The 230686-nt window shown below is 48.1% G+C and carries 231 protein-coding genes, 1 rRNA gene, 1 pseudogene and 2 riboswitches; of the genes and pseudogenes, 154 read left to right on the top strand and 79 right to left on the bottom strand.

Translation table 11 applies throughout. The features are described from left to right. Positions 1–36: 36 nt before the first annotated feature. Entirely contained in the window at positions 37–951 is a 915-nt protein-coding gene (locus AC58UX_RS24845) for a peptidyl-prolyl cis-trans isomerase (RefSeq protein WP_497257713.1), read from the bottom strand. A gap of 256 nt (positions 952–1207) precedes the next feature. Between AC58UX_RS24845 and trxB the strand changes: the two genes are divergently transcribed. From trxB to tpx, 3 genes are all read left to right on the top strand, one after another. Then, positions 1208–2194, top strand: coding sequence for a thioredoxin-disulfide reductase (gene trxB / locus AC58UX_RS24840; protein WP_497257711.1), 987 nt, complete (start codon positions 1208–1210; stop codon positions 2192–2194). Continuing rightward, the gene (trxA, locus tag AC58UX_RS24835; RefSeq protein ID WP_497257709.1) at positions 2184–2495 is read left to right on the top strand and encodes a thioredoxin; all 312 of its coding nucleotides are present in this window, start codon (positions 2184–2186) and stop codon (positions 2493–2495) included. Before trxB ends, trxA begins: the two co-directional genes overlap by 11 nt. 90 nt (positions 2496–2585) lie before the next feature. Beyond that, a complete protein-coding gene (tpx, locus tag AC58UX_RS24830; RefSeq protein WP_497257707.1) occupies positions 2586–3116 on the top strand; it encodes a thiol peroxidase in 531 nt (176 codons plus the stop codon). A 175-nt stretch (positions 3117–3291) separates the two neighbouring features. Here tpx and AC58UX_RS24825 read toward each other — a convergent pair whose 3' ends face one another. Further along, a complete protein-coding gene (locus tag AC58UX_RS24825; protein ID WP_497257705.1) occupies positions 3292–5640 on the bottom strand; it encodes a UvrD-helicase domain-containing protein in 2349 nt (782 codons plus the stop codon). A gap of 101 nt (positions 5641–5741) precedes the next feature. On the opposite strand from AC58UX_RS24825, the gene AC58UX_RS24820 reads away from it, so the two are divergent. Next, positions 5742–6572 carry a YihY/virulence factor BrkB family protein gene (locus AC58UX_RS24820; RefSeq protein ID WP_497257703.1) on the top strand — a complete coding sequence of 277 codons (831 nt, stop codon included), beginning with the start codon at positions 5742–5744 and terminating at the stop codon, positions 6570–6572. Between the two features lie 72 nt (positions 6573–6644). Here the strand turns inward: AC58UX_RS24820 and AC58UX_RS24815 are convergent, their stop codons facing one another. The 3 genes from AC58UX_RS24815 to pyk form a co-directional block, all read right to left on the bottom strand. Beyond that, positions 6645–7331, bottom strand: coding sequence for an MIP/aquaporin family protein (locus AC58UX_RS24815; RefSeq protein WP_497257701.1), 687 nt, complete (start codon positions 7329–7331; stop codon positions 6645–6647). A gap of 76 nt (positions 7332–7407) precedes the next feature. Continuing rightward, positions 7408–8355 carry a UV DNA damage repair endonuclease UvsE gene (gene uvsE, locus AC58UX_RS24810; RefSeq protein WP_497257699.1) on the bottom strand — a complete coding sequence of 316 codons (948 nt, stop codon included), beginning with the start codon at positions 8353–8355 and terminating at the stop codon, positions 7408–7410. Between the two features lie 345 nt (positions 8356–8700). Beyond that, the gene (gene pyk, locus AC58UX_RS24805) at positions 8701–10113 is read right to left on the bottom strand and encodes a pyruvate kinase (RefSeq protein WP_497257697.1); all 1413 of its coding nucleotides are present in this window, start codon (positions 10111–10113) and stop codon (positions 8701–8703) included. A 126-nt stretch (positions 10114–10239) separates the two neighbouring features. Between pyk and AC58UX_RS24800 the strand changes: the two genes are divergently transcribed. Next, a complete protein-coding gene (locus AC58UX_RS24800) occupies positions 10240–11022 on the top strand; it encodes a helix-turn-helix transcriptional regulator (RefSeq protein ID WP_497257695.1) in 783 nt (260 codons plus the stop codon). Here the strand turns inward: AC58UX_RS24800 and AC58UX_RS24795 are convergent, their stop codons facing one another. Further along, positions 11023–11718 carry a DUF3105 domain-containing protein gene (locus AC58UX_RS24795; protein ID WP_497257693.1) on the bottom strand — a complete coding sequence of 232 codons (696 nt, stop codon included), beginning with the start codon at positions 11716–11718 and terminating at the stop codon, positions 11023–11025. It abuts the gene before it with no gap. Positions 11719–11909: 191 nt separating this feature from the next. On the opposite strand from AC58UX_RS24795, the gene AC58UX_RS24790 reads away from it, so the two are divergent. From AC58UX_RS24790 to AC58UX_RS24775, 4 genes are all read left to right on the top strand, one after another. Beyond that, complete coding sequence (locus AC58UX_RS24790; protein ID WP_497257691.1) at positions 11910–13355, top strand: methyl-accepting chemotaxis protein; 1446 nt, start codon at positions 11910–11912, stop codon at positions 13353–13355. 71 nt (positions 13356–13426) lie between these two features. Further along, positions 13427–13537, top strand: a riboswitch (TPP riboswitch). Between the two features lie 139 nt (positions 13538–13676). Then, complete coding sequence (locus tag AC58UX_RS24785) at positions 13677–14273, top strand: ECF transporter S component (RefSeq protein ID WP_497257689.1); 597 nt, start codon at positions 13677–13679, stop codon at positions 14271–14273. A gap of 4 nt (positions 14274–14277) precedes the next feature. After that, a complete protein-coding gene (locus AC58UX_RS24780; protein ID WP_497257687.1) occupies positions 14278–15744 on the top strand; it encodes an ABC transporter ATP-binding protein in 1467 nt (488 codons plus the stop codon). Continuing rightward, positions 15735–16532 (top strand): energy-coupling factor transporter transmembrane component T family protein, encoded by a 798-nt coding sequence (locus AC58UX_RS24775; protein ID WP_497257685.1) that lies wholly within the window; start codon positions 15735–15737, stop codon positions 16530–16532. Before AC58UX_RS24780 ends, AC58UX_RS24775 begins: the two co-directional genes overlap by 10 nt. A gap of 54 nt (positions 16533–16586) precedes the next feature. On the opposite strand, the gene AC58UX_RS24770 is transcribed toward AC58UX_RS24775, so the two are convergent. Then, positions 16587–16982, bottom strand: a complete 396-nt coding sequence (locus AC58UX_RS24770) for a YuzC family spore coat inner layer protein (protein WP_497257683.1) — start codon at positions 16980–16982, stop codon at positions 16587–16589. 101 nt (positions 16983–17083) lie between these two features. Beyond that, positions 17084–18466 (bottom strand): S-layer homology domain-containing protein, encoded by a 1383-nt coding sequence (locus AC58UX_RS24765; RefSeq protein ID WP_497257681.1) that lies wholly within the window; start codon positions 18464–18466, stop codon positions 17084–17086. Between the two features lie 746 nt (positions 18467–19212). Here AC58UX_RS24765 and AC58UX_RS24760 point away from each other — a divergent pair. From AC58UX_RS24760 to AC58UX_RS24735, 6 genes are all read left to right on the top strand, one after another. Then, positions 19213–19800, top strand: a complete 588-nt coding sequence (locus AC58UX_RS24760; protein ID WP_497257679.1) for a nitroreductase family protein — start codon at positions 19213–19215, stop codon at positions 19798–19800. Between the two features lie 267 nt (positions 19801–20067). Continuing rightward, positions 20068–21102 (top strand): LacI family DNA-binding transcriptional regulator, encoded by a 1035-nt coding sequence (locus AC58UX_RS24755; RefSeq protein ID WP_497257677.1) that lies wholly within the window; start codon positions 20068–20070, stop codon positions 21100–21102. Between the two features lie 28 nt (positions 21103–21130). Then, positions 21131–22549 carry an extracellular solute-binding protein gene (locus tag AC58UX_RS24750; protein WP_497257675.1) on the top strand — a complete coding sequence of 473 codons (1419 nt, stop codon included), beginning with the start codon at positions 21131–21133 and terminating at the stop codon, positions 22547–22549. Positions 22550–22621: 72 nt separating this feature from the next. Then, complete coding sequence (locus tag AC58UX_RS24745; protein WP_497257673.1) at positions 22622–23497, top strand: ABC transporter permease subunit; 876 nt, start codon at positions 22622–22624, stop codon at positions 23495–23497. A gap of 6 nt (positions 23498–23503) precedes the next feature. Then, the gene (locus tag AC58UX_RS24740) at positions 23504–24367 is read left to right on the top strand and encodes a carbohydrate ABC transporter permease (RefSeq protein ID WP_497257671.1); all 864 of its coding nucleotides are present in this window, start codon (positions 23504–23506) and stop codon (positions 24365–24367) included. Between the two features lie 13 nt (positions 24368–24380). Next, a complete protein-coding gene (locus AC58UX_RS24735; RefSeq protein ID WP_497257904.1) occupies positions 24381–25637 on the top strand; it encodes a CehA/McbA family metallohydrolase in 1257 nt (418 codons plus the stop codon). Between the two features lie 233 nt (positions 25638–25870). Here AC58UX_RS24735 and AC58UX_RS24730 read toward each other — a convergent pair whose 3' ends face one another. From AC58UX_RS24730 to AC58UX_RS24705, 6 genes are all read right to left on the bottom strand, one after another. Then, positions 25871–26017 carry a hypothetical protein gene (locus tag AC58UX_RS24730; protein ID WP_497257669.1) on the bottom strand — a complete coding sequence of 49 codons (147 nt, stop codon included), beginning with the start codon at positions 26015–26017 and terminating at the stop codon, positions 25871–25873. Positions 26018–26076: 59 nt separating this feature from the next. Then, entirely contained in the window at positions 26077–26991 is a 915-nt protein-coding gene (locus tag AC58UX_RS24725; protein WP_497257667.1) for a pseudouridine-5'-phosphate glycosidase, read from the bottom strand. A gap of 4 nt (positions 26992–26995) precedes the next feature. Further along, positions 26996–28126 carry a carbohydrate kinase gene (locus AC58UX_RS24720; RefSeq protein WP_497257665.1) on the bottom strand — a complete coding sequence of 377 codons (1131 nt, stop codon included), beginning with the start codon at positions 28124–28126 and terminating at the stop codon, positions 26996–26998. 140 nt (positions 28127–28266) lie between these two features. Beyond that, the gene (locus AC58UX_RS24715) at positions 28267–28671 is read right to left on the bottom strand and encodes a hypothetical protein (protein WP_497257663.1); all 405 of its coding nucleotides are present in this window, start codon (positions 28669–28671) and stop codon (positions 28267–28269) included. 179 nt (positions 28672–28850) lie between these two features. After that, a complete protein-coding gene (locus AC58UX_RS24710) occupies positions 28851–31445 on the bottom strand; it encodes an Ig-like domain-containing protein (protein ID WP_497257661.1) in 2595 nt (864 codons plus the stop codon). A 186-nt stretch (positions 31446–31631) separates the two neighbouring features. Further along, positions 31632–32921, bottom strand: coding sequence for a glycosyl hydrolase family 18 protein (locus AC58UX_RS24705; RefSeq protein ID WP_497257659.1), 1290 nt, complete (start codon positions 32919–32921; stop codon positions 31632–31634). A gap of 554 nt (positions 32922–33475) precedes the next feature. Here AC58UX_RS24705 and AC58UX_RS24700 point away from each other — a divergent pair. From AC58UX_RS24700 to AC58UX_RS24685, 4 genes and pseudogenes are all read left to right on the top strand, one after another. Further along, a pseudogene (locus tag AC58UX_RS24700) lies at positions 33476–33655 on the top strand (YiaA/YiaB family inner membrane protein); the annotation flags it as partial. Next, on the top strand, positions 33632–33952 hold the full coding sequence (locus AC58UX_RS24695; protein WP_497257902.1) for a YiaA/YiaB family inner membrane protein: 321 nt from the start codon (positions 33632–33634) through the stop codon (positions 33950–33952). The pseudogene AC58UX_RS24700 and the gene AC58UX_RS24695, both read left to right, overlap by 24 nt. Before the next feature lie 69 nt (positions 33953–34021). Further along, positions 34022–34669, top strand: a complete 648-nt coding sequence (locus AC58UX_RS24690; protein WP_497257657.1) for a hypothetical protein — start codon at positions 34022–34024, stop codon at positions 34667–34669. Between the two features lie 26 nt (positions 34670–34695). Continuing rightward, entirely contained in the window at positions 34696–35388 is a 693-nt protein-coding gene (locus AC58UX_RS24685) for an S-layer homology domain-containing protein (protein WP_497257655.1), read from the top strand. Positions 35389–35460: 72 nt separating this feature from the next. On the opposite strand, the gene xylA is transcribed toward AC58UX_RS24685, so the two are convergent. Beyond that, complete coding sequence (gene xylA, locus AC58UX_RS24680; RefSeq protein WP_497257653.1) at positions 35461–36780, bottom strand: xylose isomerase; 1320 nt, start codon at positions 36778–36780, stop codon at positions 35461–35463. Positions 36781–36953: 173 nt separating this feature from the next. Here xylA and AC58UX_RS24675 point away from each other — a divergent pair, with 173 nt between their 5' ends. From AC58UX_RS24675 to AC58UX_RS24665, 3 genes are all read left to right on the top strand, one after another. Next, on the top strand, positions 36954–38129 hold the full coding sequence (locus AC58UX_RS24675) for an ROK family protein (protein WP_497257651.1): 1176 nt from the start codon (positions 36954–36956) through the stop codon (positions 38127–38129). Positions 38130–38274: 145 nt separating this feature from the next. Next, complete coding sequence (locus AC58UX_RS24670; protein WP_497257649.1) at positions 38275–38781, top strand: hypothetical protein; 507 nt, start codon at positions 38275–38277, stop codon at positions 38779–38781. Positions 38782–38850: 69 nt separating this feature from the next. Next, complete coding sequence (locus AC58UX_RS24665; RefSeq protein ID WP_497257647.1) at positions 38851–39366, top strand: Crp/Fnr family transcriptional regulator; 516 nt, start codon at positions 38851–38853, stop codon at positions 39364–39366. Positions 39367–39387: 21 nt separating this feature from the next. Here the strand turns inward: AC58UX_RS24665 and hmpA are convergent, their stop codons facing one another. Beyond that, complete coding sequence (gene hmpA / locus AC58UX_RS24660; RefSeq protein WP_497257645.1) at positions 39388–40605, bottom strand: NO-inducible flavohemoprotein; 1218 nt, start codon at positions 40603–40605, stop codon at positions 39388–39390. A 169-nt stretch (positions 40606–40774) separates the two neighbouring features. Here hmpA and AC58UX_RS24655 point away from each other — a divergent pair, with 169 nt between their 5' ends. Further along, complete coding sequence (locus tag AC58UX_RS24655) at positions 40775–42739, top strand: dihydroorotate dehydrogenase (protein WP_497257643.1); 1965 nt, start codon at positions 40775–40777, stop codon at positions 42737–42739. 270 nt (positions 42740–43009) lie between these two features. Here AC58UX_RS24655 and AC58UX_RS24650 read toward each other — a convergent pair whose 3' ends face one another. Then, positions 43010–43645 carry an FMN-dependent NADH-azoreductase gene (locus AC58UX_RS24650; protein ID WP_497257642.1) on the bottom strand — a complete coding sequence of 212 codons (636 nt, stop codon included), beginning with the start codon at positions 43643–43645 and terminating at the stop codon, positions 43010–43012. 248 nt (positions 43646–43893) lie between these two features. Between AC58UX_RS24650 and AC58UX_RS24645 the strand changes: the two genes are divergently transcribed. The 7 genes from AC58UX_RS24645 to AC58UX_RS24615 all read left to right on the top strand — a co-directional run bounded on the left by AC58UX_RS24645 (position 43894) and on the right by AC58UX_RS24615 (position 51013). Then, positions 43894–44931 (top strand): agmatine deiminase family protein, encoded by a 1038-nt coding sequence (locus AC58UX_RS24645; protein WP_497257640.1) that lies wholly within the window; start codon positions 43894–43896, stop codon positions 44929–44931. Between the two features lie 5 nt (positions 44932–44936). Then, positions 44937–45812 carry an N-carbamoylputrescine amidase gene (gene aguB / locus AC58UX_RS24640; protein ID WP_497257900.1) on the top strand — a complete coding sequence of 292 codons (876 nt, stop codon included), beginning with the start codon at positions 44937–44939 and terminating at the stop codon, positions 45810–45812. 3 nt (positions 45813–45815) lie between these two features. Further along, the gene (locus AC58UX_RS24635; RefSeq protein WP_497257638.1) at positions 45816–46442 is read left to right on the top strand and encodes a LysE family translocator; all 627 of its coding nucleotides are present in this window, start codon (positions 45816–45818) and stop codon (positions 46440–46442) included. 109 nt (positions 46443–46551) lie between these two features. Then, positions 46552–48261 carry a methyl-accepting chemotaxis protein gene (locus tag AC58UX_RS24630; protein ID WP_497257636.1) on the top strand — a complete coding sequence of 570 codons (1710 nt, stop codon included), beginning with the start codon at positions 46552–46554 and terminating at the stop codon, positions 48259–48261. 67 nt (positions 48262–48328) lie between these two features. After that, positions 48329–49189, top strand: coding sequence for an aminoglycoside 6-adenylyltransferase (locus AC58UX_RS24625; RefSeq protein ID WP_497257634.1), 861 nt, complete (start codon positions 48329–48331; stop codon positions 49187–49189). Between the two features lie 110 nt (positions 49190–49299). Beyond that, entirely contained in the window at positions 49300–50346 is a 1047-nt protein-coding gene (locus AC58UX_RS24620) for an ATP synthase beta subunit C-terminal domain-containing protein (RefSeq protein ID WP_497257632.1), read from the top strand. Between the two features lie 160 nt (positions 50347–50506). Beyond that, positions 50507–51013, top strand: coding sequence for an ankyrin repeat domain-containing protein (locus AC58UX_RS24615; RefSeq protein WP_497257630.1), 507 nt, complete (start codon positions 50507–50509; stop codon positions 51011–51013). A 59-nt stretch (positions 51014–51072) separates the two neighbouring features. Here the strand turns inward: AC58UX_RS24615 and AC58UX_RS24610 are convergent, their stop codons facing one another. Beyond that, the gene (locus tag AC58UX_RS24610; RefSeq protein ID WP_497257628.1) at positions 51073–51591 is read right to left on the bottom strand and encodes a DUF2812 domain-containing protein; all 519 of its coding nucleotides are present in this window, start codon (positions 51589–51591) and stop codon (positions 51073–51075) included. Beyond that, entirely contained in the window at positions 51584–51916 is a 333-nt protein-coding gene (locus tag AC58UX_RS24605) for a PadR family transcriptional regulator (protein ID WP_497257626.1), read from the bottom strand. The genes AC58UX_RS24610 and AC58UX_RS24605 overlap by 8 nt, the downstream gene beginning before the upstream one ends. A gap of 192 nt (positions 51917–52108) precedes the next feature. Between AC58UX_RS24605 and AC58UX_RS24600 the strand changes: the two genes are divergently transcribed. Further along, positions 52109–52654: a dihydrofolate reductase family protein gene (locus tag AC58UX_RS24600; RefSeq protein ID WP_497257624.1), complete on the top strand. Its 546-nt coding sequence runs from the start codon at positions 52109–52111 to the stop codon at positions 52652–52654. A gap of 22 nt (positions 52655–52676) precedes the next feature. On the opposite strand, the gene AC58UX_RS24595 is transcribed toward AC58UX_RS24600, so the two are convergent. After that, positions 52677–53894, bottom strand: coding sequence for an MFS transporter (locus AC58UX_RS24595; protein WP_497257622.1), 1218 nt, complete (start codon positions 53892–53894; stop codon positions 52677–52679). A gap of 197 nt (positions 53895–54091) precedes the next feature. Then, a complete protein-coding gene (locus tag AC58UX_RS24590; protein ID WP_497257898.1) occupies positions 54092–54292 on the bottom strand; it encodes a CDGSH iron-sulfur domain-containing protein in 201 nt (66 codons plus the stop codon). Between the two features lie 204 nt (positions 54293–54496). Here AC58UX_RS24590 and AC58UX_RS24585 point away from each other — a divergent pair, with 204 nt between their 5' ends. Then, positions 54497–54919, top strand: coding sequence for a YkvA family protein (locus AC58UX_RS24585; RefSeq protein ID WP_497257620.1), 423 nt, complete (start codon positions 54497–54499; stop codon positions 54917–54919). Between the two features lie 56 nt (positions 54920–54975). Here the strand turns inward: AC58UX_RS24585 and AC58UX_RS24580 are convergent, their stop codons facing one another. Beyond that, on the bottom strand, positions 54976–56046 hold the full coding sequence (locus tag AC58UX_RS24580; protein ID WP_497257618.1) for a branched-chain amino acid aminotransferase: 1071 nt from the start codon (positions 56044–56046) through the stop codon (positions 54976–54978). Between the two features lie 131 nt (positions 56047–56177). On the opposite strand from AC58UX_RS24580, the gene AC58UX_RS24575 reads away from it, so the two are divergent. Then, a complete protein-coding gene (locus AC58UX_RS24575) occupies positions 56178–57068 on the top strand; it encodes a LysR family transcriptional regulator (protein WP_497257616.1) in 891 nt (296 codons plus the stop codon). A gap of 59 nt (positions 57069–57127) precedes the next feature. Then, positions 57128–58090: a TRM11 family SAM-dependent methyltransferase gene (locus AC58UX_RS24570; RefSeq protein WP_497257614.1), complete on the top strand. Its 963-nt coding sequence runs from the start codon at positions 57128–57130 to the stop codon at positions 58088–58090. Positions 58091–58096: 6 nt separating this feature from the next. Here AC58UX_RS24570 and AC58UX_RS24565 read toward each other — a convergent pair whose 3' ends face one another. Next, positions 58097–58720 (bottom strand): DUF3298 and DUF4163 domain-containing protein, encoded by a 624-nt coding sequence (locus AC58UX_RS24565; RefSeq protein WP_497257612.1) that lies wholly within the window; start codon positions 58718–58720, stop codon positions 58097–58099. Between the two features lie 158 nt (positions 58721–58878). Further along, positions 58879–59043, bottom strand: coding sequence for a hypothetical protein (locus AC58UX_RS24560; protein ID WP_497257610.1), 165 nt, complete (start codon positions 59041–59043; stop codon positions 58879–58881). Positions 59044–59234: 191 nt separating this feature from the next. Between AC58UX_RS24560 and AC58UX_RS24555 the strand changes: the two genes are divergently transcribed. The 6 genes from AC58UX_RS24555 to AC58UX_RS24530 all read left to right on the top strand — a co-directional run bounded on the left by AC58UX_RS24555 (position 59235) and on the right by AC58UX_RS24530 (position 64760). Continuing rightward, a complete protein-coding gene (locus AC58UX_RS24555; protein WP_497257608.1) occupies positions 59235–59804 on the top strand; it encodes a pyridoxamine 5'-phosphate oxidase family protein in 570 nt (189 codons plus the stop codon). 93 nt (positions 59805–59897) lie between these two features. Beyond that, complete coding sequence (locus AC58UX_RS24550) at positions 59898–61292, top strand: spore germination protein (protein WP_497257606.1); 1395 nt, start codon at positions 59898–59900, stop codon at positions 61290–61292. 25 nt (positions 61293–61317) lie between these two features. Continuing rightward, positions 61318–62484, top strand: coding sequence for a Ger(x)C family spore germination protein (locus AC58UX_RS24545; protein WP_497257604.1), 1167 nt, complete (start codon positions 61318–61320; stop codon positions 62482–62484). Between the two features lie 22 nt (positions 62485–62506). Beyond that, positions 62507–62728 (top strand): hypothetical protein, encoded by a 222-nt coding sequence (locus AC58UX_RS24540; RefSeq protein ID WP_497257602.1) that lies wholly within the window; start codon positions 62507–62509, stop codon positions 62726–62728. A gap of 20 nt (positions 62729–62748) precedes the next feature. Beyond that, a complete protein-coding gene (locus AC58UX_RS24535; RefSeq protein WP_497257600.1) occupies positions 62749–63861 on the top strand; it encodes a GerAB/ArcD/ProY family transporter in 1113 nt (370 codons plus the stop codon). A 71-nt stretch (positions 63862–63932) separates the two neighbouring features. Further along, on the top strand, positions 63933–64760 hold the full coding sequence (locus AC58UX_RS24530) for a DUF2935 domain-containing protein (protein ID WP_497257598.1): 828 nt from the start codon (positions 63933–63935) through the stop codon (positions 64758–64760). 3 nt (positions 64761–64763) lie between these two features. Here AC58UX_RS24530 and AC58UX_RS24525 read toward each other — a convergent pair whose 3' ends face one another. Then, positions 64764–65156 carry an acyl-CoA thioesterase gene (locus AC58UX_RS24525; RefSeq protein ID WP_497257596.1) on the bottom strand — a complete coding sequence of 131 codons (393 nt, stop codon included), beginning with the start codon at positions 65154–65156 and terminating at the stop codon, positions 64764–64766. Positions 65157–65368: 212 nt separating this feature from the next. Between AC58UX_RS24525 and fumC the strand changes: the two genes are divergently transcribed. After that, positions 65369–66757 (top strand): class II fumarate hydratase, encoded by a 1389-nt coding sequence (fumC, locus tag AC58UX_RS24520; protein ID WP_497257594.1) that lies wholly within the window; start codon positions 65369–65371, stop codon positions 66755–66757. Between the two features lie 75 nt (positions 66758–66832). Here fumC and AC58UX_RS24515 read toward each other — a convergent pair whose 3' ends face one another. Together AC58UX_RS24515 and AC58UX_RS24510 are read right to left on the bottom strand one after the other, a co-directional pair. Then, positions 66833–67246 (bottom strand): hypothetical protein, encoded by a 414-nt coding sequence (locus AC58UX_RS24515; protein ID WP_497257592.1) that lies wholly within the window; start codon positions 67244–67246, stop codon positions 66833–66835. Between the two features lie 28 nt (positions 67247–67274). Further along, positions 67275–67616, bottom strand: coding sequence for a YtxH domain-containing protein (locus AC58UX_RS24510; RefSeq protein WP_497257590.1), 342 nt, complete (start codon positions 67614–67616; stop codon positions 67275–67277). A gap of 213 nt (positions 67617–67829) precedes the next feature. On the opposite strand from AC58UX_RS24510, the gene AC58UX_RS24505 reads away from it, so the two are divergent. The 5 genes from AC58UX_RS24505 to rsbW (AC58UX_RS24485) all read left to right on the top strand — a co-directional run bounded on the left by AC58UX_RS24505 (position 67830) and on the right by rsbW (AC58UX_RS24485) (position 72305). Next, positions 67830–68966, top strand: a complete 1137-nt coding sequence (locus AC58UX_RS24505; protein ID WP_497257588.1) for a PP2C family protein-serine/threonine phosphatase — start codon at positions 67830–67832, stop codon at positions 68964–68966. Positions 68967–69080: 114 nt separating this feature from the next. Beyond that, positions 69081–70271, top strand: a complete 1191-nt coding sequence (locus AC58UX_RS24500) for a glucose-1-phosphate adenylyltransferase (protein WP_497257586.1) — start codon at positions 69081–69083, stop codon at positions 70269–70271. Positions 70272–70324: 53 nt separating this feature from the next. Then, positions 70325–71449, top strand: coding sequence for a glucose-1-phosphate adenylyltransferase subunit GlgD (glgD, locus tag AC58UX_RS24495; protein WP_497257584.1), 1125 nt, complete (start codon positions 70325–70327; stop codon positions 71447–71449). A 92-nt stretch (positions 71450–71541) separates the two neighbouring features. Beyond that, positions 71542–71874 (top strand): STAS domain-containing protein, encoded by a 333-nt coding sequence (locus AC58UX_RS24490; RefSeq protein WP_497257582.1) that lies wholly within the window; start codon positions 71542–71544, stop codon positions 71872–71874. Continuing rightward, on the top strand, positions 71871–72305 hold the full coding sequence (gene rsbW / locus AC58UX_RS24485; protein ID WP_497257580.1) for an anti-sigma B factor RsbW: 435 nt from the start codon (positions 71871–71873) through the stop codon (positions 72303–72305). The genes AC58UX_RS24490 and rsbW (AC58UX_RS24485) overlap by 4 nt, the downstream gene beginning before the upstream one ends. 36 nt (positions 72306–72341) lie before the next feature. Here rsbW (AC58UX_RS24485) and AC58UX_RS24480 read toward each other — a convergent pair whose 3' ends face one another. Continuing rightward, positions 72342–72800 (bottom strand): Dps family protein, encoded by a 459-nt coding sequence (locus AC58UX_RS24480; RefSeq protein ID WP_497257578.1) that lies wholly within the window; start codon positions 72798–72800, stop codon positions 72342–72344. Positions 72801–72971: 171 nt separating this feature from the next. On the opposite strand from AC58UX_RS24480, the gene AC58UX_RS24475 reads away from it, so the two are divergent. The 9 genes from AC58UX_RS24475 to AC58UX_RS24435 all read left to right on the top strand — a co-directional run bounded on the left by AC58UX_RS24475 (position 72972) and on the right by AC58UX_RS24435 (position 80189). Further along, entirely contained in the window at positions 72972–73430 is a 459-nt protein-coding gene (locus tag AC58UX_RS24475; protein WP_497257576.1) for a DUF948 domain-containing protein, read from the top strand. Continuing rightward, a complete protein-coding gene (locus tag AC58UX_RS24470) occupies positions 73376–73816 on the top strand; it encodes an STAS domain-containing protein (RefSeq protein ID WP_497257574.1) in 441 nt (146 codons plus the stop codon). The genes AC58UX_RS24475 and AC58UX_RS24470 overlap by 55 nt, the downstream gene beginning before the upstream one ends. Then, positions 73813–74271: an anti-sigma B factor RsbW gene (gene rsbW, locus AC58UX_RS24465; RefSeq protein ID WP_497257572.1), complete on the top strand. Its 459-nt coding sequence runs from the start codon at positions 73813–73815 to the stop codon at positions 74269–74271. Before AC58UX_RS24470 ends, rsbW (AC58UX_RS24465) begins: the two co-directional genes overlap by 4 nt. Beyond that, positions 74268–75032, top strand: coding sequence for a sigma-70 family RNA polymerase sigma factor (locus AC58UX_RS24460; protein ID WP_497257570.1), 765 nt, complete (start codon positions 74268–74270; stop codon positions 75030–75032). Before rsbW (AC58UX_RS24465) ends, AC58UX_RS24460 begins: the two co-directional genes overlap by 4 nt. Before the next feature lie 158 nt (positions 75033–75190). Then, positions 75191–77980: a CHASE3 domain-containing protein gene (locus AC58UX_RS24455; protein ID WP_497257568.1), complete on the top strand. Its 2790-nt coding sequence runs from the start codon at positions 75191–75193 to the stop codon at positions 77978–77980. Then, entirely contained in the window at positions 77950–78846 is an 897-nt protein-coding gene (locus AC58UX_RS24450) for a CheR family methyltransferase (protein ID WP_497257566.1), read from the top strand. Before AC58UX_RS24455 ends, AC58UX_RS24450 begins: the two co-directional genes overlap by 31 nt. 112 nt (positions 78847–78958) lie before the next feature. Then, positions 78959–79498 carry a DUF1003 domain-containing protein gene (locus AC58UX_RS24445; protein ID WP_497257564.1) on the top strand — a complete coding sequence of 180 codons (540 nt, stop codon included), beginning with the start codon at positions 78959–78961 and terminating at the stop codon, positions 79496–79498. A gap of 65 nt (positions 79499–79563) precedes the next feature. Further along, a complete protein-coding gene (locus tag AC58UX_RS24440) occupies positions 79564–79728 on the top strand; it encodes a DUF1328 domain-containing protein (protein WP_497257896.1) in 165 nt (54 codons plus the stop codon). 68 nt (positions 79729–79796) lie between these two features. Further along, complete coding sequence (locus AC58UX_RS24435; protein ID WP_497257562.1) at positions 79797–80189, top strand: YflT domain-containing protein; 393 nt, start codon at positions 79797–79799, stop codon at positions 80187–80189. An 80-nt stretch (positions 80190–80269) separates the two neighbouring features. On the opposite strand, the gene AC58UX_RS24430 is transcribed toward AC58UX_RS24435, so the two are convergent. From AC58UX_RS24430 to AC58UX_RS24415, 4 genes are all read right to left on the bottom strand, one after another. Further along, the gene (locus tag AC58UX_RS24430; RefSeq protein ID WP_497257560.1) at positions 80270–80470 is read right to left on the bottom strand and encodes a cold-shock protein; all 201 of its coding nucleotides are present in this window, start codon (positions 80468–80470) and stop codon (positions 80270–80272) included. A 65-nt stretch (positions 80471–80535) separates the two neighbouring features. Continuing rightward, positions 80536–80736 carry a cold-shock protein gene (locus AC58UX_RS24425; protein ID WP_314801160.1) on the bottom strand — a complete coding sequence of 67 codons (201 nt, stop codon included), beginning with the start codon at positions 80734–80736 and terminating at the stop codon, positions 80536–80538. 230 nt (positions 80737–80966) lie between these two features. Then, positions 80967–81323, bottom strand: a complete 357-nt coding sequence (locus AC58UX_RS24420) for a hypothetical protein (RefSeq protein ID WP_497257558.1) — start codon at positions 81321–81323, stop codon at positions 80967–80969. 116 nt (positions 81324–81439) lie between these two features. Next, a complete protein-coding gene (locus AC58UX_RS24415) occupies positions 81440–82954 on the bottom strand; it encodes a copper amine oxidase N-terminal domain-containing protein (protein ID WP_497257556.1) in 1515 nt (504 codons plus the stop codon). Between the two features lie 153 nt (positions 82955–83107). On the opposite strand from AC58UX_RS24415, the gene AC58UX_RS24410 reads away from it, so the two are divergent. The 3 genes from AC58UX_RS24410 to AC58UX_RS24400 all read left to right on the top strand — a co-directional run bounded on the left by AC58UX_RS24410 (position 83108) and on the right by AC58UX_RS24400 (position 86764). Beyond that, positions 83108–83653 carry an NfeD family membrane protein gene (locus tag AC58UX_RS24410; RefSeq protein ID WP_497257554.1) on the top strand — a complete coding sequence of 182 codons (546 nt, stop codon included), beginning with the start codon at positions 83108–83110 and terminating at the stop codon, positions 83651–83653. Between the two features lie 18 nt (positions 83654–83671). Beyond that, a complete protein-coding gene (locus AC58UX_RS24405; protein ID WP_497257552.1) occupies positions 83672–85117 on the top strand; it encodes a flotillin family protein in 1446 nt (481 codons plus the stop codon). Positions 85118–85273: 156 nt separating this feature from the next. Then, positions 85274–86764, top strand: coding sequence for an HD domain-containing phosphohydrolase (locus tag AC58UX_RS24400; RefSeq protein WP_497257549.1), 1491 nt, complete (start codon positions 85274–85276; stop codon positions 86762–86764). A gap of 69 nt (positions 86765–86833) precedes the next feature. On the opposite strand, the gene AC58UX_RS24395 is transcribed toward AC58UX_RS24400, so the two are convergent. Both AC58UX_RS24395 and AC58UX_RS24390 read right to left on the bottom strand, forming a co-directional pair. Next, positions 86834–88117: a hypothetical protein gene (locus AC58UX_RS24395; protein WP_497257547.1), complete on the bottom strand. Its 1284-nt coding sequence runs from the start codon at positions 88115–88117 to the stop codon at positions 86834–86836. Next, on the bottom strand, positions 88104–88670 hold the full coding sequence (locus AC58UX_RS24390; protein WP_497257545.1) for an RNA polymerase sigma factor: 567 nt from the start codon (positions 88668–88670) through the stop codon (positions 88104–88106). Before AC58UX_RS24390 ends, AC58UX_RS24395 begins: the two co-directional genes overlap by 14 nt. 302 nt (positions 88671–88972) lie before the next feature. Between AC58UX_RS24390 and AC58UX_RS24385 the strand changes: the two genes are divergently transcribed. The 4 genes from AC58UX_RS24385 (at position 88973) to AC58UX_RS24370 (ending at position 92553) form a co-directional block, all read left to right on the top strand. Beyond that, positions 88973–89422 (top strand): hypothetical protein, encoded by a 450-nt coding sequence (locus AC58UX_RS24385; protein ID WP_497257543.1) that lies wholly within the window; start codon positions 88973–88975, stop codon positions 89420–89422. 174 nt (positions 89423–89596) lie between these two features. Continuing rightward, a complete protein-coding gene (locus tag AC58UX_RS24380) occupies positions 89597–90862 on the top strand; it encodes an S-layer homology domain-containing protein (protein ID WP_497257541.1) in 1266 nt (421 codons plus the stop codon). A gap of 132 nt (positions 90863–90994) precedes the next feature. Next, the gene (araD, locus tag AC58UX_RS24375; protein ID WP_497257539.1) at positions 90995–91684 is read left to right on the top strand and encodes an L-ribulose-5-phosphate 4-epimerase; all 690 of its coding nucleotides are present in this window, start codon (positions 90995–90997) and stop codon (positions 91682–91684) included. A 377-nt stretch (positions 91685–92061) separates the two neighbouring features. Further along, positions 92062–92553 (top strand): GAF domain-containing protein, encoded by a 492-nt coding sequence (locus AC58UX_RS24370; protein WP_497257537.1) that lies wholly within the window; start codon positions 92062–92064, stop codon positions 92551–92553. A 179-nt stretch (positions 92554–92732) separates the two neighbouring features. On the opposite strand, the gene AC58UX_RS24365 is transcribed toward AC58UX_RS24370, so the two are convergent. The 3 genes from AC58UX_RS24365 to AC58UX_RS24355 form a co-directional block, all read right to left on the bottom strand. Further along, the gene (locus tag AC58UX_RS24365) at positions 92733–93017 is read right to left on the bottom strand and encodes a helix-turn-helix domain-containing protein (RefSeq protein WP_497257535.1); all 285 of its coding nucleotides are present in this window, start codon (positions 93015–93017) and stop codon (positions 92733–92735) included. 199 nt (positions 93018–93216) lie between these two features. Beyond that, a complete protein-coding gene (locus AC58UX_RS24360) occupies positions 93217–93852 on the bottom strand; it encodes a thiamine diphosphokinase (protein WP_497257533.1) in 636 nt (211 codons plus the stop codon). A gap of 177 nt (positions 93853–94029) precedes the next feature. Then, on the bottom strand, positions 94030–94263 hold the full coding sequence (locus tag AC58UX_RS24355) for a hypothetical protein (protein ID WP_497257531.1): 234 nt from the start codon (positions 94261–94263) through the stop codon (positions 94030–94032). A 120-nt stretch (positions 94264–94383) separates the two neighbouring features. Between AC58UX_RS24355 and AC58UX_RS24350 the strand changes: the two genes are divergently transcribed. Next, the gene (locus AC58UX_RS24350) at positions 94384–95124 is read left to right on the top strand and encodes a DUF554 domain-containing protein (protein ID WP_497257529.1); all 741 of its coding nucleotides are present in this window, start codon (positions 94384–94386) and stop codon (positions 95122–95124) included. A 1-nt stretch (position 95125) separates the two neighbouring features. Here AC58UX_RS24350 and AC58UX_RS24345 read toward each other — a convergent pair whose 3' ends face one another. Continuing rightward, positions 95126–95827 carry a response regulator gene (locus AC58UX_RS24345; RefSeq protein WP_497257527.1) on the bottom strand — a complete coding sequence of 234 codons (702 nt, stop codon included), beginning with the start codon at positions 95825–95827 and terminating at the stop codon, positions 95126–95128. Between the two features lie 341 nt (positions 95828–96168). Between AC58UX_RS24345 and AC58UX_RS24340 the strand changes: the two genes are divergently transcribed. Continuing rightward, entirely contained in the window at positions 96169–97110 is a 942-nt protein-coding gene (locus AC58UX_RS24340; protein ID WP_497257525.1) for a diguanylate cyclase domain-containing protein, read from the top strand. A 151-nt stretch (positions 97111–97261) separates the two neighbouring features. Continuing rightward, positions 97262–98887 carry an S-layer homology domain-containing protein gene (locus AC58UX_RS24335; RefSeq protein WP_497257523.1) on the top strand — a complete coding sequence of 542 codons (1626 nt, stop codon included), beginning with the start codon at positions 97262–97264 and terminating at the stop codon, positions 98885–98887. A 42-nt stretch (positions 98888–98929) separates the two neighbouring features. Here AC58UX_RS24335 and AC58UX_RS24330 read toward each other — a convergent pair whose 3' ends face one another. From AC58UX_RS24330 to AC58UX_RS24310, 5 genes are all read right to left on the bottom strand, one after another. After that, complete coding sequence (locus AC58UX_RS24330; RefSeq protein WP_497257521.1) at positions 98930–99454, bottom strand: spore germination protein GerPE; 525 nt, start codon at positions 99452–99454, stop codon at positions 98930–98932. 3 nt (positions 99455–99457) lie between these two features. After that, complete coding sequence (locus tag AC58UX_RS24325) at positions 99458–99640, bottom strand: spore germination protein GerPD (protein ID WP_497257519.1); 183 nt, start codon at positions 99638–99640, stop codon at positions 99458–99460. A 20-nt stretch (positions 99641–99660) separates the two neighbouring features. Continuing rightward, positions 99661–100371, bottom strand: coding sequence for a spore germination protein GerPC (gene gerPC, locus AC58UX_RS24320; protein WP_497257518.1), 711 nt, complete (start codon positions 100369–100371; stop codon positions 99661–99663). A 76-nt stretch (positions 100372–100447) separates the two neighbouring features. Continuing rightward, positions 100448–100657: a spore germination protein GerPB gene (locus tag AC58UX_RS24315; protein ID WP_310501772.1), complete on the bottom strand. Its 210-nt coding sequence runs from the start codon at positions 100655–100657 to the stop codon at positions 100448–100450. Positions 100658–100692: 35 nt separating this feature from the next. Continuing rightward, a complete protein-coding gene (locus AC58UX_RS24310; protein ID WP_056610720.1) occupies positions 100693–100917 on the bottom strand; it encodes a spore germination protein in 225 nt (74 codons plus the stop codon). Between the two features lie 129 nt (positions 100918–101046). Between AC58UX_RS24310 and AC58UX_RS24305 the strand changes: the two genes are divergently transcribed. Beyond that, positions 101047–101505: a hypothetical protein gene (locus tag AC58UX_RS24305; RefSeq protein ID WP_497257516.1), complete on the top strand. Its 459-nt coding sequence runs from the start codon at positions 101047–101049 to the stop codon at positions 101503–101505. Between the two features lie 482 nt (positions 101506–101987). On the opposite strand, the gene AC58UX_RS24300 is transcribed toward AC58UX_RS24305, so the two are convergent. The 8 genes from AC58UX_RS24300 to AC58UX_RS24265 form a co-directional block, all read right to left on the bottom strand. Then, complete coding sequence (locus tag AC58UX_RS24300) at positions 101988–102530, bottom strand: C40 family peptidase (RefSeq protein WP_497257514.1); 543 nt, start codon at positions 102528–102530, stop codon at positions 101988–101990. A 204-nt stretch (positions 102531–102734) separates the two neighbouring features. Then, the gene (locus AC58UX_RS24295) at positions 102735–104096 is read right to left on the bottom strand and encodes a sensor histidine kinase (protein ID WP_497257512.1); all 1362 of its coding nucleotides are present in this window, start codon (positions 104094–104096) and stop codon (positions 102735–102737) included. Then, positions 104093–104827: a response regulator transcription factor gene (locus AC58UX_RS24290; protein ID WP_497257510.1), complete on the bottom strand. Its 735-nt coding sequence runs from the start codon at positions 104825–104827 to the stop codon at positions 104093–104095. Before AC58UX_RS24290 ends, AC58UX_RS24295 begins: the two co-directional genes overlap by 4 nt. A 28-nt stretch (positions 104828–104855) precedes the next feature. After that, on the bottom strand, positions 104856–105707 hold the full coding sequence (locus tag AC58UX_RS24285) for a PIG-L deacetylase family protein (RefSeq protein WP_497257508.1): 852 nt from the start codon (positions 105705–105707) through the stop codon (positions 104856–104858). Positions 105708–105788: 81 nt separating this feature from the next. After that, complete coding sequence (locus tag AC58UX_RS24280) at positions 105789–105992, bottom strand: hypothetical protein (RefSeq protein ID WP_497257506.1); 204 nt, start codon at positions 105990–105992, stop codon at positions 105789–105791. Further along, positions 105992–107155 (bottom strand): Ger(x)C family spore germination protein, encoded by a 1164-nt coding sequence (locus AC58UX_RS24275; RefSeq protein WP_497257504.1) that lies wholly within the window; start codon positions 107153–107155, stop codon positions 105992–105994. The genes AC58UX_RS24280 and AC58UX_RS24275 overlap by 1 nt, the downstream gene beginning before the upstream one ends. Further along, positions 107155–108591 (bottom strand): spore germination protein, encoded by a 1437-nt coding sequence (locus AC58UX_RS24270; RefSeq protein WP_497257502.1) that lies wholly within the window; start codon positions 108589–108591, stop codon positions 107155–107157. The genes AC58UX_RS24275 and AC58UX_RS24270 overlap by 1 nt, the downstream gene beginning before the upstream one ends. 13 nt (positions 108592–108604) lie before the next feature. After that, positions 108605–109699 (bottom strand): GerAB/ArcD/ProY family transporter, encoded by a 1095-nt coding sequence (locus tag AC58UX_RS24265; RefSeq protein ID WP_497257500.1) that lies wholly within the window; start codon positions 109697–109699, stop codon positions 108605–108607. Between the two features lie 185 nt (positions 109700–109884). On the opposite strand from AC58UX_RS24265, the gene AC58UX_RS24260 reads away from it, so the two are divergent. Beyond that, entirely contained in the window at positions 109885–110208 is a 324-nt protein-coding gene (locus AC58UX_RS24260; protein WP_497257498.1) for a hypothetical protein, read from the top strand. A 96-nt stretch (positions 110209–110304) separates the two neighbouring features. On the opposite strand, the gene AC58UX_RS24255 is transcribed toward AC58UX_RS24260, so the two are convergent. Further along, complete coding sequence (locus AC58UX_RS24255; RefSeq protein ID WP_497257496.1) at positions 110305–111270, bottom strand: aldolase catalytic domain-containing protein; 966 nt, start codon at positions 111268–111270, stop codon at positions 110305–110307. Positions 111271–111439: 169 nt separating this feature from the next. Between AC58UX_RS24255 and AC58UX_RS24250 the strand changes: the two genes are divergently transcribed. From AC58UX_RS24250 to AC58UX_RS24235, 4 genes are all read left to right on the top strand, one after another. Then, positions 111440–112282: an inositol monophosphatase family protein gene (locus AC58UX_RS24250; protein ID WP_497257494.1), complete on the top strand. Its 843-nt coding sequence runs from the start codon at positions 111440–111442 to the stop codon at positions 112280–112282. 83 nt (positions 112283–112365) lie between these two features. Beyond that, complete coding sequence (locus AC58UX_RS24245) at positions 112366–112782, top strand: hypothetical protein (RefSeq protein ID WP_497257492.1); 417 nt, start codon at positions 112366–112368, stop codon at positions 112780–112782. Positions 112783–113206: 424 nt separating this feature from the next. Then, the gene (locus AC58UX_RS24240; RefSeq protein WP_497257490.1) at positions 113207–114031 is read left to right on the top strand and encodes a hypothetical protein; all 825 of its coding nucleotides are present in this window, start codon (positions 113207–113209) and stop codon (positions 114029–114031) included. A gap of 178 nt (positions 114032–114209) precedes the next feature. Next, on the top strand, positions 114210–115565 hold the full coding sequence (locus AC58UX_RS24235; protein WP_497257488.1) for a dicarboxylate/amino acid:cation symporter: 1356 nt from the start codon (positions 114210–114212) through the stop codon (positions 115563–115565). Between the two features lie 63 nt (positions 115566–115628). On the opposite strand, the gene AC58UX_RS24230 is transcribed toward AC58UX_RS24235, so the two are convergent. The 3 genes from AC58UX_RS24230 to AC58UX_RS24220 form a co-directional block, all read right to left on the bottom strand. Further along, positions 115629–115787 carry a hypothetical protein gene (locus tag AC58UX_RS24230; RefSeq protein ID WP_497257486.1) on the bottom strand — a complete coding sequence of 53 codons (159 nt, stop codon included), beginning with the start codon at positions 115785–115787 and terminating at the stop codon, positions 115629–115631. Positions 115788–115986: 199 nt separating this feature from the next. Continuing rightward, a complete protein-coding gene (locus tag AC58UX_RS24225; RefSeq protein ID WP_497257484.1) occupies positions 115987–117246 on the bottom strand; it encodes a BaiN/RdsA family NAD(P)/FAD-dependent oxidoreductase in 1260 nt (419 codons plus the stop codon). Between the two features lie 211 nt (positions 117247–117457). Continuing rightward, a complete protein-coding gene (locus AC58UX_RS24220; RefSeq protein ID WP_497257482.1) occupies positions 117458–118384 on the bottom strand; it encodes an FAD:protein FMN transferase in 927 nt (308 codons plus the stop codon). A gap of 209 nt (positions 118385–118593) precedes the next feature. Between AC58UX_RS24220 and AC58UX_RS24215 the strand changes: the two genes are divergently transcribed. The 3 genes from AC58UX_RS24215 to AC58UX_RS24205 are packed head-to-tail and all read left to right on the top strand — an operon-like array spanning position 118594 to position 120897. Further along, positions 118594–119277: a response regulator transcription factor gene (locus AC58UX_RS24215; protein WP_497257480.1), complete on the top strand. Its 684-nt coding sequence runs from the start codon at positions 118594–118596 to the stop codon at positions 119275–119277. After that, positions 119274–120788 (top strand): sensor histidine kinase, encoded by a 1515-nt coding sequence (locus tag AC58UX_RS24210; RefSeq protein ID WP_497257478.1) that lies wholly within the window; start codon positions 119274–119276, stop codon positions 120786–120788. The genes AC58UX_RS24215 and AC58UX_RS24210 overlap by 4 nt, the downstream gene beginning before the upstream one ends. Further along, positions 120751–120897: a hypothetical protein gene (locus AC58UX_RS24205; protein WP_497257476.1), complete on the top strand. Its 147-nt coding sequence runs from the start codon at positions 120751–120753 to the stop codon at positions 120895–120897. The genes AC58UX_RS24210 and AC58UX_RS24205 overlap by 38 nt, the downstream gene beginning before the upstream one ends. Positions 120898–121232: 335 nt before the next feature. Here the strand turns inward: AC58UX_RS24205 and AC58UX_RS24200 are convergent, their stop codons facing one another. Beyond that, positions 121233–121619, bottom strand: coding sequence for a DoxX family protein (locus tag AC58UX_RS24200; RefSeq protein WP_497257474.1), 387 nt, complete (start codon positions 121617–121619; stop codon positions 121233–121235). Positions 121620–121866: 247 nt separating this feature from the next. Here AC58UX_RS24200 and AC58UX_RS24195 point away from each other — a divergent pair, with 247 nt between their 5' ends. From AC58UX_RS24195 to AC58UX_RS24175, 5 genes are all read left to right on the top strand, one after another. Continuing rightward, positions 121867–122715, top strand: a complete 849-nt coding sequence (locus tag AC58UX_RS24195; protein ID WP_497257472.1) for a hypothetical protein — start codon at positions 121867–121869, stop codon at positions 122713–122715. 261 nt (positions 122716–122976) lie between these two features. Then, positions 122977–124671: a permuted SH3 domain-containing protein gene (locus tag AC58UX_RS24190; RefSeq protein ID WP_497257470.1), complete on the top strand. Its 1695-nt coding sequence runs from the start codon at positions 122977–122979 to the stop codon at positions 124669–124671. 33 nt (positions 124672–124704) lie between these two features. Then, positions 124705–125430, top strand: a complete 726-nt coding sequence (locus AC58UX_RS24185; RefSeq protein WP_497257468.1) for an ABC transporter ATP-binding protein — start codon at positions 124705–124707, stop codon at positions 125428–125430. Beyond that, complete coding sequence (locus AC58UX_RS24180) at positions 125427–126602, top strand: ABC transporter permease (protein WP_497257466.1); 1176 nt, start codon at positions 125427–125429, stop codon at positions 126600–126602. Before AC58UX_RS24185 ends, AC58UX_RS24180 begins: the two co-directional genes overlap by 4 nt. 19 nt (positions 126603–126621) lie before the next feature. Then, positions 126622–128793 carry a hypothetical protein gene (locus AC58UX_RS24175; RefSeq protein ID WP_497257464.1) on the top strand — a complete coding sequence of 724 codons (2172 nt, stop codon included), beginning with the start codon at positions 126622–126624 and terminating at the stop codon, positions 128791–128793. A 583-nt stretch (positions 128794–129376) separates the two neighbouring features. Here AC58UX_RS24175 and AC58UX_RS24170 read toward each other — a convergent pair. Both AC58UX_RS24170 and AC58UX_RS24165 read right to left on the bottom strand, forming a co-directional pair. Then, the gene (locus tag AC58UX_RS24170) at positions 129377–129739 is read right to left on the bottom strand and encodes a hypothetical protein (protein ID WP_497257462.1); all 363 of its coding nucleotides are present in this window, start codon (positions 129737–129739) and stop codon (positions 129377–129379) included. A 408-nt stretch (positions 129740–130147) separates the two neighbouring features. Beyond that, a complete protein-coding gene (locus tag AC58UX_RS24165) occupies positions 130148–131170 on the bottom strand; it encodes a metallophosphoesterase family protein (RefSeq protein WP_497257460.1) in 1023 nt (340 codons plus the stop codon). 458 nt (positions 131171–131628) lie between these two features. Here AC58UX_RS24165 and AC58UX_RS24160 point away from each other — a divergent pair, with 458 nt between their 5' ends. Genes AC58UX_RS24160 through AC58UX_RS24150 form a run of 3 tightly spaced genes read left to right on the top strand, consistent with a single transcriptional unit; the run spans position 131629 to position 133564 of the window. After that, positions 131629–131988 (top strand): GntR family transcriptional regulator, encoded by a 360-nt coding sequence (locus tag AC58UX_RS24160; protein ID WP_497257458.1) that lies wholly within the window; start codon positions 131629–131631, stop codon positions 131986–131988. Beyond that, positions 131988–132878, top strand: coding sequence for an ABC transporter ATP-binding protein (locus AC58UX_RS24155; protein ID WP_497257457.1), 891 nt, complete (start codon positions 131988–131990; stop codon positions 132876–132878). Before AC58UX_RS24160 ends, AC58UX_RS24155 begins: the two co-directional genes overlap by 1 nt. A gap of 11 nt (positions 132879–132889) precedes the next feature. After that, the gene (locus AC58UX_RS24150) at positions 132890–133564 is read left to right on the top strand and encodes a hypothetical protein (RefSeq protein ID WP_497257455.1); all 675 of its coding nucleotides are present in this window, start codon (positions 132890–132892) and stop codon (positions 133562–133564) included. 50 nt (positions 133565–133614) lie between these two features. Here AC58UX_RS24150 and AC58UX_RS24145 read toward each other — a convergent pair whose 3' ends face one another. Both AC58UX_RS24145 and AC58UX_RS24140 read right to left on the bottom strand, forming a co-directional pair. Further along, entirely contained in the window at positions 133615–134148 is a 534-nt protein-coding gene (locus AC58UX_RS24145) for an SRPBCC family protein (RefSeq protein WP_497257454.1), read from the bottom strand. A gap of 42 nt (positions 134149–134190) precedes the next feature. Continuing rightward, positions 134191–134523, bottom strand: coding sequence for an ArsR/SmtB family transcription factor (locus AC58UX_RS24140; protein ID WP_497257453.1), 333 nt, complete (start codon positions 134521–134523; stop codon positions 134191–134193). A 174-nt stretch (positions 134524–134697) separates the two neighbouring features. Here AC58UX_RS24140 and AC58UX_RS24135 point away from each other — a divergent pair, with 174 nt between their 5' ends. Continuing rightward, on the top strand, positions 134698–135405 hold the full coding sequence (locus AC58UX_RS24135; RefSeq protein WP_497257452.1) for a 3D domain-containing protein: 708 nt from the start codon (positions 134698–134700) through the stop codon (positions 135403–135405). 49 nt (positions 135406–135454) lie between these two features. Here AC58UX_RS24135 and AC58UX_RS24130 read toward each other — a convergent pair whose 3' ends face one another. Continuing rightward, a complete protein-coding gene (locus AC58UX_RS24130) occupies positions 135455–136315 on the bottom strand; it encodes an alpha/beta hydrolase (RefSeq protein WP_497257451.1) in 861 nt (286 codons plus the stop codon). 254 nt (positions 136316–136569) lie between these two features. Here AC58UX_RS24130 and AC58UX_RS24125 point away from each other — a divergent pair, with 254 nt between their 5' ends. The 16 genes from AC58UX_RS24125 to AC58UX_RS24050 all read left to right on the top strand — a co-directional run bounded on the left by AC58UX_RS24125 (position 136570) and on the right by AC58UX_RS24050 (position 150585). After that, on the top strand, positions 136570–136866 hold the full coding sequence (locus tag AC58UX_RS24125; RefSeq protein WP_497257450.1) for a LiaF transmembrane domain-containing protein: 297 nt from the start codon (positions 136570–136572) through the stop codon (positions 136864–136866). Positions 136867–136912: 46 nt separating this feature from the next. Beyond that, on the top strand, positions 136913–137608 hold the full coding sequence (locus tag AC58UX_RS24120) for a PspA/IM30 family protein (protein WP_497257449.1): 696 nt from the start codon (positions 136913–136915) through the stop codon (positions 137606–137608). Further along, positions 137577–138059, top strand: a complete 483-nt coding sequence (locus tag AC58UX_RS24115) for a PspC domain-containing protein (RefSeq protein WP_497257447.1) — start codon at positions 137577–137579, stop codon at positions 138057–138059. Before AC58UX_RS24120 ends, AC58UX_RS24115 begins: the two co-directional genes overlap by 32 nt. A gap of 3 nt (positions 138060–138062) precedes the next feature. After that, positions 138063–138749 carry a PspA/IM30 family protein gene (locus AC58UX_RS24110; RefSeq protein WP_497257445.1) on the top strand — a complete coding sequence of 229 codons (687 nt, stop codon included), beginning with the start codon at positions 138063–138065 and terminating at the stop codon, positions 138747–138749. 245 nt (positions 138750–138994) lie between these two features. After that, a complete protein-coding gene (locus AC58UX_RS24105) occupies positions 138995–140149 on the top strand; it encodes a DUF7305 domain-containing protein (protein WP_497257443.1) in 1155 nt (384 codons plus the stop codon). A 14-nt stretch (positions 140150–140163) separates the two neighbouring features. Next, a complete protein-coding gene (locus tag AC58UX_RS24100) occupies positions 140164–140538 on the top strand; it encodes a type IV pilus modification PilV family protein (protein ID WP_497257441.1) in 375 nt (124 codons plus the stop codon). A 30-nt stretch (positions 140539–140568) separates the two neighbouring features. Continuing rightward, positions 140569–141804, top strand: a complete 1236-nt coding sequence (locus AC58UX_RS24095) for a PulJ/GspJ family protein (protein WP_497257439.1) — start codon at positions 140569–140571, stop codon at positions 141802–141804. A gap of 19 nt (positions 141805–141823) precedes the next feature. Beyond that, entirely contained in the window at positions 141824–142765 is a 942-nt protein-coding gene (locus tag AC58UX_RS24090; protein ID WP_497257437.1) for a VanW family protein, read from the top strand. Between the two features lie 27 nt (positions 142766–142792). Continuing rightward, a complete protein-coding gene (locus tag AC58UX_RS24085; protein WP_497257435.1) occupies positions 142793–144451 on the top strand; it encodes a GspE/PulE family protein in 1659 nt (552 codons plus the stop codon). A 14-nt stretch (positions 144452–144465) separates the two neighbouring features. After that, positions 144466–145506: a type IV pilus twitching motility protein PilT gene (locus tag AC58UX_RS24080; protein WP_497257433.1), complete on the top strand. Its 1041-nt coding sequence runs from the start codon at positions 144466–144468 to the stop codon at positions 145504–145506. A 1-nt stretch (position 145507) separates the two neighbouring features. After that, complete coding sequence (locus tag AC58UX_RS24075; protein WP_497257431.1) at positions 145508–146722, top strand: type II secretion system F family protein; 1215 nt, start codon at positions 145508–145510, stop codon at positions 146720–146722. Positions 146723–146766: 44 nt separating this feature from the next. Further along, a complete protein-coding gene (locus tag AC58UX_RS24070) occupies positions 146767–147297 on the top strand; it encodes a type II secretion system protein (protein ID WP_497257430.1) in 531 nt (176 codons plus the stop codon). A 96-nt stretch (positions 147298–147393) separates the two neighbouring features. After that, positions 147394–148158 carry a prepilin peptidase gene (locus AC58UX_RS24065; RefSeq protein WP_497257429.1) on the top strand — a complete coding sequence of 255 codons (765 nt, stop codon included), beginning with the start codon at positions 147394–147396 and terminating at the stop codon, positions 148156–148158. Positions 148159–148178: 20 nt separating this feature from the next. Then, positions 148179–149171: a type IV pilus biogenesis protein PilM gene (gene pilM / locus AC58UX_RS24060; RefSeq protein WP_497257427.1), complete on the top strand. Its 993-nt coding sequence runs from the start codon at positions 148179–148181 to the stop codon at positions 149169–149171. Continuing rightward, on the top strand, positions 149168–149791 hold the full coding sequence (locus AC58UX_RS24055; protein WP_497257425.1) for a hypothetical protein: 624 nt from the start codon (positions 149168–149170) through the stop codon (positions 149789–149791). Before pilM ends, AC58UX_RS24055 begins: the two co-directional genes overlap by 4 nt. After that, complete coding sequence (locus AC58UX_RS24050; RefSeq protein ID WP_497257422.1) at positions 149791–150585, top strand: hypothetical protein; 795 nt, start codon at positions 149791–149793, stop codon at positions 150583–150585. The genes AC58UX_RS24055 and AC58UX_RS24050 overlap by 1 nt, the downstream gene beginning before the upstream one ends. 1 nt (position 150586) lies before the next feature. Here the strand turns inward: AC58UX_RS24050 and AC58UX_RS24045 are convergent, their stop codons facing one another. Continuing rightward, on the bottom strand, positions 150587–150886 hold the full coding sequence (locus tag AC58UX_RS24045) for a DUF5658 family protein (protein WP_497257421.1): 300 nt from the start codon (positions 150884–150886) through the stop codon (positions 150587–150589). Positions 150887–151312: 426 nt separating this feature from the next. Between AC58UX_RS24045 and AC58UX_RS24040 the strand changes: the two genes are divergently transcribed. The 12 genes from AC58UX_RS24040 (at position 151313) to AC58UX_RS23985 (ending at position 164225) form a co-directional block, all read left to right on the top strand. After that, complete coding sequence (locus AC58UX_RS24040) at positions 151313–152815, top strand: sugar ABC transporter ATP-binding protein (RefSeq protein WP_497257419.1); 1503 nt, start codon at positions 151313–151315, stop codon at positions 152813–152815. Positions 152816–152825: 10 nt separating this feature from the next. After that, the gene (locus AC58UX_RS24035) at positions 152826–153815 is read left to right on the top strand and encodes an ABC transporter permease (RefSeq protein WP_497257418.1); all 990 of its coding nucleotides are present in this window, start codon (positions 152826–152828) and stop codon (positions 153813–153815) included. 63 nt (positions 153816–153878) lie between these two features. Then, positions 153879–154886 carry an ABC transporter substrate-binding protein gene (locus AC58UX_RS24030; protein ID WP_497257416.1) on the top strand — a complete coding sequence of 336 codons (1008 nt, stop codon included), beginning with the start codon at positions 153879–153881 and terminating at the stop codon, positions 154884–154886. Positions 154887–155006: 120 nt separating this feature from the next. Beyond that, the gene (locus AC58UX_RS24025; RefSeq protein WP_497257414.1) at positions 155007–156623 is read left to right on the top strand and encodes a response regulator; all 1617 of its coding nucleotides are present in this window, start codon (positions 155007–155009) and stop codon (positions 156621–156623) included. Then, positions 156620–158416 (top strand): cache domain-containing sensor histidine kinase, encoded by a 1797-nt coding sequence (locus AC58UX_RS24020; protein ID WP_497257412.1) that lies wholly within the window; start codon positions 156620–156622, stop codon positions 158414–158416. The genes AC58UX_RS24025 and AC58UX_RS24020 overlap by 4 nt, the downstream gene beginning before the upstream one ends. A 15-nt stretch (positions 158417–158431) precedes the next feature. Next, positions 158432–159409 carry a substrate-binding domain-containing protein gene (locus AC58UX_RS24015; protein ID WP_497257410.1) on the top strand — a complete coding sequence of 326 codons (978 nt, stop codon included), beginning with the start codon at positions 158432–158434 and terminating at the stop codon, positions 159407–159409. A gap of 150 nt (positions 159410–159559) precedes the next feature. Beyond that, positions 159560–160417, top strand: a complete 858-nt coding sequence (locus AC58UX_RS24010; RefSeq protein WP_497257408.1) for a hypothetical protein — start codon at positions 159560–159562, stop codon at positions 160415–160417. Then, the gene (locus tag AC58UX_RS24005) at positions 160414–160803 is read left to right on the top strand and encodes a DUF3905 domain-containing protein (RefSeq protein ID WP_497257406.1); all 390 of its coding nucleotides are present in this window, start codon (positions 160414–160416) and stop codon (positions 160801–160803) included. Before AC58UX_RS24010 ends, AC58UX_RS24005 begins: the two co-directional genes overlap by 4 nt. 130 nt (positions 160804–160933) lie before the next feature. Next, on the top strand, positions 160934–161371 hold the full coding sequence (locus tag AC58UX_RS24000) for a BrxA/BrxB family bacilliredoxin (RefSeq protein WP_068665909.1): 438 nt from the start codon (positions 160934–160936) through the stop codon (positions 161369–161371). Positions 161372–161514: 143 nt separating this feature from the next. Beyond that, positions 161515–162324, top strand: a complete 810-nt coding sequence (gene nadE / locus AC58UX_RS23995) for an NAD(+) synthase (protein ID WP_497257403.1) — start codon at positions 161515–161517, stop codon at positions 162322–162324. A gap of 183 nt (positions 162325–162507) precedes the next feature. Further along, complete coding sequence (locus AC58UX_RS23990; RefSeq protein WP_497257894.1) at positions 162508–162840, top strand: BlaI/MecI/CopY family transcriptional regulator; 333 nt, start codon at positions 162508–162510, stop codon at positions 162838–162840. Then, on the top strand, positions 162837–164225 hold the full coding sequence (locus tag AC58UX_RS23985; protein WP_497257401.1) for a M56 family metallopeptidase: 1389 nt from the start codon (positions 162837–162839) through the stop codon (positions 164223–164225). Before AC58UX_RS23990 ends, AC58UX_RS23985 begins: the two co-directional genes overlap by 4 nt. Positions 164226–164338: 113 nt before the next feature. On the opposite strand, the gene AC58UX_RS23980 is transcribed toward AC58UX_RS23985, so the two are convergent. Next, a complete protein-coding gene (locus tag AC58UX_RS23980; protein ID WP_497257399.1) occupies positions 164339–165316 on the bottom strand; it encodes an aldo/keto reductase in 978 nt (325 codons plus the stop codon). A gap of 199 nt (positions 165317–165515) precedes the next feature. Here AC58UX_RS23980 and acpS point away from each other — a divergent pair, with 199 nt between their 5' ends. Next, the gene (gene acpS, locus AC58UX_RS23975; RefSeq protein ID WP_497257892.1) at positions 165516–165902 is read left to right on the top strand and encodes a holo-ACP synthase; all 387 of its coding nucleotides are present in this window, start codon (positions 165516–165518) and stop codon (positions 165900–165902) included. Positions 165903–166168: 266 nt separating this feature from the next. On the opposite strand, the gene AC58UX_RS23970 is transcribed toward acpS, so the two are convergent. After that, entirely contained in the window at positions 166169–166753 is a 585-nt protein-coding gene (locus AC58UX_RS23970) for a hypothetical protein (RefSeq protein WP_497257397.1), read from the bottom strand. A 103-nt stretch (positions 166754–166856) separates the two neighbouring features. Here AC58UX_RS23970 and mutY point away from each other — a divergent pair, with 103 nt between their 5' ends. Both mutY and AC58UX_RS23960 read left to right on the top strand, forming a co-directional pair. After that, positions 166857–167978: an A/G-specific adenine glycosylase gene (gene mutY / locus AC58UX_RS23965; protein WP_497257395.1), complete on the top strand. Its 1122-nt coding sequence runs from the start codon at positions 166857–166859 to the stop codon at positions 167976–167978. 211 nt (positions 167979–168189) lie between these two features. Next, a complete protein-coding gene (locus AC58UX_RS23960) occupies positions 168190–168537 on the top strand; it encodes a DUF805 domain-containing protein (protein ID WP_497257393.1) in 348 nt (115 codons plus the stop codon). 28 nt (positions 168538–168565) lie between these two features. Here the strand turns inward: AC58UX_RS23960 and AC58UX_RS23955 are convergent, their stop codons facing one another. Further along, positions 168566–169246: a Crp/Fnr family transcriptional regulator gene (locus tag AC58UX_RS23955; protein WP_497257391.1), complete on the bottom strand. Its 681-nt coding sequence runs from the start codon at positions 169244–169246 to the stop codon at positions 168566–168568. A gap of 252 nt (positions 169247–169498) precedes the next feature. Between AC58UX_RS23955 and AC58UX_RS23950 the strand changes: the two genes are divergently transcribed. Then, on the top strand, positions 169499–169852 hold the full coding sequence (locus AC58UX_RS23950) for a DUF805 domain-containing protein (protein WP_497257389.1): 354 nt from the start codon (positions 169499–169501) through the stop codon (positions 169850–169852). A 260-nt stretch (positions 169853–170112) separates the two neighbouring features. Beyond that, positions 170113–171159 carry a hypothetical protein gene (locus tag AC58UX_RS23945; RefSeq protein WP_497257387.1) on the top strand — a complete coding sequence of 349 codons (1047 nt, stop codon included), beginning with the start codon at positions 170113–170115 and terminating at the stop codon, positions 171157–171159. A 52-nt stretch (positions 171160–171211) separates the two neighbouring features. Here the strand turns inward: AC58UX_RS23945 and AC58UX_RS23940 are convergent, their stop codons facing one another. The 5 genes from AC58UX_RS23940 to AC58UX_RS23920 form a co-directional block, all read right to left on the bottom strand. Then, entirely contained in the window at positions 171212–171823 is a 612-nt protein-coding gene (locus AC58UX_RS23940; protein WP_236288187.1) for a superoxide dismutase, read from the bottom strand. Positions 171824–171919: 96 nt separating this feature from the next. Continuing rightward, the gene (gene yfhS, locus AC58UX_RS23935) at positions 171920–172138 is read right to left on the bottom strand and encodes a mother cell protein YfhS (RefSeq protein WP_497257385.1); all 219 of its coding nucleotides are present in this window, start codon (positions 172136–172138) and stop codon (positions 171920–171922) included. A gap of 70 nt (positions 172139–172208) precedes the next feature. After that, positions 172209–173336 (bottom strand): Ger(x)C family spore germination protein, encoded by a 1128-nt coding sequence (locus tag AC58UX_RS23930; protein WP_497257383.1) that lies wholly within the window; start codon positions 173334–173336, stop codon positions 172209–172211. Next, on the bottom strand, positions 173333–174433 hold the full coding sequence (locus AC58UX_RS23925; protein WP_497257381.1) for a GerAB/ArcD/ProY family transporter: 1101 nt from the start codon (positions 174431–174433) through the stop codon (positions 173333–173335). Before AC58UX_RS23925 ends, AC58UX_RS23930 begins: the two co-directional genes overlap by 4 nt. After that, positions 174430–175986, bottom strand: a complete 1557-nt coding sequence (locus AC58UX_RS23920) for a spore germination protein (RefSeq protein WP_497257379.1) — start codon at positions 175984–175986, stop codon at positions 174430–174432. Before AC58UX_RS23920 ends, AC58UX_RS23925 begins: the two co-directional genes overlap by 4 nt. 308 nt (positions 175987–176294) lie before the next feature. On the opposite strand from AC58UX_RS23920, the gene AC58UX_RS23915 reads away from it, so the two are divergent. The 9 genes from AC58UX_RS23915 (at position 176295) to AC58UX_RS23875 (ending at position 183497) form a co-directional block, all read left to right on the top strand. Further along, on the top strand, positions 176295–176726 hold the full coding sequence (locus tag AC58UX_RS23915; protein WP_497257377.1) for a GNAT family N-acetyltransferase: 432 nt from the start codon (positions 176295–176297) through the stop codon (positions 176724–176726). Positions 176727–176896: 170 nt separating this feature from the next. Further along, entirely contained in the window at positions 176897–177451 is a 555-nt protein-coding gene (locus AC58UX_RS23910; protein WP_497257375.1) for a DUF402 domain-containing protein, read from the top strand. Beyond that, positions 177452–178051: a signal peptidase I gene (gene lepB, locus AC58UX_RS23905; protein WP_497257373.1), complete on the top strand. Its 600-nt coding sequence runs from the start codon at positions 177452–177454 to the stop codon at positions 178049–178051. It begins immediately after the preceding gene. 21 nt (positions 178052–178072) lie between these two features. Beyond that, positions 178073–179254: a tRNA epoxyqueuosine(34) reductase QueG gene (queG, locus tag AC58UX_RS23900; RefSeq protein ID WP_497257371.1), complete on the top strand. Its 1182-nt coding sequence runs from the start codon at positions 178073–178075 to the stop codon at positions 179252–179254. Between the two features lies 1 nt (position 179255). Then, complete coding sequence (locus AC58UX_RS23895; RefSeq protein WP_497257369.1) at positions 179256–179801, top strand: methylated-DNA--[protein]-cysteine S-methyltransferase; 546 nt, start codon at positions 179256–179258, stop codon at positions 179799–179801. A 33-nt stretch (positions 179802–179834) separates the two neighbouring features. Further along, complete coding sequence (locus AC58UX_RS23890) at positions 179835–180866, top strand: HD-GYP domain-containing protein (RefSeq protein WP_497257367.1); 1032 nt, start codon at positions 179835–179837, stop codon at positions 180864–180866. Positions 180867–180942: 76 nt separating this feature from the next. Next, complete coding sequence (locus AC58UX_RS23885) at positions 180943–181179, top strand: YneF family protein (protein ID WP_497257365.1); 237 nt, start codon at positions 180943–180945, stop codon at positions 181177–181179. Between the two features lie 25 nt (positions 181180–181204). After that, entirely contained in the window at positions 181205–181792 is a 588-nt protein-coding gene (gene folE / locus AC58UX_RS23880; protein WP_497257363.1) for a GTP cyclohydrolase I FolE, read from the top strand. 379 nt (positions 181793–182171) lie between these two features. Next, positions 182172–183497: a deoxyguanosinetriphosphate triphosphohydrolase family protein gene (locus AC58UX_RS23875; protein WP_497257361.1), complete on the top strand. Its 1326-nt coding sequence runs from the start codon at positions 182172–182174 to the stop codon at positions 183495–183497. A gap of 13 nt (positions 183498–183510) precedes the next feature. On the opposite strand, the gene AC58UX_RS23870 is transcribed toward AC58UX_RS23875, so the two are convergent. Next, the gene (locus tag AC58UX_RS23870; protein WP_497257359.1) at positions 183511–183642 is read right to left on the bottom strand and encodes a hypothetical protein; all 132 of its coding nucleotides are present in this window, start codon (positions 183640–183642) and stop codon (positions 183511–183513) included. Positions 183643–183998: 356 nt separating this feature from the next. Next, a complete protein-coding gene (locus tag AC58UX_RS23865; RefSeq protein WP_497257357.1) occupies positions 183999–185024 on the bottom strand; it encodes an alpha/beta hydrolase in 1026 nt (341 codons plus the stop codon). A 295-nt stretch (positions 185025–185319) separates the two neighbouring features. On the opposite strand from AC58UX_RS23865, the gene AC58UX_RS23860 reads away from it, so the two are divergent. Both AC58UX_RS23860 and AC58UX_RS23855 read left to right on the top strand, forming a co-directional pair. Next, positions 185320–186063, top strand: a complete 744-nt coding sequence (locus AC58UX_RS23860) for an IclR family transcriptional regulator (protein WP_497257355.1) — start codon at positions 185320–185322, stop codon at positions 186061–186063. Between the two features lie 189 nt (positions 186064–186252). Further along, entirely contained in the window at positions 186253–187149 is an 897-nt protein-coding gene (locus AC58UX_RS23855) for a cation diffusion facilitator family transporter (protein WP_497257353.1), read from the top strand. A 56-nt stretch (positions 187150–187205) separates the two neighbouring features. Here AC58UX_RS23855 and sleB read toward each other — a convergent pair whose 3' ends face one another. Both sleB and acnA read right to left on the bottom strand, forming a co-directional pair. Next, positions 187206–187868, bottom strand: coding sequence for a spore cortex-lytic enzyme (sleB, locus tag AC58UX_RS23850; protein WP_497257351.1), 663 nt, complete (start codon positions 187866–187868; stop codon positions 187206–187208). 231 nt (positions 187869–188099) lie between these two features. Beyond that, the gene (gene acnA / locus AC58UX_RS23845; protein ID WP_497257349.1) at positions 188100–190817 is read right to left on the bottom strand and encodes an aconitate hydratase AcnA; all 2718 of its coding nucleotides are present in this window, start codon (positions 190815–190817) and stop codon (positions 188100–188102) included. Positions 190818–191045: 228 nt separating this feature from the next. Here acnA and AC58UX_RS23840 point away from each other — a divergent pair, with 228 nt between their 5' ends. The 10 genes from AC58UX_RS23840 to AC58UX_RS23795 all read left to right on the top strand — a co-directional run bounded on the left by AC58UX_RS23840 (position 191046) and on the right by AC58UX_RS23795 (position 200246). Next, positions 191046–192068, top strand: coding sequence for an amidase domain-containing protein (locus AC58UX_RS23840; protein WP_497257347.1), 1023 nt, complete (start codon positions 191046–191048; stop codon positions 192066–192068). A gap of 40 nt (positions 192069–192108) precedes the next feature. Beyond that, entirely contained in the window at positions 192109–193251 is a 1143-nt protein-coding gene (locus tag AC58UX_RS23835) for a D-alanine--D-alanine ligase (RefSeq protein ID WP_497257345.1), read from the top strand. 7 nt (positions 193252–193258) lie between these two features. Further along, positions 193259–193576, top strand: a complete 318-nt coding sequence (locus AC58UX_RS23830; protein ID WP_497257343.1) for a hypothetical protein — start codon at positions 193259–193261, stop codon at positions 193574–193576. Positions 193577–193945: 369 nt separating this feature from the next. Beyond that, positions 193946–194392: a hypothetical protein gene (locus tag AC58UX_RS23825; RefSeq protein ID WP_497257341.1), complete on the top strand. Its 447-nt coding sequence runs from the start codon at positions 193946–193948 to the stop codon at positions 194390–194392. A gap of 132 nt (positions 194393–194524) precedes the next feature. After that, positions 194525–195514, top strand: coding sequence for a UV DNA damage repair endonuclease UvsE (gene uvsE / locus AC58UX_RS23820; RefSeq protein WP_497257339.1), 990 nt, complete (start codon positions 194525–194527; stop codon positions 195512–195514). A 96-nt stretch (positions 195515–195610) separates the two neighbouring features. Next, the gene (gene fabI, locus AC58UX_RS23815) at positions 195611–196381 is read left to right on the top strand and encodes an enoyl-ACP reductase FabI (RefSeq protein ID WP_497257337.1); all 771 of its coding nucleotides are present in this window, start codon (positions 195611–195613) and stop codon (positions 196379–196381) included. Between the two features lie 173 nt (positions 196382–196554). Then, a complete protein-coding gene (locus AC58UX_RS23810; RefSeq protein ID WP_497257335.1) occupies positions 196555–197421 on the top strand; it encodes an inositol monophosphatase family protein in 867 nt (288 codons plus the stop codon). Positions 197422–197618: 197 nt separating this feature from the next. Next, positions 197619–198584 (top strand): sugar kinase, encoded by a 966-nt coding sequence (locus AC58UX_RS23805; protein WP_497257333.1) that lies wholly within the window; start codon positions 197619–197621, stop codon positions 198582–198584. Between the two features lie 64 nt (positions 198585–198648). Next, positions 198649–199311 (top strand): bifunctional 2-keto-4-hydroxyglutarate aldolase/2-keto-3-deoxy-6-phosphogluconate aldolase, encoded by a 663-nt coding sequence (locus AC58UX_RS23800; protein ID WP_497257331.1) that lies wholly within the window; start codon positions 198649–198651, stop codon positions 199309–199311. A gap of 68 nt (positions 199312–199379) precedes the next feature. After that, positions 199380–200246 (top strand): DinB family protein, encoded by an 867-nt coding sequence (locus tag AC58UX_RS23795; protein ID WP_497257330.1) that lies wholly within the window; start codon positions 199380–199382, stop codon positions 200244–200246. A 218-nt stretch (positions 200247–200464) separates the two neighbouring features. Here AC58UX_RS23795 and AC58UX_RS23790 read toward each other — a convergent pair whose 3' ends face one another. From AC58UX_RS23790 to AC58UX_RS23775, 4 genes are all read right to left on the bottom strand, one after another. Beyond that, positions 200465–200590 (bottom strand): DUF6254 family protein, encoded by a 126-nt coding sequence (locus AC58UX_RS23790; RefSeq protein ID WP_497257329.1) that lies wholly within the window; start codon positions 200588–200590, stop codon positions 200465–200467. 139 nt (positions 200591–200729) lie between these two features. Then, positions 200730–205280 (bottom strand): glutamate synthase-related protein, encoded by a 4551-nt coding sequence (locus AC58UX_RS23785; protein ID WP_497257327.1) that lies wholly within the window; start codon positions 205278–205280, stop codon positions 200730–200732. 521 nt (positions 205281–205801) lie between these two features. After that, entirely contained in the window at positions 205802–207148 is a 1347-nt protein-coding gene (locus AC58UX_RS23780) for a glutamate-1-semialdehyde 2,1-aminomutase (RefSeq protein ID WP_497257326.1), read from the bottom strand. 949 nt (positions 207149–208097) lie between these two features. Further along, positions 208098–209147: an LCP family protein gene (locus AC58UX_RS23775; protein WP_497257324.1), complete on the bottom strand. Its 1050-nt coding sequence runs from the start codon at positions 209145–209147 to the stop codon at positions 208098–208100. A gap of 200 nt (positions 209148–209347) precedes the next feature. On the opposite strand from AC58UX_RS23775, the gene AC58UX_RS23770 reads away from it, so the two are divergent. The 3 genes from AC58UX_RS23770 to AC58UX_RS23760 are packed head-to-tail and all read left to right on the top strand — an operon-like array spanning position 209348 to position 211976. Continuing rightward, entirely contained in the window at positions 209348–210400 is a 1053-nt protein-coding gene (locus tag AC58UX_RS23770) for an ABC transporter ATP-binding protein (protein ID WP_497257322.1), read from the top strand. After that, a complete protein-coding gene (locus AC58UX_RS23765) occupies positions 210393–211187 on the top strand; it encodes an ABC transporter permease (RefSeq protein ID WP_497257320.1) in 795 nt (264 codons plus the stop codon). Before AC58UX_RS23770 ends, AC58UX_RS23765 begins: the two co-directional genes overlap by 8 nt. Positions 211188–211190: 3 nt before the next feature. Next, positions 211191–211976 (top strand): ABC transporter permease, encoded by a 786-nt coding sequence (locus AC58UX_RS23760; RefSeq protein WP_497257318.1) that lies wholly within the window; start codon positions 211191–211193, stop codon positions 211974–211976. A gap of 51 nt (positions 211977–212027) precedes the next feature. Here the strand turns inward: AC58UX_RS23760 and AC58UX_RS23755 are convergent, their stop codons facing one another. Then, a complete protein-coding gene (locus AC58UX_RS23755; protein WP_497257316.1) occupies positions 212028–212915 on the bottom strand; it encodes a YheC/YheD family protein in 888 nt (295 codons plus the stop codon). Positions 212916–213111: 196 nt separating this feature from the next. Between AC58UX_RS23755 and AC58UX_RS23750 the strand changes: the two genes are divergently transcribed. The 14 genes from AC58UX_RS23750 to AC58UX_RS23685 all read left to right on the top strand — a co-directional run. Next, positions 213112–214302 (top strand): phenylacetate--CoA ligase family protein, encoded by a 1191-nt coding sequence (locus AC58UX_RS23750; protein WP_497257314.1) that lies wholly within the window; start codon positions 213112–213114, stop codon positions 214300–214302. A 14-nt stretch (positions 214303–214316) separates the two neighbouring features. After that, positions 214317–215282: a 2,3-diaminopropionate biosynthesis protein SbnA gene (sbnA, locus tag AC58UX_RS23745; RefSeq protein WP_497257312.1), complete on the top strand. Its 966-nt coding sequence runs from the start codon at positions 214317–214319 to the stop codon at positions 215280–215282. A gap of 64 nt (positions 215283–215346) precedes the next feature. Then, positions 215347–216327, top strand: a complete 981-nt coding sequence (locus AC58UX_RS23740; RefSeq protein WP_497257310.1) for a 2,3-diaminopropionate biosynthesis protein SbnB — start codon at positions 215347–215349, stop codon at positions 216325–216327. Positions 216328–216607: 280 nt separating this feature from the next. After that, the gene (locus AC58UX_RS23735) at positions 216608–217885 is read left to right on the top strand and encodes a phytoene desaturase family protein (protein ID WP_497257308.1); all 1278 of its coding nucleotides are present in this window, start codon (positions 216608–216610) and stop codon (positions 217883–217885) included. Positions 217886–217930: 45 nt separating this feature from the next. Next, positions 217931–218836, top strand: a complete 906-nt coding sequence (locus tag AC58UX_RS23730; protein ID WP_497257890.1) for an RNA polymerase sigma-70 factor — start codon at positions 217931–217933, stop codon at positions 218834–218836. Between the two features lie 131 nt (positions 218837–218967). Next, positions 218968–219450, top strand: coding sequence for a thioredoxin-dependent thiol peroxidase (gene bcp / locus AC58UX_RS23725; protein WP_497257306.1), 483 nt, complete (start codon positions 218968–218970; stop codon positions 219448–219450). Positions 219451–219486: 36 nt separating this feature from the next. Next, on the top strand, positions 219487–220728 hold the full coding sequence (locus AC58UX_RS23720) for an MFS transporter (RefSeq protein WP_497257304.1): 1242 nt from the start codon (positions 219487–219489) through the stop codon (positions 220726–220728). Between the two features lie 135 nt (positions 220729–220863). Beyond that, entirely contained in the window at positions 220864–222330 is a 1467-nt protein-coding gene (locus AC58UX_RS23715; RefSeq protein ID WP_497257302.1) for a polysaccharide deacetylase family protein, read from the top strand. A gap of 64 nt (positions 222331–222394) precedes the next feature. Next, on the top strand, positions 222395–223372 hold the full coding sequence (locus tag AC58UX_RS23710) for an AAA family ATPase (RefSeq protein ID WP_497257300.1): 978 nt from the start codon (positions 222395–222397) through the stop codon (positions 223370–223372). An 11-nt stretch (positions 223373–223383) separates the two neighbouring features. Continuing rightward, a complete protein-coding gene (locus AC58UX_RS23705; RefSeq protein WP_497257298.1) occupies positions 223384–224595 on the top strand; it encodes a DUF58 domain-containing protein in 1212 nt (403 codons plus the stop codon). Next, complete coding sequence (locus tag AC58UX_RS23700) at positions 224582–226888, top strand: DUF4129 domain-containing transglutaminase family protein (protein ID WP_497257296.1); 2307 nt, start codon at positions 224582–224584, stop codon at positions 226886–226888. The genes AC58UX_RS23705 and AC58UX_RS23700 overlap by 14 nt, the downstream gene beginning before the upstream one ends. Positions 226889–226999: 111 nt before the next feature. Then, positions 227000–228538: a glutamine-hydrolyzing GMP synthase gene (gene guaA / locus AC58UX_RS23695; protein ID WP_497257294.1), complete on the top strand. Its 1539-nt coding sequence runs from the start codon at positions 227000–227002 to the stop codon at positions 228536–228538. A gap of 97 nt (positions 228539–228635) precedes the next feature. Beyond that, positions 228636–228736, top strand: a riboswitch (purine riboswitch). 138 nt (positions 228737–228874) lie between these two features. After that, positions 228875–230278, top strand: a complete 1404-nt coding sequence (locus AC58UX_RS23690; protein ID WP_497257888.1) for an NCS2 family permease — start codon at positions 228875–228877, stop codon at positions 230276–230278. A 335-nt stretch (positions 230279–230613) separates the two neighbouring features. Next, positions 230614–230686, top strand: a 16S ribosomal RNA gene (locus AC58UX_RS23685); the annotation flags it as partial.

The raw sequence follows: 230686 nt of genomic DNA, 5'->3' as shown, positions 1-230686 counted from the left end.
TGAACAACCAAGGGGGTTTTGTGTTAGATGTATGGCTTAGGTTGTTTTGGCAAAGTCAGCAAGATTATTTTCGATCTTGGCTTCTGTTTTTTTCGTTTCCAACCAAGTTTGGGAAAGCGTTGAAATCTTTTGATCAACTAAGGTTTGTTTAATAGACGCGGTTTTGTCCGCTAGTGTTGGTGTTGAAGCGGCTTTACGATCCGTTACTTTAATGACATCGTAACCTGTTGATGTTTGTACAGCCGAACTTAAGCCGCCTGTCTCCAAAGCGAATGCCGCGGCTTCCATAGCTGGATCTGCTTGTCCTGCTGAGATGTAGCCCATATCTCCGCCTTTGTCTTTCGTCGCTGTATCTGTGGAGCTTTCCTTGGCAAGAGCTGCAAAATCTCCACCGCTTTTCAGCTTTTCAAGAATAGCCTTAGCTTCAGCTTCCGTAGCTACTGAAATATGAGAAGCTTTCACCTGTGCAGGTACTTTCAACGATTCTAAATTCTCATCATAATACTTCTTGATTTCATCATCAGTGACTGTGACTTGCGGCTCTAAAATCTTTTTCAGCGTCACTTGAGGCTGCATGTTTTTCTTCAAATCATCCAGCGTCATACCATAGCTGCTAAGCGCTTGGTTAAACTCATCCTCGGAGCCATAAGTAGCTTTGATAGTTTCAATTTCAGTAGTAATATCGGCTTCTGTTACTTGGATGCCGGCTTTTTTACCTTCTTGGCTAATAAGCTCTTCGGTGATCATGGAGTCTAGTGTTTGCGCGCCGCCGCTAGCGACTAAAGCGTCATAAAGCTTGGCCGAGCTTATTTCAACTCCGTTGACTTTGGCAACGGCTTTGGCAGTAGTCTCACTTTTAGAAACGGGTGGAAATACGGATACATAAGCGATTAAGCTTACTAATAGAATGGATGATGTCCATACCCACGTGCGATTATTTTTTGAATTCATGTATATACTTCCTCTCGTGATGTGGCTGTTTGTGTCTGTCGTGCTCTATACCCCATTATGCCTGTTCAAGCTGAAAGTAGTATGAGCGTAAGCTGAAGATGAGCTTAAGACGAGTTAGTACGGCTAATTAAATTGTGCGCAATTTAATTGTTGACAATATTGAATGCACTTGGTATGATTCATCCATAAGATTTGTTGCAAATTAAATTGTGTAAAATTAAATGTGAATACATGCACGGAAAAAGGAGGCATTCCTATGCATCATAAAGCCATTATTATCGGTACAGGACCTGCGGGTCTGACGGCGGCGATCTACTTAGCTAGAGCGAACATGTCGCCGCTTGTTATTGAAGGGATACAGCCAGGCGGTCAGCTGACCACAACGACAGAAGTTGATAACTTTCCAGGTTTTCCGGATGGAATCACGGGACCTGAGTTAATGGACAATATGCGGAAACAAGCGCTGCGCTTCGGAGCTGAGATTCAGTCAGGACGCGTAACGGAGGTGGACTTCTCCAAACGTCCATTTACTTTATCTCTCGAGGATGGCGGACAATTGACCGCGGACTCGCTAATTATTTCTACGGGTGCAACCGCTAAGAAACTAGGGATTCCTGGTGAAGCTGACAATTTCGGCAAAGGCGTTAGTACCTGTGCAACTTGCGACGGATTCTTCTTCCGCAACAAAAAGATCATCGTTATCGGCGGGGGCGACACCGCTATGGAAGAGGCGCAATTTTTGACGCGATTTGCGTCAAAGGTGCGAGTGGTCCATCGCAGAGACGATCTTAAAGCTTCGAAAATCATGCAGGATCACGCTCGCGGCAACAGCAAAGTAGCCTGGAGCTTGAACCGCACACCCCTTGAAGTGGTGGCCGGACCGTTGGGCGTGACAGGACTAAAAGTCCACAACAACGCAACAGGAGAAGAAGAGCTGCTGGAGGCGGATGGGATTTTCCTTGCGATCGGGCATACCCCGAATACAGGCTTCTTAGGCGGTCAGCTGCCAACCGATGAGCTCGGTTATTTGCAAGTGATCCCGGGCACGACACAAACGACGATACCAGGCGTATTCGCTTGCGGCGATGTGCAGGATCGCATCTACCGCCAAGCGATTACTTCAGCGGGCAGTGGTTGTATGGCGGCGCTGGATGCTGAACGATTTATTTCGGAGCATGTTTCACACGAGCAAGACCAAGACCAAGAGCAAGTACTTCAAGGAGGAATGAACTATGTCCGTTAATCACATTTCCGATGCTACATTTCAAAATGAAACAGGGACTGGTACCGTGCTCGTTGATTTCTGGGCGCCATGGTGTGGCCCTTGTAAAATGATCGCTCCGATCCTAGATGAACTCTCTGCTGAAGTCGGTGATATCGCCAAAATTGTTAAAATCAATGTCGACGATAACCCAGAGTCCGCTGCGAAGTACAACGTGATGAGTATTCCGACTTTACTTGTTTTCAAAGATGGGCAAGTGGTGGATCAGCTGGTTGGGTTGCAGAGTAAAGAGAGATTGAAAGCTGTTATTTCAGGGGTTTAAGAGCGGGTTTAAGAGCTGAAAGATAAGTTTAGAAATAAAGGTTAAGAGCTGAAAGATAAACCATTTAATATATCCAAGGAGGATTTTGATATGACACAAACACACACACAGGAACGCGCAGGCGTAGCTACACTTGGAGGACACCCAATCACCTTGCTTGGACCGGAGATCAAAGTAGGGGATCAAGCACCTGATTTTAGAGTAAATAAGGATCTGATGACCGAAGTAAGCTTGGCGGACTATGCAGGCAAAATCAAGCTGATCTCCGTTGTACCCTCCGTTGATACAGGAACTTGTGACGCTCAGACACGCCGCTTCAATGTAGAGGCAGACAAACTTGGAGATGACGTCGTTATCTTGACGATCTCCGTGGATTTACCGTTTGCACAAAGCCGTTTCTGCGGCGCTGCGGGTATTGATAAAGTGGTCACCCTGTCTGACTACAAGAATCGTTCCTTCGGGCAAGCATATGGCGTATTGATTAAAGAGATCCAGCTGGATCAGCGGGCGATTTTCATCGTGGACACGAATGACACCGTTCGATATGTGGAGTATTTGACGGAGATGAAGGATCATCCGGATTATGAGGCGGCGTTGCAGGCGTTGAGGGAGTTAGTGTAAGAGGCGAAAAACAGCTTGGAGTGAACGAAAAGGGAAAAGGGAACGTAGAGGCGCTATTTCAGTGAAAATCGCTGAATATAGCAAGAAGAGGAACGTGGATACGCTATTAACTGTTTTTAGCCGAAAAATGGCTAAAAACGAACAAATAGCGTGCTCACGTTCCTCTTGCTTGATCTTACCGCCGTGCCAGCGCGATCTCGCGGCTGCCTTTGACCATGCCCGCGCCGCAGAGCGGGCACGCCTTCGCCGCGAGTCGTGCCTCCTGCGGCGAAGAGATCCGCGACCAGGCTTTACAGCCGGTCGCGCTGCACAACCACGCCGCGACCCGCTCGGTCGCGGCTCTTGCCCCGCCAGCCACGGCTCCGCCGGTGGCTGACCGCCCTGCGGCCGCTGCTGCGCCAGCGGCCGCACCGCCGCCAGCCGGCTTGCTGCGGCTGGTCACAACGGCTGTGTCCGCGCCAGGGAACGCGGACAACAGGAAGCGGGAAGGCTCCGCCTTCTTCCCGCGGTAAAACGCCGGCGAGCTGATGAGCAGCTCGCCTTTTGCCCGTGTCACGGCGACATAAGCCAGTCGCCGTTCCTCTTCCAGCGCGGCACCTGATTTATCCCGCGCCTCAACGCCCGCCATTTTAACATCGTCCAAATGGCTTGCATCCAGTGCCGAGCTATGCGGCATATTGCCCTCAATCGCGCAGAGCAGGTATACGATCGGGAACTCTAGCCCCTTCGATTTATGAATCGTCATAAGCGAAATTTTATCCGCAAAACGCTCTTTGCTCTGCCTGCTCATTTCCGTGCGTTTTTCCGCCACTTCATGGATAAAATAAAGAAATTGCTCCACCGTATCAAATCGCTTGGCAGAGGACTCCAGCTCGTCCAGCGTTTCTTTCAGCATCTCGCGATGCTGCGTGAGCTTGCTGCGTTTGTTCGTCTCAAGGAACGAATCATAAAAATCCTTGCGAATCGCCTGAATCGCCGCTAATGGCGTCATGTCTACGAGTGATTTTATAAGACGAATGCGTGCTTTTAGCTTGTCTTTCTGAAAATCCTTCAACTGCGGAAGCCCAAGAAGATGGATTAGTGGCCACTTTTTAGCCTGAATCGCTTCCTGATCTTGAATAATACGCATGCCTTGGTCTCGTCCAATATATAATGAGGGGAGGACACCTTCAATCGCTTCAAAATTCCGCCGCTCATGCGCAATCCGCAAATGATCAATAATCGGCTTCACCATCCACTGCTCGTAGAAGGAATCATTCGTGCCATAATCCACAAAAGGGAGGTTATGCAGGATGAGCTGCTCAATAATGGCCCGACTGTTGCTCGCCGTCCGATACAAAATTGCAAAATCCCCATATTGGCTGCCGCCCTCAGCAACTTTGAGGCGAATGTCGCTGATCAGCCAATCGGCCTCGTCGTCGCTGTTGGCAGGTTTCACATAATGCGGTGTTTGGGTACTTTCTTTTGTGGCGAGAAGAGTTTTGGATTTACGCTGCACATTATGCTTAATAATCGCATTCCCCAGACCTACAATACTCGACGTTGAGCGATAGTTGATATCCAGCGTAACGGTAGTTGCGGTAGGGTACTGTTCATGAAATTGCAAAATAAATTCATTTCTCGCCCCGTTGAACGAATAAATCGTCTGGTCATCATCGCCGACAACCATTAAATTTTGGTGGGCTGCCGCAATCATTTTAATAATTTCATACTGCACCGTATTCGTATCCTGGAACTCATCGACACTGATGTACGTAAATTTCCGCTGCATGGAGCGCAAAACATCGGGATTGTGCAGCAGTAGCTGGTACGCTTTGATCAAAATATCATCAAAATCGATCTTCATCTGCTCCATTTTCCACTGTTCATACTGCATGAAAATCTTTTTTACTTCCTGCTGCTCTTCCGTACCCTCGGGCAGATCTTCTACTTCAATGAGCTGCATGCGATAGGAGGAAAGCAAGGAAATGAGCACTTCAGGCTGATATGTATCCTGTAAGCCCATACTAAGCATAATTCGTTTAAAAACGATTTGCTGAAAGCGCCCATCGCTCAGAATCTCTTGCTGAAGCCCGTTCATGCGTAATAAACGCAGGCAAAATGCATGAAACGTCCGCACCTGCATCACGTTCGCCATACTCGCATGAAGACCTGGCATCGTCGTGAGACGTTCGCGCATTTCTTCAGCGGCTTTTTTGGAAAATGTAATAAGAAGCAGATTCGCAGGCTGTACCTGATGAACACGAAGCAAGTAAGCGACGCGGCACACAAGCACTGTCGTTTTCCCTGAACCTGCACCTGCAAGTGTAAGCAATGGACCTTTGTAATGGCGAACAGCCTTAATTTGAGCCCCATTCAGCAGGATGCCGTGCTGTTCCAAATCGCGGAAAAAATAAGCGTCCGCATCCGTATCGGGTACGAGCCCTGTGCTGTTCGTAAGCAGTGCCATTTTCGCATGAGGGATAGGGCGTTCTATAGTTGGTTTAAAGCCTGACGGCGTTGTATACATAGGCATGGGATTCATGTGTCGACCACCTGTTCATAACAATGATGCTTACATACTTTTGAATGACTGAACCATCGATTATACCACAAATATGGCCTTGTGAAAGGGAACATAGACGTATGGTTAAATCTTACGCAAAATTGCTGTGGAAACAGTTTAACGAACATGATGCGACGGGACTTGCTGCCGAGTGCGCGTACTACTTCCTGCTCTCGATATTCCCGCTGCTTCTGTTTGTGATGAGCTTACTTGGCTACTTGCCGTTTTCCTCCGACGATGTCATTGGATTAATCCGTGAGTATATTCCGGGTGCCGTAGCGGGCTGGCTTGAGGAAACGCTTAGTAATCTGCTCAATGTCAAAAGAGGCGGAACGCTCTCCTTCGGATTAATCTTGGCCTTAGTCAGTGCTAGCGCAGCGATGAATGCGATCGTGCGGTCCGTGAATAAAGCATACGGGCTGCCAGCCCGTAATAGCTTCATCCATTCTCGCTTTCTGGCCATTTTGCTTACATTAGGCATGCTTGTGGTGATCGTATCTGCGCTGCTGCTCAGCGTTTTTGGCCATTGGATCGGGGATTGGACAGCGGAGCATGTTCAGGTAGCCACGGCACACATCGAGCTATGGAACCACTTGCGGTGGATTATTAACTTTGTCATTATTTTCGCCGTGTTCATCGGCATCTACTACATCGCGCCCAACACCTGCTTAACGTGCAAAAGTGTGCTGCCCGGCGCCCTGTTCGCGGCCATCGGCTGGCAAGGCACGTCGCTTGCCTTCTCCTTTTACGTGAACAGCTTCACGAACTATAGCGCCACGTACGGCAGCATCGGCGGGATCATCGTGCTGATGACCTGGTTCTACATTTCCGCGCTCATTATCATCATCGGCGGTGAGATTAATGCCTTGCGGCATGTAAAACAAGTAAACGACTCACATTTGACCAAGTAGCACCGTTGCATTAAAAAGGAGCCTGCCGCCTAAGTGGCGGAGCTCCTTTTCGTTATGTAGGTCTTAATAAGACTATCTTTCTGCTTTCGCATTCAATCCAGCATACATCCATGCAGCTAAAGCAGCTCCAATAAAAGGGGCGATAATGAATACCCAGACTTGAGAAAGCGCCGTACCGCCAAGCCAAATCGCCGGCCCAATACTTCTTGCTGGATTTACGGATGTGCCTGTTAGACCAATGCCCAAAATATGTACGAAGGCCAGCGTTAAGCCAATGACAAGGCCAGCTACAGCGCTGTTTGAATCTTTCGATGTAACCCCTAGAATCGTATAGATAAATACAAAAGTTAAAATAATTTCTACGATAATGGCCATGAAGGGTGTAATACCAATACCATACCCTGCGCCAAAACCATTTTGCCCCAAGCCCGTCACAGTCTTACCGGTTGAATCAATAATGGCATAGAGCAGACCTGAGCCGACAAGCGCTCCGGCGACTTGGGCAACGACATAACCGACAAAATCCTTGCCAGATAACTTCCCGCGTAACAGCATGGCGAAGGACACCGCAGGATTAATGTGGCAGCCGGACACAGGACCTATAGCGTAAGCTAAAGCAACAATCGATAAACCAAAAGCAAAAGCGATTCCCAGATATCCGAGCTGTCCCCCCGCTGTTGCAGCACTGCCGCAGCCAAATAACACCAGCACCAATGTGCCAATGAACTCCGCTGTGTATTTTCTCATAGATGTGCTCATGTAACTACCTCCTAATTATCGACCTTCATTAAGCGATATTTATTCGGCAGCATCTTTAATATTCCATTCAAATATCTCACCAACTCAAAACCCCGCCCTCCAACCGCTTCACGCCGCGGATCTTACCCAGCTGCTCCGCCAGGCGAAACAGCGCCAAATCTTTCACCTTTGCCTCGATCATAACGTCGATGCGGGGGAGATCGATCTCTTTGCAGCTTTTGAGAAAAGCAGTCAGCATTTCCGGCTCGATATAGTCAGCATGCGAACGAAATTCCTTCTCGCTCTTGGGCGAGGAGACGTGGATCTTCATCGGCACGTCGCCCCATGTCTGCGCGATCTGGGGGAGCAGCTCGATGGGAGTAACGGCGGACGGATTGCACCAGTCGTGGTGTAAATCGAGCATGCACGGCCGCTGCAGCTTCTGACTGACGGCGAGCGTTTCTTCGAGCGTGTAGGTTTTGTCATCGTTCTCGAACGTGAGCCGCTTCATCACATGCTCGGGCACCTTCGGGGCGTTGTCGAAAAGCTTCTGCGTCGCAGCTTCCTTATCGCCGTACACACCGCCAACGTGGATGTTAATGATGGCGGTCTCGTCCAGCCCCATGCCATCCAGAATGGCTGCATGATAATTCAAATCGTCGATAGCCGCATCGACCACCTTATCGCTTCCGTTGAGCAGCGTAAATTGGTTCGGATGCATGCTGAGCCGCATATCGTGCGCCTTGGCGAAGTCACCGAGCTTGCGAAGATCATCCGCGTACTCCGCGGCAACATCGATCTTCACATCGGGATGCGTAGCGAGCGGGATTAGTGCGGATGACAGCCGAAACAACCGAATGCCATGGGCGGCATTGTAATAAAGAATCCGCTGCGTAGCTTGCAGGTTTTTGCGGCCAATGTCTATAGCGCGCTGCATCGCTTCCTCGCGCGGCCGCTCGGAGAATAGCTTATACGTAAAGGTTGAGCTAGGTGTATTATTGAAAATCGCCATTGCGGTGGATACGAATCCAAGTCGAATAATCACGTGTGGCCTCCGTTGCTGGGTAGTTAGTGTTACCCTAGTGTACCCCTTTTTCCAGCTAGGTCTCTCACTAATTTCATCTTGGTACCTGCAAGACAAAAAGCCTCCCATTCCACAGGACAAAAGTGGAAGGGAGGCTATTAGGGCCGCGCTATGCAGGGGTAATTAACTGTGAAAAATACATCTAATTTACTGATATCGAGCCGAAATTGGTCATTAGATGGAAAAAGTACATCTATTTTCCCGCTTTTCGCTAATTTCCTTACGTTTCCTCGAAATTAACGGTAGTTTTTCCAGTTATTTCAGTTCCGAAGCTAAAAATGCCGGAATTAGATGGAGGTATTCCATCTAAACTCGCTCAACCTTCAACAGGTTGGTCGTACCGGACTTCCCAACCGGAATACCGGCGGAGACGACGGTGAGGTCGCCTTTTTTCACATAACCAAGCGTCTCCGCTTGGTTAATCGCTGAGCGAATCATCGCATCAGTCGATTCGCAGAACTCACCAAGAACAGGGATAACACCCTGTACCATGCTCAGTTGGCTGATGGAGTGGAGGCTGTTCGTCACCGCGATAATCGGTGCTTCTGGGCGATACTTGGCGATCATCCGCGCCGTGAAGCCGGTCTCGGTCGGTGTCAAAATCGCCGCAGCATGCAGCTTGTTCGCGGACGATACGACCGCTTGGCACAACACCTCCGTGATTTCGTTGTTGGATTGAAGCTGTGCATTCACAACGGAGCTGTGCTCCATCGTTTGCTCAACACGCTCAGCGATGGTCGCCATCATTGTTACGGACTCAACCGGATATTTACCTGCTGCTGTCTCACCAGAAAGCATGACAACATCAGAGCCGTCAAGCACGGCATTGGCTACGTCGCTCACCTCGGCACGCGTCGGACGCGGGTTGCGCTGCATGGAGTCCAACATTTGCGTAGCTGTGATAACTGGCTTGCCTGCTAGGTTACAAGCGCGAATCATATCTTTTTGTGCAATCGGAACTTCCTCTGTTGGAATTTCAACCCCAAGGTCACCACGGGCAACCATGATGCCATCGGATGCTTCCAAGATGGAAGCGAAGTTCGTCATGCCTTCTTCGTTCTCAATTTTGGAGATGATCGGCGTCAAACCAGCGCCATGCTGCTCCAGAAGCGCGCGAACTTCACGAACATCGTTGCCGTTACGAACGAAGGACATCGCGACGATCGAAATATTTTCCTCAACGCCGAATTTAATGTGCATCACGTCGCGCTCTGTAACACCTGGCAAGGACGTGCGAACGCCTGGCAAGTTAACGCCTTTGCGCTGCTTCAACTGAGCCGGGTTCAGAACCGTACAAGTAACTTCTGTACCGTCGATCATTTCTACACGAAGCTCGATGGAGCCGTCGTCGATCAGAACAAGATTGCCGGGCTTTACATCCTGCGGCAAGCCTGGGTAGTTCACGGATACGCGGGTGGAGTCGCCGATAATTTGCTCTGTCGTCAAGACGATGCGATCGCCCGTTTGCAAATCATATGAAGCATCTTTCAATTGACCGATGCGGATTTCAGGACCTTTAATATCCATCAGAATCGGGATAATAACACCCATTTCTTGTGCGGCCTGGCGCACACGCTGGATACGACCGCGGTGCTCATCGAGATCGCCGTGAGCCATATTTAATCTGGCAACGCTCATGCCAGCTCGGATTAATTCTTTCAGGGTAGGAACAGAGTCGCACGCTGGACCCATCGTACAAATAATTTTCGTTTTACGCATCGTAAAGGACTTCCTTTCGCATGTAAGAGATTAGTTGGCTTCATTATATGCCTTATTGATGCGAGTTTCTATGAACTATAGTATGATATGTGTAATATAGTATGATCGAACGGAGGCAATGAGCCTATGCAGCTAACAGGCTTTCACTATCATAAAAGCAGCACATGGAACGAGGAGCAGCCTAACAATCGTTCCGACTGGACGCTTATTTTCGTCCTATATGGCCGCTGTGTGTACTGGATTCATGAGAAAAAGCAGGTGCTCGAGAAAGGCCAATGGCTGCTCATTCCGAGCGAGACTCCTTTCTATGGGCGAAGTGTGCCGACGAAAATTCATGAGAAATTTGTGCTTCATTTCGATGCGCAAGCGGCTGCTGACAGCTTTCCGCTGCTTCAACAGCCATCGCATAGCACTCGTCTGACAGGGAAATTTGATATGATCGCAGACCGGCTGCGTCTGATCTATCGCGGATGGCAAGACAAACAGCCCTATTACATCACGCTTTGTGAAGCGCATCTGCAAGAGCTGTTTGTGTATCTCCAGCGGGAGTGGGATCAAGCGGAGACAACCTCCGCAACCGCACTCCTCGCAGAGCAAATGAAGGGGTATATCCAGAATCATTACCGCGAGCATGTGACCAAGGACGAGTTAGGTGCCTGCATCAACCGATCTCCGAATTATGCTGCGGCTCTTTTTCGCCAAGTCACAGGTCAAACGATCAGTGAATTCGTGCACGTCACGAGGATCAAAACAGCCGTCTACATGCTGCGTCACTCTGCGCTGACCGTAACCGAAATAGCCGAATTTATCGGCTATAACGATCCTTCTTATTTTTACCGTGTCTTCCGAAGATTGACGGGTTTAGTGCCAACCGAACTCGTTTCAGATCGTGAAACTATTCGTAAATAATTACATCGTTCCGCCGCCGAGTCGCACATTCGCTGGAATTTGCTCCGGACCTTTATTGATATAGTCATAAATGAACGTACCTACACTAGCTTCATCATATTTGGCGAGCGCCATCGTTTTCGTCCAAGCCGTAACGACCACTTCTTTATCAGCAGGCACGTCTGGATTTGGAACAGCTAGAACCCCTGCGCCAGCCGTCTTGAAGTGAGTCAGATACTCGAGTTGATCGCGCAGCGCCTGAGGTGCATCGGGATGGTAATGAATGATGATATCGCCGTGCTCCAGATTGTGGACAAGCATCTCGTAACCCGGTCTTTCTTTATAGAAGCCAAACTTCAAATCATGGGGGCTATGCGTGCCTGATGTAGGGATTTTCATCTCGTACATTAAGGTGCCATCCTTGTGATCACGTCCGAAATCCTTATCTGTGGTGACCTGAATATTGGCATGGAAATTAAGCTTGTCCAGACTATACTTGCCGGCAGAGCTTTGAATGAGTGAAGTACCCATACAGCCGATGGCAATAATGAGTAGGGCATGTGAAATGGCCTGTGTAATAAAATGCTTCTTTTTCAGGGCTTGCTTTTCGGCCTTTTTCAACCGTGAGGTGTTCCCTTTGTTAATTTTAGCTGCCAGCACATAGCCAATAATGGCGGCAATCAGTAAGGCTAGTCCGATATAAAGCAACGCTGTCATCGTTTTTAGTCCCCTCCTGGATCATTGTAAAATAATGAAGACACTACAAATTGTAGTTTTTATTTGGGGTAGAAGTCAACTTCTACATTAGATCCTGATTTTGGCATCTTAAATAGAGGTTTTGGCGACGCGTATGTGGAATAGTGTACGAAAATGTCTGATTTTGCAAAAGGCAATTAGGAGGAATAGTAATGTCTGAGCATCTGCTCGAATTGAACAGAAGAAACAGCTTAATGGTTAAGCTTTTATGGGCGTGTCTTGCACTGGGAATCGCGGCTGCGTATACATCCGTATCCACGATGGTAACACTTTTCTCGGTCGGTGTACCGATTGCCCTTGTATGTACGATTTTAACATGGAAAAAGCTGGCCATTCCCTATATTAAATATGTTATTGCGGTCGGACTTAGTGCGATTTCCTATTTTTTTATGACGAATACGACGTCGCTAATTGGTGTATTTATTTTGTACCTAAGTCTGGCGCTAATTTCGTTATATATGGATTATAAACCGCTAGTGCTGAATGGTGCGATAGGCCTTATTATCATGAATTATTTCATTACGACGCTAACGCCGCAGGTGGATACGATTGGGGTTAATGCTTTTTATTTGCTAACCATCATGACGCTCATTGGACAAAGCCAAATCGGCACAAGAATGTTTACGAACGTTGCCAAAAGTGCGAAAGATTCTGAGCTGTCTCGGATGAAAACAGATGAAGTGTTAGCAGGCGTACGCACGACAACCGAAGTACTGGGTACATCCAGTAGTCATTTGCAAGAGAATGCCGCTGTGACAGGCCGAATTACAGAGGAAGTGGTTGCTGCTTTTCAGGAAATTACGATTGGTATTGAATCGCAAGCGTCCAGTATTAACGATATAACGACAGCTATTCAGAATGTGAACGAAACGGTTGAACAGACCACGGCGGCCTCAGATACGATGAGCAGCAGATCACGTGATACAGCGAGAATGACGAATGAAGGCAAGACCCAAATGGATGATTTGTCACTCAAAATCAATGATATTACCGTTATCGTCACCGAGACTTCCGTTATTATGAATGAAGTAAACGAAGAGAACGTGAAAATTGGGAACATTGTTTCCACGATTGCCGAGATCGCGAATCAGACGAATTTATTGTCGCTGAATGCTTCGATTGAAGCTGCTCGTGCAGGCGAGCATGGGAAAGGTTTCTCCGTTGTGGCGAACGAAATCCGCAAGCTAGCGCAAAACGCGCACATCGCTTCGACTGATATTTCGGAAATTCTAGGCTCGATCCAGGCGAAGGTCGTGACAGCCGTTGAGAAGGTTGCGGTGGGGATTACAGCTGTAGAATCCGGCAAAAAATCAACAGATAGCGTGAACCAATTGTTCGAGGTTATCAACACGAATACAGCCGAAGTCATGGAGCAAGCAGCGCATCTGCAGCGCATGAATCAACAATTGCAAATCTCCTCCCAGCGTGTAGCTGAAGAGATGACGTCGGTTGCAGCGATCACAGAGGAGTCGGCAGCTTCCGTCGAGGAAGTGCTGGCTAGCGCTGAAGTGCAGCAGCATCGCGTTCAGGATATTGTGGACAGCATCCGCCAATTAAACGGATTAACGCAGGATCTGAAGCATTTGATTGAGAAGTAAGCGTCGCTTGAGCCGCCATGGGAAAAAAAGGATTGCCAAAAAGCGGTTAATCCGCTACAGTTAAGCCAAATGAATAGCAACACGGGTGCTTGATGAAGTCAGGCTGAGATAGTGGCCCTATGCCACTGACCGTTAATCTGATCTGGATAATGCCAGCGTAGAGACCTTAAGTGCTTTTTTCATGCACGAATGTTCAAGCCTGCCGTTAATCCGGTGGGCTTTTTTTGTCCTGATGGGACAAATGGAGCGATGTATCCAAGGTTGGCGTGTTCGCCTATCTCATTGACAAATATGGATTTGAGAAAAGGAGTCGAGTAGAAGATGGCGCAAAAGGAAGCAAGTAAACAAGGGTTGAAGCTGACCGATATTTTGATCACGATTGTGATTTCGGCGGTGTTCGGTGTGGTTTATCGAGTTTGGGGACCGATCTATGATCTGATGAAACCGCTTGGATTGCATGCGGAGCAGCTCAGCTACGGGATGTGGTTCATGGCGGCAACCTTCGCTTTCCTCGTGATCCGCAAGCCTGGGGTTGCCCTGTTAGCCGAATTGGCGGCAGCAACGATTGAGGCGCTGTATGGCGGGCATTGGGGAGTAGGCACGCTCGTGTTTGGGTTGCTTCAAGGGCTGGGCGCGGAGCTGGTATTTGCCGCATTCCGCTATCGTCGCTTTAATGTAGGGGTAACGATTCTCGCAGCCTTTGCATCAGCGGTTATGTCGATCTTCGTAGATACGTATTACGGGTATATTGAACAGCTTGCTTTCTGGAACTACGTCTTATTTATTGTCTTGCGTCTTCTAGGCAGCGCGTTGATCGCTGGAGTGTTCGCGTACTACTTAACGAGTGCTTTGTCTCGCACAGGTGTGCTGAATTTGATTCGTCCGGTGTCCAAAAAAGACTACGACGTACTGGGGTAACAAGATGAGCGAAGGAATGGGCGTGACGAATCTAAGGTTAAAATATCCTGGCGATGACGCCCCCCTGATTTTTCAGGGGGTTTCCTTTTCCATCGAGCCAGGCGAGAAGGTGCTGTTGCTGGGACCTAGCGGCTGCGGGAAATCGACACTGCTTCAAGTATTAAGCGGCATCGTGCCTGACATGATCGAGCTTCCGCTCAAAGCAGACGAGATTTGCAGACCCAGCCGGTGGGGCTATGTATTTCAGGACCCGGATACGCAGTTCTGTATGCCCTATATCGACGAAGAGATCGCATTCGTGTTGGAAAATCAGCAAGTGCCGCGGGAAGAGATGCCTGCGCGCATCCGACATTACTTAGATTTGGTCGGGTTGCAAGTGCCTGATGTTCATACTCTGATTAGTTCGTTGTCGCAAGGGATGAAACAGCGTCTAGCGATTGCCAGTGTACTGGCGTTGGAGCCAGAGGTGCTCTTTCTCGACGAGCCCACGGCGCTGCTGGATGAAGAGGGCACGAAGCAAGTGTGGGACACGATTCGGACCATTAGCGGGGACAAAACATTAGTGATCGTGGAACATAAAATCAGTGGTATGCTGGATCTACTGGATCGGTTAATCATTTTGACACCTGAGGGTGGGGTTCTGGCGGATGGGCCGCCGTTAGCTACTTTTCAGAAGTATAAAGAGCAAATGAAGGAATACGGCATTTGGTATCCCGAGGTTTGGGAGGATTATGCGAGGGAGCAGGGAGCTAGGGTCATGGCCGTGCCACCGCAAAACATTGATCCCGTCATGGTCTTCCGAGATTTCGTCGGACTTCGTGGCGGACAGATAAGGACCTCTGTGGATAACTTTAGCGTATATCCAGGAGACTGGATCACCGTTGTCGGTGCCAACGGTGCAGGCAAAAGCTCGCTGCTCCTCGCGATCATGCGGCTGATCCCGACCCGCGGAAGCTGTCTGATCTCGGGGGCAAAGGGCAACAAAGTCGAGCAGCTTGCGGAGCAGATCGGCTTTGTGTTTCAAAACCCGGAGTTCCAGTTCGTCACGAACTCCGTAGAGGAAGAGCTGACCTATGGCTTGCCAGAGGGTCAGCAGAAGGGCCAGTGGGCAGCGGCTGAGCTGCTGCTCCGAGAGTACGACCTGCTCGCGCTGCGCGAGCGGCACCCGTTCCAGCTCTCGCTGGGCCAGAAGCGCAGGCTCAGCGTGGCGACCGCGATGGTGCGCGGGCCACGCATCCTGCTGCTGGATGAGCCCACCTTCGGGCTCGATGCGCGCGGCACGCTGCGCATGCTTGAGCAGCTGGAGCGGCTGCGCGCCAGCGGAACCGTGATCGTGATGGTCACCCACGATCATGAGATCGTGCAGCGCTGGGCGACGCGCGTCTGGCAGGTCTCCGAGGGGCGCGTGACCGAGGTCGCGCCTGCCCCAGCACCTACAGCTTCCGGAGGTGAGCCGCTGCTATGCAAATAACGTTCAGCTTTCGCGAAACGTGGCTGCATCGGGTAAACCCGGGTGTGAAGCTCACATTGTCGATTCTGCTATTCATCGTTGTCGTCTTCACACATAATCTCAATACGATGCTGGTTTTAACGTTGGGCGCGCTATTGCCGCTCGCCCTGATGTCGGGTCACCCAGCAAAAAGGCTTTTGCTGTATGCTTCGCCCTTTCTGCTGCTGTTTGTGTCATCCTCCCTAGGGATGATGATGTTCGGCAATGGGGAAACGCTATGGTTTCACTTCGGAATCATTCGTATTACCGAGGAAAGCTTCTACCGCGGGATTCATCTTGGTTTGCGAGGGCTGCAGGTTGCCTCCGTGGGCTTGCTGTTCAGCTTGACCACGCGGCCTGTCGCGTTGTTTTACGCGATGATGCAGCAGTGGAAGGTCGCGCCGAAGTACGCGTACAGCTTTCTGGCAGCCATGCGGATGCTGCCTGTTATACTCGAAGAGCTGCAGACGCTTCGCTACGCGCTCAAGGTTAGAGGCAAGCGACAGCAGCGGAATCCGCTGACATCGTGGTATACGACGATGCGGATGATCGCGATCCCGCTGCTGGCCCAAAGCATTCGCCGTGCCCATAGGACGGCGGTTGCCATGGAAGCGAAGCGTTTTTCAATGAGTCGTAAACGCACGTATTATTATGTATCCACCTACTCCAGGTTGGATGTGTATTACACTCTCTACTGGATCGCGCTCATAGCAGCAGCCTATTGGCTCGCGGTTACGTGGCCGATTCTGGGCAGCGTAGATGTGCGCTGAGCGCAGAAAAAGAGCAAGCCAACTCCCGGTGAGGAGCGGGCTTGCTCTTTTTAATTATTCGCCCCATTTGAGCGATAGCGTGACATGGCAGCAGCCGCTTCCCGAGATTTTTGGGCCAACCACAAACTTTACAGCAGTGGGGGTGTAGCTGGTTTCAATAGCGGATTCACCACCGAAGGATTGAACGATACGATCTACTTCTTTTTTGTTACCACTCTGAGCATTCGTCATTAATTGATGGGCGATTGCAGGATCTGTGAGCTTTTTGACAACCATGGAGGCATCCTTTAAGAGGTGCTCAGAGATAACAACCGAGCTAGAAAGCATTTTCGTATTAACAGGCGGAAAGTCGCGATCCCATGCCCAGTAAGGTGCATAGTGGTATGGATGTGCAGGGTATAGCTGATATTGAACCGGGGGATACGGATAGAAGGTTGGGTCGTTGTACATCGAGACCGCCCCCTTTCTGTAAAATGATGAACACTAGCAATATATGTGGAATGTGGGCGAGTGTGCAACAAAAAAGCTCCCCAAGCGGGGAGCTGCATTTCTTAGTTCAATTTAACTTTTTTCGTTAGTGTAACGTAGCTTGTAACTTTTACACCTGTTGCTGAGACTGCCGTAAGTTCAAAATATGTCACATTTCCCGTTACGTGCACTGCACCATCGGAATCGACTGATACCGAGCCAAGGGTAGAACCTGCTTCGCCTTGAACATCATTCGTGATAAATAAGGTACCTAGAGCAAAGTTGTAATTTTGAATGTCGAGGCCTTTGTATGTGTTTCCATAGTTATCTGTAGCTGTAAGATCCATTGCTGTGAAGGCGTTGAAATCAACTTTGTATTTATTGTCAGCAGCATCCATTACCATGGGTAAAGTAAAGGAAGTTTCACCTGCTGTCAATGTCTTCACATTTACAGGTTCGCTTTGGACAGTTACGTTGACATGCAGTTTTTTGGCTGCCCCAGTACCAATTTGCACAATAACACTTACTTCAGTGGTTCCTGGTTTGTTCCCCAGCACGTAGGCATGATGGTCGGAAGTAATCCCTACTTTGGCAATGCTAGGATCTGAGGAGAAAACAGATTGTACAATTCCTGGAATCGCAATATCTTCCCCAGCAGATGATGTTAATTTCACTTTGATCTCTTTTGCAAATTTACTTTGAATAGGATCCTCAGCAATAGTGTTTGTGATGGTACCTGTTGCGGATTTAGTCAAACCACTATCAATGACGCTAGCTAAAAGGTAATCACCAACAATGGATACATTGCTGGAGGTAGGTGGTGATACGACTGGCGGCTTTTGAGTGTTGAATGCATCTTGAGCCCAATACGAGCTAAGAACGAAGTCCTCACGGGTTGCGGTTTGGTCGCCTGCTTTGCTAGTTGGATGAATACCAAGCGCTGTGGCCTGTTTTACCGCATCGGTGTACCAAGGAGAGCTTGCCATAGAAACTGTTTTTCCTAATCCTTTAAGAAGCACAGTATCCAATTGAGCAGCGGTAACCTTTTCGCTAGGCTGGAAGGTTGTATCTGTAACACCGTCGATGAGACCAGCTTTTTTAGCCGCTTCAATAAAAGGGATCGCCCAACCGTTAGCCGCGTCAACCACATGTACATCCGAGAAACTTGAGACGTTAACAGTAAGATCAACCGGGATATTAAAGATTTTTGTAGCTACTTTAGCGAATTGAGCACGAGTCATATTTTGAGAGATCCCGAAAGTTGTATCTGAGACTCCCTCGAAAATACCATCAGCGATCATACGATCGATTTTGGTTTTCAAAGTTGCGTCAACTCCAGTCAAATCTGAAAAAGCAGCGCTTGTTTTAACGGCAGCGGAGGCTGGATGAACGAGTGTCAGAGAAGCGAGTAGTGATAAAGCCATGGCAGTCGTCGAGATCAGTGTAAGTTTTTTACTAGATTGCATTTAGGATGGACCTCCTTTGGTATGTAACGAGTTTTAGTGTTTTCTAGCATTTCAAGTTATTCTAGTATTTCACGTGCTTGTCTACATATAGCTTGCCTGATCATCCACCTCATTGTCAAATTTTTGGGACACTCATTCAGGATCCTTCTTTCATAATGATAAAAGGTTGAATATGAATTCTGACTAGCGGGTACATGGGCCAACTGAGAATGATAATTATCCTCATTTACTAACTTTTAATTAACTACTTTACAAATGTAAGTGAGGTGGGTATAATAAACTCAACAACACCACATTTGGAGGAGGTAGAGACCATGGGTAAATGTGCATGCGGCAACACGCAAAACGTAGAAGGAAACTGCGACGGTTCACACGCTAAAAAAGACAAATAAGGTTTGGCACATAGACGATTTGACAAGGACTCCGCGAGCTTAGGCTTGTGGAGTCATTTTTTTGTGTGTAAGTGGACGAAGATGCTAAAAGGCACTTATTTTCGGGGGAAATGGCGAAACCGAGGGGAATAAGTGCGAAAGTGCAACCTTTTGGAGCGAAAAGGTGCTCAGAAGTGGCGTAGCGGCGGAAATAGTTGCCTTTTTGCATGTATTTTAGATCGAGTGGTCCAGTCGCTAGAAAAGGTTGCCTTTTTGCACTTTTGCAGTCTTCATGGCTGCATTCAAAAATTGAAAATGCGTGTGGGAACATGTACAGTTAAGATATGATATTAGCTGAATATGGGAGTGAGAAGCATGGATGTAAAAGAAGCGATCCGCCAGCGCCGCAGTATTGGGAAGCTCAAGCAAGACCCTATTGAGCACGCGCTGATTGAAGAAATTTTGGAGGCTGCCGTCTGGGCACCGAATCACGCGAATACAGAGCCTTGGCGGTTCTGGGTGATGTCCGGCGAAGGTAGAAAGCTGTTGGGGCGCGGCTATGCCGAGGTCGCCATTGCAGAAGCAAAGGCAGGCGCAGATGCGGCACTGTCTGAGGAAGAAGAAGAGCAGCTGCGCAATATCAACGAGAAAAAAGCGTTTCGAGCTCCGCTCATAATCGCGGTGGCTGTCTCCCCATCCGAGAAGCCTGTCGTACCCGTGATTGAGGAGTATGCAGCTGTTCACTGCGCGGTACAGAATATGATGCTAGCTGCACATGCGCTGGGCTTGGGCTCCATTTGGCGCACCGGCGATCCCACGTATCATCCGAAAATGCAAGAGAACTTCGGTCTCTCCGGCAAAGAAGAAATGGTGGGCTTTATCTACATCGGTTACCCTGAGTTCATTCCAACGAAGGCAGCGCGTGTTCCTTTTGCTTTGAAAACACATTGGGTAACGGAGTAATTACCCCGTCATATCAAATTAAGGAAGAAGAATTAGTGGCAGAACAAGGCCGCTGGTTCTTCTTCTTTTTGTTTCATGTAAAAAGGGAATCGTCGAACCGGTTTCATGATTTCTGCCATTTTACATGTTGTAAATGCTAGAAAACCCTTGATATTACTGGCATTCCTTTATTTTGAATAGCCTGTTTTATTTACAATTCATTTATTCAGCCATGAAACTGTGTTGATAAAACCGGTTTACTATTAAAGAGAAGTGAGGCGAGCCCAGATGGCAAACATAGATGATGTTGCGAGAGTAGCTAGGGTGTCCAAAAGCACCGTTTCAAACGTGTTTAGCAAGAAGAGACCCATTAGCAAGGAGGTGTCAAAGCGCGTTCTGGATGCTGCTCTGGATCTGAACTACAGACCGAATTATTGGGCTCGAAGTCTAGCGAACAAACGGACGAATATTATTGGACTTAATATGCCGGGTGAACAGGTGAAATTTAGTCAGTTTCATCTTGGCCTTTTCAATGGTGTGTTAAGAGAGTGCTATAGCCAGGGTTATCGTTTGCTTGTAAACACACTGTCCACCGAATTCTCCAAGCAAGTCGAGTATGTAGCGACAGATCCTGTTGATGGCGATATTCTTCTCGATCCCGCTGAAAATGATGAACGCATCTCAGAACGAATCATGCGAAATCTACCGCTCGTTGTCATTGGAAGACCGCATCAAGAGTTCGAATCCAGTGTGTCCTATGTTGATAACGACAACATTGGGATGGGACAACTTGTTACGGAACATCTGCTGCAGCTAGGCCATACGCATATCGCATTTTTGAACACACAGAAGGAACGGACAGTAGCACAAGATCGCGAATTGGGTTTTATTCGGGCCTTTCAAAAGGCCGGTGTGCCTATTGAATCTAAACTCATCGTTTATAAGGATGGGAAAATAACATCGACGGTTTATGGCTATCAGATGACTAAGCGACTACTGGTTTCTTACCCGCAGATTACGGCCATTATTACCGATTCAGATAAAGTTGCATTAGGCGTTTACCAAGCTGCCGAGGAGCTTAAGCTGCGAATACCAGAAGACTTATCTGTGTTCGCGTTTAGCGATGATTCAATTTACAGTACTGAATTTAAGCCGTCGCTGACTGGCGTCAGGCTGAATGGAGAAGTGTTAGGAAGTGAAGCAGCCAAGCTGCTAATTGAACAACTGAGGGAACCGAATCCCATTGTCAAACGCATCCTAATTCCAGCGAGCCTCGTGTTTAGAGAGTCATGTGCCAAAGTGAGAACAGATAGTACCCAATAGAGAAAGAACCAAATAGGAGGCCATACCCATGTTGAATAAAAAAGCAGGAATGATCGCAGCCGTTGCCCTATCGACAAGCTTACTTGTAACTGCGTGCAGCACGAAAACAGGAACAGAATCACAGGCAAGCTCACCTAGTGAGACATCCAAGCCAGCTAAGCAAGAAACGCTGCGTATTCTCAGTGGTGTTGTCGGAGGGAAGACGCCAGAGGAGAATGCGTTATTTGAGAAGGAAGTTGAACGGTTGACTGGGATTAAGGTGACAATTGAGAAACCAGCGGCTGACTACGATAAGAAGCTTTACGCAGCTATAGCAGCAGGAGAGAAGTATGACCTCATTTACATGGGGAAGGGCAATATGGACGTTTTAGTTGAACAAGGCGCACTGACGCAGTTAAACGATAAAATTAAAGCTTCGAAAGTCCTATCGGACCCGAAGGTCATCCCTACGAAAGAATGGGACATGATTACTTACAATGGCGGGAAAATCTACAGTGTATTTAATAAATCGGAAGGCGGCACACTGCCGACTGTTCGTCAAGATTGGATGGACAAGCTGAAGCTGCAACAGCCGAAAACGCTGGATGATTTTTATCAAACGTTGAAGGCGTTTAAAGAGAAGGATCCAGACGGTAATGGCAAGGATGATACGTACGGTTTGTCCACTGCAGGCTTATATGATATTCAAGGCTTTATGAGCGCAGCAGGGGTGAAATATAAATATGTAATTGATGCGAATGGAAAGCGCACGATTCCTTACGCGACAGATGCAGCAGTTCCGATCTATGAATGGTTTGCCAAGCTGTATAAGGAAGGCATTCTAGATCCCAACTTTGCGACGAATGATTCAGGCAAAATGAGAGAGCTATTCTTAACGAACCGTGTAGGTATGGTTACGTACTGGGATGCATGGGTAGGTCTCTTTAACAATATGAAGAAAACGGATGATCCTAAATTTGTTGCGAAAGCAATTCCGGGTGCTGTCGGACCTGACGGCAAAGTGATGCTTCGTCGTGGAGACCCGAGCGTGTGGGGAATTCCAGTGAATGCCGAGCATGTGGATACGGCGATGAAGTTCCTGGAGTTTTGGCAGTCAGACAAAGGGAACATCCTGAGCACGCTCGGGATTGAAGGGACAGATTACACAGTAAAAGACGGGAAATATACGTTAACTCCTGATGGTACTAGCCATGGGATGGACCATGGAGCGCCATTCCCGAACAACACCAACTTTAAGAATCCAATCGGCACGCTGCCAGGTGCGTTAGAAGGACGCCAAATCATTTTTGATAACAACGCAACGATCGAGAACTCCACGAAAGATTGGCCTAATGCCGAAAAAATCGTGACGAACTATGCGTTCCAAGCGATGATGGGCAAAATGCCAGCGGCAGATGCCGTGAAGAAGATGCGTGATGAGCTGAAAGCCGTGAACTTAATTGACTAAATGAGTGAAAGCGGGGGCGGGGGTCACTCCCTAGCCGCCGCTTTACTTTTCATAGACTAGGGGGAATAACAAGTGACAGCATGGGCTCGCTATCGTGTGTTGTATGTCATGATGCTACCAATTGTGATCTATTTTGCGATTTTCTCTTATTTCCCGTTGTTCAAGGGACTACAAATATCGATGCAGAAATTCCGAATGATCGGAGATCGGCCCTTCATAGGGCTTCAGAATTATCAAACAGTATGGCACGATCCGATATTCTGGCGTGTACTGGAAAATACACTCGTGATTGGAGCGGGTATGCTCGTACTTGGCTTTTTTGCTCCGATTATTACGGCTTTATCCTTGAATGAGGTACTGAAAACCTGGTTTAAAAAGCTGACACAAATGGTTATCTATTTACCGCATTTATTCTCTTGGGTTGTTGTAGGCGGGATATGGATCATGATGCTGTCGCCAGACGGCGGATTTGTTAATGAGCTGCTGAAGTTTTTAGGAGCGGCGAAGCCGATTCACTTTTTTGCAGAGGTCGATTATGCGCGCTATTTAATGATACTGACGAATACGTGGAAAGAGATGGGTTTTACCTGCATTCTTTACTTAGCAGCAATTGTCTCGATATCCCCTTCTTTATACGAAGCTGCACGGATTGATGGGGCGGGACGCTGGCAGCAAATTCGCTATGTGACGTTACCACAGCTTATTCCGACCATGAAGGTCGTTACACTTTTGAATATGATTGGTATGCTTCGCATGTTTGATCAAATGATGATTCTGAGTAATCCAGTGATTGCTCGGAAGGTCGATGTTTTGATGACGTACACATACCAGAAGGGGATCCTTGAGTTTAACATGGGTGTCGCTTCAGCAGCAGGTTTCCTAGTTGTACTGGCAACGCTAATTCTGGTGTTTATGACTAGAAAATTAATCCGGTATGACGAGGAGTGAATTCATATGAGAAGTAAATCGTTAAGTAGACAAGATATCCCCTTTCAAATAGCCAATGGTCTCTTCTTGTTGCTGCTTGTGGCTACCATGATTTTGCCCATTTGGAATACCTTTATGATTTCGATTTCCTCTAATATCTCGTCCATGCATGCAGGGCTGCGGTTGTGGCCATCGGAGCTCAGTATGGAAGGATACCGGACGGTATGGCAGCGCGTTGAGCTGTGGAGACCATTTGGCATGAATGTGCTCGTCACCGTACTCGGCTCATTCGCGCACGTGCTGCTCTGCGCAATGGCGGGTTATGTGCTGCTGCATAAGGGCTTGCCAGGACGGAAGCTGCTGACGAGCTTTATTCTACTGACGATGATGGTACCGAATGAAGCCGTCATGATCCCTCTCTATGTGGTAAATAAAGAGCTTGGTCTATTAAATACAGTATCCGCCTTAGTGCTGTATGGCTTGATCTCTGGTTTTAGTATTCTATTAATGCGGAATTTCTTTGGCGCTGTATCCTATGAAATGGCAGAGTCGGCCAAGATCGATGGCGCTGGAGAGTTTCGCATTTTTGCCACGATGTATGTGCCACTAGCTAAACCGGGACTTGCGACGATTACCTTATTTGAATTCGTGTCCCGATGGAACCAGCTAACGCCCGGGCTGCTATATATTACGAATCAGAAGCTATATACACTGCAAGTAGCGCTGCGCGCACTAGTCATTCAATCGGATGCCACGAGCAGCAATTTATTTATGACGCCTAATGTCCGTATGGCTGGGGTTATGCTGGCACTTATCCCGCTAGTCGTGATTTATCCGTTTGTTCAAAAATATTTCGTTACCGGCCTGATGGTCGGAGCAACGAAGGAATAGGAGAGTTAGCGTGATGATCATAACTCGTCTAATTTCAAATGAGGAAATGGATCGTTATGTGGAGGTGCCCTTTCAGGTTACGAGCAGCTTGGAACGCCTACACGTTCGTATCCAAGTGGAAACGAATGGGCCAGGGGATTGTGTCATTGATCTAGGTGTCAAGGATTCCGAGCGAGTAAGAGGTTGGAGTGGGGGCGCACGCAGCGAATTTTTCATTGAAGTAGAACAAGCGACTCCTGGTTATACCCCCGGTGAATTGGTGGTGGGGGAGTGGGCTGTGCTGCTGGGGACGTACCGGATTCCGCCAGCGGGATGTACGGTGCGTGTAGAGGTGACATGCACAACGCTGCAAGGCCGCTGGCTCAAGGGCGATCTCCATATGCACACGGTTCATAGTGATGGAGCATGGACCGTAGCTGAGAATGCGAAGATGATGGCAGAGCTGGGTTGTGATTTTCTAGCGATGACCGACCATAACACCTATAGTCAAAATCTTGCGTATCCAAGGGAGACTGGCGTCGTGTTGATCCCTGGTATGGAGCTAACCACGAATCATGGACATGCCAATTTTCTGGGAGCGGTTCGCCCTGTCGAAGATTTCCGCGCGGTAAGCTCGGAGCAGGTGCAGGAACGGATTCAAGAAGCAAGGAGTAATGGTGCGCGCATTGTACTCAATCACCCGCATTGTCCCAATTGTGGGTGGGAGTGGGCTTGGTCCGTCGATTACGATTGGGTAGAAATCTGGAATGGTCCTTGGCGGGAGGCCAATCAACGAACGCTAACATGGTGGCACGAGCAGCTTTGCAGCGGAAAACGCTTGATTGCTGTCGGGGGAAGTGACTTCCATAGCCAAGGAGGCTATGTCAGGCACAGCATGCCGACAACCTGGGTGTATGCAGCTAGTCGAACCGTCGCAGGGGTACTTAATGGGATCGATACTGGCCGTGTGTTTCTAAGCTTCTCACCGGAAGGGCCTACGTTAGAGCTTAACGCAGGGACGTTTCACATGGGCGATGTTGTGCCTGCACAGGCACCAGAGCGTCAGGGCAAAGTTACGCTTGTAGTCAAACAACTAGAGGTAGGCGATACGGTGAAACTAATCTCAGACCGAGGCGTTGAGGTTACTTGTGTTGCGCACCATGAGCAATCGCTGGAGTTGTTGGGGGAAATGGAAGGGAGAACCTTTTATCGTGCAGAGGTATGGCGCTATTTCATCGAGGTTCAAGAGACGTTGCTCGCGGCTGTAAGTAATCCGCTGTACATGGAATGAGTAGAAAGAGAGGGTGTCCCAAAAGTGCTTTTTCCTCGCAGACATCCCCCATTAACCAGAGCAAGACCAATAGTTCGAATTCCCCGAACTAATCTCAGTGTCCGAGCTGATAAATTTCCAATAGTCAGATTTGGACCTAACTAAATCGCCTAAACTCATCTTTACGTTGGGAAAACAGGCGAATAGTTCGGCAGAATCGAACTAACGGCCTGCCGCCAAGGGAAGACCTGGATTTAGTTCGGCAGAATCGAACTAGCGTCGGTTCCGACAAGTCGAATAGTCCCCACCCAGCAGTTAGTAGGGAGCTCGGCGACCATAGCGCTCCAACCTGGGACGACGATTTGGACAACTTGAATGCCAAAAACAAAGGAGCTAAGCATGAAAATCGCTTAGCTCCTTTATTATCTCGAACCGTTTTGGGACAGCCTCGTTTCAGGCTTTAGTTCTTCAACGCTACCGCAATCCTTGCGGCGGTCTGCGCGTTGTGGTAAACGAGCGCGATGTTCGTCTCCAGGCTGCGCCCCTCGGTCAGCTGCTTGATCCGCGCTAGCAAGAACGGCGTGACCTTTTTACCGGTCACGTTCTGCTCTTTGGCCTCATTCAGCGCTTGCTGGATGACGGCTTCGATCTCGACATGGTCCATAGCGGATTCCGCTGGGACCGGGTTGGCGATGACGGCGCCGCCGCTGAGTCCTAGCTCCCACTTCGTGCGGAGCATAGCGGCTACGTCAGCCGCCTCATCGAGGCGGAAATCTACGCCGAAGCCGCTCTCGCGGGCGTAGAAGGACGGGAACTCGCTCGTTTGGTAGCCAACCACGGGCACGCCGTGGGTTTCCAAATACTCGAGCGTACGGCCAATATCGAGGATCGATTTCACGCCGGCGCAGACGACGGCGACGTTGGTCGCTGCCAGCTCCGTCAAGTCAGCGGAGATGTCCATCGAGGATTCTCCCTCGCGGTGGACACCGCCGATGCCGCCGGTAGCAAAGACTTCGATGCCGGCAAGCGCAGCGCCGATCATCGTCGCGGATACCGTAGTCGCCCCGATTTTACCGGAGGAGAGGATGTACGGGAAGTCGCGGCGGCTCACTTTTTCCACGTGGCCATTCGTTGCGAAGGCTTCGAGCTCTTGCTCGTTTAAGCCGATTTTGATTTTGCCATCCATAATACCAATCGTTGCCGGAACAGCGCCATTATCGCGAATGATTTGCTCTACCTTTTTCGCCATCTCGATATTTTGCGGGTACGGCATACCGTGGGAAATAATCGTCGTTTCCAATGCTACGATCGGTTTATTGTTCGCGAGTGCTTCTTTCACTTCGTCGGTAAAAGTTAAGTATGAGTTAGATAACATGGGGTTAATCTCCTTTAGTCATGGTGTTTATCGTAAGTTGCAAGCGATCCTCGTTCAGTTCGTTGGACGTAGATTGATCGGTTTGGAGTGTAATGTGCGCAGCAGCAAGGCCGTATTCACAGGATTTCAAATAAGATTCCTGACGGGTAACGCCATAGACAATACCAGCTAAGAAAGCATCGCCTGCACCTGTCACTTCAACGACATGGGTCGGAATCGGAGGAAAGAATTGTTCACCTTCTTCACCAACGTAGAGAACGCCTTGACTCCCAAGCGTGATGAAAACATGCTTCACACCTCGTTCTTGAATGACTCTAGCTACTTTGGTGTGGTCAGGCTCTAAATAAAACATATCAATGACATCCTGGTCCATGGTAAGAGGTTTATGGGCAAGTTGAACGGCTTCTTCTAAGTTTGGAAAAATCGCCGTCACACCGGTCAGATCGGACGGAAGCTTTTTCGCCTTCTCAGAGGAAACCGGATCGATGAAGAGCGGGATATCTTCCTCCTGACAACGGCGGATCAGTTCCTCCAAGGTGTCGCTTGGAAGGTTCGTATCTGCGATCACGAGCTTGGCGGCGGCAATATGGGACCATTTGTCCCTGAGCATCGTAGGCGTGAAAGTATCATAGATGTCCATGTTTGCAAAAGCGAGAAACATTTCGCCTGACGTATCGAGAAGCGCGGTGTATGATCCCGTTTTCTCTCCCTTCAGGACGATCGCTTGGCTAACGTCGACGCCTTTGCGCCGCGTTTCTTCCAGTACCCACTGGCCTGCTTTATCGTCACCAACCACCGTGAGGAGGGCTGTCTGACAAGCTAGCCCGGCTAAAGCCTCAGCGATGTTGCGGGCAACGCCGCCACAGGACTCCGTTACCGTCACCGGATTGGAGGATGCTAGGCGAATCGATTGCTTGCTAGTCGCTTTACTATCGAGATTTGCTCCGCCGATGCAGAAAACCATGTGTTCATCTGAGGTGACATAAGCTCTGCCCCGAATCGTTCCCTTCTTGGTCAGCGAAGCTATATAACCAGCCACGGCAGATCGAGAAATGCCGATAATACCGGCCATTTCATGTTGGGAAATGAATGGATTTTGTCGGATAAGCGCTAGAATTTGCTGTTCACGATCCATGCAAAGCTCCCCTCCTTCGTTGTTCTCTCTTTATCTTATCGCATCATAAAACAAAAGTCTATCCGACAAACTTTTGTTACTGAAGCGCGCAAAAAAGCCCGTTCCCAGAACAGGAACAAGGCTCCATCATTGAGTCAAAGCTATTCCGAATAGGAGGAATTGGAGCGGGAGCTCAATCCAAGTAAACCGAGTAAGCCCAACAAACCAAGGTAAGCATACCAAGGCTTGGATTTATTTTTTGGCGCAGCGACAACAGACTGAGCTTGCAGCGTCGATACGTTTAATGCCGTTGGCGGTGTAATCCCGTAAGCTGCTGAATAGCCGCTCAGGTTCGTGTTAGGGTGTAAACGAGAGTCCGCGCCTGGCATGCCGAAGGGATTGGTCTGATACATCGTGGCAGAGCCTGTCTTCAAGTGTTGCAGGTTTTCGGTCTGAGCAGTGTGCTGGTCATGACCATGCGCATGCAGCCGATATTGATGTGCACCGAGCAGCAGAGAGAAAGTAAGGAATGAAATAGAAGCTAATTTGAAAGATCGGGTAACCATTATCCATACCTCCAGGTATTTTGTAGATAGGGTCATTCGGGTAGGTAAGCATATATTCCCCTGTCGACGAGAAGTTATGCAAAGAGAATGCCTGGAGGGATGTTGGTACTTTGAAAAAGTTGAAAACAAAAGAACCGCCGCCTCCTGGATACCCAGGAAGGCAACGGCCCTCAACAAAATTACTTCGCAACGGTCACTTGAACCGTTGTTTTCATATTGGCAAAAGTAATGGTAATACGGGCAGTCCCTTTGCCAGTTGCTTTAATAATGCCATCCTTTACATCTGCGATCATGATATTGGATGTTGTCCATAGTGCTGGCTTGGTTACATCTTCTTCAGATCCATCTGTATATGTCGCCAAGGCTTCGACTTTTGCCGTTTCGCCTTCTTTCAGCGACACTTTCACTACACTTGTTTTCAAATATTTCAAAGAATCAATTTCGACAGGAATCGATACCGTTTTACCGCCATAGAAACCAGTGATATTGGTTTTCCCTGAAGCTGTCGCTGTGAAAAGTCCCTTATCTATAGTACCTAGCTTGTAGGAACTGACTTTCCATATAGCAAGTTCTGTTACATCTTTCTTTGAACCATCAGACAATATGGCTTCTAATTTCACTTGTGTTTTGGAACCTGTTTTGGTTACAAAATAGGATACATCAGCAGTTAATCCATCAATGACACCGATCTCTACCGGAATGGAAATGCTTTTACCGCCGTAGGTTGCCGTGATAGTCGCTTTACCGCGGGCTACTGGCTTCACCATACCTTTGGACACTGTCACAATGCTGTTGTTGCTGGATTTCCACTCGGCATCGTTCGTGACTGGAATTTTTACATCGTTAGCATCGAGTGCTTCAAGTTGAATAAGTCTTGTTTCATTTAAATCAAAAATCAGACTAGTCACATTTGCTGTCAGCTCACTGGCCATATCGACTTTCACCGGAATGGTCACTGTTTGGTCATCCAACTCAGCAGTCAATGTCGCTTCACCTGATGCAATGGCTTTTACAACACCTTTATCAACAGTGACTACTTTACTGTTACTGCTTGTCCAAATGACATCAGTTGTTACATTATTTTTATCATCGTCCGTGTATATAGCTTCTGCAGTTAGGGTCACGGAAGCGCCCTTTTTCATGTCTAGCTTTTCTTGACTAACCGTAAGACTCTTCAATTGGCCTACCGAAACTTGAATAACAACTTTGCGGGTTCCAAATTCAGCTGTTACCGTTGCAGCGCCTGTGGCCGTCCCTGTAATGACGCCATTGCGTACCTCTGCAACATCAGTAGAGCTAATCTTCCACGTCGCTTTGTCCGTCACATCGTCGTCGCGGCCGTCTTTAAAATAGGCAGTTAACTCAACTGTAGTTGAATCTCCGATCTGCATATTTACGATTTTTTGTGACGCTGTAATCATGGTAGGGACATCAACTTCAACTTGTGTTGTCGTTGTTTTGCCGCCATAGGTTGCCGTTACTTTCGCGATACCCGCTTTATAGGTTGTAATTTCACCGTCGAGAACCATGGCGATATTTTCGTTGTCGACGCTCCAAGTTGCGCTAGTTGTTACAGTTTCTGTTTTGCCATCGGCATAGGTTGCAAATAAATCAAGCTGTTGCTTTTCGCCTGTTTTTAGAACAACAAGATCGGTATCCACAACGAGACGGCGCGGAACCTCAACGTCTACTTTCGCCACAACTGTTTTCTCGCCATACTTAGCAGACACAGTTGCTTCACCGATTGCATTGCCAACGAGCTGGCCTTTCGTTACACTCACGATACTCTCATTACTGGAAGTCCATTCTGCGCGATCCGTAATATCCGTTGTCGTGCCATTCGCATAGGTAGCCTTAAGCTTTAATGCGCCTGTTCCATTTTTCTTAAGCAAAATACTTTGTTTATCCAATTCAAGCTTCAATGTACTATCTACATCAACATCAATAGTGATCGATTTCGTACCATAGGTAGCAGTTAACTTCGCTTTACCGACACTATAGCCCGTAATTTTACCATTAACAGCCTCAGCTACTTTAGCATTATCTGTTGTCCAAACGGCTTTATCAGCTACGTCGCTCGGATTACCGTCAGGGTAGGTAGCCATCAAAATAACCTGGTAAGTACCATTCTTGAGCAAAGAGACTTCTGATTTATCAGGATCGAGACGACGTACAACCTCGACATCAACGTCCAGTTCGAGGGACTGATTCATATAAGTAACCGTAATAGTGGCGCTGCCGGGATTTTGTCCTTTGACCAAACCGTTCGTCACCGTAGCGATTGAGCTTGAATTAACCGTGTAATCGGCTTTGCTTGTCACATTCTCTGATGTGCCATCGTCGTAATAAGCGGTGATTGTAACTTGGTCCGTCCCATTGAGGCGAAGGTCAAGGGCTTGCTTATCTGTCGTTAACGATTTCACTTTTTTGCTAACCGTTACCGTGACAACTTCCGTTTTACCCAAATATGTAGCCGTAATGACGGCTTTTCCTTCTTTCTTGGCGGTTACGACACCCGCGTACACAGAAGCAACTTCCGGTGATCCGGAGTTCCAGTCTGTTTTGACCGTAGCATTCTCCGTGGAGCCGCTGACAAAAATAGCCGTAGCCGATAAGTTAGCTGTGCTGCCGACTTGCAAGCTGAGTTCATTTTTGTTCAAAACCAGCTTCGAAATTTCATCTGCTGCTAGAGCACTTCCCGTGAACATTGCCTGACTAGCTAGTACAAAAATAATGACCAGGGACAACCATGTACTGCGACTAAACCTCTTCATGCTTCATTTCCCTCCATTTAAAGCTGTTGCTAGATTCTGCTTGATGAAAATAGATATCTATTTTCATCGGCATTTCAGTAAGGAAAATGAAGGGAAATGGTTATTTAATTTGTTGAGATTTTGTTAATTATGTCGAAATAGAGAAAACCCCCATCTCCGCGAGCTTGAGGAAGGGGGCTAACAGCGCTAACTGCGTTTGACGACTTTGAAATTTTCCTCAAGCAGCAGCCAGTTTTGCGGGAACTTCAGTCCCAGCTTCCAGTAGCTAATACCGCGGAGTCCTAGCTCTTGAATCAAACGGAACTTGGCTTGGATGGAGCGTGCATCCTCAAACCAGACCGTGTGCTCCTTACCAGCGTCATCCCAATAGTTAAAATGCGGTGCTTGCGCGGTGTAATCGTACAGAATTTGCGCGTTAAATTTGCGGGCTAAATCAATTGCGGCCTGTGGTGAAACCGCCTTGGCATAGGCGCCACCTTTGACAAAGGGCAACGTCCAGTCGTAGCCGTATAAATTTTGACCCATCATGATTTTGGATGAGGGCATCTCACTGCGTGCATATTCAAGCACTTTGCGAACAGGCCCGATCGGGGAAACCGCCATAGGAGGTCCACCGCTGTAGCCCCACTCATACGTCATAATGATGACAAAATCAACAATTTGACCATGTGCTTTATAGTCGTGGGCTTCATACCAGGCTCCGGCTTGTGTGGCACTTGTCTTTGGCGCGAGAGCCGTGGAGACCAGGTACCCTTTACGATGAAACCGATCTACCGCTTTGCGCAGGAATCGGTTGTAAGCCTCGCGATCTGCAGGTAATAGATGTTCAATGTCAAAATGGATATCTTTAAACCCGAGTTTCTCTGCTGTTGTCTCGATGTTTTGAAGCAGACGGTTTTGAACTGTTTCGTCATTTAATATAACGTGCCCAAGCTCCGCGCTGAATTGATCATTCTCCAGGTTGGTGAGCACCATCATGAGGGTGACGCCATGCTGCTGGGCGATTTCTCGCATATTGTTAAGCGGCGGATTGACCAAGGTGCCGTCTCGGTTAATACGGAAGCTGAAGGGAGCTAAGTACGTCAAATGAGGTGCCGCTTCACGAGCAGCTTGCACGAGAACAGGCGACACATCCGCGCCTCTTGGTTCGATATAAGCATTCACTTCGGCTTGTTTGCGCGGGGTAGGGGGGATATACAAACGGAACCCGCTGGGCAATGGTTGATATAACGTAAGTCCATTGACGGATGCGAGCGTGTCTAGGTCTATGCCGAGCTTTTGTGCGATGCGGTACAGGCCCTCGCCAGGCTGCACCCAGTAGTAAGATCCGACAATCGGAATGACTAATGCCTGTCCGATGACTAACGATTGACTGGGGGTCAACTCATTCGCCGCTGCCACCTCTTCGACCGTCACGCCATAGGTTTGGGAAATGCGATACAGCGTTTGTCCTTTTTGGACAACGTGAATTTGCATAGGGTTTTCCTCCTTTTAAAAGATAACCGAGCCTCCATAAAGGTAGTCTCAGCTGGTGAAACTCGCTAAAAGCGCATGAGACGCCCAATTGTGGGAGGCTCAGGAGATGGGGAGTCGGAAATGACTGTATCCGAGCCTACTTTTTTATATCCTATTCGGCAAGTGGGCGATAGGTGAATGTCTTGGCGGAAAAAGATAAAAAGCTCGCCTATATGCATCTAGTGTAGGGGCAGAGGGGCGAGCTGATTATGATCAGAAAAAGTACTTTAGCAAAAGAGCTAAAGTACTACTCTTGCGGAGCTGTTTCATTTGCTTATCACAGCTTTAGTGACCTTTTTCATCGCTACAGCGCCAGCTTTCGCGCAGATATGTGCTGTAAGGTTGATTTTCATCACTAACTAGAAGCCACTATGTAGATAGGTGTATGTCACGAAGTCTTAGTAGCAGGTATTATTGGAAAATAGTACTAGTTGGAACATTCAGAGCACCATATACTAAGTAACAAGAGCAAGTCATTCATAACGTTGCAGGGCAACGATAGGGGGATTTTAATTATGATGAATCAGCGGAAACGGAATACAACAGCCTTTACTTTTATGGCGTGGGCATCCTTTATAGGCGCTTTCGTAGCAATGTTTATTGGGATATACACACTGGAAGAATCGCTTAGCGTGAAGGGGTATTTTGCGGTATGTGCACTGTTTCTCACCATGTCGGCGTTCGTGCTTCAGAAGGTCATTCGCGACAATTTGGAAGATGGGTACGAATCCCGTAAACGGAATACATCAGCTTTTACCTTCTTGGCTTGGAGCTCCTTCGCATTAGCATTACTGGGCATGTTTATCGGGATCATTAACTTGGACCAAATTCTTTCTGTCAAAGGGTACTACGCTGTAACAGCATTGTTCCTGACGATGTCCTCGTTTGTCCTGCAAAAAACAGTTCGTGATAACAACGACGACGATGCGTTGATCTCTGTGCAGCATGTGCACACAGCTTCCCATGCAAGCGAAATGAAAATGGAAGAGTAGTTAGATTGAATACAAATATTGCCAACCACCCTCTCGTTCTAGTAATCTATGAATTGGGAGGGATTTGGCATGATTAGGAAAATAAGTAAGTTAATCTTGGTATGGATGCTAATTAGCTGTGTTGGGTTGGCAGTTCCCGTATGGGGAGCTGAGCAAGCCGACACGAAGCCAAGCAGTATTACGTATGAGATGAAGGATATTCAGGTGCAATATGCGGCTGAATTTACGGCCTATCCGGCAGCAACGGCGGGAAAACCTACAGTTAGCATGTCGGTCTACGACGCTGTATATAGCAACGCGGCTAAGCCGCTGCAAGTGCTGTACGGTGTAGTCAAATTGACGAATAAACTGGGTTACACCTTTACCGAGGAGTTCATCAGTGTGACGGATGGCGTGTATAGTGCTCGCGGTTTATCTAATGGAGGCGGCCCTATTTACAACCTGAACAATCAAGTAAGAGGGCAGAATACCGAGTTCGTGACAGGTAAAAAGCTGGCGGAGAAAAGCGTCGTCAAGGATTATAGCGATGGCTGGAAAACGATTAGACTCATTCGCAATTGGGATGATTACGCTAATCCGCTTGATTTTTCTATTAGTTTCAAATGGGATTTGGTCGGACCCGTGGATCCTTTTTTCAAAAAATTGACTGAAACAACGTATGTAATCGACCTCACTACGCTCCGCCACAAAGGTGCGAGTCAGGCGGTGCAGCGATGAGGGGATCAGTATTTAAAAAATTGGTTATGACCATGGCAGGAGCCTTGCTCCTTTCGACGCTGTTTGCTGCGGTTGCAGGGGCTGCAGACGCTGGAGTGAAGCATACAGCTGAAGCCGACACCTTGAACAAGCTGCAGCTGTTTCAGGGCACGGATCGCGGTTATGAGCTGGACCAGACACTAACACGGGCGCAGGGCGCCACGATGCTGCTGCGTATGTTCGGCTGGGAGACCGCCGCCGCGAATGCGCAAGGGCTGAGCTCGCCGTTCACGGATGTGCGGGCGACGCACTGGGCCGCGAAGTCCGTCGACTTCGCGTTTAGTAAAGCGTTGGTGCACGGTGTCACCAACGATCAGTTTGCGCCGGATGCGAGCATCACCGGCGAGCAGTTCTTGGCGCTGACGCTGCGCGCGCTAGGCTATGCAGAGGCGGAGCCGCAAACGGCCAGCGAGCTTGCGGCGACAAGCGGACTGCTCAGCGCGAGCGACGCGCAGTTGATCGCGCAAGGCGCGGTGTTTCGCCGCGACGAGATGGTCGCTGTGGCGTATCGCGCCATCCAGACCAAGCTCAAGGGCAGCACGCGCACGCTGCTGCAAAAGCTAGTCGAGGATGACAAAGCCGTGAGCGCCGAGGCCGCTGTGGCTAGCGGGCTTTACAAGAAGCCCGGCAACGACCCGATGGATCAGATCGAGGCAGCGATCCGCGATGCATTGAAATAGGAGCGTCTCACTTGTGATGCGATCAAAAAATCCCGCCCAGCCAATGGCTGAAGCGGGATTTTTCAACTTAAATTAAGCGTTAAGCAAATATTGATTCACAGTCGCTTTGATCAATTCCAAACGGCCGGATTGGTTCACGATAGGTCCGTTGTTAGCAAGTGCATAAGCTTCTAGTGATTTGAAGTCCGCTTTGCCAGACACGATATCTGCGCCGATCCCGGATTGGAAGGAACCGTAACGAGTGTCAAGGATGTTGTCGAATACTTTATCTTCGATCAATTTCGCTGCAACTTGCAAGCCGCGAGCGAATGCGTCCATACCTGCGATGTGTGCATACACAACGTCAACTGGCTCGAAGGATGTACGGCGAACTTTCGCGTCGAAGTTCACGCCGCCGCTGCCGATTCCGCCTTCATTCAGAAGGATTTCGTACATCGCCATCGTCGTGGAGTACAGGTCAGTTGGGAACTCATCTGTATCCCAGCCTAGCAGCAAGTCGCCTTGGTTCGCATCGATGGAGCCAAGGATGCCGTTGATACGCGCTACACGAAGCTCGTGCTCGAACGTGTGACCCGCAAGCGTTGCGTGGTTAGCTTCAAGGTTCAATTTGAAGTAAGGAAGCAGGTCGTATTTTTGCAAGAACGAAAGTGTTGTAGCTGCATCGAAATCGTATTGGTGCTTGGAAGGCTCTTTCGGTTTAGGCTCGATTAGGAATTGACCTGTGTAGCCGATTTCTTTGGCATAATCAACAGCCATGTGCAGGAAGCGAGCAAGGTTATCCAGCTCAAGACCAAGATCCGTGTTCAAAAGCGTCTCATAACCTTCACGACCGCCCCAGAATACGTAGTTTTCAGAGCCAAGCTCTTTCGCATGATCCAAAGCTTTTTTAACTTGTGCTGCTGCATAAGCGAATACTTCTGCATTGTTGGAAGTCGCTGCCCCGTGAACGAAGCGCGGGTTCGTGAACATGTTTGCTGTGTTCCAAAGCAATTTTTTGCCTGAGGAAGCCATTTTATCTTTGATCAAACCAACGATTTCATCAAGGTTCGCATTTGTTTCTTGCAAAGTTTTGCCTTCTGGTGCGATATCGCGGTCATGGAATGCGAAGTAGTCCACATCTAGAATGTTCAAAAGCTCAAAGCAAGCATCAACGCGAGCTTTAGCCAGCTCAATGCCGCTAAATTGGTTCCAAGAACGAACGTTTGTGCCAGCGCCGAATGGATCGGAGCCATCAGCGGAGAAGGAGTGCCAGTAAGCAACAGCGAAGCGCATGTGCTCACGCATTGTTTTGCCTAGAATCACTTGATCTGGGTTATAAAATTTAAAGGAAAGTGGGTTCGTGGATGTAGGGCCCTCGTATTTAACTGGTTGAACGTTGTCAAAGTAGCTCATGAATTCAGCCTCCGTATAAATGAGTGATAAATGCTTATGAAGCCATCATAGCATCATTCTGAAAGTTTGTAAATTCATTAAACAAACTTAGTTGGTGCGTGAAAAAGTCTTCTATGTTAGAATCATTTTCATAGCGATGATTCGCAGCATTAGGAACGGTATGGAGGCTAACGATGAAACAAACAGGCGACTTAAACCTCGTGAAAAAAATAAATAAAACGATCGTACTGCATCATATACGCACGGATTCACCGATCTCACGCGCTAGAATCGCTGAGATTACAGGGCTGACGAAGGCGACGGTATCCAGTCTCGTGAATGAGCTGATCGAGAGCTCCCTTGTTGAAGAGATTGGTGTAGGGGAGTCGAGCGGCGGGCGCAAGCCGATGATGCTGCTGTTTAACGGAACGGCGGGCTACGCGATTGGCGTTGATCTTGGTGTGCATGATATTTTGGCTGTGCTCACCGACTTGACGGGGAAAGTAGTGACTGAGCGACGTATCGTCCATCACAATGAGTCCGTGGAGCAGGTGGCCCGCCTGGTAACAACGACGATCCGCGAGCTGATCGAAATGGCGCCAGAGAGCGTCTATGGCGTCATTGGTATAGGCCTTGGCGTGCCGGGTATCTGTGATGATGAAGGGAATTTGTTGGTTGCCCCGAATCTGGGCTGGGAGAATGTACCGCTGCAAAGCCAGTTAGAAGCTGAATTCGGACTTCCTGTTGTGATTGATAACGAAGCGAATGCTGGGGCAGTTGGCGAGAAGCAGTTTGGCGCAGGGAAGGACACGGCGAACCTTATTTATGTGTCCATCGGCATGGGGATCGGTGCGGGCCTTATTATTAAAAATGAGCTATATCGCGGTGTCACGGGCTTTTCCGGCGAGATCGGCCACATCTCGATTCAGCATGATGGTCCTAAATGCCGCTGCGGCAGCTTGGGTTGCTGGGAGCTGTACGCATCGGAGCATGCATTATTGGAGCAAGCAGGGAAAGAGCTAGGGCATGAAGTGGACCTAGAGACTTTATTAAGTAAAGCCGAAAGCGGCGACACGAAGGTCATCTCTCTTTTTGAGCAGCTGGGCTATTACCTCGGAGTCGGTGTCGTGAATATTATTAACGCGTATAATCCGGAATTTATTATTCTGGGAGGCCGGTTGGCTGGTGGTGAGAAGTGGCTCATGAAGCCGCTGCTGCAGCTGCTGGAAAAGCGATCTCTGCCGCACCCGCGCAAGCAGCTGAAGGTGGAGTTTTCGGAGCTTGGGGATCGGTCGACGGTGCTTGGGGCGGCGTCTTTTGCTGTGGCGAAGTTTTTTGCTTCTACAACAGTTTCGGTAGAACAGAGCTAATCAAGCGTAAATCGAGAAGAAATTGACATAACACGGCATGTAAAGTTATTGACTGAATCTCTGTCTATTTTGTAAAATGGGAAAGGTCTGGTTTAGAACGTGAACGGCCTTATGAATCCCATATAGAAAAGGACGGGAACCAACGATGTTTCTTCGTTCGCTTGTGATTTGCTGTTATTTGATGGGAGCTTATTGGGCATCCTATCACTTTCCATCGATGAAGATGGTCTTTTACCCAACGTTGGGCGCATTCAGTTTTCTTTTCATGCATCGTGTAGACAATATTAGAGAAATACGCCGGATTATTATCGGGGCCATTATTGCGGTTACGATGGGCAGTCTTTTTTATACCATTAGCACGGGAGCCGTTTCTTTCTTCCTGACAGCCCTCGTGACGATCACCTTAATTCAATTTTTCAAATGGAATGCAGCGCCAATTCTGGCTGTTTCGTTTATCCCGTATTTTGCACATCCTGTCTCCATGTGGGCGCTGCCGATTGCGGTTTTTGTGTCATTGACAGGGTTGCTGATCTCGATTTGGCTCATTGGCAAGGTCGAGCAGTTGAATTGGTATATAAGCTTGTCGGGCAAATTAACACAGATACGCCAGTCCGTTCGTGCACCTTTTGAACCGTTGAAAAAAGAGCTATAAATCCTGATAATGAAAAAGCGATCAGCCAAAGGTGCTGTCGCTTTTTTTGCACATAAAGGAGAAACAATGATGAAACTGCACAAGGGAGAAATCTTATTCCGCCAAGGGGAGTCGGGCTCGCTGTTCAGGCTGCATTCAGGGTTGTTGAAAATCGTCCGCTCGCATGAAGACGGAAATACGACGCTCGTCAATATTATAGTGCCGGGTGAGACGATTCCACATCATTCGCTGATTAGTCCGAGTGCCTACTATGCAACGGCCATTGCGTTGGTGACGAGTGACGTTGAAGTGCTGCCTGCTGAGCCTTGGTACGCGGAATTGGAACGCAACCCGGAGCATTATCGCACGATTGCGCGACAGTTACAGGACAAGCTGCGCATGATGCAGCAGCGGATCGATCAACTGACGGAAATCGCTCCAGCAGCGAAGCTGTTGAAAATGGAACAATGGTTTCAACAATACATAGGAAACTTGAAGCTGACCGATGTGCTGACGCAAGAGGAAATCGGCCAGTTCATAGGGCTTCGCCGAGAAACCGTGAACCGGTTGCTACGAGAACGCGAAACAGGGAGGAAGAGCGAGTAAGCTCTTTCTCCCTGTTTTATGTTAGGAAAGCGCACCTGCGGGGCCGAAGAATTCGTAATGACGATCCGCCTCCGCAACGCCCCACGCGATGAGCGATTGATTGACTGTTTTCATGAACGGCAACGGTCCGCAGAAGTAAAAGCTGCCATCCACCGTCGGCACAAGACTTTGGATCCAAGGCAGATCGAGATAGCCCTCTTTGTGGTACGCCTGCTCACGGGTATCGACCTCAGTAGGCTGTGCATAACACCAAGCAATCGTGACTTGAGGGTGTTCTTTAGCAAGCTGCTCGACTTCTGTACGGAGTGCATGATGCTCCCCATTTTGAGCGGCATGGATAAATGTGACCTTGCGATTCGGCTGCGTTGTGACAATTGCATGCAGCATGCTCACCATTGGGGTAAGTCCGACCCCGCCGCTAAGAAGTGTAATAGGTCTTGTATCCGCTGCATCTAGTGTAAAGTCACCTGCTGGCGCGGAAAGCCAGAGGACATCGCCCTCTTGAACCTGGTTGTGCAAATAGACGGAAACTTTGCCTGCAGGGACAGCTGGATTCGTGTCTTCGCGTTTCACCGAGATCCGGTAGAAAGGCTGACCCGATGCATGAGAGAGGCTGTATTGCCGAATATGCGTGTGTCCATCACCTGGGATTTGAACGCGAACACTGACATACTGCCCAGCTGCAAAATCAGCAATAGGCCCTTGATCCTGCGGCTTCAGGTAAAAGGAGGTGATGACGTCGCTTTCTCGTTCTTTTCGAGCGATGATGAACGGTCTGAAATCGGACCATCCCCCAGGCTGCAAAGTGGAACTCGTATACATATCGGACTCAATCCTAATGAAGGCACTTGCGATGACGCCGTAGGCTTCAGCCCATGCCCCCAAAATCTCGTCCGTAGCGGCATCGCCTAGGACTTCTTTAATCGCTCCTAGCAAATGCTCCCCGACGATGGGATACTGCTCGGGTTTGACGCCTAGACTGCGATGTTTATGCGCGATTTGTTTGACTGCGGGCAGAATGGCTTCCAACCGATCAATATGCACGGCTGCTGCGTAGACGGCGTTGGCGAGAGCGGATTGCTGTCTGCCTTGCTTTTGATTGGCGTGATTAAAAAGATTCAATAGCTCTGGATGAGCCGCGAAAAGTCGGTCGTAGAATCGTTTGGTTATTGCTATACCATGGACTTCTAGTACGGGCACAGTGGATTTAATGATGCGGATGGTTTGTTCGCTTAGCATGAGGGATCATCTCATTTCCAATAGAGTGACTTTATGCCTTTAGTATAACGAACAAGAGGAGGGCACCCCTGTGATTAGAATCACAGGGAATCGCAACAAAGTGTGTCTATGGGCAACGAGAGGGATACACGATATACTGGATATAACATCCAAATGAGGGAGGCGGCCTATGCCCGACTGGTCGTATCATACGTTATTTAAACCGTTGCTTTTTCGCCACAGCGGGCGGAGATCCAGAGATCTCACGCTGCATGCGATTGGCGGGCTAAGCCGCATACCTGGCGGCACTTTTGTCATTCGCACGATGGGCCACATGGAAATGTCGCCGCATCTGGCGAGCGAGCTGGCAGGCGTGCCGATTGCCTGCCCGGTAGGCCTCAGCGGCGCGCTTGACCCGCACGGCACGGCTCACAAGGCCCTCGCCCAGTTCGGGCTCGGGTTCATCGAGCTCGGACCCGTGACGGTCCGAGCTGTCAGCAGTGCCGCGCTAATTGAGCGCGTCTTGGAAGAGGAAGCCATCGTCTATCCCGATGGCTACGAAAACGACGGCGCGGACGCGATCGCCGCGCGCCTGCGCAAGGGCACGGGGCATCGTCTGCCGCACTTCGTGCGGCTGCGGCCGATGCCGGGCAGTTCGCCGCGCGAAGCGCTTGAAGAGCAGCGGGAGCTGCTCCTCAAGCTGGCGCCGTACGCGGCGGGGTTCACTCTCGATGGCCTCGCCGAAGGCTGGCCATCGGAAACGGCTTTGGCGTACCTCGCGGAGGTGCGCCAGCTGGCACTGAAGGCAGCACCGGGGAAGCCGGTGCTGTTGTATGTGCCGCAGCAGCTCCCAGCCGGGGAGCTGCATGCGATCTTGGACACCGCGCGCAGCTTCAGCGGTGTCGTTCTCGGCGACGCGCAGCGGGAGCCGGGCTCTCGCTGCGAGCGCGTCGGCGGCGGCGCTGCTTTGCTCAGCGCGCAGCTGAGCAAGGTCCGGCTGCTGCGCGAGGCGCTGGGCGAGCGCAGTGCGATTGTCGCGGCCGGCGGCGTGCATCAGCCGGAGGACGCGCTCGCGCTGCTGGAAGCAGGCGCGACTAGCGTCATGCTGCACAGCGGGCTCGTCTACGCAGGGCCGGGCCTGCCGAAGCGCATTAATGAAGCGATCCTGTATGATCGCATCACCGCTCCTGCAGTAGTCCCTTCTCCATCATCCTCGCCAGCCCCATCCTTCTGGGCGAACTGGGGCTGGATGAGCCTGCTGGGATTAGGTATGATCATCGGCGGTGTGCTGGCATGGTTTATTGCCGCAACGACGGTGCTTTTGCCTTATGATGAGGATTTTTTGGGGCGATCACGCAGTGAAATTAACCGTTTCAACGCCCATCTTCTTCATTTCATGTCGCATGATCGCATTACCTTAGCGGGTACGATGATCTCTACTGGCATTTTCTATTATCAGCTTGCTCATCACGGCTTGCGTTACGGGCTGCATTGGGCACGTACGGCAGTCTTATCCTCTTGCGTTGTCGGTTTTTGCAGCTTCTTTCTCTATCTTGGCTACGGTTATTTCGATCCGCTTCATGCGGCAGCAGCGATTGTTCTACTGCCTATGTTCTTACTTACGCTGCGTGGGTTAAAGGATCAACCATCTCGTAAACCGCCAGGATTACGAAATGATCGCATTTGGCTCAGAGCACAGTGGGGGCAATGCTGCCTCGTGGTACTTGGCTTTGGGTTGGGGATCGGAGGACTCACGATATCCTTCGTCGGGATCACGGGCGTATTCGTTCCGAGTGATTTGGCTTTTTTGGGCGTAACTACTTCACAGCTATCTGCTTGGAGTGATGCAATTATTCCGCTCATTGCCCATGATCGCGCAGGCTTTGGCGGTGCGCTGTTCTCACTGGCTGTGGCGATAACGGCTTCAGCGCTCTGGGGGATGAATCAAGGAGAAGGCTGGCTATGGTGGACGTTCCTATGGGGCGGACTGCCGGGCTTCGTGGCGGGGCTTTATGTACATGCACATATTGGCTACACGGATTTTGTCCATTTGCTGCCTGTTTACATAGCTGTGCTGCTGTATGTCGGCGGATTATATCTGACGTATCCGTATCTCGTAGGAAAAGGGGAGACTAGTGTCAGTCTGTCTGTTTAGCTATCTGCCGCCTCTCCGCCCACTACCTTCTATTTTAACGGACACTAGTGACCGTATTCCTTAGAAAATACACTTTTTTTCAACCTAACGGACGCCAATGACCTTTATTTGAGCAATTTGTGTGATTTGTTTGCGCAAATTAAGCAATAGGGACTTTCATGTCCTTTAGCCATACTCAATGGCACTTTTGAACGAATTAGGGTCTGTTGTGTCCGTTACACAAAAGCTGTCCCCCAAGACCCTATCATCTTTGGGGGACAAGCTCCTCACTCAAAAACTCTTCGCCAACTCCTGCGCCTTACTAATCGCTTCTGCCTTAATCTCCTGCGCTTTATCAGGGAATTGGTTATGACCCTCAACAAATAGCCCCTGCGTTTCTGGAATACCGAAGAAGGCCATGATGATGCTGATATAACGATGACCAGATTCCATGGCTGCCGCCGGCCCTTCTGAGTACACGCCGCCGCGGGCTTGGATATGCAGAACTTTTTTGCCGGAAAGTAAGCCGACTGGACCTTCTGCGGTGTACTTAAACGTTTTGCCTGCCACACAAAGAGCATCCAGATAAGCTTTCATCACAGGTGGGAACGAGAAGTTCCACATCGGGGTAACGAATACGTATTTGTCTGCGGCTATAAATTGCTCGGTAAGCTCACTAATTCGTCCTACCTTGGCGCTTTCTTCGCTTGTTAATGAGGAAAAATCCTGCCCACTCCGCAGCTTACCCCATCCGCTGAACACGTCCGCATCAATATGCGGGACTTGGACACGATACAAATCAATAGGGATCACTTCATCATTAGGGTTCGCTTCTCGATAGGCATCGATGAAAGCTTTACCTACGGCCATACTATAAGATGTTTGATGATCATGAGGATGTGCGGTAATATGCAGAACCGTTGCCAAGGTAATCCATCCTTTCGGGTATAGAATCTAAGTAATCCTCTTCTAATGTTCGATTAAAACTCTTAAAATATGCTGGTAGAAAAAGGACTACTCGTGTCTTGATAGAGTCAGAAACAACATTTGGGGATGGAACTACCTATTTACATTGAGCCTTGGCCGCTTTTGAGTTATGATGGGAGTCGATGTTTTTTATTTGAATTTCCTACGAGATTATTACCTAAATTAAGATAAAGTGAGATGACGAATTCATGACAAAACCAAAAGATTTAAACTATAGCATGCCAGCAGAATGGACGGAGCACGAACGCACTTTCATTTCTTGGCCCGTTCAAGCGTCAATGGTTTACCCGGAGGATCACGCAGTTGTTTCTCAAGGCTACTCAGATTTGGCAAAGGCGATTGCCGAATTTGAGCCAGTTACTGTGATTGTGAACCCATCCGATGCAGCACAAGTGAAAGAGATGTTCACCGAGTCCAACGTGGATTTCCTTGAAATTCAACATAACGATGCGTGGTTCCGCGACAACGGTCCAACATTCGTGTTGAACGAGCAGCAAGAAATTGCAGCGGTTAACTGGAAGTTCAACGCATGGGGCGGCAAATACGCGCCGTGGGATCTAGACGATAACGTAGCCCCGCAAATTGCGGAGCACCATGGTGTGAAACGTTTTGACGCTCCGCTCGTTATGGAAGGCGGATCCATCCACGTGGATGGAGAAGGTACGCTTTTGACTACAGAAGAATGTCTGTTGAACACGAACCGCAACCCGGATCTGAGCCGTGAGGAGATTGAGGAGCATGTCCGCAATTTCGTGAACGTGGAGAAGATCATCTGGTTGAACAAAGGACTGGACGGCGACGAGACGGACGGTCACGTAGATAATATTGCTTGCTTCGCTGCTCCAGGCAAAATCATTCTGCAAGTGTGCAACGATCCTTCGGATGCGAACTATGCGATTACGCAGGAGAATTTGGAAATTCTCCGCAGCGCGACAGATGCCAAAGGTCGCTCCTTCGAGATCATTCAAATCGAGCAGCCACCGCTAACGTTCTTTGAAGAGCAACGCTTGACGCTTAGCTACTTGAATTTTTATTTCGTGAACGGCGGCATTATTTTGCCGGTGTTTGGTGGAACAGCGGAAGAGACAGATCGCAAAGCGATTGAAGTTCTTCAAGCGGCATTCCCAGACCGTAAAATTCGTACAATTAACGGCATGTCTATCATTAAAGAAGGCGGCAATGTTCACTGCACGACGCAGCAAATGCCAGCCAGCAAGAAAGGGTGATTCCATTGAGAAAAGTGACTGTAGCAGCCACTCAAATGAGCTGTTCTGACAATATAGAAGCAAACATTGCTAAGGCGGAAAAATTAGTACGTGAAGCCGCGGCCAAGGGTGCGCAAATTATTTTGATTCAAGAGCTGTTCGAAACGCCATATTTCTGCCAAAAAGAAAAATCCGACTACTACCGCTTCGCAACGGAGCTGGAAACGAACAAAGCGATTAATCACTTCCGTGAAATCGCTAAAGAGCTTGCCGTCGTTCTGCCGATCTCCTTTTATGAGAAAAAGAACTACGCGCGCTACAACTCGCTTGCTGTCATTGATGCCGATGGCTCGGTTCTCGGCACGTACCGCAAAAGCCATATCCCCGACGGTCCGGGGTATGAAGAGAAATTCTATTTTAACCCTGGCGATACCGGCTTCAAGGTGTGGAAAACACGCTACGCCAAAATCGGCGTAGGCGTTTGCTGGGATCAGTGGTACCCGGAAGCTGCTCGCGTAATGGCACTGATGGGGGCAGAACTGTTGTTCTACCCAACAGCTATCGGTTCAGAGCCGCAGGATGGCTCCATTGATTCGAAGGATCACTGGCAAATGTGCATGCGCGGTCACGCGGCGTGCAACCTGATGCCGGTCATCGCATCGAATCGGATTGGCAAGGAAGAAGATGAGGATTCCAGCATCAACTTCTATGGTTCGTCTTTCATTGCAGGCCCGCAGGGCAATCTGGTGGAGGAAGCTGGGCGTGACGAGGAAACGGTTCTCGTTGCCGAGTTCGATCTGGATCAGCTGGAAATCCAGCGTATCGAGTGGGGGATTTTCCGCGATCGTCGTCCGGATCTTTACAAGAAAATCGCTACGTATGACGGTGAGCAGGTGTTTTAAAACGTGTGGCTGATTCCCTTACTTAAAGGCCTTTTGTTAGGTTTCTCCATCGCGGCACCTGTTGGTCCTATTGGAATCCTGTGCATGCGTCGGACGTTGACGTTAGGCCGCTTGCACGGCTTTTTATCTGGGCTTGGCGCCGCTACAGCGGATGCAATCTATGGCTTCATCGCCGGGTTCGGCTTGACGCTGATTACGAGCTTTCTATTAGATCAAAAGGTGATCCTGCAGCTGGTCGGAGGTCTGTTCCTCGTCTATTTGGGCGTGCAAACCTTTCGCTCTAAGCCTGCTGCCGAAGCTGCGAAAGCGACAGGTGACACGCTGTTCAAATCGTACGCGTCGACCTTGCTGCTCACGATTACGAACCCGATGACGATCATGTCGTTCGTCGGCGCCTTCGCGGGTCTTGGGCTTGGCGGTGGTGCGGATGCAGGTTTCACGCCTGCCATCGCCTTGGTGATCGGTGTCTTCACAGGCTCCGCGCTGTGGTGGATGCTGCTCAGCTTGTTGGTTGGACTGCTGCGAGATCGGCTCAAAGGAGCGGCGTTCTTATGGATTAATCGCATCTCTGGTGCGATGTTAACGGTGTTTGGTTTATTTGCAGTGATAGGGCTACTCTTCCGAGAGTAGCCTTTTTTGTCATGGTATGGAATATAACACGACCCCTTACTTTTTCATTTGCAGATGTCGATATATATAGGGTAGTCTCGAAAATTGTCGATAAGAAGGGGGGCTTGTCATGTTTAAAAATTGGTCATTAAAAACGAAGCTTCTTTCTGGCATGCTCTTAGTTATTTTGTTATTTACGGGAGGTGCAGTGAACAATTATTTGAAACTATCTGATGTCCAAAGTGCACTGAATCAGGAAACGGAGCGCAATGCGGAGGTAAAGGCAGCTTACGAGCTTAAGAACTATGTAGGTATTCTGTATAGTAATCAAGCCGATGTCATTATCAATCAAAGTGATGAAGCAGCGAAAGAGTACAAGGAAAACGAAGTGAAATTCAAACAATTCATCGAATTCATTGCCCTACAATCGGACAGCCCGAAGGAGAAAGAGTTGGCTGCAAGTTTGCGAACCGCCAGTGAGGGTTTTATCAAATCGTTTGATGTGGTTATGGATATTTATAATAGAAGCAGTAAACTAACGGCCGCGCAGCTTCGCGAAGAAAATAAGAAAGCCGATGATCAGACGGACGAATTCAAACAAACGATCTATACCGTGGCCGATCAATATATTGATAGCTTCAATCAAGAATCTAAGGAATCTAGAGATTATTTAACTGAGCAAATTGTTTCGGTCAAAACGACACTCGTAATAGCCTGTTTGATCGATATTTTACTTGGCATAGGTATAGCCTTGCTGCTTAGTAAAATCATCATTGGACCTATCAATGTGTTGATGAATGTAGCCCAAAGTATTGCTGAAGGCGATTTAACACGCACGATCAAAAGTCGTAGTAAGGATGAAATCGGAAAATTAACCGATAGCTTTAATCGAATGATTCTTAATTTGCAAGAGCTGATTAGAGAGGTGAATGCAAGTTCGCATGGTGTGGCAGCTTCTTCGAAGCAGCTTTCGGCAAGCGCAGAAGAAACCTCAGCGGCTTCGAACGAGATCGCGGCTTCCATCCAGGCAGTCGCGCGAGGGGCTGAAGCTCAGGGCATAACTTCCAAGGAAAGCGCACGTGCGATGGAGGAGATGTCCGTAGGCATACAACGGATTGCAGAAACGTCTTCTACCGTATCGGAAGTTTCAACGGATGCCTCGGAGAAAGCAAGGAATGGCAACGTATCCCTGCAGCAAGTCATTCGTCAGATGGAATCCATTCGGGCTACAGTCGATCGTACAGCCTCCATGGTACAGAAGCTCGACAAGCAATCCAAAGAAATCGGCGGCATTGTGAGTGTGATTTCCAGTATCGCTACCCAGACGAATCTGCTCGCGCTCAATGCAGCTATCGAAGCGGCTCGTGCGGGAGAACACGGTCGCGGCTTTGCCGTTGTTGCCGGTGAAGTAAGGAAGCTAGCCGAACAATCAGGCAGTTCAGCTAATCAGATTATCGGGTTGATTGAGCAAATCCAGCAGGGGACGCAGTTAGCTGTCGCTGCAATGAATGAGGGAACGAGAGAGGTACATACGGGGATTGTCGTCGTGCATGAGGCTGGTGAATCCTTTCAATTAATCCTGCAGGCGATTGATCAGGTGGCCGATCAGATCCGTGATGTATCTGCCGTGGCTGAAGAGATGTCCGCTGGATCCGAGCAAGTGACGGCTTCGGTGATCGAATCGGCTAATATTGCACAGCAATCTACCCTAGCTGCTCAGAATGTAGCGGGGAGCGCCGAGGAGCAGCTTGCAGCGCTGCAAGAAGTCGCCGCTTTCGCGAACGACTTGAACGGTATGTCACTCAGGCTGCAGCAAGCCGTCGGTAAGTTCAAGCTATAAAACAGGAGTAGGAACCTCCAGGGGCGAAGTAGGTCATCATTAGCGTTACAAAGGAGACGACTCGCCCATGCGCAGTGAACAAGAAATGATGTCCTTAATCCTAGATACAGCAAGAAATGATGAGCGCATCCGCGCGGTGATGATGAACGGATCGCGTACGAATCCTAATGTGCCTCGAGATGATTTTCAGGATTACGATATTGTGTATTTCGTGCAGGAAACGGGTTCTTTTCGATTGGATCCCAGCTGGATCGATCGGTTCGGAGAGCGGCTTATCATGCAGATGCCGGATGATAACGAACTGTACCCGACAGAGCCTACGGAGCGTATCGTGTATCTCATGCAATTCCAAGATGGGAATCGAATCGATCTCACACTGATCCCTTTGGCGCAGCGCCAGCAGTTGATGGAGCCAAGCAGCCTGAGTGTGCTGCTTTTAGATAAAGACGGTGCTCTAGGCCAGATTCCTGAATCTAGCGACAGAGACTACCATATTCGCAGACCAACGGAGAAGCTTTTTCAAGGGGCATGCAATGAGTTCTGGTGGATTTGCTTGAATATCGCGAAGGGGCTTTGGCGTGAAGAGTTGAGCTATACCATGTTTATGCATGAGCAAATCAACCGCAATGTGCTCATCCAGATGCTCGAGTGGAAAATAGCGATGCGTTCTGATTTTACGATGAGTGCTGGCAAGTGTGGCAAGTACCTTCAAAATTACCTGACTGCTGACGAATGGCAGGCGTTTAAAGCGACCTATTCGGATGCTGATTACGAGAACATTTGGGATGCTGTTTTTGAGATGAGTGACCTGTTTAGTGAAACGGCTCAAGAGGTGGCTGCGCAGCTGGATTTTGCCTACGTTCACTCAGAAGAACGAAATGTGCTTGCCTATCTGCATGAGGTGCGGAGTCGGTGTAAGAAAAGTTAATCTCTAAATGAAAAGTTACTCTAAAGAGTAACTTTTTTTATTTCCAGAGTAATTTTGTTTGCATTTGAAAGTAATTTATATTACTCTTAAAAGTAAGGAGGTTGAGTCTATTGGATGATATTCGATTGAATGTACCCTTGCTTCGTCGGCGTGTTCCTAATTTGACGAGTGCTGCTCGGGCGGTAGGATTACGTTCTGCAACAGTTTCAAATCTGTGCACAGGTAAAATACCTGTAGGCCGCGCTGAGGTCCGAACACTTGTCGCATTGGCTTCCTTGGCGAATTGTAGCTTGGATGAACTTATTCTAGTTGGGGAGAGATTCGAGATGATCGAAACCGGTATTAAGACCTTAGATCTGTTCGCACCATTAGCAAAAGGAGGCACAACAGGGCTAGTCGCTCGTCCGAAAATGGGGCAATTAGTGATTCTTGCAGAACTCTTACATCTTTTGAAAAAGCAAGGCTACGCAACCATTCTTCTTACGCCTGAAGGTGAGCACCCCGAAATCGAAGATGTGACAAGTGATGTGGATGTCATTTGCGGCAGCGTAGAGGAAGCCTTCCAGCAGTTAAGTAAGTTCGGTGCTACGCGTGACGTCATTCTTGCTGCGGACCGCTCGCATGTGCTCAGTAATGAGCTCTATCAGCTGCAGGACCGACTTCAGGATGTAGGTATGCAGTCTATGACAACGTTGCTCGTTGATCTGAAAGGTGAAGCAGTCGATGAGGATTTGCCTTATGGACCGCTCGAAACGCTCTGGCAATTTGATGCGGACTTAGCAGCCCGGCACATTTACCCTGCAGTGAGTCCAGTGCTGTCTACCTCCGAAATTATCGAGGGATCCTACACAGATGCACTTCACCTATCCGTCGCACAAAAGGCAAAGAAGCTGCTGCGTCGCTATAAAGAATTACGCTTCTTAGTGCAAGTACATGGCTTGGCAGGACTGCCGACTTCTGAGGTCCAAACTTTTCAGCGTGGCGAACGCTTAGAAGCCTATCTCACACAACCTTTTTATGTAGCAGAAGCAATGACAGGTGTAGCTGGTGTGACGGTTTCTTTGCAGGAAACGCTGCAGGATGTGGGGCGGATTATCGACGGATCTGAGGATCAAACCGAAGCAAAAGAATTGATGTATATCGGTCGTTTAGTTTAGGGCTAACCCCGTATAACCAATAGCATAGAGGCTTGCAGCGAAGTTGCTGGGTCCTTTTTTTGCACTCCGTCTAGGTACGATTTATTTCACAGAGGATAAAGGAAAATCCTAGATTTCGCCGAATTGTGAATATATACAAGTTAGAGGAGGTCACCCCTACATGATCAACGATGTATTCACAGCAGCACGCACGGGCGATGTAAATCGAGTAAAGGATCTCCTGGACACAGATCTCTCGCTTGCCAATGCGGAAAACGGTGACGGACTTTCCCTGTTAGGCTTCGCGGCACATTTTGGTCAGGGAGAAGTGGTCAAGCTGCTTTTGGAAAATGGGGCTGATGTGAATGCCATATCGCACTCCCGAGTCAGCTATATCCCTTCGAATACGGCGCTGCACGCAGCCATCGCTGGCGAGCGGAGCCTAGAGGTCATACAACTGCTGCTCGCTCACCGTGCGAAGCCGACGATTACGGATAGCAATGGGCATACGAGTTTACATGTAGCAGCCTTCCATAAGGATAGCACGCAGATCATTGGGCTATTGCTGGAGCATGGTGCGGATGTAAATGCGAAGTCAGAAGACGGTGTTTATGCGATCGATCTAGCCAAAGAGCAAGGTCATACGGCCGTGATTGCCATGCTGAGAGAGCACGGAGCCATTGGCTAGTGCGGATCAGCTTACGATGCAAGGTGATGGAGAGGACATTCAGCTAGTCAGCTAGCGGATTAGAGAATGTCCTTTTTGGCTTGAAGTTTTTTATTGGCAGCAACTAAACGGTATAGACTAATGCCTAGCAAGACAAGAACTGGCACATAGAGAATCAGCAAGGGATAAAAGATCGTATTTTTTATGTTGATCATGAAAATAGGGATTTGCGCGGCAGTAACCGCCGTAAATACACCGATGAGCCGTTTATTCCGCTCGATCATGGAGTCAATGTCAGTGAAAATTTCCGGCTTTGTATGCTGATACGTTTGTCTCCAGATATACCAGCCTGCGCCGCTGTAAATTTTATCCCAACCTGTATCCTCGAAAATACCTACATAATTCGCATCGACCTTCGTTTGGTAATCGACGCAATAGCTCATCTTGCGGGGAGCTCCTTTTTGAAAATGGAATCGCAGACCATTCCAGTTCACACGAAGTAAGTGCCAGCCTTGCGCCTCCATATCCTCCAACCATGATGTAATCGTCTCCGCTTGTGAACTATCCCACCATTTAAACACCTTTTTGGTCTCATTCATACAAAGATCCCTCCACTTTCTTCGCATTTTCGTATAGCTCCGTAATTCTGGCGATCTCCAGCTTGAGCAGTTCTTTACCAGATGGGGTGATGCGGTACAGCTTACGACGCTCTTCTTCTGCTACGGCCTGAATCAAACGATCTTTCTCCATGCGTGATAAACTGCCATAAATCGTTCCAGGGCCCAGGCGGATTCTGCCTTGTGTAAGCTCCTCAACCCACTGAATAATGCCGTATCCGTGTCGAACCTCAGTAAGGGAAAGCAAGATGTAATAGGCCGTTTCGGACATGGGTAAATACTGACGGTAGAGCTTTTCGCTATCCATATAATCTCCTTTTGGGTATATCAGGGTATGTTGTATCACGGTTCGTTGTATCACTTAGTGATATATCATGAGATGAGTATATCACCGCGCGATATAGAGTGCAATAGGCAATTAAATATTTGATTCAAGCTCTTTTATGTTAAAATTTGGATATAGTATTCCTGAATGATGCTGAAGAAGGAGGCGGATATGATGCGCAAAATCGTAGCAGGACTGTTCATGTCACTGGATGGGGTGATCGACTCGCCGGAGAACTCCCCGAAGAAATGGGGCAACGCGGAAATTATGGAGCGGATCGCGGAAGGTGTGGCTAAGGCGGATGCGGTGCTGCTGGGGCCGCAGACGTATCAGTTTTTGGCGCAGTTCTGGCAGCATCAAAGCGATGAGGTGCCGATGGCGAAATTTTTGAACCATGCCCCGAAATACGTGGTGTCTCAAACGCTCGATGAACTGGAGTGGCAGCCAGCGACGTTGCTAAGAGGCGATTTCGTGGAGGAAATTACGAAGCTCAAACAGCAGCCAGGCTTGAATATTCAGGTTCCGGGGAGCCCTGCCTTAGTCAAATCGCTGCTGCGCGAAGGGCTGCTGGATGAGCTTCATCTCAATATTTGTCCCGTTGTAGCCGGACTCGGTGTGAAGCTTTTCGATGGGATCGAGGAAGCAGTGGATCTTAAGCTTATCGATTCGAAGAGCTACAGTAACGGGGTTCTAAGCGTGACTTATCACATAGTCAAATAGATTGGCTGAGGCTCCAGTTCGTTCATCCGGAAATACTCCGAGTGGATCGTCCTTGGAGCCCTTGTTCTTTTAACATAAACCCAATATTCACAAGTCCAAACACGAGGAAGCACATCCAGGGAAGCCCCTCCCAGCCTAGCAGATTCCCCAAATCGTATAAGTATCCGCCACCTACGTTCCCGAGAATAGCCCCGATGGAGAGGGCAAAGCTGTTAAAACCGAAATAACTGGCAATCTGATCAGTGCCTGCATAGTTGGAAACCATCGTATTCATCATCGGCTGTAGAAATACTTGACCGATCATGAAGGCGATAACCCCCGCATAGATTCCCCACATGGAGCCCATCATGCCGATCGTAAATAAGCCGCCAGCGAGCAGCAAAGTACCAAGCGACATCACGCCAAAAGGCTGCAGCTTCTGGTTGCCTAACTTGGATAAGGGCACTTGGAGCAGGACCATGACGATGGCACCGCAGCTGTAAATAAGCCCGATATTCGCATCGGAACCAAGCTGATGTACCCGAAACGGCACGGCGATATATAACTGGGTTACGAGAGACCAGGAGATCATCGTGAATAGCATGAAGCGGCGAAAAGGGCGATTGCTCAGCACGGTTTTCATTTGAGATAAGATGCCCGTATAAGCTTTGCGAGATTGTTCACTCTGGATGGCAGGCAAAAAGAAGAGACTAAAGAAAAAGGAAAAGGCAAAAATGAGCGTAGCCGCCAAACTCACATATTTAAAATGAAACCCCATGAGCAAGGCGCCCAGTACAGGGCCTACGACGAATCCCATATTGCTTAACATTTCTCGAATGGAGTAAATGGTAATACGGTTGCTCGACGTAGATAGTGCCGCATAATAGGCATAACTTGCCGGATTGAACAGAGATCCGCCTAAGCCAGAGAAGAAACAGGCGATGATAAAGCCTGGCACGCTGTCGACGAAGCCGAACATCCCAAATCCGAATGTACGAATGAGTAAGCCGATGAGAATCGTGCGCTTATATCCAAGCTTGTCGGCCAATGTTCCGCATAGAACGGAAAGCCCTTGCTGGCTGAAGCTGCGAATCGCTGAGATGATACCCACCATGGTGACGGTCAGCAGGATGTCATTCAATAAATAGGAGGCCAGCAGCGGGATCATCATATAAAATCCGACGGCCATACTGAACGTATTCATGAACATGACCCAGAAGGGCAGCCGAATGGAAGTGAGTTTATTCAGGAATGCATTCATAATGAGACCTCGTTTCTTGCGTGTAATGTAATTTTAAAACAATACAGGATTAGCGGTAACTTGTATAGGGACATTCTTTGGATGGACTTGGGTAAAAGTTAGTTGAGGCTGCAAACTCTTTCGAGATGCAAGCTTGAATAATAGGAAAGGGCTGTTCTACAAGTATCAACTTGAGAGCAGCCCTTTGTATTCATTCCTTAGTCGCGAACCTGACTTTCAAAATGTCCTTTGTGAGCACCGTTGCAATAAGGTTTATTAGAAGATAGTCCGCAACGACACAGGTGAATCTGTTCTTTCGTTTCCATGGGATCACCTTCGCCATCCAGTAGCGTAACGCCGCTTACAAGCAAAGGGCCATTATCCAGAATTTTAATTTCTGCCACAACCAACGCCTCCATTCTTTTTACCAAATTAGAAAGGATGAGTTTTTGGTTCCCGCAATCATCTTTCTATTCGGTTCTCACCATTGTTGCCAGTTGCGATTAACTGTAATCAATTAGAGCATAACAATAGAGAGTTAAACGGAAACTGAGACTTCAAGTGTGAGATAGGTGTAAAATAGGGGTATATATAGGATAAAAGCTGAATGGAGTGGTCGCGAAATGAATCCTTCCAAATATGAAAAATACTTCTCTATTGATGGCTTCTGGTCGAAATTGAAAAAAGGTGCCAAAAAAGCGGGCAGTAAAGTGATATATACGGGTTTGCTGCTTTTTTACGCCTTGGATAGTCCGAAAACGCCGCTTCGTGCTAAGGTTCAAATCTATGGTGCGCTGGGGTATCTCATCCTGCCGTTGGATCTCATGCCCGATCTCCTGCCAATTGTGGGCTATGTGGATGATTTGAGTGCGCTGGGCTTTGCCTTGGCAGCTGTGTCGAAGAGCATCGATGACGAGGTCAGGCGGAAAGCGAAGAGCAAGCTGAGGGATTTTCTCGGTGATGACGCGGTTAGCAGCAAGGATATTATTGATATTGATGGTCACGTGGTGGAGGAGCAGGGGAAGGCGAAGGTTGATGAAAAGTAGCTGGGCTCAATGACCGGAGAAAATGTAAAAAGACACCCGCGCAGGGTGTCTTTTTATTAAACCTTTAACATCCAACCGAACGTGTCCGGCAGCTTGCCGCTTTGAATACCGGTGATTGTCGTGTACAGACGCTCCACGAGCTCGCCAATCTCCCCATGGTTCACGACCATTGGTTTGCCATCCCATAGTAGGCTGCCAATTGGCGATACGACCGCAGCGGTGCCGGTGCCGAAAGCTTCTTCCAGCGTCCCATCCGCATGCGCCTTGACGATGTCATCGATCGAGATTTTGCGCTCGGATACAGGAATACCCCAAGATTTAAGCAGGTGAATAATGCTGCCCCGCGTGATCCCTTCCAGAATGCTGCCGCTAAGGCTAGGCGTGACTACTTCTCCATTGATTTTGAAAAAGACGTTCATACTGCCGACTTCTTCTAGGTATTTCTTTTCGATAGCGTCGAGCCAAAGCACTTGCGCACAGTTATGCTCTTTCGCCAGCATTTGCGCCTTTAAGCTTGCTGCATAATTGCCGGCTACTTTAGCGTTGCCTGTTCCGCCTTGCACAGATCGCGCATAATAGCTTTCCACAAGGATGTTAATCGGCTGCAGGCCTTCCTCATAGTAAGCATCAACTGGCGACATAATGATAATAAAGGAATAAGTAAAGGATGGGCGGACACCTAGCACGCCTTCCGTTGCAATAATGAACGGACGGATGTACAAGGATGAGCCTTTCTTTTTCGGTACCCATGCAGCATCAATGCGAACTAGCTCTTGAATGGCACGGACAACAAATTCTTCATCCAACTGCGGGATGCTGAGTCGTTCACTAGAGCGGTTTAAACGCTTCGCATTTTGGTCCGGACGGAATAACACAACTTCATCGCTCTCCGTGCGGAACGCCTTCATCCCCTCAAAAACAGCTTGCCCATAGTGGAAAACCATCGCTGCGGGGTCATGTGAAATCGGTCCATAAGGAATGATGCGCGGATCGTGCCAGCCCTGACCTTCCTCGTAATCCAGCATAAACATATGCGAGGTAAAATGCTTCCCAAACCCAAGATTTTCATTTAAATTCGGCATGGGCTTGGCGTTATGATTTTGTTCAATTCGAATGCTTCCGTACATCTGTTGTGCCACCTTTCCGTTTGAGGGTACTCACAATCTTTTACCCTTAACTATAGAAAATTCGCAATCATTGATCAATTGCGATTTATCAATTACTATCATAGTTAATAGCTATGATCGGGGGGCGTCAGGTGGATTATCGGTTGTTGGTCTATTTCTTGGCGGTATGTGAGGAGCTGCACTTTACCAAAGCAGCAGAGAAGCTGGGCATTAGCCAGCCCACGCTTAGTCAACAGATTCGATTGCTGGAGGATCGCGTGGGATCTCCACTTTTTCAGCGCATGGGTAAAAAGGTATACGTGACCGAAGCGGGCGAGATTTTGCGTAAGCATAGTCGAAACATTTTTCACGAATTGGAGCAGGCCCAACTGGCGATGAATGAGCTCCAAGGGATGCAGCGCGGGCGCTTGCGGATCGGTTGCTCCGGGAATCATTTGCTGACGGCGACGATTATGACGTTTCATGCGAAATATCCCCAAATCGAGCTGTCTGTGATGGAGCTGGCCACGGAAGAGACGAAAGAAAAGCTGCTGAGCAATGAGCTGGATGTGGGGGTTGTTTTCCTGCCGGAGGCGGACGAGCAGTTAAAGTGTGTGCCGCTGTATGAAGAGAAGCTTCAGCTGGTCGTATCAGCTCGGCATGCTTTTGCCCAAGATCAGGTGCAGGAGATTCGATTGGCGGAGCTGACCGAGATTCCGATCGCGATGCTGCAGCAGAAATTCTACGTTCGGCAAATGATGGATGATTGTTGTGCGCAGATCGGTCTTGCTTGGAAGCCGATTGTGGAGCTGTCTACGCTCGAATCGCTGCTGCAAATGGCCAAAAACCATGTATGCGGGGCGATACTGCCGCAATCCTATGTGGAGGGCATGGGTGCCCAGATGCGTGAGCAAAAGCTTTGTGCCATTCCGATCATTGATCCCGTTCCACAGAAGGAAGTGGGCATTGTGTATCGGAAGGATATGTTTTTGTGCAAAACGATGGATACGTTCGTGAAGCAGGTTATTCAGGAGTTTGCTTAAGGTGAACTTAACGTGAACTTAGCGTGAACCGTGAAGGAAAGAGTGAGGGTTGGGAATTTATGAGCAGGGATATCGAGAGCGCGATAGAGTATGTGTATGTATTTGCCTGTCATGAGGATGAGCAGGCATTGTGTCAGTTAGAGCTGCGCACGTTGCTGGGCGCAGACGCTGTTATAGGGTCGCGCTACGCCGTCAGCGCGCGCAAGATTGAGCCGAGCCGCAGCCCATTTCTGAAGCTGCGGATGGATGTTCTTTTCGAGGCCGACAGCGTGTCTGCGCTGGCCTCGCAATTGAATGCGTTGACGCTGCGCGAGGCAACGTTCAAGGTTGTGTTCGCGGAGACGGACACGGCGGTCAGCTATGACCGCCAGCGGAGCGTCGAGCGCGAACTGGGCAGTCAGCTGCGTGGCAAAGCCGAAATGCGCAAGCCGCAGATGTGGTTCGCCGTGACGGAGCTGGGAGGCCGGTGGTTGTTCGGCGAGGGCAGCTACGGCGAAGCCGTATGGCTTCAGCATCAGCAGAAGCCGCAGAACTACTCCACCGCCCTGAGTACGCGCCTCGCGCGGGCGGTGGTGAACATCGCCGTGCCCGAGGTGGCAGGCACGCGGGTCATTGATCCGTGCTGCGGCATCGGCACGGTGCTGGTGGAGGCGATGTCGATGGGGATCGACATCGTGGGCTATGACATCAACCCGCTGGCCGTGCGCGGCGCGCGGGTGAACCTCGACCACTTCGGCATGCCGAATGTGGTCCAGATCGCGGACATGCGGACGCTTGTGCCGCATGTGGATCAGGCCGAGTATGATGCGCTGATCCTCGACATGCCTTACAATCTTTGCTCCGTGCTTCCGGAGGATGAGAAGCTGGAGATGCTGCAAGCCGCGCGCCGTTTGGCGCGGAGAGCCGTCATTGTCACAACGGAGCAGATGGACTCGCTTTTGACCAAAGCCGGCTTTCATATCGATGCACGCTGCAGCGTGAACAAAGGTAATTTTAGCCGACAGATTCTCGTTTGTGTTTAATGGGCACTAATACATCATTTTTCCGAGCGGGCCGTCCTCCGCAATGATGTCTTGGAGGGCATAGATCGAAATTGGGAAGTAGAGGAAGCCATAGACATAAGCAGCAAGCTCATAAAGTTGAAAATAAATAACCAGTGATTTATCCGCGATATAAAAATCTTGATCAGGGCGAATACCTTTAAACTCCACTAACAAAGGAATGTCGCGCCGCTTGATCTCGGCGGCAACGATGGCACTGATTCTTGCGACATAATCGCTGTCTGGCTTAAATAAATCTTTGAGCGTATAGCTTTTTCCAGTTTCCGTGTTGAAGGTCAACGAATGTTGGATCGTCATGCCGTGGGCTCCGCCAGAGAAAGCGTAATTGATTAAAGACAAGCTAAGTACGCGGCGCTCATTCGTCTTGATTTCGTAGTAAGCTGTTACGTCTGTCATCGGGTTTTGTGGATAGCCTTGATCGTGCAGCTGCTTATTCACGGCATCCACAATCGTTGTGTTAATCGTATGCTGTACGGTTGGAGGTTCCAAGTGGATCACGGCAGGATACAGCAAATCCAATTTGTTATGCAGCACCTGATAGGTTTGTATACTGACGGGTTGGTGTTCCAATTTCAGTTCCGAATCGTTCATGTTTCATCATCCCTACGTTTTTGCTACACCATATTCGAAAGCTGGGCGTTTGGTTAATGATTCGGAACGTTTTTCACACTCCGCATGAAAAAAGAGCTCTCCCTTCATCGTTGTTTCAACGAAGGGAAAGCTCTTTTTGCTGTGGAACAGAAGGCGGATTATTCCTGTGAGGATGTTTCCTCGTCGCTGGCATTGGTTGCAGAACTTTGCAGCAATGCAGATAACTCTTCTACTTGTTGCTTCGATTGGCTGTCTTCAGCACTTGCTTCAGCAGCGTTAATAGCATGATTTACTACGTTGTCGTTACTGTTCGTCGTTGACATGATACAATCACCTCCTCCAAGTTTCAACCGACTAAGTATTCCTCAGGGAGTTTGAAAATATGTATAAAAAGATACGTATGGCCAGTTGTTTTTCAATAGGATTTACCTATAGATGATACGTGAATTGTATATTTCACAAATAAGGTAAAGGAGTACATAATAGAAGAAAATGGAAGGGTGTTGAGGACATTATGGGGAAATCATTCGAGTCTTTGCTGCCAGAGCATGAGGCATTTATTGCGAAGCAGCACATCTTTTTCGTGGGATCAGCACCGTTATCTGCCGAGGGGCATGTCAATATTTCGCCCAAGGGGCATGATGTTCTGCGGGTGCTATCGGCCAATGAAGTGGCGTATTTGGACCTGACGGGAAGTGGCAATGAGACCAGTGCGCATCTGGCGGAAAATGGCCGCATCACCATCATGTTCATGGCTATCGAAGGACCCCCGCAAATTATTAGGCTGTATGGAAAAGGGCGTGTTGTCCTCCCAGGCTCAAGCGAGTGGGATCAACTGGCGCCGAAGTTCGAGCTGTTGCCTGGTGCGCGTCAGATCATGGTGGTCGTTATTCATGAGGTGAAGACGTCCTGTGGCTATAGCATTCCATTTTACACCTATGAAGGAGAACGAAAAACGTTGCAGAACTGGGCAACCAAGCAAGGTGATGAAGGATTGCTCAATTACTGGCAAGCTAAAAACATGAAGAGCATGGACGGTCTCCCCACCCCAATAGGTCAAAAGTTATCCACAGACACTATGTAAGTTGTCTTGGTAGGCATATCCATTCGTTTCACCATAGATGCATAATTTCATGCCAGTCGGAGGAAACTACTCCCAAAAAGGAAGCTTTTGTCTATGGAATTAACGCAATGGATCAGCGAGAAGCTTAGAGATCGTGAAGATATTGTCTCGCAGAGAATTGAGCAGGGGGAGTTCATCTGCACAATTTACTACATGATGGATGCGATTGATTTCGAGATGCTGCAAACGCATGTACTGCGTACGTTATTGCATCCCTACCAGGGGCAAAGCGAAGCGCGCTTAAGAGACATCTTTTATCACTACACATTTTTCCCTACAACCTATACCATTGCCTATACGCCAGAAGAAGCGCTTGACGACTTGTTAAATGGACAGGTGCTGCTATGCATTTCCGGTGAGCCGTCAGCGGTGTTGTTCCCTTTTTCCAAAAAAGTAAAACGGGATGTTAGCATCTCTGAGAATGAGAAAACGATTCGGGGTCCGAAGGAATCTTTCGTAGAGGAAATTTGGACTAATTTATCGTTAATTCGGCAGCGTATCAAGAGTGAAAATCTCGTTATGGAGCAATTCGTGATTGGAAGTGAGTCACGGACGATCGTGTTTCTGCTTTATATGAATGGACGATGCGATCCTGCGATTGTGCAGAAAATGAGGGCGCAGCTGGAGCAGATTCAAACGGATACTGTGCCTGGCAGCAGTTTTCTGGAAGAGTTATTGGACGAACGGCTGAGTTCGCCCTTTCCGAAAATGCTGAATACCGAAAGACCTGACGTGGTGGTTTCTTCGCTGCTTGAAGGACGGTTGGCCTTACTGACAGACGGAGATCCGAATAATCTGGTCGCTCCGGCGACCTTGTTGTCTTTCTTACAGTCTGCTGAAGATTATTACCAGCGATATTTCTATAGCAGTTGGATTCGGCTTCTGCGATATGTATTTTTCGGTGTTAGTCTGGTTTTGCCGTCGGCATATGTAGCAATTACAACGTTTCATCCGGAGATGCTGCCCTATAATATGCTGATCTCCTTGGCTGCGAGCAGAGATATCGTGCCATTTCCGGCGATTTTGGAAGCCCTCATCATGGAGGTCACCTTCGAAGTGATGCGCGAAGCCGGGATGCGTATTCCTACCACGCTAGGGCAGACGGTCTCGATCGTTGGCGCGATTGTGATCGGGGAAGCGGCCGTACAGGCGGGGATCGTGAGTGCGCCGATGGTCATTATTGTTGCGCTCACCGGGATTTCTTCCTTCGTTGTGCCGCATTTTTCGCTCACCCTAACCATTCGTTTCCTACGATTCGCTTTGTTGTTCATTTCGGCGATATTTGGGCTTCTTGGCTTGTTAATTGGGGTCTTTTTCGTTTTTATTCATTTGTTGTCTATTGAGTCCTATGGCACACCTTACTTATCGCCGTTCATTCCCTATAAGTCTGAACAGATGAAGGATGCCGCAGGCCGATTTTCTTGGACAAGCTGGATTCGCATGAAATGAAAGGGCTAATCAGGGAGGGACTGCGATGTTGCGATATGTGAAGCGTTTCGTTGTCGTGCTGGGGCTTCTCTCCGCAGTCTCAACTACATTAACCGGATGTTGGTCAAAGCAAGAATTGAACGACCGTACTTTCGTATCGACGATGCTCATTGATAAGAACGAAGACGGGCAGACGGAGGTCTCTACGCTATTCATGCTGCCGAATCGCATCACAGCGGGATTGAATTCGAATCCAAAAGAGAAACCTTTCGTCTTAGTTTCGGGCAAAGGCTCTGATGTCGCCGAGGCGCTGCATCATATCCAAGCGGAGCTGCCTAGAACGGTTACCTGGGGACAGATGCAAGTCATTGTCATCGGGGATCGTTTTGCAAGGGCAGGTTTAACGACGCTGTTCGATCATTTAATTCGCGCCACAGATTTCAGGCTGCCTGTTTATGTGTTCTATTACAATGGTTTTGCTAGGAATCTAGCACAGTTAGAATCTGTATTTGAACGTTTCCCAACGGAAATATGGCGAGAAACGGCCCATACCAAGCGAATTCCGCCAATACGCATTCGAGATTTATTATATGCCCAATGGAATAACCTAGGCGACTCCTATATTCCGGAGTTAACATTACGTGATTTTAAAATGCTGACAGAAGCCTCAACCGTCAAATGGTCGGGGGTTGGAGGTGCCGCTATCATGAAAAATGGCGCCGTTATCGGCAAATTTACGAATGAAGAAGCGATGGGCATTCTCATGATGAAGAATCGCATTCCGGAGATGCTCATTACGGGGCAGCTTCCCGATCAAGGAGGCGTTTTTAGCGTCAGGCTTATTGATGTAAAGCATAGAACACGAGCCATACGTAACGGAAGTCGAGTAACGATTCGGGAGTCCATTCAGGCAAAGGCGGACCTCATTTCCATTGAGTCCAATATGAATCTAAACTCCTCTGACAATATCAAAGTGGTGGAGAAGGCCGTGAATGATCGGGTAAGGCAGATGGTTCAAGCTGCTTCGGATAAAGCGCAAGCTCATCAGGCGGATGTCTTTCAGTGGAGCGAGTTAGTGAAATATAAATACCCTAGGATGTGGCAGGAGTGGGGGGACAGTCCTCGTGAGATGATGTTTTCACACGCGGATCCGGAATTCCATGTTCATGTGGTAATGCGAGGCACAGGCATCAGCCGTTCAGCCAAGCTATAAAATTGGGAAGGAGATCGTCCCCTTGTTGTATTTGATCATTGGAACGGCTTGTGTTTTCGTTTACCAAATCATGTTGTTTCGGCGTCAGTCCACAAGTCCGAAAGAAAGGGGACTTGCTCTGTCAGTGACCGGTTTCGCGTTTGTTTTTGGAGCCCTCAGTATCTTCTGGCCGGAGTTGGTCAATCCCAGTCATGCGATTCGTTTGCTCTTTGAGCCGATTCAAAAATTCATTATTCAAGGCTAGCGAGCAGGGAGGCGGCAAGGTTGAAGCAAGGAACAGTGACAGGCCTGCAATTAGGCGGTTTGATCTTCGTGTTCATTTTTTCTACGACAATTGCCTTTCTCATCAGTCCTCTCGCTGGAGCAGCCGGCTTTGATGGTGGATGGTGCATCGTGCTTGCCGCCATCCTTGGCACAGCTTTATCGATGCTAAGCCTCCGGTACGCCCTGCGCCAACCTTCGAAGTACCTGGGCGTATACGGCGGTACTATTCTGCCTAAGTATGTTCACAAGTGTATTCTGTTTCTGTTGTCGTTCTTTTTTCTGCACTTGGCTTCCTATATTTTGCGGGAGTTTACGGACTTTTTTGTCCCGACATACTTGCGGGAAACACCGCCCGCTGCAGTCGCTGTACTGGTAATGGCGGCGGTTGCGTCTTTGGCCCAATCTGGTGTATCGACCGTTTTCCGATTCGCGCAAGGCTGCTTTTTATTTATTGGCATCCTCTTCTTGTTCAAGCCTTTATTTTTTCTAACGGCTATGGATACGCCCATGTGGTTGGAATTTGTGCGTGTGCATGATTGGAAGGTGCTGTGGGCTCAGACGTATTCAATCATTCCCTGGTACGGCGAATTAGTCATGCTTTCGTATTTCGTCCCTGAGTTGGCTACGAAGCAAACCACTCGCAAAGTCGTCTGGATCGGCTCCATGGCTGGGACCTACATACTCCTTGTAGAATTTATGTTGATGATGTTTTACTTCGGCCCTAAGCTTTCAGCAGCCTTAATTTATCCAGCGCTGGAGCTTACAGGGTTCCTGCACTTGGGCGACTTTCTTCGCAACACCGATGCATTGATTGTCTCGATCTGGTTTACCGGTTACTTCATCAAGCTAAGCATTATTTTTATGAGTGGCACACTGATTTTTTCGCAAGCTCTTTCATTAAGCAGCTATAAGCCGATTACGTTCCCGCTAGCGGCGATTGTTGTTTCGCTGTCGTTGATTATTGCAAGGAATCCAGTTGAGCTGGCGGAATATTTTAATAGCAGCTGGGCGACCTTCGCGCTATTTGTAGAGAGTCTGATTTTCATCTACCCGATCGTTGCTTGGTTCAAAAGCAGAAGAGCCCGCAGTCAGCCACTGCCTTCTGAGCCGTAAAACGGTCTATCGGGTTCGTTCCCCTCATACATTTTATGAAAGAAATGTCGAGCGGAGGAGGGACCTTTCTCATGCAAGATGCGAGAATGTCAGTGAAGGAAGAGCATCTATTCTGGCTCGAAGTACTGGAAGATCATGCTCATTTTCTGAGGGATTATTTATCTCCGACGGAAACAAAGTGGTGGAAGGAAGCTGAGCGGTTCATCCCGTTATTCCAAGATGCAATCCAGCAAGGAATGGGACTCTCACCGACAGAAGAAGCGGATTCTCCAAGCATGCAGGCTTTCGCGAGAAGTGTATATCCGCTGGCAGATGCTTACTGTAGGCTGGAAGGGCATATGCAGCACTTGCGGCTGTGGAACCGCGTCAATTTGAATCTGACTCCTTCTTACTTTAACGGTACCATTAATGAAAATAGAGAATACTTACGTCAGCTCACCTATTGGGTGCAAGGGGTTCCTGCTGCGCCGCTTACGTTGACGCAATTGTTGGATCTATGGCTGGAGGATCAGCTGGGGCATGCTGTGCTGCTAACTGGGCTGTTGGACCCCGTAGAGCGCGTACTTGCTGAAGAGACGGGTAAATTTGCTTCTCTTTTTTCGTCCTACATGGTGAAAAATCGCGCAATGCAAGGTTACTTGCGGTTCACGCCTCCAGGCTTTCCTGCGGAGATTCATTTTGCTAAGGAAGTGCTCGGAACCGTGAAAGCTTTTTATGATTTCGTGCAGCGCATTATCGTTCAATATCGCAATGAGGAATTGCTGTCCAAATCAACGCTGCGGTTTCTGGAGCATCATTTTCCTGAATCGTGCTATTTCATGCGCAAGCTGGCCGAATTCCTTCCCGATGCACCGTCGCTTGCGCATTGTCCGATAACACGCCATGTAAAGCTGCCTTAAAGGTTAGGCAAAATATTTCCTTAACTCCGCCGGGGCCTCCCGGCTTGTACGCGTTATGCTGTCCATCGTGACACTCGTGACGAGCGCATCTGCACACAGCTCGCCTTGCTGGTTGCGAATTTCTTGCTGCAGGACAAAGCTAGAACGACCCATTTGCTCAGGCCGACAGCTGACGGTGAGGTGTTCGCCTTGCTTGCACTCTTTGCGGTAATTAATGTTGATATTCACCGTCACCGTTTGAATGCCAAGCTCACCAAAAGTCTCGTATGATAGCGCACAAGCTTCATACCACTCCTCACGACCCCATTCAAGGTACTCCAAATATTTAGCATTATTCACATGCCCATTCACATCAATCTCCGTGGAACGGACGATGATCGGTAGTTTTGTTTCCATGAGTGCATCTCCTTTGATTGTTGTAGTGTTGCGTCAGAACTGCGGTTTCTCTAATATCCATCATTATAGCTCTCCCGCAAGCAAGATAACCAGTTGCGGCTCATAACACGCCAATAATGGGGAAAACTAGGCGAGGCATGTTTATACATACCAAAGTGTGGGTATCCAATAGTACAGATATAGCTGGATTCGATTAACCAAGGAGGGCAAGTATGACGCAAGAATACCGCATAGAAAGTGATACCATGGGCGAAATCAGAGTGCCTGTGGATAAGTTGTGGGGAGCTCAGACCCAGCGTAGCTTTGAAAATTTTAAAATCGGCACCGAGCGGATGCCGCCGAGATTAATAAGTGCCTTTGCGCTGCTCAAAAAAGCAGCCGCACACGTAAACCGCGACCTAGGCGGACTACCGCCGGAGAAAGCGGAGGCGATTGCGCAAGCGGCTGACGAAATCGTCGAAGGCCGCTGGGACGACGAGTTCCCGCTCGTCGTCTGGCAGACGGGCAGCGGGACGCAGTCGAACATGAACGTCAACGAGGTAATCGCTCGCCGAGGCAGCGAACTGCTCGGGGATGATGCCAAGCGCATCCATCCCAACGACGATGTGAATCGTTCGCAGAGCTCGAACGATACGTTCCCGACCGCGATGCACGTGGCAGGCGTTATCGCGGTAGAGCAAGAGCTGCTGCCTGCGCTGGAGCTGTTGCAGGCGACGATGCACACCAAGATGTCGGCCTTCGCCGACATCGTCAAAATCGGCCGCACCCACCTGCAGGACGCCACCCCGCTGACGCTGGGGCAGGAGATCAGCGGGTGGTGGGCGATGCTGGCGCAGGCGTCGCGCATGGTGCGCAGCGCCGTGGATGCGATGCGCGAGCTCGCGATCGGCGGCACCGCCGTCGGTACGGGGCTGAACGCGCATCCCGAATTCGGCGCCCGCGTCGCCGAAGCCCTAACCCGCGAGACGGGCACGCGCTTCGTCTCGGCCGAGAACAAATTTCATGCGCTGACCAGCCATGATCAGATTGTTTACGCCCACGGCGCGCTGAAGGCGCTGGCGGCGAACTTAATGAAGATAGCCAACGATGTGCGCTGGCTATCGAGCGGTCCCCGCTGCGGAATCGGCGAAATCACGATTCCGGAGAATGAGCCCGGCAGCTCGATCATGCCGGGGAAGGTTAACCCCACGCAGAGCGAAGCGATGACGATGGTCGTGTGCCAGGTGATGGGCAACGATGCTTCCATCGGCTTCGCGGCGAGCCAAGGCAATTTCGAGCTGAACGTGTTCAAGCCCGTTATCATCCACAACTTCCTGCAGTCCGTGCGGCTGCTGGCTGACAGCATGCGCTCGTTCAATGATCATTGCCTCGCAGGGATGGAACCGAATCGCGCGGTCATTCAGCGCAATCTAGAGCAATCCCTGATGCTGGTTACAGCCCTCAACCCGTATATCGGGTATGAGAAGGCAGCCAGCATTGCAAAGCAAGCCCACAAAGAAGGGCTGACGCTGAAGGAGTCAGCCGTGCGCAGCGGCCACTTAACGGCTGAGCAATTCGACAGCTACGTGAAGCCGGAGGATATGGTACATCCGAAGGCCTAAGGCTGGCACAGTGCGGCCAACATCAAAGGAGCTAAGCGGAATTAAGCCGCTTAGCTCCTTTTTGACTTATATCTATCAAGGGATTGGATCCGGAATCATATCTTTCCCGATAAGCTCGCTATTGGTTTCCATATGTTTCATCTCATTCCCCAGCTTCTTCATTTCATCCATATCCTGGGCCATGGAGCCGTTATTGGCTTCTTCCAATGATTTGCCGGCAGAGCCGTGACACAGCTGTTCCAGCTCAATTAGTTTATCTAACGCAGCACGACGAACGTGCAAGGGAACGAATTGGTTTTTTTCGAAATCGGCTTCATGAAAATGAACAGTCGTTCTCCCTTGCTCAGAGGTGAGTGTGGTCAACGTCAACGGATAGTTGGCCGAGGTTGCATCGCTATAAATATCCATTTTATACACCGATTTCTCCAGATACTCGACACGTTCTAACCCAAGGTCAGTTAATTGATTATGCAAGGTATGTTTATCCATAGGCTCGATCTCCTTTTTTTGAAATCAGCTAGTGTTGATTGTTTTTCCATTTTTCACTTACGGTGGATGCAATCTCTTTGGTTGTATCGCTCACCGTAGACGAGATATCCTTCGCTGTATCACTGACTGTGGAAAGGATATCTTCGGTTGTATCGCTCATTTTGGAGACGGTTGCTTCTGTCTTATTACTTATTGTGGAAGCAATTTGGCTTGTTTTTTTCTGCCAAGTTCGATACATGCCCCAGAGTTCTTCGCGCAGCTTTGCCCCCGCTTTAGGGGCGATTAACAATGAGGTTACGGCACCAATCGCGCCTCCAATAAATAAACCTGCTACTAGTCCGCTTTTATTTGTTTCGACTGTTTCACTCATAGCTCATCTCTCCTTTAGTTTGGGGTAATGAATGCTTTGCCTTATAGTTGGATGTACCCTTGAATCTGTTTTTTGAAACAGGCAGATGAACAAAGCTTCTTCTCTTTCTTTTAAAGAATGATTGAATAGTTGGCAGGAGGGTATTAGGATGGTATGGTAAACTACTTGAATAAGTATTCCGATCTCTGTTTACCCAAAAGGGGGATTTATACAATGAGCATTGTCATTGTCGACGATAACGCAACGAATTTATTAATCATTGAAAAAATTTTGCAGAAGGCGGGTTACACCGATTTGGTGATGGTTTCATCTGCAAGAGAGTTATATCAAGTTTTGGATATGGATTCACCAAGTGAAGCTGAAGTGCCTGTGGATTTGATTCTCATGGATATGATGATGCCCGAAATAGACGGCGTGGAGGCTTGTCGAACGATCCAGGCCGATGAGCGCTTGAAGGATATTCCAATTATTTTCGTAACAGCGATGGGCGACTCCAATAAACTGGCTGAAGCACTGGATGCAGGGGCCTTGGATTATGTGATGAAGCCGATCAATAAGGTGGAGCTTCTCGCCCGCATTCGTTCGACGTTGCGCTTGAAATATGAGAAGGACTGGCATAAAGAGCGAGATAAGCGCATTAAATATGAACTCGCGCTGGCCAAACAAGTGCAGCATAGCGTACTGAGTAACCCCTTGACGGATGAGGGTATTCAGATATCAGCAGTGTACAAACCATCTTCGGAGCTGGCTGGGGATTTCTACGCTTGGTATCCGATTGGCCCGAATCGGTATGGCATTATTTTGCTGGATATGATGGGTCATGGCATTTCATCCTCACTCGTCTGTATGTACATTTATTCTGCTTTGAAGGATACGATTACGAACATCTGCGATCCGGTAGGCGTGATGCAAGAGCTGAATACACGAATGAATCAGCTGCATGTATCCGATAATCTGATTAACTATTACTTCACAGCCATCTATCTGGTCCTGGATACAGAACAACGTAAGATTGAATATGTGAATGCCGGTCATCCGGCAGGTATTGTACGTTCGGATGGTGAGGTGAAGCTGTTGACGGAAGGTTGCTGTGCCATCGGCTTTTTTGAGGGGATCGAGATTGTGAAGGGTACCATTCAGTATGAAAAAGAAGCTCAAATCGCTTTATTCACCGATGGTTTGAGCGAATGGCTCGACAATGATGAGGCAGACGGTGTGGCTCAAATTATAGAGGGCATAAAGGCGTCAACCGCTCATGATCCAGATGGGTTATTAGAACGGATCTATCCTCACGACAAAGAAGGGCTGCCGCCAGATGATATGTGCCTAGTTATGGTATCTGTTTCGTAAGCAATATAAACGCGCAAGTTATTCCTTTTAAGGAAAACTTGCGCGTTTTTGTTTCAATCTCGGATTAGCTGTGTAATAAGAAGTATCAAATCAGGTGAACTGGGAGGAACTGGGATGACGGTGATGAAGCAGGAATGTGTAGCTATGCTTTTGGCGGGTGGAGAAGGGACTCGACTAGGACCGTTAACGAAAAATAATGCTAAACCGGCTGTTCATTTTGGTGGGAAATACCGAATTATTGACTTTACGTTGAGTAACTGCCATCACTCTGGAATTAACACCGTTGGCGTGCTGACGCAATATAAGCCAGCGGTTTTGAACGCTCATATCGGCAATGGGGAAGCTTGGGGCTTGGCGGAAGTGCGCACGGGTATTTCGCTGCTAGAGAGGCAAGTTGGAGCACCTAATGCGTATTCGGGAACGGCGAATGCCATCTATCAAAATCTATCTTTCTTACGTCAGCATGATCCCAAATACGTACTGATTATATCAGGGGATCACATTTATCATATGGATTATAGGGACATGCTGAATCATCACAAAAAATCCGGAGCTGCCGCTACCATCGCAGTGACATCAGTCAAAATGGAAGAAGCGAGCCGCTTCGGCATTATGAGTACGGATGAGAATGATCGCATCACAGGGTTCGCCGAGAAGCCGCGCAATCCGACTAGCAATTTGGCGTCCATGGGCGTTTATCTATTTAACTGGGATGTCCTGAAGGCATGTTTGGAAAAGGATGCGAGTGATGCGTCTTCGAGTCATGATTTCGGTCAAAATATTATCCCAGGACTGCTGGACTCGGGTACCCATTTAGCTGCTTTTCCTTATCAGGGCTATTGGAAGGATGTTGGCACGATTGAAAGCCTGTGGGAATCGCATATGGATTTACTCGGGTATACGCCTAGTCTCAACATAGATTCGGAGCAATGGCCCGTGCTGACGCCGAAACGTACGTATCCCAAAGGTCATGTAGCTTTAACCGCCAGAGTGAACAATGCCATTCTCGGAGATAGCTGTCAGATTGAGGGGAGCGTCAGTCATTCGGTTATTTCTGAAGGCGTTAGGGTCGGCGATAGCAGCAGGGTGATGAATAGCATTATCATGCCAGGTGTACACATTGGCCGAAACGCGCTAGTTCTTAATGCGATTGTTGGTGAAGGGGCGGTTATCAAAGATGGCGCCGTTGTTGGGAAGCCAGGGAGCGCGAGCATCACGGTAATTGCCGAAAAAACGGTCGTTGGCCGTCATTATCCAGCCTCAATCCCTGTGAAGTTGACCAATACGAGGGTAAATTTCGGTTAAGTGAATGCTTACGATGCTAGTTTTGCTCCGCAAAACTTTAGGAGGTGCTTATCATGAAACATGTTCTTGGTATGATCAACCTCATGAATGAACAGGAAGAACTATCTACACTTACGCGTAATCGTTGTGTGGCTGCTGTGCCTTTTGCGGGCCGGTATCGGTTAGTTGATTTTGCGCTGTCTAATATGAGCCATTCGGGCATACAGAAGGTATTGGTGCTCGCAAGCCCCAAGGCCGATTCCCTGCTGAAACATGTCGGCGACGGCAATCATTGGGGGTTAGCAGGAGCGGAAGGAGGCGTCTCCATTCTTGCGCCCGCTTTCAAGGGATTGCCGCGACCCGGCGACTTGTATCATTTGTACAGTCATCTAGAGACATTGAAATCCTGTACAGAGAAGTACGTTTTGCTGGCGCCAAACAGTGTGATTTATCGGATGAATTTCGAGAATATGGTCGAATATCATCGGAATAGCCCTGCGGATATTACCCTTCTCTATCAGCAGGTAGCCGAGATTGACCGTCATTCCCATATTGGCAAAGCGTGCAGCTTGGGCATGAACGAGCAAGGACGCGTCATGAGCGTAACCACGGTCTATCCTGAGATTGTGACGTTAGCGCCGCTTCATATTGATCTGGAGACGATGGTGATATCGAGAGAACTGCTGATCCATCTTATTGAACGAAGTGTCGCACAAGGGCATAGCGGGTATCTGAAAGACTTGATTTGGGCTCATCTAGGCGATATTCACGTTCAAGGCTATGCCCATCATGGTTATGTGGCGATTATGGATTCGGTTGACAGTTACTATGCGCACAGCATGAGGCTTCTGCAGCCGCAAGGCTGGAAACAATTCATGATGAATCAAGAGTCCGTGTATACACACAAAGTAGATGAGCTAGAGATTGCCTGTCATGATGCGGCGTTAATTCGCAATTCCTTCCTGGGTCCAGGCTGCCGAATCGAAGGTTACGTGGAGAACAGCATTTTATTCCCAGGTGTGACCGTGAGCCAAGGAGCCAGCGTCAAGAACAGTGTGATTATGCAAGACTGCGCCATCGAATCCAGTGTGTATTTGGATTGTGTAATCCTGGACAAACAGGTAACTGTGGAGCAGGGAGCCGTTCTTTGCGGCGATTTTGCGCATCCTTTTGTTGCTGAAAAGGGCGGAGTCATTTGATTCTGAAGATGTCCTCTTAACATGAGTGAAACTTGTATATAAGCAGAAGCCTTGTTACTATTTAGAAAATGACTTTATAGGGAGTGTGGCCAATGTCTGCAGATAAATTCCAGGTTGAACAAGAAGAACTGGAGAGGTCCATTCAGCTTCATATCATTGGGGAGCTAGATTTGGCAGCAGCGCAAACGTTCCGTCACGCGCTTGGAGCCGTCGTTCACCGAGAGGATAAGGCATTAATCCTTGATTTAAGTCAGCTAAGATATATAGATAGTACAGGGATTGGCATTGTTGTTTCCGCTATGAAAATTCGGGACGAGCTGAAGTTGCCCTTTGCCGTTCGTCATATTCCGGCCACGATTCGTAAACTTTTTGATTTAACGGGTATTTCGGCATTCCTTCATGAAGGGATCGAAGGCAGCGCATGAATGTTATTACCTTGCAAATTCCAGCTTCGGCGGAATACTTGGATCTTGTCCGACTAAGTCTGTACGGCGTTGCATCCAAACTGGGGTTTTCTTATGAGGATATAGAGGATATCAAAGTAGCCGTTTCCGAGGCTTGCAATAATGCGATTCTTCATGGAGAGTCTCAGACCGGCAACAGTCAAATTGTGATAAGCTATGAGCTAGGCGAAAGTATTTTAAAGGTAAAAGTGAAAGATAATGGACAGGGCTATGCGTTGGAGGACCAAAGTCGGCAAACTGGCCCGTTTGCGGGCACTTCGCTAAGTGAGCTGCCCACCGGTGGTCTCGGTATTTACCTTATGCAAGCGTTGATGGATGAAGTCGTGGTCGATACGAAGGATGGAACAGAGGTAACGCTCATTAAATATGTGCATACGAAAACCACGGATTGACGGGTTAACCGCCATTCCGTGGTTTTTTCTTTGGTTTTATTTGCCCAGATACGCTTCCAACATCCAGTTGTGCTTCTCCAGTGAGGAGCGAATGCCGATGAGCATATCAGCTGTTGGCTGATCCTTGTGCTCTTCAGCGTGCTCAATTCCCTCTGTGAGTTCAGCACAAACAGTGGCGAAATCATCGTGAACCTGCTTCACCATTTCCTCTGCGGAGTCCGCTGTCTTCGCTTCTTTGACGGAAGCTAAGGTAAGCTGCTCCTGCAAGGTAGCTGTCGGCTTAGCGCGCAGGGAGAGCATTCGTTCCGCGATGACATCCAGATGGAGCGCAGCCTCGGTATACAGCTCCTCGAATTTGATATGTAAAGTGAAGAAATTCTCACCCTTCACATACCAATGGAAGTGGTGCAGCTTCATATAGAGAACGGAGAAGTTCGCGACTTGCTTATCAAGAAGGTTTGTAATTGGACTTGCTTTCATTGCTACTTTGACCATGATAATCCCTCCAATTATTTATGCTAGTAAGAATGGGTGAATAGCATGAAGTACCCCGTCTAGCTCCGTTTGAAACATACCGATAGAAATTTACTTTTTTACATAGAGGGTGTTTCAAATCTTAGCAAGCGGGGTACTACTTAGTAATTAAGCCATCAAGGGGGGATTCTAATGTTAGTTCAGATTAGTGTGATTATCGCCGTAATAGCCTTTGTTTTTCTTGTGTTCTATTTGATTCAAACGTTAAAATCACTCAAACATTCACTGGATGAAATAACGATAACGATGGGGCAAATGAAAAATGAAGTAAAGGAGATTACGTCTGATGTGAAAGATGTCATTCTCAATACGAACGAAATGGCCATTGATGTACGGGTGAAGTTAGCCAAACTTAACCACCTGTTCAGCTCTGTAAGTGATGTTGGTCAAGTCATTCATGAACTAACATCTTCTGTGAAGCAATCCGCTTCAAGCTTCATTTCCGCAGTGAAACAAACAGGAATGTCAGGGGAAGATCCCAAGCCGAATCCTAAGTGGAAAACGCTGCTGCAAGGAGCCGTTATGTCCTATGACATGTGGCAACGAATCAGAACCAAGAAATCAGCTTCGCATGTCAGCCATGCCAAATAGAGAGGGGTCATCACGTGAACGCCATACGTAAATTTATCTTTTATAAGCACTCGGACGAGCGAGGAAATATTATATACTTGAGCGGAGAACTTGATCTTTCTGCTGCGCCTGAACTGGCCAAGGTGCTGGATTCGGTCGTCAATAAGGCAAATGAACCGTTGACCCTAGATTTAAAGGAGCTGCGCTACATCGATAGTACCGGAATCGGCTTAATCGTTTCTGTACTTAAGGTAAGAGCAACGATGAATGCGCCGCTTCATATCCACCACGTCCCAGCCAGAATACAGCGACTGTTTGAGTTGACCGGTGTTGCTCAATTTTTAGTAAATAGAGGTCGACCTGTTCAAACTGAGCGTATAGCAGAAAGGAAAGAAGAGATTATATGAGCCCATACATTGGCCTGACGATACCCGCTCAAGCGGAATATTTAGACATTGTGAGATTAACGTTATATGGCGTGGCTACCAAAGCAGGCTTTAACTATGAAGATATCGAGGATATGAAAGTAGCTGTGGCGGAAGCTTGTAATAATGCAATCTTACATGCCTATAAAGAGCATCAATCAGGAACCGTCGAGCTTCGATTCGAACACAGTCATGGTTTTTTGAAAATATCGGTCAAAGATGAGGGCAATAGCTTTCACTATGTGCAAACCAATCCAGATGACACGAGTCTGCATAATAAATCAATTAGTGAAGCCAATGTTGGCGGTTTAGGCCTTTTCCTTATGCAAGCGCTGATGGACGATGTGCAGGTGCTCACACGTGGCGATAAGGGAACTGAGGTTATACTGACAAAACTGCTAACAAGGCAGGCGAGCAGAAAAGAGGAACTGGTATGAATGCAAAGGCATCTTCCGAGCCCTTATATGAAATGTATTCTAAAATGAAAATCTATCAAGAAACAGCCTGTAAAGAGACGGCTACGGCTTTGCTGCTGCACTATGAGCCAATCGTACGTATGGCGGTTGGCAAAATGTCGCGAAGCCGTCCTGATTTGTATGAGGATCTCTTCCAAGTTGGACAAATGTCGTTATTGAGGCTCTTTACCCAATATGACAGCACGATGGACGTTCCCTTTGAAGGGTATGCAATGAAATGTTTAATTGGCCATCTGAAAAATTACCTTCGAGATAAATCATGGTACATACAGGTTCCTAGGCGTATTAAGGAAAAAGGTGCACAAGTTCAGCGAGCGCTGGACGAACTGACGGTTAAGCTGGAACGTTCGCCCAATATCGATGAGATTGCTGCTTATTTGGAGCTGAGCCCGGAGGAAACGATTGAAATTCTGGCAGGTCGCGACTATTACCATTACACGTCGTTAGATACTCCGCTTACAGCAGAGGGAGATAGTGCGACCGTTGGAGATATGATTGCGGGTTCAACGAATGATTATTTGACGCTTGAGCGACAGATCGATCTCGAAGAGGCGATGAGTTGTTTGAAGGAAGAGGAGCGTACCGTCATAGCTATGATTTATCAAGAAGGGCATGCTCAGCGGCATATTGCGGATGAGCTTGGTATTTCGCAGATGAGCGTTTCACGTATTCAGAAGCGAGCTATGGATAAATTAAAGATCGTTTTATCCTCGCCGTTGTAAAGGAGGGGGCTTATCTGCCTTATCGTCATTAAAGCAGCAGCTAGATAAAACTTTACCAAAAAATAGAAATTTCATTCTAGCTGCCACGTTGGTGTGGTATAGTAGGAGACAGAATGTTTACATAACATTCGCGACCACTGTACTAGGAGGCATACATTTTGAAACTCTTTCAAATCAACATTAAAACCAAAATTTTATTTGGCTATTTATCTATTATATTATGTCTAGGCATTGCACTCCTCATCGTAAGCAGCCGTATGTCCGATCTTCAGGACGAAGTAGAGTTTGTCTCTGTTCATGATATTGAAGTGCATGATCTTCTTGGCGTCTTGCAGAAAAATATGTTGGATATAGAAACAGGGATGCGAGGATTTGTCATCACAGGGGACGAGCAGTATTTAGAACCGTATAATGCTGGAAGTCTAACCTGGGTAGATAACTATAATAAGCTAAGCTTACTCCTTCGGGATAATCCATCCCAATTACAAAGCTTGAAAGCCATTAAGGTCACGATTCAGAGCTACGTGGAAACAGCTGGTGAAACGGCAGTTCAGCTGAAGAAAAACAATGATACAGCGAGTCTTAACAATTTTTTCAAGTTAAATTCAGGGAAGAAAATTATGGACCAACTGCGAGTACAGTTCGATTCCTTTCTAACGGCTGAGAAGCAGTTAACCGTTCAGCGTGTTGAACAATTAAAGGAAAGCAACTATAATCTCCGAGTTGTTCTTTTTGTTATATTAGGCGCTATTTCTCTATTCGCTATTGCTGTGGCAATCGTTCTTTCCAATTCGATTACAAGAACGATTGCTCAGGTTAGCCAAAAAATGCGTGAAATTTCGGCTTCTGAAGGGAACTTATCCTCTAGAATTGACATCATAACGAATGATGAGATTCGTGAACTCGCTGAGGCGACGAACGAATTGTTGGCAGAATTAGAGAAGCAGAGTTGGATTCAGAAGGGAGTCACCGACATATCTACCTTGTATCAAGGGATTAGCGATACCAAGGTATTGAGTGAAATGGTGATTAACAAGCTAGCCCCGATGCTTGGCGCGAGCTATGGTGTTATTTATCTCAGACAATTTGTCGAAGGCAAGCCTTTCTTTGTAAAAATAGCAGGGTACGCATCTACGGGGGAGGATAGGTCCACGTTACGCTTCCAATCCGGTGAAGGTCTTGTGGGTCAGTGTGCGTTAGATCAACATTTATTTCTTATAGATAATTTGCCAGAGGATCATGTTAAACTCACCTCGGGTCTAGGTACTTCCAAACCACGCAGCTTGCTTGTAGCGCCTATCCTTGTTGAAGGAAGAACGGAAGCTGTGATTGAGCTTGCTTCGATGGAACCTTTCCAGTCCAAACATCTAACGCTGTTGGATACCTTGCAAGAGAAATTTGGAACCGCGATTACCAGTGTTCGCAGCCGAATGGAAGTGGAGCGCCTACTTTCCGAGTCGCAGATTCTGACTGAAGAGCTTCAGGCGCAATCGGAAGAGCTTCAGACGCAGTCTGAGGAGCTCCAGATGCAGCAAGAGCAGCTTCGAATAACGAATGAGTATCTGGAGGAACAGAACCATTTTGCTGAGCAGAAAGCGATCGAGCTCAATAAAGCGAAAGATGAGCTCGAAGACTATTCGATGCAGCTGAAAACAAGCTCGCAGTACAAGACCGACTTCTTAGCCAATATGTCTCATGAGCTGAGAACGCCGCTGAACAGTATCATGATACTGTCCCAGATGCTGGCAGAGAGCAACGGCGATATGGAGAAGTCGGAGATTGTTGATTATTCACGCGTCATTAACGGGGCGGGGAATGATCTGCTTGTACTGATTGATGATATTTTGGATTTATCCAAGGTAGAAGCGGGTAAAATAGAAATCATGACAGACGAGGTTAATGTAACCGAAATTCCGTATGCCATGTCACAGATGTTCGCCCCTGTGGCTGCAAAGAAGGGCTTGGATTTCGATATTCAGCTCGAGCCGGATGTACCGAACGTGATTCTGACAGATGGTCAGCGGTTGCAGCAAATCTTGAAAAATTTATTATCGAATGCCTTTAAATTTACGGAAAAAGGAACGGTCAGCTTGACGATTGCGCGTGCGGATTCGGCGCCTATTCAAAAGCTCCTTCATCTACAACCGGAAGACACGGTCCTAGCCATGTCAGTAAAGGATACAGGTATCGGTATTCCGATTGATAAGCAGCAAATTATTTTTGATGCGTTCCAGCAAGTAGATGGCACCACGAATCGCCAATATGGAGGTACGGGGCTTGGTTTATCCATATGCCGTGAGTTTACGCGGTTGCTGGGAGGCACTATTGTAGTACGAAGCGAGATGAACGTAGGCAGTACTTTTACCCTGTATATTCCGAATGCCAAAGAAAAAAGCACAGAGGATCAACTGACCAACAACTACCCTCAAGGTGAAATAGCTGCTGCTGGAGAACTGCTGGCAGGACAATCCCAGTTTGAAGAAGCATCATTTGCACGAGTGAATTCTCTAGAGAGTGATTCTCGATTTGATCTGCCAATCACTGCGGATTCTCAACTTTTTCATGGCAAAAAAATATTGCTTGTCGATGATGATGCCCGCAATGTGTTCGCGCTGGTGTCCATCCTGGAAACAAAAGGAATTATTGTAGAGGCTGCTCACAATGGTAAGGACGCCTTGGATATGCTGCGGCAAAAAAGTGATTACGATCTGGTGCTTATGGATATTATGATGCCGGTTATGGGCGGGTATGATGCGATGAAGGCTATCCGCGGCGAACTTGAGCTGCAAGATCTGCCAATCATTGCGCTAACGGCCAAGGCGATGAAGAATGAGAAAGAGAAATGCTTAGAAGCTGGCGCGTCCGATTATATTACAAAACCTTTAAATATGGAGCAATTATTCTCTCTAATGCGTGTATGGCTAACGAAGCAGGTGAACAAACATTGACACGTCCATCCTCCGAAGATGCTTACTCTGAACTGGAGGAGCTCTCTTATGATGAACTGCAAAATATCGAGATTAACCTTCTGTTAGAAGGTTTGTTTCAAATGTATGGATTTGATTTTCGTCATTATGTACGCTCCTCTTTGCGCAGACGGATTTTAAATCGGATGAAGATGGAAAAGCTGCCGTCGATCACGGCCCTTCTAGAAAAAGTGCTCCATGAGCCTTCTTTTGTCGAGAAGTTGTTAGGCGATATGTCCATTCGGGTAACTGAAATGTTCAGAGACCCGAGCTTCTTCCTTGCTTTTCGGAATGAGGTTGTGCCCAAGCTTCGTGACTATCCGGAAATTCGCATTTGGCATGCAGGATGTGCAACTGGCGAAGAAGTGTATGCCATGGCCATTCTGATGCAGGAAGAGGGGTTAGCGGAAAAGACGAAGATTTATGCAACGGATATGAATGAGAAGGCCATCGAATCTGCTCAAAGGGGCGCGTTTCCACTTAAACAGATGCAGATGTACACCAAGAATTACTTGGAAGCGGGAGGCACCAAAGCGTTCTCTGAGTACTATAAGACCGATCACCAGTATGCCTACTTTCAGCCGATCATGAAGGAAAATCTCATGTTTGCTCAACATAACCTGGTCACAGACGGTTCATTTAACGAGTTCCATGTCATTTTGTGCCGCAATGTCATGATCTATTTCGACCATACGCTGCAGCAGCAGGTGCATAGCTTGTTCTATGGCAGCTTGGTTTCGCATGGATACTTGGGGCTAGGCAAGAAAGAATCGATTATTTTTGTCCCTGAAGGTGTGCAGTATGATGATTTCATACCTCAAGAGCGCATTTACTGCAAGAGGGTATAAGAAGGAGCTAAGCGATGTTTTCGCTTAGCTCCTTTTCCTTTGTTTCACCTTACAAGCAATTAGGGTACTTATATACAGTGTAAACCTTTTAATAAGAAAGTAGGGGAAGACCATGGATAAGGAAGGCATAGGGCAGTTAGCTTCAGGGGTAGGTACATCCGAGCAGTTATTTCAGGAGTTAGATAATGATCCCGTTTTTAAATTAGATAATGATCAGTTAGAGCGAATTACAGCGATGGTGAAGGCCTATCAGGTGAGTATTAAATCTCATCTCTTAGAGCAGCAGAAGAAGCAATCATCATGGAAAGACCGCTTAGCAGATCATATCGCTTCATTTGGCGGGAGCTGGTCGTTCATTCTGATGTTTGCTGGATTTTTAATAATGTGGATGATCATAAATGTAACTAGGTTCGCCTTTGACAAGCCGCCTTTTATTTTGCTGAATCTCATTCTATCTTGTATTTCGGCCTTCCAGGCACCTGTCATATTGATGAGTCAGAATCGTCAGGCGGCAAGTGACAAGAAAGAGGCTATCCTGGATTTTGCGATTAATTATCGCGCGGAACAAGAGAATCTGGAGATTAAGGAGCTGCTCGAACGATTGGATAAGCGGCTAGAAAGGCTTGAGAAGGGGGAGATGTTTCAACTCTAGGGCAGATGGGTAATAGATCACATAGCAAGATGAACCCAATGAAGAGGAAGAGAGAGGTGTTGGATATGCTAGGATGGGCCATGGTTTTTCTAATTATTGCGCTGGTAGCAGGTGTTTTTGGATTCTTTGGGATTGTCTCAACGGCAGTAGGTATCGCCAAAATCTTGTTCTTTGTCTTCCTAATCATGTTTGTTGTCTCCTTAATTTTTGGCAGACGCCGAAGTATTTAGAACGCAGCATTTAACTCGAGGTAACACGGATTCACCCAATAAAACCCCATTGATGAGGAGGAATTACCATGAGTACGTATACTAGAGTAAGTGTGACATCCAGTCTTGAGGATACGCAGAGAAAAGTACAACAGTTGCATAGCGAAGGCTTCAAAAAGGATCATATTTATGTTCTGACACACAGTGCTGAAGGTACAGACTACATCGCGGAGTTTACGGGTGCAGAGCAGATTTCGATGGCAGAGGAAGGATTGTTCACGTCAATCGCCAATCTTTTCCGCTCACGTGGTGAGGAGCTGAAAGCTAAGATTATGGCCCTCGGCGTGCCTGAGGAGGAAGCGAATCGACTCACAAATGAATTGGAATGGGGCAAAATCCTCGTGTTAGCCACGCCTGTCATGAAGGAAGAGGATACCGTGGTGATGTACCCAGGCAGTGGATTTCAGCCACCATTTCTATAATAGGAATCCTTTGTAAGTAATTTAAACAAGTAAAAGCCCCGTATCTCCTAAAGTGGGAGACACGGGGCTTTCTACCGGATTCATCGCCTGCTGCTTGTGTTCGATAAGGTAGGGAGCATCTTTAAATCTTTGACCATGGATGATTGGCAAATCGGACATACGGGACTATCGTCGAATGAAAAATTATCTCTCATCCAGCAAGAGCACTGATCCGTGCTGCAGGTCCAGATGCTGGTTTGTTCCTCCGGTACTGGTTCCAATGATTTTTTCGAAAAGTACAATCGAACTCCTCCTTGTCATGATGGACTCTGACGCGCAAGCAGTTGAAGCAATATGTGATGAAGGACTACAGCTTGACTACATTTTCAGCTTGCGGTCCGCGGTTCCCTTGAACAACTTCGAATTGCACTCGTTGGCCCTCATCTAAGCTTTTGAAACCATCTCCTTGAATGGCACTGAAATGAACGAACACATCATTGCCGCCTTCCACTTCGATAAACCCAAATCCCTTTTCTGCGTTAAACCATTTCACCGTACCTGTTTCCATGTGTTCATAAACCTCCAACAATAATTTGTGCCTGCGCTTCACATTCGGCGGAATCAACTCGTTCCGAAGAGCTTGTAAGTCATTAACGCAGCTTTGATAATATATCCAATATGTAGGAAGCTTATTCCACTTTTCTGAAAAAACATCAGCGCTATTTTCAACCGGAGGTGCTTCTTAAGTAAAAAAAGCTCACTCCCTTGGCCTAAGGCCAGATGGAGCAAGCTTATGTTTTAAGCAAGCAGAAGGATGACTAATAGTTCGAAAAGCACGAGCGTAATAATTTGATTATATTGCGCTGGTGTATAGATCGGTCTGTTATGACCATGGTGGTGCCCTTGACCGTGATGGTCCAGATGAATATAGACATGATGACCGTCTGCATTAATAAGGACACCTTCATGGGTATGCCCATCAATCGTGGTGATACGGACCTTGCGGCCTATATGCGGATGAATAGCATGCATGATTTGGTCTCGTTTGTGTTTCATCGTGTGCTGCCAATTTGGTTCCGCTTGGTAAACCACATGGGGACCGTGATGACCATGTTGACCTTGAGGCACTTGGGGATGCATAGGGTTTTGATACATAGACGTTCACTCCTTCTCGTACGACTGCACTTCATGCAGCTGGCTTTTTGCCTAGGTTCATTACTAGACTATTCAGCCGTTCGAAAAGGGTGATCGCCTATGAGGCTTATTTCTGTCTAGTCTCGGTGGATCGTGACGACACGTGTGTCGTCATTGAAGGATACGATACAGCCAAGCTGCTCAGCAATGAAGCGAATAGGTACGTAAGTTGAATTGTTGGAAAGGGTAGCCGCGCTTTCGAGTTCAGGAGCAGCAACGCCGTTTACCGTTGCCAGCTTGCTATCCAACGTCAGCAGAATCGTTCTACCTGTGATGAAGTCTGTAATCGTAACTTGACGAAGCTCACCGTTCCAACCTACCTCAGCACCCAGTTGCTCGGAGACGAAGCGTACAGGAACCATCGTTTTGCCATTCGCATCAATAAATGGTTGTGGTGCATCTTCCGTAGCCCCTGATCCATCGGTAGCCATATTGACATCTTTTTTCGTTACTTTCAAATCGTCTTTCAGCATTTTGTACAACGTGGATTGCTTATCTTGGTTAGCTAGCAGCTTAAAGATCGCCGTAGCATCTAACTTAAGTTGAAGTGCGCCAGACGTATTCACCGTGCTTGCCGTAACTGGCTTATTCAAATTCCAAGAATCACTCTCATAGGAAATTTTCAGCGCGGAAGCGCCATTTTTTGATTCCGTAATTGGCAGGTTAATCGCTAATTTTTGCTTGCGAACTTGTTTATCAGCGTCAATGTAGATATCGGCTTGAAGAGACGCGTCCGCACTAAACATATCATTGGTTGGATCTATGGAATCCGCCAATCCTGCAAGATAATCGTGAATTGGGGAGTACACGAAGCCGAGTGTTAAATCTTTGTTCGCTAGAAGTCCCAAAGTGATGCTTTTATCTCCTCCGTCAATTTGCGCCTGGATCACAGGGAAGAGAGCATCGTACAACTGGCTAAGCACTTCTTTGAGGCCAGCCTCGTCTGCAAGAACGTTAGCAAGTAGTTTTTGTAAAAGGGAAGCCAATTCAGTGCCGCTAAGATCTACATGGGCTTTTTGCAATGAAAGCGATTCGCCATTCACTTTATCCGTTACCGGAGCAATAGATAGCTTAGCTGGATCGGGAGCATTGCCTAAAATAAGGCCGATGAGTGCTGGTTTAATCTCAAGTATTTTGTTGCCGAATTGCTCTTGGACAGCCTTAGGTAAGAACGATAAGAAAGAAATATTAGCGCCGCCTAAAAGATCAAGAACAATTGGCTTTTGCGCGCCTTGAATATTCAGGCTGATCTTCGTGCCTTCCATGGCAACGTTGAAAGGAATCGTGCCTTTGCTATAAACAATCGTACCGTCGATGGAAGAATGCTGGTTGTCCTGCGTTTTAACTGCAAGCTCAACCTTCACATCTTTCAACGCTGCAAGTGCAGCTTTTTCTTCTGCTGTGAGCTTGGAAGTGTCACCGGGTACAAGTTCAAGCTGCAGTGTGCCTTTTGACTCGGATGACTTCACGTTTGCGCCATTTTGAACGGCTTTTGCTAGTTCCAAGCCTTGTATTGATTGACAACCCGTTAGCGTCAACATCATGATTACCATCGCTGCCGAAATTAACCAAGTCCATTTTTTTCTGTTCATGGGATAATCTACTCCTTCTGTTTAATAGAATTAACGATAAGTCATCGAATGATTATACGCAAGAAGTATTAGAAGGATGCGGTGTATAATTCAAAATTCGAACGAAACCTTTTATTTCCAATTACGTCTATATTTGTGTAGGAGGTAAAGCTGATGATGACGTTGTTTATTGTTTGTTTCTTTGCAGGTCTCGTACTTACGTTGCTTATCACACTTTTTGGTGTGGACAGCTTTGAGCTGCATGGCGATGCAGGCGGTGCACATGGGCATGGACACGGGCATAGCGGCCCATCTATGTTCAATATGTCCTCGCTGCTCGCAGGGGTGACGGTGTTCGGCGGTATGGGGTACATCTTGAACAAGGTTGGCATGACGAGTGGTTTGCTAATTCTTGTTATTGCCATTGCGGCAGGTCTTGTGATGGCGTGGCTCTTCTTCCTTTTGTATGCCAAGGTTATTTATAAGCATGATGACAGTATGAAGGAGAGCGATTTTGAGCTCAGCGGTCAGTTGGGCAAGCTGACAGTTCCGATTATCGGGAAAGGCATGGGTGAAATGGTGTATGTGCTCCAAGGGACGACGCGCACTATCAGTGTGCGTTCCGAGAATGGCGCGTCCTTAGCGAAAGGGACGAAGGTTGTCATTTTGAACATGAACAAAGGTGTGGCGACGGTGACGGAATTTAGTGATCTTGATTGATCGGGAGGTATGGCAGAAATGATGTATTCAGTCCTTATTATGGTAGTTGCCATAGTGGTTGTTGTTTTCATCTTACTAGCTTCAATTGTAAAAGCGTATAAGAAAGTGCCGCCGAATGAAGCGATGATCGTGTTTGGTTTAGGGGGCAAAAGAGTGGTGCAAGGCGGCGGGACATTCGTCATCCCCGGTTTTCAAAGCTATAAAACCATCTCGATGATGCTCACGAGTTTTGATGTGAAGCCAGATCAGCCGATGTTCTCGCTGCAAGGTATTCGTCTCAAAATCGAGGCTGTCGCTCAGATTAAAATCCAGAGTGATCCCATCGCGATCGCAACCGCTTCCGAGCAGTTCCTTGATCATTCGATGGCGGAGCGGGAAGCGATGATTTTGCATTCCGTAGAAGGTCATTTACGGGGGTTAGTCGGGCAATTGACGGTTGAATCGATTCTCAAGAATCCCGATGAGCTTAACAGCAAGATGAGGGAGACGTGTTCCGAGGATTTGGATAAAATGGGCCTCAACCTCATTTCCTTCGTACTGAAGCGAGTAGCGGACGATCAGGGCTACATCGAGAACTTGGGTGTACCTGAGGTAGAGCGGATTCGTAAAAGCGCTAGCATTGCCAAAGCGGAAGTCGAGCGAGATATTCAAATCCGGCAGGCGGATACGGAGAAGGAATCGGCTATTCGCAAGGCGGAAGCCCATCAGTTGACGATTGAGGCGGAGAGCGCCGCATCGGCGAAGGAAGCTCAGTACCGTAAAGAGCTCAGCATGAAGGAAGCAGAGTTTAAGCAGGAGACGACGAGTCGTCAGGCGGAAGCGGATTTGGCGTATGAATTGAAGCAAAAGCAAATTCAGCAGCAGCTTGTGACGGAGCAGGTACGCATCCGTCAGATGGAAGCGGAGGCGAACAAAACCGTTCGCCAAATCGAGGTCGAGCTGAAGCAGAAGGAGCTCGAGGCTTCAGTTATTAAGCCGGCTGAAGCAGAGAAGCTGGCGGCCATTATGCGTGCCGAGGTGAGCAAGCAGCGGCAAATTCTTGAAGCCGAGGCGGAGGCGGAGTCGACGAGAAAGCGAGGTGAAGCGACGGCCGAAGCGGAGCTGGCCAAAGGGAAGGCGAACGCCGAGGTTGTGCGCCTAGCAGGGCTTGCAGAAGCGGAGGCGCTGGAGAAGAAGGCCGAAGCCTACAAGCAGTACACGCAAGCGGCGGTGACGGTGGAAATTCTCCGTATCCTGCCAGAGCTGGCGGAGAAAATTGCGGCGCCGCTGAGCAACGTGGATAAGATCACCGTGATCTCGCAGGACGGCTCGACGTCCGGCGTGAATCGGATCACCGGCGATATTGCCAAAATGATCGCCCAGGTGCCAGAAATCACGCAGACGCTCACAGGCAAAAGCGTAACGGACTTGGCACGCGCGTTCCTAGGAAAGGACGCCGATCCGACGGTAAAACAGGAGGCGTAAGGGGCTAGCGCGCCGCAAGCAAAGTCACACTCTATTGTAGAGTGTGGCTTTTTACTTTTGCCGATATCAAGCGGAATCTGCTAGATTACGATACAATAGAGGAGATGCGAGTCTACTTCGCAGTTTCGGATAGTTTTCATAGAGGCGGGGAGTTATATGCTGATATATAGGAAGTTTTTGCGCAATCTTTTACGAAATTACATGATGGGTTCTGGTATTGCTGTGCTGGTGGTCGGCGGGGTCATTATTTCGACGACGCTCACGATCTCAGGTGCTGAATTACTCCGTGTGTTTATGATTATGATCTCTTCGTTATGCGTGATGATACTGGCCGAGCTTCTGGTGTTTAGGAAGCACATTAGACCGATTCGGACCATGATTGGTCAAGAAGTCCCTTCGCTTGCAACAATACGTGAGGCTTACTTACAGACACATCGCTTTCCAGCTTTGTCGGTGGTGCGGATCATGGGACCGCACTTTCTGGGGTTATCGATTCCAGCAATGACAATAGCAAGTGTAGGTATCAAATGGGACTGGTTAACTTTTCCTGCTTTTTATATCGGACTGGCGGGTATAGGGGCGATATTAATTGCTAGTATGCATGCTTTACTTGATTTTTTTACGACGGCGCAAGCCATTCGGCCCATGTTGATACATATACGTGAGTTAGGGCAGCGGCTGTATGGAGAAGACGTCTCGTTGGACGGACGCGTCATCGTATCGATTCAGCGAAAGTTTCAGTTGAGTGCGTTTCTCATCGGCACAATGCCGCTATTTCTTTTTAGCTTAGCAACGCAAATTCGGTTGAGTACAAGCGTAGATTCTTCACAGCTGATTGCTGACTATTGGAAATGGGCGGCTATTATTTTGTTGCTGGGCGTCGGTTTTTCCTCTTTAGGTGCGCGCATGCTAGCCAGTGATATTCAACAGCCGATTGAGGATTTGCATCGCGTGATGAAGCAAGTGCAGTCCGGTGATCTCCAAGTCAGAGCCTCCGACTTATACTCGGATGAATTCTCGCGGTTGATCGCGGGCTTTAACCATATGGTGAAGGGCCTCGATGCCCGTGAAAAAATGAACAATCAGCTCCTGCAGAGCTATTACGCCACGCTTGCGGCAGCTCTCGATGCGCGAGATGCTTATACGGCAGGGCATTCGACGCGCGTCGCGAATTATGCCCTACTGATTGGACGAGCTGTGAGCCTAAGCGAGCAGCAGCTCGATTGGTTGAACAAAACAGCACTGCTCCACGATATCGGCAAAATCGGTGTGCGCGATGCGGTACTCTTGAAAGATGGCCGATTAACCGACGAGGAGTTCGAGCAAATCAAGCGTCACCCGGATCTGGGTGAATCGATTTTGAAACAAATAGAGCCTGCCGAGGCGATGGCTCCCTTGCTTCCAGGCGTGCGCTCGCATCATGAGCGCTATGATGGCTCGGGATATCCGGATGGCCTAAAGGGCCAGGATATCCCCGTGTTCGGGCGCATCATTGCGGTAGCGGATGCGTTTGATGCGATGACGTCCGATAGGCCGTATCGGAAGGGCATGCCTGTCGAGAAGGCAATGGCCATTCTCGCGGAGGGGAAGGGGAGCCAGTGGGATCCCCGTTTTGTCCAGGGCTTTATAGATGCGTACAAGGCTTAAATTTGCTAGAGATCCGCTGGTAAGCACAAGAAAACCCGCTAGGTCATGTAGACTTAGCGGGTTTTAACGTTAACGAGCCTTGGCATACTCTTCAGGCGACAAATAACGACCGACCTTGTCGATCCACTCCTGGACATAGTGGTCGGTGGCCCATTGCGCCATGACGAGCTGCTCGCCAGGCTGTAGATCTAAGGTAAGCTGAGGAATACTGCCTGGCGCCTGCCCGTAGGAGTAAAATTTGAGCTTATCCCCCTCAAAGATCACGAGCATATCGTCTAACGGCGAAGTTAGCGCATCCGTGGCTTGCGGCCACGAAGATTTAATATTGCTCCAGGAACAGCAGATATCATCATGATTGACGACTTTATCCGGCAGCTCACGCGGGAAATCGCGCAGCACGTAATAATCAGGGCGTGAAGAGCCAGCCTTCGGTGTTTCGGCAACTTTGCCAACCCATCGGCCTGGCTCACGCTTTACCGTCCAGCTTTGCCCAGAAACCTCGCCAAGAGCGTTGTCTCCGAATTTGGATATCGAGGCAAGCTCATTGTTCAGGGGTGTGCCAAAGACATCCATAAGGGACACATGGTTCTTGTCCACTGGCTTTTTGTAGAATTGCATGGTGCGCGCTTCCTTTAACTGAGGGAGCGTACGCACCCAGATGCGATCGGCATGATACGGCGCATTCCCATTCCAAGCTTCCTCGGACTCAGCAATGGAGAGATACTGGTTGCCTGCAAACAACAGCGTTTCTACGCGATTGAACTCCTGATCCTCTGGATATAAGATGCGTTCAGGTTTGACCGGCTGATCTGCCAAATGAGCAGATAAATAATGAGATTCACCCTTGTTCGTTACATGCGCTAGTGAGTCGATTTTCCAAAAATTTTGCTTATACGGCATCAGAATGCCTGTTCCTTCGGAGGTTTTCTCCAATTGCCCTCGAACGGGTGCGATGAGCATCGTCCGATAGGTGCTGTAGCGAAGTGGGGACAGAGCGCGTCCAGAGGCGCTATTAACGGCAGGCTCATGCTCCGTTCTTAGACCAATGAGCAGCGCTGTATTGATGGGTGCAGGAGGGGGCGTAGATACCGTTACCTCCGCTGACATCAACTTCCCTTCAAGTGCAGCCGCCTCACTTTGCGTATGCAAGGTGTGCCATGGGAAAAGCAAAACAACAGCCAAGACCGTGCCCAAACCAGCAACGCAGAGAATAGGTTTGGCCTTGGACTTGTTTCGCTCCTTGTGTCGAATCGTTTCCTCGATATCACGCTGAAGCTTGGAGGTAAACCCCTTCTGCTGAAGGGGCCCATCTTCCATTTGCTGCTTGAGGTCATCCGGTTCAGGGGTTTTCAAGTGCCTCACGCTCCTTCAGACCAAGAACCTTGAGTCTGGCGTGGTGAAGCCTGGATTTAACTGTGCCTTCCGAGATACCTAGAATAGCTGCCATTTCCTTGGTGGTCATCTGATAATGCGCGTGAAGAATTAAAATTTCTCTATATTTTGCGGATAAAGACATGACCTTTTGCCAAATTTCACTCGCATATAAATTTTCAACAGCTTCTGTTTCTGCGGATTGGGAGGTTCCCCCTGATTGGACGAAGCCGACTAGGGTCACCTTGCGCCAAAATGCTTTGCGCAAATAATCATAAGCGGTGTTGCGGGTTATGGTAAGCAACCAGGTTTTGACCGCAGCTTCGCCACGGAAAGTTGTTAGATTGCGATATACTTTTAAGAAAGCATCCTGTGCAATATCGTCGGCGGCATCTTTATTGCGACAAATGCTGAATGCATAATTCCACACATCATTCCCGTAGGTTTCCATCAAGTTACGAAGGATAACCTTCTGATCTGTTGTTTCTGCGATGTACTTCAAATAGTCAAATACATGGACACCGGTCGTTTCCAATTCTCTCACCTCTTCTATATAGACGCAGGAAGTCATGAAAAGTTCATCTTCCCGAAATAAAAAGTTTCCTCACACTATTCGTAAGCCGTCTGCCGTTTAAGCCTCATCAGAGCGTATTCATTCATCCAACTGTTCATGCTATACCCGAATGAAGTATTCCTAATAAGGAAGCTCGTCATTGGCAGGAAATTGGGCCTAGCAAAGAGAAATAGTAGAGTAACGGATGCGGACTAGCTTGACAATGAAGCGCGTTGGCACGCAATATGAAGGAAGGACTAGATCCTTCGGAGAGGAAGAACAGCATGAATTTCGTTGAGCATATAGCAGATCATATTCGATCCGGACAAATTAGCAACTATCCGCAGCCGATTGCCCTGAACTTAGGTTTAGTGTACACCGTGAAGCTAGAAGACAAGAAGACGAATTTAATTTGGCTTCCTTTTGAATATACAGGTTTAGCTTACATAGATATGGGCCAGCAGGTCAATGTTTACCCTTACTATCGAGGCACCATTATTGAAGAAATTGAGCTTTCCCGAGGGACGGATCTCTACAAGCCCCAGACGGAAGAAGCATTTATGAAGACCCTTTATACGAAGGGATACGAGCTGCACCAGCTGTTGCAAGAAGAGCAGTACAGTCATTTACAAGGAAGTGCACCAGATTACCTATCCAAAATGATGTATATTGTCGATTGGATGCGGTATTACAACTCTGCCAAAGCGGTAACAGGTGCGAAAAGGAAGATGTAAGTATAGCACGATATCGTAGATCTTGCTTTCTACCTAGTAGAGGGCAGGGTCTTTTTGGCATTTCATATGGCTATAGTCCCAGTAAGGGTGGGCTTACATTGCCCTGATGAATGGGCTTTTAAGCATGTTCTCAAAGGCTAGTCGAAAGCTTATCCTAGAGAATGGTGGAAGTTGGTGCCGAAATCTTGGACAGAAGCGGAGAAAATGGCGATGAAACGATGGACGAAATGGCTGACGATAACGACAATCGGTTGCCTATTAACGATAGGTAGCTTGCAAGGTAGAAGTGAAGCAGCGGGGTTCAAGGATATTGGCGGACATTGGGCGGAGCAGACGATCGTTCAAATGGTACAGCAGGGCTTGCTGGATGGATTTCCAGATGGCACCTTCAGACCTGATGAGACTGTCACGGCAGATCAATTTGTGAAAATTGTACTGCTTGCCTTCACGGATAAGTTCCCGAATGGTGAACGGAAGTGGAAAACAAGCTTCTTGCAGACGCTGAGTGCGAGTAATCAAAATATTTTACAGCAAGATTATCGCGATTTCACGTTTAAGCCGAACACAGTCGGTTACTGGGCTAAACCTTATCTGGATCTAGCGAGTGATCTGCATTTTATTAGCAAAGGCCAATTCACGGATTATAAAGCTTCTTTGAAGCGGGAAGATGTTGCGGAGATTTTGTACTATTTGTTGAAGGAAACCGAGTACTTAGAGGATGAAACTTATAGTCTTGGGGCGGCAGCCCATTTCGGCGATCTGCAGAGCGCAACGAGCAGACAGCAGAAATTCATCGGGGAGTCGATGACGAAAGGGATTATGGAAGGGTATCCGAACGGCTACTTCGGGGTAGGTCAATATGTGACTCGTGCCGAAGCGCTGCAAATCATTACCCGTCTACAGACGAAATCCAAGCGCGTGAGCGTGAAGGCCGATAATGATGCTTTTATTAAAATCGTGCCTACAAAGGATGGCAGCTACAAGAAGCTCGTTTTCCCAGATGAGCGGATGCTGCAAGCGTATGAAGTGATGGAAGGGGCAGGCAAGCTGCGCGGAACGAATTACGATTTGGAAGAGACGACATTGCGTCTATTCCGGAATGCAGAAGCCAAAGCGCAAGCTTTGAACGGGGCGACGGTGGAAGCGCGTAATAGCAACGAAGCTTCGCTCTGGTTAGATCCCCAATTTGCAACTTATGGCGTAACGGTGCGACTTGAGGACGGGGTGCTCGCTCGGAATACGGAAAGTATCCGCAAGTTCACGGATTTCTTGTTCGGGTATGATGCGGACATTTTCTATCGTCAATTTACGGATGCATGCGCGCGGGCAACAGCGAAAGGTGTTCTTGAAACCACAACAACACAAATCGGCAGCTACTCGGTGGAAACACGGTTGGAAGCAGATGGGAAGACAATTGTGTTCTCCATTATTCATTCTTAATCGTGTGTGTGGAAGCTGTACATACAAGTTGATTTGTATTTAGGTCAATTGTAAAACGTCTAGCTAACATGTACGTACAAGTGTATAATGAAGGTATCATTCGTACATTTTATCGGAAGGTGTTGAGCTCAGATGCTAGATCGATTGAGACAGCAAGTTTTGGAAGCAAATTTGGATCTGCCCAAATATCGGCTGGTTACCTTTACATGGGGCAATGTTAGCGGCATCGATCGGGAGCAAGGGCTCGTGGTCATTAAGCCAAGCGGCGTTCCGTATGAGGATTTGAAAGCAGAAGACCTCGTCGTCGTTGATCTGCAGGGGAACATTGTGGAAGGCAAAATGAAGCCATCCTCCGACACGCCAACGCATCTGGCGTTGTATCGCGCGTTCCCAACCATCGGCGGCATCGTGCATACGCATTCGCCTTGGGCTACCAGCTGGGCGCAGGCAGGTCGAGCGATCCCGGCACTCGGGACCACGCATGCGGATTACTTCTACGGCGAAGTGCCGTGCACGCGTCACATGACTGAGGCTGAAATTCAAGGCGCTTACGAATTGGAGACAGGCAATGTCATCATCGAGACGTTCCGCGAGCTGGATCCAGCCATGGTGCCGAGCGTGCTAGTGAACTGTCATGCGCCATTTAGCTGGGGCAAGGACGCGCACAATGCGGTGCATAACGCGGTGGTGTTGGAAGAGGTTGCGAAGATCGCGTATCGTACGTACAACCTGAACCCATCGATTCAGCCTATGGATCAAACCTTGCTGGATCGTCATTTCTTAAGAAAACACGGAGCAAACGCTTATTACGGGCAAAAATAAGAGTGGTCATGGACAGTCGGCGGAGTGAGCTGGCTGTCTTTTTTTGCATGATGAAGGGGTGCACGCCCGGTGCTGGCTAGGTGCACCCCAAGTGCAGGTGGCAAAGATGCAAAAGAGCATCCTTTATTTGAGTATTCAATTCAACTCTGCAAATAATTGTAAAAAGGCATCTTTTTTGGTCGGCAATGTCTAAAAAGTGCTGAAAACACAGAAATTGATGCCTTTTCGCATTAATTTAGCTGAAATCGTGTATTTGACAGAGAAAAGTTGCACTTTTGCATTTCTCAGCCGATGGAGAGCGGTGGTGCATCCTTTGGCGGGAAGCCATTTCATTTGGTATGATGAAAAGTAGACTAGGCAGAAGAGGATGATGACAGATGTTTACGAAATTGAACTATAGTGGTACGAGAGAAGAACAATATTCCTTGCTGATTGGGCAAGTTGAAGCTTTGATACATGATGAACCGAACCGCATTGCGAATCTGGCGAACGCGGCTGCCTTGCTGGGGCAGTTTCTGGAGAACGTGAACTGGGTAGGTTTCTACTTGGTGGACGAACGATTGGAGCGGAAGGAGCTCGTACTGGGACCTTTTCAAGGATTGCCGGCATGCGTGCGTATTCCGTTCGGCAAAGGGGTTTGCGGGACGTCCGCTGAGCGCAGGGAAACCGTGCTTGTTCCCGATGTCCACGCATTCCCAGGACATATCGCTTGCGATGCCGCTTCGCAGTCGGAGATCGTGATCCCGATTGTTGCGGGAGGCGAGCTTATCGGCGTGCTGGATATCGACAGCCCGAGCCTCAGTCGATTTGACGAAGTCGACCAGCGCTATCTGGAGCAATTTGTGCAAAAGCTCGCTGCTGCGATGTAGGGTAGGCGTTCAAACTTACAAATGCTAGCGTACAAAAAATGTGCGCAAGAGGGGCGTCCCCGGCGGAGGGAGCATGCTAGCGCACAAATAATGTGCGCAAGAGAGGCCGCCCCGGCGGAAGCAGCATCTAGCGGCAAACAAAAAAGGCCAACTGCTAAGCAGCTGGCCTTTCTTGTTGCTCAGTATGAAGGGTAAGCGTCGGTGCTAATGATAGCAGACAGGAGCTTGCGCATTGACCGCGTGCCGACTTTATCCATGATTTTCTCGATGTGCACTTTCACAGTCTTCTCACTGATAAAGCAATAATCTGCGATTTCTTTGTTGCTGTACCCGCGCAAAGCGATAAGGCTAATAATTTCGGCTTCACGAGTCGTCAGGACGTGTTGAGATGCAAAATGTGTAATAACAGAAGGTAGTTTGGTAGGAAGAAGATTGTTTGCAAGGTTTTCTTGAACTGGGGGCATGCGTAAACGACCTCAATATCTCAATAAATGTCGAACCTACTCTATATTGTAACAGAGTTAGCCGCCATTTGGCGTAGAAGAGAGTGTCGAATTTCCAAATTTTTATGTAATTTTTGTCGAGTAAATCATACGGCACATCGATCTCTAACCCCTTTCATACAGCCCGCCAGAAAGGGGGAGAGCCGCATCTTTTCTCTCCCTAGTCCTTGCTTTGAATTACAAGCAACAAGCCCGCTGAAAGCTCGATAAGTCCCTCTGGATCCAAGAGAACATTGCTGATGCCGAGCGACATCCCGATTTCAAGCGTTGCTTGGTGCAGGGAGTATTGAAAGCCATGCAGCGTAATCCCCGTGACCTCTAAGCTAAGCGGGAGCAGCGATATATGTGTGTACGGCCCCCTACGCACGCGCGTAGATTGATCAATCACCATCATGAGATTGTTGGCATCCATGATTGCACACGGAATCCCTTGCGCCATGCCTTTGCGGAGCAAATGCACATTCGCAAGCGAATGGTCGAACCGCGTGCCTAACGCGCCGACGAGCAGGATTTGGTTTGGCTTTTGCTCCAGCGCCCAATTAAAAGCCATCTCCGTATCCGTCAAATCTTTGTAGATGGGATCACAATCTATAAAAGCCTTACTCGATGCTCGAATCAGGGCAAGCTCCTCGGTTGTAACCGAATCGAAATCCCCCATCGAAATATCGGGAACAAAGCCATTTTGAATGAGAAATAGTGCCCCGCGATCGGAGCCGACAAGAATATCGTCTGCCCGAATTTCGCTTAGCGCCCAATCTCCTAGTGTGCCGCCTGTAATAATCATAATGCGTGTCATATCTATATCCCCCAGGGCGTAATTAACCGTGATCTTCCCCTTAGTATAACATAGATGAAATAAATGGTTATGCTGGACCAGTCAGAGCCTCTCACCAGAGCAAAAAACCGAGCAGCCACTAAGGCCACTCGGCTCTGTTTGTATGTGCATCAGCTAGAGAAACATGCTCGGTCAAACTTAGGTTCTTGCATCGACGCGCTTGCGCATAGGGTTAAGCTCCGACTGATCGTGATCAATCTCCGCTTCCTCGGCAAAGCCTTGCAGCTCATACGTGCTGCGTCCTAGTACAAGGTCGGCCGGAAATTGATCACCTCGCTTAAGCGTGACCTCTTGCCCAGCCTCATTGGCATAAATACCGTCGGTTTCAACCGTATCGCCTGTCATGGGATCCATTGATTTGTCCTTTGACATTCACCATGCCTCCTTTCCTGTTGCTACTCCTTACCATTTCCAACGTGGCAGGAAATTATGAGGAGAATCATGTAGAATGAGAAGGTCATCATAGTTTCTAGACAGAGGGGAATGAAAGGTATGGCTTTATGGGGGACGATCGTGAATGCAGTTGCCATTATTATCGGAGGATTACTTGGCATGCTGCTGCCCCGCATTTCAGAAGGTATGAAAAACACAGTCATGCAGGGCCTAGGGCTCGCAATAACTGTGTTGGGTATTACGATGGCACTAAAATCAGATCAAATCGTGATCGTCATCATGAGTCTTGTCGTTGGCGGCATTCTTGGTGAGTTGATGCGGATCGAAGCCAATTTGACGAAGCTTGGCGACTGGCTTCAGCACAAAATGAGCAAGCCATCGACATCGTCGTATCCCGCGGCGCCGACGAGCATCTCGGAAGGCTTCGTCACCTGCACACTCATCTATTGCATCGGTGCCATGGCGATTTTGGGTCCATTAGATGGAGGATTGCGGCATAATCACGATATTTTATACACCAAGTCGCTGCTAGATGGGTTTTTATCCATCATCTTCGCATCGACCTTGGGGCTTGGCGTTGTTTTTTCTGCGGTATCTGTTTTTGTAATGCAAGGAACGATCGCACTGTTAGCTACAGTGATCGCCATGGCGTTCAGCCAAGCGTCGCTGGATGCGATGATTGTTCAGATCACCGCTGTAGGCGGCGTCTTGGTCATTGGCGTAGGCATCAATATTTTGCAAATCAAAAAAATCAACGTCGCCAACATGCTGCCAGCACTGGTCATTGCCGCAGCAGCGGTACCGTTACAGCAACTTATAACGGATTGGCTGCATCGCTAAATTAAACGGCGGATCCGTTAAATTTATACCCAACGCCTCTTACCGTAATAATGTAGCGAGGTTCAGCGGGATTAAGCTCAATTTTTTTGCGTAAATTGCTGATGTGTACAATAAGGGTACGCGGGTCGCCCATGCTGTCCAAGCTCCAGATGAGCTCGAAGAGATGCTCGATTTTATAAACTCGATTCGGCGTTTTGGCCATAAGCGACAATAAATCAAATTCCTTGGCAGAAAGGGAGATCGTTCGTCCATTCGCTCGTACGATGTGGCTGACTAGATCGATTTCTAACCCGGGGAATTTGACCAATTGCGGATCATCCTGATGCTGCTCACGAATGGAGTTGCGGCGAAGCAGGGCTTTAACCCGGGCCACGAGTTGGCTTGGGCTGAACGGCTTCGTCATATAATCATCGCCACCCATGCTAAGACCAAGAATGATGTCAATATCCTCGCTTTTACACGAAATGAACAGGATAGGTGTATGGCTCGTTTTGCGAAGCTGTCGACATACCTCTATACCATCAAGTCCTGGCAGCAAAATATCCAGAATAATAAGATCAGGTCTATGCTCCCTCACGATGTCGAACACATCATGTCCGTTATTTGCACTGATTACGTTGTAGCCTTCACGGACTAAGTAGAGCTGAATTAATTGGACAATTTCTTGCTCGTCATCAACGACTAAAATTGTTTCTCCGGCCATGCTTGAATCCCCCTCAGTAATGAAACAACTTCTAAAGTAAGAAGGGTGTTTCTACTTCCAACTTCCAACTTAATCCAATACCAATATTACCTACATTATAGAACGATTCTCCTAGTAATTTCTATCCTTTTATTGATAAATAGCGGTTTTGCAAGTGTATATGATGCTAAATAGGCATAAAGTATGACAAGGTAGGCTCGTATATCAGAATATGCGACAGCAATCGCTAATTTTCGACGATTCGTTGATGGAAAATTAAGCATGATTTTATATGATTTTTATGTTGTCGTGCTAAGCTACCAAAGTCTCTATGTAAAGCATAAGAGGAGGTGGCAGAGAATATGCAGGATGGAATAGAAGCTAACTTTATCAAACGATCAAAGGTGCCGAAGATGTCGCTCGCACGTCAAATTATCGAGCAATCTTGGGATTTATATTGCCAGCTGGATATAGAAGGTAATCTAGTCTACGCTTCGGAACGGTTTCAAGAGTTGTTCGGATACGTACCTTATCATGTAGATCAAATCATGGAGGCTGTTGACTCGGAGTTTCGAGTAGATGTGTATAGATTGTTCATGCATACCTTAAAAATGAAATCTAGCTCTAAATTAGAGTTCCGAGTGAGAGGAACAAATGAGGTCCACATATGGATGGAGTGTACGGCAATTCCGCTTCGTGATGAAACGGGTGAACTCATCGAGATGGCTTTCGGACTAACGGACTGTACACAGCGCAAAAATCAGGAGAGCCGCCTCATTGCGATGGCTTTTCACGATCCATTGACGGGCTTGCCGAATCGCCGACTGTTTAAAGAGCAGTTGCATCATCTGCTGCAGCAGGCGATACGAACAGATCGTGCATTTGCTCTGCTGTATGTCGATATTGATGATTTCAAAATCATTAATGATACGATGGGACACGATATCGGGGATGCGTTTTTGCAGGATTTTGTTGACCGGATCCAAGGTTGTTTACGAGAAATTGATATATTCGCCCGCATGGGAGGGGATGAGTTTACGATTTTATTGCCAGCTGTGGACTGTCAGAAGCATGTTGAAAGCATCGCTCAGCGCATCTTAGCGAGTGTTGAGAAGGCATGGGACGTTCAGGGGCACGTGTTTCGCTCAACAGTTAGCATGGGGATTACGATGTATCGGAATGATCTAACGGATGTCACGCAGATGATGAAGGAAGTCGATATCGCCCTGTACCAAGTGAAGGGAAAGGGCCGCAATCACTATCAATTTTATACACAGGAGTTATCTGCTGTAACCACAGGGTGATGAATATGCATGACAAAATAAACCGTTGCACAAGCGTTTCATCGCTCTGTTGTAACGTTTTTTTGCGTTTGCCCAGTATTTACTCGTAGCGATTTTGATAGATTTCTAGGATGATAGAAGGAATTGAACTGAATGAATAGGGGGAGACAAGATGAAATTAAGCAGTGGAAGGCGTAAGCTTGTCGTTGCCCTAATCATGGTAGGGGCGTTGGGTCAGGTAACGTTTATGCACAAGAGTGAGGTGCTTGCCGGGGCTACCGCGGCTCAGGGGAAATTTAATATGTCGTATTTGTTCTCTGGAGGACCTAGCACGTATATCTCGCAAGTTAATAAAAGCGGTGAGACCTTAGATATGGTGGCGCCGAGTTATTTTCATTTAAAGGAAGACGGGAGCCTAGAAGTAACGGATCTGCAAGCTTCTTTCATCACGGAGATGCATAAGCAGGGGAAAAAGGTTGTCCCTTTCCTAAGCAATGATTTCGATCAAACAGTAGGCGAAAAAGCAATTGATGGGCGTGAAAAGCTAGCCAAGGAGCTTGCCGCTGTTATCAAAGAGAATGATCTAGATGGCGTACAATTGGATATCGAAAATGTAGGTGCTGCGTACCGCGACAAATACACGGATTTTGTTAAAAAGCTGCGCGAACAGATCCCGAGTACGAAGGAGGTTTCCGTCGCTGTAGCTGCGAATCCAACAGGCGTTACGACGGGGTGGATCGGACTGTATGACTATAAAGCATTGGCTGCTTATAGTGATTACTTGATGGTGATGACCTACGATGAGAGCTATCCTGGCGATCCTTCGCCGGGTCCTGTTGCTAGCTTACCCTTTGTCGAGAAATCCATTCAGTATGCGCTAACCCAAGCGCCAGCGAACAAAATTGTACTCGGCTTGCCACTGTATGGCCGTTATTGGAATCAAGATCCCGCATCCAACGGGGCGGGGATTCCTGCGCGAAGCGTTCAAAAGCTTGTAGATCAGTACAGCGGAACGATCCGTTATGACAAAGCTAGTCAGTCGCCTGTTGCGACATTTACGATTCAAGCATCCGATGTGAAGGCTAGAGTGAAGGATTTAACCGCGGGCACATACACGGTTTGGTTCGATAATGAACAATCGATGAAAGCTAAGCTTAAGCTCGTCGGGAAATATCAATTGAAAGGCACCGGGAGCTGGAGCTTGAATCAAGAGGCAGACGATACGTGGAGCTATTATCAGCTGTGGGCGGACGGTTTTTACTTCTCGGATATGCAAAAGCACTGGGCGCAGGCCGACGTCCTGAACGTCGCGAATCGCGGCTGGATGGTCGGCACAGCCGCCGATGCGTTCGCGCCTGACGCGGCGCTCACAAGGGCAGAAGCGGCGACGATTATGGTGCGCGCGCTTGGCTTAGAGGGAGTGGCGACAGGTAGCGCCACGTTCACTGATGTGCCGGCGACCCACTGGGCGTCGCCGTATATCGGGATCGCGCAGCAGCATGAGCTGATGCAGGGCATCAGCAATGATCGCTTCGCGCCCGATCAGAGCATGACGCGGGAGCAGATGAGTGTGCTGCTCTCCCGCGCCTTAAAGCTGACCATGCCGGCTAGCGGCGGCGTGGCGAAGAAGTTCACGGACGTGCCAGCGGATAGCTGGTCGGCAGAGGCCATTGCTGCTATGAGCAGCAGGGGGCTTGTCGACGGCTTCGAGGGCGGCACGTTCCGCCCGCGCGCGTCCTTGACGCGCGCCGAGATGGCAGCGCTGCTGAGCCGCGCGCAGCCGCTGCTCACGAAGTGAGCAGCATGAAGAGCCCGCCCCTTTGAGGGGACGGGCACTTTGTCATGGCGCAGCAGGTGTAGATTGATACTGTTGGGTGACGAACACAATGCGCGGCGGCTTATTTTCTGCTACTGATGACGATGATGGCGGCTTAGGAATGTTGCCAATCGTATCATCTGTCCCTGTATAGACGAATGTTGTTTGTTCCTTGGGTCCGGGTTTATCGGTTACGAATTGGCGAATATTTTTGATGCGTGTTTCGGATCTGCTGACGCGGTTACTGCCAATCTGAAAGAGGGAAGAGGCCGCGACCCCAAGAATGCGGACGTTTCGAACGGTGATATAGCTCCCTAAGTTATCCACACACATTGTGAATGGCTCGGGGGGCTGAGGGATTGGAAAAGGTCGTTGGTAGAAGGGATAAGCCGCAAAGCTGCCCTCGTTTCCATAATAGATCGGCACTTCGCGTTGAACAGCAAAAACCCTGTTCTGCAGGGCTGTATACACATTATCCCCCACATGTACGGTGCTGGATGAACCTAAAGAATTCATATAAATATTGCCCACAATAGATAAGCGCACCATAGCCTATTCCTCCGAAGGGAGTGGAACAAATGGCGCAATAATAACAGACTCAGGCGGCGTATCAAACATCGAAGACAGGGAGATGACTTCCGTATCGCCTATGAGGAAAATCGAAGCACTCGCAACCCCGACAATGCGGACGTCGCCTACACAGATTTGTTTATTGTGTACATTCAAATTAAACATCGCTTGGCCCTCTTTCCTGTTTATTTCGGTAAGCTGGATATGTAAGTCTCAATTGCGGTAAGGATGTCATTTTTCGTTTTGTCCATAATGTTAGTGGTGACAGCCTCCAACGGTTCTTTAAACCCTACGCTGCGATATTGGTTCACATAATGCTGAATACGTGTATCCAACTGCTTGCGAATATCATCTATGATCAAATCCTTGTAATCATCGTCGAGTGGATGCTGATATTTATGTTCAAGGTTGTTGATATCGGCCTGTACCCCGAACTGCAAATACTGTTCAATGCCGCTAGCAACCTCCGATTGAATGTCTTTCCCTTGTGTGCCAGGTGTTCCGCGCCCCGGTATTTGGCCTGCGCCGATCCCTGCATTGGGCACCGTCCCTTGATATTGCCCGCCTTGATAAAAAGGATTCATATCCATGGCTCCCATGCCTGGGCCATTGCCCTCCTTGTTCAAGGAGTTCCCATTCACGCTCAAATCCTCAATCTGATCCAGCGCGCTAGGGCTGATGCCGATCGTAAGTGTACCGTCTAGCTTTTCAACCTTCAGCTGGTCGAAATTATATTCAATTTTATCGATGTGAATTCGCTTCTCTTCTTTTAAAGCCTTCAGTTCCGTTTGCAGCTTGCTTACAGTTTGTTCTAGCTTATCAATGCGCTGCTTCTGCATCTCAATACAGGCGGTGATCTGCTGGGCCCATTGCTGCCATGTAATCGGGTTATTCATGTGGGAAAGCACCTCCTTAAGGACATCTTCCTAAGCCTGGCTAATCTTGAACCGCGTGAATATGTCTCTCCTGAAATTAGGTTGCTGGCGGCAATGGAACTAGCGCTACAGGATTGACCTCACTCGTTCCAAGTTCAGGAGCAGGCTCAACGAAGCCGCCAGTATTGTACAAATTAGACAACGAGCGAATCGATCCCGCCGTTCCAATCTGGAGGACAGAGGAGTTGGCGACTGAGTTCACTTTTAATTGTTGAATCATAATGGTTTGATGGATGGTCCAGTTCATTGTCCGTGGAACACCTCGCTCTAGGCTGACGATTGTCAGAGGATATTACCGCTCGCATTCGCATCAATGAAGTCAGAATCATTGGTGACCGTCGTACTGTAAGTATTATAGACACGAGGGAAATCCCCAGTGTTAAATGAACCGGCTCCGGCAAAAGTCTTGGAGGAGCTAGTGGGTGAAATAATAAAGGAATCGCCAAAATGAACGACAGAGCTGGAACCGACACTTATAATTTTCACATTCCCGACGATAGCTGGCATAATCCGATCCCCCTTGCGTTATCACACCTACAGTATATGAGGTATCCGCCTAGAGGTGCTCTGTATTTTCGGAAGGGTGTCACATCGGGCTGTAGGCACATATACTGTTAGCAAAATGAGGTGATAGGCTTGAGCGGATTTAATCGCCATCCTTGGCTGAAGTGGGAACAGGTTGAAAAGTTTCTTGGACAAAAGCTGCCGTTCGCCGAAAAAGGGCAGACCTTTCTAGATAATATGACGTGGGCTGAAGGATATGTACAGGACATGCTGAAAAAAGCGATGCCAGGTCTGGATGCCAGTATTTCATCCTCTGGAACCATCGGAACAGAAATATTTGAGACGCATGAACACGTCATTATCAAGGTGAAAATCAGCAAAGAAGAAGACCCGCGGGCGCTTCAAGTGTTTGTAAAATCGAATCAAATCAAGTTAACAGGCTTTGCTAACGGCAAGCCTCGACTCGTAAAAGTCCCTACGCTGGTGCTGCCGCGAACAGCCAATGTTACTTACAAGCAGCGACTATTGGAGATCAAGGTACGTAAGCGCGGTTTGAAGGAGAACTATCATGAGGCGTACATTCGGTACTAGTAACCGCGTCGGCAAGGAACGGAACCCCCTCTGGCTAATAGCTAAGGGGGTTCTTTGGTGAATGGTTGTATGCTTGCAGCCCGCCCTATCGCCACTATCCCTTTCACTCAGGTCAGCGAGAGCTGGTTCATATCCTGAGCCAAGGGGATAGTGCCCAAAGAGTGGGGGATGGGGTGATGTTCGAACGGACACAATGGCAGTTAATTCGGTTAAATTAGCTCCTTTCAGGAGCTAATGGACACTATAACAGCTATTTTGGCGAAATAACCCCATATAGCATAATTTTCACCCGAATAGTGACGACTGTGTCCGTTAGCTGGGAGAGGGTGCTGGTGCTGGTTTGGTCTTGATCTTGATCTTGATTGCAGAGGCGAGAGGCGAGAGCTGGATACTAGATGCGAGCGGACTGCTCCAACGCAAAAAGAGCCCAACTAGATGGAAAAATTCCATCTAATCAGACTCCCAGCTTCATTTACTGTCTACTACAACACGCGACGTGCCGTCATATAACGGGAAGACCACGTTCCGCTGTAAAGATCGGTAACGCGCACACCGCCCGCGCCGTAGGTTTGAAGGATTTTATTATTACCTGCATAAATCCCTACGTGGTGAATGACCCCCGGCTTACCAGGGATCGAGAAGAACACCAAATCACCAACACGCAGGTTGCTGCGGGATACGTACTTACCTACTTTAGCTTGCTGTTGGGATGTACGCGGCAAGTTAACGCCTACTTTTTTATATACATATTGCGTGAAAGAGGAGCAGTCAAAGTTACGTGTTTGACCAGACTTCGCACCGAACTTGTACGGTGTGCCTAAATATCTTTTACCAATGGAAATGACCTGACTGCCTCGGGATGTTGACGTTGCTGAAGCTGTAAGCGCTGTAGCATTGGTTACTTCTGAAGATGTAGCCGCTTCCGCTTTACCTGGTGCACCAGCTGCAAATACTGATAATCCTATAGATACGGACAATGCCGTCACGACTAATTTTTTGTACCAAGTTTGTTGTGGGTTTTTCATAGGGTTTTGCCTCCTTAGAGTTTTCGATGAGTTTTCGCGTTGACTCTTCTTCGTACTCGAAGTTTTGCGATGTGGTTGTCCACCTGAGACTCAGTATAGCAGATGAAAATCACCCTATTATTTACCATGCAACCTTGTACTTCGTGCTATATCAAGGGGAAAGCTCAATTCTGAGAGAATGATGAGAATCCCCTTAGAATGTTCTTATTGACAGGATTGTGGAAGCGTTACAATGGCTGTGGAGCCTAGGCCTAGACTGCTTTGAAGCTCTATTGTTCCTTGATGTTTTTGCACGATATGTTGGGCGATTGCGAGTCCAAGACCTGCTCCGCCGAGCTTGCGATTCCTAGCTTTATCGGAACGATAGAAGCGGTCAAAGACATGAGGGAGATCCTCTTCCGCGATGCCAATGCCTTGATCCATGACTTTAAGAATCACTCGTTTATCATGCAAGCTGATGCGAATATCAACGATCTTTTGACTATATTTTAAGGCGTTGTCTATTAAAATAATAAGCAATTGCCTGATCTGATAGGGATCCCCTGTCATCGGCAGCTCTTTCATATCCAGCTCGGATTGAACGCGAATCTCTCGTGAGGAAGTGACGCGGAGTGACGCGGCGGTTTGCTCTACGAGTGGAATAAGGTCGAAGTCCGTATTTTGCTCACAGTTGTGGCGGGTATTCGTGAGTGACAGTAGATTTTGCGTGAGCAGCTTGAGCTGAGCGGACTCCGACACTATGGCTTCTAATGCTTCTTCCCGCAATTGATCGTTGCTGGAGGCCCATCTCCGCAGCAGGCTGGCATAGCTTTCAATAATCGTAAGCGGTGTTCTAAGCTCATGGGAGGCATCGGCGAGGAATTGCTCCTGTTTACGAAACATCTCCTGCAGTCTGTCAATCATGCGATTAAAGGTGGTGCCCAGCATCTTCAGTTCGTCATTGGCTTTCTTGTCAGGCAGTGTAATGTGGCGGAATGATCCGCTGTTCTCAATGTTTTGCATCGTTGCGATGAGCTGCTGAAGCGGTCGAAATAAGACATTGGTATAAAAATAACCCCCGATTAGGGCCAATATGAGCGCACCAATGGAAGTCAAAACAAGAATCGAGATCAACATTTCAGAGTAAATGCCCAGCCTTCGCAGGTTTCGGCCTATTTCCAAGAGCGCAACCTGCTTACCATCTTTATATACAGGTGTCCGAACGAAGAGGATGATGCCATCGGCATCCGTTATTAAGGCTTCTGACGGCTTGGTTGCATAGCTGGCAGGATAACTAGCAAGAGTCGTATCTGAATAGATCTGATGAGCGACCTTCGAGTCAGGTGTAATATAGCGCAGCATTTCTTGCGGAATCAGCAGCTCATCCATCTGCATATTGTCCTTCCAATATTCCGGATGATTGGGCAAATCCTTCATCAGCAAAGCGCTGGCTTTTTCCTTCAAAAGGTCAATTTCGCCTTTCGTAGTGACACGAATGAACATGTAGTACACGAAGGTAAAGCTAAAAAACAGAATGACCATCAAGCCGACGGATACCCATAGCGTAATTTTTAGTCTTAGACTCATAAGGACTCCTGGTCATCTGTAGGCTGAGAGCTGCCGTCTGATGGTGTCTTAATTAAGTAGCCAATGCCTCGAATCGTCTGAATCAGCTTGGTGGTGAAGGGCTTGTCCACTTTTTGACGTAAGTAGCGGATATACACATCGACGACATTGGTATCCCCGATAAAATCATAGCCCCACACGTCTGTGATGATTTGTTCCCGCGACATGACCTCGTCCTGGTGTTGAATCAAGAAGCGCAGCAAATCAAACTCCGTGGGCGTCAGCTCGATGGCAATGCCCTCGCGCGTGACAGCGCGGCTCTTCAAGTCCATGGTGAGCTCATCGATTTTGAGCAAATGATCTTGTTCAGGAATTTGCTCTTGCAGGCTCTTCTGCCGGAGAAGACTGCGAATGCGAGCTAGCAGCTCGACGGTTGCAAAAGGCTTCGTCACATAATCGTTAGCGCCTTGATCCAGTCCGCTGACGCGATCCGGGATGGCATCCCGTGCGGTTAGCAGAATAACAGGCAGGGAGGCGTTCACCTGCCTGATGCGTCTGAGGACTTCCAGACCGTTGAGTTCGGGGAGCATAACGTCAAGGAGGACGAGATCCCAGCCCTCTTCACTTAACGCAGCTTGAAGTCCTGTCCGTCCATCCTCACATATGAGCACCTCATAGCCTTCATGCTCAAGCTCCAGCTGCAGTACACGTGCGATTCGTTCTTCATCTTCAATCAACAAAATGCGGCTCATAGCGGATTACTTCCTCCCTTCATTTTTATCACCGGTTCGGCATCCAGAAAATTTCTTCGCTTTTGATAAAAGATTGCAGAAATTCCGGTTCAACAGGAATCTGCGATCGGTAAGCAAGCAGCGCCTGCCATTTGCAATAAGCTTGACCCAGCGTCATCGGTCGGCGGATTGGCGGAGGCCAAGGAACATGCAAGGGGACACGTTGAACATCTACCATATGAGCCTCGAAAGGAAGCTCTGGTGTGATACCGCGCGGCCAAGGCCACTGAGATTCGGAGCCGCTGTGGATAAGATACGTGTAGATCACACCCGTGTAACCAAGCTCCGAGGCGGCCTCCATCACGAAAGAATGGGAGGCTGCATGGTCAGGATGCGTATCAGCGGCATCTGTGACATAGATCTCTTTGGGCTGCAGCATCGTAATTAACGCCTTGGTGTCGGCGAGGGCGCATGCTCTACGATAGGGAGCTGGGCATCCATAAACCTCCGAATGGAAATCAGGTACCAGTGCACCATAGGTTGCCTGCCGCTGCGTAAAACGCTGCTGAAAAGGCGGCATCGTTCCTGTTGTGGCATACACACGGCCAAGCCCGGCATCGGGATAGCTAAGGAACGTGAGATCCTGTGGGCGAAGGCCAATCAGCGCGGCTGCTGCCATCGCCTCAATCTGGCGGATACTCGCAAGCTCCAAATAATGCGCTGGTCCAAGTTCCTCAGGACGCTTATTGAACAGGAGGGTGGCTGCTTCGGGATAGCCATCTCCATTGGTGAAGAACACCACATGAACCCTTTTACCACAGGCAATGGCGTTCATGATCGTGCCGGCCGTCCCGAGTATTTCGTCATCCGGGTGCGGGGCAAATATAAGCAAATCAACCATCTTAGGCGCACTTCCTCCCTACATCACATCAACCGAAATGATATCAATGTATGTAGGCAGGGGCGGAAACGTGAGCTATCCTTACTTCCAACCAGGGAATAATGGTTTCGTTGGCTCGGGCAGCCGGAATCCGCCAATAAAGGCACAACCGAGTCCCCAAGCAATAATCATCCAGATGAGGAAAAGGAACGCTTGCTTACGGCTCCCATTTTTCTTCCAATAAGACATTTGCTGAATGGTGATGAGGATCGACGTAATCGTAAGCGCAGTTAGTTTGAGCCACATTACTCGCTCACCACATCCTCTCGCAAATAGTAAGGTGCGCCTTGAACACCAATTTGAAAAATATTTGCGGAAACCTTCGTTTGGACATCGACTCCAGGAAAGATGTCATCCCAGTCCTTCTCTAACTTTTTCCATATTTTTGGATACTTGCGATAGACGAATTGCCCAAGACCAGCGCTGTCCGTTTTATAGGTATTTTGCAGGGTGTGAAAAAGTTTCTTGTAGATCTCCGTGATTTGCTCTTGAAAGGATACGTTGAGCTCTTCCATGACAGCAGGATCGCTAGGGTCTAGTTTCGTTCGATTGTTCATAATCCGACCAGTAGCTGTAATGTCCAGAGTAAATTGCGGTTGATCGTTTACGATTTTTACATGCTTCTTTACTGTTAATTTGGTAATACGTACCGACAAGTTGTTTTTCTGATTGGCCAAGGAAACATCCACGTCCCCGATGGCTTTCCTTCCTAGTAAGCCTGTTAGAGCAAAAGCCTGCATCCCCTCAACGTAGCCTACTAAGGTGGTTTTGTTAAATAAGGCAATACTGCTGAGAAAAAGTTTTCCATCCGTGTCCTTAGAGAAGGCAGCGGCAACAGGCTCAATGCCGGTAGCAGCGGAGGAAGCGTAGAAATTGCGGAGCATGGATGGCACTTGCATTTTGCGAACAATGATTTCACGCAGAGCCTCTTCCTTCGTGGCCTCCAACGGATACTCGGATTCGACGAGACTTTTGGCATCTGTATCCCGCGCGATGATGATGAAGGTGCGTAGCCGGTTCTTGGGATTCCTCGAGAGAAAATCCAGTAAGGGGGCTATATCTTGCCGGGCAAGAGCTTCTCCTACCATAAAGATGCGGCGGTGTGAAGGCAGTCCATCTCTAGAAAGCTTGCGCTCAAGCTTTGCGCTCATCGCTTCAACATTTTCACCGTAATCGACGATTGGCATATAAGTTTTTTGCTGCGTTCCACCACTTGTCGTTAATTGACCTGCACCAATCGATTTCGGAATCGCGATCTGGACATAGCCACGGTACTTGCCCGTATCTGGCATGAGATCAAATGCAGAGAGCTGCAAGATGGCGATATCATTAATTTCTTTCCGATCCCAGCAGCCCGTCAACAGGATAAGAAGCATGATGGATGTCAGGAATAGACGTGTTTTTCTCATCATTCATGCCTCTTCTTATTCGACTTCGGCGATGTTGAGACTAAATCCTTATCAATAAGCCAGTGCGGGGAACGAACAAGGAAGTCACGCAACCCCTTTAGTCTTAAAGGCGCAATCGGGGCTAAGTAAGGAACACCTACGGAGCGGATCCCTGTCAAATAAATGGCAAGTGTAAATAGTCCGAGCAGGATCCCAACGAAACCTAATGTCCCTGCTAGTAAGAGCAGCAGCAAACGCATGATCCGAATTGAAAAGGTCATATTATAGCGAGGAATCATGAAGGAAGCGATCCCCGTTACAGAAACAACGATGACCATTGGGGTTGATACGATACCTGCTTGCACAACCGCTTGTCCGATGACGAGAGCGCCGACAATGCTGACGGTTTGTCCCATAACGCGAGGTAAGCGAAGTATCGCTTCACGGAGTGCTTCGAACGTAATTTCCATAATGAGCGCCTCGACGATAGCTGGAAAAGGAGATGCTTCACGGGCCCCTGCGACAGCTAGTAATAAATTTGTCGGTAACATTTCAGGATGGAAGGTTGTAATAGCAACGTAGAGTGAAGGCAATAGAAGGGCCAAGATAATGGACAAAGAGCGAATAAATCGTATAAAGGTTGCGCTCGTGAACATCAAATAGTAGTCTTCGCTGGACTGAAAGGCCGACCAGAAATGGAAGGGGGCAATCAAGACGAAGGGGGTATTATTGGTGAAAATAGCTACTTTTCCTTCGAGAAGTGATCCAGCGACTACGTCGGGTCTTTCGGTATATTCCATGGTTGGGAAAATGCTGTAGGGATTATCTCGGATCATCTCCTCGATATAGTTGCTCTCGAGCACCGCGTCAATGCGAATCGCAGATAGCCGTTTGGTAATTTCATCGACAATTCCTTGATCCGCGATCCCTTCCAAATAGATCAATCGCACTTCCGTTTGACTGAGGGCGCCGATCTGCCAGGTTTTGATCCGCATTTTGTCTGTTTTTAGGCGACGACGCAACAAAGCGACATTCGTCTCCAACATTTCGGTAAAGCCCTCTCTGGGGCCGCGTACACCTGACTCTGTCTCGGGCTGTTCAATGCCGCGGTGCGGCATACAGGCCAGATTGGCTAGAATCGCCTTAAGCTGACCTTGTTCGGCTATCATCACAAAGCCCGTCAGCAGATTTTCAATCAGTGTATCGAAGTGTTCGGTATGTATGACTTCAGGCGTTAAAAGATGTGAGGAAAGAGTATCCGTCGTTAGCTGCGCTTCAGTTAAGGGTTTGGTTATCTCTCGCTCTATACGTTCAGCATCCACCAACCCCGAGATGTAGGCAATAAGTGTAGTGCGTATATGTATAAATACCAAATCAGGGTCATGATCGAGCTGTTGAATGATATCAGCTTGAAGCTGTGCGATATCGATCGTGTAATCCACAGGAGTTTGTTGCATCATTGTCTCCTCCCTAGCTCTCTACTTTTCGCTTTCTAATTACCCCGTTTAATAAGTAAATAAGTAAGGGAATCACCACGAATAGCGGAAGCTCAACAATCCAAGGCACAACCTTTAGGCCTACAAATATATGGCTCGCTATATTTTTGGCAGTGTATACAGAGATAAACCAAATCAAGATCGTGATGGGAATAATCACTAGGCGATGATTCTCTGTTTTCCACTGTGTAGTGATCGTTGTGCAAGCTGCGTAAGCATACAGGATGATTTTGAACAAACCGCCAGTAATGAAAGTTGTAACCACAAAAGGATCGAAATTGTCGATGAAATCAGCGATTCGAATCAACTGAAAACTGGTTAGCAGCGGATAGAAGGAGCGGTAGAAAAGATCTGGCCCTAATGTACTGACGGCAATGAGATCAAGAACGACAAAAACAGCGCCTACTAGCATAGACGAGTACAGCGCAGCCTTACGAAACTTGCGAGGGGTTACAGTTAATTTCCAAAACATCGTGAAGACAACAACTTCACCGAAGGTGGTTGTTAAACCTAGCGGGAATACCGTTACGCCAATGCTCCTCCAATCGGATGCAACAGGCAGCAGCCACGAGAGGTCTATGACATCAGAGAAGATCAGCAGGATGAGCTGGATGCAGGTAAACAAGAATACAATGATTATGCTGAGCTCAGCTAACCGAGCAATTCGTTCAATACCGGCATAACAGGCATAGGCAACAAGTATGGCAAGAAGAAGCATTAAGAACGGGGCAGGTGTGCTAGGAAGGAGGAACGTTCCCATCAGCTCTCCCAGATCCCGCAGAATTCTACCAGCTTCGTAAATAAAAGCAAACGTGTACAGAGTGGTTAAAAGATGGCCAAAGTATCGGCCGAACGTTATTTGGAGCAAGGAGACTAAGTTTTCTCCAGGATGTTGTTGATACAGATGTGTAAACATCCACACGATACATATGCCAATCATTGCACTGATCAAAGCGGCAAGCCAAGCATCCTGCTTAGCCCCGCCGGCGAAACCAAATACAATTGTTGTACCTAGCTGGAATAAAAACATAAGACAGAATGTTTGCCATGTCGAGAGCACTTGAATCACGCAGAACCCCCCTGACGGTCTAATGATCTTACTATTTTCAAAATAGGGAAAAAATATCCTTCCATGCCTTAAATCGCCTGAAGTCTAAACGAATAGAAGGGGTGAAAATGTCCATTAGCCTAGTCCACCTTCCCCAACTTCGACATAAAATGATGATATAGACGAATGAAGGAGTAGAACAACCCATGAGCATAACTCCGAAAAAGAAGGTGCGTATCAAAGTCAAGCATAAGGTAGCGATTTTACTCCAAGATCACGATGCTACCGCAAGAGTCTATGTGGAGATTTTTGGAGATTTAAAGTCAAGGGAAGTTATGGTTGAGGCTATAAAACGCTTAGAGTCAGGATTGATTTATACCGATGAGAAATGCACGACGTTAATTGAGAGTGATTATATCGAGGTGTACCCAAAAAAGACGTTCAACCGAAGAGATGGGGAGGAATTCATTTTTCTCATCGATCGGGCATACGCAGAAAATTATGTGATTTCGGCAAAAATTATCAAGTAGTAGTTAACCCAAGCAACGTAAAAAACCCCTAGTCGTACAGTCAGAAAGGCGTTGCCTTCCTGAACTGACGAATAGGGGTTATTGAGATTGGATTATTTATTTTTTGCTTGCTGCAGGGGACGTTTCTACGGAAGTTAAACGATCGTAGAAGTCAGTGAAATTATTTCTTTCAGGTGAGTCAAGCAACGCCATTGCTGTACGTGGATGCTCATCCAGTGCACCAACGATCATGTAAGGAATTAGGTAACCCCAATCCCATTTCTCACGCATTGCGATCATGTGCTTCTCAATAATGCCAAGAACAGGACGTACATCGTAACGTGCTCCCTTAAGGTGGCTGAGCAACAATTCGGTTGTACAGTTACCAGCTGCGCGACCCATACCGTATACGGAGGAATCCAAGAAAGTTACACCTTTGGATGCACCAGTTAGCGTGTTAGCAAAAGCAAGCTGCATGTTGTTGTGCATATGCAAGCCAAGTTCCTTCTCAGGAAGCAAACGTTGGAACTTGGAAACTAAGTAATCAATGTCTTTGGATTGCATGCTGCCATAAGAATCTACGACGTATACAACGTCAACAGGGCTTCTGTTGATTTCTTCAAAAGCTTCGGTTAGCTCGTTCTCCATTACGTGGGAAAGCGCCATGATGTTCAAGGACGTCTCGTAGCCCATGTCGTGGAATTTCTGTACAAGCTCAAGGCCTTTATCTACATCCTTGATGTAGCAAGCAACGCGGATCAAATCGAGTAAGCTGTCTTCACGAGGCAAAATGTCTTTCTCATCCACACGTCCGATATCAACGAGAGCGGATAGCTTGGTATCTGTTTTTTTGGTGATAACATCACGCAAGAAGGACTCATTAAGGAATCTCCAAGGACCTGATGATCCGCCTTTGAGTAGTTTTTCTGAGTTTTTGTAACCAATTTCCATATATTCTACGCCAGCAGCGCTTAAACCGCGATACATGTCTTGGACAAACTCCACGCTAAAATCCCAATCGTTAACTAAACCGCCGTCTCGAATCGTACAATCCAAAATCTTGTGCTGATGATGCTTTCCCATACTCGCTAATGCCCCTTTCGACAGCTCTTGTCGCCTTCTGATTTTGCTATATTATCACTTATGAACAGGTGGCTTGTCAATGCAAAGCCGAGGTCGGAACGCAACTTTCTTAGGCAGGATATGGTAAAATAGTAGGGATAGAAGTGAGCACGCGAGGAGGATGAACGGAATGAATCGGAACGAATGGACATTAGCACGGGAAGTTGCCGCTAAGGCAGCTGTGAAGGCAGGTACGCTGGCCAAGAAACGTTTCGGTGGTCAATTAATCCTTCAGCACAAGGATGAGCGCGGTGATTTGGTAACAGAGGTGGATGTGCAGGCGGATCGCCTCATCGTGGATGACATCCTGAGTGTGTTTCCAACGCATCGTATTTATAGTGAAGAAGCAGGTGAAGGTGGCGCCGCAAGCGATTGGGTGTGGCATGTGGATCCACTGGATGGCACGAACAATTTCGCGCTAGGCGTCCCGTTATACGGCGTTTCGATTTCGTTAAGCTATCAAGGACGCATCGTACTGGGGGTCGTTCATGATTCCGTTATGGAAATGACCTATGTGGCTGTGCAAGATGAGGGAGCTTGGCAGGGGGATCGAAAGCTGCTGGCGAAGCCAGTGGGGGCGTTAGCGAAGTCAACGATTTCGTGGATTCAAGGACATGCTGTGACGAAAGATGATCAGCGGGCATTGGCAGTCAGGCATCATTTGGAGTATTCGGTCAAAAGAGTCATGCGCTTATGGGCCCCGTCACTCGTATGGGCGATGCTAGCTAGAGGCGATCTGCACGGTGTCGTGCTGTACAACTCCGAGGGAGAAGACTTATACGCAGGCTTGCTGCTTGCGCAGGAGGCTGGCGTGAAGGTTACGGATTTCTTGGGCAATCCGCTTGCGTTACTCGGAGGCGCCTCTCTTATAGATGAAGCTGGCGCGGACAAGGCTGTCTATTTGGTTGCGGCAGTGCCGGAATATCACGCAGAGCTGCTTCACTACGTTCAAGAAGCACTTAAGCAGGAATAGGACGACTATGTCGAATAGGATAGGAACAATTGGTCAAACCTAATGGCAGACTTTCCATTTGAAGGAAGAAAGGGTGCTATTAGATGAAGGACTTCGTTCCTATCTTTTTTGAATTCAATCAAACACGGGATGCGTTGCTCGCGCTAGATACCCTAGAGGAGCTCGGCTATAAGCCAGAGCTGCTGGAAGGGGAGCGGGCTACGCTGCATATTCATCTAGATGAGCAGGAGATCACCTCTGCCCTCGAAATTGCGCAGGCGCACGGCGGACGTCTTGTGGACCGACCGCAGGCTCAGTCTGAGCAGGCCACATACGCGATGGCGTATGACCTGGAGGGCTCCATCCGCATTCCGGCACACACCGTGAATGAGGACTGGTCCGAAAGCTACGCGGCATCGGCCGTGGTGGCGGACCGAGATGCGCTGCCGAGTGATGACGAGGCGGCGTTTGATCCTTCGGCCGATGACTACAACCACTTTAGCGCTGGTATTCGGATTTAATCAGCCGGCGATCGTTAGAGCCCGAGGATGTGCTGCTCGGGCTCTTTGGGTTGGCTCAACACACTTGAACCTACCACTAGCATAACTCACGCAACTTCCCCAACCTCGCATCCCCCAGTCTTAGTAGCTCTGGCTCACCTCCATTGGATAAATCCAATGAAATGCACTAAAATGAAGCGGAAAATCGAATTTGATTGGTTAAATCCAATGGTATTTCGACTTAGCGCGTAAAAACAGGCTATTTTCGACTTATTCATTGTATATATCCAATAGATGCATATCAAAGCAACAAACTTAAGTTCTAAACGCGGGATGCGCTTTTTTACTGACTTTATTTTGTAAGGGGAAAAAAATGAAGTAACTATTCGCTCCTCGCATACGTCTGGAGTAATATGGAAGATCAATTGAAGAAGGAGTGGTTCTCATGGGAAGTAAGAGGATGATCGCCATCGCTGTGGTTATGGTCAGTATGGTCAGCACGCTAGCAGGATGCGTAGCGAAACAGACCACGAATGGGGCCACGAGCAGCAGCGGACCAACGACGCAACCAACAGCGGCGGTCTCATCGTCGCCGTCCCCTGTGCCTACATCGGCAGGGTCACCCGTACCCTCCAATGTGCCATCCACACAGCAAGCGTCTGCGACAGCATCACCGGTATCGACGATTAAGCCGCAGCCAACCGCTAGCTCGCAACCTACGCCGGTTGCAACGAAGCCGAGCTTCACCACGGCAACAGAGGCAAAGCAAGTGATTGAAACAAGGGCGCAAGAAGTGATACTCGCACTCAAGGAGAAGAACATCGTAAAGCTTGCTAGCCTCGTTCATCCGCAAAAAGGTGTTCAATTCTCGCCATACTCCTACATTCATCCAGCGACGGACATTCAGGTTCAGGGCAGCAATCTAGCTGCACTTTGGGCTAGCCCAAGTCTGACTCACTGGGGTACTTTTGATGGATCCGGCGATCCGATCGACCTCACATTTCCTAATTATTGGGCTAAATTTGTATATAACGCTAACTTCGCCGCTGCGCCTCAGATCAGCTACAACACGATCCTAGGAAAAGGGAACATGATCAACAACGTGTTCAGCATTTACCCGACAAGTTCCTATATCACCGTTGAATATCATTTCCCTGGTTTTGACCCGCAATATCAAGGGATGGATTGGACCAGTTTGCGACTTGTTTTTGAATACTCAGGGTCACAATGGGTTGTCGTCGCGATCATTCATGACCAGCATACGATATAGAAATTTCGCGGAAATTTCATGAAAAAGATCTAAAGCCGAATTGAACCTCGTATACATTAGAGGATCGTTCGGTTTTTTGCGTTAACTGGAAATTAAAACCATTGACAGGCGATGTGAGTTGTCATATATTTATCACAATTAAACCAAGTAGACTTGTAGGAATAAGGGGATGATGAACATGCAAAACAACCTAGTAACCGCTTTTCAAACGAACTGGGTAAGCTTAGTCGTATCAATCGTAATTATTGGTTTCCTTGTTTTTTTAGGCAAAAAGAGAGTAAGTTTCGGTAACCGAGTCTTTATCGGTTTAGGCCTTGGTCTAGTGGCAGGGGTTATTTTCAACCAAACTGGATTGCAATTTAAAAGTGTAAGTACGATCGGAACGACTTACGTTAATTTGATCAAAATGCTAGTAATGCCTCTGGTCTTTATTCTTGTTATTAATAGTATTTCGTCTTTGTCTAGCATGGCTCAGCTTCGTAAACTGGGTGTTAAAACGATTGGTTGGTTCCTGATTACAACGGGGATCGCAGCATTGATCGGTCTTCTAGTCGCATTGGCGATTGATCCAGGTAATGGCATCGCACAAGCGGTTCCGAAGGATTTTAAAGCAAAAGAAATCCCGACTTTCTCCCAAGTTATTTTGGATCTGGTACCGTCCAACCCAATTAGCGACATGGCGAGTGGTAAGGTTGTACCGGTTCTAATCTTCGCTATTTTCGTTGCAGTAGCTATCGTTTCCGTAGGTTCCAAAAAACCTGAGGCTGTAGCTTCCGTAAAAGCATTCATTACTTCTGCAACCGCAGTTATGCATCAAGTTGTAAAATATGTTATCCGTTTGACTCCTTATGGGGTGTACGCGTTGATCGCGGCAATGGCAGGTAAATATGGCTGGGAAACATTAGAGCCATTATTTAAAATTATTTTGACTTCCTACGTGGCATTAATTATTCACTTCGTCTTGATTTTCGGTGGCCTTGTGCTGCTTGTGGCGAAAGTTAACCCTATTAAATTCTTCAAAAAAGCATACCCGACGATTGCAGTTGCCTTTACAACTCGCAGTAGTTATGCAACGCTTCCTGTAAACTTGGAAGTTATCACAAAACGTCTACGCGTATCACCGCGTATTGCCAGCTTCGTGGCTCCGCTTGGGGCAACGATGAACTTCAACGGCTGTGGTGGTGTTTGGCCGGCGGTTGTTGCGATTTTCGTAGCAAAAGTTTACAACTTGCCACTAGGCATTTCTGAGTATGCTTTGTTGATCCTAGTCAGCGTTATCTCCTCCATCGGGGTTGCTGGCGTACCAGGTCCTGCATCAATTTCAACAACGGTTGTATTGACAGCTCTTGGCTTGCCGCTTGAAGGTATGGGTCTTGTTCTTGGTGTAGAAGCACTGATCGACATGGGGCGTACAGCAGTAAACGCAACAGGTACAACAGTTACAGCATTGCTTGTAGCAGAATCCGAAGGTGAATTCGACCGCGCTGCGTTTGATCGTGACGAGGAAGATGAATTGGATCTAGCGACTGCGTAATTCATTAATGAAAAAAGACGAACGACACCGAAGGGTGTGGATTCGTCTTTTTTTTATCTTGTTTTAAAACAGCGGGAAAACGTAACGGACCAAGAAAAACAACAGTCCGAAGGTGATAACAATGTAAGCCACATATTTAATGAAAGTGGATGCGACAAGACCCTTGTCAAACTTTTGTTCAATTCGCTTCTGCTCAATGTCCACGCTTTTCGTCGGTTCCATCGTTCTCAGCTCCCTTATTCGGTATCGAGTAACCTCTACCAAATAATACCCATTCTGGCGGTGGCTGAAACAGTTATTTTGATGGAATTAGCATTATTCCGTAACGCTATTTTTTCGAAAACAGACATGTGAGGCAAATAGCGCTATGGCATACTCTTATTTGGATTCGCATGTGACCGCACCTTTACAAATGAAAACGTCACTCCTGCATCGCCGCATGCGTGCCCGCCATATACCCCGTCGAAAAAGCCGCGGTAATATTATAGCCACCCGTGTAACCGTGAATGTCGAGGATTTCTCCGCAGAAGTAGAGGCCTTGAACGAGCTTGGATTGCATCGTACTCGGATCCACTTCTTTAAGATGAATACCGCCGCCAGTCACGAACGCTTCTTCTAAAGATAGCGTTCCTTTGACAACGATGGGGAAGGCTTTCATCAGCTTGCACAGATCTAGCCATTTCTGCTTGGGAATGTTGTCATAAGTCAGCTGCTCGTCCAGCTCAGATTTCGCTAGCAGTAGCGGGATGAGCCGCTCGGACAGCAGGGACTTGAGCACGTTTTTGATCGCTTTCTTCGCGTCGCTCCTTGCGAGTGCCATGCTCTCATTGTACACCTCGTCGGCGCTTAGCTCAGGGAACAAATCCACCGTGACGAGCACTTCCTTGCGCTCGGATTTGTTCAACTCCTTCACGACGAACTGGCTGCAGCGCAGCGCGATCGGCCCAGAGAGGCCGAAGTGGGTGAACAGCATATCGCCGCGATGCGCGATGATCGGCTTCCCCTTCGCGTTCAGCACGCTGAGCGTCACGTCGCGCAAGGACAGCCCTTGCAGCTCACGGCTACGGATAAAAGCCTCCTTCGAGGTTAACGGAACCTCGGTCGGAAAAAGCGGCGTGATCGTATGCCCGCCAGCCTCAGCCCACGCATATCCGTCTCCCGTGGAGCCGGTATGCGGCACCGAGCATCCGCCGGAGGCGACGATTACAGCGCGGCTGCTCACCGTCTCTCCGCCTTGCAGCTGGACGCCGCTCACGCGGCCATCCCCGTACACAATCTTTTTGACCGGACTGTTGGTCCGGATCTCCACACCCTGGCGCCGCACTTGGCCGATCAACGCGTCGACGACGGTTTTGGCCTTGTCGCTGATGGGAAACATCCGACCATTGTCCTCTTCCTTAAGGTGAATGCCGAGATTCTCAAAGAAAGCAATAATATCTTTATTCCCAAAATGGTTGAGTGCACTATAAAGAAAGCGCCCGTTGCCGGGAATATGCTTGATCAATTCATCCATGTCTTTGTTATTCGTCACATTACATCTGCCGCCGCCAGAAATGCCGAGCTTGCGCCCCAGCTTATCGCCTTTATCGACGAGCAGCACCTTTGCGCCGTCCTTGCTTGCGGCAATGCCAGCCATTAGGCCAGCAGAACCGCCGCCAATTACGATTACATCATAAGTCATCCAAGAAAGCCCCTGCCTCGTGTATTTTCTAACATCATAGCATGTGAGGAGCTTCATATTCAAAAGATACACACAAGCCGTGGATAACTTGTTGATAAAATAGCCGTTTTTGTGGGTAACTAACATAGTAACTGTGGACAAACCATGGCGAAATGTGGATAATATACACTTTTTCCTAATTTCATCCACAAACAGTCTTCAAAGCAACCCTTTAACTGAAGCTATCAACATGATCGCCTCGATGTCCTTCACTCCAATGAAAATAATCCACACGAAGATCATGCCATCTCGTTTCGAGAGAGGACTCCTGACCATAGTAGTGAAGCTTCTCCTGCTTCGACCAGATAAGAGCCTCACACGTTTCACTCCTTTTAGCAAGCAAAGAGAGACCAGCCTCTACCCCAAGTGAGCCGATGATGCGTGCCCACACGTGGCATTCCACGAGATCACGGCCTGCGACAGTACATTGCAGCACATCGCTGCCGGTGTCACCAAGCCAAGGATCCTCAAGCGGGCTGTAGGTTGACAGCGCACCTTCCGGCATGACAATTGCGCCAAGCTTGGCGTTCTTGTTCCATGGATTTTGAATTCCAATTTTCCATGGAGCTTGCTGAGTCCCAGATTGTCCCCATACGCTCACATCACCCTTGGACAGTATGAGCCCTGATGCAAGCGATAAGGTTTTCTTGAAATAGTCGGTTAATCGCTTCAGGGACCAGCTTTTTTCGATACCTTGCAATTGGATAGACGTATGCTGAGGTAGTGTTACAGACTTGGTCATCGGATTAACCTTCCAACCCTCTCTGGCAGGTAGGGGCGTAAGCTTTGCTGTTGTCCCCTCTTTATATAGAAGTGGCATATATTTGCCATCGGTGATCGCTTGATACATTTCGGCGAGGAAGAGCACCTCTAACATAGTATTGGAAACAAGGCAGCATTCTCCAGCTAATGTATTTAAAAGGTTAATTTCACTGTCAGCGAGCCCAAGCCCAAAGCGCTTCTCCTCACGCCCAAACCACTCATTGCCAATCTCATGAATCCGTCGTTTTTGGTGCTCCTCACAGAGAAGTAGAAGTTCAATAGATGAGTCCATCGTTTGAAAATGAAAAGGGAGGAAGGGTTGTGTTGTCATTGTCATCGGGAATTCCTCTTTTCTGTCGATCTTTCCGTTATATGCGTTCATTATAGGGGAGTGACCTGAGATTTAATTGATCGTTAGCTGAAAAGTAGCTGAAGATTCCAATTTTCAGCAAGCTTTCAGCCGCTGCTCAGATTGCTTTTAGGCAGGATATGAGATACTGATTGTAGAAGTCGTGTACGAATGAAATTCGGGGGAGACGTGTGAAGATGCGCCAATTAAAAGGGATTAAAATATTACTCGTCGATGACGAACCGCATATCTTAGAATTTCTTGAGCTCGGGCTGACGAACGAAGGCTTCGAGGTGATGACAGCACAGGATGGCATTAGTGCGATCACAGCGTGTAATAAATTTCAGCCGCATATTGCGATCCTAGATGTGATGATGCCTGGCATGGACGGTTTTGAAGTGTGCCGCATGATCAAGAAGACGGACAATGTCGCAGTCATTATGTTAACAGCCAAAGATGAAATCGATGATCGGGTAAAGGGGCTCACGCTCGGAGCCGATGATTATATGATCAAGCCGTTCAGCTTTGAAGAACTGCTGGCGCGCATCTATGCGCGGATTCGGAACCATTTTCCCAACTTGTTCGGAGAAGTTGTTATTGGGCCGCTACGCATGGACGATCGCCGCAAAGAGATTTCGATGAATGAACGCGTCTTAGAACTATCGCCGACGGAGTACGAACTGCTTAAATTTATGGCCATTAATCACGGCCTTGTTCTAAGTAAAACGATGATTTTGGACAAAGTGTGGGGCTACGATTTTGGCGGCGAAGAAAATATTGTGGAAGTGTACATACGCTCCCTGCGCGAAAAACTTGGCGATAAGGAGCATAAGCTGATTCGCACCATTCGCGGCGCGGGGTATCGGATGGATTTGACATGAAGCTGCGCGGCTGGTTGGCTAATACGCTGGAGACCCGATCCTTAAAGTTTCAAATTTTATCTCGTACTTTGCTGGTTATGTCTGCATTGCTGCTGTTGATTGGCGTGTTTCAATATGTGTTCATGCAGCAGTTTATGTATCAAAATAAAGCAGAAACGATTCGCAACCAGCTGGCTGCGCTGCCGCCTAACGTGTGGCTTCGAGCGGAGCAGGGGATGGATAAGGGGACAAGTCCATTTTTGCCTAGACAGGATTTTATGCGAAATAATCGGCAGGATGCTTTCGGTGAAGGTCCGCGGATTTTCGTGCCGGATTTAACGATTGCTCTCATTGATGACAAAGGGACTTATAAACTCATTTCCTCCCAGGATGAACAGTCGACGTTGGAGTTAGGCAAGGAAGAATATTTGAAAATCCTTCAAACGAGAGCGAAGAAGCAAGAGCATTTGATCATGGAGGATAGCAAAGGGAATGAGCAGTTGGTTGTTTTTCATCAAATCGGTGGCGGAGAACCGGATCGTTCCCGCGGCTTTCAGGCGCTCATTCAAGCAAGCGCTAGCACAGCACCGATTAAAGATGTACTGCTAAGGCAGCTGCTGAATTTCTTGTTTTTATCCTTGCTGGCGATGGTTATTGGCTTGCTAGGCTACTTGCCTGTCTTGCGGCGGACGCTCGTGCCACTTTCTAATTTAGTTGATACGGTTAAAAGTATTGATTCAGGTAACTTGAATGAACGTTTCCCTGATCATCAAGGGCAGGCGGAGATGGATCATTTGGCCACTTCGTTCAATAGTATGTTGGAACGGTTGGAATTTTCATTTGAGGCAGAAAAGGAAGCGAAAGAGCAGATGCGCCGTTTTGCCGCGGATGCTTCACATGAGCTTCGTACACCGTTGACCTCCATCCACGGCTTTCTGGAGGTACTGCTGCGCGGAGCGTATCAACAGCCGGAACCGCTGCTGAAAGCTTTGAAAAGCATGCACGGCGAATCAGTGCGCATCAATAAATTAGTCGAGGACCTGCTGCTGCTGGCCCGGTTGGATCGTACGCCAGCCTTCCAGAAGACGGAGGCGGCTATGGACGACTTGCTCCACGAGATGGAGCATCAGCTGCGTTTGCTTGCAGGTGAGCGGACGGTCACCTTCCTCTTGGAGCCGGAGACACAATGTCAGTGTGATCCGGATAAAATCAAGCAAGTGATCCTCAACTTGTTCCACAACGCTGTTCAGCATACACATCCGGAGACGGGTGAGGTGCGAGTCTCTTTGGTGAAAACGAGCGCAGGCGTTGAAATCGCTGTGCGCGATAATGGGCCGGGGATTTCGCCGGAGCATATTGCTCATCTGTTTGATCGGTTTTACCGCATCGATTCCTCGCGGGCAAGACGGAGCGGCGGTGCGGGCTTGGGCTTGTCGATTACACGTTCGATCGTGGAGCTGCATGGCGGAACGATCGATGTGGAAAGCGTAGTTGGTGAGGGGAGCACGTTTATCGTGCGATTGCCGCGATAACGGTAGTGAAGAAGCTGGCGCTGGGGCGCCAGCTTTTTTGATGCATGCTGTCGGTGGTGTAGCCAAGATTGGTGAAGCAAGAGTGGACGGCCGTTCAGGTGCAATCTAGGAAGTATAGGCTTAATGACTGCGTAAGTGGTCAAAGATGCTAAAAGGCACTTATTTTCGGGGGAAACAGCGAAACGGAGGGAAATAAGTGCGAAAGTGCAACCTTTTGGACGGAAAAGGTGCTCAGAAGAGGAATAGCGGCAGAAATAGTTGCCTATTTGCACTTATTTTAGATTGATCGATCTAGCCGCTAGAGAAGGTTGCCTTTTTGCACTTTTAGTGCCCTCACAGCTGCGTTCAAGAGAGGACCCCGGCAGATTTGAGGAGGGCAATAGGAGGCCGGAGAACAAGTTGAACCCAAAAGACCAACCCAACGGTTGGTCTTTTGCCATAAAGCTAATTGATGAGCTTGCGGCTGCGCGGGCGGAGTGCCCATGAAGCGATAACGAGCGCGAGGAACACTAGCGGTTGTGCTGCGAGCGCGAGGCTGTCGCCATTGAGAATGTGCGAAGCCGTGGCACCCGTGAGCTCGAAGAAAAAGCCGGCGTAAGCCCATTCTTTTAACCGCGGAAAACGTGGGATCAGGATCGCGATGACGGCCATCAGCTTCCAGAAGCCTAGAATGGTTAAGACATACTCGGGATAGCCGAGTGCTTGCAAGGTGGCGATCTGCTGCTCGCCATGCGTGATGAAGAAGAAGCCGCCAATTACGAAGCTTGCAGGTCCTAGAATCGTCGTTACCCAGTAAGCAATCAGTTTATTGCGTTCTTTACGATTTGCCATCATGTAGTGCCCCCTCTAAACGGATAATTGTTCTGTTAATCCTTATTCTACCATAAAAAATGAAAGGCGAACACCAGTACGTAAAATTTGCAGAGGTTTATTTTCCATGCCATTTTCAGCCAATGCTCAGAAAGCTCTCAACCAACCTTCAGTTTATACTCAGATGGGTTTCAGGTAAGGGGCCTATACTAGGTTTTGTAAGGGAAACACAAACACACAAATCTAAAGATGAGGTGGAATAACAATTATGAAAAAAATCGGCAAAAAAATTCTCGCAGGTTCTCTAGTAGCATCTTTCGTCATCGGAGTTGGCTTAGTAGGAGCCCTACATAATGAAGCATTCGCAGATACAGCAGTAGGCAATTCCACGAGCACGGCAGCTCCCAAAGCAAGACATGGTGGCAAAGGCTTTAACGAGAAAGGCCGAGGTCAAATGGGTGATCGCGGTGGCTTCCGTGGCGGCAATATCATCAAAGAAACAGCTACAATTCTAGGCGTGGAAGAAAGTGTTGTGCAGGAAGCGCTGAAAGCTGATAAAACGTTAGCTGCTTTCGCTGTTGAAAAAGGACTAACGAAGGAAGAGTACTTGTCCAAGCTCGTTGCTGCAGAAACAGCTAATATTGCAGCTGAAGTAACCGCTGGCAAGCTGACACAAGAGAAGGCGGATGAGCGGATTAAAGGCTTGAGTGACCAATTAACGAAGCAAATTGATAGCACGGGCTTCAAAGGTGGTTTCCCAGGCGGCGGTAAAGGTGGCCAAGGAGGCCCAGGAGGTCCTGGCGGCATGAGAGGTCCTGGAGGCTTCGGCGGAGGACATTTCGGCAATCCGGAGGTCATCACGACGATTCTAGGTATAACACAAGATGAGCTGAGAACGGAGCTGGAATCCGGTAAATCCCTCGTGGATATCGCTACAGCGAAGGGGATCAGTGAAGATGATTTGATTAGCAAAATCAAAGACGGCATGACGGACTCCATCAAGAAGGCTGTGGAGGAAAAAGGTACAGCTCGCCAGCGCCCTGATGGCGCGCAAGGTCAAGGTCGTCCTGGTCGTAATGGCTCCCAAGCAACAACTGCCCCGACAGCTACAAACTAAGGGGATGACACAAAAAGCTGCTCGATACGCGAGCGGCTTTTTGTGCTTGCGGTGGTGGTCTTCGCGGCAGTCGCAGCAACAGGTCAGCAGTCAGCGCTCGAGCATGCTCGTCCCATTTTCAGCAAACGTTCAGCTTCCGTTCAACTTACTTTCAGCTTACACTCAGACAGGTTTCAGTCGCCACTAGTAGACTACATCTTGTGAAGATTGTACGACCTAGGCAACGAGTGTCTGGGTAAACCGGGAGAGGGGTTATGACGGATGAAAGTAGGCAGAAAAAAGAGGTGGCTCATTGTAGCCTTAGCTGCCATCCTTTGTGGGGCTGGTACATACTACTATGTACATAACAAGCAGAAGCCAGCTACAGCGGCAACACAACAAACAACGATGAAAGTGACCAAGGGAAATATCTCGATGGCTGTATCAGGTACCTCCCAATTGGACGCTAAGGATAAGCAAAGCATCGTGATTCCGGTAGAAGGGATCATCAAGACGATGAATTTAACGCAGAATCAAGCAGTTAAAAAAGGCGATGTGCTTGTCGAACTTTCCGTTCCGTCAACAGAAACGAATCTCAAGGAAGCGCAAGTGACTTTAGGGCAGCTGGAAAGCGATCTAGCAGAGCTGCGGTCTGAACAAGGAAATATGAGCGTATCCGCTCCGATGTCGGGCAAGATTACCTTGAATGCGAATTTTGACGTCGGCAGCCAAGTGAATAAAACGACGAAGATCGGTACGATTTCAGATACAACACAGTATAGGGTGAAGCTACCTTTCTCCCTGCAAGAAGCCGTGCAATTGAAAAAAGGTGACCCGGTGGAGCTTAGCGTGGATGGCTACCTGTTATCCAAAGTTGGAGCCGTGGAAACGATCGGCCACGAAATTAGTGCAGATGCCAACGGAAATAAAGTGGTGTTCGTCGATGTGCTCGTCGAGAATGATGGCACGCTTTCGGCTGGATTAAAAGTGAAAGGCAGCATCGGCAGCGGCAATACCAAGGTAGAGTCTTCCGATCAGGCAGCACTTGCCTACGTGCGGACGGCTTCCATTTTCTCCGAAGCGAGCGGCACGGTGAAAACGCTGAAATTTAAAGATGGCGATACGATTAAACAAGGCGATCTGATTGTGACCCTTTTTAACGACGACATTCAAAAGAATATTATCTCGAAGCAATCCGCCATTGAAAGTCAGAAAATCCGCGTGAGTGACGCGCAGCAAAGAGTCGATCAATTAACGATCAAAGCTCCGTTTGATGGCGTGTTCTCGGCAGATTTTGCCAACAGTAAAAACAATGTCCTTCGTAACTATCCAGTTGGCGCGCAAATTAATGCGAACACGACGCTGGGTGCGGTAGCAAGCTTAAGCACGATGCAGCTCGCGATTGCGGTGGATGAGCTCGATTTGACGACGGTGAAGGTCGGCCAGAAGGTTAATGTGAAAGTGGATGCCATTGCCGGCAAAACGTTCACAGGTGAAGTGGCCTCTGTCTCCAATGTAGGGACAACGTCCAATGGCGTGACGACTTATGATGCGGTAGTCGCGATTCCGAATACGGCTCAGAATGATTTGAAATATGCGATGACGGCGACGGCTGAAATCCTTATCCAAGATAAGAAAGATATTCTCGTATTGCCGCTTCAAGTGGTGACCACAACAAGAGGTAAGTCGACAGTTACGGTGAAGAAGGCCGATGGCACTACCGAAGAACGCGAACTTCAGGTTGGTATCCGCAGCAAAACACAAGTTGAAGTGCTTGGCGGGGTAAAAGAAGGCGAAGAGGTTGTGATGCCGGTGCGCAGAGCGACTACGAATAACCAACAACAAGGCTTCCCAGGTGGAGGTGCCTTCCCAGGCGGCGCAGGCGGTTTCCAAGGTGGAGCGGGCGGCTTCCCAGGCGGCGGTGGCGGTGGATTCCAAGGTGGCGGTAATGCTGGCGGCGGCGGAGCGCGTCAATAAAGAGCTAGCCTTGCTCGGAAAGGAGCGAATAGGATGAATATCATTGAGCTAAATGAAATAACGAAGAGCTACACGCGTGGTGCTGAGGAATTGCAGATTTTGCGAGGCATTACGCTGCATATTGCGGAAGGCGATTTTGTCGCCATTATCGGTCCCAGCGGATCAGGGAAATCAACGTTAATGAATACGATAGGGCTGCTCGATAGCCCTACATCAGGATCTTATACATTAGATGGCGTAGCAACAGAAAAGATGTCGGACAACGGACTTGCCTCTTTGCGCAATCGGAAGATCGGGTTCATTTTTCAACAGTTTAACCTGTTGCCAAGGTTGACAGCGATGGAGAACGTGGAGTTGCCGATGATTTATGCGGGTATTCCTCCTAAGCAACGGAAAGAACAGGCGAAGAAGATGCTGGCGAAGCTAGGGATGGGAGAACGTGGACATCACAAGCCGAGTGAGCTTTCAGGCGGACAGCAGCAGCGGGTAGCGATCGCTCGAGCGTTGGCCATCTCACCTTCGCTGATTCTAGCGGATGAGCCGACAGGTGCCTTGGACTCGAAGACGGGCATCGAGGTGCTTGAGTTGATTAAAGAGTTAAACCAGCAAGGGAATACGATCGTATTAATTACCCATGATCATCACATTGCAGATAACGCGAAGCGCGTCGTGGCGCTGCGAGATGGTGAAATTGTCAGCGATATCCGCAATGACGCTTGGTCGGTTGAAGTGCCTAAGCTAGAGGAGGCGCATTCATGAGACTATGGGAATTATTCCAAATGGCGATGGCCACCATCCGGTCCAATCCGCTGCGAACCATTTTGACGATGCTGGGCGTTATTATTGGGGTTGCCTCCGTGATCACGCTCGTGTCGATTGGCCAAGGGACATCGAAAGCCATTGAGAAGCAGTATGAAGGGCTGGGAACGAACCTCCTGACTGTTAATCTGTTAGGAAACGGGCGAGCGACACAATTGAATTATGATGAGTTGATGACTTTGGAGGGCACGTCAGGCATTTCGACGATTGCACCAACGATGACGCAAAACAGCTCGATTAAATTCGACCGCACGACGGAGAGCTACAATGTGATCGGAACGAATGACCGTTATTTGGATTTGCAAAAGGGTAAAATCGCCAGCGGGCGTTTCCTCGCGCAAGCGGACTTAGATTTCCGCAATCACGTTGCGGTTATCGGAAGTGAAGTGGCGACAAAGTTTTTCGGGAAAGAAGACCCGATCGACGAAGAAATTAATGTGAAGGGGTACATGTACACCATTATCGGCGTTCTTCAAACGAAGGGCTCCAATACGAGTGGAACCTCTCTGGATAGTTCGGTATTGGTACCGCTGCCGACGATGAGCCGTGATTTTAAATTGGGCAACATCCGGACAGCTTACGTGGAAGCATCCTCAGGCGACATGGTGTCACGTGCACAGCTCGCAGTGGAAGCTTACTTATATCAGAAGTTTAAAAGTACAACAGGCTACAACATTTTGAACTCATCTGAGTTGATTAGCGCAAGACAAACGGCTTCCAGCACGCTGACGAACCAATTGGTCGCTGTCGCTGCGATTTCCTTGCTCGTAGGCGGGATCGGGATTATGAATATTATGCTCGTGACCGTGAGTGAACGAACAAGGGAGATCGGGATTCGGAAGTCGATTGGGGCGAAGCGAAGAAATATTTTGCTGCAATTCCTAGTGGAAGCGACGTTAATCAGTGGTATGGGTGGATTAATTGGATTAATTCTCGGAATCGGTTTATCGCTCGCCTGGCCGTATATTAATCCGAGTCAAGAGACGAGCCTATCGATTAATATTGGACTTTATGCATTCTTATTCTCAGCACTCGTCGGTGTCATTTTCGGCTTGTATCCAGCTAATAAAGCATCAAAATTAAAACCTATCGACGCCCTGCGTTTCGATTAGGCTACAGGAGGTTTGTAACATGATTCGTCAACTATCATCGATTCGACTTAAATCAAACTCACTTAAACAGACAAGTCTAGCTGTCCTGCTGACGGGAAGTTTAATGGCTGCTTCATGGGCAGCGCCTGCGCCGGCCGCACATGCCGCAAATGAGGGCGTTTTTATCTCGAAGGATTCTTATTTTATGCTAAATAAAGCAACGCTTTCGTCCTCCTCCTTGCAATTTTCAGTGCTGTTCCATAATGGGGAAAATCAGACGCTTGATTTTAACAAGTATGGGGTGCGCGTAACGGATGGTGCTGGACATAGCTACACGGCCAATTTAAGTGAGAAAAAGAGCGGCATCGTGAGTGGCGGGAAAGAAGAGAGTTTCCGATTCTACGCAAATTTGCCAGCTGGTCAAAGTGCTTCCGATCTGAAAGTAGATGTATTCCGCTGGGATTACAATAAATCAGATTTCATGAATCATCTTGGTGAGCTGCCGGTATCTTCTGTGATTCAAGAAGGGCAGCTGGAAGCGCCGGAGGAAATCATTAGCTTGCGCACGCTGGACAGCACACTCGCGAGTGATGCTTCGCTTTCTTTCCAATTAGGGCAAAGCGTACGTGTCACGGAGAATGGCAAATGGTACATGTATACACAAGTTGCTGCTAAGAATTTAGGTTCAAGCAGCGTTACGGTGCCGAAAAGTTTGCTCGTACGCCTAGTGGATGCTAACGGCTTGAAATATACGTCGACCGTTGCTAGCGGGGCGGACACGGCTATTTTGCCGAATCAGTCTGATACGTTGACGCTTAAAACGCTAATCTCTAAAGGCATGCCAACAAGCGGGCTCTCGCTAGAATACTACTACTTGAACCAAAGTGAGGATGTATCGCTGGGGACATTGAGCATGAACACCTCGTTGAACACAGTAGCCTTGGGCGCGAAACAAAGCTACGCTGGACAGCAGGATGGCGAAAATGTAACAGCGAAGGCAAGCTCCTCTACGTATTCGATTCAAGCGGACGGTGTCCATGTTCAGACTGTGGTTACACTGAGCAATGATGGGGATGTAGTCGCACCTGTGCCTTCATTGATGGCCTCCTACCAGTTCGGTGACTCTGGCTCATCGGTATCATCGACAGATAATAGTACGCGCAGCAGCTTTTTAGCGGCGAAGGAGACGGAGACGTACTACTTCAATGCAACGTTGCCAACGGGCGTCGATCCGAATGCAGCACAGCTTGTACTGTGGCAAAAATCAGCGGTTAGCACGGGTAGCACGGCGGGAAGCGGGACATCCACGGGAACGGGCTCGGCGACTGGGAACAATGGCACAACTTCAGGGACTTCAGGAACTTCAGGGCAACAGCCTGTGGCAGTGTTCCTGATTAAAGGTGCGAGCGAAGCGCAAAACGGCTTCACTACAGCGGTGGACTACGAGCTTGGAACGAAGCTTGCTCTGGGGAGCAGTGTCGTGAATCAAAATCTGGATGTATCGCTGATTGAGCTTCATGCACATGAAAACGATGATCTCGGCTACAAAACCGCAATTGCCAAATACAAAATTACGAACAACGGCACGAGCACGCTCGCACTGCCTGATCTGCAAAACGAGCTCATTGATAATAAAGGCAACGCCTACACAGGCTCTCGCCAAAGCGCAGCAGCAACACAAATTACACCGGGAAGTTCCTACGTAGTCAGCTATTCTTACTTGCTTCCTAATAAGGATACGGCTGAGGATGAAGCTTTTGCACTGAACGTGTACGATAATAAGTCCGTGTCCGAAGGTAACGTTTCCGCAGGAACGTTCAAAGTGGCTCTGCAGGAAGAAGAGGCTGGAGATACAATCGCAATCTATCCATTCTCCCTGAAAGTTAACAGCAGCGCTGTGACCTGGACATATAGCGGCGGAACGTACTCGTACGTGCTTCGTCTAGACATGGATATTACACACGAAGATCAAGTCATTATTGATTCTAATTTCTCTAAAATCCAATTCGAGTTGACGGATTCCCTAGGTCGTATCGTTGGTACGCAAGATGCCGCATTGACGGGCACGGGCAAATTAACGAGCGGTAGCCAGAAGGTAACCATTTCCGGCTTGAAGAACGAGCAAGTTGACTCCGGCATGGTCGTTAATATGTATGAAGTGATTAACACGCCGAACGGAACGGCGAAGCGTTTGTTGAAGCAATTTAAGTAAAAGAGAAGCAGCCTAAACTGAGTCGGATTGACTAGGTTTAGGCTGTTTTTGATTAGTGGATTTTATTCCCATAATAGGGTGATTATGCTGCAATTAATAAGGACAAGTGCATAGCGGTTGGGACACTTTCATCTCACAGGCGAGGAGGTGAAAGCGTATGGATGAGAACGTGAAGTATTTTATCGCAGGAGCAATGTTCGCAGTTACTTTGCTAAAAATTTTAGCTAAAGTTTTGAACTTTTCCCAGGATAAAAGAAAAAAGTAATCCTCCCGACCCTCGACAAGTTGGGGATTACTTTTCCTGAGAGGAACCAGTAAATAACCAATCGGCTGTGTACTTGTCCCTTGCCTATTTATACGCATTATCTGACTAAATTATACTAAAGAACGGCAGGTGCAGTCAATGGATCCCTTACTTACCCAGACAGTCGGTAGTATGTCAGAAGTGTACTGGTTTATCCTGGGGAGTGGAACAGGGATACTGTTGTACATGGCCTGGAACATATATGTAAAGAAGAAATAGCGCCTAATAACAATAAAACTGCCCAAACCTGGCTTATGCCTGGTGTTGGGCAGTTTTTTATTAGCCGATAATTGCAAAAGCGGAAACACCAGAACGAACTGTACGTGTACGGAAGAGGACACCATCCTCGTCGAAAGTTCGAAGAACTAACGTACGTCTAGTCGGCGTGCCAATAGTGCGGAATACGGCAGTTCCAAATGCATCGAATCGAGCTGTTGCAATACGAGTTCCGTTTAGCGTACGAGCCTCGCAGAAAAAACCGGAGGTGACAAAAGGGACACCATTGTTGTCTACCCAAAGAACAGTGAATCGTCTAAGTGTTTGTGTAGGGGCCAAGTTTTTGCCGAGAGGGATGCGGGTGAACGATTTACCTAGTTTGCCAGAGTCTTTGAGTGTAGGGATGCTGCGTTTTGTGTTTTGCATCTATGTTTCACCTCCTTCTCTCTATCTGTTTATAGTAGATGTTGAGAGCGGCATGCCCGTTAAGTAGTTTTACCTATGAGGGAGAAAATGTGTTAATTGATAGATTGGTAGATTGATTAGTAGAGAGAGCAAGCCGAAGAGACCGTTCCTATATGGAAGGGTCTCTTTTACAATGTCGATAGTCAGGAAAAACCCACTTAAATGACCGGAGTAGGCCTAAAATCAGGTGATAGTTCGATTTTACCGAACTATTTGGCTGATTATGGTCGTGGCAGCAGGTTTTTGGCCGTTTAAGTGTGTGAAATCGAACTAATGCGGTAAAACATTGTCAATGCTCGCAAATAAGTTGGCAAAATCGAACTACAACTAAGAGCAATGGCGGGGGGAGATTTGCAGCACCTAAGACTACTACTTCACATCAAACCCCTTAGCGATGGATGGCTCAATCCATCGCTTTTCGGTATGTTCCCGGCGCAGTATAACGACGCGCTCCGGGTACACATCGACGATCAGACTCTGGCTAAGCGCTCGCGTCTCAGGCTCGTTCTTCGCGCTCCATACCTGCCGGATGGAGGCGCTTGAAGCGGCAAGAAACTTCAACTGTTTCACCTGGTTGGTCGTTTCGATGTTCCAGTGGGTGTGCCCACTGAACAAAATAACGTTCGGATGCGCGTCAAGTATCGCGCGCAGCTCCTGGTGCTGGACGACGCCCAGCTCTAGATCCGTGCCATCCAGCGTCCGCGGCAGCGGCTGGTGGAGGAACACGAACACCGGCTTGCGGGCATCCGCCGCGCCCGCAGCCGTGAGCCGCTCGCGCAGCCAGCTGAGCTGCGCGGAAGAGAGGAACGCATCCTCATTGATGGATGCGTCAACGTCACGATACGCTTCCCCGCTAAGGAACAGGAAGCGATAGCCCTCCACGACAAGCTCGTGATACGGCTTGTCATACCCCATGATGCGGTCGAATAACGCGACCGCATCACGACTCTTCCAAGATGGATTCATCTTCATGTAATCCATCTTTCCATCCGGCTGGCGCCACACGCCGTAGTAATCATGGTTGCCCATGGTCGCCCGCATAGGAGCATGGGGCTGGCGGCTGAGCAGCGCCATTAAGCTGCGGTAATCGCTCTCACTGCCATTCGTGAGATCACCGTTTAGGACGAGCAGTTTGCTGTCTGGGCGCAGCGCGTGGTGATCCGCTAGCGCTTGACGCAGAAGCAGCTGGGAGACCGAGTCCGACGAGATGACATGCAGGTCACTCATCACCGAGAACGAGAATAGCGGCGAAGCGGTTTGAGTCTCTATATTTTGAGTCTCTATATTTTGAGTCTCTATATTTTGAGTCTCTACATTTTGAGTCTCTGCATTTTGGATATCTATATTTTGAGCCTCTGCATTTTTTGCCCCAAACGGGTGAACAGCCGCCAACCCCAACATCACCACCAAACTACTCCGTATGAGAAATAGAAACATAGAGATCCTACCTTCCTATAAAGTGCATCAGAATGCCACTGGTATATTTCATTTATTTTCCTCTTCAAACAACCTTCCATTATTGGTATTCCCCGATAAAAAGTGAATTATTTAAAATATAAGACTGTATAAGTTTCACCTACTAAATTGTCTTATATTTCTGGATAAACGCTCCCGTCCTTGGAGGACGGAGTAGCCGGTTATTTCGAAATATAAGAATTAATTTGTTTCACATAATAAGTCGGTTATATTTTTCCATAAACGCTGCCGTCCTTAAAGGACGGCGTAGTCGTTTATTTTAACTGCCCAATTTTTGTAACTCGCTTGACACATAACTTATTTGGTTGTATGGTTAATTACATGAGTAACTAACCAATGTAGTAACGAAAGTGGTGGTGAGAATTGTGGGATTTATGATGGATGATAGCCGCCCGATTTTTGTGCAAATCGCAGAGCAGATTGAAGATGATATTATCGAATCACGCATGCCAGAGGAATCGCAGGTCCCTTCTACGAATCAATTTGCAGCCTTTTATCAGATCAATCCGGCAACGGCAGCTAAGGGAGTTAACTTGCTGGTGGACCAAGGGATTTTATACAAGAAGCGTGGAATTGGCATGTTTGTAGCGGAGGGAGCGCGAGTCAAGCTGATGGAGAAGCGTAAAGAACAATTTTATGAGCAGTATGTGGTGACGATGGTAAGGGAAGCTGAGAAGCTGGGCATCACGTTAGAGCAGTTAACAGAAATGGTGCGGAGAGGGGAGAAGGCGTAATGACGAACGTTGTTGAGGTAAAGGGACTTACAAAGTCCTATGGTAAAGTGACGGCAGTGGACCATGTAAGCTTTAAAGTTGAAGCGAATAAAATCTATGGTTTACTCGGCAGAAACGGCGCTGGCAAAACGACGATCATGCATATGATCTCCGCACAGCAGTTCGCGACTAGCGGCGAGCTTAAGGTATTTGGCGAGGAGCCTTTTGAGAATAGCCGAGTGCTGAATCAGATTTGTTTTATTAAAGAAAGTCAAAAATATCCGGACACGTTTCGCATTATTGATGTGATGGCGGTGGCCAAATCCTTATATCCGAACTGGGACGACGCTTATGCGCGCGCATTAATTGAAGATTTCCGACTTCCGATCAAAAGGAAAATAAAAAAACTGTCCCGAGGCATGCTGTCCTCTGTAGGGATTGTAGTTGGGCTCGCAAGCCGCGCACCATTGACGATTTTCGATGAGCCGTATCTGGGATTGGACGCGGTAGCTCGTGTACTTTTCTATGATCGCTTGCTGGAAGATTACGCGGAGTATCCGCGCACAGTCATCCTTTCTACGCATCTGATTGACGAGGTGAGTCGGTTGTTGGAGCATGTGCTCGTGATCGACAACGGGAAATTGATTCTCAATGAAGACGCTGACGCGCTTCGCGGCCGTGCTTGCATGGTTTCCGGTCTGAAATCGGCGGTAGATGCGTTCACACGGGGGAAAGAAGTGCTAGAGAGAACCGCAATTGGTTCTGCTGCAACAGCAACCATCATCGGAGCTCTTTCGGTGCAAGATCGCAAATACGCCGAAGAATTAGGACTGGAATTTGCTCCAGTTTCCATTCAACAGCTCATTGTTCATCTGACACGCACGCAAGTGGCTGGAAAGGGGACTGAATAGTTATGAACCGTGTGAATCAAGTCGTAAAGCTTCAACTCATTAATAAAAAGCTGTGGTTTACCATTCCATGGGTCATTCTTGGCGTTAACTTTGTGATCAATTTTCTTATCGCATCATCCCTTAATACGGAAGAGACCATGAATACAGGCTCCATTACCTCGATTTACGTCTATACCTTTGTCGCTGGAACGCTGACGCTCAAAGAAACCTTCCCTTTTGCCGTCGGCCTCAGCATCCGCAGGAAAGATTATTTCATCGGCACCGCGCTGACGGTTCTGTTTGTTAGCATCGTGTCATCGCTAGGTCTCGGAATCCTGTCTGCTATAGAAGAATCGACAAAAGGGTGGGGCGTGGGCTTGCATCTTTTCAAAATCGGCATCTTTAACGATGTGTCCTTCTTAGGGATGCTAGGCATCCATTTCAGTATCTTGATTCATGCCTATTTCCTTGGATTCGCGATATCGAGCTTGCACCGACGTTGGGGTAGTATGGCGATGTACATCTTCTTTACATCAGCCTTGGTAATAGGCACTATCGCTTCGTATGCCATGACGCATTTCGGAAAATGGCCCGCTTTCGGCAATTGGATTGCGGATAACTATTTAAGCTTATTCTGGTGGTTAATACCGCTAGTCGTGATTTATTCACTCATCTCCTACGGATTGCTGCGCAGAGCAGCTGTATAAAAAAGAAGAGCTCCAGAAGATAAACTTCTGAGAGCTCTTTTCTCGTCTTATTAAGCTGTGATTTGTGCTAGGTAATCGTCCAGTTGCTTGAACGTTCCACCGAAGCCTTGCTCCATGGAGCCTTTCATCGAAGCGTAGAACTGAATCTCTTCTTCTGTCGCGTTGATTGGGCCGCCCTTCATTGTGATAATGGTATGGCCGTCTTCTTCGGTCAGCGTTAATTCAGTCACGATTTCTAGCGGGAAAATAGGGCTGAACGGCGCGCGGATCACATTCCCGTCGCTATCTGCAAACGAAGTGACATAAACCAATTTCGTAGGGGCTTCCACTTCGCGGTACGAGAATCTTCCGAACATTTCGAAGCCCTCAGGGCTTTTCATCCCATAATGGAAAATGCCCCCCGGACGTACATCCAAAGCCTTCACAGTGAGCTCCATACCTGTTGGCCCCCACCAAGCTGCCAAATGCTCCGGCTGTGTCCATACGCTGTACACAAGGTCAAGTGGCGCTTTCACGATACGCGTAATCTCCAATTGAACCTCAGTATCGTGCCCAGTCATTTCAAAAGTGTTTCCGTTGCTCATTATTCATTCCTCCATAGATTAAATGTGTCATACTGCGACCGACTATTCGTCAGTCCGCTTCGATTCCTTGGCTTGCAGTGCCTGTAGATAGGCTTCCATACGATCAAGCTGAGTTTCCCATAGACGCCGGAAAGGGCCCAACCAGTCATCCATAGCTTGGAGAGACTGCGTTTGCAGTTTATAGACCCTCCGGTTCGCGATCGGCTGCACCTCGACCAGCCCTGCTTCGTGCAGCACCCGAAGATGCTTGGAAACCTGAGGCTGACTAAGGCCAAGCCTTTCTACGATTTCCCCTACGGTCAGGGGGCCGTCGCGCAAGAGCTCGACGATGTGTAAGCGATGTGGTTCTGCAAGAGCACTGAATATCGTATTCATGAATTGAATATACCTCAAAAGGAATATTCCTGTCAAGGAATATTCAAAGCTTTAAATTATAGCATTTTCCACCAATCTAGCAATAATTTCATAGGGAATGTATAGAAATATCCATTTTAGCCGAGTCTAGTAGCTATATAACTCTATTAACTTTTCGAGGAGGAGCTATAGCTTATGTTGTTTCGTAAAATATGTATTTCGACCTTATCCCTTACTCTGTTGCTAGGATTGTGGTTTATGCAAACGAAAGTGTATTCCTTTCCAACGAGTGATGAAGATGGGGATATGTCGCTTGCTTATGTGGCTTCTGCGAAAGGAAGCTCAGATAAACCGATAGAAGAAGCTCCACCCGCTGCTGCAATTGAGAATGCCACGACTTCATACAAAGTAAACCGAGGTGATACACTTTTCAAAATTGCCAAGAGCTTCGATATCGCCGTAGATGACCTCATATCTGCCAATTCAATTACCAATCCCAATCAGCTGACGATCGGGCAAAGTCTTACGATCCCAATCGTAACTGCAGGAGCTTCCTCTTCCGAGGGGCAGCCGAAAATCATCAAAAAAGTAATTAATACAACGCTAACAGCTTACACCGCGGGCTTTGAATCGACAGGCAAAAAAGCATCTCACCCCACCTACGGCATTACCTATAGCGGTATCAAAGCCAAGGAAGGACGCACAATTGCGGTAGATCCGGCGGTCATTCCATTAGGTTCAACGGTGTTCATTGAAGGCATCGGCATTCGAAAAGCGGAAGATATCGGATCCGCAATTCGCGGCTCTAGAATCGATGTCTTTATGAATGATTTGGGTCAAGCACAAGAGTTTGGTGTGAAAAAGAACGTGAAGGTGTATTTATTAGATAAGGAAACCGTGTAATAACGGTTAAAGGAAGACCGACGTCATGGACGCCGGTCTTTTTTTGTCATCAAGCATATAGCTTGGGTTTATTATGCGCAACAGAATGCAGATCTAACCAACTTAGTAAATCTGCTAGGAATTGCTCTCTTCCTAGGTCATCGAAAGGACGATGACGCATCGTATCGTAAGCGTAGCTTTTTTTATCTTGCGAGCCGACCACCTCTAGGAATTGTTGTAACTTCGCGGGAGGAGTCAGTTTATCTTCCAAGCCGTATTGCAGGAGAAAAGGGAGCTGAAACGATGACGCTTGATGCATAATTCTTGGAATGGCTTGACTAAGCCCAAGGCCCAAGCCTGGCGTTACGGTACTATGACGCAAAGGATCGGCTTGCAGCTTCGCCGCCATGTCGGGATCTTGAGTTAATCCCTCGACACTGCCGGACTTTTGAATCGTGAGTTGAGGCCGCAGCTTCCCAAGAAGCTTAATAAGCCAATTTTCGAAGGTCGTCATTTCGTACGATATTGCAGGGGCAATTAGTGCGAGTCCGCTAATCCCTGAACTGTGTCGGAGAACATAGTCTGCGCTAATAACGCCTCCCATGCTGTGACCGACGATAAAGAGTGGCAACTGAGGATGCTCAGCCATCACGAGTTTTTTAAAAATATGTAGATCCCCGGTGTACTCATCCCAAGTACGAATGAATCCACGAATACCTGGACTTCTCCCATGACCGCGTGAATCCGCAGCATACACGACATACCCACCCTGTACGAGTGCTTCACACATATTGACTAAACCTCCGCCGTGGTCGCCATGTCCATGGACTGCGATAATAACAGCTTTGGCTGGTACCTCTGACGGAGTGGCTCTTCTATAGAAGAGTTCAACACCGCCAATTCCCTGAAATGTTCCCTCCGTAACGTTCACAAGAGAATCCTCCTAACGCAATAAGCGAGATGGTTCGAGCTAGCCCTTATTTTACCATAAGTTAATAATCACACTCACGATAATTTTAACCGTTGCCGCAAGGGGGGATGCCCGTCTATCACAGGTCGTAGACCCACCCCGACTAAGGTCTAGGAGCAAATACCGTCCACGGTCCGTTTTGGAAAGCAGAGATTTTACCTAGAATAAAGACATGAACAAGACAACAGCAAACAACGAAAGGCGGTGACGAAACGATGAAAAGAAATACAGGGTTTGCCGCTCTGCTAATCGCATTCGGCGCACTGATTTTATTCAATAAGCTAGGCTTTCACTTAGGAGACTTTGTAGGATCTGTAATGGGTTATGTGATTCCACTCATTATGATTGGACTGGGTTACCTAGGGATTAAGAACGATAAGAAAATAGGATGGGTTATTGCCGGTATCGGAGCAATCGTCCTAGTGAGTAAGCTGGCAGGCTGGATCATTATCCTTCTGGCGATCGGGTTAATCGGATATGGATTTTCCATGTTGAAAGGAAGAACGGCGTAACGTAAGGCACGAACCGAATACAGAGTTTGAAAAAGGTGGAGTGAAGATGAGCCTATTTAGGCGGATGAGAGATATAACCGTGGCAACTTTGAATGAGCACTTAGAGAAGTCAGAAGATCCGGTACGCTTGATTGACCAATACTTAGCAGCTCAACGTGAGCAGATTCAGCAGTATGAAAGGCTGTATCAGCAATGCGTGAGTCACGCAGCATCACTTCGGCAGCAATATTTAACCGCATTGGAAACGAAAGAAAAGCGCGAGCATCAAGCGCTGCTGGCCTTGAAGGCTGGCGAAGAGCACATGGCAAGAATCGTTTTGCAAGAGAAATTGCAGGCCGAAGAGAAAAGTGTGCAATATCAAGAGCTGTATGAGCAGTCGAAGCAGTCCATCCTTGAACTGGATGAAGAGCTGCAACAACTGAAAGCTGATTACAAAGAAGTCGCAGACAAACGCAGCTACTACTTGGCTCGAATGGAGTCCGCTCGCTTGCAGCAGCGTATGCATGCTCGCGGCAGTGTCACACAAGATGGGGCACCGCGGATGTTTGGCCGATTGGAAGAGCGCGTATCCGATATGGAGCTGCATGCCAGAACACTTCGCGATGTCCGCCGAATGGGCCGCGAGAGCTTCTACAGCGGGGGTAACCCAGCGGTAGACGCGGAGATGGAAGCACTTCGCAATAGACTGAAACAGGAGGGAACACAGGATCATGAACAAACTATATCGCTCACGAAGAGATAAGAAATTAACGGGCCTATGCGGGGGACTTGCAGAAGCCATGAATGTAGATGTCACACTATTACGTTTACTAGTCGTGATCACCACGTTTTTCACCGGAGGGACCGTCATTTTCATCTACTTTGTAGCGGCGATTGTCATTCCTAAGGAACCAGGGTTTGATCAGCCCCCATATGATCCCTATGCAAACTCATATGGTCGTCAAAACTATTCAGGCGGATCATGGAATCAACATAAATCCCATAATCACCACCACAATCACAACCACAATCACAACCACAATCACCACCAAGCTCCTCACAGAGCGGATAGCTATGCACCAACGGCGAACAACATCGATGAGATGATGAAAGACATTGAGAAGAAAGCTTTGCAAAAAGAAGTAGATGAATTAAGAGCTAAAGTCGCTAGATTTGAAAAACAAACATTGGATAGTAAAAAAGGAGACGTGTAAACCATGGGTGTATTTACAAGAATGAAAGATATGACGAAAGCTTCAATTCACGAGGTATTAGATAAAATTGAGGATCCGATCGTAATGTTGAACCAATACCTTCGCGATATGGAGCAAGAAATTGCTCAAGCTGAAGTTACAGTAGCACGCCAAATCGCAAGTGAGCGCAAGCTGAAGCAGCGCCTGGAAGAATCCGTTCGTCTTGTATCTGACCGCGAAGCAAAAGCTTCCGCAGCCATCAAGAACGGTCAAGAAGCCATTGCTCGTCAAGCGGTTGAAGAGAAGCTGTATCATGAAGATAAAATTGTTGAGTACACAGATCTGCACGCTGCTGCAAAAGCACATGCTGATGAGCTTACACAGCAATTGCACGAAATGAAAGATGAGTTCTACAAAATGCGCAACAAACGCAACGAGCTTGTATCCCGCGCTCAATTGGCGAAGGCGAAAAAACAAATGGCACAAGTGTCCTACAACGGTGTGATCGAAAGCGGTAACGCATCTCGCGGCTTCCAACGTATGGAAGAAAAAATCATTCAACTTGAAGTTGAAGCTGAGATTGCTCGCAAGCCATACGTACCAGCGGGTACAGTTAGCAGCTACTCACCGATCGATACTACGAAGCAAGCTAAAGTGGATGAGCAGCTGAACCTGCTCAAAGAGAAATTGAACGGTCAAGCTGCTGAATAGCGCGAAAGCAGAAAGCCCCTCCTAGTGAGGGGCTTATTGCGGTTTAGGGGGGCCGCCCTCCAACCCACCCCAGGGCTATACCGATGAATTAACCCACTGTAGCAGCAGTTTTTCCTCGAAATACCCTAAATTTTCTATATTAATCCAAAAGTGTAATATACATATTGTATCAAAATCATAATATTCATGATACAATTCGTATACATGCTACAGATTCATCAAGCGCAGAAAGGCGGGTATCAGTGTTGTATAAAAACGACGAAGGGATCGCATTACCGATCGTGCTCGTAATAGCCTCAATATTAGTAATTATGGGAATGTCGCTGCTCAGCATAAGTGCTAATGGGTTAAAGCGCGAGACTTATCAGGAGAAAAAGGCGCAAGCCTACTATCTTGCAAAATCGGGGGCTAATGTCGCAGCCCAACATATTATAACTCATTTTAATTACACAATATTACCGCTTACAGGCGCGGTGAGTATAAATGCATTGAATACGCAGTTAAACCGTGATGTTTCTTTAGGAGAAGGATCGTTCAAAGTGCAATTGGAAACAGTAAAAAATTCATCTGGAGCGGTGGATCCCAAAAAGTTGAGAATCGTCTCCACGGCAACGGTGAAAGGGGTTCAGGAAACAGCGACACTACACTTAAATACAGGAAACTTCCAATATGGAGACAATATCATTCTGGCAGAAAAAACGATTACAGCAGCCGATTCAACGATTAACGCCACAGTTGCTACGAAACTGCCAAAAGGAAGTCCAGATCCCATAAATATCGGTCTCGGAAAAGAGGACAAGAAGGCATATAACGTGCAGCAATACAATCCGCCTGCTGAATTTCCAACGTTTGCGAGCTGTACCAGTGTATTAGGTGCAGCCCAAACCATAACGGTTGACCAATGTTATAAGGATAATCCGAGTATGAATGACGTTACGCTAACAATGGATGTCGGAGATCAGGATGTTAAGGTCGATATGACTCGTATCACAGCATTTAAGAAAAACTTTACTATAAATATAGTGCGTAATACAAAGCCTTCCGGGAAAGGTAAAGCATTAATTTATTTTAAGAGTTTGGATATGAATGGTAACGATACGTTTAATATAAGAAATACTTCCGGAGATTCCTCCGCGGTTGTCGTATTCTTCAGTGGAGATGACACAGCAGATCATATGGCATTTAGCGGACAAGGAAGCGTTACGATGGATTTTACTGATATCTCCGTTTACGCACCGACAGCCACTATTCATATTAAAGGGAATGGCAGTAAATTCGAGGGAGTTATGGTCGCAAACTCAGTATCATTTGAAAAAAGTATTATCTTATCCTATTCTTCCAATAATGATTCTGTCCCCAGCGTCCCAGTATACGAAAAGGGTGAATGGGGGGGCCAATGAGCCAAGGTGCTAAAATGAAAATAGTAAACAATGAACAAGCGTTCTCTTTAGTTGAAGTGCTTGCGGCCTTTGTAATACTGGCTGTTCTGATTACATCCTTTCTTGGCTACTACTTAAATGGAACTAATGTGATTAAGAAAACAGGAGACCAAGGGCGAAGTCTTTATAATGCTCAGCAGAGTCTGGAGAGTAGACCTAGCCCGACCCCGACCCCGTCAACAAGTCCGACACCCAGTCCATCACCTGGGCCATCAACAAGTCCTACACCTCAGCCGACGACAATAACCTATCCGGCAGCCAGTCCCTTACCGGCAATCTCGGTTTCAGGCGATCTATATAGAAGTCGGATACAAGGGAACAAGTTTTTGATTGAATTTAGCCCCAAATAAGACATTTTCAAGCTGCCAGAGGAGGATTCTATGTTTCGCAGACTTCTCAATCACAAAGGTATTACTTTAATGGAATTACTGGCGGCTGTGGTCGTGACTGTGCTGCTGATATCCATTGCCTATCCAGTGCTGCTGTACGGGATAAGGAGTTTTAATAAGGGACAAACTCAGAGCAATCTGCACGATCAAGTCCAACTGGCCTCATTGTCGATTACCAAAAAACTTCGGTATGCGAAAGAAGTGAACATCGTATCCACGATGAGCTCCTGTCCCACGATCGCGACCTTATTAAGTGACATGACAAGATACGGAAATGCGAACTATATCTGTGTTGATAGTTCGGGTCATTCGATCGAAAACATTGTGTACAATCCGTCTACCAATAGTTTCAATACAAGTAAAATAATCACAGACTTGAAAGGACAACAGAGCTTCGTTGTAGATGTCTCACAAACGCTATCTAATGTTTTGCACTTAGAGATAACAGGATCCAGTTCTAATCAGAATTATAAGATTGGGACCGACATTCAGATCATGAATATGAATAATACATCGAATATGTTGACGCCAATACAAAACTCAGAAGGATCGCCGAAATTTAAACTAATTGCACATCCAGGTACATTCGCCTTATTGGAGCCAAATCCAACAACAAACGTGTCGACGAAACCTACGTTTTCATGGGGGGCTTCTTCAAATGCAGACGACTATACACTGCTGGTGTCGACCGACAGTTCTTTCAGTACCAATTTTGTGAAATATGAAAATATTAGTTCAACGAGCTTTACGCCAATTGCAGCTCTTTCGAACAATACGAAGTACTACTGGAAGGTGACAGCTAGGAACAATAATCAAACGCAGGACTCCAATGTTCTTTCGTTTACGACAGTACCTGCCCCGGTGCCAGGTCTATTCACCCTGACGGCGCCAGCTGATGTGTCAACAGCCGTGTCGACAACTCCAACGTTTACATGGGCTGCTTCTTCAGATGCAGCTAGCTATAAGCTGGAAATTTCAACCTTCAGTTCATATACTAGCCCTGTAGTTAATTTATCCGGCTTGATCGGAACGAGCTATAAGCTAACTACACCATTAGCAACCAATACGACCTATTACTGGAGGGTGACATCAACGAATTCAAGTGGATCGAAAGAGGCGACTAACGCCGGTATTACCTTTACTACAGCTGCAACATATACTCCAGCACCATCAGCGTCGCCTAGTACAAACAAAGTAATAAAATATAAGTTACCTGATATTACATGAGAGGAATGAACGGATTCTAATGAAATATACGAAACTTATAGCTCTCCTGGCAACATGCACGTGTTTATCGCTCGGATTTTCATACACTGGTTTAGCTGAAGATACGCCAGCGAAGGGCGGAGCTGATTACAACAGTGCTTCACCTGAAGTGAGAAAGCAGATGGAAGAAGACCTCAAGCGGCTTAAGGAGGTCGAGGCCTTTCAGCTTAGCGAGTTCAAGCGGACCCAGGATGTCATTAAAGGGCTGCTGGCGAATGGAAAGGATATTACCGTTCAGTCAGGCTACCTGAAGAAGCTGCTGGAAGTATCCGGTACGTTTCCTGGAAAAATCGTTTCTCAAACGGCAATCGCCTATGTGGATCGGGATCATGTTTTGACGGATTGGGCAAAGCAAATCGGCGGTACTGAGATCGCTCCCGGTCAAGCATTCTCGTTGCTTCGAACAATGAAACAAAGGCAGCTGAAATCGGTTGACGTAGAAGGTTTAAATGTTTTGGCTACAGGCATTTATACGGTTGCGCTGCAAAGCGGCTTTGACATTGTGGAACGATCCTACGGAAGAACGCTTCCTTCTTATGCCTCACTCGGTATGGAGGCAAAAGTGGCTCCAGATGCAGCGGATCTGATGATCAAAAACCCGTTGCAATCCCCCTATAAATTGTACATGGAATATTATGATGGCGTACTTTATGTTTACATGGCTAGTCGTGATGTAAATGATACATATCGTATCAAACTAGAGCGCAAGAAAGATATCCCGCCCAGAAAGATCGTACAATCCGGCACCCTGGGAATTTCGGAGGGCAAGCCGGGTGTCTCCGCCAAGATTTATCGGGAAACGGTAAACGCCAAGAACGATGTGATTAAGACAGAATGGATCTCTGATGATTATTACGCCCCAGTTCATCGGATTGAATCGGGTAAAAGCAATATCGCAGGAAACGCTGTCTTAGGGAAATAACAACAAAGAAAAACGGAGGTGAGCGCTATGAAGCTGCAGCGCAAAAAGTTGGGAGAGCTGCTGGTAGAAGAGGGATTCATTTCAGAAGAGCAAGTTAATAGAGCTCTGAAGATTAAGAAAGATATGCAGAAAATCGGAGAAGTGCTGATACAGGAAGGCGCGATCACCGAACGCCAGTTGATGAAATCGCTAGAGCAGCAGCTGGGTATCCCTTATGTCGCTATGTACCAATACCCCATCGAGAAGAAAATAATAAGTTTGGTTCCGAAGCAGTTGGCTATGAGATATTTGGCTGTTCCGCTGACAATCGAACAGGACAAGCTTTTTGTCGCGATGGCAGATCCGTTGAATTTTATAGCAGTTGACGATTTGCGTATGGTTACCGGCTTTCAAATCAAAAGAGCCATCGCATCCAAAGAAGATGTGATAAGGACGCTTAATAAGTATTATGGCCTGGATGATTCCATGGAACAGTTACTAGAAGACGCGCAGCATAATCAGGAGATCCAGGATGACCAGTCAATGGCGGACGATTCACCTGTAGTGAAGCTGGTCAATCAAATTCTTCTGAATGCTGCCGCGCACAAGGCGAGTGATATTCATATCGATCCGCAGGAATCGAAAGTGGTTGTTCGTTACCGAATTGACGGTGTTCTCATCACGGACAGAGTGCTTCCCAAGCATATGCAGAATATGTTGACGGCTCGCATTAAAATTATGTCAAATCTGAACATCACCGAGCATCGTGTTCCGCAAGACGGACGAATAAAGCTCAATTTGGATCGTAATCAGGCGGACATTCGTGTATCTACCTTACCAACCATATACGGTGAAAAAATAGTTATGCGGATTCTTGATTCGACCAGCACCTTTAAGGAATTGGACAAGATGGGCTTTCATCCTGAAAGTTACAAGCATTTTGTGAAAATGATTGAACGTCCGACAGGAATTGTACTCATTACAGGGCCGACTGGATCCGGCAAATCCTCCACGTTGTATGCGGCGCTGAATCGGCTAAACACCGAGCAAGTAAATATTATTACGGTAGAAGATCCGGTCGAGTACCAGTTAGAGGGGGTAAGCCAGATTCAGGTTAATGCGAATGTCGGGTTGACCTTCGCCACGGGACTCCGATCCATGCTTCGGCAGGACCCCAATATTATTATGGTCGGGGAGATCCGTGATACCGAAACCGCAGAGATTGCCATGCGAGCGGCGCTTACCGGACATCTTGTGCTAAGTACTATCCATACCAACGATTCCGTCAGCACGATTACACGGTTAGTCGATATGGGGATTGAGCCTTTCCTGGTAGCGGCGTCCTTGGCCGGCATCGTTTCTCAGCGACTTATACGCCGGGTTTGCCGAGACTGTGGGCAGCCTCATCCGCCATCGGTTAGGGAGGTGGAAATTTTTAAGAGCCGCGGCTGGAAGGTAGATCGGATTGTTCGAGGAAGAGGCTGCGGAAACTGCAATATGACCGGATACAAGGGGCGTCTAGCGATTCATGAAATTTTGGTAGTCGATGATGAAATCCGCAAGATGATTATGGACAGCAGACCACTTTCCACCATCCGCGAATATGCGAGTCAAAAAGGGACAATCTTCCTCTTGGATGACGGACTTATCAAAGTAAATCAAGGCTTGACCACTACGGAAGAAGTACTGCAAGTAGCCATTGACTAGTAGGAGATGACAAGATGCAAGAGACAATCGAAGAGTTGCTGACCATGGCCTTCCATAAGAAAGCATCCGATATTCATTTGACCATGGGCTCTCCGCCGGTGTTCCGAATCAACGGCGAACTGAGAGAGCATGGCGATCAACCGCTAACAGCGGAAGCAACCGAAACGATGGCGCGCGCGATTATTGATGAGGGAATGTGGATGGGTTTTCAAGAAAAAGGCGAGATGGATTTGGCCTACTTCATTCCGCAAATTAGCCGTTTCCGGGTGAATGCATTCTACCAGCGTGGCGTTATAAGTCTTGCGATCCGGATTATTCCCTCTGCCATACCTTCTCTTGAATACTTGCAGATGCCGGATGTTCTGCAGAAGATTTGTAAGAAACCGCAAGGTCTGTTTCTTGTGACCGGTCCTACCGGAAGCGGGAAATCTACCACGCTGGCTTCCATGTTGGACTATATCAATAAGACGATGAGAAAGCATATTATCACGCTCGAAGATCCAATCGAATATATGCACAAGCATAATAGAAGCCTAATCGACCAGCGTGAAGTAGGTGCGGATACGAGAAGCTTTGCGAATGGGCTAAGGGCTGCGCTACGGCAGGACCCAGATGTTATTCTCGTCGGTGAGCTGCGTGATCTGGAGACGATCTCTACGGCAATATCGGCGGCTGAAACCGGGCATCTTGTGCTGGCCACCCTGCATACCTCAGATGCACCAACTACGATAGACAGAATAATTGACGTATTCCCGCCGAACCAGCAACAGCAGATCCGCATTCAGTTAGCCTCTGTGCTGCTAGGAGTGTTGTCCCAGAGACTACTCCCAACCATGGATAACAGCGGAAGACGGGCGGCTACCGAGCTGCTCATCAACAACGCAGGGGTAGGTAATCTGATCCGCAGCGAAAAAGTCCATCAACTCACGAACATGATGCAGACAAGCCGGGCAGCAGGGATGCACACGCTGGAAATGTCGCTTAAGGATCTGATGCAGAAGTATGTGGTCTCTAGAGAAGTCGTAGAACCTTATTTGCGGGAGATGACAGTATAAGATGGCACAATTTCAATATGTGGGCCGGCACCGCACCGGCAGAATGACCAAAGGCAAAGTAACTAGCGATTCCAGGAGGGATGCCGTCCTGAAGCTCAAGGACAAAGGCATTGCGGTCACGCATATCGAGGAAGCGCAGACGACCCTGTTCAATAAAGATCTCAATATCACAATAGGCAATCCTGTGAAAATGCAGCATTTCGTCATCTACATGAGGCAGTTCTCCACATTGATCGGAGCCGGCGTCTCCATCGTGGATGCTACTAGAATCCTGTCGGAGCAAACTGAGAGCAAGGCGCTGAGAAAAGCACTTCAACAGGTGGAGGAGGAGATTCGAGGCGGAATGTCGTTCTCGGATGCAGCCGAAAAGCATGCAAAAGTATTTCCTGTGATTTTCATCAATATGATCCGGGCCAGCGAATTCAGCGGTACGTTGGATGAAACTTTGAATCGTCTTGCAACTACTTTTGAGAAACAGCACATTACCCGACAGAAAATACAGTCTGCTTTAACGTATCCCGTCATGTTGGCGTTAGCCTCCATCGGAGCGACGATATATTTGCTGACCAATGTTGTGCCAACTTTCGCTTCCATGTTTACGGATTTTGGTTCTGAACTCCCCAAGATCACGAAGATGGTTTTGGGAGCTAGCGGTTGGATGCAACGCTTTTGGTGGATCATATTGCTCCTTGCATTAGGTGGCGTTGTGGCAATCATCATGACGAGAAGACATCCTGTAGGCAGATATAAGTTAGATTACGTACTGCTGAAAATTCCCGTCTTCGGGTCCATTTTAAGGAAGGCAACCATTGCTAGAATGGCAAGAACATTAAGTTCTTTATTCACTAGCTCTGTTCCCATATTGCAAGCAATAACGATTGTGGAGAAAGTTGTCTTAAATCAGGTAATGACAGGTGTTCTGGAACAATCAAAACAATCTTTAGAGAGAGGGGGGATGCTGAGTGAACCGTTCAGCAAGCATTGGATTTTCCCGCCGCTTGTCACGCAAATGGTGCGGATCGGCGAGCAAACGGGTTCGCTGGATGCCATGCTGTCCAAAATTGCCGACTTCTACGAAATGGAAGTCGATATTGCCGCTGACCGGATGAAGTCACTCATCGAACCGATTATGATCGTCGTTATGGCTGCAGTCGTCGGGGTCATCGTATTATCCATTATTGTTCCAATGTTTGATATTTTCCAGCACGTGAAGTAGTTGGTGTAGTAAACAAAATCATATTTATAAAGGAGAAATTACATATGTTGAAAATGTTGAAACGTTTATTGAAAAATCAAAAAGGTTTAACTTTAGTTGAGTTGTTGGCTGTAGTTGTTATTTTGGGTATTATTTCTGCAATCGCAGTACCAGCTATTGGCAAAATGATAGATAATTCTAAAAAAGATGCGTACGTTGCAGATGCTCGTCAAATGATTAACAGCGCGAGATTATTAATAGCCGCTGGAGATGCCAGTTTTAATTCAACTGCTAACTTACCTACTACTGCAAATCCGAATACATATATACCTTTTGGATATTTAAAAACTAGTGGTCACATGGCAGATTTTAAAGATCCAGATGGAGGTAATATTGCCGATTCAATTGTTACTATTAGTCGTGGTGGTACCCCACCAGCTGGCTCTTATGTATTGGTACACCTTAATAGTAGCAGCAACTATGATTATTCAGTGAAATTAGTTTCGGATGCCACCGGTACACCACGAGGAATTAAAACCTCAGGAGGTGCTGCAATACTTGAAGCAGATTTAGATCGAGATGCATCAGTGAATTAAATAAAGTTTTAAATTATTTTTCAAATATTGTTATTTTAAACTCTTCAAGACAACCCTCATTCTGAGGGTTGTCACCCTCATTAAAGGACTGATTTTATGTCAATTGTTTATTATTCATACACCTTCCTAATCGGCCTTTTCTTCGGCTCCTTCTATAATGTCGTAGGCTTGCGAATCCCCAAAAAAGAATCGATCGTTCGACCTGGTTCCCGATGCGGACATTGTGAGCGTAGACTTACGACATGGGAGTTAATACCAGTATTTTCCTACATCTTCCTTAAAGGAAGATGCAAAAGCTGTCATACCAAGATCTCGCCGATATATCCTCTTATCGAACTGTTAACTGCTCTTTTCTTTCTCTTAGCTCCTGTTCGAATCGGATGGTCGCTTGAGCTGACCGTAGCTTGGCTGCTTATTTCTTTATTAGTCATCATTACGGTATCAGACATTGCTTACATGCTTATTCCAGATAAGGTACTTCTTTATTTCGGTATGCTATTGGCTATTCTACGTTTTTCTTTCCTTCCATTCATGAACTGGTGGGAGCCGTTGCTAGGCGCCATAGTCGGTTTTGCACTTCTACTCTTCATTGCCATCATCAGCAAAGGTGGCATGGGCGGTGGGGATATCAAGCTTTTTGCGGTATTGGGCTTAGTTTTAGGTTGGAAGTTAGTCGTGCTAGCATTTTTCATTTCTGCGATTTATGGAACGATCATTGGAGCGGTCGGGATGATCGCTGGGAAAGTCAAAGTAGGAAAGCCGATGCCTTTCGCTCCGGCTATTGCGTTGGGAACGTTAACGGCCTATTTTTTCGGACAACAATTCATGAACTGGTACTTCAGTACACTCGCAGCATCATAATTGCATGGGGGCGCATAGATATGAACTTTCGGTTAGGACTAAAAAAGAAAGAAACAGTCAATTTGGTCATCAAGGATCACGTCATTCGATTTCTTGAGGGTCGAGATATCGACTCCATTAAAATTTTCGGCGAATGTTACCTTCCCGAAGGCGTTATTGCCGACGGGAGGATTATGGATACAAGTAAGCTTGCACAGACCTTGCAGCCATGCGTCATGCAATGGGGGATCAAAAAGAGGGAGGTACGGATTACCCTGCCCGATTCTGCCATTGTGGTCAGAAACTTGCAGGTTCCGGCAGAGGTAGACGACCGTGAGTTGAAGAGCCATATCTACATGGAGCTAGGTACCAGCATTCATCTGCCTATTGAACAACCGGTTTTTGATATCATTACGCTGGGGCAGGATGATCGCAAGAAGGACATCATGCTCTATGCGGCACCGGAGCAGATGGTCAAGGAGTATGTGAAGCTTTTTAAATCATTGAAACTGGAACCGATTGCTGCGGAAATGTCTCCGCTTGCGGTCTACCGTTTGTTTCACCAACTGGAGCTGGTGCAGCCGGACGATCATGTTCTATGCATTCAATTCGACGTGCAGTCCGTGACGGCAAGTATATTCAATGCGAATAAGCTGTTGTTTATGAGGCATATGAAAATGGGGGTTAACCTTCGGGATTGGAAGAAGGAACGCGATTCATACGGGCACGAAAATTTAATTTGGGCAGGAGATTCGGACTATTTATCTGCGGAAATTCAAAATATGATAGTGGAAATCGAGCGGGTTATGAGTTTTTATCGCTTTTCAATCAGTCAGGGTCGGGACTCTATCACTCGGATCATGCTGACAGGTGATCACGAGCAGCTACCGGATATTACCGAACGTATTCAAAATATGACAGATGTTAAGGTACAAACACTGAGTGACAAATTCTTAAAAACGGCTAAAGGGATGGCACTGCCTGTTCGTCATTTTGAATCTTTGGGTCTTGCCATGAAAGGAGTTCAAGGATGAGCTCAGCCTTGTTGATGGATGTTAATTTGCTGCCAAAGCGTGACAGTGTCGGGCCTGCATTTAAAGTAGCGATTGTCGTTCTTATCTCATTCGCGATTCTGGGGACGATCGGGTTAAGCGTAACCTATTATATCCTTAATCATAGTCTTACAATTGCCCGTCAAGAGGTTGATATGACAAAGAAGCTCCGTATAGCAACAGAAAAAAAGATCGGACAAGCGAATACGGGGTCGGGAGCTGCCGCCAACGGCTTAAAGTCGATAATTCCATTGGTACAGCAGCTTCCCATCTCAGCGGTATCTGTTCTTAACCAATTTGTATCATTGTTGCCGGAGCGGGGTTTTGTGCTGAACTATCAATATAATGACAGCTCCGTTAATATGACGGTGAGGTTTGATACCTTGTACGAAACGTCGGCCTTTCTGAATCGCTTAAATCATTCCGAGTGGGTTGAGAGCGTGGTGCTGCCGGGAATCGCCGGAGCCGCGGAGGATTTGAATGCGAAAATAGATACAGCCTTGAAAGCGCCTGTCGTCATCACGGTTCCTAAATATACAGCAACCTTTCAAATCAAACTCAACCGGAAGACGATTAAGGATATGGAAGGGGAGGGGAAATAATGGGCGTTGGATTCATGCAGAAACGGAGTATAGCGCTAGTTTTCCTTTTTGTTCTTGTCGGGATTGCTGTGGCGGTGTCTTACTTTCTAGTTATTAGTCCTTCTATGAAAGAAATTAAACAGACGATACAACAATTGGATCAAGAGAAGAAGCTACTTGCTACATTAGACGGAAGGCTGAAAAACCAGCAGAATGACTTGCAGAGCACGCAGGGATTGCAGCGAAAACTGCCCGTAAAACCTCTGACGGATCAGTATATCCTTGATTTGGAGAAGGCCGAATTAATGTCCGGCAGCCAACTGCAAAGTATTGGCATAAGTAACGGGGACGCGGCAGCGTTGTTTACAGCACTGAGCAGTACAGTTAGCACCGCAGGAGGACAAGCGGGTGGAAACGCGAATCCAGGTACTCAGCCGCAACCGCAGGCACAAGGTGCACAGCCTGAAGTGAAACCGCAGCAGCAAGCACAGCAGACAGTACAGGCGCCGCAAACGGACTCGGTCAAAAGGTTAACGTTCGCATTAAGCGTTCAATCGCCTAAATACGAAGATATGCTGGACTTTATTAAAAGATTGGAAGAGCTTGAGCGTGTAAGCAAGATTGATTCTTTTTCTTTTTCGGGAGCTCCAGAATCGCCCGGAATTAATCCGGTCGAGAATAAAATGAATTATTCCGTAACCGTGTCGACATTTTATTTGGCCCAAATGGATGAGCTGACAAATGCTTCTCCGTGGATAGAATATCCGAAACCCGCTGGAAAGACCAACCCTCTTTTTTCGGGCACAGCTAAATAACCTACATTTCATTCAGGATCCACTTGGCATGAATAAACATGATGCTCGTATATATAAGGCAGCAGAAGACTAATGCGAATTTCCAAACAGCAGCATGTCTATGGGGTTTGAAATATACGCCGATAGCCACTGCCGATAGGCCAAGAAGCAGCTTAAAACCCCAGAATAACTGAGGGCTTGCCTGATACAAGCTGTCCATCAAAGGATTGGACTCATCGATCAGACCTTTCTCCAGACCAAGATAAGTCAACCATCCGTCCAATATATTTAATAGACCCACGTAAGTAAATAAAATCGGCATTGTATCACCTCCATTAACATTGTATCCAAGGAATAGCTTGCCTCATAACTATAAAGAAGCAGGAATGAATTTAATTCAAATCTGTTTCTTATTCACAAGTTTCCGAATACCCCCATAACGAGAGTATTTGAAAGGTGATGGCACCTTGACTAAATACGCTTGATATGGGGGTATTTATTTACTCGCTCACTTACAGAAAACACTGTATTTCCTCTAATGGAATTCAGGAAATTCAGATATGAGCAGTTAGTTTGCGCCTTTCCACATCCCTTCCCCCATCCCCACGAGCACGTTCTGCCTTCCCAAAATCAGAAGATTTTCAACGTTTTTAAAGAGATTTATCGACTCTCATTCCAGCATCTTGCAGGTAGAATGAACTCATAAGCAAGAGACATAACCGATCTGGAGTACGAGGTGAGATAGACGATGAGCGAAGAAGCTTTGCTAAGGATGGAAGGGATTGAGAAGCATTTTCCTGGCGTACATGCGCTGCATAAGTGCCAGTTGACCTTAGCGGCTGGCGAGGTACATGCGCTAGTTGGTGAGAATGGAGCGGGGAAATCGACGCTGATGAAAATTGCCACAGGTGTGTACCAGAAGGACGAAGGTCGCATCCTCGTGAAGGGGCAAGAAGTGAGCATTCCCCATACAAGAGCAGCACAGCTCCTCGGCATTTCGATGATTCACCAAGAGCTGAATCTGATGCCGGATTTGACGATAGCGCAAAATATTTTCATCGGCCGCGAGCCGAGACACAGCATCAAGCTTTTCGTCGATGAGCGCAAGCTGAACGAGCAGGCGCAGCTGCTCCTCGATCAGATGAACCTTCCGCTGGATCCCCGAACACTGGTGGCGGATTTGACGGTTGCCAAGCAGCAGATGGTTGAGATCGCGAAGGCGCTGTCCTTTCAATCCGAGGTGCTGATCATGGATGAACCAACAGCCGCGCTAACGAATGCTGAGATTGAGGAGCTGTTCCGGATCATCAATCGACTACGCAGCAGAGGCGTTGGTATCGTCTACATCTCGCATCGGATGGAAGAGCTAAAACGCATCAGCGACCGCATCACCGTCATGCGTGACGGCCGCTATATCGATACGGTGCAGACGCAGACGACATCCATCGATCAGATCATCGCGATGATGGTGGGCCGCGAGCTCTACGTCAGCCCGAATCAACAAACGACCATCACTTCCCCGACGAAGGTGCTGGAAGTGACCAAACTAAACCGCGGCTCAGCGGTGAAGGATGTCTCCTTCCATCTGGCCAAGGGAGAAATCCTCGGCTTCGCTGGCCTCATGGGAGCGGGGCGCACGGAGGTGGCACGGGCGATTTTTGGCGCAGACGCCATCGATTCAGGCAGCATCCGCATCCACGGGCGCGAAGTCAGCATCAACGCGCCGCATGACGCGGTTAAACATGGCATCGGCTACTTATCCGAGGACCGCAAGCGCTACGGACTCATGGTGGACATGGATGTGAAAATGAACATCGCCCTGGCCTCTTACCGAAAGGCGCGGCGACTCGGCTGGATGCAAGATGGCATCATCTGCCAGACAGCGCAGCATTATGTGGAAGCGCTTCAAATCAAGACGCCAACCATTCACCAACAAGTGAAATTCCTATCCGGCGGTAACCAACAGAAGGTCGTTATCGGCAAATGGCTGCACCGCGACTGCGACATTCTCATCTTCGATGAGCCAACGAGAGGCATCGATGTAGGAGCCAAAACCGAGATCTACAAGCTGCTCGATGATCTAGCCACACAGGGGAAATCGATCATCATGATTTCCTCGGAGCTGCCTGAAATATTGCGCATGAGCCATCGCATCATGGTCATGTGCGAGGGTCGCATCACAGGTGAGCTCACCCAACAAGAAGCCACTCAGGAAGCTATTATGAGATTCGCTACGATGCGGATCAGTTAGGAGGAGCCCCATGTCTACACGACTAGCACATGCGTACAAAAAAACAATCCCAACTTTGTCCAAACAAAGCGGGGCTGCCCAGAAGCTGTTGGCTTTCGCCAGCTTGATCATGCTCGTACTCATCTTCTCCTTATCGTCGAGCAACTTTTTTCAATTCGATAACCTAGTCGCGATCATGCTTTCTACCGCCGTTATAGGGGTTCTAGCCCTGGGCTCAACGTTCGTCATCATTACGTCCGGTATCGACTTGGCTGTTGGAACGGTCATGACATTTTCCGCCGTGATGGCCGGCGTGATCATTACCACGTGGCAGCTCCCGATGCCGCTCGGCATACTTGGAGGCATACTCGCTGGAGCGATCTGCGGTCTCATTAGCGGATTGCTCGTAGCCAAAATGAAAATTCCACCCTTCATCGCGACACTGGCCATGATGATGGTGACCAAGGGCTTGTCGCTGGTTATCTCAGGTGCGAAGCCGATTTATTTTAACGACACACCCGCATTTACCCAAATTTCAATGGGCTCGATCATCACTGGAATTCCGAACGCGATTCTCATCTTCTTCGGAGCCGCGATTGTGGCCAGCATTATTTTAACCAAAACGATTATTGGCCGTTACAACTTTGCCCTAGGAAGCAATGAAGAGTCCACGAGACTCTCAGGTGTTAACGTCGACTACTGGAAAATCGTGATTTACACACTGACAGGTGTATTCAGTGGGATTGCCGGCATCATGATGGCCTCCCGACTTAACTCCGCACAGCCCGCGCTCGGATCTGGCTATGAGTTGGAAGCAATCGCAGCCGTTGTCATCGGCGGAACTTCCCTCAGCGGGGGTAAGGGATCTATCCTCGGAACGGTTATCGGGGCGCTGATCATGAGTGTGTTGACGAATGGACTAAGGATTTTGTCCGTAAAGCAAGAGTGGCAGACCGTCATCGTAGGTATCGTGATTGTGTTGGCGGTTTACGCAGATATGATGCGCCGTCGCAAGAAATAACGCTGGTATTCACTCCATAAGGAGTCCTATACAAACCAAATTAGGAATAAGGGGCGATCAACCGTGCAAAAACGGACTAAGAAATTTGCTGTAGCGTCATCGTTAATTTTGCTATCCGCTATCGTTTTAAGTGCATGTGGTTCCACTTCTACGAAAACAACAACATCAACCTCAGGGACAACGACAAATGCCGTGAAATCAGATAAGATCTACATTCCTGTCATCTCCAAGGGCTTCCAGCATCAGTTCTGGCAAGCGGTTAAACAAGGTGCGGAGAAAGCATCGAAGGAATTCAATGTGGAGATCACGTTTGAAGGTCCTGAAACGGAGACACAAGTCGATAAGCAAATTGAAATGCTGCAAGCGGCACTGGGCAAAAAGCCTGCGGCTATCGCGTTCGCTGCGCTTGACAGCAAAGCGGCTTCACCGCTGCTAGAGAAGGCTAAAGCGGGCAAAATCCCGATTATCGGCTTCGACTCGGGTGTCGATAGCGACATTCCGGTAACGACTGCCGCTACGGATAATAAAGCCGCAGCATCACTCGCTGCTGATAAAATGGCCGCACTGATTGGCAACGAAGGCGAGATTGCGCTAGTTGTGCATGACCAAACGAGCCGTACGGGCGTTGATCGCCGAGATGGCTTTGTGAACCAAATCAAAGCGAAATATCCAAACATCAAAATCGTAGATACCCAATACAGCGGTGATCCACTGAAAGCAACGGACTTGTCCAAAGCGATCATTCAAGCTCACCCGAACATCAAAGGAATTTTCGGTTCTAATGAAGGTGCGGCCATTGGTGTCATTAACGGGATTACAGAAAGTAAAAAAGACGGCAAAATTGTCGTGATCGGCTTCGACTCCGGCAAGCAGCAAATGGATGCGATTCGCAGCGGTAAAATGGCTGGCGCGATTACACAGGATCCAATCGGTATCGGTTACTGGTCCGTGAAAGCAGCTGTGCAAGCGATTAAAGGCGAAACAGTTCCGAAAAACATCGACACCGGCTTCCACTGGTACGACAAAACGAACATCGATGCAGCGGATATCAAACCACTCCTATATGAATAGAACGCAGAGGCTGCGCCCCCACGGGCAGCCTCTATTGCCAACTCTTGGGGCTGGTATGTACAATACACATATGCACGAACTTAGACGAGCCGAAATCGATTTCGCCAGAGGTGAACACACATGTACACAATCATCATGATCGATGATGAGGATGAAGTCAGAGAAGGCATTAAGCGGAAAACGAACTGGGAAGCCTGCGGCTTCCAGCTCGTTGGCGATTACGATAACGGCCGGGATGCGTACGAGGCGGTTGAGCGGCTGCAGCCAGATGTGGTCATCACTGACATTAACATGCCGTTCATGGACGGACTTCAGCTCACAGAGCGGATTGTTGCGAAATATCGCACTATCAAAGTCGTAATTGTAACCGGTTACGAGGATTTCGATTATGCGAAGCAAGCGATCAAGCTGAAGGTCAAAGACTATTTGCTGAAGCCGATCAACAGCGCAGAATTCACCGAATTCCTGCAAAAGCTGTGCGCAGAGCTGGATGAGGAGCGTAAGCAGCGCGAGGATATCACCTTCCTTCGCCGCCAGTTTCAAGAGAGCATGCCGCTCTTGCGAGAGCGATTCTTGGAGCGATTGGTCACGTCCGGCATGCGAAAAGACGAGATCGAGCGGAAGCTTCCGATGTTTGGTCTGGATTTACAGCGTGCAGGACATACCGTATTGGCACTGGATATTGATGATTTTGGACGGGAGCTGTATAGCGACCAGGTGGCGGAAGAAGAGCTGCTGCGATTTGCGGCTTATAATATTTTGCATGAAATAGTGGAGAAAGAGCACGGCGGTACGGTATTTCGGTCCCGGGATGACAAGTTAGTTGGACTCGTATCGGGACATCAAGAGCAGGTGGAGGTCATTTGCCAGACGCTGGCCGAACAAGCGAGATACAGTATTGAAAAATATTTGGGGATGACGGTCACGGTCGGCATTAGCCGTAGGTGCGAGGGACTGCAGGAGCTGCCGAAGGCTTTTCAAGAGGCGCTAACCGCGCTTGATTACCGTTTTATGCTGGGAAATAATCGGATCATTGCGATTGGAGATATGGAGTTTGGGAGCAGTCCAGATCACACGAGCTATTTGCAGACAGAGAAGCGCTTGATCGCTGCGATTAAAATAGGTGAAAAGACGGCCATCACGAATACCCTGATCGATTGGATCGATGATTTGAAAAAATCGGCTTGTACGATGGAGACCTGCTATGGCAAGCTGCATAAACTGCTCGTCGCGCTCATGAACGCAGGGGTGGAGACGGGGCTGGATGAAGATGACGTGCTTGGCGATCATTCGTTCATGGAGCTCTACACACGCAAAACATTGGATGATGTGCGACTCTGGCTAGAGGGTATCTGTTTAACTTTCGTTGACCGGCTGGCAGAGAAGCGTACGCATGTGTCGGGGGCGCAGTTGGAGTCGGCTGTTGCCTATATTCATGAGCACTATGCCGATGAGCAGCTTTCGCTGCAGCAGGTATGCAATCATATTTATATGAGCATGAGCTACTTCAGTGCGTTATTCAAGCCGCATACAGGGGAAACCTTTATCGAGTATGTGACCCGTTATCGGTTGGATAAAGCCAAAGAAATGCTGGCCACCACACAGCTCAAAACGTATGAGCTCGCTGCCAAGGTCGGTTACGGTGATCCGCAATATTTTAGTGTTATTTTTAAAAGACATACCGGCATGACGCCGAAGGAGTTCAGAGCGGCCAACAAGGCTGGGCTGAGCTTATGAGAAGTGTACTTCGATCTTTTCAATTCAAAAGCATTCATACCAAGTTCGCGCTGGCCTTTTCTTGTTTAATTTTATGTACAACCGTGATTCTCAGCTATAGCGCCTATCGACTCTCGACTGTTGCTGTTACGGACGCCTCGCTGACGTATACGAATCAATTGATCGAGCAAGTGAATAAGAATATCCAAACCTATATCGGCAATATGGAGAGTATTTCCACGCTTTCATTGAGCAACACGGATTTGAAGCAATATCTCTCTATGAAAAATCCGCAGGATCCAGAAGCGCAGCAATTGAAGCGCCAGATCAGCAGTTATTTCAGCACCATTGTCGCGTCGCGAAATGATATCGCTTCCATAATGTTCATCGCGTCGAATGGCGCTGTTGTATCGGATCGGGTGTCACCGGAATTTAAGCCTTACGCGGAGCTTATTTCACAGGAATGGTACACGAAAGCGAGCAGGAGCAAGGGGGATATCGTCATTTCGTCCTCGCATGTCCAGCACGTGTATAAGGATGAATATAAATGGGTTGTTTCCATTTCCAAACAGATGCCGAATCCTGGGCCTGGCGCCGCAAGCGGAGTGCTGCTGGTTGATCTGAACTTTAACCTCATTAATGATTTATGTAATCAAATTCAATTGGGCCAACGGGGCTATGTTTTCATACTCGATCAAAGCGGTGATCTGATCTATCATCCACAGCAGCAGCTGCTGTATTCCGGTTTGAAATCGGAGGATATCCGTGCATTGATGCAGGCCAAGGACAGTACGTTCGAGACGGTTGCATCTGATGAAAATAAAATCTATACCGTACGCACAACGAGCTTTGGTTGGAAAATTATCGGTGTAACCTATGCCGGTGACCTCAGCGGGAACAAAAAAGAGATGCAGCTGACATCCGCCATGTGGGGAGGTATTGCGCTTATTATTGCGCTGGCGATTTCGATATGGCTGTCGATTACGTTGACCAAACCGATCAAGCAGCTGGAAGTGCATATGAAGCAGGTTGAGAAGGGGAACTTCGACATCCGCGTCGATGTAGAGGGTGCGAACGAGATCAGCAAGCTGTCCCGCACTTTCAATCTGATGATTAGCAAAATCAAAGAGTTAATGAGCCAGACGGTGCTGGATCAGGAGGTCAAACGGATTAGCGAGCTGAAGGCGTTGCAAGCGCAGATTCAGCCTCATTTTTTATATAATACGCTGGATTCGATTATCTGGATGGCCGAGATGGGGAAAGTCGACGATGTCGTGACCATGACCTCCGCCTTGTCCAAGCTGCTGCGTTCAAGCATTAGTAAAGGGGAGGAGCTCATCCCGATCAGCGTGGAATTGGCCCACATCGAAAACTATTTAACGATCCAAAACATCCGATATCGCAATAAATTTACGTATGACATTGAAGTGGATAAGGATCTGCTGGAGGACCGAAGCTTGAAAATCGTGCTGCAGCCGCTGGTCGAAAATGCGATCTATCATGGCATGAAGCATTTGCCGGAAAAGGGGCATATCCGTATAACCGGGAGGAAGCGGGACGGTGTTATCGAGCTGAAAGTGACGGATAACGGGGTTGGGATGAGCGAGGAGCAGCTGAAGGCTTTGAAGACCAAGACACATCAGTCGCATTCGGGCAAAGGCTTTGGTTTGCAAAATGTGAATCATCGTATCCAGCTGTATTTCGGAGAGCTATACGGCTTGCAGTTCGAAAGTGAGCTGGAGGAGGGCACAACGGTCACGATAACCTTTCCTGAAATGCCGCCCGTTCCCGTTCCTGATCAAAGTGAAGGCTAGAAGTGAGGTGTTCCATTGAAGATAAGAGTTGGCGCTGTCGTGATAACGCTAGCCGTGGGGATTATGCTCTTAGGGCTTCTAGTCGTCACTAAGAGCTTGAGTGAGAAGAATGAAGCAATCATTGTGATTCCTAAAACCCTTGATCCACATGTGGAATTTTGGCAGGTGCTGAATCAAGGAGTACTTGCAGCCTCGAAAGAGTACAATGCAGAGGTTAAAATCATGGGCACAGCATCGGAATCGCAAATCGATGAGCAGATTAAGATTGTAGAACAAGCTATAGCAGAGAAGCCGAAGGCGATCATTCTGGCCGCAACGGATTACAATCGCCTCGTCCCCGTAGCGCAGCGTGCGATCGATGCAGGCATTACGCTGATCACGGTAGATTCGGGCCTTGCGGGCGGCGTGTCAGAGAGCTTCATAGCGACGGATAATTACGCGGCAGGCCGCAAAGCCGTGGCAACGATGAAGGAGTATGTGCAGGGGGCAGCAACCTTTGCTATCGTTAGTTTTGTGAAAACCTCCAACACTCAGATGGATCGCGAGAATGGGGTAAGAGACAGCTTGAAGAGTGATGCTTCTGTTAAGCTGCTGGATACGATGTTTAGTAATGGCTCCGAGGATAAGGCGTATGAACTGACAAAAGAGCTGCTTAGGTCGCACTCTGATATCAGCGGCATATTTGGTTTGAATGAGCCATCCACCATGGGCGCGGCGCGTGCGCTGAAGGAGTTGGATCCCGATCGAGCGATTAAGCTTGTGGGCTTCGACAGTTCGATGAATGAAATCTCGTTTCTGGAGTCGGGGATTTTGCAGGGGACAGTTGTGCAGAAGCCTTTTAACATGGGCTATTTAGCTGTGAAAACAGCACTCCAAGCTCATCGTGGCGAATCAGTCAAACGCATCATGGATACCGGCTCTGAGGTGATCACTAAAGAGAATATGTACACCAACGAGAATCAGAAGCTGTTGTTCCCTTTTGTAGGGAAATAGAGGGCTCGCGCATTGGCATACAGTCAGTTCGAGATAATTAGACAAAGGCCTCAAGCCTTCGGCAAATTTCCCAGGAAATAGTGGGCATAATGTCGAAACTTAAGAGGGTTAATGAGTTGGAGGAGCAGGAAAAAGAGTTGGAGGTAACGTATGCCTGATGTGGTACAGCTAGGACCGCTGCAATTGCAGGGAAAGCTAGTCGCTCTGCTATTAGCATGTGTGTTCGGATTCTGGTTGATGCGGCGAGCTTTGCGAGCAGGAAAAGGAATAGATGATCTGCTGCTGAACAGCGCTTTGATCGTGTTTTTTACTTGGCGCTTGGGCAGTCTCCTGACGCAGCCATCGTTGCTTTGGGAAAGTCCGATGAAGCTGTTGCTTACAGCAGGCTCCAGTATGGAGATTATTTTAGGCGTCGTATTGGCCTATATTTATCTAACCTACCAAGTGCGCAAGCGGGGTATCGCTTGGCGGCTGTTGCTTGATATTGCCGCCATCGGTGCGGCATCCGCTGTGTTCTTGTATGAAGCGTTGACGCCTGCCTTCGGACTGCCGACCACCATGCCATGGGGCATTGGTGTGGAGGGCACAGTGTCGCGGTTTCATCCGCATCACGCGTATCTGGCCATGCTGCTCCTACCGTTAATCGTGTGGCAGCAGTTGTGCGCAGCTCGTTCGGTGGCGGAGCTTGGATCGAGTAAGTTGCTGAAATATACGCTGTTCTATGGCGGCGCAGCGGGGATGGTGGCCAGCTATTTTGCTGCTGCCGAGCCAACTGCCGTGTATCTCACCCCTTGGCAGTTAATGAATCTGCTCATGCTGATCATTGGAATGTTTCTTCCTATTTTGTCACATACTACGGGCAGAAGGGAGCTGATGGATATGAGTCAGAACGATTCCAAAACGCAAATCCAGCAAGAACAGCAAAATCAAGAACGAGCCAAAACACCCGCAAGTAAAGAGGGCTATGTTGATAAAAAACTGGACGGTCCCAACCGCCCATCCACATGAGTCAGGATCAGAAGAAGTCGACCACATCCAAGGACCAGAGCGAGCTCGATCCCTACGAAATCGAATTTCTGCCGCAGTTTGAGCAGGGACGCGGCCCGCGAGCGCCATTTGTGAACGAATATGGGGTCACCATCGGTGATCATGATTATGAATCCGACAATTCGCCGCTTGAGCAATGGACGTCGGACACGAACCCCGAGGTCATGGCGGGAGATCAGTGGGTTCATCCCTTCAAGGATGTTGGTTTCCAAAGTGCCGAGAATCGGGAGATTTTTGAAGAGGGCGTCGCGCCGCAAAGCGGGATTTTCACCCACGCGGATAAGAATGTGGCCTCTGTGACGGCGGAAGCTACGACCAGTAAAAAGAATGATGAAGCGGAAGCCTAACAGCTTTCGCTTTATTTCTATGTCACGGAGCTGGGACATTGGACTTTGCTTTCATCGTTAACGGATGTATAATATAAGTTGTAGTCATTACGTTTTAAGAGTAACTATTAAATCCTAAGGGGTGGCACATATGGCAATGTCTTTTGATTCATACATGAAAGATATGGTTAAACCGATGAGAGAAGATTTGACTCGTCTGGGTATTACGGAGCTTCTAACTCCGGAGCAAGTAGAGGAAGCAATTGAAAAATCCAAGGATGGCACGATGCTGCTTGTCGTGAACTCCGTGTGTGGCTGTGCCGCTGGTCAATGTCGTCCAGGCGTTGCAAAAGCTCTACAGAACGAAACAGTGCCAACTTACACATACACCGTGTTTGCTGGTCAAGAGAAGGATGCTACGGCTAAAGCGCGTGAATTCTTGGCGCCATACCCGCCATCATCCCCATCCATCGCTTTGTTCAAGAATGGTGAGCTAGCTCACTTCATTCAACGTCACCAAATCGAAGATCGTTCCGCGGATATGATCGCTGGCGATTTGATTGGTGCTTTTGAACAATATTGCAAATAATACGGCTTAGGCTGAAAGATTGGCTCGCTCTGCTTGATGCAGGGGGAGCTTTTTCTTTTGCTTTGAAATTTGAGAGCCGAAAGTCTATACTAGATTTCAAAGAAGGCATCATTCCAAAATTTAGATAAAAGGTGGAGAGTTGCATGAGCTTGCAAACAGAAATTATCGCAAAACTCGGCGTTAAACCGGAAATTGATATTGATGAAGAGATCCGTAAACGTGTGGATTTTCTGAAAAATTACGTGCTTGGCGCGCACGCGAACGGCCTGCTGATCGCGATCAGCGGCGGGATTGACAGCGCGGTGGCGGCAGGACTGTGTAAGCAAGCAACGGACGAGCTGACAGCGGAAAAAGGCAAAGAATACAAAACCGTCGGCGTGTTCCAGCCTTATGGCCAGCAAGTCGACATCGAAGATAGCTACGCGGTGGCAAAAGCGTTCGATTTGAAATATCAAATCGAGAACAACATCGAAGAGTCCGTCGACGAGATTGCCATCGAAGTGGAGTACGGACTCAAGCATATCGGCGTGCACCAGCACGTGAGCCGCGGCGGCAAAGGCAACATCAAGGCGCGTACACGCATGGTCATGCAGTATGCCTTGGCTTTTGAACTGGGCTTGATCGTCGTAGGCACGGATCATGCTTCTGAAGCAGTCACCGGCTTCTATACGAAGTACGGTGACGGTGCAGTTGACATTACGCCGCTGAGTACGCTGAATAAGCGCCAAGTGCGTTCGCTCGCTGCGAAGATCGGCGTGCCGCAAAGCGTACTAGACAAAGCCCCGACAGCCGGGCTTTGGGACGGACAAACCGACGAGGATGAGCTCGGTATCACCTACGGTGATAACAGCGACTACCTCGAAGGCAAGCAAATCGATCCGGCTATTCAAGAAAAGCTGGAGAAGCAGTACATAAAAACCGAGCACAAGCGTGTTCCGATTCCGGGTATTTAAGGGTTACGGTATAGAGGCCATCCATGTTAAACGTGGATGGCCTTTTTCATTTCACCAACGACTCAGCTTGACAATGCTGGATTACAACTGTAATATTCAAGTTGTATTACAGTTGTAATCCAGTTGAAAGGAGGAAACGATGTGAAGACGGTCCCACATATTACGGATGCTGAATGGGAAGTTATGAAGGTGCTCTGGAACGAATCACCACGCACGGCAAATGAAGTTATTGATGCTATGCAGGAGCGGACAGAGTGGAAACCCAAAACGATTCGAACTTTGTTGAACAGGTTAGCGCAGAAGCAGGCGATATCGTTTACGCAAGAGAACAGAGTGTATGCATATTTCCCTTTGGTCTCTGAGGGTGAGTGTGTAAAGTCGGAGACGCAATCTTTTCTGAAAAGGATTTATGGCGGGGCTTTTAAGCCGATGCTCGTTAATTTTTTGAAAGAGGAGCAGTTGTCGGAGGAAGACATCAAGGAGTTAAGAGATATGCTAGATGGTAAAACCAAATGAGTAAACTTCTTATAGGTTTTTTTGATTGGATCATATCGGTATCGATCATGGCAACTATGACAGTTGTATTCATCATGGTGATTCAGCGTATCCTGCATAAACGGATAAAACCTAGATGGCACTATCTCATGTGGTTATTGGTGCTCGTAAGACTGCTCCTGCCGTGGCATCTGGAGAGCCATTTCAGCATTTATAATTGGATATCATACCCGGAAAGTATTCATCAAATCGATTCAGCTGCGGTGATCGGCATGCATGAAGAATTTGCAGCAGGCAGCGGCGCAGCGGAAAATCTCTTGTACAAGTATGCTATGTATGTATGGCTGCTTGGCATTGTCCTATTTGCGATATATACGTTCGTGATCAACCATAAATTTTTGCAGCAAATAACGAAAGAAACGCGACCGATAACAGACATCGGCATCATGCAGTTGTTCGCTCAATGCCAACAGTTAATGTCGATACATAAACCTGTTACGTTAGTGGTATCTGACAAATTGTCGATGCCGACGTTATTTGGCTTAAGGAAGCCCTGGTTAGTTATACCGCAGACGGTTCTTAACAGTTTAAACAAGGAACAATTGCGGCATGTTTTCCTACATGAATTGGCCCATTGTAAACGAAATGATATTGGCGTCAATTGGCTGATGCAATGTCTGTTGATCATTCACTGGTTTAACCCTGTACTTTGGTACGCTCATCAACGCATGCGTGAGGATCAAGAGATTGCAAGCGACGCATTAGCTCTTTCTTATATAGAGCCAGCAAGGAGAGAGGAGTACGGATATACTCTTATTCAATTATTGGAAAGCTATGTCCGTCCCGTAAGTGTGCCAGGCAATGTTCATTTATCTGGAAACAAGTCACAGTTAAAGAGGAGAATTATGATGATAAAACAGTTTCAATTTAATTCGTACCGCTGGTCGTTCCTTGGTCTGGCTGCCGTTCTTATCATTAGTGGTTGTTCGTTAACGAATGCAAGTGTCGATAAGAAATCAGCATCTGAATCGAATCCGCCAATAGTTGATCAGAAGACAACGGATACAAGCTCGATAGCAACGGGGACGGATAAGGATACCTCAGTAGCAACCGTAGGTGAGACTAAGGCTGCCGATGTTGTGACATCAACCACTCCGACAGTAGAGTCAAATCCAACACTAGCACCAGCGCCTGCCCAAGCAACGGAGAGGTCAAGAACAGCCCCTGCAGCTGTCCCAGCAGTGGAGAGGTCAAGAACAGCGCCTGTAGCTGCACCAGCAGTTGAGGGGTCAAGATCAGCACCTGCAGCCGCCCAAGCAGTGGAGAGATCAAGAACAGCCCCTGCAGCTGTCCCAGTAGTGGAGAGGTCAAGAACAGCGCCAACAGCTGCACCAGCAAGAAATTAAGCCCCGTTGAACGATATCGGGATCTGCGTGAAGTGATCAGCTGAACGTGAAAGAGGCCGTCCTGAAGTAGATTCTTCTACTTCGGACGGCCTTTTGTGCGTGGGCACGCAGGGTTATGGCATGCGTACGCCGCGGGAGCTTTCGAGCAGCGTGTACCACTCTTCACGCGTCATGGTATCCGCGATGCGAACCGCGTCCTCGCACGCCACGATACGCTGTGCGGAGGACGTGCCAATGACCGGCTGAATGCGCGCCGGATGCTTCATGAGCCAGCCGAGCACGATGGCTTCTGGCGTTGTTTCCTTCTCAGAAGCCAGCTTCTGAACGAGCGCAGCTGTTTTCTTGACGGTTTCAGGCGCATCAGAGGTATCGATGCCAGAGAACTTACCTTTGGCGAGAGGACCCCAAGCCTGAATTTGAACGTCGTTCATTTGGCAATATTCAAGGATACCATCAGCGAAATTAACGCCAGCTCCTACCTTCTGATTGACAAGAATGCCTTGCTCAATCCAGTCCACGCGTGCCAAGCTCATTTCCAATTGGTTCACGACAAGCGGCTCAGGCAAGGAATTTTGAATAAAGCGCATTTGCGCAGAAGTCATGTTGGACACACCGAAGTGGCGAACCTTACCCGCAGAGCGCAGTGTATTAAAAGCTTCCGCGATTTCTTCAGGCTCCATGAGCGGGTCTGGACGATGCAGCAGCAAAATATCAATGTGCTCAACGCCAAGGCGGCCTAGAATGCCATCGACGGAGCTTAGGATGTGACTTTTGCTAAAATCAAAACGCTGTGGATACTGCTCATCTTGAAAACGAATCCCGCATTTCGATTGCAAAATGATTTGGTCGCGCAAATCAGGCCTATTCTTAAGAACCTGACCGAATACGGTCTCGGAGTTCCCTCTTTTATAAATGTCAGCATGATCGAACATGGTAATACCAATCGATAATGCGGCTTCTACAGCTTTTTCAGCGGTGATGTAATCTTCCTTGGTTAATGCATTTCCAGCCCAATCTCCGCCTAATCCCATACATCCGAAAACAATTCGACTGTTCGAAATTCCGCGTCTTTCCAGTGGCATGATTTTCACTATGATGGCCTCCTACCTATAATTTCTATGCCTAGTATAACGCTTGCGGCGGGATGACATAAGAGCTGAAAATAGTGTTACTTACTTACCTGGACGTAACCAAGGGGCCTTGCGTAGGGTATCTCGCTTGACCTTAGCGGAGGAATCGGTTAAATTGTACGCAAAGCGTATCGTTAGCAGAAATGAGGCTAGTTTAGCGATGATCATCGGGATCGGAACGGATTTAATTGAAATTGAGCGAATAGGCAAAATGCTAGAGGGATCGTCAGGCGATCGATTTCTGGAGCGGATTTTGACGCCGGCGGAGCGGGAGTTAGCGCAGAAGCGTCGCGGACGGCTCGCGGAGTTTGTTGCCGGACGTTTTGCTGCGAAAGAAGCAATCGTGAAAGCGATCGGTTGCGGTATCGGCAAGCAGATTGGTTTTCAAGATGTCGAAGTGCTGCCGGACCCACTTGGGAAACCGCACTGTCACGTGAACGCGGAGGCTCTACTGCGCGCAGGCGTGCAAAGCAGTCACCGCATCCACATCAGCATTACGCACACAGCGTCCTTGGCTGCGGCTTATGCGATTGTTGAGCAGCTGTGAGTGTCGTTTTTTACAACTGCCGGCCGCCAAATAACTGGATTTTCTGCATCTAAATAGGCGGGATTTTGGAGTATAAAGCAAATAGATGGATTTTCTGCCGTTAATTTCAGCCGATTGAGCCCAATTGGCTATTTTCGGCGAAAATAGATGCAGAAAATCCATCTAATCGTTGAAAAACATGGATTTGCTCAAAATTAACTGGAGGTTTTCCAGTTAGTCGGGTTCGTGTTTGGGTTCGTGCTCATGCTCATGCTCGTGCCCCGAGTCTACCGCGCCCAAACCCGCAGCATATACCCGCTCACGAGCAGGCTGATGCCGCCCATTCCCTCGAGAATCACATCCGAATACCCCAAATACCACACGCCCATCACAGCGGTGAGCGCAAAAAGCCACAATCCCACATAAATCAAGGATCTGCCGAGCAGCAGCCCGACTTGAACGAACCCGATGGCGAGCAGGAACGCTCGCAGTATCGGAGCAAACAGCGTACTCACAGCGCCGATCGCCTCTAATAAAGCAACGGCAGCAATCAGCATGGCCCCTGGCAGCACTAGAAATATCGGATGCCCCCATCCGCTGCGTTCGGAATCATCGTTTGCTTTTTCCCCGGAACCCAAGGATTTACGCATTCCCCAAATTTGAATCAAGCTAGCTACCACAGCTGTAACGAAGGCTGCTTGCTTTAGCCAATCTAAATCCCTCCAGTATAAAGCAAAATCAATCACTGCACTAAATACCCACTCGGCGCCCCAAATAAATAATAGCGGGATCAGGCCATGCGCTTCGCGCAGCCAATCTTTTCTTTTATTTTCCAAGTGTAGTTGTTGGTTTTGCGTTGTTTTGTTTTGCATACATTCACCTCTAGTTTTATGTTCCGCACTTCTCGTATAATGGTACCATGTCCATTCATTCATCCATTATAACTTGAACACGGCCTATAGAGAAGGAGAGCCCATGTACAGCGAAGAGCAGAAATTGTATTTTTCCAAGAATCTCTTGGATTGGTACCAGACACATAAACGTGATTTACCTTGGCGAAGAAGTAAAAACCCTTATTATATATGGATTTCAGAGGTTATGCTGCAGCAGACGCGTGTGGATACGGTGATTCCGTATTTCCATCGATTCGTGGAACAATTTCCAACGGTAGAGGCATTAGCAACGGCACCAGAGGAAAATGTGCTAAAAGCATGGGAGGGACTCGGCTACTACTCGCGAGCAAGGAATTTGCAAACAGCAGTCAGAGAAGTGCACGAACGCTACGATGGCGTTGTACCTGCGAATAAAGAGGAAGTCTCCGCGCTCAAAGGTGTCGGTCCTTATACCTCAGGCGCCATCCTGAGTATCGCCTACAACAAGCCAGAGCCGGCTGTGGACGGCAATGTGATGCGTGTGCTTTCGCGCTATTTTCTGATCGAAGAAGATATTATGAAGCCATCGACCCGGACAGTCATGGAAAAGCTGGCTCGTGAGCTCATCTTAGAGGGAACCGCCAGTGATTTCAACCAAGCGCTCATGGAGCTGGGGGCGATGGTGTGTACGCCGAGATCACCGCATTGCTTAACATGTCCCGTGATGGCACACTGTTCGGCGCGAGAAGCTGGCATGGAAGAGGCGCTGCCGATTAAAAAGAAAGCCAAACCGCCCCGCCCAGAGCTGCGGGCTGTGGCGCTCATCGAGGGCACTGGCGAGCATGCAGGCAAATGGTTGATCCGTCAGCGCCCGCAAGAGGGGCTGCTTGCTCGCATGTGGGAATTGCCACATGTCGAGTGGGCGACTGCTGCCTGGCAGTCCGATGAGGACAACCAGGCAGCACTTCGCGAGGCGCTCGCCGAGCAAGAGCAAATTGGTATCCAGCCCGAGGAGTGGTTCATGGATACTGAGCATATTTTCAGCCATATTGTCTGGAAAATGAAAGTATACCGCGCTAAACTCGGGGACGCGAACCGTCCGAGTACCGGGGATGAATGGATTCCGTTCCATTATCGCTGGGTAGGACCAGAGGATCTTCAGAACTACGCGTTTCCGAACGTTTTTGTACGGATCATGAAAGAATATTGTTCCACGGAGCTTTAAGCATAGCCTAAGGCTCTTTTTTTTGAGATAAGAATTTATACTGCCGTTCGAGCATCGACCGTACGCTAGCGCACAAGGACCTGAGGTATAGCCTCAGGTTTTTCTTATCCATTGAAAGAAAATGGCATGGGACTCCTCACGAAGGAATATCAATGGGGGAGAAGTGTGAGTGGATAGCGTTGTTCATACAAATCAAAGGAGATGATTGTATTTGGAATGGTATCTGAAGGTGTTATCCAATTACGTAGGGTTTCAGGGTAGAGCAAGACGGAAGGAATATTGGATGTTCTTCCTATTCAATCTCATTATCTCCATCGGATTAGGGATCGTTGAAGGCATTATTGGAACGGGAGGGTTTTTGGCAGGTATTTATTCCTTAGCCATTTTATTACCATCGCTGGCTGTTGCATTTCGTAGACTGCATGACACAGGAAAAAGTGGCTGGTGGTTGCTAATCGGTCTTATTCCATTGATTGGTTCGCTTATTTTGCTCGTGTTTTTCTGTATAGAAGGCGATTCCAACGATAATCAATATGGGCCAAACCCTAAGAACTCGTAATTGCCCAAAGAAAAAAGAGGAGATAAGGCTACTTAATTTCAGCCTGTATCGCCTCGATATTTCTGATCGTGATTAACTTTTTGTCTATATAAATCAGCTGGTCATCCAACAATTCCTGCAGCACCTTCGTGACAGACTCACGCACGGTGCCCACTAAGTTAGCGAGCTGTTGATGAGTCAATTTGACATCGATGAGAAGTCCCTGAGGCGTCGAGATTCCGTGCTGCTCGGACATGCGAATGATCGTTTTAATAATACGAGAGCGCACCCCTAAGAACGTCAAATCGTAGATTTGATCGTTGGCAAGGCGAAGTCGCTGCATAGTCGTTTCCAGGAGCTTTAGGCATAGCCTAGGGCTCTTTTCCATGAAAGCCGTAAATGAGGTGCGGTTGAGCACATAAAGGGTGCAGGAATCCATCGTCTCAGCCGTTGCCGAACGAGTCATTCCACTGCTGAGCAGTGACATTTCCCCGAAAAAATCCCCATCTCGGAATAAGGCTAGCGTTACCTCTTTGGCCTCGTCCAGACGATAGATTTTGACAACGCCGGATTGGATCAAGTACAGCTCCTCGCCGATATCGCCTTCTTTAAAAAGAATCGTCCCCTTCTTGACTTTCATGACGGTAAATAAAGGGGCAACCCCGGTCAGATCTTCTTCCGAAAGCTCTTGAAACAAGGGGACATGTTGAAGTAATGATACGATGGTCAAGGGCTAGTCAACTCTTTCCGATTGTAGATTTATTTACCATTATCGTACAACTTCGTTGTATCGGCGTAAAGAGTACTGGGAAAGAACGGATTTTTTAAGTTTTAAGTGACAGAAATTCGCAAATAATTTGTGAATTCTTTGTGAAAATCGAATTTTCGACAGCAAAATTCGACAGTTTTCCGAGATGTTATTCCTATACAATATTCGAGAATATGGTTTGTTCATTGATCACACTATAAGGAGTCGTTGCAAATGGATTGGTATTTTAAGGTGTTATCAAATTATGTGGGGTTCTCAGGAAGAGCAAGACGAAAAGAATATTGGATGTATTACTTGTTTAATTCTATCATTTCTATTGGGATTGCTATGATTGATGCCATTATCGGATTGAATAGCATCTTAAGTGCTCTTTATATAATAGGTATTATATTACCTTCTTTGGCTGTTTACGTTCGCAGATTGCATGATACAGGAAGATCCGGGTGGTGGTTGTTAATCGGATTTATTCCCTTAATTGGTTCTATCATTCTGCTCGTGTTCACCTGCCAAGATAGCCAAGACAATGAGAATAAATATGGACCCAATCCTAAAGGGCTATCTTATTAAAATGCGTAAATAAATGTAGAAAGCGACCCGAGAGGGTCGCTTTTTTACGTTAGATCAGGTAGTACGCATGCTCCCAAGTACAACGCATACGATTCGGCGTAAAGCAGAATTCGTACCTGAATGAGGAGCGTTATAAGTGTTTTTATGCAGAATTTGGAAAGTATTGTCGAAGGATAGACATATGGAGACGGTAGATTGTCCAAACAGACCTAAGACTTCAGGCATATAATGCACCATACTTTACAGGAGGTGTTCTTCGTTTGAAGTACAGGCTAAGTGATAATTTGAAAAGTAGTAAAACAGCTCGAATTAGCTCGTGTCCAGAGAAGAAAGTGACGCGGAAAAGACGCTGCAAACCAGATTCGAAATGTGTAGTAAAAGTAAATATTGATAATGGTGCAACAGGACCTCAAGGTCCTCAAGGTCCACAGGGCGCGACAGGCCCACAGGGAGCTACAGGAGCCACAGGGGCTAAAGGTGTCACAGGTGCTACAGGGTCTCAGGGATCTAAAGGTGATCCAGGGCCAACTGGAGCGCGCGGAAGGGACGGGCATACTGGTGCTACAGGACCGGCCGGAGTTGCCGGAGCAACAGGTGTAACAGGAGCGAACGGAGTTGCCGGAGCAACAGGTGTAACAGGAGCAACGGGTGTAACAGGAGCGAACGGAGTTGCCGGAGCAACGGGTGTAACGGGAGCGAACGGAGTCGCCGGAGCAACGGGTGTAACAGGAGCGACCGGAGTTGCCGGAGCAACGGGTGTAACAGGAGCGACCGGAGTTGCCGGAGCAACGGGTGTAACAGGAGCGACCGGAGTTGCCGGAGTCACAGGAGCAACAGGAGCGACAGGTGTAACAGGGGCAACGGGAACATTTTCGCCAGCGTATGGCCAAATTTACAATAATACACCGCGTAAGATAGACCCTGGAGATAAAATTATTTTTAATAATAATGGTGTCCTAGTCGGTATGACACATGTACTCAACTCTACAGACCTCGTTGTTACGACGGCAGGTGATTATGATGTCATTTATGAAGTTCTGACGCGGACCTATGGGATTGATACTTCCCTTGCAAGCGCCTATGCCATTTATGTAAATGGCATGATTCAACCTCAATCCAGATACGGTATTCATGTAGGTGAAGGTTTAAGTATGGATCGGTTAATGACTGGTTCAGCTATTATTACGATACCAGCGGGCGGCATTGTGACACTCATCAATATCGGGGTCACCGCTGACATTATTCCAGATACGGATGATGGGGTCAGTGTAATTAATGCCTCGATTCGGTTGATTAAATTGAATTAACGTTGTAAACGAAAAAAGCGACCCCTTAGGGGTCGCTCCACTCAAATCCTTATTACTTCGCTGCGTCGTAACGTTTGCCAACTTCGTTCCAGTTAACAACGTTCCAGAAAGCTGCGATGTAGTCAGGGCGTTTGTTTTGGTAGTTCAGGTAGTACGCGTGCTCCCAAACATCAAGACCAAGAACCGGCGTTTCGCCTTCCATGATCGGGCTGTCTTGGTTAGGCAAGCTGTACACTTTCAATTTACCAGCTTTGTCAACAGCTAGGAAAGCCCAGCCAGAGCCAAAACGTGTAGTTGCTGCAGCAGCGAAATCTGCTTTGAATTTATCAAAACCGCCAAGCTCGCTATCGATTGCAGCTGCTAGTGCGCCTGTAGGTGCGCCGCCAGCTTCTGGTCCGATTGTTTCCCAGAATAGGGAGTGGTTAGCGTGACCGCCACCATTGTTGCGAACCGCTGTGCGGATATCTTCAGGAAGGCTGTTAAGGTCAGCGATCAGGTCGTTAAGGGATTTGTCATGAAGAGCTGGATGTTTGTCCAAAGCTGCGTTCAAGTTTGTTACATAAGCGTTATGGTGACGATCGTGGTGGATTTCCATTGTTTTTGCATCGATGTGTGGCTCAAGAGCGTCGTTTGCGTACGGAAGAGCTGGTAGTTGATGTGCCATTGAATAAATACCTCCCAAAAATTATGTAGTTTCACTCTCATTATGAAGGAACACAGCTAATAAAGCAACATTTGTGTTTACTAAGTCTGAGTCCAATCAGATGCCGCGACGCTCCATTTCTCGTGTGATTTGGTTGTGCATGGCGGTATCCTGTTCATGAAGATAGGGAGATAGGTCGCTCATCGTCCGATGGAGCTGGAGCAATTCAATTTCAGTCCATTCTTCGGGCTTTTTGGTGCTCAGAAACTGAAAATCAGGAATTTCCCGGGGATACTCATGCGCCGTAAGTTCATGGTCTAGTTCTTGATCTGACATAGGTTTCACCTCTTTCTGATCGAAATATCCTCCTATAAGATGATGTTTTTTCATGTATCTCATACATACTTTATTTGACTTCGCCCATATTCTTTATTTTCGTCTTCACGCGAATCGTCACTTCGGCTTCCGAGAAAGCGTGTCCCCAATCATTTTGTACCTTCTCCCAAGCCTTGAACTGATAGCCTCGCGCATAGAGACCTAGACCGATGGGATCAATTTCATGCTTCTGCATAGTGGCAACCAGAGCGTTCAATTTCGCTTCCAGCTGCCGATTGATTTCGTCTTCAAGTCGAGGCGCTTCATACCTCACATCAATATTGAAATATTTTTCAGTCAAATGAATCGGGATTGAGAGCTGGATGTCAAAATGAAATTTATTTTGCTCAAACGTGACTTTAATGTCCCTTTTCACTCGTAAGGCGAAGAAGCTGATCGCTCCTGTATCAAAAATGGAGTCGCCTTTCTCCTCTGGAATCACGACAGTTAAAGTGAGCGATCCGTGCTTCTCATTTTGCAGCATTTGTAGTAGTTGATTCTCAGAGTGGTTGATGGTGTACGCATACTTCCCTGTTTTATTCAGCAGCAGCGTGCCTGTGGCATTAACATCACCATCCTCTTTGCGCATGTTGGTTAAGTAAGGCGTAATCCCTTTCTCGTACATTTGCCGATGGAGGTCAAAAAGTGTTGTAATTTGCACCAAGCTCCGCATATGAGCGGTATCCACCAGCTTTGCAATATGCATGGCCAATCTCCGTTTATCTTTTGGTGCAAATCGAATTATTTCTTCCACAGAGCCTTCGACGGCGATGATTCGAGCTGTTTCAGACGTCCTGGGATCACGATAGAAGGTATCCAGTAGCTTATACCAGTCATCATGGGCTAGGATGCGTCTGCTGATGAGCACATTTTGGACTTTCCCTGAACTGATCAGGGCTGATACACGACCCTCTAATTCATTCCGTGCATCTTTTAAAGTGATGGATTTGACTTCCACCACTTCATTTTTCTCTTTGGCTTCCTTGTTAAAAACGGGACTTGATGCATAAATGACCAGGTTATTATCTTTATCTAAATCAAGACCCACCATAAGAACAAGTGTGATATTTTCTAACGGCAGCCGGTCTTTGCAACTAGACATGGCAATCAGGAACGAGAATAGCAGGAAAAAAACAAGACTTATACGCTTCGGCTTCATGGTGAAATTCTCCGTGAGACTCGGCGCATGCCGGCTACAATAGCCCATAACAGCGGTGGCAAGACAAAAGCAATTCCGATTCCGCAATTTTGAACAAAGTCTCTTAATTGCATACTATTATTCCAGCTTGGCTTCCAAAGCCATGTCACGCCAACCATAGCGGTCAGGATAAGTAGGATATGCAGTGGAGGCTGTCCTTTAACCCCAAGCTTCTGTGAACAAATAACAGCCGAATATAGCAAGGGAATCCAGGATCTCATGATAATAAGTAAGTAGAAGGATAGACTCAAAATATCAAATCGTTCCAGAAAGCGAAACTCAATGATTTTGAATAACGATACGAGCGTATTGTTAAAATGTGTGATTTCGTCCGGGCTGAAATTGACATAAGCAAGTATCGTTACCAACAAATAAATGAAGAACGATAGTGAATTAGCAATAATGATGCCTATGGATGCCTTATTTTTTTTCTCTAAGTACGGGTATAGAAAAAACGCAATCTCAAACCCAATATAGGCTAAGATTGTGGATCTTACCGTTTGAAAAATCGGGACCCAACCCTGTTTCAAGATGGGAAGCAGATGAATCCAGTGCGCATTTTTAAATAAATAAACAGAAGTTAGAATCAATCCCGCAGAAAGGAATAAGAGAATCTCGGCATATCGGCCAATGATGCGAAATCCTCCTTTAGTGATTATATAAGCGGGTAGAAGAAACAGCAGCATGAGGATAGGAATGCTAGTTTGCTGCATAATCCAATTCTGTAAGATAAGTGCCATGCGATGATAGACTAAAAAGATGAAAATTAGGAAGTAGCCGGCAAACACCACCGAGCCGACCTTCCCAACCCACTTTCCAAAGTAGTGGCTCAGCAAGTCGATGATCGTGCCATCGGGGTGTCTTTTCATGATCTGGATGATGATTAGGCTGCTTGCCATAGAGGCAAGCCATCCGATAATTACAGCAATCCACCCATCCGTACCGCAGCCTTTAGCAAGTTCGCCAGGTAAAGGGAGCAGACCAACGCCCATCTGAGCGCTATGAATGATCATTATATATTGGAGCAGCGTAATCTGTTCAGCTTTACCTGGCATCATGATGAATTATCTCCTTTCTGTTTTGTTTCGCCATATCGACGCTTTTGAAGGGAGCGAACGCTTTTGGGTCGGTGTACCATCTTCTTGAGCGGCAGGCGGATGAAGACGTCTTTCCAATCGGCCATTCGAAGCGGTGCAATAGGAGCACTATACGGTTCTCCGAGTGATTTTAAGCTGATGAGATGAGCTAAGATGACCATAGCGCCTGCCACCATCCCGATGATGCCGTACATGGAAGCGATCGTCATCATGGGAAAACGGATTAACCGCACGGAAGCCGCCATGTCATAATTGGGGAGGATGAAGGAGGCAACCGCCGTGGAGGCGACGACAACGACCATAAGATTGCTAACGATCCCGGCTTGAACCGCAGCTTGTCCAATAACAATCCCTCCAACAATCCCCACGGTTTGTCCAACTGGCGCTGGTAGACGAACCCCCGCCTCCCTTAGCATTTCGAGCATAATCTCCATAATGAGCGCCTCTATAAAAGGAGGAAAGGGGACAGCGGATCGAAACTCGCCGATCGACAATATCAAATCCAAGGGAATGAGTTCATGGTTATAGGATACGCAGGCAATGTAAAAAGCCGGAAGAAACGCTGCGATGATACAAGCGAAGAAACGAAGCAATCGAAAGAACGTAGCAACCGGCCAGCGCGTGCTGTAATCATCAATACCTTGGAAAAAGGCGGCTAAGCCTACTGGAGCAATTAATACACTGGAGGAACGGTCCACAACGACGCAATATCTCCCTTGAAGCAGTTGGGATGCGGCGGTATCAGGTCGTTCCGTCGTAATCATTTGAGGGAATAGGGAGAATTGATTATCTTCAATAAACTCCGCGAGCTCCCCAGTATTCAGAATACAGTCGATTTGCAAGCTTGAGATACGACGCTCTAATTCCAAGCGTATTTCTGGAAGCGCAACATCTTCTAAATATAAAATGGAGACTTTGCTCTTGGCCCTGTTCCCGACATAGATTTCTTTAATCTTGAGCTCACGGCTGGCGATGTAGCGTCGAATTAAGGCAATATTTTGACTACCTGTTTCGACAAAGCCTTGATGAGCGCCCTTCAGTGAGGCTTCAATCTGTGAATCCGAAATTGCTCGCTGTGGCCAGCCTTGTGTTTCTAGGGAAAAAGCATGGGCTTGTCCATCGATGAAAAGAACGCTGTAGCCTTCCAAGATGGCTGTCTCAATCGCTCCCCAAGAAATGAGGTTGTAGAGCTCTCCTAATGCGACTGGCAGCTCGTCCTTGTCATCGTTGGTTGTGTGAAACATGAGCTCATGCAGGACATTATTGTTAATGGAGTTTTTATCTACAAGCCCATCGAGATAAGACAATGCTGCCGGGACACCTAATTTTTTATAAATAAATGTGCGTACGATCAAATCAGGCGTGTCGCTGAAAATCGTTTTAAGTTGATCTATATTCTCCGTTAGGCTTGCTGTCATTTCGACGATTTCGGGCGATGGAAACTCCTGCGGATGCTCAGAACTCTCTTCGAGCATGCGATTTGCGGCTTTAAATAAACGGCGGATCAGTTCCATGTTTAACCATCCCATAAATTCTCAATTTCACTTTACTGTTCTTTCATTGTTCCTTGACCCGTGGCATTTTATGCGTCTTGAAGGCTAATGCAGATCGCGTAGAAGGGGAGGTCTAACGAACTAAGAATAATAAGTAATCTATAATGAAAACGCTTGCATTTAAGCGCTTTCAAGAGGAAAAACGAAAAAAACAAAGTTTTTTGTGAATTTCGCCACAATTTCAGCAGGATTTCGCGTTTTTTTGTCGTATTTACTAATTTACCAGAAAATTAATCTCTACAAATTAATAGGAATTGGGAGAGAACCGTATGCATGTTCGTTCATTTCAGCTAGGTGATACCTCTTCGGTTAAGGAACTTCTAGAAGACGTTCTGTCGGAAACCTGCTATGAGGAGACGATTGAAGCTTTCGCACGTCAGCTTTCTTGGGACACGGAGCTTGTTTTAATCGCTCAAGAAGAAGAGCAAGTCGTAGGCATGATTATCGGCACGATTGATAATAACAATGGCTACTTCTATAGGATCGCAGTCGCAACAGCATATCAACGCAAGGGTATTGGCAAAGCTTTGATCGAGGCAATGAAGCAGCGGTTTCTCGGGCGGAACGTGAAGAAAATTATGGTAACGGTAGATGTTCATAATGAAATGGTGCTGCCTGTATATGAGTCCGCTGGTTACAGCACAAGTGACTTTTCCAGAGCTGCTCATCGGTTAAGTATTGTAAAGAAAGTAAGCGTGTAGTCTCTGGCCTGGCACAATTGAGAAATAAATAGGTTTGGCTAATAGGAAGCATATCTGTGCCACCATTGCAATTGGGGGTCAGATATGCTTTTCTTTAAATATAGGAAATTTGTGATGGGCCTTTGGGTGGAGTTAGTTGGAAGGCAGCAATTTATAGAGGAGCTTTGAACATGGACAATTTCACGCCGTATGTGATAAAAAGCTTCAAACACGACGGGCATCTACATCGCATGTGGCTGACCAATTGGCGGGTTCCTCCGAGTATGCTCCACGAAGAGCATCAGAAACAGGGCATGCTGGTGTTTATTAATAGTCAGACTAAAATTCAAGAAGCGGATGGCAAGGAGTGGGTTAGCCGCATTCCAGGGGTTTCTTTTTTTATTCCGAAAATGTGGTTTAACATCGTGGCACTCATGGAGGAGACTGGGGTGCGCTATTACTGTAATGTAGCCTCTCCTATGTATGTCAATCAGCAGGTATTAACCTATATCGACTATGATCTGGATGTCATTCGGCTGCCGGATCGGACTGTACATATTGTGGATCAAGATGAATACGAGCGGCATAAGCTGGGCTACCATTACTCGGACCTTGTGGAGACGAAGGTGAAGGAAGGGCTTGCAGCGCTGCTGGCGTTAGTGAATGGGGATAAGCCGCCTTTTCAAGATGACATGGTGATCTACTATTACGAGCAATGGGAAAAATATAAGAGCGGAGGCGGTTAAGTGAGTTTCTTTGTAGGTCGCGAAGATACCAATAAGGCTGTTTCTGCGCAAGGGCGTGTTCAAGATTCGAAAAGCTTCACGCAGGAGCTGTGGGATTGGACGAAATCCATTCTCGTAGCTCTTCTTGTTGTTATTATGGTTCATCAATTTGGCTTCAACCTATCCACCGTTCGCGGTCACTCGATGGACCCGACCCTCGGGGAGGGGGAGTGGTTGTTCGTCAATAAAGCGATTACCTATTTGAAGTCGCCGCAGCGCGGTGAAATCGTCATTCTCAAGGAGCCTGAGAAGCTTGCACTGCCTCAGCACCCTTTACTAGTCAAAAGGGTCATCGCCATCGCAGGGGATGAAGTGCAGAGCCGAGAAGGGGCTCTCTATGTGAATGGCGATAAAGTCACGGAGCCATATGCGGATACGTTTATCGAGGATGGGGATTTCGGGCCGACGGTGGTCGGACAGGGACAAATCTTCGTAATGGGCGATAATCGCCATCGAGCGGCAAGTGCAGACAGTCGAATGTTCGGGGTTATACCATCGAGTCTCGTCCAAGGACGGGCAGAATTTGTGCTATGGCCAATGGACAGTGTTGGCAAGCTATAAGTAGAAAGTGAGGTGAGTGGGTTGGCGGTTTCCAACACAGAGAGAACAGATTGGCGTAAGCTGCAACAAGAGATCGTGGAAGCCGCGCCTGCTCTCGGTATTGATAAGATCGGCTTCACCTCTGCGGAGCCGTTCTATGAACTGAAAGACATCCTTCTCCGCCACAGGGAGAAGGGCTTCGAATCCGGCTTCGAGGAGCCGGACATCGAGAAGCGGGTACACCCCGAGCTGAGCTTCGACGCGCCGCGCTCGATCATTTCCATCGCGGTCGCGTACCCGTCGAAGCTGCCGAACCCGCCCCGATCCGAGCCGGGGGCTTATCGGGGCATGATTTCGCGCTCCTCGTGGGGGAGCGACTACCACGACGTGCTTCGCGACAGGCTCGCGAAGCTGGAAGCGTTCATCGCCGAGCGCGTGCCGGAGGCGAGGCTGCAGAGCATGGTCGACACCGGTGCCCTGGTCGACAGGGCCGTTGCCGAACGTGCCGGTATCGGCTGGAGCGGCAAAAACTGCGCCGTCATCACCCCCGAATGGGGATCGTGGGTATATTTGGGCGAAATCATCACAAACATCCCATTCGCATCCGATATAGGTATTATGGACCAATGCGGAGACTGCACGATTTGCATCGATGCTTGTCCAACAGGGGCACTAGTCGGCCCAGGGCAGCTGAATTCAAGCCGCTGCATCTCGTTCATCACACAGACCAAGGGGTATGTGGATGACGAGTTCAAACGCAAAATCGGCAACCGACTCTACGGCTGTGACACGTGCCAGGTCGTCTGTCCGAAGAACAAGGGGATGAATTGGACGCATCATCCCGAGCTTACGCCTGACCCTGAGAAGGTCAAGCCGCTGCTTATTCCCTTGCTCACGATGTCGAACAAGGACTTCAAAGAGCAGTACGGTCGCATCGCTGCATCCTGGCGCGGCAAAAAGCCCATCCAGCGCAACGCGATCATCGCGCTCGGCAATTTCAAGGACCGCACCGCGGTGCCGGTCCTGACAGACCTGTTGCGGAGCGATCCTCGCCCAGAGATCCGGGCAACCGCAGCGTGGGCTCTAGGGCGGATCGGCGGCGAGGAAGCTGGCCGCACGCTAGAACAAGCTGCTGCGGCTGAGCAAGAGCCGCAAGTTCAAGAGGACATCAAGAAGGCCATCGCTGCACAGAGCAGTCAAGAGGTGGCCGAGCAGGAGGAATAAGATGAAACAGCCCCAGGAGAAAGTCTTACTTGCCTATACCGAAATCGATTCTCCTATCGGTCCCCTTGTCCTCATCGCATCTCCAAAAGGATTATGCAAGGTGGAGTTTGGGGCGTTTGAACAGAACCGCGAGCAGCGTGAACAGTGGGCAAGACGTTGGTACGGCGAGTATGAGCTTGCCGAGCAGGCTGAGCGACTACAACCCCTTGTGGAGCAGTTAACGCAGTATTTTAAGAGAGAACGTGAAAGCTTTGAAGGAGAACTGGATCTCCAAGGGACTGAATTCCAGAAACAAGTATGGCAAGCCCTGCAAACGATCCCTTATGGAGAGACGGCGTCATATAAACACATTGCTGAAGCAATTGGTTCCCCCAAGGCTGTAAGAGCTGTTGGCGGTGCGAACAATCAGAATCCCATTCCGGTCATCATCCCGTGTCATCGCATCATCGGAGCAAACGGCGATCTTGTAGGTTATGGAGGAGGCCTTCCGACCAAAGTGCATTTATTGGATTTAGAGCAACGAACGTTACTAACGTTATTAACGTAGAAGTTAAACATTACAACATGTGGAGTGAATCCTATGAAATATGTGCATTTGGATTCTGTGGAGCCTGGTCAATATCTGGGTCGTACCATTTATTCCAGCAACGGGGCTATTTTGCTTTCAGAGAATGTGCAGCTAACTGTATTTATGATTAATACATTGAATCGCATTGGCGTGACGATGATTTATATTAAGGACCCAAATCTGGAGGATGTGGAGATTCCAGAAATTCTTTCAGATGAAACGAAGCGACTCGTTATGACGCAGATGGGCCAGACGTTTGCTTCTATTCAGTCGGGGAAAGATTTCAATTCGCGCAACGTCAGCATGACGATCAATACGCTGCTCGATGAGATTATGAAAAATCGCGACCTCCTTGTGCAGCTGAGTGATATCCGGACGCAGGATAATGCCATGTATATCCATGCCATGAACGTCTGTATGATGTCTGTGCTCATCGGGATGAATATGGGAATGAATGCGATCCAATTAAAGGATCTGGCCATGGGCGCGCTTCTGCATGATATCGGCAAAGTGGAACTGCTCACAGACGATGAGTCGGAGGATCCGCGGCGACATCATACGTGGCGCGGGTTTGAGCTTTTGAAGAGTAAGCGTGAGTTCAATCTACTCATTGCGCATGTTGCATTCCAGCATCATGAGGCGCTGAATGGTGAAGGCGTTCCGAGAGGGATCACGGGCGAAGATATTCATCTCTATGCTAAAATAACAGCCGTCGCCAACATGTACGATAACTTGCTGTTTGATATGTCTGCGGGCCGCCGCAAGCTGCCGCATGAGGCCTGTGAATATATGCTGGCGCTGGCGGAAACGAAGCTGGATCGGGATGTGCTGATACAATTTATGAAAATTGTATCCATCTATCCGACGGGCACCTCGGTTAAGCTGACGAATCGGGAGACTGGTGTTGTTGTGGGCCAGCACAGAGGGCTTCCAACGCGGCCGATTATTCGGATTGTGAAGCAGGATACGACCGATAAAGCGCTTGAGATCAAAGAGATCGATTTGGCTAAAGAAACGACGGTATTTATCGATCAGGTGCTTTAATTTGTAAACCTTGGAACACTAATGATATGATAGAACAAGCATTCTATTCTACTAAGTACAAGCAGGGGGCATTGTTATGTGGAGTTATTTGATTCCGATTCTCACATTGATTGTTGGTTTGGTTGGCGGTTTCTTTATTGGTGTATTCTATTTGAAAAGACAGCTTGAATCCATGCAGAATAACCCGGAAATGCTAGCTAAAATGGCTAAGCAAATGGGTTACAACATGAATAAGCAGCAGTTGAATAAAGCACAACAAATGATGAAGAACCAAAACTTTAGCCAAAACTTGAACCAAAAGCGGCGGAAATAAGACATAGGTTGGAGTGGTAGAGAAGATGGCATCCATCGAATATAAAAATACATTAGTCGCGGAGAATCGCGAACAGATCGAGAGTCATGTCCGTGAGATTTTACGCTTGATTGGCGAAGATGTAGATCGGGAAGGTCTATTGGACACGCCAGCTCGTGTAACGCGCATGTACGAGGAGATTTTTGCCGGGTACGCAGCGGACCCTCGTGAGGTTCTTGGGGTTACTTTCGATGAACAGCATGAAGAGCTGGTTATTATTAAAGATATCGTGTATTACAGTCAATGTGAGCACCATATGGCACCGTTTTTCGGGAAAGTCCATGTGGGGTACTTACCAAGTGGTAAAGTAGCTGGTCTCAGCAAATTTGCGCGGTTAGTCGACGTTGTGACACGCAAGCTGCAGGTGCAGGAGCGGATTACGTCTGAGATTGCTGACATTTTGGCAGACGTGCTTAAACCGCATGGCGTTATGGTTGTCGTTGAAGGCGAACATATGTGTATGTGTGCAAGAGGTGTGAAAAAATACGGCAGTCAAACGGTCACATCCGCCGTGCGCGGTTCTTTCCGTAAAGATGCAACACTTCGTTCGGAATTTCTATCATTATTAAAATAAGACGAGCAAGAGGGAATGTGCATGAAGACAATGGTCTTGTGCATCATTCCTTTTTTTTACCCTAGAAGCAAGTTAGGCTTGTTGGGTATAGAGGAATATAGTATTGTTAAAAATTAACCACAGAAGAAAGTATAAGTTTTCAGTTACTGAAAACGGCTTTCTTATTGGCGATAAAACTTACCGATAAACGCGGTCGCTCATCCTTGAATTGCTTCGATAGAAGTTTTCTCATAATCCTTGCGATATCGGCTAGATATGTATGGTGACTATCGTACATGCTCTCGCATAAACTAATAGCAACAAGAGGAATGATATCGAGCAGCTGGATACGGATGAGATCGGCGCCCTACAGCGCTAGAGGGCTAGAGGAGGCAAGCAAATGAACAACATACGGAAATATCGGCCTGGTGAGGCAGCTTCCTCGAAATGGAGTGAAGAACGAGATGAATTTGAGCGGGATTATGCAAGGTTGATACAATCGCCGACGTTTCGGCGTCTGCAAGGGAAGTCGCAGGTGTTCGGAGCGGGCACGGGCGATTATTATCGGACGCGTCTGACGCACTCCTTGGAGGTTGCGCAGATTGCACGTGAGGTGGCGAAGCGGTTAGAGCGGACGAATCCCTTTTTGAGCAAAAAAGAGCATCCAGGTCTGATCATTGATCCGACTGTCGTCGAGTGTGCATCAATCGCGCATGACTTTGGTCATCCTCCTTTTGGACATAAGGGCGAAGAAGTGCTCAACCATATCCTGATGAAGGATCACGGTTTAAAATATGAAGGCAATGCGCAAAACTTCCGGATTCTTATGTTTTTGGAGAAGCGTGCAGGCAGCGAGAGCGGTTTGGACCTGACAGCCGCTGTGCTGCTCGGCATCAATAAGTATCCTTTTCTCATCGAAGAAGAGGGACGTCTCAAGGGTGTATACGGGGCGGAGTGGGCCATCATTCAGGAACTGCGTGATATTTGGAAAATGCCAGCAGGCTGCTCCACATTGGAAGCGCAATTGATGGATCTATGCGATGATATTGCGTACTCTACGCACGATATCGAAGATGGTATTCGCGCGGGGAAAATCCAAATGAACGCTGCCTTTTTTGAGGACCAACGGTTGATTCGAAACCTGGTCATGGAGATATTAACGGATCCGAATCAGCACAAATTCGGCTGGGAGCAGGTTGATATCGAGCAGATGGTGAGACGCGTGCTGCATGATTATTTGGAGCAATGGCAGCTCATATTTGCTGAGTGCAACCGTGAGGAGTCGCGGACGCGCAGAGAGATGAAAGCGCGCTGGGTCAGCTCATTTGCGAGCCGCCTCGACATTATCGATGATACGGAGCGCGGCTGGAAGAAGGTCGCCCTCGTCAAAGACGGCGCAGAAGATATGGACCTGCTGCGGACGATGGAAATTCTCAAGAAGCTGGCGTGGGTCACGCTAATCAAGGATTTCCGCGTCTTGCGTCTGCAAAAGCGCAGCGAAATCATCGTCGAGCGGCTCTGGGACAGCTTCATCAATAAGGATAAGGGCCAGTGGATCATTCCGACGGATTGGATCGATAGCTACGAGCGGCGCGGGAGCAGCAGCAATTGGAGCTGGCCGCGCTTCGTGGCGGACTATATTTCGGGCATGACCGACGCGTATGCGGAGAAGGTCTATGCGGAGCTGTTCGCGAGTAAATCGGGATCGATTTATGAGATGGATTGAGTTGTGCTGCCCCTCAGCCGTCAGCTGATAACCAACAGCCGACGTCGACAAGGGAACGAACAACCGTCATCCCAACGTATATCAGCCACCAGCAACCAGCAAACCGCGCGTACATCAGCCACCAATCCGCGCGTATATCAGCCACCAACCCGCCGCCCGCGCACATAGATGGACTTTCTACAGCTAATTTAGCTAGTTTTGCTCATTTGAGCCGATTAGATGGATTTCCTACAGTTAATTCTGTGTGATTCAGGAATATAGACTAGAATCGCCTCATTTAACTGTACTTTTTCCATCTAGATTCGAAATGTGATGAAATAGGCTTAAATTAGATGTAGTTTTTCCAGTTAACTCGGAGCTCGTAGCAACAGGAATGCGGTCGAGGATTAAGTGGGTTGTGTTGTGACGAGAGGTAAGCGCTGCTTACCTCTTTTTCGTCTTTTCCGACAGTGCCAAAACTGCAAAAACGCAAAAAAATACCGACCTCATCAGAGGTCGATTTTATAGGGAGGAGGGAATACCAGCATTAACGTGCTCGGATGTCGGCGTCAGGTCGATACTTCCTAGGAAGTCCAACGTGCGGCGTACATACGTTTTAGGCTCAGCACGGTACAGAAGCTCATGCTTTGCGTTAGGTAGAATCCATAGTTTCGAGGCGGTGTTGTGCTGCTGTTTGAACATCGCTTCGACCAAGCTATGAGGAGCTTTGTTGTCATTCGTACCATGGATCATGAAGATCGGCATGTCATAGGACGTTGTGGTTACCTTTTGAATAGGAACATCATGTAAGCTTACCCCATTCAGCAAGGGAAGAAATAAGCTGACAAGCGGCAGAGAAGGATACCGCGGAATATGCACGATTTGATTCATATTTTGATACAGGGTGTCCGAGTTAAGCAGGAAGGTGCTGTCTAGAATCATCCCTGAAATATCGCCGTTTTGCTGGAGAGCAGTTTGTAAGGCTGTGCCTGCCCCCATAGAAAAGCCCCAAACAAAGATCGAACCGCCAGTAGATTGTTTGATATAATCGATAGCCCCGAGCAGCTCTTGGGATTCTTGAACACCGCCTGTCATGAGGCGATTATTGCTGGGATTCACATAACCGTAGTCAAACATGAGAACGTTATACTGCTGTTTATGAAGCTCGCGTGCCAAGGTGTACAATGGGACCCATTCTTCTTCACGATTTCCGCCATAGCCATGAGAGAAAATAACGGTCTTGCTCGCTCCAGCAGCTGGGATGAACCAGCCGTCCAAGTAAGTCTCACCATTTTGACTAGGGAACGAGACATCGGTGTAAGGAAGACGAACAGCCTTCATGGGGTTCGAATGCAAAGGCTCAATGTGCGGCCGGGCCAAAGTCCAGGCAATGTAAGCATGGAAGATAAGTACGACGGATGTGCATAAAATTAATAAGGCTAGAAGTGTTGTGGTGATTAGCCTTTTCCTGCGTAAAAAAGGTTGCGTTACCTGATCTAGAGTAGGCTGAAGCGATCCCGTTACAGGATTGAGTGTAGTTGAAGACATCGGTGGTAGCCTCCCTCCTAAGATGTGTATGACTGATGTGTGGGTTAAAGGTATAAGCAGGTAAGGGAGAGACATTATTTTGAATATTCTGATAAGTAATGATCTACTTTAATAGTATGATGAATGCGCTTTCAAGTCAATGAAGATGCGGCATTTGTAAGCCTATTGTAACGCTCCTGTAATAATGGGAAAAAGAGGTGTTTGACCTTTACGGTTCCATTTTGTTTCGTTATACTGGACATAACAAGGTTTCATATAGTGAAACAGTTTGGCTCATGAAAGTGGTGGTCATAAAATGGAAGATGGTAAGCTGACCGTGCGTGCTGTTGAGCGCGCTTTAGATATTTTGCTTTGTTTTACGGGGGCGTCGGAACTGACGTTAACCGAAATTGCCACACGTGCGCAGCTTCATAAAAGCACGGTGCATCGCCTTCTAGCATCGCTTGAAGGCAAAGGCTTCATCATGCGTGATGAAGCGACAGATAAATTCAGACTAGGCTACCGCTTATGGGAGCTGTCCGCCAATTTATCCAAAGAGGGCGACCCCGGCATCATTCTGCTGCCGGAGATGGAACGACTGCGAGATCGCCTCGGCGAGACGATCTCGTTGTACGTGCAAGACGGCCTGGAGCGCGTGCGCATCCAAGCCGTGCAAAGCAACCATGCGATTCGCCGTGTAGCCCCTGTCGGGGCGCGAATGCCGCTTTACGTCGGCGCCTCGAGCAAGGTGCTCGTCGCCTTTGCTGAGCCAGGGCTGCTGGAGCAGCTGCTAACGTCGGCCGATTGGCCGACAGGGTTAGACACGCAGGCGTATCTGCAGCAGCTCAGCGAAACAAGGCGCGCGGGCTACGCCACGAGCGTCGAAGAGCGCGAGCCAGGCGCGGCGGCCGTGTCCGCGCCGATACTTGACCGCGGCGGCCGGCTCGTCGCCGCCCTCGCGGTCTCCGGCCCAGCGAACAGGCTTACGCTGGAGCTGATGCAAGAGCAGGCGCCGACGATTATGGAGGCGGCGCGGCGCATGGGTACGATGCTGCGCTAGCGCATGTCCCACATCAGGAGTGCTTATGGCCCGTTGCGGCCAATAAGCACTTTCTTTCAATCACCGTATCTGGCGATACACCGCCTATTTTGCGCAAATAAGCACTTGCCACAGTCCTATTTCCCCACTAGAACGGATGCTTTGCCGCCGATAAGCCATACTAAACGTGGGAAAGGGAGTGGGCAAGTCATGAAGAAGACAGCCTCGATGCTGGCGATCTGGTTAAGTTTAGCCAGTAATATTGTGCTGACCGCAATCAAAATCATTATCGGCCTCATGTTCAATAGCCAAGTGCTCATTGCTGATGGCATTCATAACGCAGGAGACGTCATTGCGACGGCGACCGCCTACAGCTCCATGCGCGTGTCTTCGAAGCCAGCGGATGAGGAGCACCCTTATGGGCATGGGAAGGCGGAGGTGCTTGGCGCTTTTATCGTTGCGATCATACTTGGCGGAGCCGCGATCTATATGGGCTATCACTCCATTCATGCCCTGTTTGAACCAGCGAGCGAGGCTCATGTCATTGCGCTTTGCGCGGCCGTTGTATCCCTCATAGCGAAGCAAATACTCTATGTCTACACGATGCGTGTAGGAAAGAAGATCAACAGCAAAGGGCTCATTGCGACGGCCTACGACCATTTGGCGGACGTGTACGCCTCGATAGCGGCTTCGGTGGGGATTGGCTTGGCTTTGATCGGAGATCATTACAACGTTAGCTACTTAGCCTATGGAGATCCCATTGCGGGGATTATCGTCTCTTTTCTTGTATTGAAGCTGGCGTACGAAATGGGCAGCGAATCTTTCGATATTTTGATGGAGCGAAGTGTGAGTTCGACTTATATCGAGCAGTACGCCCAGCTGATCCGGGCAGTACCGGAGGTCAAACGGATCGATCGACTACGAGCAAGGGAACATGGCCATTACATATTAGTTGATGCGAGACTCGGCGTTTCTGGGACATTGACGATACAAGAAGGTCATGACATCAGCCGCAGTATTAAGCAAAAAATTAAAGAAGCCCATAACGATGTGGATGAGGTGCTGGTGCACTTGAATCCGTGGTATGAGGAGCATGCTAACGCGTAAACAAAAAAACACCTCCACACAAGCCCTAAGGCTTCAGTGAGAGGTGTTCGTTTTTATTACTTAGCAAAAATATGATTCCCAATCTGCACCGTCTGTTGACGTGTCCAGATCCATGAGCTAGTCGCTGTTTTCGGGTTAAAATAGTAGAGGGCGCCACCTGTTGGATCCCAGCCTCGCACTGCCTCTAAAGCCGCTTTGTACGCTTGAGCGTCTGGTGTCAAATTATACTGGCCGTCACTAACTGCCGTAAAAGCACCAACCTCGAAAACGATACCTTGAATGGTATTCGCGAACTCACTGGACTGCAATCGGTTCATAACGACCGCACCAACCGCAACCTGCCCTTCGTAGGACTCACCGCGTGCTTCACTGTAAATAACTTTAGCCAGCATATCAAGCTCAGCCTGATTCACTGTGAATTTACGTAAGTACTCCCACGTTTGCGCACCAACGATTCCATCCACGCTAAGTCCATAATTCGTTTGAAAATTACGAACTGCCGCGGCTGTAATCGGACCATACTTTCCATCTATAGAAGGCTCATACATGCCTAAAGTTTTTAGTCGGAATTGTGCGTCCCAAACATCACCGTTTTGTGTGCCTTGCTTTAATGTCGTAGCTCCTGCTGCGGATGCCGTCGGGCTCCACGTTCCTGCATTCATTCCTAAACCAAAGGAAGCTACGAGTGCGACTACGACTAGTTTTTTAATCAACATCATCTTCATCTCCCCTTTCGCTTTCCTCAGTATAGGTGCCGATATACGTCGTCTCAACCCGCAGTTTTTGGAAATGTAAGTCAATCCCTTGGGGCAGTAAGGGTTAAGCAGGGTCGATTTTTTTGAAAAAAGACCGATTTTTACGCGGCATTTCCCAGAAATATGCAAAAAGCCCGAGATCGCCGTGAGGGCAATCCCGAGCTTTTTTTTGTGTGTTTTGCTGGTTGTTTATTATTAGTTTTTGTTCTCAGCAAGGATCGAGCGAAGAACTGTTTGTAGGATACCACCGTTACGGTAGTAGTCTACGTCTACCAAGCTATCCAAACGTACAAGTGCTGTGAATTCGAAGCTTGTTCCGTCTTCGCGAGTCGCAGTTACTTTTACAGTGGAACCTGGTTGAACGTCATTGCTTAGGCCAGTGATGTCGAATGTTTCGCGGCCAGTAATACCTAGGGACTTCCAGCTTTCGCCGTTAACGAACTGAAGTGGAAGAACGCCCATACCAACAAGGTTACTGCGGTGTATACGCTCAAAGCTTTCAGCGATAACTGCTTTTACGCCTAGAAGGAAAGTACCTTTTGCTGCCCAGTCACGGGAAGAACCAGTTCCGTACTCTTTACCTGCGATAACGACAAGGTTTTGGCCTTCAGCTTGATACTTCATGGAAGCATCATAGATGGACTCCACTTCGCCAGTTGGCAAGTAAGTTGTAACGCCGCCTTCCGTTCCTGGAGCCACTTGGTTACGAATACGAATGTTCGCGAAAGTACCGCGCATCATCACTTCGTGGTTACCACGACGGGAACCGTAGGAGTTGAAGTCTTCTCTTTTTACACCATGGTTGATCAAGTATTGGCCTCCAGGGCTGTCTACTTTGATGTTACCAGCAGGGGAGATATGATCCGTTGTAACGGAATCGCCCATAAGTGCTAGTGTTTTAGCGCTGCGGATATCTGCGATATCATCAAGAACTGTACCTAGGTCTGTGAAGAACGGAGGCTCTTGGATGTATGTGGAGTTCGTGTCGAACTCATACAGATCGCCTTCTGGAATTTGAATTTGGTTGAAACGTTCGTTCGCACGGAATACATTGCTGTATTTGTCGCGGAACATGTCTGGGCTCATTGCAACGTTAAGCGCATCTTGGATCTCTTGGTTTGTAGGCCAGATGTCTTTCAAGTAGACAGGTTGACCGTTCTCGCCATGACCGATTGGATCAGTTGCAAGATCAATGTTAACTGTACCTGCAAGAGCATAAGCAACAACTAATGGAGGTGATCCAAGGTAGTTTGCTTTTACTTGTGCGTGAACGCGGCCTTCGAAGTTACGGTTACCAGAGATAACAGCAGCAACCGTCATATCGTTGTCGATAATCGCTTTGCTAACTTCGTCTGGAAGCGGACCGGAGTTACCGATACAAGTTGCACAGCCGTAACCTGCAACGTGGAAGCCAAGAGCTTCTAGGGACTCAAGCAAGCCTGCTTTAACTAGGTACTCAGTAACAACTAGGGAACCTGGCGTCAAGGAGCTTTTTACGAAAGCTGGTTTTTTCAAACCAAGAGCTACCGCTTTTTTCGCTACGAGACCAGCACCGATCATAACGCTTGGGTTGGAAGTGTTCGTACAGGAAGTAATCGCCGCGATTACAACTGCACCAGTACCCATTTTAACTGTTTCATTTGGATACACAACATCAACAACTTCAGCTACTTTCTCTTCAGTCAAGCCGTAGCCGCCTTTTTCGATCGGTGTACGGATGATAGCGTTGAAAGATTCTTTCATGTTCGTAAGCTCAACGCGATCTTGAGGACGTTTAGGACCAGCTAAGCTAGGAACTACAGTGCTTAGATCAAGTTCAAGAACATCTGTGAACACAGGATCTGGTGTGCTGTCTGTGCGGAACATGCCTTGTGCTTTGTAGTAAGCTTCTACAAGCGCGATTTGATCTTCTTCACGGCCAGTAGCACGCAAGTAGTTCAATGTTTCGTTATCAACAGGGAAGAAACCGATTGTTGCGCCGTACTCAGGAGCCATGTTCGCAACCGTTGCGCGGTCAGCCAAGGAAATGTTGCTTAGACCAGGACCGAAGAACTCAACGAATTTACCAACAACGCCTTTTTTACGCAAAATTTGAGTAACTGTCAAAGCCAAGTCAGTCGCTGTCGCGCCTTCTGCCAATTGACCAGTCAATTTGAAACCAACTACGTCTGGAGCAACGAAGTATAGAGGTTGACCAAGCATACCAGCTTCTGCTTCGATACCGCCAACGCCCCAACCTACAACACCAAGACCATTGATCATCGTTGTATGGGAGTCTGTACCTACGAGGGAATCAGGGTACACGACTGTTTCGCCGTCAATTGTTTTTGTTGCTGCAACAGATGCCAAGTACTCCAAGTTAACTTGGTGAACGATACCTGTTGAAGGTGGCACTGCACGGAAGTTATCGAATGCTGTTTGTGCCCAACGCAAGAAACGGTAACGCTCTTCGTTTCTTTCGAATTCTAAGTTAATGTTCATGTCGAGTGCATCCGGGGAACCGAAAGCATCAACCATGACAGAGTGGTCGATTACAAGGTCTACAGGAACAAGCGGGTTGATACGTTTAGGATCTCCGCCTTCACGAGCCATTGTCGCACGCATTGCCGCAAGGTCAACGACGACAGGAACGCCTGTGAAATCCTGAAGAACGATACGAGCAGGAATGAAAGGAATTTCTTTGTTGTCATCGCGGCCTTGAGCCCAGCCAGCGATTTGTTTTACGTGCTCGCTTGTAATCGCGCGGCCATCGAATTGACGAATAGCTGCTTCAAGTAAAACGCGGATGGAAACAGGAAGATTGTTGATTGTGCCATGACCTTGGCTTTCAAAGTCAGGAAGGCTGTAATACTGGAACGATTTCGTGCCGACAGTTAACTGCTTACGCACAGAAAAAGAGTCCTTATTGGACATTGGTAGTTCCTCCTCATAGTTAAGATGATCCATCGAATTTCATCTAGTGAAACTCGATTTCATAATTCCCTCTTCCTCAAGTATACCGCTTCGCTACGTGTGAGTAAAGATTAATTTCAATCATTTTTACCGTCAAAATGTCATATATTGAATCAATTCAAAGCAATTCGGGCTTGTCCTATCCAAACCTAGAAAAGACCCTGATTACAGCTAAGGAGGGATACCAAGATGTCCTGGAAAACAGCGCTCTACAATTACGTTCATGCGAAAAATCAGGCTGAGCTTGAGGGCTCATCTGCCCCCTTGGAAGCATTTGTCTCGGACAGCGCTTATGTACGGAAACAGGATGTCAAGGTGCGAAGGCTCCTGAACAGTTACCGAGAACGCGATGCTAAGCTGCTGCGCGGAGAGACGAAGCTTCGTCTGCAGGGTGTGAAAGAGTTACCCTATGGCATTATTGCGGATATCCAGTTGCATCGATTTTTGACCTATCAAATTGGTACTATAGAACATCAGGAGGAGCGCATAGAGTCAGAGCGTGTCATTATTGAGAGTCATGCTACGGGCTGGAAGGTTCAAAGCGCGGAGCTTTTACAAAGTGAAAAGTCTCGGCCCAGCCGCGGGCGCAGCTTTCATATGTCAGAGAATCAAACCTTTATAATCACCCAGCGCAGCTCACCTTCTCTTCCATATATCAACCCTAGTATACGCAATACGGGTGGTCTGGAATCCGCTCCTCGCAAAATCATTTATAATCGCCCCAAAGCTGTCCAATATGCGGAAACCTGGTGGCAAACACCGAATCCCAAATATGAATATTTCGAAGTGGATTGCACGAATTATGTCTCGCAATGCCTCTTTGCAGGCGGGGCTCCAATGGACTATACTGGGAAAAGGGATTCGGGCTGGTGGTATGCTGGCAAAAAAGGGCATCAAGAGCTCTGGAGCTACAGTTGGGCAGTCGCCAACAGCTTACATCATTATCTTGATCGTCCTCATACGCATAGCTTGAAAGGTACCGAAGTCAAAGATCCCAGGGAACTCCAGCTTGGAGATACAATCAGCTATGATTGGGACGGTGACGGTCACTTCCAGCACAACACGTTTGTCACAGGCAAAGATGCCAACGGGATGCCATTAGTTAATGCGCATACTTTTAATAGTCGCAATCGGTACTGGGCGTATAAGGACTCACCCGCGTGGTCGGAACGGACGAAATACGTGTTCATTCATGTAGCAGATGAAATGTGAAGAGCGCAAAGAAACTGCAAATACTAGACGGAGGTACGTAATGAGCCGCAAAATAAGAATTGGGTTAATTTATGGAGGGAAATCAGGCGAGCATGACGTGTCTTTGCAAACAGCATTGGCGGTTATGAAGGCTGTGGACTTCACTAAATATGAGATTACACCGTTTTACATATCCAAAAAAGGGGAGTGGAGAAGCGGTACACCGCTTCTAGGGCCTGCCCAAACGAAAGAAGCGCTGACCTTCAGTACGGATGATGCTAGCGCCCCTGCTTCCAACGCATTGGCACCGATTTTTGGCGGCATCCAAACGAAAGGGGATGTGGCTGTTTCTTCGGTCGCTTCCGCTGGAGCGCAGGATCTGGGCTTAGATGTTGTGTTCCCGCTCTTACACGGAACCTTTGGGGAAGACGGGACGATTCAAGGTCTTCTGGAAATGGCAAATATCCCTTATGTAGGCGCAGGCGTGTTGGCTTCTGCTGTCGGCATGGATAAAGTCATGATGAAAAAGGTTTTTGCGCAGGAAGGGCTTCCGCAGTGCATTTTCCGTCATTTTACCCGTACGGAGTGGGAGAAGAATCGCGCGTATCACCTCATGGAGCTGGAAACTGCGATTGGTTACCCGTGCTTCGTGAAGCCGGCTAACTTAGGCTCAAGCGTTGGGATTTCCAAAGCGAGAAATCAAGAAGAGCTGATTGCAGCGGTTGCTTTTGCCTTTCAATATGATCGCAAAGTCATTGTTGAAGAGAACATCGATGCCCGCGAAATCGAAGTTGCTGTTTTGGGGAATGATGAGCCTATCGCTTCTGTTGTAGGTGAGATCGTCTCTTCGAACGAATTCTACGATTACAAAGCCAAATATCTGGACGGTAAATCAGCGATGATTATCCCTGCGGAGATTCCGCAAGAGGTTTCAGATGAGGTAAGAGCGTTAGCGCTACGCGCATTCTTGGCGGTGGATGGCAGCGGCTTGTCGCGTGTGGACTTTTTCCTAGGCAAAATCGATCAGAAAGTCTACATCAATGAAATTAATACGATGCCTGGTTTCACTCCGTTCAGCATGTATCCATTGCTGTGGCAAGAGTCAGGTAAACCATATAAAGAGCTGCTGGATGATCTTATTCGTTTGGCGCTTGAGCGTCATGCAGCTAAGCAAAATATCCAATATTCTTTCGATGCGGAGTAGATAAGCCATGGGTTTTCAAACGGAATTCAATTCAGTTTGTAAGTTTAAGTCCGAGCAGGAGCTCTATGAGCTGTTGGAGTATGGCCGCGGCAAAATGGTGAAGAGCGGCTTCCGCGTTTTCCCGACTGGTCAGAAGGTTATCGCGTACACGCCTGAGAACCAGGCGATCGCTATCGTGCGTATCGTGGCTTCCATCGCGGAAATTAATTTCCAAGGTGAAGAGGTAACACAGGTCGAGATGGAGCTGATCCGCCGGTTGACGGAGGAAGAGGCTCGTATTCAGACGGCGCTGGCGTTTGAGATGTTTTTTGGAGAGCAAGCTTAGCATTGTAAAAGCACTGATGTGGCACCGTCCTTTTGGGCGGTGTTTTTTTTGTTTTGTCGGCAGGCTGGCATCGGCTGAAGCGGAACGACGTTCCGCTATTTTCGCCAAAACAACGATTTCCCAGGAGTAGCGAACGTAGTTCCGCTATTCTGGCTAAATCAGGGCTAAACCAGTCGGTTTCAAGCAAATAGCGTCCTCTTGTTCCGTTTTCCGCTGATTTAGCTGAGTTTGGCCCAAATAAGGGAACGACGTTCCCTAACGGCTAGTTCCTTTTTCAAATAGTGTGTTTATACTGTTTCTTTTGTCCCTTACGCATAGATTCCTAGCTTCATATAATAACTTATTCTTATAGAAAGGAAGTGATTTAAAATGGAAAAACACTTAACTATTAGTACTGACAGCAGCTGGGTGAACGCGATTGAAATCGCGCCATTTCCGGCATGGGCACAACCGCAAGCTGGCGAATATTACGTCTGGGGAGCGAATGATCCGTACGGACCTGCAGCAGTGGTAGCCAAAACCTTCAAGGTAGACCATAAGAGAGTTAAGAAAGCGACGTTATTCCTGTCCGTTGACAACTATGCGATTGTGCTCATTAACGGAGTACCCGTCGTTATTGACAACCCCCAGGATACGTTAGCTTTTTATAATCCAGGAAGAACGTTTCATATCGAACCATTCCTCAATGAAGGTGAAAATAATATCGTGATCGCTGGATTTAACTCACCATCCAATGCAAACCGCAGCCAAGGTAATCCAGCCGGTATCCTTGCACGCATTGAGATTAAATACGAAGATCACCACCAACAGCAATAATCTCATGCAAAAAGTACGAAAGACCCTTGTGACGTTCATGAACGTTGAAGGGTCTTTTATGCATAACGCCTGTATGTGCCTCTGTTTGCCAGGGTAATCTAATTCTGATAAAAACCTGGAGGTTAACCGAACATGCTCATTCGCCTCGGATACGTGGCCATGTCCACGATGGTAAAGAATGCATCCCCGTCCAAGACGATGACGGCTACGAATTTCAGCAAGCTGCTCGATCGCGAGGCAGCCATTCGCAAATTAGAGCGTATTGGCGCTGAGAATTTACATAACACACTCCGCCTACTTAAACATAACCGCGCTCATGACATCATGGTGTTCCGGTTCTCTTCTCGTTTTATCCCTCTCATTGGTCATGAGATGCTGGGTGATTGGGACCCGATTCCAGCATTATCGGCTGAGTTTGAAGCGCTTGGCAGCTATGCCAAGCAGAATCATATGCGTGTCAGCTTCCATCCCGATCATTTCACCGTGCTCAGCACGCCTAGGAAGGATGTGTTGGAGAAGTCTGTTCAGGATTTGGAGCGGCACTCCGCTATGCTTAACGCAATGGGTCTTGGCATGGAAGCCATGTGCAACATACATGTTGGCGGCTCATATGGGGATAAGGAGAAGGCGGCGAAGCGATTTGTTCAGAATTTCAGTGCGCTCCGCACACCCATTCAGCAACGCATCACGCTTGAAAATGACGACAAAACCTTCAATGCGCTAGAAACGCTGGAGATTGCCGAAAAAGTCGGTGCCCCCATGGTGCTGGATGTACATCATCACGCGGTTAATAATAATGGCGAAGACGCTGCGGAGCTCTGGCCGCGCATTCAGGAGACGTGGCTATCGCGCGCACGCTTGCATCTGGATGAGGCGTCAGCTGCGCTCCCGCCGAAAATTCACGTCTCCAGTCCCAAGGATGAGTCGGAGCCTAGAAGTCATGCCGACTATGTGGAGGTGGGGCCCTTATTTACGTTTCTCAAAGCAATAGCCCCCATCACCCCGAAATTGGATATCATGATTGAAGCAAAGATGAAGGACAGCGCCTTGTTCAAGCTTATGGAGGATCTAAAAGAACAAGAAGGAGTCACAGCTCGCGATGAAGCGTCGCTTCTGCTCTAATCCCATATTTTTCTTGAAATGTTGGACAAAATGGGGTACTTTGGAGAATGGGAATGAATGACGCACAATCCATTGTGAGAGGGGCTTCTACGAACCATGAGTCAATTATTAAACGGGAAAAATATACTTGTAATGGGTGTTGCCAATGACCGCAGTATCGCTTGGGCCATTGCACAATCTTTAGCCGCACAAGGCGCTAATCTAGTGTTCACGTTCGAAAACGAGCGCGTTGAAGAACGCGTACGTAAGCTAGCTGACACGATTCCAGGCTCAACTTTGATGCCGTGTAACGTAACTGTAGATGCAGAAATCGACACTTTGGCATCAGCGCTCAAAGAAAAATTCGGTGTCGTGCACGGTCTTGTACATAGTATTGCTTTTGCTAAAACCGAAGAGCTTGACGGGTTGTTCGTGGATACTTCACGCGATGGTTTTGCGCTTGCGCATGACATCAGTGCTTACTCCCTTGTTGCAGTCTCGAAACGCATTTACCCGCTGATGACAGAAGGCGGAAGCATCATGACGATGACGTACCTTGGCGCAGAGCGCGCAATGAAGAACTACAACGTCATGGGCGTAGCTAAAGCGGCGCTTGAAGCTAGCGTTCGCTACTTGGCGGCAGATCTTGGTCAATACGGCATCCGCGTGAACGGGATTTCGGCTGGTCCAATCCGTACTTTGGCTGCCAAAGGGATCAAGGATTTTAACTCCATCCTGCGTCAAGTTGAAGAGAAAGCACCGCTTCGTAAAACAACAGATACAGCAGAAGTTGGCGACACGGCAATGTTCCTCATGAGCAACTTGTCCCGCGGTATCACGGGCGAAGTTATTTATGTAGATGGCGGTTACCACATCGTTGGTATTTAATCATAGAAAAATCCGCACGGCTTATCGCCGCAGCGGATTTTTTTTCGCCTTTTTTCCCACGCCAATGTGAAAATGTACGAATAATTTAGGATGAAACGCACTAGTATTAGAAACGTATAATTTACTATACTTAACGTAATATCTAAATTAATGAAAAGAAAGAGTTGATATAGATGGTACATGGTGGGACGGAAACTTTTGTTGTGGGGAGTAAAAGCTTTACAGCTGTAGCCATTAATACGGCAGCCAAAGCAGGACAATGGATCAAGACCAAGGTTGGAGACATTAATCATGTGGGGACGAAGTACTCCGCTCAGGACCTGGTGACAGAGGTCGATAAAGGTTCAGAGAAGTTGATTCGCAATCTCATTACGACTCATTTCCCTGATCACTCCATTCTTGGAGAAGAAGGGGTTGAGCCAGGCCCGGAGGCGTCGGCTAAAGCGCTGCAGGAAATGAGCGACGAGGAGTACCTCTGGATCGTGGATCCGATCGATGGCACGACGAACTTCGTTCATGGTTTTCCTTTTTTTACGGTATCGATTGCACTAGCGCATAAAGGTGAAGTCATCGTAGGTGTCGTATACGACCCATCACGCGACGAGTTGTTCGTTGCTGAGAAAGGGAAAGGCGCTTACATGCACGGCAAAAAGACAGAGGTCTCCGAAGAAGAGACATTGCTTACCAGCTTAATCGCCACAGGTTTCCCTGCTGATCGCGATGGTGCATTGGTTGTTAATTTGAAAGGGGTTCAGGCGTTGGCCCCGAAGGTACGCAACATCCGCGTGGCAGGATCTGCTGCGCTGCATTTGGCTTATGTGGCTGCGGGACGTCTTAGCGGCTTTTGGGAAATTGGTCTCAATGCGTGGGACATTGCTGCGGGTGCCTTGCTTATTCAAGAATCAGGCGGTCGTGTGACGGATACGGAAGGTCGGCCTTATCATCTAGGTGTTCGAAGCGTATTAGCATCGAATGGGCGTATTCATGAAGAGTTCCAGCGCGAGCTGTCTGCGGCCGAGGCCACTGGGCTAGTGAAGTAATAATCAACCTCTTGTGAGGTCGTTCCCAGGGAATGACTTAGCGAGAGGTTTTTTCTTTTATTTGGAAGTGAGGCGACACTGCGTAAAAGTCTGGTGAAATCCGTCCGAATCCACTATAATAGGTGATATCTCATTTATTTAAACGTTTCAATTAACGGGACACGCGTTGTCGTGATCAGAATGGATGGAGTGCTTCTATGTCGGTAAATACAGGATCAGGACCAGATATTATTACGTTCGGAGAAACAATGGCACTGTTAATGCCTTCAGGCGGCAAGGGCTTGGAGTACTCTTCTGAGCTGCATAGCTTGTTTGGCGGTGCAGAGAGCAATGTGGCGATCGGCATTTCGCGTCTTGGCGGAAGTGTGGGTTGGTTCGGCCGATTAGGCAAGGACCCGTTAGGTCGTATGATTTTCAAAAAAATCCGTGGTGAGGGTGTCGATGTTTCTCGTGCGGAATTGACGACAGAGGCGCCGACTGGCCTTATGATGCGTGAAATCCTGATGGGCAAAACGTCCGTTTACTACTATCGCAAAAATTCGGCAGCCAGTCAGATGAGTCCGAAACATTTGGATGAAGCGTACATCGCTGGGGCTAAAATATTGCATATTACCGGTATCACACCAGCGTTGAGTGAATCGTGTAGAGAAGCAGCTTTCGAAGCTGTTCGTTTGGCTCGTAAGCACGGCGTGAAGGTTAGCTTTGATCCGAATTTACGCTTGAAGCTATGGAGTATCGAAGAGGCGCGTCCCGTTCTGCTTGAGCTGGCGAAGCTGTCCGATATTTTCTTGCCAGGCTTGGATGAGCTGAAGCTGCTTTACCAAACAGAAGACTGGGATGTCATCGTGAGCAAGCTGCGTGAGTTATCGGCTGTTTCCATCGTTAAAGGTGGAGAAGATGTGACGTATGTCGTAACAGCAGATACGATTACAACCGTACCTTACTTCAAAGCGGAGCAAGTCATTGATACCGTAGGTGCGGGAGATGGGTTTTGTGCAGGCTTTTTGGTGGGCGTGCTGAAATCATATGAGTACCCTGAAGCCGTTCGCATTGGGAATTTGGTGGGCTCCATGATCGTGCAAACCGAAGGCGACTGGGAAGGCGCTCCGACATGGGAGCAAGTGGAAGCGGTAATTAACAACATTAAACATATAGAGCGTTAATTGCTTGGTAAGTCAAAACGAAACCTAAATCATACATGCGTACACATAGAAGGGAAGATTATCTGTGAAAAAACTGCAATTGCTTCAGCAAATTACAAATGAGGGTGTTGTTGCCGTCCTACGCGGTGAAACGCCAGAAGAAGTCGTCGAAATGGCGGATCAAGCCATTGCTGGCGGTATTAAAGTCATCGAAGTTACGATGACCGTGCCTTTCGCGCTGCGCGCCATCGAGGAGCTAGCGAAGCGCTACTCGAGCACAGCGAAGGATCCGTCCAAGTACGCGATTATCGGGGTGGGCACAGCCCTTGACCCAGAAACGGCGCGTGCCGCGATCCTTAGCGGGGCCGAGTTCGTAGTCGGCCCGTCCTTGAACCCGAACACGGTTACGTTGTGTAACCGTTATAGAGTGCCGATCATGCCAGGGTGTATGACGATCGCAGACATCCAAACCGCGCTTGAGCTTGGCGTGGACATTGTAAAGCTGTTCCCGGGCAACCTATATTCCCCGGCAATGATTAAGGCCATTAAAGGTCCGCTGCCACAGGCGAACATTATGCCAACCGGCGGGGTTTCGCTGAGCAACCTCGGCGAATGGATCCAGGCCGGCGCAGTTGCCGTCGGCATCGGCTCCGATTTGACCAGCGAAGCGGTCAAAACAGGAAACTACAGCCTTGTTGCCAAGAAGGCTGCGCAATATATCGAGGCCTACCAAGCGGCCAAGAAGTAGGGTTACATGTACGCTCCGTCGAAATTAGGACGGAGCGTATTTTTATGTGCGGAACGGGAGGCTGGGAGATGGAGCAGGGAAGGGCTAGGCTTTTGCTGAGGGTGGACAACCTGGAGGCTTCGTTGGATTTTTACGGGAGTCAGCTGGGATGGGAACTGCTAGAACTGGCTGACGGGGGCAATGCGGCTCTAGTGCGCATCGGCGGCTTGCAGGATGAGGCGGTGCTGGCGTCACAGCATGAACCGGTGCCATCCGGCTTGAGTCGATGGCTGCAGCCGAACTATTACGTACCGCAACGTGGCAGCCTCGTGTACGTTGGAGTTACCTCCGTGGCGGAGATGGCGTCTAGATTGCGTGCGAGGGGCTGTACTGTCGAGATGACGAGTACGGAAGTGCCGGGGCATATTCGTGAACTGCATGTGCCCACGATAGATGGGTACGTTTTCGTGTATTGGGAAGAGCTGTTTCCATCGGACAGCGAAATAGTGGAGATGTTTGAAGCGGGAGCCGCCGAGCTGACGATGGCGATCGAAGGCTTGTCCGAGGCGCAACTCAGCCTAAGGGAAGTGCCTGAGAAGTGGTCCATTCGCGAGCACGTCTTGCATTTGATTGACCTTGAATTGGTCGCGATGCACAAGGTGAAATTTGCCTTGGCCGAGCCGGGGCGGATGTATCAAGGCAATTCCTTTCAACCAGATGATTGGCAGAGGGGATTGGCCTATTCAGATAGACCAATTGAAAACGAAGTACAACTATTCCTAGCGGTTAGAAGGCATATCCTCGGCTCGTGCACACATCTGCCAGATGCGCTGGGGCGCACGATAAGCACGACGAATCGGGAAGAGACGGTTGCGCAATTGTTGAAAATGATGTCCGGACACGCGAACCATCACATACGCGCGATCAAGCGAATTCGCGAGCTGCACGGTTGCTAGGGACTCTCTCAAAGACTGCGGGGTCATTATGGTTCTATCTATACTATCCCCATGGCTCAGGGCCAAGCAGGTGCCGACCGTCCTGAGTGATGGGGATAGTCCACATTCCACCTACACACACAAAGAACCCGAGACCTTGATTCCTAAGAAACAGGTCGAACGGGTTCTTTGTGTTGGTCCCTCTTGAACGTGTGGGAGGAGAGGGGCAGTTCAGTAGCTTACTTCTGGTTTTCCGCGTCATATTCGCTGGCGAATTCCGCCAGTGCTTTCACCTTACCATGTGGATGTTGAGCTTGTTTACGACCCTTCCATGCTGCTTCTTCGCGGCGCTTTGAGTGGCTCATCGCTTAAAACCTCCTATGGCATGCGGATAGTGTTGCACTTATAAAATGCGAAAGATGCACCGTTTTTATGCAACGGATATGCAGTTCCCGAAAAAAACACCACAAGACCAATGAAGGTCCTGTGGTGTTTGTGTAAGTGCTATTCTGTAGCAACGGATTGGTCAGCTTGCATGTTGACCGGGGAAATCCGGATGAAGTTCTCTTCAAGGTTGCCCAGCAAACCTTCGATTTTCGCTGCGGCTTCGGTTTGACCGGAGTTCGCAAGCTCAGCGTGGTAAGCTGTGAGCAACTCAGTAAGATCTTTTTTGCTTTGAACGCCGATCGGCTCAAGTTTAACTTTCGCGCCTTTCGCGATACGACGCTCGATCGCTGCTTGATCAAGACCCATTTCTGGCACTAGACGTTGGTAGATAACCCCACCTGTCATACCTGCGCAGATCCATGGACCTGGATCGCCCATAACAACGGCACGGCCGTTTGTCATGTACTCGAATGCGAAGCCTTTAAGGTTCGCACGAGCTGCTAGACCGCCAAGCTCATCTTGCAAAGGAGTCGTGATTTCGCCACCGAAGACAACGTCTGCACCGGAGAAACGGATACATGCACGTGTATCTGCACTGCCTTGGATCAAGAACAAACCTTTTTGCGCGCCGTAACCGAACGATTTACCAACGCTACCGTTGATGAACGTGTTGTTTTGGCCAAGTGACTTCACGATGGCAACTTTACCACCGAACGCCATTTTACCAAGACCGTCTTCAGCTCCGCCATGTACCGTAATGTTCACGCCGCGTGCGTTGAATGCGGCAAGTCCGTTACCAGGAACGGAACCGTCAACAAGGTTCAAAGCAACAGTTGGAAGCTCATCGTAGCTGCCGTTGAAACGGTCTCTTACACGATGGCTGGAATAACGAGTTCCAAGAATACGGGACTCTGCATCCACTTTGGACCAGTTACGAACGACAGGTGCATCGAATGAGACGGAATCCGGGAAGAATTCTAAACCTTCTGCACCAGCCGCGATACGGATATCGGACGATACAGCCGCTTCTTCAGCCGCTCTAGTTGCTTCAGAGATGAACTGAAGTGGAGCAGGGCGAAGAATGTCGGACAGGTCAATACGCTCATTGTGGCTGATTTGCTCCAAAAGATCGGAACGGCCCACAAGTTCTTGCAAGCTGCTGTAACCAAGGGAAGCAACAACTTCACGAACTTCTTCGCCAATACCGCCGAACAAGCGAACCAGGCTATCTACTGCCGTGTCAAAGACACGCGGTACGAAACGGCGAAGACCTTTTTCTTCGGCTTCTTCCATGGAATCGATTTGTGTTGCGATACCAACGTGACAAGTGTCTAGGTGACAACCGCGACATGTTGTACAACCAATGGATTGCATAGCGATACTACCAAAGCCTGCACGGTTTGCACCGAGCATAACCATTTTAACAACGTCAGAGCCTGATTTCAGACCGCCATCGGACCATAGCTCAACGCGGTGACGAAGACCAGCTTCGATCAATGCAACGTGAGCGAGTTTCGTTCCGATTTCCGTTGGAAGACCAACGTGTGTCAAGGAGTGAATACGAGCCGCACCTGTACCACCATCGAAACCGGAAAGTGTAATCACGTCAGCGCCAGCTTTCGCAACACCAACTGCAATTGTACCGATACCAGGAACAACTGGGATTTTAACGATGATTTTAGCTTTACGTCCGCTACCTTCTTTAAGCTCGGAAATGATTTGCGCCAAATCCTCGATGGAATAGATATCGTGGTTGTTGGATGGCGAGATCAGATCTGAACCGATCGTAGCGTTACGAGCTTCAGCGATTTTAGCTGTAACTTTGGAACCTGGTAAGTGACCGCCTTCACCTGGCTTTGCCCCTTGACCGATTTTGATCTCTAGGAAAGCTACTGCGTTAGCAAGCTCAATGTTAACACCGAAACGTCCGGAAGCGACTTGCGCTCCGCGCGTTCTTTTGTAACGGCCAAGCATATCTTTAATCTCTCCGCCCTCGCCGTTCATGGTTACCATGTTCAGGCGTTCGCCGGCTTCAGCGTAGGCACGGAAAGCTGTTTCGTTTTGTGAACCGAAAGACATCGAAGAAATCAACATCGGCAAGGAGTGACCGCCAATGGAAATATCAACTTTTGACGGATCTAGCGGCTGACGGCCATCGCTCAAAGCTTTGGTAACGTTGAAGCCAGCAATGTGACGAATGGAAATCGGGTTCTTCTTCTCTTCTTCACGCAGTTTGTCGCGGTAGTCGCTGTAAGGAGCAGCTCCTGATGCAGCATCGCCTAGCGCTTTCCACATACGTTGGAAGAAACGGAAGTTTTTCGCTGCTTTCGCTTTTGGATTTGTGAAATCAACGTAACGTGCTTCAGCTTCAGCTTCAAGCTGTGCAAAGCCAGTTCCTGCTTTTTCACTACCCAGGTAGTTCACGATATCCAATACCTCGGACACTTCCGGGTGGAAGCCGATGGAGGAGAAGAAACGTGTATAACCGCGAAGCTCATGTGTACCAATTGTTGAAATGACTTTTTCAAGCCCTTTTGTAAGTGCTGCGTATACTTTACGTGCTGCTGCTGCCTGGCCTTCTTTGTCAGAAGCCGTGGAGAACAACAAGTAAGGTGAAATTACATCTGCACCTAGACCACAAGCTACAGCGATGTCATGCAGACTGCGGATTGCAGCTGAACGAAGAATCAGCGTAACGTGGCGGCGCAGGTTGTCGCCGAAACCAAGCTTTTCCGCACGAAGTGCGATATCGATTTTGGAAACAGCAAGGTGCGGGTCTAGCCACAAACGATCGTTTTGGTGAGCTTCTGAATCGTCTAACACTAGAAGTACTGCACCACCACGTACCGCGGAGATCGCATCTTCAGCAAGCTTAGCCAAACCATCTTTCAGAGAAGTTCCTCTTGCGAATGTTGTGGAAAGGACAGCTACTTTGTTGTCGCCTTGTGCACGGAATTGTGCCAGCAATTGCTCCAAAGATGGTTGTGACAAGTGCTCTTCGCTGCCTACACCGTTCGTTCCTTCAAGAACAAGCGGAGTTAGAAGCTCAAGACGCAGGTTGTTATCCACCTGTGCAAATACCGGAAGACGAGCACCAGCGATCACGCGCGTGGAGAAATGCTCCATTTCACGGTCACGGTCAATAGCTGGGTTTGTTACAACGGCAACACTTTCTTTAATGAAATCAGGCACGTTTTGACGTTCCCATGCAAGTGCTGCATGCGGTGAATCATGACCCAAGGAACGAATCGGCTCAGCACCAGTTTCAGACATGGATTCAATGTGTGAAATGCCGTCACGATCCCAACCAAATGCGCTATACAATTGATCAGTTGTATCACTGTTTTCATTAAGTTCAGCTTCTGTATTCGATTGGGCAGGGTTCAAATAAGAGCGAAGACCGCCAATATTTACACGCTTGCTTACACGCTCATACACCAAAGATTGAACTTCATGATAAGGAATAACTTGAATGTGCTCGCCTGGTGTCAGAACAACACCGACTTTTTCGCCTGGCGCGATTGGTTTCGGATCAGCAACCATTTCGCCAACTGTAATAACACCTTGCTCCGAGGAGAAGTATAGGGATGTATCACTTTCAACCATCCATACTGGACGAAGTCCTAGTGCATCTACGCTGAAAATACACTCGTTACCGTAACGGGAAACGATACCCGCTGGACCTTGTGCAAAGTGACCCCATACTTGACGATAGTACACATATAGATCTTGAAGTTCCGGACGGAACTGTTTCATTTCATTAATAATAGGAGGGAATACCATTTCCATTGCTTCGAAAAGAGACAAACCAAAACGGTGAATGAACGTTTCAATCGTTCTGTTCATGTCTTGGGAGTCAGAGCCGCCGCTAACGAGCGGAACGCCAACCATGTCAGCTTCAAGACGAAGTTTCTTTACCGTGTTAATTTCACCATTGTGTCCAAGAAGGGAGAATGGTTGAACGCGGAAGAAGCTGGACAATGTGTTCGTGGAATAACGGTTATGACCGATCGTTACTTGGGACGCAAACAAAGGATCACGCAAGTCGTTAAAATATTTAGGGAGAATGCTTGCTGCACCTAGTACTTTATAAGCGGATGTTACGTTGCTAAGTGTCGCAACATGTACATTGTAACGATCTTCAATCGCAACATGCAGCTCATACAGGTGATCGGCAACTTGACCTTCGGTTTTGTTGCTGATTGCAGCAATTTGCCAGAACGTAGGCTCGTCGAGCAAACCATTTGCACCTAGTGAACCACTGTCAACTAAGTTTTCTTGCTCAAGAATAATGGATACATCATGGGAGGCAAAAAGCTCACGAATGCCGTTTTGAATCTCGGCAGCAGACAGGTCCAGCTTGCGTGGAACAAAGATATGTCCAACAGAAAAACGGTTGTCATAGGCAAGCTTGCTGTCAAGACCCGCGTCTGTTAGTTTCTTTTCCCATAGAGCACGAGGAATGTCTGTTAGAATACCGCAACCATCGCCCTCACCATTGATAAATCCTGAACGATGTTCCATTTTAACAAGGGCATCAATCGTTTTTTGGATGTTATCACGGGAAGGATGACCATTCTTTTCAATAATACAAATAATACCGCAGCTGTCGTGTTCGGTTCCTAGTAGATCTTGAAAACGGCCTTCATTACGCATAATTTCATTCATTGCTCTGGTCAGTCGCCTGACCGTCACCCCCCATACATAATTAAACTCCTCTTGCTTACGTTTCTTGCATTCTGGCACTGATGATCGAGACTGCCAGCTCTTGCACTTTAAGGATAAAAGCAAATTTTGCTCAAATCCGAAATATGCATGAATGTGTATAAAAATGCAATATAACTGAATATCATGCCAATTTACAGGAGATTGAACTCTTAAAATACGGCATAAATCGACTCGTAGTAAAGTAAGGCACCACACACAAAAATAGGTGTAGTATTTGTAAATCATGCCCTAACTTTCTAGGAAAATACTGTGTATTCAAGCCGTTTCGCTAAAAGGGTAAAAGTAATCTTAGAATAGCATGAAAAACCTCATCCGACAATACTTGCAGACGTAAATCACAAATGTAAGCGTTACCTTTTTTGTATATTGGTGAATAAAACCATAATTCTAACAACTTATGTAAGGGTAGAAAGACGAACGAACTATAATCCTAATAGGATCATAGTTCGTTTTTGGGACAATCAGCGTGTTTTCATTACCTTAAAAGCCTGATCTGCAGCTTCGAGCGTTTGGGCAATATCGTCTTCCGTATGGGCGATTGTCATGAACCAAGCCTCGTATTTGGAAGGGGCAAGATTGATCCCTTGCTCCAGCATAAGTCGGAAGAAATCTGCGAAGCGTTCACCATCGGTATCTTGGGCTTCATCATAATTGGTAACCGGATGATTACAAAAATGAGTAGAGAAAGCGCCGCCGATGCGATTCAGCGTCAAGGCGATGCCATGGCGGGCAGCTGATTCAGCGATGCCTTGTGAAAGTGATGTGCCAAGCTGTTCGAGCTTGGCGTACACACCCGGCTGCTGGAGCACCTCCAAGCAGGCGATACCGGCCGAGATGGAGGCGGGGTTCCCCGCCATCGTGCCGGCCTGATACGCAGGTCCGAGCGGCGCGACCTGCTCCATCACTTCCTTGCGGCCCCCGTAGGCGCCGATCGGCAGCCCGCCGCCGATTACTTTGCCGAGGGCCGTCAGGTCCGGTTCCACGGCGGCGAAGCGCGCCGCCGCTTCTGTGGAGCCTCCCTCTAGAATAGGGAGACCTTCGTAGTTCTGCGCCGCTCCGTAATGGAAGCGGAACGCCGTGATCACCTCGTCGTAGATGACGAGGGCACCGTGTTTGCGAGCAACTGCGCAGAGCTGCTCGAGGTAACCGGCATGGGGCATGACCATGCCGAAGTTGCCGACGATGGGCTCCACCATCACCGCGGCAATGTCTTCGCCCCAACGCGCAAGTGCGGCTTCGAGTGCCGGAATGTCGTTGAACGGCACGGTGATGACCTCTTGCGCGATGCTGGCCGGCACGCCAGCGCTGTCCGGCGTGCCCAGCGTGGACGGCCCGGAGCCGGCCGCCACAAGCACGAGATCCGAGTGGCCGTGGTAGCACCCGGCAAACTTAATGATCTTGGTGCGCTTCGTGTACGCGCGCGCCACGCGGATCGTCGTCATCACGGCCTCAGTGCCGGAGTTGACGAAGCGCACTTTGTCGAGCGAGGGAATCGCCGACTTCAGCATTTTGGCGAACTCGATCTCGAGTTCGGTCGGGGTCCCGTACAGCGTGCCGTTCTGTGCGGCGCGAATAATCGCTTCAGTCACGTGCGGATGCGCGTGACCGGTAATGATCGGGCCATAGGCGGCGAGGTAGTCAATGAAGCGATTCCCGTCTACGTCCCAGAAGTGTGCGCCTTGCGCACGCTTCATGAAGACGGGCGCGCCGCCGCCAACGGCTTTGAACGAGCGGGAAGGGGAGTTGACCCCGCCGACGATGTGTTGCAGGGCTTCTTGATATAGTAGCTCAGATTGTTTACGTTCCATGAAGGTATCATTCCTTTATATGTATTTTTAAGTTTTCGCATAATCTTAAGGGAACAAGTGTAATGACGGTTTATGAATGACAGATTTCCATTTTTGTCAGAGTCAGAGAGGATTGTATGGATGATGCATTATTCCGCATTTCCGCAGATGGGCAGTGACAGTTTTCAAATGACAAAATTCCACTTTTGTCACACGTGATATTTAAAGCAGAATACATGTACCCTTCCAACGAGCCAGCACCATCCCAGCGCCCCCGCAACGAGTCAGCACCAGAGCAACATACTCCGCGTCCCTACCATGGAGCAATGACAGTTTTCAAATGACAGAATTCCACTTTTGTCACACCTGCTATTTGAAGCACGATACACTGAACCCCACCAACGAGCCAGCACCATCCCAGCGCCCCAGCAACGAGTCAGCATCAGAGCAACATACTCCTCGTCCCTACCATGCAGCAATGACAGTTTTCAAATGACAGAATTCCACTTTTGTCACACCTGATATTTGAAGTGGAATACATGTACCCCACCAACGAGATAGCGCCATCCCAGCATCCCCGCCAACGAGCCAGCACTCTACCCCTGCGTCCCCACCAATGAGCAATTCAATTTACAAATGACAAAATCTCATTTTTGTCACAGTGGATTATTTAGAGATGATATATCCTGCTCCCCGGGCTAGTTCGAATTGGTTAGTCTCATATAAAGGGAACTAGAATCCTCTATTTGTACTGATTACTGCGATTATGTAGCAGTTGGGGAACGAGAGGACGCTATTTCGCAGCAAATGTGCATTTTTCAGGGCAGAACATTGAAATAGCGCACCGACGTTCCGTAACTTCAGGGAATGGTCTGATTTTGATGCAAATAGCGCACCGACGTTCCTCAACATCACCTATCATGCCATACAAAAAATAAGAGTGGATACCCACTCTTATTATCCTCATTTCTTACTTCGTGACTGTTTTTCCTGTCACCTTCGGTGTAGGCGAAGGTGATGGCTTCGTTGGGCCTGTATCGGCATCCGCCTTGCCGGCGAACAGGTCTTTGATATATTGCTGAAGCTTCAATTTATCTGCTGTGATTACGGATGCGCCGCGAATTGTTTTCTCGACGAGCAGTTCAGATGGCGGTAGCTGCGATGAGACGATGCCGTCCGCTTTGGCTTCATAGCCGAGACTTCCTAGCTTGAGCATGTCCGTTACGCTAAGATTCGTATCGATATACGGATCGATTGCATTGAGGATACGCGGCAGCTTGATTAGCGATGAAGTTGATTGCATTTTAGCCGCGACAGCCGTTAGGAACTTCCGTTGGCGCTCGGTTCGGGAGAAGTCGGACAAGGCATCGTGTCGGAAGCGAACGTATTGGAGGGCGGTTTTGCCGTCCAAGTGCTGTAGTCCCTTTTTCAAATTAATGTCATACACATGATCATCTTCGGAGTCGGAATATTTCATATCCTTCTCAACATCAATATCGATTCCGCCAACAGCGTCAATGAGTGCGATGAAGCCTTTGAAGTCGGTGTATACGTAATATTGAACTGGAATGCCAAGCAGATCGCTGACGGTTTTCATGGCCAAATTCGGACCGCCGGTTGTAATCGCCGTGTTAATGCGATCTTCGCCTTCGCCGGGAATTTTCACGTAGGTATCTCGCAAAATCGAGAACAGGTGAGCCTTCTTCGTGACGGGATCAATGGAGGCGAGCATTATACTATCTGACCTTGGTAGCTCATTCTTCACCATGCCGCGAGAATCGCCGCCCAAGAGTAAAATATTAACCCGCTGCTTGCTTTCCCATTTCGGTGGTGTGTATTTATCGCCATTTTCCTTCACGGTGTTCGGAATTAAGGTTGTGCTTCCACTTCCTTTTCCATCATTATTGTCGGATTTATGAGAGATGTTATTAGCGAAACTATAGAAGGCGTAGGAATAATAGCCAGCGACCACCAGAAGCAGCATTACTATTAGGAGCATGGTCCGTTTGAATATTTTCATACTAGGTAAGCTCCTCTCCAAGGTATAATTGTTAATCTGTACTTTTTTTTCTTACAGAATTGAGTTATCATGAGCATGTTATACGGTTGGGCAACGTCATTATGATCCATATTATAGATGCTACGAAACTTCGATAGCAAGTTATGACGAATGTTGCCGCAAACTGTAACCGAGACGACAAAAGTCAGGGGGGAAGACGCATGTTAGCCATAGATGTTCAAATGCTGCGCAAAGAGTTTCAGGTGCAGCAAAGCCGCGGTGGCCTCAAAGGAGCCGTGCAAGATTTATTTAAAAGAGAATATAAGCAAATTACCGCTGTAAAGGACATTAGCTTTCAAATTCCTAAAGGCGAAATTTGTGGATATATTGGTGAAAATGGCGCCGGGAAGTCAACGACGATCAAAATGCTGACAGGCATTCTGGTACCGACCTCCGGTCACATCAAAGTGAATGGTTATGTGCCTTTCAAAGAGCGTGAGAAGTTCGTAGCTGGGATCGGTGTTGTTTTTGGTCAGCGCAGTCAACTCTGGTGGGACATTGGGGTCGTAGAGTCTTTCCAGTTGTTGAGAAAGGTGTACCGTGTCTCCGAAGCCGATTACAAAAAACGCCTCGATGAACTCGTCGACCGATTACAGCTGTCGGATCTACTATCACGACCTGTCCGTAAACTGAGCTTGGGCCAGCGGATGCGTTGTGAATTGGCGGCTTCGCTGCTTCACAATCCTGAGATTTTATTTCTCGATGAGCCGACCATTGGTCTCGATATTGTCGTTAAAACAGAAATTCGCGAATTTCTGAAGTCGCTCAATCAGCGATATGAAACGACGATCTTGCTGACAACGCATGATTTGCAGGACATCGAAGCGCTATGCTCCCGTGTTATTATGCTGGATGACGGCAGAATTATTTATGATGGCGGTCTGGAAGAGTTGAAAGCCAGATGGGGCAAGGGCAAAGAGGTTGTGCTGCAATTCGAGCACCCAACAACGTTAGCACGCCTTCAAGAGCTGACCATCGGATTGGATGTAGCATGGCAATTAGAGAACGATTTATCCGCCACAGTATTCATCCCTTACGAAAGGGCGAACGTGTCGGAGGTGTTAAGCCGCGTCGTTGGTGTGCTGCAAATCCAAGACATTAAGATTAACGAAACGAACACCGACGATATCGTCCGGGAAATTTATAAATCAGGCTCGGCCGAAGTTAAACGTTTGGAGATTGATCAGCCAGAGGGAGTCACCACCCATGCATAAGGCTTATATAGAAGTTATACGCATGCGGTTCCTCATGATGCTCGCTTATCGGGTGAATTATTATAGCGGGATCCTGATCTATGCGCTCAACATTGGTTCCTATTATTTTGTGTACAAAGCGATTTATGGCGACCTAGCTGTCATCGGAGGGCTTACATTGGGGCAAATGACAACCTATGTGGCGATTTCCTGGATGGGCCGCGCTTTTTACTTCAATAACTTAGATCGTGAAATTGCTAATGAGATTCGAGATGGCAGCGTAGCGATTCAATTCATACGGCCTTACAACTACATTATTGTTAAAATGATGCAGGGCTTAGGTGAAGGCGTTTTTCGCTTGCTGCTCTTCACGACACCTGGCATGATCTTGATCTGGCTGCTGCTTCCGATTCAATTCCCATCAGATCCAAGTTTGTGGGTGATTTACTTAGTGATGCTGTTCTTCAGCTTTTTGATTAATACGCAGTTGAATATCATTACGGGCTTGTTCGCTTTTTTCCTTGAAAATAATGAAGGCCTTATGCGTATGAAGCGCGTGGCGGTTGACCTTTTTTCAGGGCTTATTATTCCGATTTCCTTTTTCCCGGGATGGTCCAAGTCCATTCTTGAGTGGCTGCCATTCCAGGCGATCACTTACTTACCCAGCGCCGTATTTACGGGGAAAATTACGGGCCATGCGATACTCCAAAATTTTGGCGTACAAGTGCTATGGTTCCTGCTCTTAATTATTCCGATTTATGTGCTGTGGGTTAAATCCAAAACACGTCTTTTCGTACAGGGAGGGTAGCCCATGTTCTATATCACCCTCGTTTTTGACTATTTCAAAAACTACATGAAAACACGACTCACCTACCGATCCGATTTTTGGATTGAAGTGCTGTCTGATTTGTTATTCAATGGACTGAATCTATTCTTCATTCTTGTCGTCTTTTTGCAAACACAATCGATGGGCGGCTGGAATCAAGAACAAATTTTGTTCATCTATGGTTATTTTATGATCCCCTATGGCATATTTATTTCCTTTTTTAATCTGTGGGGCTTTAGCGAGCGTTACATTGTCAAAGGGGAAATGGATCGTATCCTGACAAGGCCTGCTTACAATCTGTGGCAGTTGATGATGGAAAATCTTGACCCAGCTTCTATGTTCAGCGCATTGGCAGGGTTGGTCGTTATGATCTACTCCTGGATCCAACTGGACCTGCCGTTCCATTGGCATGATCCGCTGATCTTCATCGTCATGGTGGTGGGGTCGATTCTCATTTATGCAGGTGTATACATCGCGCTGACCTCATTGGCCTTCTTCTCAGATGCGCCGACGGGTATCCTGCCGTTGATTTGGAACATACAGAATTACGGACGTTATCCGGCTACGATTTACAATAAATTGCTGCGCAGTATTTTGACCTGGATCTTACCGTTTGCGTTCGTTGGCTTCTATCCGGCCGCGTACTTTATTGATCCGGAGAATTGGAAATGGTTCGCCCTGCTAACCCCGGTGGTTGGCATCGCGTTTAGCGTACTTGGCATCACGGTCTGGAATATCGGCGTGAAGCGGTATCGCGGCGCAGGTTCATAACGTTTGAAAAAAACTGGCCCTCAAGGTTGCATCATCCTTGGGGGCCAGTTTTTAATTTTCAAACGAGGTTTCAGACGGGGCTTCAATCGTAGGTTCCACGGTCGGTACTGGTTGCAGCTGCGGCTGCTCCATAGCCGTAGTCGAAATCCGCCGCTTCGGCGCTTTCTTCGCCTTCGCGCAGGTCAGATCATACTTCCGGCCATTAGCACGGCCGAATTGAATGATTTTGCGGATGATCGATTTGTCCTCCAGCTTGGTGAAAGGACATGGATCTGGTCGCGTATTCACCTCAAGGATCCATGGTTTAAGCCTGTGATCGACGGCAATGTCAATGCCGAGCTCGTTCATGGCAGGGTAAGTACGGGCTAATTGAACGGCGGTCAAATAGGAAATTTGCTCCATTTTAAACATAAGATCAGACGTTGCATCGACACCGAACTTAGGTTCCAAGAGGTCATAGGGACTGTAGATGGTGCCGCCCTGACTGCCATTGGTAACGGCTTTCTGTGGATGAGCAACCCGTGCTGCCGTTCCGGTGCATACCCATTTTCCTGAGGGACTTCGCTGAATCATAACGCGAAAATCGAAGGGATTCCCCTCTTGCTGGAGGACATGGATTCCCTTCTGAATGAGATAACGCTTGGTGCCGCAACGCTGCACAAGGGATTGATACAGCTTCTCAAACGTTGCAAAACGATAGATGTGCACGCCGCTTTGATAGCGGTAGGCTCCGCTCCGTTTCTCAACACGCATGACGCCGATCCCAAGGGAACCGATGTCGGGTTTTACATAGAGCATGCCGTGTTCATTCAGCATGGCAAACAGCCTAGCGCGATTAAAAGGATGCGTAGTTGGCACATGCTGACGCAGCTTCGCATTCCGAAGCGTAATGCGTGTTTTTATCCATTTGCTTGAAACGGCCTTCAGTGAACTTGTCATGGCTACGATCCTCTCTAGTGAACATGTCGTTTCATTATTCATTAGGATATGAGCGTTTGCGGAGACGGGGAACAGAGATTCAGTATTCTATATCAGGAAAATAGAACGATGGGCAGGAAGGGCGCATAGGATATGTAGTCAGGTGTTTTTGGGGTCACGATTAGTTCGTACTGCTGAGAGGAGGAACCGCACGTCCATGCACATGAAAGAAGTTATACAAGTGATGAAGCAGCAATTTCCCTGGATACTGCAGGGGCTTCAGCAAGATTACGCGGGATTACCTCTTGTAACAGCGCAAATGTTGGAAGCCTTCTACTATACGGATACTAACCCGTTTTTGCAGCAAACGGATATGAATCGTTATCAGACATCAGGCACGAGCTCCAAGCGGCGTAAGACGATTTTTTATTCAAAATCGGATGAAGAAGCTTATTTGCGTATCAAACTGGACGTTTTCCGCACCATTCTGGCGGGCACCAGTTATCGAACTGCGATGGCAGACATGGGTACGGGGCATGCGGAGGCGACGGCGGTCGAGGTGTTTCGCGAGCTCGGCATGGAGGTCGAGTCGGTATCTTTTCGGCTACCGATCGAGCAGCATATTGAACGGCTTCAAAGCTTTAGACCCGAAGTGCTGTATACGATGCCGTCCATTTTGGATCGTATTTTGCAGGCGTCGGAGGACCCGATTAGCTATGGCATCCAGCATGTCATTTTGGTTGGCGAAATCGCTTCGCCTGGCTGGAGGCAGCGGACAGCTGAAAGACTAGGAATAGCGGAGACACAAATTACCGACACGTACGGTTCCATCGAGATCGGGACGATAGCTTTCTTTTCCCGCGATCATGGCAGGTATTTGTTTACAGAGGGCATCGTTGCAGAAGGTGTTCAAGCGGAGGAGTTAGGGGCTGATATGGAGCCATTGCCGGATGAGCTGGAGCAAGTGCTGGTCCTCACGTCGACAGTCAGGGATTCGTTCCCGGCTTTGCGTTATGTCACTTATGACGTTGTGCGTGATTTGCGAGTCATCGATGTAAATGGTGTGCCTACGCAAAGTTTTCTGAGCATTGTAAAACGTATAGGGCCAGACCTAAAGCATGGCGAAAAAATCAGCATCTACGACATTGAGGATGTCGTCTATCGTCACCTTCGCGAAGCCAGCGTGCGTGTGCAGGTTAGCGGCAATGCGTTAACGGTGTTTGTGTACAGCGCACTAGCCACGCCAGCTGTTCTGGACAGCATTCGTACGGATGTGGAAAACCATATTCCAGCTATAGGCATGATGATTCAGGCGAAGCTTTTGGATGGCATTCAAGTTATCGGGGGCACCTTTGAGGATTCGCATAATCGCACCTCCGTGAAAAATAAAAAGATTTTTTACACGTAAAGGAGGGGAAGCGAATGGAGCTTGAGGGAGGTATTGTTCACGCAATAGGACGAACGCCGCTTATTCAGCTGTCACGTTTGTTTAAGGACCAGCCCTTTGAGGTGTACGGCAAAATGGAGTGGATGAACCCGGGCGGCAGTGCTAAGGATCGACCTGCTCTGTTTATGCTGCGGGAGGCGATTCGGCGTGGCGAAGTGACGAGCGAGAGCGTCATCGTAGAGTCCAGCTCCGGCAATCTCGCGATCAGTCTCGCACAACTGTGCCGATATCTGGGGTTGCGCTTTATTTGTGTTGTCGATCCGCGAACGACGCAGCAGCATTTGCAAATCATCCGCAGCTTTCACGGGGAGATTGACCTCGTTTCCGTGCCGGATGAGGCGACGGGGGAGTTTCTGCCAGCGCGCATCCGGCGAGTTGCTGAGCTGGTGAGTCAAATCCCGAACGCTTACTGGACGAACCAGTATGGAAGTCCAGACAATGCGCTGGCACATAGCGAGACGACGATGCGGGAAATTGGCGAGCAGCTGGGTAAGGTAGATTATTTATTTTGCGGCGTTAGCTCGTGCGGCACCATTCGAGGCTGTATGGAATATATCCGCGCTCGCGGATGGTCGACACAGATCGTGGCGGTGGATGCCGAAGGTAGTGTTATTTTTGGCGGGGAAAAAGGTGCGAGAAAATTCCCTGGACTCGGCGCAGGCATCACGCCTGGCTTACATCGGCATGATGTTGCGGATAGGGTCGTGTACGTATCGGATTGGGATTGCGTAGACGGCTGCCGCGCCTTGGTGCGTGAGGAAGCCGTTCTAGCAGGCGCCTCCTCGGGCGGTGTAATTTCGGCTATACGCAAAATGAGTCATCTCATTCCGGCTGGGGCGGTTTGCGCAGCTATTTTGCCTGACCGAGGGGAGCGATATTTAAGTACGGTGTACAACGATGAATGGGTTGCGAGAGAGATCGGGTATACACCGAGTAACTAAATAAGTTGAATTAAATATGTAAGGAAAGAGATTAATTCAACTTATATACATGGGAGACTAGCGGATGTTGTATTTACAGGATGACCATATCCGAGAAATCGGTATCGATTGGAAGAAGCTGACCGGCATCATTCAAGATGTCGTTGCTATACAAGATAACGGGGATTGTGCGCACCCCTTGAAGCCATACTTACGCTTTCGCGATCCGAAGAACCGCATTATTGCGATGCCTGCTTACGTAGGCGGTACCATCGATATGTCGGGCATTAAATGGATTGCAAGCTTTCCTGATAATCGCCTTTTGGGACTTCCCCGGGCCCATAACACGTTGATTTTGAATAAACCCTCGACGGGTGAGCCTACGGCATTTATCCACAGCGGCTTGCTTAACGGTCTGCGGACGTCAGCAGTTAGCGGTGTGATGTTGGGCCAATTTGTGAAAGCTAGGCAGCCTGACCGTTTGCGCATTCTGTTAATCGGATGGGGGCCGATTGGACGCCTGCATCTGGATATGTGTGTCGCGCTGTTCGGTGAGTGGATCGAGCAAGTCAGTATTTATGATCTTAAGGGTGTTGATCCGACGACGATTCCAGCCGCTATTCAGGGGAGGACGCAGGTTGTCGGTGATTGGCGCGATGGCTATCGTGATGCTAATGTGGTGATGACCTGCACCGTGGCGGCTGAGCGGTACATCGATGAGGCGCCACCTCAAGGTGCGCTTCTGCTCAATGTCTCGCTACGCGACTATAAACCGGAAAGTGTGTCGAGCGTGAAAGCGATCATCGTGGATGATTGGCGTGAGGTGTGCCGTGAAGGGACGGATATCGAGCAGCTGCACCTTCTGTTTCATCTACAAGAATCGGATGTGCGAACGTTAGCCGATGTCGTGCTTCGCGACCAGCTTGCCGGTGCGGATGCAGAGGAGCCTGTGTTTTTTAATCCGATGGGCTTAGGCATCTTTGATATTGCGATAGCGGGCTACTATTGGAGAGAGGCTTTGCGGCTGGGTAAGGGAGTTTCGTTAGCGAGCAGTAAATTGAAGTAGCGTTGGTCGGGCGGCGAGTAGACAGGTGTCGATGATCACAAAAGTAAACAGCTCCCATCCCGCCTAGGACGCGGCCTCTCCGTGTTATGCACAACTATCCACAGAGTTACCCACAAGTCCACAGGGCCTTAAGTCCCTGTTGTGTATAACTTATTCGACGAATATCAACATATCCACATGCCCGGATATCCACAGAATTTCATCTGTGGATTATTTTTTTGTCACAAAACACGCCGCTATTTCGCCTTATAGATGTAAAGCGAAACGGAGGATGATGAACATGACAAAATACGACACAGCCGTCATTGGTGGAGGCTTAGCTGGATTCATCGCTGCACTTGAAGTCGCGAAAGGCGGCAGAACCGTTGTGCTGCTAGAACGAGCAGGAAAAATGGGCGGCAGGGCAATGACGAATAACAAAAATGGTGTGCTTTTCAATCTCGGCGGGCATGCGCTGTACCGCGCTGGTGCTGCGTACCGCATCTTGCGCGAGCTTGGTGTTCGCATCGAGGGAGGTCCGCCTTCCTCGAAGGTCAAAGCGATGTGGAACAAGGAGCTGGTACCGATGCCGGCAACGCCGATCAGTATGCTCACAACGAAGCTGCTCACATGGTCAGGGAAGCTAGCGCTTCTGCGACTCGTCATCCGAATAAGCGCAATGGACGCGAGCAAGGTCGCAGATGCATCGCTGCGAGAGTGGGCGGAGCAAGAAATTGCCGATCCGATGGTTCGACATATTTTCTACTCCTTATGCCGTACGGCAACGTACGCGCATGAACCGGATCACCAACTTGCTGGTCCAGTCCTTGGGCAAGTACAGCGTGCATTAAAAGGTGTGCTTTACCTCCACGGAGGCTGGCAAACGATCATCGACCAGCTGCAGGAGCAAGCGGTTAAAGCGGGAGTTCACATTCTAAGCGGTTCCGATGTGAAAGAAATTGTTCATGCCCATGGCCGAATTCAAGGCCTGAAGCTTGCCAACGAACAAATGCTGGAGGTATCGCATGTCATCTCGACCGCGTCCCCTTCAGAGACCTACAAGCTGGTCCCAGATGCAGACCGCACAATCTTGAAGCAATGGAAGGACGAAGCTCGTCCCTCAAAAGCTGCATGCCTCGACTTAGGCTTGAAGAAGCTCTCCGTTCCAGGGCGAGATGTGGCACTCGCCCTGGATCAACCGATCTTTTTCTCACATCACACTCTAAATGCCAAGCTTAGTGAGGACGGCACCTTAGTCGTGCATATGGTTAAATATAACGGCTCCGGGGAAAGTAATCCGAAGGATGATGAGCACATGCTTACAGCTGCCATGGATACCCTGCACCCAGGCTGGGAACAAGAGGTTGTCGTCAGACAGTTTCTGCCGAATATGACGGTCGTCCACGATACCTTGCACGTGGGTAAATCCAACAGGCAGATAGGTCCAGCTGTCGAAGGCATTCGTGGGCTATATGTAGCTGGTGACTGGGTCAGCCATGGCGAAATGCTAGCCGATGCCTCTGCTGCGAGCGCTAGGCGCGCGGCGGACGCTATTTTAAAAACACCGCAGTTCGCTTAAAATAATCCTATGAACAGCAAAATCGGGAGGTGTGGCAAGGTGGAAATCACAGGAGCAGGAGCTTCCGAACAGATCTATCTCTCCTATAAACCATTGATGTTCTCGCTAGCATATCGCATGCTGGGCAGTGTGATGGATGCGGAGGATGTGGTGCAGGAGGCATTTCTGTATGCGAAGGAGACGAATCTGGACCATGTTCATAATCCCAAAGCTTACCTATGTAAAATCGTGACCAACCGCTGCATCGATAACCTGCGCTCCGCCAGCAAAAAGCGAGAAGTCTACATTGGGCCATGGCTGCCGGAGCCACTGATCACGACCCATACAGCAGACTATCAGAATTCACCTGATGTTGCTTATACCCACAAAGAATCGCTATCCACCGCATATCTACTGCTCTTGCAGCAGTTATCTTGGGTGGAGCGGGCTGTTTTCCTGCTTCGCGAGGTTCTGCAATATGAATACGATGAAATCGCGGAGATTGTGGGCAAAAGCAGTACCAACTGCCGACAAATTTTTCGCCGGGCGAAGCAAGCCATAAGTGTCTCGCCAGAACGAGCCAAACCGCCTGACATCCCTCAAACAACAGCCGTCGTGGAACAATTTGTACACGCGCTAATGTCAGGCAATATCAGTCAGCTTTTAAACATTGTGAAATCTGATGCGATTCTATACTCCGATGGAGGAGGCAAGGTGAATGCAGCGATCAAACCTATTATGGGTGTGGAGCGCATTGCCAAGTTCCTGTCTGGCGTTTTGGCTAAAATGCCTGAGGGGTATCGTTTTGCCTTAACGACAGTAAACGAACAAATTGGCATAGTCGCCCATGTGTACAATGAGCCCAACAATGTCATGACGTTTCAAATAGAGGATGGGCAGATTAAGGCATTTTATATTGTCTCCAATCCAGATAAGTTACGACATCTTGAGGTGGATGGAAGCGAAGCTTAACATCTCATCCAAAGCATATAATAGCTGCTTACGAAGTCTTTACGATTCGAAGCAGCTTTTTTCATTTGATGTCCTCAGGGCAATGTCGCATAATAAATGAAGACCATAGCTAGCAAGAGGAGAGAACTGCATTGAAAAAAGGAAATGAAACGCCAGTAACTAAGCGCAAGGCACCGGCCTTTTCGCTGCCTGCTTCTAACGGAGAGAAAGTTTCTTTAGCTGATTATAAAGGGCGCAAAGTCGTCATTTATTTTTACCCGCAAGATAATACACCGACCTGTACACAGCAATCGTGTGACTTTCGAGACTATAACGGAAAGTTTGCCGAGTTGGGTGTAGAAGTGATTGGCATCAGCCCGGACGAGCTAAAGGCGCATGACAAATTTATTGCCAAGTATGAGCTTCCATTTCTCTTGCTTTCAGACACAAATCATAAAGTAGCCGAGAAGTATGGGGTTTGGGCGTTGAAAAAGCTGTATGGCCGCGAATATATGGGCATTATCCGATCGACATTCCTTATTAATGAAAAAGGATACATCGTGAAGGAATGGAGCAAAGTGAAAATAAAAAATCATGTGCAGTCCGTGTTAGATGCTGTGATGGAAATGAAGTAGGCCATTTAAATACGTTCATCGAGGGGATATGACAACATGTGGCTCATGCTCAAAGACCGAAGAATGATGTTTCTAATGATCGCAAACATGTTATCTTCCATCGGTTCGGGTATTACAATGATCGGGGTGCCGTGGCTACTCGTGAATCGAGCAGGGGGAAGTGAGATATACGGGTATGCGACGCTCGTTTCAACCCTCATTCTGTTCCTGCTGTCGCCTCATATAGGCGCGTATATTGACCGCATTTCTCGGAAAAAAATGCTGCTGGGCAGTGAAATTGCCGGTGGTGCCGTTACGCTCATTTTTGCGTTATGGGGGATTTTATCTGGTCATTTTGAAACGTGGCAGTTAATTGTGATCTATTTCAGTGGTTCCCTTTACTATAATGTACACTTTCCAACGCAGTTCGCGTTCACACAGGAGATCTTCTCCAAGGAGCAGTACAAGACATTAAACGCCATTCTCGAGGTGCAAAATCAATCTACCTCCATGATCGCAGGGGGCTTGGCGAGTTTGCTGATCGACCATATCGATTTTGGATGGATCCTATTGGCCGATGCAATGACCTATTTCTTAGGCTTTGGACTTTTTCTCCTCATTCCTTATATCAAAAATAAGTCCGTCACAGCGACGGGGGCCGTCTCCATGTTGGCGAATTTTAAGGAAGGTTACACGTATTTGAAAACTAGACCGCTGTTGGTCTTATTTTTCCTGTGTGCCTTGATGCCTTTCCTTTGTGTGATGGTAGGTAATTACCTGTTCCCCGTGTACATAACAAGCGTTCTTCATGGCGGAGCCAGTGTGCTTGGGGCGGCAGATATGATTTTTGCCATTGGAGCTATTGTGGCTGGTTTAACGATTCCTTTAATCATGCAGCGTCTAGGAGCGTATGCCACAACGATTCTCGCATTTGTCATGTTCAGTCTATCAATCGTGTTCTTCTATTCGTTCCCGGTCGTTTCTATCTTTCTAGTATTTAAAACGTTGAATGGCTGGGGGAACGCAGGGAGTCGCGTAGCGCGAAATACCATATTAATGGAAATTGTACCGAATCATTTGATCGGTCGCGTGAACAGCTTTTTCAACACCGTAGGGATGGGGATGCGTGTGCTGCTCATTGCCATCTGCACGCAAATCGTGTCCTTTCAGGGTGCGAGAGCCGCGATTTTGCTGCTTGGCGTGCTGTTAGTCATTAGTTTTGTAGGTCTGATAGGCAGTCGATCTCTGTTTAAAATAAGCGTAAAAGAGGAGAGCCGTAGCTTGCCGCAGGAAGCTTAAACAAGCTGTCAGAACATAAATGAAAGATGCTTCTCATTGCTGAGAGGCATCTTTTTTTTCATGGAATACTCTCGCACCTCCGCCCATATAATCTATCAGATGTCAAAATGATAGAACATGCGGAGGGATCATCGGATGCGCTTACAGGTACATGCTCCAAACAACAGAAGGCTGCGTTTTCAGATCATGATGGTTGTTGTTTTACTAGTTTCACTCTTGGTTGGTATGATGCCAGCCAAAGCCGCTGAGAATGAAACTGATCCAGCCGTACAAGAGGTATTTGGGCAGCTTCAAGCAGGAAAGCGAGTGAAGAGCGAGCGGACATACGTTACGCCGGAGCAACCTACTGTGTATCTGACATTTGATGATGGTCCTAGCAAGCTGACGAATCAGGTGCTAGATATTCTAGATAAAGAGGACGTGAAGGCGACCTTCTTCGTCCTAGGCGAGCAAGCAAAAGCGCATCCTGCGGAGCTCAAAAGAATTGTGAAAGACGGTCATGCCATTGGCAATCATACATATAATCATGTTTATAAAGAGCTATATAGTGATTTTCAAACGTTTTGGAACCAAATTCAGCGCAGCGAGGACGTTATTAACAATATCGTGGGGATACGACCACAGCTGGTGCGTGCACCTGGCGGAACGGCTACGAACTTTGATGCGAATTACTTTTACCTCATGGAGCAAGCGGGTTACCTTGTGCATGACTGGAACGTCGACAGCGGAGACTCCAAGAGAGCCAATGTGCCTGTGAACGAGATCTGGCAGACGGTGAAGGCTTCACCGCTTGAGCATGAGATCAATATTTTGTTTCACGATGGAACGGGGCATGAGTCTTCTGTCCAGGTATTACCCCAAGTAATTAGCTACTATAAAAAGTTAGGCTATACGTTTGCTGCGTTGACAGATCAAGTGAAACCAAGACAATTTGCCATTTCAAAGCCAAAATGGTCGCGAAATATGAGCTTCAAGCAATTTCAAGCGCTAGTAGACCAGACGCAGCAATATGCAGTCGCTCACCCGAACCTAACTGACCTCGCGAAGAAGCGGGAGGAAAAGCTCCTCGCTCAGCAACTTGAGGCAGAGGCTGCAGAGAAAGCTAAAGCGAAGCAGGAAGAAGAAGCGGAGGCTGCGCGTATTCTGGCCAAACAAGCGGCATTGCCTTTGCAGGTTCATGTGCTCGGAGGCAATACATTTTCGATAGAGCCATCAATATATAAGCTGCGTGCCAATCAAATAGAACTGCCTTTACGCTATCTTATCGAGAAGATGGGCGGGAAGGTTGAGTGGCAGGCGAGTACCAAAACAGCGAATGCCCATTATGGTATCTATGATATGGACTATGATCTAGCGAATAGAAGCATCAGCTTGTACACCTTAGGCAAGCAAACAGCCACGTATTCGTTAGCGGATATGAACATGCAAAATAATCAAATTATCGTACCCTTGCGCAAAACCATAGCTTCACTAGGTGGAAGAATTACGAATGCTGTGATGGATCCGAACTATCGTGAGGTTTCGATGGCGCTGCGGCCGCTCTATTTTACCAAAGAAAATAATAGTATTCTCAAAAACTCTCTATTTGCGATGGGAAGTTGATGTCTAAAAGAGTAGAGAGCTGGAAAAACTAGAAGCATACCCTTATAAAGGAGGCTTCTTGTCTATGGCATCGAAAACCCGAATATTCGATCAACCGCAGCCTCTCGTGGAACGGATGATCATGAACGTAGAGAAAGTGATAGTTGGAAAAAGAGAGACGATAGAGAAAGCTTTTATCGCGATGTTGAGCGGTGGGCATCTACTCCTAGAGGACGTTCCTGGTGTAGGCAAAACTATGCTTGCGCGCGCGTTGGCCAAAACGATCGGTTGCGAGTTTAAGAGAATTCAATGTACGCCAGACCTGCTTCCTTCGGATGTGACCGGTGTTTCTGTGTTTAATGTGAAAACGAATGAGTTCGAGTTCCGCCCAGGTCCGTTGATGACGTCGGTCGTACTTGCGGATGAATGCAATCGAACGTCTCCGAAGACGCAGTCAGCTTTTTTGGAAGCGATGGAGGAAAAAAGAGTAACCATTGACGGCACCAGCTATGAGCTGCCTAAGCCCTTCGTTGTGATGGCAACGCAAAATCCCATGGATTATGAAGGCACGTACGCGCTGCCGGAGGCGCAGATGGATCGGTTTATGATGAAGCTTTCGCTCGGCTATCCGACACATGATCAAGAGATATTGATGTTGGATCGCTTGCAGGATCGCCACCCGCTGGAAAGCCTGAAGCCTGTTATTGTGCAGGATGAATTTGTGCAATTACAGAAAGAAGCGGCCATGATCCATGTGGATAACACGCTCAAAGATTTTATCGTTCGCTTAGCCTTAGCTACGCGGGATCATGCTGATTTTTACATAGGGGCAAGTCCAAGGGCATCGTATGCCTTGATGCGTGCTGCACAAACATCCGCTTATGTGAAAGGAAGAAGCTTTGTTGTTCCTGATGATATTAAGGATTTGGTTTTACCCGTGTGGACGCACAGGCTGATTCTCACTTCGGATGCTCGCATGATGGGGCGTTCGGCAGAACGGATTCTTAAAGGCATTCTAGATGGCATGCAAACACCAGTTCTTCGTTATGTTACGGCGAAGTAGGGGGCCATCATATGAAAAGCTGGGGGAAGACGACGTTATTGTTCGTAGGTTCTATATTGATGATTTATTTGGCTTATCGACAAGGTGGATTTGCTGCGTGGTATCTAGGCATTTGTTTATCGTTGATCTGGATACAGGCCGGCTTGTTTTATGTGTTTGCTTTGAAAGGCTTAAGCTTGCACCGGCATATGTCTGGCGACGTGTTTGTTGCGGGTGAAGCGGTGACGATTGTGCTGGAAATGAAGCATCGTTCACCGGTACCTATGCCTTGGTTGTTGTTGAAAGAAACGTGGATACACGAAGGAAGCGGGAAGAAGCTGACGTATAGCAAGTTGCTTTTTCCATGGTTTCAGAAGACACTGCTGCTTCCTTACAAAATAACTCATCTCCTGCGAGGCAGCTATCGATTTGCTCATCTTGAAGCTGTGGCGGGGGATCTTTTCGGTTTTGCGCTTCGCAAAGTGCAGAGAGAAGACACGCAGCGCTATGTCGTTTATCCACGGCCGGATGCTTTAGGTGGAAGCGGCATGACGTTCCAATCCGAAGAGGGCTCTACCGGACGACATTCAAAAGCCGAAACGCCGCTGATCAGCTCCGTTCGTGATTACGTCAGCGGTGATCCGTATCACCGCATCCACTGGAAATCGACGGCTCGGCTGAGCCGTCTCATGACCAAAGATCCCGAGCAGGCCGCCTCCACGAAATGGATGCTGCTGCTCGACGTAGCGCCTGCGGCGGGCCCAGCAGAAGCGGCGCAGCCGCTGCTGGAGAAGGGCATCGCCCTCGCGGCGGGGTTCTTCGAAGCCGCCGCGAACGGGCGAGAGAGCTGCGGCTTCGCCTGCAGCTCCTCTCAGGCGAGGCGAATCGCACCGACGATTCGCCCTGATCTAACGCTCGCGTACGAAGTGCTCGCGAGCGTTGGCGGCAAGCCCGCCATGTCCTTTCCTGATCTCGTCAGGAAAGAGGCGGCAGACTTGCCGCTGCATGCGTCGATGCTGTGCATCACATCGACGCTGGATATGGCGCTGGTGCGCGCGATCGCAGATAGCGGCACCAGGCGCAGAGCCGTGCACGTGATCTACGTGCACGCGCGGCCTTCCCTCTCGGTCGCAGAGCGAGAGGGGGCTTCCCAGCTGCAAGCCGCAGGCTGCAGCTTCACGGAAGTGCCGCATCCACAGAGCCAGTGGCCAAGGCAAGGGGGTGTAGTGGATGCTACCGCTTGAACCACGCCGCGAGCTGCATGCGCGCGCTCGCACTTCGTCACCACCCAACCCATCCAAGCTCATCTTCCGCGCAGACACAATAGCGCCTGTGCAGGGCAGTCTCTTCCGAGACAGTCTCATCACGCTGCTGCTGTTTCTCCTACTCTCGGAATGGCTGCGTCCATTAGCGTGGCTGGGAGATGAGACGATCCAAATTGGACCGATCCTAGTCGTCTTTGCGCTCTGCCTTGCACTGGATTGCTTCCGAGTTCCGTATAGTTGGGGATGGCTCGCGAAGCTTAGCATGATCATCATCTTTATTGGTTATATGTTTGATCGCAGGGAGCTGCTTGCTGGGGGATGGATCATCTCGCTGGTGAGAACGTTCGTGCAGGATTTTGTATATATCGTCCAAGCTCATTTTGATCTCATCAGCGGTGAGATGCGTACGCTCCTCTTTCTAATGGGTTGGGCGCTGCTGCTCTCCGTCGTCCAAGCGCTCATGCTGCAAAGACAGCATAGTCTTTGGTTTGTGACGGCAACCCTGATTTATCTTGTAGGCATTCAGTTGGCCTTAGGGGCAGATACCGTCCAAGGGATCATCCGCACATTAAGCTATGGGTTGCTGCTGATGGCGCTTTTAAATCTTTCAAGGATTGAAGACACGTATAAAGTGACTACGTCACGTTCAGGTCATTATTGGAAGTGGCTGATCGTCAGTGTAATGGTTGTAGGTCTACTGACTGGCATTGGGTGGTATTCTGCCAAACAAACCGCCGACGAACCGTTGATGAAGCCAGTGAGCTGGGCGCATTGGTATGATCGATTGTTTGAGCTCTATAACGAAGACACAAGCGTAAGTCCTGCCATGGCGACTTCTGGCTATGGCCAGAACGACACTGCTTTAGGAGGTCCACTCCAAGTGGACACTTCGCCAGTGTTTACAGCGAAAACATCCGAATTAACCTACTGGCGCGGTGAATCCAAAAGCTATTACGATGGCAAAGGCTGGACACAGCCTGTTCAGAAGCTGGAACCTTTTGTAGCAACCAGTCCGTCGTTAGGTATGTCAGTAGTAGAGCAGCAAATATTATTGAATGGGAAATCGACCAATAAGCAACTGTTCGTAGGCGGTCAGCTGCGGAGCGTGGATATGTTATTGAGCAAAAAGGGGACGCCGGTGTCGTCGGGTAGTCTGCTGACTTCCGAAGCGAGCGGTTTAATGACCCTGCCGGAGATTGCTGACCCTATCTCCTATTACAAAATAACCGTTCAACCCGTAAAAGAAAATCCAGACCTATTAAACACAGATGTCGGGCCATATCCTGAGGAGATTACAAGTGAATACTTGCAATTGCCGGCATTGCTGCCGCGGACTGTGCGGAGCCTAGCAGAGCAAGTGACTGAGGGTAGAGTGACTCCCTATGCCAAAGCGGTTGCAGTTGAGCAGTATTTGAGCAGAACCTTTCCTTATAGTCTCGAAAAGCCTACCAATCCGAGCCGAAGTGAGGATTTCGTTAGTCATTTCCTGTTCGTAGATCAGACAGGATATTGTGATCATTTTTCCACGGCAATGGTTGTTATGCTTCGTTCTGTTGGTGTGCCCGCCAGATGGGTGAAGGGGTTTGCCCCAGGGACAGCAGGTGCTGCAGATGACAATGGTCTTCAAGAGGTTGTCGTGGGGAATCAAGATGCGCATTCCTGGGTTGAGGTGTATTTCCCGTCGATGGGCTGGGTACCTTTCGAGCCGACGCCAGGCTTTTCTGGCCTATCCCCCGATCAACCGAGAGATGTGCTGACGACAGCAACGATGGAGCAGCTTGGCATGACGGCTTCCCTGTCAAACACGCCAGTCTCGAGTTCGCTTTTCGTCAAATCACAAGATTGGTTGCAAACATCGAAGAATAATCTTATCCAATTAGTAAAGGCTTATAAGAGTGCTGTTTTCGTATTGATCGGCAGCATCTGTCTGCTTGTCGGTGTGGTTCTCGTGCTGCGACGCCAAGGGTATTTATTGCATAGAACGGTGGAGCTTCCGGGTTACAGCGATGAAGCTTCAACTGAGCAGCATCCGTTGACGCCGTATATGGATCGGTTGTGGCGACAGCTTTTCCGCAAATACGGTGCTAAGCCAGCTAATCAGACAGTTCGCGAATACGTCACGAATCTCCAGGTGGGCCATCAAGGGCAACAACAGGCACTGATGACTTTCGCTCAAATCTATGAGAGTGTCCGCTACGATCCGGCGCGTGCTTTTGCCTATTCGAAGCGGGAAATTACCGTGATTTGGAAAGCCATTCAAAAGACACATTAAATCCCCTTTACATCCTAGGTGCCTAATGTTTAAAATTAGTACCTAGAAATAGCGGTAAGTGGACGAGGGTTCGCCCGAAGCTTTAATCGCTATGAACCTAGGAGGTCGGATATGAGTAAACCAAGTGAATTGATCGTCGTTTTAGATTTTGGAGGCCAGTATAACCAACTGATTGCTAGACGTATTCGTGATTTGGGCGTATACAGCGAATTGCTGCCGCACAACACAACGGTTGATAAAATTCGTGAAATTAACCCAAAAGGGATCGTTTTCTCTGGCGGGCCTGCAAGCGTATATGGCGAAGGAGCTCCTTCAGTTGATGCTGGCATTTTCGATTTGGGGATTCCGATTCTAGGTATTTGCTATGGGATGCAGTTGATTGCACACCAATTGAACGGAAAAGTTGAACGTGCACATACACGTGAATACGGGAAAGCGGATTTGCTATTCTCGAATGAAAGCCCGCTCGTTAAAGGTCTAGAGGCGCAACAAACTGTATGGATGAGCCATGGTGACCATGTGTCCGCTCTTCCAGATGGCTTTGTCGTTGAAGCAAGCACGGAATCACTTCCAATTGCGGCAATGAGCAACCGTGATCGCAAAATCCATGCTGTACAATTCCACCCAGAGGTTCGTCACTCAGTTCAAGGGAACGAAATGATTCGCAACTTCATTTATGAAGTGTGTGGCTGTCATGGCGATTGGACAATGTCCTCCTTTGTCGATGATATGATTAAAGAGCTTCGTACTGAAGTTGGCGATAAAAAAGTGCTTTGCGCACTTAGCGGCGGCGTTGATTCCTCCGTTGTAGCGATCCTGCTTCATAAAGCAATCGGCGCGCAATTGACATGTATGTTCATTGACCACGGTTTGCTGCGTCAAGGTGAAGGCGAAAGCGTTATGGAGACGTTTGTTGGCAAATTCGATATGAAAGTAGTTAAAATCGATGCAAAAGACCGTTTCCTCGGCAAATTAGCTGGCGTAGCGGATCCGGAGCAAAAACGTAAAATCATCGGCACCGAATTCATTCGCGTGTTTGAAGAAGAGTCAGCTCAGTTTGATGACTTTACTTTCTTGGCGCAAGGCACGTTGTACACGGATATCGTAGAAAGTGGTACAGCTACCGCTCAAACGATCAAATCCCACCACAACGTAGGCGGACTGCCGAAAGATATGAAGTTCAAGTTGGTTGAACCATTAAAAACACTATTCAAAGACGAAGTGCGTAAAGTAGGCGAGGAGTGTGGCCTTCCAGCGGCTATCGTTTGGAGACAGCCATTCCCAGGTCCTGGTCTAGCGATTCGTGTTCTAGGTGAAGTTACCGAAGATAAGTTGAAAATTGTTCGTGAATCCGATGCCATCCTGCGCGATGAAATCGCTAAAGCTGGCTTAGATCGTGAGATCTGGCAGTACTTCACGGCGCTTCCAGGCATGAAGAGCGTAGGCGTTATGGGCGATGCCAGAACGTACTCCTACACCGTAGGTATCCGCGCAGTTACGTCCATCGACGGCATGACAGCGGACTGGGCTCGTATTCCGTGGGACGTGCTTGAGAAGATTTCCGTTCGTATCGTAAATGAGGTTGAAAACGTGAATCGTATCGTGTACGACATCACGTCCAAACCGCCAGCTACCATTGAATGGGAATAGGTTTATGAATTAGCAAAAAGACGAACAATATGGGAATCTTTACCCCGATATTGTTCGTCTTTTTTTATTGACACTTGCTCAATTCAAGACTAGAATATGAAATTGGATAACAGTTTTTCGTATAATCTCGGGAATTGGCCTGAGAGTTTCTACGAGATCACCGCAAATGATCTGGCTACGAAAAAAAGGAACGGTATCCCTATGAGTTCTTTGTGACTTCACATTTTGAAGGCAGCCCTCATATGGACGGCTCCTTTTTCGTACCCGGAATCAGCACCACGATTCCGGGTTTTTTGCTGTTCCCCACCATATATTAGGAGGAGTAGGAAAATGGATTTGGATCGTTTTTTTAAGTTGAAGCAAAATGGCACTACTGTAAGAACAGAAATCATGGCGGGGATTACGACGTTCATGACGATGGCTTACATCCTAGCAGTAAATCCTGATATTCTGAGTGCTTTCAAATCAGGGGCAACGGGTGGAGACTGGACTTCCATTTTCTTAGCAACAGCTATCGCGGCGGGCGTTATGACGATTGCGATGGGACTTTTCGTGAATTTCCCAGTAGCTTTAGCACCGGGAATGGGCTTGAATGCATACTTCGCGACGATCATTTTGACGTCACAAGGTAAATTTACATTTTCGATGGCGCTCACGGCCGTGTTTATTTCAGGGATTATCTTTATCATCCTTACGATTACGAAAATGCGTCAAATGCTTCTAGTCGCTATCCCAGATAGCTTGAAGCATGCGATCACGGTGGGAATTGGTTTGTTTATTGCCATGATCGGATTCAAAAACAGCGGTATCCTTACTGTAGCCGTTGAAGCAGGAAATGATATTAAAGCACATCAATTTACGGATGTTCTTTCTTTTGAAACGATTTTCCACATGGGTTCATTAGAAGATAAAGGTGTTATTTTAACACTCGTCGGCATTTTGTTGATTTCTATATTATTGGTAATGCGTGTACGTGGCGCTATCCTATTCGGTATTTTAGGGACGACAGTTGTGGGATATTTCATGGGTATGGTTGATTTAGCTACATTAACTAGTGACAAAACAACGTGGGTACCGGATTTGGCTAAACTGCGGTTTGCTGATTTTGATTTCGCGGGCGTTATGACAACAGGTATCGTTTCTGTCATCGTTACTTTTACGTTCGTTGAGCTGTTTGATACCTTTGGCACAATGGTAGGAACAGCTAACCGAGCTGGACTTATGAAGAACAAAGAAGAAGGCAACAAACGTGTAGGTAAAGCAATGTTCGTTGATGCGATCGGCGTCAGCGGTGGTGCACTAGTTGGAACGAGTACAGTAACAGCGTTTGTAGAGAGTTCAGCAGGTGTAGCTGAAGGTGGTCGTACAGGATTAACAGCAGTAACGACAGGTGTATGCTTCTTGCTTGCTCTGTTCTTGGCGCCAATCGTTATGCTAATTCCTGGTTCAGCAACAGCGGCAGCATTGATCGTAGTTGGTGTTCTTATGGTTCAATCCATCAAAGAAATTGACTTCCAAGACTTCGTTATCGCGATCCCAGCGTTCCTTACAATTGTATTGATGCCTTTCACATACAACATTGCAAACGGGATTTCCTTCGGTATCGTGACGTATGTCGTTCTAGCTGCAGCAGCTAATTTGAGTGGTAAAAGTGAGAAGAAATACAGCGTCCACTGGTTGATGTGGATTCTAGCTATTCTAATCATTGCTCGATACGTCTTTATTGGAAGCCAAGGTTAAAATAAAGTGAGGCTCTGGTGCATGATGCGCCAGGGCCTTTTTTGTTCCGTTTTTTACCATATGTAAAAAGCTTGCATTCCCTTGGAGGATTTGTTATATTACTCCTTGTCGCTTCGGCGGTCGAACGAAAGAACGAAAGAAACTTAAAAAAAGTTCTTGCAATCGAGTGAGCTGATGTGGTATATTACTTCTCGCTGCTTCGGTAACACGGCAGTGAACGAAAGAAATTGATCTTTGAAAACTGAACAACGAGTGAGTAAGCAAATCGGTTGAGCAATCAACCATCAATGAGATTAATAATCTCGCTAGCATCAAAATGAGCAAGTCATCTTTCTATTATGGAGAGTTTGATCCTGGCTCAGGACGAACGCTGGCGGCGTGCCTAATACATGCAAGTCGAGCGGGTTT

The organism is Paenibacillus sp. J22P90 (genome assembly GCF_059692195.1).
The sequence above is the reverse complement of the archived record's forward strand: the minus strand, read 5'-3'. Positions and strand labels throughout refer to the sequence as shown.

Coding starts and splice junctions, on each gene's coding strand:
- AC58UX_RS24845 (WP_497257713.1), bottom strand. CDS start 951: ATGAATTCAAAAAATAATCGCACGTGGGTATGGACATCATCCATTCTA.
- trxB (WP_497257711.1), top strand. CDS start 1,208: ATGCATCATAAAGCCATTATTATCGGTACAGGACCTGCGGGTCTGACG.
- trxA (WP_497257709.1), top strand. CDS start 2,184: ATGTCCGTTAATCACATTTCCGATGCTACATTTCAAAATGAAACAGGG.
- tpx (WP_497257707.1), top strand. CDS start 2,586: ATGACACAAACACACACACAGGAACGCGCAGGCGTAGCTACACTTGGA.
- AC58UX_RS24825 (WP_497257705.1), bottom strand. CDS start 5,640: ATGAATCCCATGCCTATGTATACAACGCCGTCAGGCTTTAAACCAACT.
- AC58UX_RS24820 (WP_497257703.1), top strand. CDS start 5,742: ATGGTTAAATCTTACGCAAAATTGCTGTGGAAACAGTTTAACGAACAT.
- AC58UX_RS24815 (WP_497257701.1), bottom strand. CDS start 7,331: ATGAGCACATCTATGAGAAAATACACAGCGGAGTTCATTGGCACATTG.
- pyk (WP_497257697.1), bottom strand. CDS start 10,113: ATGCGTAAAACGAAAATTATTTGTACGATGGGTCCAGCGTGCGACTCT.
- AC58UX_RS24800 (WP_497257695.1), top strand. CDS start 10,240: ATGCAGCTAACAGGCTTTCACTATCATAAAAGCAGCACATGGAACGAG.
- AC58UX_RS24795 (WP_497257693.1), bottom strand. CDS start 11,718: ATGACAGCGTTGCTTTATATCGGACTAGCCTTACTGATTGCCGCCATT.
- AC58UX_RS24790 (WP_497257691.1), top strand. CDS start 11,910: ATGTCTGAGCATCTGCTCGAATTGAACAGAAGAAACAGCTTAATGGTT.
- AC58UX_RS24785 (WP_497257689.1), top strand. CDS start 13,677: ATGGCGCAAAAGGAAGCAAGTAAACAAGGGTTGAAGCTGACCGATATT.
- AC58UX_RS24780 (WP_497257687.1), top strand. CDS start 14,278: ATGAGCGAAGGAATGGGCGTGACGAATCTAAGGTTAAAATATCCTGGC.
- AC58UX_RS24775 (WP_497257685.1), top strand. CDS start 15,735: ATGCAAATAACGTTCAGCTTTCGCGAAACGTGGCTGCATCGGGTAAAC.
- AC58UX_RS24770 (WP_497257683.1), bottom strand. CDS start 16,982: ATGTACAACGACCCAACCTTCTATCCGTATCCCCCGGTTCAATATCAG.
- AC58UX_RS24765 (WP_497257681.1), bottom strand. CDS start 18,466: ATGCAATCTAGTAAAAAACTTACACTGATCTCGACGACTGCCATGGCT.
- AC58UX_RS24760 (WP_497257679.1), top strand. CDS start 19,213: ATGGATGTAAAAGAAGCGATCCGCCAGCGCCGCAGTATTGGGAAGCTC.
- AC58UX_RS24755 (WP_497257677.1), top strand. CDS start 20,068: ATGGCAAACATAGATGATGTTGCGAGAGTAGCTAGGGTGTCCAAAAGC.
- AC58UX_RS24750 (WP_497257675.1), top strand. CDS start 21,131: ATGTTGAATAAAAAAGCAGGAATGATCGCAGCCGTTGCCCTATCGACA.
- AC58UX_RS24740 (WP_497257671.1), top strand. CDS start 23,504: ATGAGAAGTAAATCGTTAAGTAGACAAGATATCCCCTTTCAAATAGCC.
- AC58UX_RS24735 (WP_497257904.1), top strand. CDS start 24,381: ATGATCATAACTCGTCTAATTTCAAATGAGGAAATGGATCGTTATGTG.
- AC58UX_RS24730 (WP_497257669.1), bottom strand. CDS start 26,017: ATGCTTAGCTCCTTTGTTTTTGGCATTCAAGTTGTCCAAATCGTCGTC.
- AC58UX_RS24725 (WP_497257667.1), bottom strand. CDS start 26,991: ATGTTATCTAACTCATACTTAACTTTTACCGACGAAGTGAAAGAAGCA.
- AC58UX_RS24720 (WP_497257665.1), bottom strand. CDS start 28,126: ATGGATCGTGAACAGCAAATTCTAGCGCTTATCCGACAAAATCCATTC.
- AC58UX_RS24715 (WP_497257663.1), bottom strand. CDS start 28,671: ATGGTTACCCGATCTTTCAAATTAGCTTCTATTTCATTCCTTACTTTC.
- AC58UX_RS24710 (WP_497257661.1), bottom strand. CDS start 31,445: ATGAAGAGGTTTAGTCGCAGTACATGGTTGTCCCTGGTCATTATTTTT.
- AC58UX_RS24705 (WP_497257659.1), bottom strand. CDS start 32,921: ATGCAAATTCACGTTGTCCAAAAAGGACAAACGCTGTATCGCATTTCC.
- AC58UX_RS24695 (WP_497257902.1), top strand. CDS start 33,632: ATGTCGGCGTTCGTGCTTCAGAAGGTCATTCGCGACAATTTGGAAGAT.
- AC58UX_RS24690 (WP_497257657.1), top strand. CDS start 34,022: ATGATTAGGAAAATAAGTAAGTTAATCTTGGTATGGATGCTAATTAGC.
- AC58UX_RS24685 (WP_497257655.1), top strand. CDS start 34,696: ATGACCATGGCAGGAGCCTTGCTCCTTTCGACGCTGTTTGCTGCGGTT.
- xylA (WP_497257653.1), bottom strand. CDS start 36,780: ATGAGCTACTTTGACAACGTTCAACCAGTTAAATACGAGGGCCCTACA.
- AC58UX_RS24675 (WP_497257651.1), top strand. CDS start 36,954: ATGAAACAAACAGGCGACTTAAACCTCGTGAAAAAAATAAATAAAACG.
- AC58UX_RS24670 (WP_497257649.1), top strand. CDS start 38,275: ATGTTTCTTCGTTCGCTTGTGATTTGCTGTTATTTGATGGGAGCTTAT.
- AC58UX_RS24665 (WP_497257647.1), top strand. CDS start 38,851: ATGAAACTGCACAAGGGAGAAATCTTATTCCGCCAAGGGGAGTCGGGC.
- hmpA (WP_497257645.1), bottom strand. CDS start 40,605: ATGCTAAGCGAACAAACCATCCGCATCATTAAATCCACTGTGCCCGTA.
- AC58UX_RS24655 (WP_497257643.1), top strand. CDS start 40,775: ATGCCCGACTGGTCGTATCATACGTTATTTAAACCGTTGCTTTTTCGC.
- AC58UX_RS24645 (WP_497257640.1), top strand. CDS start 43,894: ATGACAAAACCAAAAGATTTAAACTATAGCATGCCAGCAGAATGGACG.
- AC58UX_RS24630 (WP_497257636.1), top strand. CDS start 46,552: ATGTTTAAAAATTGGTCATTAAAAACGAAGCTTCTTTCTGGCATGCTC.
- AC58UX_RS24625 (WP_497257634.1), top strand. CDS start 48,329: ATGCGCAGTGAACAAGAAATGATGTCCTTAATCCTAGATACAGCAAGA.
- AC58UX_RS24615 (WP_497257630.1), top strand. CDS start 50,507: ATGATCAACGATGTATTCACAGCAGCACGCACGGGCGATGTAAATCGA.
- AC58UX_RS24610 (WP_497257628.1), bottom strand. CDS start 51,591: ATGAATGAGACCAAAAAGGTGTTTAAATGGTGGGATAGTTCACAAGCG.
- AC58UX_RS24605 (WP_497257626.1), bottom strand. CDS start 51,916: ATGGATAGCGAAAAGCTCTACCGTCAGTATTTACCCATGTCCGAAACG.
- AC58UX_RS24600 (WP_497257624.1), top strand. CDS start 52,109: ATGCGCAAAATCGTAGCAGGACTGTTCATGTCACTGGATGGGGTGATC.
- AC58UX_RS24595 (WP_497257622.1), bottom strand. CDS start 53,894: ATGAATGCATTCCTGAATAAACTCACTTCCATTCGGCTGCCCTTCTGG.
- AC58UX_RS24590 (WP_497257898.1), bottom strand. CDS start 54,292: ATGGAGGCGTTGGTTGTGGCAGAAATTAAAATTCTGGATAATGGCCCT.
- AC58UX_RS24585 (WP_497257620.1), top strand. CDS start 54,497: ATGAATCCTTCCAAATATGAAAAATACTTCTCTATTGATGGCTTCTGG.
- AC58UX_RS24580 (WP_497257618.1), bottom strand. CDS start 56,046: ATGTACGGAAGCATTCGAATTGAACAAAATCATAACGCCAAGCCCATG.
- AC58UX_RS24570 (WP_497257614.1), top strand. CDS start 57,128: ATGAGCAGGGATATCGAGAGCGCGATAGAGTATGTGTATGTATTTGCC.
- AC58UX_RS24565 (WP_497257612.1), bottom strand. CDS start 58,720: ATGAACGATTCGGAACTGAAATTGGAACACCAACCCGTCAGTATACAA.
- AC58UX_RS24560 (WP_497257610.1), bottom strand. CDS start 59,043: ATGTCAACGACGAACAGTAACGACAACGTAGTAAATCATGCTATTAAC.
- AC58UX_RS24555 (WP_497257608.1), top strand. CDS start 59,235: ATGGGGAAATCATTCGAGTCTTTGCTGCCAGAGCATGAGGCATTTATT.
- AC58UX_RS24550 (WP_497257606.1), top strand. CDS start 59,898: ATGGAATTAACGCAATGGATCAGCGAGAAGCTTAGAGATCGTGAAGAT.
- AC58UX_RS24545 (WP_497257604.1), top strand. CDS start 61,318: ATGTTGCGATATGTGAAGCGTTTCGTTGTCGTGCTGGGGCTTCTCTCC.
- AC58UX_RS24530 (WP_497257598.1), top strand. CDS start 63,933: ATGCAAGATGCGAGAATGTCAGTGAAGGAAGAGCATCTATTCTGGCTC.
- AC58UX_RS24525 (WP_497257596.1), bottom strand. CDS start 65,156: ATGGAAACAAAACTACCGATCATCGTCCGTTCCACGGAGATTGATGTG.
- fumC (WP_497257594.1), top strand. CDS start 65,369: ATGACGCAAGAATACCGCATAGAAAGTGATACCATGGGCGAAATCAGA.
- AC58UX_RS24515 (WP_497257592.1), bottom strand. CDS start 67,246: ATGGATAAACATACCTTGCATAATCAATTAACTGACCTTGGGTTAGAA.
- AC58UX_RS24510 (WP_497257590.1), bottom strand. CDS start 67,616: ATGAGTGAAACAGTCGAAACAAATAAAAGCGGACTAGTAGCAGGTTTA.
- AC58UX_RS24505 (WP_497257588.1), top strand. CDS start 67,830: ATGAGCATTGTCATTGTCGACGATAACGCAACGAATTTATTAATCATT.
- AC58UX_RS24500 (WP_497257586.1), top strand. CDS start 69,081: ATGACGGTGATGAAGCAGGAATGTGTAGCTATGCTTTTGGCGGGTGGA.
- glgD (WP_497257584.1), top strand. CDS start 70,325: ATGAAACATGTTCTTGGTATGATCAACCTCATGAATGAACAGGAAGAA.
- AC58UX_RS24490 (WP_497257582.1), top strand. CDS start 71,542: ATGTCTGCAGATAAATTCCAGGTTGAACAAGAAGAACTGGAGAGGTCC.
- rsbW (WP_497257580.1), top strand. CDS start 71,871: ATGAATGTTATTACCTTGCAAATTCCAGCTTCGGCGGAATACTTGGAT.
- AC58UX_RS24480 (WP_497257578.1), bottom strand. CDS start 72,800: ATGGTCAAAGTAGCAATGAAAGCAAGTCCAATTACAAACCTTCTTGAT.
- AC58UX_RS24475 (WP_497257576.1), top strand. CDS start 72,972: ATGTTAGTTCAGATTAGTGTGATTATCGCCGTAATAGCCTTTGTTTTT.
- rsbW (WP_497257572.1), top strand. CDS start 73,813: ATGAGCCCATACATTGGCCTGACGATACCCGCTCAAGCGGAATATTTA.
- AC58UX_RS24460 (WP_497257570.1), top strand. CDS start 74,268: ATGAATGCAAAGGCATCTTCCGAGCCCTTATATGAAATGTATTCTAAA.
- AC58UX_RS24450 (WP_497257566.1), top strand. CDS start 77,950: ATGGCTAACGAAGCAGGTGAACAAACATTGACACGTCCATCCTCCGAA.
- AC58UX_RS24445 (WP_497257564.1), top strand. CDS start 78,959: ATGGATAAGGAAGGCATAGGGCAGTTAGCTTCAGGGGTAGGTACATCC.
- AC58UX_RS24440 (WP_497257896.1), top strand. CDS start 79,564: ATGCTAGGATGGGCCATGGTTTTTCTAATTATTGCGCTGGTAGCAGGT.
- AC58UX_RS24435 (WP_497257562.1), top strand. CDS start 79,797: ATGAGTACGTATACTAGAGTAAGTGTGACATCCAGTCTTGAGGATACG.
- AC58UX_RS24425 (WP_314801160.1), bottom strand. CDS start 80,736: ATGGAAACAGGTACGGTGAAATGGTTTAACGCAGAAAAGGGATTTGGG.
- AC58UX_RS24420 (WP_497257558.1), bottom strand. CDS start 81,323: ATGTATCAAAACCCTATGCATCCCCAAGTGCCTCAAGGTCAACATGGT.
- AC58UX_RS24415 (WP_497257556.1), bottom strand. CDS start 82,954: ATGAACAGAAAAAAATGGACTTGGTTAATTTCGGCAGCGATGGTAATC.
- AC58UX_RS24410 (WP_497257554.1), top strand. CDS start 83,108: ATGATGACGTTGTTTATTGTTTGTTTCTTTGCAGGTCTCGTACTTACG.
- AC58UX_RS24405 (WP_497257552.1), top strand. CDS start 83,672: ATGATGTATTCAGTCCTTATTATGGTAGTTGCCATAGTGGTTGTTGTT.
- AC58UX_RS24400 (WP_497257549.1), top strand. CDS start 85,274: ATGCTGATATATAGGAAGTTTTTGCGCAATCTTTTACGAAATTACATG.
- AC58UX_RS24385 (WP_497257543.1), top strand. CDS start 88,973: ATGAATTTCGTTGAGCATATAGCAGATCATATTCGATCCGGACAAATT.
- araD (WP_497257539.1), top strand. CDS start 90,995: ATGCTAGATCGATTGAGACAGCAAGTTTTGGAAGCAAATTTGGATCTG.
- AC58UX_RS24370 (WP_497257537.1), top strand. CDS start 92,062: ATGTTTACGAAATTGAACTATAGTGGTACGAGAGAAGAACAATATTCC.
- AC58UX_RS24365 (WP_497257535.1), bottom strand. CDS start 93,017: ATGCCCCCAGTTCAAGAAAACCTTGCAAACAATCTTCTTCCTACCAAA.
- AC58UX_RS24360 (WP_497257533.1), bottom strand. CDS start 93,852: ATGACACGCATTATGATTATTACAGGCGGCACACTAGGAGATTGGGCG.
- AC58UX_RS24355 (WP_497257531.1), bottom strand. CDS start 94,263: ATGTCAAAGGACAAATCAATGGATCCCATGACAGGCGATACGGTTGAA.
- AC58UX_RS24350 (WP_497257529.1), top strand. CDS start 94,384: ATGGCTTTATGGGGGACGATCGTGAATGCAGTTGCCATTATTATCGGA.
- AC58UX_RS24345 (WP_497257527.1), bottom strand. CDS start 95,827: ATGGCCGGAGAAACAATTTTAGTCGTTGATGACGAGCAAGAAATTGTC.
- AC58UX_RS24340 (WP_497257525.1), top strand. CDS start 96,169: ATGCAGGATGGAATAGAAGCTAACTTTATCAAACGATCAAAGGTGCCG.
- AC58UX_RS24335 (WP_497257523.1), top strand. CDS start 97,262: ATGAAATTAAGCAGTGGAAGGCGTAAGCTTGTCGTTGCCCTAATCATG.
- AC58UX_RS24330 (WP_497257521.1), bottom strand. CDS start 99,454: ATGGTGCGCTTATCTATTGTGGGCAATATTTATATGAATTCTTTAGGT.
- AC58UX_RS24325 (WP_497257519.1), bottom strand. CDS start 99,640: ATGTTTAATTTGAATGTACACAATAAACAAATCTGTGTAGGCGACGTC.
- gerPC (WP_497257518.1), bottom strand. CDS start 100,371: ATGAATAACCCGATTACATGGCAGCAATGGGCCCAGCAGATCACCGCC.
- AC58UX_RS24315 (WP_310501772.1), bottom strand. CDS start 100,657: ATGAACTGGACCATCCATCAAACCATTATGATTCAACAATTAAAAGTG.
- AC58UX_RS24310 (WP_056610720.1), bottom strand. CDS start 100,917: ATGCCAGCTATCGTCGGGAATGTGAAAATTATAAGTGTCGGTTCCAGC.
- AC58UX_RS24300 (WP_497257514.1), bottom strand. CDS start 102,530: ATGAAAAACCCACAACAAACTTGGTACAAAAAATTAGTCGTGACGGCA.
- AC58UX_RS24295 (WP_497257512.1), bottom strand. CDS start 104,096: ATGAGTCTAAGACTAAAAATTACGCTATGGGTATCCGTCGGCTTGATG.
- AC58UX_RS24290 (WP_497257510.1), bottom strand. CDS start 104,827: ATGAGCCGCATTTTGTTGATTGAAGATGAAGAACGAATCGCACGTGTA.
- AC58UX_RS24285 (WP_497257508.1), bottom strand. CDS start 105,707: ATGGTTGATTTGCTTATATTTGCCCCGCACCCGGATGACGAAATACTC.
- AC58UX_RS24280 (WP_497257506.1), bottom strand. CDS start 105,992: ATGTGGCTCAAACTAACTGCGCTTACGATTACGTCGATCCTCATCACC.
- AC58UX_RS24275 (WP_497257504.1), bottom strand. CDS start 107,155: ATGAGAAAAACACGTCTATTCCTGACATCCATCATGCTTCTTATCCTG.
- AC58UX_RS24270 (WP_497257502.1), bottom strand. CDS start 108,591: ATGCAACAAACTCCTGTGGATTACACGATCGATATCGCACAGCTTCAA.
- AC58UX_RS24260 (WP_497257498.1), top strand. CDS start 109,885: ATGAGCATAACTCCGAAAAAGAAGGTGCGTATCAAAGTCAAGCATAAG.
- AC58UX_RS24255 (WP_497257496.1), bottom strand. CDS start 111,270: ATGGGAAAGCATCATCAGCACAAGATTTTGGATTGTACGATTCGAGAC.
- AC58UX_RS24250 (WP_497257494.1), top strand. CDS start 111,440: ATGAATCGGAACGAATGGACATTAGCACGGGAAGTTGCCGCTAAGGCA.
- AC58UX_RS24245 (WP_497257492.1), top strand. CDS start 112,366: ATGAAGGACTTCGTTCCTATCTTTTTTGAATTCAATCAAACACGGGAT.
- AC58UX_RS24240 (WP_497257490.1), top strand. CDS start 113,207: ATGGGAAGTAAGAGGATGATCGCCATCGCTGTGGTTATGGTCAGTATG.
- AC58UX_RS24235 (WP_497257488.1), top strand. CDS start 114,210: ATGCAAAACAACCTAGTAACCGCTTTTCAAACGAACTGGGTAAGCTTA.
- AC58UX_RS24230 (WP_497257486.1), bottom strand. CDS start 115,787: ATGGAACCGACGAAAAGCGTGGACATTGAGCAGAAGCGAATTGAACAA.
- AC58UX_RS24225 (WP_497257484.1), bottom strand. CDS start 117,246: ATGACTTATGATGTAATCGTAATTGGCGGCGGTTCTGCTGGCCTAATG.
- AC58UX_RS24220 (WP_497257482.1), bottom strand. CDS start 118,384: ATGACAATGACAACACAACCCTTCCTCCCTTTTCATTTTCAAACGATG.
- AC58UX_RS24215 (WP_497257480.1), top strand. CDS start 118,594: ATGCGCCAATTAAAAGGGATTAAAATATTACTCGTCGATGACGAACCG.
- AC58UX_RS24210 (WP_497257478.1), top strand. CDS start 119,274: ATGAAGCTGCGCGGCTGGTTGGCTAATACGCTGGAGACCCGATCCTTA.
- AC58UX_RS24200 (WP_497257474.1), bottom strand. CDS start 121,619: ATGGCAAATCGTAAAGAACGCAATAAACTGATTGCTTACTGGGTAACG.
- AC58UX_RS24195 (WP_497257472.1), top strand. CDS start 121,867: ATGAAAAAAATCGGCAAAAAAATTCTCGCAGGTTCTCTAGTAGCATCT.
- AC58UX_RS24190 (WP_497257470.1), top strand. CDS start 122,977: ATGAAAGTAGGCAGAAAAAAGAGGTGGCTCATTGTAGCCTTAGCTGCC.
- AC58UX_RS24185 (WP_497257468.1), top strand. CDS start 124,705: ATGAATATCATTGAGCTAAATGAAATAACGAAGAGCTACACGCGTGGT.
- AC58UX_RS24180 (WP_497257466.1), top strand. CDS start 125,427: ATGAGACTATGGGAATTATTCCAAATGGCGATGGCCACCATCCGGTCC.
- AC58UX_RS24175 (WP_497257464.1), top strand. CDS start 126,622: ATGATTCGTCAACTATCATCGATTCGACTTAAATCAAACTCACTTAAA.
- AC58UX_RS24170 (WP_497257462.1), bottom strand. CDS start 129,739: ATGCAAAACACAAAACGCAGCATCCCTACACTCAAAGACTCTGGCAAA.
- AC58UX_RS24160 (WP_497257458.1), top strand. CDS start 131,629: ATGATGGATGATAGCCGCCCGATTTTTGTGCAAATCGCAGAGCAGATT.
- AC58UX_RS24155 (WP_497257457.1), top strand. CDS start 131,988: ATGACGAACGTTGTTGAGGTAAAGGGACTTACAAAGTCCTATGGTAAA.
- AC58UX_RS24145 (WP_497257454.1), bottom strand. CDS start 134,148: ATGAGCAACGGAAACACTTTTGAAATGACTGGGCACGATACTGAGGTT.
- AC58UX_RS24140 (WP_497257453.1), bottom strand. CDS start 134,523: ATGAATACGATATTCAGTGCTCTTGCAGAACCACATCGCTTACACATC.
- AC58UX_RS24135 (WP_497257452.1), top strand. CDS start 134,698: ATGTTGTTTCGTAAAATATGTATTTCGACCTTATCCCTTACTCTGTTG.
- AC58UX_RS24125 (WP_497257450.1), top strand. CDS start 136,570: ATGAAAAGAAATACAGGGTTTGCCGCTCTGCTAATCGCATTCGGCGCA.
- AC58UX_RS24120 (WP_497257449.1), top strand. CDS start 136,913: ATGAGCCTATTTAGGCGGATGAGAGATATAACCGTGGCAACTTTGAAT.
- AC58UX_RS24115 (WP_497257447.1), top strand. CDS start 137,577: ATGAACAAACTATATCGCTCACGAAGAGATAAGAAATTAACGGGCCTA.
- AC58UX_RS24110 (WP_497257445.1), top strand. CDS start 138,063: ATGGGTGTATTTACAAGAATGAAAGATATGACGAAAGCTTCAATTCAC.
- AC58UX_RS24100 (WP_497257441.1), top strand. CDS start 140,164: ATGAAAATAGTAAACAATGAACAAGCGTTCTCTTTAGTTGAAGTGCTT.
- AC58UX_RS24095 (WP_497257439.1), top strand. CDS start 140,569: ATGTTTCGCAGACTTCTCAATCACAAAGGTATTACTTTAATGGAATTA.
- AC58UX_RS24090 (WP_497257437.1), top strand. CDS start 141,824: ATGAAATATACGAAACTTATAGCTCTCCTGGCAACATGCACGTGTTTA.
- AC58UX_RS24085 (WP_497257435.1), top strand. CDS start 142,793: ATGAAGCTGCAGCGCAAAAAGTTGGGAGAGCTGCTGGTAGAAGAGGGA.
- AC58UX_RS24080 (WP_497257433.1), top strand. CDS start 144,466: ATGCAAGAGACAATCGAAGAGTTGCTGACCATGGCCTTCCATAAGAAA.
- AC58UX_RS24075 (WP_497257431.1), top strand. CDS start 145,508: ATGGCACAATTTCAATATGTGGGCCGGCACCGCACCGGCAGAATGACC.
- AC58UX_RS24070 (WP_497257430.1), top strand. CDS start 146,767: ATGTTGAAAATGTTGAAACGTTTATTGAAAAATCAAAAAGGTTTAACT.
- AC58UX_RS24065 (WP_497257429.1), top strand. CDS start 147,394: ATGTCAATTGTTTATTATTCATACACCTTCCTAATCGGCCTTTTCTTC.
- pilM (WP_497257427.1), top strand. CDS start 148,179: ATGAACTTTCGGTTAGGACTAAAAAAGAAAGAAACAGTCAATTTGGTC.
- AC58UX_RS24055 (WP_497257425.1), top strand. CDS start 149,168: ATGAGCTCAGCCTTGTTGATGGATGTTAATTTGCTGCCAAAGCGTGAC.
- AC58UX_RS24050 (WP_497257422.1), top strand. CDS start 149,791: ATGGGCGTTGGATTCATGCAGAAACGGAGTATAGCGCTAGTTTTCCTT.
- AC58UX_RS24045 (WP_497257421.1), bottom strand. CDS start 150,886: ATGCCGATTTTATTTACTTACGTGGGTCTATTAAATATATTGGACGGA.
- AC58UX_RS24040 (WP_497257419.1), top strand. CDS start 151,313: ATGAGCGAAGAAGCTTTGCTAAGGATGGAAGGGATTGAGAAGCATTTT.
- AC58UX_RS24035 (WP_497257418.1), top strand. CDS start 152,826: ATGTCTACACGACTAGCACATGCGTACAAAAAAACAATCCCAACTTTG.
- AC58UX_RS24025 (WP_497257414.1), top strand. CDS start 155,007: ATGTACACAATCATCATGATCGATGATGAGGATGAAGTCAGAGAAGGC.
- AC58UX_RS24020 (WP_497257412.1), top strand. CDS start 156,620: ATGAGAAGTGTACTTCGATCTTTTCAATTCAAAAGCATTCATACCAAG.
- AC58UX_RS24010 (WP_497257408.1), top strand. CDS start 159,560: ATGCCTGATGTGGTACAGCTAGGACCGCTGCAATTGCAGGGAAAGCTA.
- AC58UX_RS24005 (WP_497257406.1), top strand. CDS start 160,414: ATGAGTCAGGATCAGAAGAAGTCGACCACATCCAAGGACCAGAGCGAG.
- AC58UX_RS24000 (WP_068665909.1), top strand. CDS start 160,934: ATGGCAATGTCTTTTGATTCATACATGAAAGATATGGTTAAACCGATG.
- nadE (WP_497257403.1), top strand. CDS start 161,515: ATGAGCTTGCAAACAGAAATTATCGCAAAACTCGGCGTTAAACCGGAA.
- AC58UX_RS23990 (WP_497257894.1), top strand. CDS start 162,508: ATGAAGGTGCTCTGGAACGAATCACCACGCACGGCAAATGAAGTTATT.
- AC58UX_RS23985 (WP_497257401.1), top strand. CDS start 162,837: ATGAGTAAACTTCTTATAGGTTTTTTTGATTGGATCATATCGGTATCG.
- acpS (WP_497257892.1), top strand. CDS start 165,516: ATGATCATCGGGATCGGAACGGATTTAATTGAAATTGAGCGAATAGGC.
- AC58UX_RS23970 (WP_497257397.1), bottom strand. CDS start 166,753: ATGCAAAACAAAACAACGCAAAACCAACAACTACACTTGGAAAATAAA.
- mutY (WP_497257395.1), top strand. CDS start 166,857: ATGTACAGCGAAGAGCAGAAATTGTATTTTTCCAAGAATCTCTTGGAT.
- AC58UX_RS23950 (WP_497257389.1), top strand. CDS start 169,499: ATGGATTGGTATTTTAAGGTGTTATCAAATTATGTGGGGTTCTCAGGA.
- AC58UX_RS23940 (WP_236288187.1), bottom strand. CDS start 171,823: ATGGCACATCAACTACCAGCTCTTCCGTACGCAAACGACGCTCTTGAG.
- yfhS (WP_497257385.1), bottom strand. CDS start 172,138: ATGTCAGATCAAGAACTAGACCATGAACTTACGGCGCATGAGTATCCC.
- AC58UX_RS23930 (WP_497257383.1), bottom strand. CDS start 173,336: ATGAAGCCGAAGCGTATAAGTCTTGTTTTTTTCCTGCTATTCTCGTTC.
- AC58UX_RS23925 (WP_497257381.1), bottom strand. CDS start 174,433: ATGATGCCAGGTAAAGCTGAACAGATTACGCTGCTCCAATATATAATG.
- AC58UX_RS23920 (WP_497257379.1), bottom strand. CDS start 175,986: ATGGAACTGATCCGCCGTTTATTTAAAGCCGCAAATCGCATGCTCGAA.
- AC58UX_RS23915 (WP_497257377.1), top strand. CDS start 176,295: ATGCATGTTCGTTCATTTCAGCTAGGTGATACCTCTTCGGTTAAGGAA.
- AC58UX_RS23910 (WP_497257375.1), top strand. CDS start 176,897: ATGGACAATTTCACGCCGTATGTGATAAAAAGCTTCAAACACGACGGG.
- AC58UX_RS23895 (WP_497257369.1), top strand. CDS start 179,256: ATGAAACAGCCCCAGGAGAAAGTCTTACTTGCCTATACCGAAATCGAT.
- AC58UX_RS23890 (WP_497257367.1), top strand. CDS start 179,835: ATGAAATATGTGCATTTGGATTCTGTGGAGCCTGGTCAATATCTGGGT.
- AC58UX_RS23885 (WP_497257365.1), top strand. CDS start 180,943: ATGTGGAGTTATTTGATTCCGATTCTCACATTGATTGTTGGTTTGGTT.
- folE (WP_497257363.1), top strand. CDS start 181,205: ATGGCATCCATCGAATATAAAAATACATTAGTCGCGGAGAATCGCGAA.
- AC58UX_RS23875 (WP_497257361.1), top strand. CDS start 182,172: ATGAACAACATACGGAAATATCGGCCTGGTGAGGCAGCTTCCTCGAAA.
- AC58UX_RS23865 (WP_497257357.1), bottom strand. CDS start 185,024: ATGTCTTCAACTACACTCAATCCTGTAACGGGATCGCTTCAGCCTACT.
- AC58UX_RS23860 (WP_497257355.1), top strand. CDS start 185,320: ATGGAAGATGGTAAGCTGACCGTGCGTGCTGTTGAGCGCGCTTTAGAT.
- AC58UX_RS23855 (WP_497257353.1), top strand. CDS start 186,253: ATGAAGAAGACAGCCTCGATGCTGGCGATCTGGTTAAGTTTAGCCAGT.
- sleB (WP_497257351.1), bottom strand. CDS start 187,868: ATGATGTTGATTAAAAAACTAGTCGTAGTCGCACTCGTAGCTTCCTTT.
- acnA (WP_497257349.1), bottom strand. CDS start 190,817: ATGTCCAATAAGGACTCTTTTTCTGTGCGTAAGCAGTTAACTGTCGGC.
- AC58UX_RS23840 (WP_497257347.1), top strand. CDS start 191,046: ATGTCCTGGAAAACAGCGCTCTACAATTACGTTCATGCGAAAAATCAG.
- AC58UX_RS23835 (WP_497257345.1), top strand. CDS start 192,109: ATGAGCCGCAAAATAAGAATTGGGTTAATTTATGGAGGGAAATCAGGC.
- AC58UX_RS23830 (WP_497257343.1), top strand. CDS start 193,259: ATGGGTTTTCAAACGGAATTCAATTCAGTTTGTAAGTTTAAGTCCGAG.
- AC58UX_RS23825 (WP_497257341.1), top strand. CDS start 193,946: ATGGAAAAACACTTAACTATTAGTACTGACAGCAGCTGGGTGAACGCG.
- uvsE (WP_497257339.1), top strand. CDS start 194,525: ATGCTCATTCGCCTCGGATACGTGGCCATGTCCACGATGGTAAAGAAT.
- fabI (WP_497257337.1), top strand. CDS start 195,611: ATGAGTCAATTATTAAACGGGAAAAATATACTTGTAATGGGTGTTGCC.
- AC58UX_RS23810 (WP_497257335.1), top strand. CDS start 196,555: ATGGTACATGGTGGGACGGAAACTTTTGTTGTGGGGAGTAAAAGCTTT.
- AC58UX_RS23805 (WP_497257333.1), top strand. CDS start 197,619: ATGTCGGTAAATACAGGATCAGGACCAGATATTATTACGTTCGGAGAA.
- AC58UX_RS23795 (WP_497257330.1), top strand. CDS start 199,380: ATGGAGCAGGGAAGGGCTAGGCTTTTGCTGAGGGTGGACAACCTGGAG.
- AC58UX_RS23790 (WP_497257329.1), bottom strand. CDS start 200,590: ATGAGCCACTCAAAGCGCCGCGAAGAAGCAGCATGGAAGGGTCGTAAA.
- AC58UX_RS23785 (WP_497257327.1), bottom strand. CDS start 205,280: ATGAATGAAATTATGCGTAATGAAGGCCGTTTTCAAGATCTACTAGGA.
- AC58UX_RS23780 (WP_497257326.1), bottom strand. CDS start 207,148: ATGGAACGTAAACAATCTGAGCTACTATATCAAGAAGCCCTGCAACAC.
- AC58UX_RS23775 (WP_497257324.1), bottom strand. CDS start 209,147: ATGAAAATATTCAAACGGACCATGCTCCTAATAGTAATGCTGCTTCTG.
- AC58UX_RS23770 (WP_497257322.1), top strand. CDS start 209,348: ATGTTAGCCATAGATGTTCAAATGCTGCGCAAAGAGTTTCAGGTGCAG.
- AC58UX_RS23765 (WP_497257320.1), top strand. CDS start 210,393: ATGCATAAGGCTTATATAGAAGTTATACGCATGCGGTTCCTCATGATG.
- AC58UX_RS23760 (WP_497257318.1), top strand. CDS start 211,191: ATGTTCTATATCACCCTCGTTTTTGACTATTTCAAAAACTACATGAAA.
- AC58UX_RS23755 (WP_497257316.1), bottom strand. CDS start 212,915: ATGACAAGTTCACTGAAGGCCGTTTCAAGCAAATGGATAAAAACACGC.
- AC58UX_RS23750 (WP_497257314.1), top strand. CDS start 213,112: ATGCACATGAAAGAAGTTATACAAGTGATGAAGCAGCAATTTCCCTGG.
- sbnA (WP_497257312.1), top strand. CDS start 214,317: ATGGAGCTTGAGGGAGGTATTGTTCACGCAATAGGACGAACGCCGCTT.
- AC58UX_RS23740 (WP_497257310.1), top strand. CDS start 215,347: ATGTTGTATTTACAGGATGACCATATCCGAGAAATCGGTATCGATTGG.
- AC58UX_RS23735 (WP_497257308.1), top strand. CDS start 216,608: ATGACAAAATACGACACAGCCGTCATTGGTGGAGGCTTAGCTGGATTC.
- AC58UX_RS23720 (WP_497257304.1), top strand. CDS start 219,487: ATGTGGCTCATGCTCAAAGACCGAAGAATGATGTTTCTAATGATCGCA.
- AC58UX_RS23715 (WP_497257302.1), top strand. CDS start 220,864: ATGCGCTTACAGGTACATGCTCCAAACAACAGAAGGCTGCGTTTTCAG.
- AC58UX_RS23710 (WP_497257300.1), top strand. CDS start 222,395: ATGGCATCGAAAACCCGAATATTCGATCAACCGCAGCCTCTCGTGGAA.
- AC58UX_RS23705 (WP_497257298.1), top strand. CDS start 223,384: ATGAAAAGCTGGGGGAAGACGACGTTATTGTTCGTAGGTTCTATATTG.
- AC58UX_RS23700 (WP_497257296.1), top strand. CDS start 224,582: ATGCTACCGCTTGAACCACGCCGCGAGCTGCATGCGCGCGCTCGCACT.
- guaA (WP_497257294.1), top strand. CDS start 227,000: ATGAGTAAACCAAGTGAATTGATCGTCGTTTTAGATTTTGGAGGCCAG.